This window comes from Aurantimicrobium sp. INA4 (assembly GCF_027924525.1).
Classification (GTDB): Bacteria; Actinomycetota; Actinomycetes; order Actinomycetales; family Microbacteriaceae; genus Aurantimicrobium.
Genome location: NZ_AP027040.1, coordinates 1,378,884 through 1,581,031 on the forward strand (window position 1 = coordinate 1,378,884; position 202,148 = coordinate 1,581,031).

Annotated in this window: 213 protein-coding genes and 5 tRNA genes (1 of these 218 only partly in view); 81 read left to right on the forward strand and 137 right to left on the reverse strand. The window is 53.5% G+C overall.

The window, feature by feature from the left end:
* From xylB to AINA4_RS06800, 6 genes are all read left to right on the forward strand, one after another.
* A protein-coding gene (gene xylB, locus AINA4_RS06775) for a xylulokinase (RefSeq protein ID WP_281786683.1) crosses the window boundary here: on the forward strand, positions 1-793 show its 3' portion. 620 nt of this gene lie to the left of the window's left edge; 793 of the gene's 1,413 nt are visible here — the last part of the coding sequence; the start codon falls outside the window, past its left edge; the stop codon is at positions 791-793.
* A gap of 177 nt (positions 794-970) precedes the next feature.
* Positions 971-2,017, forward strand: coding sequence for a substrate-binding domain-containing protein (locus AINA4_RS06780; protein WP_281786684.1), 1,047 nt, complete (start codon positions 971-973; stop codon positions 2,015-2,017).
* 136 nt (positions 2,018-2,153) lie between these two features.
* Positions 2,154-2,903 carry an ATP-binding cassette domain-containing protein gene (locus AINA4_RS06785; RefSeq protein WP_096380028.1) on the forward strand — a complete coding sequence of 250 codons (750 nt, stop codon included), beginning with the start codon at positions 2,154-2,156 and terminating at the stop codon, positions 2,901-2,903.
* A complete protein-coding gene (locus AINA4_RS06790; RefSeq protein WP_281786685.1) occupies positions 2,903-4,144 on the forward strand; it encodes an ABC transporter permease in 1,242 nt (413 codons plus the stop codon). The genes AINA4_RS06785 and AINA4_RS06790 overlap by 1 nt, the downstream gene beginning before the upstream one ends.
* 73 nt (positions 4,145-4,217) lie before the next feature.
* Positions 4,218-5,195: an aldose epimerase family protein gene (locus tag AINA4_RS06795; RefSeq protein WP_281786686.1), complete on the forward strand. Its 978-nt coding sequence runs from the start codon at positions 4,218-4,220 to the stop codon at positions 5,193-5,195.
* A 109-nt stretch (positions 5,196-5,304) separates the two neighbouring features.
* Positions 5,305-6,555, forward strand: coding sequence for an Nramp family divalent metal transporter (locus AINA4_RS06800; RefSeq protein ID WP_281786687.1), 1,251 nt, complete (start codon positions 5,305-5,307; stop codon positions 6,553-6,555).
* A gap of 64 nt (positions 6,556-6,619) precedes the next feature.
* Here the strand turns inward: AINA4_RS06800 and rplL are convergent, their stop codons facing one another.
* Together rplL and rplJ are read right to left on the reverse strand one after the other, a co-directional pair.
* Positions 6,620-7,012 carry a 50S ribosomal protein L7/L12 gene (gene rplL, locus AINA4_RS06805; RefSeq protein WP_096380020.1) on the reverse strand — a complete coding sequence of 131 codons (393 nt, stop codon included), beginning with the start codon at positions 7,010-7,012 and terminating at the stop codon, positions 6,620-6,622.
* Between the two features lie 46 nt (positions 7,013-7,058).
* Positions 7,059-7,574 carry a 50S ribosomal protein L10 gene (gene rplJ, locus AINA4_RS06810; protein ID WP_096380017.1) on the reverse strand — a complete coding sequence of 172 codons (516 nt, stop codon included), beginning with the start codon at positions 7,572-7,574 and terminating at the stop codon, positions 7,059-7,061.
* A gap of 359 nt (positions 7,575-7,933) precedes the next feature.
* Here rplJ and AINA4_RS06815 point away from each other — a divergent pair, with 359 nt between their 5' ends.
* Positions 7,934-8,950: a 1-phosphofructokinase family hexose kinase gene (locus AINA4_RS06815; RefSeq protein ID WP_281786688.1), complete on the forward strand. Its 1,017-nt coding sequence runs from the start codon at positions 7,934-7,936 to the stop codon at positions 8,948-8,950.
* On the opposite strand, the gene AINA4_RS06820 is transcribed toward AINA4_RS06815, so the two are convergent.
* Together AINA4_RS06820 and AINA4_RS06825 are read right to left on the reverse strand one after the other, a co-directional pair.
* A complete protein-coding gene (locus AINA4_RS06820) occupies positions 8,947-10,428 on the reverse strand; it encodes an ATP-binding protein (RefSeq protein ID WP_281786689.1) in 1,482 nt (493 codons plus the stop codon). The two genes, AINA4_RS06815 and AINA4_RS06820, sit on opposite strands and share 4 nt — an antisense overlap.
* Positions 10,428-11,141: a response regulator transcription factor gene (locus AINA4_RS06825; RefSeq protein ID WP_281787651.1), complete on the reverse strand. Its 714-nt coding sequence runs from the start codon at positions 11,139-11,141 to the stop codon at positions 10,428-10,430. The genes AINA4_RS06820 and AINA4_RS06825 overlap by 1 nt, the downstream gene beginning before the upstream one ends.
* Before the next feature lie 186 nt (positions 11,142-11,327).
* Here AINA4_RS06825 and AINA4_RS06830 point away from each other — a divergent pair, with 186 nt between their 5' ends.
* Both AINA4_RS06830 and AINA4_RS06835 read left to right on the forward strand, forming a co-directional pair.
* A complete protein-coding gene (locus AINA4_RS06830; protein ID WP_281787652.1) occupies positions 11,328-11,936 on the forward strand; it encodes a YqaJ viral recombinase family protein in 609 nt (202 codons plus the stop codon).
* Between the two features lie 21 nt (positions 11,937-11,957).
* On the forward strand, positions 11,958-12,566 hold the full coding sequence (locus AINA4_RS06835; RefSeq protein WP_281786690.1) for a GNAT family protein: 609 nt from the start codon (positions 11,958-11,960) through the stop codon (positions 12,564-12,566).
* A gap of 3 nt (positions 12,567-12,569) precedes the next feature.
* On the opposite strand, the gene hisC is transcribed toward AINA4_RS06835, so the two are convergent.
* The 6 genes from hisC to AINA4_RS06865 all read right to left on the reverse strand — a co-directional run bounded on the left by hisC (position 12,570) and on the right by AINA4_RS06865 (position 16,195).
* A complete protein-coding gene (hisC, locus tag AINA4_RS06840) occupies positions 12,570-13,637 on the reverse strand; it encodes a histidinol-phosphate transaminase (RefSeq protein ID WP_281786691.1) in 1,068 nt (355 codons plus the stop codon).
* An 85-nt stretch (positions 13,638-13,722) separates the two neighbouring features.
* Positions 13,723-14,412 (reverse strand): 50S ribosomal protein L1, encoded by a 690-nt coding sequence (rplA, locus tag AINA4_RS06845; RefSeq protein ID WP_280798440.1) that lies wholly within the window; start codon positions 14,410-14,412, stop codon positions 13,723-13,725.
* A gap of 11 nt (positions 14,413-14,423) precedes the next feature.
* Positions 14,424-14,855, reverse strand: a complete 432-nt coding sequence (gene rplK / locus AINA4_RS06850) for a 50S ribosomal protein L11 (protein WP_096380005.1) — start codon at positions 14,853-14,855, stop codon at positions 14,424-14,426.
* A gap of 113 nt (positions 14,856-14,968) precedes the next feature.
* Positions 14,969-15,775: a transcription termination/antitermination protein NusG gene (gene nusG, locus AINA4_RS06855; RefSeq protein WP_280798439.1), complete on the reverse strand. Its 807-nt coding sequence runs from the start codon at positions 15,773-15,775 to the stop codon at positions 14,969-14,971.
* Positions 15,776-15,812: 37 nt separating this feature from the next.
* Complete coding sequence (secE, locus tag AINA4_RS06860) at positions 15,813-16,103, reverse strand: preprotein translocase subunit SecE (RefSeq protein ID WP_096380000.1); 291 nt, start codon at positions 16,101-16,103, stop codon at positions 15,813-15,815.
* Between the two features lie 19 nt (positions 16,104-16,122).
* Positions 16,123-16,195, reverse strand: a tRNA-Trp gene (locus AINA4_RS06865).
* A 146-nt stretch (positions 16,196-16,341) separates the two neighbouring features.
* Between AINA4_RS06865 and AINA4_RS06870 the strand changes: the two genes are divergently transcribed.
* Positions 16,342-17,547 carry a pyridoxal phosphate-dependent aminotransferase gene (locus AINA4_RS06870; protein ID WP_281640705.1) on the forward strand — a complete coding sequence of 402 codons (1,206 nt, stop codon included), beginning with the start codon at positions 16,342-16,344 and terminating at the stop codon, positions 17,545-17,547.
* 3 nt (positions 17,548-17,550) lie between these two features.
* Here the strand turns inward: AINA4_RS06870 and AINA4_RS06875 are convergent, their stop codons facing one another.
* Genes AINA4_RS06875 through AINA4_RS06890 form a run of 4 tightly spaced genes read right to left on the reverse strand, consistent with a single transcriptional unit; the run spans position 17,551 to position 19,897 of the window.
* Complete coding sequence (locus AINA4_RS06875; protein WP_281786692.1) at positions 17,551-17,904, reverse strand: DUF1801 domain-containing protein; 354 nt, start codon at positions 17,902-17,904, stop codon at positions 17,551-17,553.
* Positions 17,905-17,906: 2 nt separating this feature from the next.
* Positions 17,907-19,022, reverse strand: a complete 1,116-nt coding sequence (locus AINA4_RS06880) for a UDP-N-acetylmuramate dehydrogenase (RefSeq protein WP_281786693.1) — start codon at positions 19,020-19,022, stop codon at positions 17,907-17,909.
* A 3-nt stretch (positions 19,023-19,025) separates the two neighbouring features.
* Positions 19,026-19,445: a MaoC family dehydratase gene (locus tag AINA4_RS06885; protein ID WP_281786694.1), complete on the reverse strand. Its 420-nt coding sequence runs from the start codon at positions 19,443-19,445 to the stop codon at positions 19,026-19,028.
* Between the two features lie 2 nt (positions 19,446-19,447).
* Positions 19,448-19,897: a MaoC family dehydratase N-terminal domain-containing protein gene (locus AINA4_RS06890; protein ID WP_281786695.1), complete on the reverse strand. Its 450-nt coding sequence runs from the start codon at positions 19,895-19,897 to the stop codon at positions 19,448-19,450.
* 514 nt (positions 19,898-20,411) lie between these two features.
* Here AINA4_RS06890 and AINA4_RS06895 point away from each other — a divergent pair.
* Positions 20,412-21,794 (forward strand): aminotransferase class V-fold PLP-dependent enzyme, encoded by a 1,383-nt coding sequence (locus AINA4_RS06895; protein WP_281787653.1) that lies wholly within the window; start codon positions 20,412-20,414, stop codon positions 21,792-21,794.
* 40 nt (positions 21,795-21,834) lie between these two features.
* Positions 21,835-22,842 (forward strand): agmatine deiminase family protein, encoded by a 1,008-nt coding sequence (locus AINA4_RS06900; RefSeq protein WP_281787654.1) that lies wholly within the window; start codon positions 21,835-21,837, stop codon positions 22,840-22,842.
* Here the strand turns inward: AINA4_RS06900 and AINA4_RS06905 are convergent.
* The 7 genes from AINA4_RS06905 to AINA4_RS06935 are packed head-to-tail and all read right to left on the reverse strand — an operon-like array spanning position 22,839 to position 28,925.
* Positions 22,839-23,162, reverse strand: coding sequence for a 2Fe-2S iron-sulfur cluster-binding protein (locus tag AINA4_RS06905; RefSeq protein WP_281786696.1), 324 nt, complete (start codon positions 23,160-23,162; stop codon positions 22,839-22,841). The genes AINA4_RS06900 and AINA4_RS06905 overlap by 4 nt on opposite strands.
* A gap of 5 nt (positions 23,163-23,167) precedes the next feature.
* Entirely contained in the window at positions 23,168-24,226 is a 1,059-nt protein-coding gene (locus tag AINA4_RS06910; RefSeq protein WP_281786697.1) for an NAD(P)-dependent alcohol dehydrogenase, read from the reverse strand.
* 38 nt (positions 24,227-24,264) lie between these two features.
* Complete coding sequence (locus AINA4_RS06915; RefSeq protein WP_281786698.1) at positions 24,265-25,479, reverse strand: FAD-dependent oxidoreductase; 1,215 nt, start codon at positions 25,477-25,479, stop codon at positions 24,265-24,267.
* A gap of 9 nt (positions 25,480-25,488) precedes the next feature.
* The gene (locus AINA4_RS06920; protein WP_281786699.1) at positions 25,489-25,680 is read right to left on the reverse strand and encodes a ferredoxin; all 192 of its coding nucleotides are present in this window, start codon (positions 25,678-25,680) and stop codon (positions 25,489-25,491) included.
* Positions 25,680-26,558, reverse strand: a complete 879-nt coding sequence (locus AINA4_RS06925) for a fumarylacetoacetate hydrolase family protein (RefSeq protein ID WP_281786700.1) — start codon at positions 26,556-26,558, stop codon at positions 25,680-25,682. Before AINA4_RS06925 ends, AINA4_RS06920 begins: the two co-directional genes overlap by 1 nt.
* The gene (locus tag AINA4_RS06930) at positions 26,551-27,459 is read right to left on the reverse strand and encodes a catechol 1,2-dioxygenase (protein ID WP_281786701.1); all 909 of its coding nucleotides are present in this window, start codon (positions 27,457-27,459) and stop codon (positions 26,551-26,553) included. The genes AINA4_RS06925 and AINA4_RS06930 overlap by 8 nt, the downstream gene beginning before the upstream one ends.
* 2 nt (positions 27,460-27,461) lie before the next feature.
* On the reverse strand, positions 27,462-28,925 hold the full coding sequence (locus AINA4_RS06935) for an aldehyde dehydrogenase (protein ID WP_281786702.1): 1,464 nt from the start codon (positions 28,923-28,925) through the stop codon (positions 27,462-27,464).
* A gap of 114 nt (positions 28,926-29,039) precedes the next feature.
* Here AINA4_RS06935 and AINA4_RS06940 point away from each other — a divergent pair, with 114 nt between their 5' ends.
* A complete protein-coding gene (locus AINA4_RS06940) occupies positions 29,040-29,738 on the forward strand; it encodes a gamma-glutamyl-gamma-aminobutyrate hydrolase family protein (RefSeq protein WP_281786703.1) in 699 nt (232 codons plus the stop codon).
* On the opposite strand, the gene AINA4_RS06945 is transcribed toward AINA4_RS06940, so the two are convergent.
* Positions 29,739-30,182 carry a MarR family transcriptional regulator gene (locus AINA4_RS06945; RefSeq protein WP_281786704.1) on the reverse strand — a complete coding sequence of 148 codons (444 nt, stop codon included), beginning with the start codon at positions 30,180-30,182 and terminating at the stop codon, positions 29,739-29,741. It abuts the gene before it with no gap.
* Between the two features lie 198 nt (positions 30,183-30,380).
* Here AINA4_RS06945 and AINA4_RS06950 point away from each other — a divergent pair, with 198 nt between their 5' ends.
* Together AINA4_RS06950 and AINA4_RS06955 are read left to right on the forward strand one after the other, a co-directional pair.
* Complete coding sequence (locus AINA4_RS06950) at positions 30,381-31,628, forward strand: cytochrome P450 (protein ID WP_281786705.1); 1,248 nt, start codon at positions 30,381-30,383, stop codon at positions 31,626-31,628.
* Positions 31,629-31,742: 114 nt separating this feature from the next.
* Positions 31,743-32,471: a type 1 glutamine amidotransferase gene (locus AINA4_RS06955; RefSeq protein ID WP_281786706.1), complete on the forward strand. Its 729-nt coding sequence runs from the start codon at positions 31,743-31,745 to the stop codon at positions 32,469-32,471.
* On the opposite strand, the gene AINA4_RS06960 is transcribed toward AINA4_RS06955, so the two are convergent.
* Entirely contained in the window at positions 32,464-33,171 is a 708-nt protein-coding gene (locus AINA4_RS06960; protein ID WP_281786707.1) for a type 1 glutamine amidotransferase, read from the reverse strand. The two genes, AINA4_RS06955 and AINA4_RS06960, sit on opposite strands and share 8 nt — an antisense overlap.
* Before the next feature lie 137 nt (positions 33,172-33,308).
* Here AINA4_RS06960 and AINA4_RS06965 point away from each other — a divergent pair, with 137 nt between their 5' ends.
* Positions 33,309-34,661 (forward strand): glutamine synthetase family protein, encoded by a 1,353-nt coding sequence (locus AINA4_RS06965; RefSeq protein ID WP_281786708.1) that lies wholly within the window; start codon positions 33,309-33,311, stop codon positions 34,659-34,661.
* Between the two features lie 91 nt (positions 34,662-34,752).
* On the opposite strand, the gene AINA4_RS06970 is transcribed toward AINA4_RS06965, so the two are convergent.
* Positions 34,753-35,568: an acetoacetate decarboxylase family protein gene (locus tag AINA4_RS06970; RefSeq protein ID WP_281786709.1), complete on the reverse strand. Its 816-nt coding sequence runs from the start codon at positions 35,566-35,568 to the stop codon at positions 34,753-34,755.
* 165 nt (positions 35,569-35,733) lie between these two features.
* Here AINA4_RS06970 and AINA4_RS06975 point away from each other — a divergent pair, with 165 nt between their 5' ends.
* Together AINA4_RS06975 and AINA4_RS06980 are read left to right on the forward strand one after the other, a co-directional pair.
* Positions 35,734-37,245, forward strand: a complete 1,512-nt coding sequence (locus AINA4_RS06975) for an APC family permease (RefSeq protein WP_281786710.1) — start codon at positions 35,734-35,736, stop codon at positions 37,243-37,245.
* A 380-nt stretch (positions 37,246-37,625) separates the two neighbouring features.
* Positions 37,626-38,078, forward strand: coding sequence for a GNAT family N-acetyltransferase (locus AINA4_RS06980; RefSeq protein ID WP_096383293.1), 453 nt, complete (start codon positions 37,626-37,628; stop codon positions 38,076-38,078).
* A 51-nt stretch (positions 38,079-38,129) separates the two neighbouring features.
* Here the strand turns inward: AINA4_RS06980 and ddaH are convergent, their stop codons facing one another.
* The 7 genes from ddaH to sucC all read right to left on the reverse strand — a co-directional run bounded on the left by ddaH (position 38,130) and on the right by sucC (position 46,463).
* Positions 38,130-39,329, reverse strand: a complete 1,200-nt coding sequence (ddaH, locus tag AINA4_RS06985; RefSeq protein WP_281786711.1) for a dimethylargininase — start codon at positions 39,327-39,329, stop codon at positions 38,130-38,132.
* A gap of 14 nt (positions 39,330-39,343) precedes the next feature.
* Positions 39,344-40,942, reverse strand: coding sequence for a bifunctional phosphoribosylaminoimidazolecarboxamide formyltransferase/IMP cyclohydrolase (gene purH, locus AINA4_RS06990; RefSeq protein ID WP_281786712.1), 1,599 nt, complete (start codon positions 40,940-40,942; stop codon positions 39,344-39,346).
* Entirely contained in the window at positions 40,942-41,532 is a 591-nt protein-coding gene (gene purN, locus AINA4_RS06995) for a phosphoribosylglycinamide formyltransferase (protein ID WP_281786713.1), read from the reverse strand. Before purN ends, purH begins: the two co-directional genes overlap by 1 nt.
* Before the next feature lie 43 nt (positions 41,533-41,575).
* Positions 41,576-42,805 carry a DUF6350 family protein gene (locus tag AINA4_RS07000; RefSeq protein ID WP_281786714.1) on the reverse strand — a complete coding sequence of 410 codons (1,230 nt, stop codon included), beginning with the start codon at positions 42,803-42,805 and terminating at the stop codon, positions 41,576-41,578.
* 9 nt (positions 42,806-42,814) lie between these two features.
* On the reverse strand, positions 42,815-44,248 hold the full coding sequence (locus tag AINA4_RS07005; RefSeq protein WP_281786715.1) for a hypothetical protein: 1,434 nt from the start codon (positions 44,246-44,248) through the stop codon (positions 42,815-42,817).
* A gap of 136 nt (positions 44,249-44,384) precedes the next feature.
* Entirely contained in the window at positions 44,385-45,272 is an 888-nt protein-coding gene (gene sucD / locus AINA4_RS07010) for a succinate--CoA ligase subunit alpha (protein WP_096383279.1), read from the reverse strand.
* A 27-nt stretch (positions 45,273-45,299) separates the two neighbouring features.
* Positions 45,300-46,463 carry an ADP-forming succinate--CoA ligase subunit beta gene (gene sucC, locus AINA4_RS07015; protein ID WP_281640082.1) on the reverse strand — a complete coding sequence of 388 codons (1,164 nt, stop codon included), beginning with the start codon at positions 46,461-46,463 and terminating at the stop codon, positions 45,300-45,302.
* A 193-nt stretch (positions 46,464-46,656) separates the two neighbouring features.
* On the opposite strand from sucC, the gene AINA4_RS07020 reads away from it, so the two are divergent.
* Positions 46,657-47,379: a VIT1/CCC1 transporter family protein gene (locus AINA4_RS07020; protein WP_281786716.1), complete on the forward strand. Its 723-nt coding sequence runs from the start codon at positions 46,657-46,659 to the stop codon at positions 47,377-47,379.
* Positions 47,380-47,392: 13 nt separating this feature from the next.
* On the opposite strand, the gene AINA4_RS07025 is transcribed toward AINA4_RS07020, so the two are convergent.
* A complete protein-coding gene (locus tag AINA4_RS07025) occupies positions 47,393-49,720 on the reverse strand; it encodes a UvrD-helicase domain-containing protein (protein ID WP_281786717.1) in 2,328 nt (775 codons plus the stop codon).
* 12 nt (positions 49,721-49,732) lie between these two features.
* A complete protein-coding gene (locus tag AINA4_RS07030) occupies positions 49,733-50,731 on the reverse strand; it encodes a glycerophosphodiester phosphodiesterase family protein (RefSeq protein WP_281786718.1) in 999 nt (332 codons plus the stop codon).
* 208 nt (positions 50,732-50,939) lie between these two features.
* Here AINA4_RS07030 and AINA4_RS07035 point away from each other — a divergent pair, with 208 nt between their 5' ends.
* Positions 50,940-51,734 carry a Bax inhibitor-1/YccA family protein gene (locus AINA4_RS07035; RefSeq protein WP_281786719.1) on the forward strand — a complete coding sequence of 265 codons (795 nt, stop codon included), beginning with the start codon at positions 50,940-50,942 and terminating at the stop codon, positions 51,732-51,734.
* A gap of 126 nt (positions 51,735-51,860) precedes the next feature.
* Here the strand turns inward: AINA4_RS07035 and AINA4_RS07040 are convergent, their stop codons facing one another.
* Both AINA4_RS07040 and AINA4_RS07045 read right to left on the reverse strand, forming a co-directional pair.
* The gene (locus AINA4_RS07040) at positions 51,861-52,139 is read right to left on the reverse strand and encodes a helix-turn-helix domain-containing protein (RefSeq protein ID WP_281786720.1); all 279 of its coding nucleotides are present in this window, start codon (positions 52,137-52,139) and stop codon (positions 51,861-51,863) included.
* 2 nt (positions 52,140-52,141) lie between these two features.
* A complete protein-coding gene (locus AINA4_RS07045) occupies positions 52,142-53,155 on the reverse strand; it encodes a TerC family protein (RefSeq protein ID WP_281786721.1) in 1,014 nt (337 codons plus the stop codon).
* 77 nt (positions 53,156-53,232) lie between these two features.
* On the opposite strand from AINA4_RS07045, the gene AINA4_RS07050 reads away from it, so the two are divergent.
* Positions 53,233-54,195: a sodium-dependent bicarbonate transport family permease gene (locus AINA4_RS07050; protein WP_281786722.1), complete on the forward strand. Its 963-nt coding sequence runs from the start codon at positions 53,233-53,235 to the stop codon at positions 54,193-54,195.
* A gap of 27 nt (positions 54,196-54,222) precedes the next feature.
* On the opposite strand, the gene AINA4_RS07055 is transcribed toward AINA4_RS07050, so the two are convergent.
* The 3 genes from AINA4_RS07055 to AINA4_RS07065 all read right to left on the reverse strand — a co-directional run bounded on the left by AINA4_RS07055 (position 54,223) and on the right by AINA4_RS07065 (position 55,677).
* A complete protein-coding gene (locus tag AINA4_RS07055; RefSeq protein WP_281786723.1) occupies positions 54,223-55,323 on the reverse strand; it encodes an ionic transporter y4hA in 1,101 nt (366 codons plus the stop codon).
* A 156-nt stretch (positions 55,324-55,479) separates the two neighbouring features.
* Positions 55,480-55,553 (reverse strand) — tRNA-Met (locus AINA4_RS07060).
* 52 nt (positions 55,554-55,605) lie between these two features.
* Positions 55,606-55,677: transfer RNA gene (locus AINA4_RS07065), tRNA-Thr, on the reverse strand.
* A 142-nt stretch (positions 55,678-55,819) separates the two neighbouring features.
* Between AINA4_RS07065 and AINA4_RS07070 the strand changes: the two genes are divergently transcribed.
* The gene (locus AINA4_RS07070) at positions 55,820-57,463 is read left to right on the forward strand and encodes a glycoside hydrolase family 13 protein (RefSeq protein WP_281786724.1); all 1,644 of its coding nucleotides are present in this window, start codon (positions 55,820-55,822) and stop codon (positions 57,461-57,463) included.
* A 2-nt stretch (positions 57,464-57,465) separates the two neighbouring features.
* Here the strand turns inward: AINA4_RS07070 and AINA4_RS07075 are convergent, their stop codons facing one another.
* The 4 genes from AINA4_RS07075 to AINA4_RS07090 form a co-directional block, all read right to left on the reverse strand.
* The gene (locus AINA4_RS07075) at positions 57,466-58,935 is read right to left on the reverse strand and encodes a peptidoglycan DD-metalloendopeptidase family protein (protein WP_281786725.1); all 1,470 of its coding nucleotides are present in this window, start codon (positions 58,933-58,935) and stop codon (positions 57,466-57,468) included.
* A 119-nt stretch (positions 58,936-59,054) separates the two neighbouring features.
* Positions 59,055-59,864 carry an inositol monophosphatase family protein gene (locus AINA4_RS07080; RefSeq protein ID WP_281786726.1) on the reverse strand — a complete coding sequence of 270 codons (810 nt, stop codon included), beginning with the start codon at positions 59,862-59,864 and terminating at the stop codon, positions 59,055-59,057.
* Between the two features lie 9 nt (positions 59,865-59,873).
* A complete protein-coding gene (locus AINA4_RS07085) occupies positions 59,874-60,818 on the reverse strand; it encodes a BadF/BadG/BcrA/BcrD ATPase family protein (RefSeq protein ID WP_281786727.1) in 945 nt (314 codons plus the stop codon).
* 62 nt (positions 60,819-60,880) lie between these two features.
* The gene (locus AINA4_RS07090; RefSeq protein WP_281786728.1) at positions 60,881-62,617 is read right to left on the reverse strand and encodes an amidohydrolase; all 1,737 of its coding nucleotides are present in this window, start codon (positions 62,615-62,617) and stop codon (positions 60,881-60,883) included.
* A 60-nt stretch (positions 62,618-62,677) separates the two neighbouring features.
* On the opposite strand from AINA4_RS07090, the gene AINA4_RS07095 reads away from it, so the two are divergent.
* Positions 62,678-63,667, forward strand: a complete 990-nt coding sequence (locus tag AINA4_RS07095; protein ID WP_281786729.1) for an FUSC family protein — start codon at positions 62,678-62,680, stop codon at positions 63,665-63,667.
* A gap of 57 nt (positions 63,668-63,724) precedes the next feature.
* Here AINA4_RS07095 and AINA4_RS07100 read toward each other — a convergent pair whose 3' ends face one another.
* Positions 63,725-65,947 (reverse strand): NADP-dependent isocitrate dehydrogenase, encoded by a 2,223-nt coding sequence (locus tag AINA4_RS07100; protein WP_281786730.1) that lies wholly within the window; start codon positions 65,945-65,947, stop codon positions 63,725-63,727.
* A 151-nt stretch (positions 65,948-66,098) separates the two neighbouring features.
* Positions 66,099-68,201 carry an MMPL family transporter gene (locus AINA4_RS07105; protein ID WP_281786731.1) on the reverse strand — a complete coding sequence of 701 codons (2,103 nt, stop codon included), beginning with the start codon at positions 68,199-68,201 and terminating at the stop codon, positions 66,099-66,101.
* Positions 68,202-68,298: 97 nt separating this feature from the next.
* On the opposite strand from AINA4_RS07105, the gene AINA4_RS07110 reads away from it, so the two are divergent.
* Positions 68,299-68,760 carry a MarR family transcriptional regulator gene (locus AINA4_RS07110; RefSeq protein ID WP_281786732.1) on the forward strand — a complete coding sequence of 154 codons (462 nt, stop codon included), beginning with the start codon at positions 68,299-68,301 and terminating at the stop codon, positions 68,758-68,760.
* Positions 68,761-68,801: 41 nt separating this feature from the next.
* Here the strand turns inward: AINA4_RS07110 and AINA4_RS07115 are convergent.
* Positions 68,802-68,883, reverse strand: a tRNA-Tyr gene (locus tag AINA4_RS07115).
* A 76-nt stretch (positions 68,884-68,959) separates the two neighbouring features.
* Complete coding sequence (locus AINA4_RS07120) at positions 68,960-69,769, reverse strand: lytic transglycosylase domain-containing protein (RefSeq protein WP_281786733.1); 810 nt, start codon at positions 69,767-69,769, stop codon at positions 68,960-68,962.
* 65 nt (positions 69,770-69,834) lie between these two features.
* On the opposite strand from AINA4_RS07120, the gene AINA4_RS07125 reads away from it, so the two are divergent.
* On the forward strand, positions 69,835-70,323 hold the full coding sequence (locus AINA4_RS07125; protein WP_096383236.1) for a YajQ family cyclic di-GMP-binding protein: 489 nt from the start codon (positions 69,835-69,837) through the stop codon (positions 70,321-70,323).
* A gap of 11 nt (positions 70,324-70,334) precedes the next feature.
* Here AINA4_RS07125 and AINA4_RS07130 read toward each other — a convergent pair whose 3' ends face one another.
* On the reverse strand, positions 70,335-71,900 hold the full coding sequence (locus tag AINA4_RS07130) for a carboxylesterase/lipase family protein (RefSeq protein WP_281786734.1): 1,566 nt from the start codon (positions 71,898-71,900) through the stop codon (positions 70,335-70,337).
* Between the two features lie 3 nt (positions 71,901-71,903).
* Complete coding sequence (locus AINA4_RS07135) at positions 71,904-72,932, reverse strand: alpha/beta hydrolase (RefSeq protein ID WP_281786735.1); 1,029 nt, start codon at positions 72,930-72,932, stop codon at positions 71,904-71,906.
* A gap of 152 nt (positions 72,933-73,084) precedes the next feature.
* Between AINA4_RS07135 and AINA4_RS07140 the strand changes: the two genes are divergently transcribed.
* The 3 genes from AINA4_RS07140 to AINA4_RS07150 are packed head-to-tail and all read left to right on the forward strand — an operon-like array spanning position 73,085 to position 76,233.
* Complete coding sequence (locus AINA4_RS07140; protein ID WP_281786736.1) at positions 73,085-74,443, forward strand: transaminase; 1,359 nt, start codon at positions 73,085-73,087, stop codon at positions 74,441-74,443.
* 4 nt (positions 74,444-74,447) lie between these two features.
* Positions 74,448-75,770, forward strand: coding sequence for an aspartate aminotransferase family protein (locus AINA4_RS07145; protein ID WP_281786737.1), 1,323 nt, complete (start codon positions 74,448-74,450; stop codon positions 75,768-75,770).
* A gap of 19 nt (positions 75,771-75,789) precedes the next feature.
* Positions 75,790-76,233: a YdeI/OmpD-associated family protein gene (locus AINA4_RS07150; RefSeq protein ID WP_281786738.1), complete on the forward strand. Its 444-nt coding sequence runs from the start codon at positions 75,790-75,792 to the stop codon at positions 76,231-76,233.
* A 45-nt stretch (positions 76,234-76,278) separates the two neighbouring features.
* On the opposite strand, the gene pstB is transcribed toward AINA4_RS07150, so the two are convergent.
* The 5 genes from pstB to phoU all read right to left on the reverse strand — a co-directional run bounded on the left by pstB (position 76,279) and on the right by phoU (position 81,136).
* Positions 76,279-77,058 carry a phosphate ABC transporter ATP-binding protein PstB gene (pstB, locus tag AINA4_RS07155; RefSeq protein WP_281786739.1) on the reverse strand — a complete coding sequence of 260 codons (780 nt, stop codon included), beginning with the start codon at positions 77,056-77,058 and terminating at the stop codon, positions 76,279-76,281.
* A 26-nt stretch (positions 77,059-77,084) separates the two neighbouring features.
* Positions 77,085-78,041, reverse strand: coding sequence for a phosphate ABC transporter permease PstA (gene pstA / locus AINA4_RS07160; RefSeq protein ID WP_281787655.1), 957 nt, complete (start codon positions 78,039-78,041; stop codon positions 77,085-77,087).
* Between the two features lie 113 nt (positions 78,042-78,154).
* Entirely contained in the window at positions 78,155-79,099 is a 945-nt protein-coding gene (pstC, locus tag AINA4_RS07165; protein ID WP_281786740.1) for a phosphate ABC transporter permease subunit PstC, read from the reverse strand.
* 86 nt (positions 79,100-79,185) lie between these two features.
* Positions 79,186-80,256, reverse strand: a complete 1,071-nt coding sequence (gene pstS / locus AINA4_RS07170; RefSeq protein WP_281787656.1) for a phosphate ABC transporter substrate-binding protein PstS — start codon at positions 80,254-80,256, stop codon at positions 79,186-79,188.
* 205 nt (positions 80,257-80,461) lie between these two features.
* The gene (phoU, locus tag AINA4_RS07175; protein WP_281786741.1) at positions 80,462-81,136 is read right to left on the reverse strand and encodes a phosphate signaling complex protein PhoU; all 675 of its coding nucleotides are present in this window, start codon (positions 81,134-81,136) and stop codon (positions 80,462-80,464) included.
* A gap of 179 nt (positions 81,137-81,315) precedes the next feature.
* On the opposite strand from phoU, the gene AINA4_RS07180 reads away from it, so the two are divergent.
* Genes AINA4_RS07180 through AINA4_RS07195 form a run of 4 tightly spaced genes read left to right on the forward strand, consistent with a single transcriptional unit; the run spans position 81,316 to position 84,225 of the window.
* Positions 81,316-82,437, forward strand: a complete 1,122-nt coding sequence (locus AINA4_RS07180) for an ATP-binding protein (RefSeq protein ID WP_281786742.1) — start codon at positions 81,316-81,318, stop codon at positions 82,435-82,437.
* A gap of 11 nt (positions 82,438-82,448) precedes the next feature.
* Entirely contained in the window at positions 82,449-83,132 is a 684-nt protein-coding gene (locus AINA4_RS07185; RefSeq protein WP_281786743.1) for a response regulator transcription factor, read from the forward strand.
* 12 nt (positions 83,133-83,144) lie between these two features.
* Positions 83,145-83,822, forward strand: a complete 678-nt coding sequence (locus AINA4_RS07190) for an MIP/aquaporin family protein (protein ID WP_281786744.1) — start codon at positions 83,145-83,147, stop codon at positions 83,820-83,822.
* Positions 83,815-84,225: an arsenate reductase ArsC gene (locus AINA4_RS07195; protein WP_281786745.1), complete on the forward strand. Its 411-nt coding sequence runs from the start codon at positions 83,815-83,817 to the stop codon at positions 84,223-84,225. The genes AINA4_RS07190 and AINA4_RS07195 overlap by 8 nt, the downstream gene beginning before the upstream one ends.
* Before the next feature lie 64 nt (positions 84,226-84,289).
* Here the strand turns inward: AINA4_RS07195 and AINA4_RS07200 are convergent, their stop codons facing one another.
* The gene (locus AINA4_RS07200; protein WP_281786746.1) at positions 84,290-85,645 is read right to left on the reverse strand and encodes an FAD-dependent oxidoreductase; all 1,356 of its coding nucleotides are present in this window, start codon (positions 85,643-85,645) and stop codon (positions 84,290-84,292) included.
* 70 nt (positions 85,646-85,715) lie between these two features.
* Between AINA4_RS07200 and purD the strand changes: the two genes are divergently transcribed.
* The 5 genes from purD to AINA4_RS07225 are packed head-to-tail and all read left to right on the forward strand — an operon-like array spanning position 85,716 to position 89,434.
* Positions 85,716-86,984, forward strand: coding sequence for a phosphoribosylamine--glycine ligase (gene purD / locus AINA4_RS07205; RefSeq protein WP_281786747.1), 1,269 nt, complete (start codon positions 85,716-85,718; stop codon positions 86,982-86,984).
* Positions 86,984-87,871, forward strand: a complete 888-nt coding sequence (locus AINA4_RS07210; protein ID WP_281786748.1) for a phosphoribosylaminoimidazolesuccinocarboxamide synthase — start codon at positions 86,984-86,986, stop codon at positions 87,869-87,871. Before purD ends, AINA4_RS07210 begins: the two co-directional genes overlap by 1 nt.
* Positions 87,872-87,930: 59 nt before the next feature.
* Positions 87,931-88,587 carry a hypothetical protein gene (locus AINA4_RS07215; protein WP_281786749.1) on the forward strand — a complete coding sequence of 219 codons (657 nt, stop codon included), beginning with the start codon at positions 87,931-87,933 and terminating at the stop codon, positions 88,585-88,587.
* A 53-nt stretch (positions 88,588-88,640) separates the two neighbouring features.
* Complete coding sequence (locus tag AINA4_RS07220) at positions 88,641-89,222, forward strand: DUF305 domain-containing protein (RefSeq protein ID WP_281786750.1); 582 nt, start codon at positions 88,641-88,643, stop codon at positions 89,220-89,222.
* Positions 89,222-89,434: a heavy metal-associated domain-containing protein gene (locus tag AINA4_RS07225; protein WP_281786751.1), complete on the forward strand. Its 213-nt coding sequence runs from the start codon at positions 89,222-89,224 to the stop codon at positions 89,432-89,434. Before AINA4_RS07220 ends, AINA4_RS07225 begins: the two co-directional genes overlap by 1 nt.
* On the opposite strand, the gene AINA4_RS07230 is transcribed toward AINA4_RS07225, so the two are convergent.
* Entirely contained in the window at positions 89,431-91,068 is a 1,638-nt protein-coding gene (locus AINA4_RS07230) for an alpha-glucosidase (RefSeq protein WP_281786752.1), read from the reverse strand. The two genes, AINA4_RS07225 and AINA4_RS07230, sit on opposite strands and share 4 nt — an antisense overlap.
* 131 nt (positions 91,069-91,199) lie before the next feature.
* On the opposite strand from AINA4_RS07230, the gene kynA reads away from it, so the two are divergent.
* From kynA to AINA4_RS07275, 9 genes are read left to right on the forward strand one after another with little or no spacing between them, the layout of a single operon-like run.
* Positions 91,200-92,048, forward strand: a complete 849-nt coding sequence (gene kynA, locus AINA4_RS07235) for a tryptophan 2,3-dioxygenase (protein ID WP_281787657.1) — start codon at positions 91,200-91,202, stop codon at positions 92,046-92,048.
* Positions 92,049-92,057: 9 nt separating this feature from the next.
* Positions 92,058-92,996 (forward strand): amidohydrolase family protein, encoded by a 939-nt coding sequence (locus AINA4_RS07240; protein ID WP_281786753.1) that lies wholly within the window; start codon positions 92,058-92,060, stop codon positions 92,994-92,996.
* Positions 92,993-94,243 (forward strand): aminotransferase class V-fold PLP-dependent enzyme, encoded by a 1,251-nt coding sequence (locus AINA4_RS07245; RefSeq protein ID WP_281786754.1) that lies wholly within the window; start codon positions 92,993-92,995, stop codon positions 94,241-94,243. Before AINA4_RS07240 ends, AINA4_RS07245 begins: the two co-directional genes overlap by 4 nt.
* A 44-nt stretch (positions 94,244-94,287) precedes the next feature.
* On the forward strand, positions 94,288-94,536 hold the full coding sequence (purS, locus tag AINA4_RS07250) for a phosphoribosylformylglycinamidine synthase subunit PurS (protein WP_096383182.1): 249 nt from the start codon (positions 94,288-94,290) through the stop codon (positions 94,534-94,536).
* Positions 94,536-95,237 (forward strand): phosphoribosylformylglycinamidine synthase subunit PurQ, encoded by a 702-nt coding sequence (purQ, locus tag AINA4_RS07255; RefSeq protein ID WP_281786755.1) that lies wholly within the window; start codon positions 94,536-94,538, stop codon positions 95,235-95,237. Before purS ends, purQ begins: the two co-directional genes overlap by 1 nt.
* Before the next feature lie 5 nt (positions 95,238-95,242).
* Positions 95,243-95,734 carry a DUF3817 domain-containing protein gene (locus AINA4_RS07260; RefSeq protein ID WP_281786756.1) on the forward strand — a complete coding sequence of 164 codons (492 nt, stop codon included), beginning with the start codon at positions 95,243-95,245 and terminating at the stop codon, positions 95,732-95,734.
* A gap of 49 nt (positions 95,735-95,783) precedes the next feature.
* Complete coding sequence (gene purL / locus AINA4_RS07265; protein ID WP_281786757.1) at positions 95,784-98,075, forward strand: phosphoribosylformylglycinamidine synthase subunit PurL; 2,292 nt, start codon at positions 95,784-95,786, stop codon at positions 98,073-98,075.
* Between the two features lie 15 nt (positions 98,076-98,090).
* Entirely contained in the window at positions 98,091-98,927 is an 837-nt protein-coding gene (locus AINA4_RS07270) for an aldo/keto reductase (protein ID WP_281786758.1), read from the forward strand.
* The gene (locus AINA4_RS07275) at positions 98,928-99,155 is read left to right on the forward strand and encodes a hypothetical protein (protein ID WP_281786759.1); all 228 of its coding nucleotides are present in this window, start codon (positions 98,928-98,930) and stop codon (positions 99,153-99,155) included.
* A 9-nt stretch (positions 99,156-99,164) separates the two neighbouring features.
* Here AINA4_RS07275 and AINA4_RS07280 read toward each other — a convergent pair whose 3' ends face one another.
* The 9 genes from AINA4_RS07280 to AINA4_RS07320 all read right to left on the reverse strand — a co-directional run bounded on the left by AINA4_RS07280 (position 99,165) and on the right by AINA4_RS07320 (position 108,323).
* Positions 99,165-99,617 (reverse strand): HtaA domain-containing protein, encoded by a 453-nt coding sequence (locus tag AINA4_RS07280; RefSeq protein WP_281786760.1) that lies wholly within the window; start codon positions 99,615-99,617, stop codon positions 99,165-99,167.
* A 2-nt stretch (positions 99,618-99,619) separates the two neighbouring features.
* On the reverse strand, positions 99,620-99,922 hold the full coding sequence (locus tag AINA4_RS07285; RefSeq protein WP_197702065.1) for a chorismate mutase: 303 nt from the start codon (positions 99,920-99,922) through the stop codon (positions 99,620-99,622).
* A gap of 24 nt (positions 99,923-99,946) precedes the next feature.
* Positions 99,947-100,861 carry a DMT family transporter gene (locus AINA4_RS07290; RefSeq protein ID WP_096383168.1) on the reverse strand — a complete coding sequence of 305 codons (915 nt, stop codon included), beginning with the start codon at positions 100,859-100,861 and terminating at the stop codon, positions 99,947-99,949.
* 81 nt (positions 100,862-100,942) lie between these two features.
* Positions 100,943-102,229, reverse strand: a complete 1,287-nt coding sequence (locus AINA4_RS07295) for an adenylosuccinate synthase (RefSeq protein WP_114129558.1) — start codon at positions 102,227-102,229, stop codon at positions 100,943-100,945.
* A 94-nt stretch (positions 102,230-102,323) separates the two neighbouring features.
* Entirely contained in the window at positions 102,324-102,950 is a 627-nt protein-coding gene (locus AINA4_RS07300) for a class I SAM-dependent methyltransferase (RefSeq protein WP_281786761.1), read from the reverse strand.
* 2 nt (positions 102,951-102,952) lie between these two features.
* Positions 102,953-103,591, reverse strand: a complete 639-nt coding sequence (locus AINA4_RS07305) for an RNA methyltransferase (protein WP_281786762.1) — start codon at positions 103,589-103,591, stop codon at positions 102,953-102,955.
* 2 nt (positions 103,592-103,593) lie between these two features.
* Entirely contained in the window at positions 103,594-104,148 is a 555-nt protein-coding gene (gene pyrE, locus AINA4_RS07310) for an orotate phosphoribosyltransferase (RefSeq protein ID WP_280798348.1), read from the reverse strand.
* A 36-nt stretch (positions 104,149-104,184) separates the two neighbouring features.
* Positions 104,185-105,111, reverse strand: a complete 927-nt coding sequence (locus AINA4_RS07315) for a DMT family transporter (protein WP_281786763.1) — start codon at positions 105,109-105,111, stop codon at positions 104,185-104,187.
* A 29-nt stretch (positions 105,112-105,140) separates the two neighbouring features.
* The gene (locus AINA4_RS07320; protein WP_281787658.1) at positions 105,141-108,323 is read right to left on the reverse strand and encodes an efflux RND transporter permease subunit; all 3,183 of its coding nucleotides are present in this window, start codon (positions 108,321-108,323) and stop codon (positions 105,141-105,143) included.
* A gap of 188 nt (positions 108,324-108,511) precedes the next feature.
* Between AINA4_RS07320 and AINA4_RS07325 the strand changes: the two genes are divergently transcribed.
* The 4 genes from AINA4_RS07325 (at position 108,512) to AINA4_RS07340 (ending at position 111,535) form a co-directional block, all read left to right on the forward strand.
* On the forward strand, positions 108,512-110,482 hold the full coding sequence (locus AINA4_RS07325; RefSeq protein ID WP_281787659.1) for an APC family permease: 1,971 nt from the start codon (positions 108,512-108,514) through the stop codon (positions 110,480-110,482).
* A complete protein-coding gene (locus tag AINA4_RS07330; protein ID WP_281786764.1) occupies positions 110,479-110,874 on the forward strand; it encodes a CrcB family protein in 396 nt (131 codons plus the stop codon). The genes AINA4_RS07325 and AINA4_RS07330 overlap by 4 nt, the downstream gene beginning before the upstream one ends.
* Complete coding sequence (gene crcB, locus AINA4_RS07335) at positions 110,871-111,254, forward strand: fluoride efflux transporter CrcB (protein ID WP_281786765.1); 384 nt, start codon at positions 110,871-110,873, stop codon at positions 111,252-111,254. Before AINA4_RS07330 ends, crcB begins: the two co-directional genes overlap by 4 nt.
* An 86-nt stretch (positions 111,255-111,340) precedes the next feature.
* Positions 111,341-111,535 carry a DUF3073 domain-containing protein gene (locus AINA4_RS07340; RefSeq protein WP_096383145.1) on the forward strand — a complete coding sequence of 65 codons (195 nt, stop codon included), beginning with the start codon at positions 111,341-111,343 and terminating at the stop codon, positions 111,533-111,535.
* Here the strand turns inward: AINA4_RS07340 and AINA4_RS07345 are convergent.
* Positions 111,532-112,293, reverse strand: coding sequence for a sulfite exporter TauE/SafE family protein (locus AINA4_RS07345; protein WP_281786766.1), 762 nt, complete (start codon positions 112,291-112,293; stop codon positions 111,532-111,534). The two genes, AINA4_RS07340 and AINA4_RS07345, sit on opposite strands and share 4 nt — an antisense overlap.
* A gap of 8 nt (positions 112,294-112,301) precedes the next feature.
* Positions 112,302-113,408, reverse strand: coding sequence for a phosphoribosylformylglycinamidine cyclo-ligase (purM, locus tag AINA4_RS07350; protein ID WP_281786767.1), 1,107 nt, complete (start codon positions 113,406-113,408; stop codon positions 112,302-112,304).
* A 97-nt stretch (positions 113,409-113,505) separates the two neighbouring features.
* Between purM and purF the strand changes: the two genes are divergently transcribed.
* Positions 113,506-114,963 carry an amidophosphoribosyltransferase gene (gene purF, locus AINA4_RS07355; protein ID WP_281786768.1) on the forward strand — a complete coding sequence of 486 codons (1,458 nt, stop codon included), beginning with the start codon at positions 113,506-113,508 and terminating at the stop codon, positions 114,961-114,963.
* On the opposite strand, the gene AINA4_RS07360 is transcribed toward purF, so the two are convergent.
* Genes AINA4_RS07360 through ubiE form a run of 4 tightly spaced genes read right to left on the reverse strand, consistent with a single transcriptional unit; the run spans position 114,964 to position 117,403 of the window.
* Positions 114,964-115,257, reverse strand: coding sequence for a hypothetical protein (locus AINA4_RS07360; RefSeq protein WP_281786769.1), 294 nt, complete (start codon positions 115,255-115,257; stop codon positions 114,964-114,966). It lies immediately after the preceding gene.
* A 1-nt stretch (position 115,258) separates the two neighbouring features.
* Positions 115,259-115,618, reverse strand: a complete 360-nt coding sequence (locus AINA4_RS07365; protein ID WP_281786770.1) for a sterol carrier family protein — start codon at positions 115,616-115,618, stop codon at positions 115,259-115,261.
* A gap of 5 nt (positions 115,619-115,623) precedes the next feature.
* Positions 115,624-116,676 (reverse strand): polyprenyl synthetase family protein, encoded by a 1,053-nt coding sequence (locus tag AINA4_RS07370; protein WP_281786771.1) that lies wholly within the window; start codon positions 116,674-116,676, stop codon positions 115,624-115,626.
* 19 nt (positions 116,677-116,695) lie between these two features.
* Positions 116,696-117,403 carry a bifunctional demethylmenaquinone methyltransferase/2-methoxy-6-polyprenyl-1,4-benzoquinol methylase UbiE gene (gene ubiE / locus AINA4_RS07375; protein WP_281786772.1) on the reverse strand — a complete coding sequence of 236 codons (708 nt, stop codon included), beginning with the start codon at positions 117,401-117,403 and terminating at the stop codon, positions 116,696-116,698.
* 42 nt (positions 117,404-117,445) lie between these two features.
* Between ubiE and AINA4_RS07380 the strand changes: the two genes are divergently transcribed.
* The gene (locus AINA4_RS07380; RefSeq protein WP_281787660.1) at positions 117,446-118,714 is read left to right on the forward strand and encodes an isochorismate synthase; all 1,269 of its coding nucleotides are present in this window, start codon (positions 117,446-117,448) and stop codon (positions 118,712-118,714) included.
* On the opposite strand, the gene menD is transcribed toward AINA4_RS07380, so the two are convergent.
* Both menD and AINA4_RS07390 read right to left on the reverse strand, forming a co-directional pair.
* Positions 118,711-120,405 (reverse strand): 2-succinyl-5-enolpyruvyl-6-hydroxy-3-cyclohexene-1-carboxylic-acid synthase, encoded by a 1,695-nt coding sequence (gene menD / locus AINA4_RS07385; RefSeq protein ID WP_281786773.1) that lies wholly within the window; start codon positions 120,403-120,405, stop codon positions 118,711-118,713. The two genes, AINA4_RS07380 and menD, sit on opposite strands and share 4 nt — an antisense overlap.
* A complete protein-coding gene (locus AINA4_RS07390) occupies positions 120,402-120,686 on the reverse strand; it encodes a PLDc N-terminal domain-containing protein (RefSeq protein WP_281786774.1) in 285 nt (94 codons plus the stop codon). The genes menD and AINA4_RS07390 overlap by 4 nt, the downstream gene beginning before the upstream one ends.
* A gap of 63 nt (positions 120,687-120,749) precedes the next feature.
* Between AINA4_RS07390 and AINA4_RS07395 the strand changes: the two genes are divergently transcribed.
* Entirely contained in the window at positions 120,750-121,040 is a 291-nt protein-coding gene (locus AINA4_RS07395) for a DUF4229 domain-containing protein (RefSeq protein WP_281786775.1), read from the forward strand.
* On the opposite strand, the gene AINA4_RS07400 is transcribed toward AINA4_RS07395, so the two are convergent.
* Genes AINA4_RS07400 through AINA4_RS07410 form a run of 3 tightly spaced genes read right to left on the reverse strand, consistent with a single transcriptional unit; the run spans position 121,011 to position 123,988 of the window.
* The gene (locus tag AINA4_RS07400; protein WP_281786776.1) at positions 121,011-121,922 is read right to left on the reverse strand and encodes a 1,4-dihydroxy-2-naphthoate polyprenyltransferase; all 912 of its coding nucleotides are present in this window, start codon (positions 121,920-121,922) and stop codon (positions 121,011-121,013) included. The genes AINA4_RS07395 and AINA4_RS07400 overlap by 30 nt on opposite strands.
* Positions 121,923-121,931: 9 nt before the next feature.
* Entirely contained in the window at positions 121,932-123,095 is a 1,164-nt protein-coding gene (locus AINA4_RS07405) for an AMP-binding protein (protein ID WP_281786777.1), read from the reverse strand.
* A gap of 2 nt (positions 123,096-123,097) precedes the next feature.
* Positions 123,098-123,988, reverse strand: coding sequence for a 1,4-dihydroxy-2-naphthoyl-CoA synthase (locus tag AINA4_RS07410; protein ID WP_281786778.1), 891 nt, complete (start codon positions 123,986-123,988; stop codon positions 123,098-123,100).
* A gap of 46 nt (positions 123,989-124,034) precedes the next feature.
* On the opposite strand from AINA4_RS07410, the gene AINA4_RS07415 reads away from it, so the two are divergent.
* Positions 124,035-125,009, forward strand: coding sequence for an o-succinylbenzoate synthase (locus AINA4_RS07415; protein WP_281786779.1), 975 nt, complete (start codon positions 124,035-124,037; stop codon positions 125,007-125,009).
* Here the strand turns inward: AINA4_RS07415 and ccsB are convergent.
* From ccsB to AINA4_RS07440, 5 genes are read right to left on the reverse strand one after another with little or no spacing between them, the layout of a single operon-like run.
* Positions 125,004-125,921, reverse strand: coding sequence for a c-type cytochrome biogenesis protein CcsB (gene ccsB, locus AINA4_RS07420; RefSeq protein ID WP_281786780.1), 918 nt, complete (start codon positions 125,919-125,921; stop codon positions 125,004-125,006). The genes AINA4_RS07415 and ccsB overlap by 6 nt on opposite strands.
* Positions 125,918-127,543 carry a cytochrome c biogenesis protein ResB gene (locus AINA4_RS07425; protein WP_281786781.1) on the reverse strand — a complete coding sequence of 542 codons (1,626 nt, stop codon included), beginning with the start codon at positions 127,541-127,543 and terminating at the stop codon, positions 125,918-125,920. The genes ccsB and AINA4_RS07425 overlap by 4 nt, the downstream gene beginning before the upstream one ends.
* Positions 127,527-128,282: a cytochrome c biogenesis protein CcdA gene (locus AINA4_RS07430; protein ID WP_096383106.1), complete on the reverse strand. Its 756-nt coding sequence runs from the start codon at positions 128,280-128,282 to the stop codon at positions 127,527-127,529. The genes AINA4_RS07425 and AINA4_RS07430 overlap by 17 nt, the downstream gene beginning before the upstream one ends.
* On the reverse strand, positions 128,282-128,884 hold the full coding sequence (locus AINA4_RS07435; protein ID WP_096383103.1) for a TlpA disulfide reductase family protein: 603 nt from the start codon (positions 128,882-128,884) through the stop codon (positions 128,282-128,284). Before AINA4_RS07435 ends, AINA4_RS07430 begins: the two co-directional genes overlap by 1 nt.
* Positions 128,881-129,540 carry a histidine phosphatase family protein gene (locus tag AINA4_RS07440; RefSeq protein ID WP_281786782.1) on the reverse strand — a complete coding sequence of 220 codons (660 nt, stop codon included), beginning with the start codon at positions 129,538-129,540 and terminating at the stop codon, positions 128,881-128,883. Before AINA4_RS07440 ends, AINA4_RS07435 begins: the two co-directional genes overlap by 4 nt.
* Positions 129,541-129,606: 66 nt before the next feature.
* On the opposite strand from AINA4_RS07440, the gene aspS reads away from it, so the two are divergent.
* Positions 129,607-130,917: an aspartate--tRNA(Asn) ligase gene (gene aspS, locus AINA4_RS07445; protein ID WP_281786783.1), complete on the forward strand. Its 1,311-nt coding sequence runs from the start codon at positions 129,607-129,609 to the stop codon at positions 130,915-130,917.
* A gap of 61 nt (positions 130,918-130,978) precedes the next feature.
* Here aspS and AINA4_RS07450 read toward each other — a convergent pair whose 3' ends face one another.
* On the reverse strand, positions 130,979-131,239 hold the full coding sequence (locus AINA4_RS07450) for a glutaredoxin domain-containing protein (RefSeq protein ID WP_281786784.1): 261 nt from the start codon (positions 131,237-131,239) through the stop codon (positions 130,979-130,981).
* 96 nt (positions 131,240-131,335) lie between these two features.
* Between AINA4_RS07450 and AINA4_RS07455 the strand changes: the two genes are divergently transcribed.
* The gene (locus tag AINA4_RS07455) at positions 131,336-131,716 is read left to right on the forward strand and encodes an SHOCT domain-containing protein (protein ID WP_281786785.1); all 381 of its coding nucleotides are present in this window, start codon (positions 131,336-131,338) and stop codon (positions 131,714-131,716) included.
* Positions 131,717-131,774: 58 nt separating this feature from the next.
* Here AINA4_RS07455 and AINA4_RS07460 read toward each other — a convergent pair whose 3' ends face one another.
* The 4 genes from AINA4_RS07460 to AINA4_RS07475 all read right to left on the reverse strand — a co-directional run bounded on the left by AINA4_RS07460 (position 131,775) and on the right by AINA4_RS07475 (position 133,071).
* On the reverse strand, positions 131,775-132,077 hold the full coding sequence (locus AINA4_RS07460; protein WP_281786786.1) for a Dabb family protein: 303 nt from the start codon (positions 132,075-132,077) through the stop codon (positions 131,775-131,777).
* On the reverse strand, positions 132,074-132,331 hold the full coding sequence (locus AINA4_RS07465) for a glutaredoxin family protein (RefSeq protein ID WP_281786787.1): 258 nt from the start codon (positions 132,329-132,331) through the stop codon (positions 132,074-132,076). The genes AINA4_RS07460 and AINA4_RS07465 overlap by 4 nt, the downstream gene beginning before the upstream one ends.
* Before the next feature lie 86 nt (positions 132,332-132,417).
* Positions 132,418-132,516, reverse strand: a complete 99-nt coding sequence (locus AINA4_RS07470; RefSeq protein WP_003792170.1) for an AURKAIP1/COX24 domain-containing protein — start codon at positions 132,514-132,516, stop codon at positions 132,418-132,420.
* 81 nt (positions 132,517-132,597) lie between these two features.
* Positions 132,598-133,071, reverse strand: coding sequence for a metalloregulator ArsR/SmtB family transcription factor (locus tag AINA4_RS07475; protein ID WP_281786788.1), 474 nt, complete (start codon positions 133,069-133,071; stop codon positions 132,598-132,600).
* Positions 133,072-133,136: 65 nt separating this feature from the next.
* Here AINA4_RS07475 and AINA4_RS07480 point away from each other — a divergent pair, with 65 nt between their 5' ends.
* Positions 133,137-134,555 carry a potassium transporter TrkG gene (locus tag AINA4_RS07480; protein WP_281786789.1) on the forward strand — a complete coding sequence of 473 codons (1,419 nt, stop codon included), beginning with the start codon at positions 133,137-133,139 and terminating at the stop codon, positions 134,553-134,555.
* On the forward strand, positions 134,548-135,219 hold the full coding sequence (locus AINA4_RS07485) for a TrkA family potassium uptake protein (protein WP_281786790.1): 672 nt from the start codon (positions 134,548-134,550) through the stop codon (positions 135,217-135,219). The genes AINA4_RS07480 and AINA4_RS07485 overlap by 8 nt, the downstream gene beginning before the upstream one ends.
* Here AINA4_RS07485 and proC read toward each other — a convergent pair whose 3' ends face one another.
* Complete coding sequence (gene proC, locus AINA4_RS07490) at positions 135,220-136,032, reverse strand: pyrroline-5-carboxylate reductase (protein ID WP_281787661.1); 813 nt, start codon at positions 136,030-136,032, stop codon at positions 135,220-135,222.
* An 85-nt stretch (positions 136,033-136,117) separates the two neighbouring features.
* On the opposite strand from proC, the gene AINA4_RS07495 reads away from it, so the two are divergent.
* A complete protein-coding gene (locus tag AINA4_RS07495; protein ID WP_281786791.1) occupies positions 136,118-137,080 on the forward strand; it encodes a cation diffusion facilitator family transporter in 963 nt (320 codons plus the stop codon).
* Here the strand turns inward: AINA4_RS07495 and tadA are convergent.
* On the reverse strand, positions 137,077-137,547 hold the full coding sequence (gene tadA, locus AINA4_RS07500) for a tRNA adenosine(34) deaminase TadA (RefSeq protein WP_281786792.1): 471 nt from the start codon (positions 137,545-137,547) through the stop codon (positions 137,077-137,079). The genes AINA4_RS07495 and tadA overlap by 4 nt on opposite strands.
* Positions 137,548-137,783: 236 nt before the next feature.
* Here tadA and AINA4_RS07505 point away from each other — a divergent pair, with 236 nt between their 5' ends.
* Together AINA4_RS07505 and AINA4_RS07510 are read left to right on the forward strand one after the other, a co-directional pair.
* Positions 137,784-138,401, forward strand: coding sequence for a winged helix-turn-helix domain-containing protein (locus AINA4_RS07505; RefSeq protein ID WP_281786793.1), 618 nt, complete (start codon positions 137,784-137,786; stop codon positions 138,399-138,401).
* Between the two features lie 184 nt (positions 138,402-138,585).
* Entirely contained in the window at positions 138,586-140,007 is a 1,422-nt protein-coding gene (locus tag AINA4_RS07510; RefSeq protein WP_281786794.1) for a deoxyribodipyrimidine photo-lyase, read from the forward strand.
* A gap of 46 nt (positions 140,008-140,053) precedes the next feature.
* Here the strand turns inward: AINA4_RS07510 and AINA4_RS07515 are convergent, their stop codons facing one another.
* The 4 genes from AINA4_RS07515 to AINA4_RS07530 are packed head-to-tail and all read right to left on the reverse strand — an operon-like array spanning position 140,054 to position 143,914.
* On the reverse strand, positions 140,054-140,416 hold the full coding sequence (locus tag AINA4_RS07515; protein ID WP_281786795.1) for a rhodanese-like domain-containing protein: 363 nt from the start codon (positions 140,414-140,416) through the stop codon (positions 140,054-140,056).
* 38 nt (positions 140,417-140,454) lie between these two features.
* A complete protein-coding gene (locus AINA4_RS07520) occupies positions 140,455-141,300 on the reverse strand; it encodes a transglutaminase family protein (protein ID WP_281786796.1) in 846 nt (281 codons plus the stop codon).
* Complete coding sequence (locus tag AINA4_RS07525; protein ID WP_281786798.1) at positions 141,297-142,226, reverse strand: alpha-E domain-containing protein; 930 nt, start codon at positions 142,224-142,226, stop codon at positions 141,297-141,299. The genes AINA4_RS07520 and AINA4_RS07525 overlap by 4 nt, the downstream gene beginning before the upstream one ends.
* Positions 142,220-143,914, reverse strand: coding sequence for a circularly permuted type 2 ATP-grasp protein (locus AINA4_RS07530; RefSeq protein WP_281786799.1), 1,695 nt, complete (start codon positions 143,912-143,914; stop codon positions 142,220-142,222). Before AINA4_RS07530 ends, AINA4_RS07525 begins: the two co-directional genes overlap by 7 nt.
* A 112-nt stretch (positions 143,915-144,026) precedes the next feature.
* Between AINA4_RS07530 and AINA4_RS07535 the strand changes: the two genes are divergently transcribed.
* A complete protein-coding gene (locus AINA4_RS07535; RefSeq protein WP_281786801.1) occupies positions 144,027-144,605 on the forward strand; it encodes a DUF1349 domain-containing protein in 579 nt (192 codons plus the stop codon).
* An 18-nt stretch (positions 144,606-144,623) separates the two neighbouring features.
* On the opposite strand, the gene AINA4_RS07540 is transcribed toward AINA4_RS07535, so the two are convergent.
* Both AINA4_RS07540 and AINA4_RS07860 read right to left on the reverse strand, forming a co-directional pair.
* Entirely contained in the window at positions 144,624-145,709 is a 1,086-nt protein-coding gene (locus AINA4_RS07540) for an alpha/beta fold hydrolase (protein ID WP_281786803.1), read from the reverse strand.
* Positions 145,710-145,758: 49 nt separating this feature from the next.
* The gene (locus AINA4_RS07860) at positions 145,759-145,902 is read right to left on the reverse strand and encodes a DUF2256 domain-containing protein (RefSeq protein WP_348773310.1); all 144 of its coding nucleotides are present in this window, start codon (positions 145,900-145,902) and stop codon (positions 145,759-145,761) included.
* A 107-nt stretch (positions 145,903-146,009) separates the two neighbouring features.
* On the opposite strand from AINA4_RS07860, the gene AINA4_RS07545 reads away from it, so the two are divergent.
* Genes AINA4_RS07545 through AINA4_RS07555 form a run of 3 tightly spaced genes read left to right on the forward strand, consistent with a single transcriptional unit; the run spans position 146,010 to position 149,508 of the window.
* Positions 146,010-146,555, forward strand: coding sequence for a PadR family transcriptional regulator (locus AINA4_RS07545; RefSeq protein ID WP_281786804.1), 546 nt, complete (start codon positions 146,010-146,012; stop codon positions 146,553-146,555).
* A gap of 39 nt (positions 146,556-146,594) precedes the next feature.
* The gene (locus tag AINA4_RS07550; protein ID WP_281787662.1) at positions 146,595-148,289 is read left to right on the forward strand and encodes an AarF/UbiB family protein; all 1,695 of its coding nucleotides are present in this window, start codon (positions 146,595-146,597) and stop codon (positions 148,287-148,289) included.
* A 19-nt stretch (positions 148,290-148,308) separates the two neighbouring features.
* On the forward strand, positions 148,309-149,508 hold the full coding sequence (locus AINA4_RS07555) for an FAD-binding domain-containing protein (protein WP_281786806.1): 1,200 nt from the start codon (positions 148,309-148,311) through the stop codon (positions 149,506-149,508).
* Here the strand turns inward: AINA4_RS07555 and AINA4_RS07560 are convergent.
* On the reverse strand, positions 149,500-150,258 hold the full coding sequence (locus AINA4_RS07560) for a DUF429 domain-containing protein (protein WP_281786808.1): 759 nt from the start codon (positions 150,256-150,258) through the stop codon (positions 149,500-149,502). The two genes, AINA4_RS07555 and AINA4_RS07560, sit on opposite strands and share 9 nt — an antisense overlap.
* 97 nt (positions 150,259-150,355) lie before the next feature.
* Between AINA4_RS07560 and AINA4_RS07565 the strand changes: the two genes are divergently transcribed.
* Together AINA4_RS07565 and AINA4_RS07570 are read left to right on the forward strand one after the other, a co-directional pair.
* On the forward strand, positions 150,356-151,855 hold the full coding sequence (locus AINA4_RS07565; protein WP_281786809.1) for an APC family permease: 1,500 nt from the start codon (positions 150,356-150,358) through the stop codon (positions 151,853-151,855).
* An 8-nt stretch (positions 151,856-151,863) separates the two neighbouring features.
* Positions 151,864-153,195, forward strand: a complete 1,332-nt coding sequence (locus AINA4_RS07570; protein WP_281786811.1) for an NAD(P)/FAD-dependent oxidoreductase — start codon at positions 151,864-151,866, stop codon at positions 153,193-153,195.
* Here AINA4_RS07570 and AINA4_RS07575 read toward each other — a convergent pair.
* From AINA4_RS07575 to AINA4_RS07595, 5 genes are all read right to left on the reverse strand, one after another.
* Positions 153,192-154,124, reverse strand: a complete 933-nt coding sequence (locus tag AINA4_RS07575) for an L-threonylcarbamoyladenylate synthase (protein ID WP_281786813.1) — start codon at positions 154,122-154,124, stop codon at positions 153,192-153,194. The genes AINA4_RS07570 and AINA4_RS07575 overlap by 4 nt on opposite strands.
* A gap of 20 nt (positions 154,125-154,144) precedes the next feature.
* Positions 154,145-154,972 (reverse strand): DUF6671 family protein, encoded by an 828-nt coding sequence (locus tag AINA4_RS07580; RefSeq protein WP_281786815.1) that lies wholly within the window; start codon positions 154,970-154,972, stop codon positions 154,145-154,147.
* A gap of 82 nt (positions 154,973-155,054) precedes the next feature.
* Positions 155,055-155,816, reverse strand: coding sequence for an SDR family oxidoreductase (locus AINA4_RS07585; protein ID WP_281786817.1), 762 nt, complete (start codon positions 155,814-155,816; stop codon positions 155,055-155,057).
* A gap of 55 nt (positions 155,817-155,871) precedes the next feature.
* Positions 155,872-155,944 (reverse strand) — tRNA-Arg (locus AINA4_RS07590).
* Between the two features lie 71 nt (positions 155,945-156,015).
* Positions 156,016-156,810 carry a transglutaminase family protein gene (locus AINA4_RS07595; RefSeq protein WP_281786818.1) on the reverse strand — a complete coding sequence of 265 codons (795 nt, stop codon included), beginning with the start codon at positions 156,808-156,810 and terminating at the stop codon, positions 156,016-156,018.
* A gap of 116 nt (positions 156,811-156,926) precedes the next feature.
* Here AINA4_RS07595 and AINA4_RS07600 point away from each other — a divergent pair, with 116 nt between their 5' ends.
* On the forward strand, positions 156,927-157,760 hold the full coding sequence (locus AINA4_RS07600) for an exodeoxyribonuclease III (RefSeq protein WP_281786820.1): 834 nt from the start codon (positions 156,927-156,929) through the stop codon (positions 157,758-157,760).
* A gap of 4 nt (positions 157,761-157,764) precedes the next feature.
* Positions 157,765-158,097 carry a hypothetical protein gene (locus AINA4_RS07605; RefSeq protein ID WP_281786822.1) on the forward strand — a complete coding sequence of 111 codons (333 nt, stop codon included), beginning with the start codon at positions 157,765-157,767 and terminating at the stop codon, positions 158,095-158,097.
* A 4-nt stretch (positions 158,098-158,101) separates the two neighbouring features.
* Here AINA4_RS07605 and AINA4_RS07610 read toward each other — a convergent pair whose 3' ends face one another.
* The 5 genes from AINA4_RS07610 to AINA4_RS07630 form a co-directional block, all read right to left on the reverse strand.
* Positions 158,102-158,704, reverse strand: a complete 603-nt coding sequence (locus AINA4_RS07610; protein WP_281786824.1) for a hypothetical protein — start codon at positions 158,702-158,704, stop codon at positions 158,102-158,104.
* Between the two features lie 82 nt (positions 158,705-158,786).
* Entirely contained in the window at positions 158,787-159,620 is an 834-nt protein-coding gene (locus tag AINA4_RS07615; protein WP_281786826.1) for an SDR family NAD(P)-dependent oxidoreductase, read from the reverse strand.
* A 29-nt stretch (positions 159,621-159,649) separates the two neighbouring features.
* Complete coding sequence (locus AINA4_RS07620) at positions 159,650-160,279, reverse strand: TetR/AcrR family transcriptional regulator (RefSeq protein ID WP_281786828.1); 630 nt, start codon at positions 160,277-160,279, stop codon at positions 159,650-159,652.
* A 15-nt stretch (positions 160,280-160,294) separates the two neighbouring features.
* Positions 160,295-161,584: an ABC transporter permease gene (locus tag AINA4_RS07625; protein ID WP_281786830.1), complete on the reverse strand. Its 1,290-nt coding sequence runs from the start codon at positions 161,582-161,584 to the stop codon at positions 160,295-160,297.
* Positions 161,585-161,588: 4 nt separating this feature from the next.
* A complete protein-coding gene (locus AINA4_RS07630; RefSeq protein ID WP_281786832.1) occupies positions 161,589-162,296 on the reverse strand; it encodes an ABC transporter ATP-binding protein in 708 nt (235 codons plus the stop codon).
* Positions 162,297-162,508: 212 nt separating this feature from the next.
* Here AINA4_RS07630 and AINA4_RS07635 point away from each other — a divergent pair, with 212 nt between their 5' ends.
* The 4 genes from AINA4_RS07635 (at position 162,509) to AINA4_RS07650 (ending at position 165,695) form a co-directional block, all read left to right on the forward strand.
* The gene (locus AINA4_RS07635; protein ID WP_281786834.1) at positions 162,509-163,867 is read left to right on the forward strand and encodes a DUF6421 family protein; all 1,359 of its coding nucleotides are present in this window, start codon (positions 162,509-162,511) and stop codon (positions 163,865-163,867) included.
* Positions 163,868-163,900: 33 nt separating this feature from the next.
* Positions 163,901-164,947, forward strand: coding sequence for a low specificity L-threonine aldolase (locus tag AINA4_RS07640; protein WP_281786836.1), 1,047 nt, complete (start codon positions 163,901-163,903; stop codon positions 164,945-164,947).
* A gap of 35 nt (positions 164,948-164,982) precedes the next feature.
* Positions 164,983-165,345, forward strand: a complete 363-nt coding sequence (locus tag AINA4_RS07645; RefSeq protein WP_281786838.1) for a TetR/AcrR family transcriptional regulator — start codon at positions 164,983-164,985, stop codon at positions 165,343-165,345.
* 86 nt (positions 165,346-165,431) lie between these two features.
* The gene (locus tag AINA4_RS07650) at positions 165,432-165,695 is read left to right on the forward strand and encodes a hypothetical protein (RefSeq protein WP_281786840.1); all 264 of its coding nucleotides are present in this window, start codon (positions 165,432-165,434) and stop codon (positions 165,693-165,695) included.
* Between the two features lie 48 nt (positions 165,696-165,743).
* Here the strand turns inward: AINA4_RS07650 and AINA4_RS07655 are convergent, their stop codons facing one another.
* The 9 genes from AINA4_RS07655 to dnaK form a co-directional block, all read right to left on the reverse strand.
* On the reverse strand, positions 165,744-166,325 hold the full coding sequence (locus AINA4_RS07655; protein WP_281786841.1) for a nitroreductase family protein: 582 nt from the start codon (positions 166,323-166,325) through the stop codon (positions 165,744-165,746).
* A 110-nt stretch (positions 166,326-166,435) separates the two neighbouring features.
* Positions 166,436-168,631: an AAA family ATPase gene (locus AINA4_RS07660; RefSeq protein ID WP_281786843.1), complete on the reverse strand. Its 2,196-nt coding sequence runs from the start codon at positions 168,629-168,631 to the stop codon at positions 166,436-166,438.
* Positions 168,632-168,745: 114 nt separating this feature from the next.
* On the reverse strand, positions 168,746-169,906 hold the full coding sequence (locus AINA4_RS07665; RefSeq protein ID WP_281786845.1) for a class I SAM-dependent methyltransferase: 1,161 nt from the start codon (positions 169,904-169,906) through the stop codon (positions 168,746-168,748).
* 9 nt (positions 169,907-169,915) lie between these two features.
* On the reverse strand, positions 169,916-170,287 hold the full coding sequence (locus tag AINA4_RS07670; protein ID WP_281786847.1) for a nuclear transport factor 2 family protein: 372 nt from the start codon (positions 170,285-170,287) through the stop codon (positions 169,916-169,918).
* Positions 170,288-170,302: 15 nt separating this feature from the next.
* Entirely contained in the window at positions 170,303-170,530 is a 228-nt protein-coding gene (locus tag AINA4_RS07675) for a hypothetical protein (protein WP_281786848.1), read from the reverse strand.
* A 104-nt stretch (positions 170,531-170,634) separates the two neighbouring features.
* Entirely contained in the window at positions 170,635-171,051 is a 417-nt protein-coding gene (locus AINA4_RS07680) for a MerR family transcriptional regulator (RefSeq protein ID WP_281786849.1), read from the reverse strand.
* 29 nt (positions 171,052-171,080) lie between these two features.
* Positions 171,081-172,058: a DnaJ C-terminal domain-containing protein gene (locus tag AINA4_RS07685; protein WP_281786850.1), complete on the reverse strand. Its 978-nt coding sequence runs from the start codon at positions 172,056-172,058 to the stop codon at positions 171,081-171,083.
* A gap of 32 nt (positions 172,059-172,090) precedes the next feature.
* On the reverse strand, positions 172,091-172,714 hold the full coding sequence (locus AINA4_RS07690; protein ID WP_281786852.1) for a nucleotide exchange factor GrpE: 624 nt from the start codon (positions 172,712-172,714) through the stop codon (positions 172,091-172,093).
* Between the two features lie 2 nt (positions 172,715-172,716).
* Positions 172,717-174,588, reverse strand: coding sequence for a molecular chaperone DnaK (dnaK, locus tag AINA4_RS07695; RefSeq protein ID WP_281786853.1), 1,872 nt, complete (start codon positions 174,586-174,588; stop codon positions 172,717-172,719).
* Between the two features lie 230 nt (positions 174,589-174,818).
* On the opposite strand from dnaK, the gene AINA4_RS07700 reads away from it, so the two are divergent.
* Positions 174,819-176,195, forward strand: a complete 1,377-nt coding sequence (locus tag AINA4_RS07700) for an MFS transporter (protein ID WP_281786854.1) — start codon at positions 174,819-174,821, stop codon at positions 176,193-176,195.
* On the opposite strand, the gene AINA4_RS07705 is transcribed toward AINA4_RS07700, so the two are convergent.
* From AINA4_RS07705 to AINA4_RS07735, 7 genes are read right to left on the reverse strand one after another with little or no spacing between them, the layout of a single operon-like run.
* Complete coding sequence (locus AINA4_RS07705; RefSeq protein WP_281786855.1) at positions 176,192-177,283, reverse strand: NADH:flavin oxidoreductase/NADH oxidase; 1,092 nt, start codon at positions 177,281-177,283, stop codon at positions 176,192-176,194. The two genes, AINA4_RS07700 and AINA4_RS07705, sit on opposite strands and share 4 nt — an antisense overlap.
* 26 nt (positions 177,284-177,309) lie before the next feature.
* Entirely contained in the window at positions 177,310-178,191 is an 882-nt protein-coding gene (locus AINA4_RS07710; protein ID WP_281786857.1) for a prenyltransferase, read from the reverse strand.
* The gene (locus AINA4_RS07715; protein WP_281786859.1) at positions 178,188-178,511 is read right to left on the reverse strand and encodes a lycopene cyclase domain-containing protein; all 324 of its coding nucleotides are present in this window, start codon (positions 178,509-178,511) and stop codon (positions 178,188-178,190) included. The genes AINA4_RS07710 and AINA4_RS07715 overlap by 4 nt, the downstream gene beginning before the upstream one ends.
* Positions 178,508-178,819, reverse strand: a complete 312-nt coding sequence (locus AINA4_RS07720; RefSeq protein ID WP_281786861.1) for a lycopene cyclase domain-containing protein — start codon at positions 178,817-178,819, stop codon at positions 178,508-178,510. The genes AINA4_RS07715 and AINA4_RS07720 overlap by 4 nt, the downstream gene beginning before the upstream one ends.
* Before the next feature lie 5 nt (positions 178,820-178,824).
* Entirely contained in the window at positions 178,825-180,438 is a 1,614-nt protein-coding gene (gene crtI / locus AINA4_RS07725) for a phytoene desaturase family protein (RefSeq protein WP_281786863.1), read from the reverse strand.
* A complete protein-coding gene (locus AINA4_RS07730; RefSeq protein ID WP_281786864.1) occupies positions 180,435-181,349 on the reverse strand; it encodes a phytoene/squalene synthase family protein in 915 nt (304 codons plus the stop codon). Before AINA4_RS07730 ends, crtI begins: the two co-directional genes overlap by 4 nt.
* A complete protein-coding gene (locus tag AINA4_RS07735; RefSeq protein ID WP_281786865.1) occupies positions 181,346-182,416 on the reverse strand; it encodes a polyprenyl synthetase family protein in 1,071 nt (356 codons plus the stop codon). The genes AINA4_RS07730 and AINA4_RS07735 overlap by 4 nt, the downstream gene beginning before the upstream one ends.
* A gap of 34 nt (positions 182,417-182,450) precedes the next feature.
* Here AINA4_RS07735 and idi point away from each other — a divergent pair, with 34 nt between their 5' ends.
* Positions 182,451-182,996 (forward strand): isopentenyl-diphosphate Delta-isomerase, encoded by a 546-nt coding sequence (idi, locus tag AINA4_RS07740; protein WP_281786867.1) that lies wholly within the window; start codon positions 182,451-182,453, stop codon positions 182,994-182,996.
* A gap of 42 nt (positions 182,997-183,038) precedes the next feature.
* Here the strand turns inward: idi and dcd are convergent, their stop codons facing one another.
* From dcd to AINA4_RS07785, 9 genes are all read right to left on the reverse strand, one after another.
* The gene (gene dcd, locus AINA4_RS07745; RefSeq protein ID WP_281786869.1) at positions 183,039-183,644 is read right to left on the reverse strand and encodes a dCTP deaminase; all 606 of its coding nucleotides are present in this window, start codon (positions 183,642-183,644) and stop codon (positions 183,039-183,041) included.
* Positions 183,645-183,719: 75 nt separating this feature from the next.
* Complete coding sequence (locus AINA4_RS07750; protein ID WP_281786871.1) at positions 183,720-183,974, reverse strand: hypothetical protein; 255 nt, start codon at positions 183,972-183,974, stop codon at positions 183,720-183,722.
* Positions 183,971-184,531, reverse strand: coding sequence for a hypothetical protein (locus tag AINA4_RS07755; RefSeq protein ID WP_281786873.1), 561 nt, complete (start codon positions 184,529-184,531; stop codon positions 183,971-183,973). The genes AINA4_RS07750 and AINA4_RS07755 overlap by 4 nt, the downstream gene beginning before the upstream one ends.
* Positions 184,532-184,570: 39 nt before the next feature.
* Complete coding sequence (gene dnaB, locus AINA4_RS07760) at positions 184,571-185,938, reverse strand: replicative DNA helicase (protein ID WP_281786874.1); 1,368 nt, start codon at positions 185,936-185,938, stop codon at positions 184,571-184,573.
* A 451-nt stretch (positions 185,939-186,389) separates the two neighbouring features.
* On the reverse strand, positions 186,390-186,842 hold the full coding sequence (gene rplI / locus AINA4_RS07765) for a 50S ribosomal protein L9 (protein WP_096382950.1): 453 nt from the start codon (positions 186,840-186,842) through the stop codon (positions 186,390-186,392).
* A gap of 11 nt (positions 186,843-186,853) precedes the next feature.
* Positions 186,854-187,117: a 30S ribosomal protein S18 gene (rpsR, locus tag AINA4_RS07770; RefSeq protein WP_096382948.1), complete on the reverse strand. Its 264-nt coding sequence runs from the start codon at positions 187,115-187,117 to the stop codon at positions 186,854-186,856.
* Between the two features lie 64 nt (positions 187,118-187,181).
* Complete coding sequence (locus tag AINA4_RS07775; protein WP_096382945.1) at positions 187,182-187,661, reverse strand: single-stranded DNA-binding protein; 480 nt, start codon at positions 187,659-187,661, stop codon at positions 187,182-187,184.
* Positions 187,662-187,666: 5 nt separating this feature from the next.
* The gene (gene rpsF, locus AINA4_RS07780; protein ID WP_096382942.1) at positions 187,667-188,044 is read right to left on the reverse strand and encodes a 30S ribosomal protein S6; all 378 of its coding nucleotides are present in this window, start codon (positions 188,042-188,044) and stop codon (positions 187,667-187,669) included.
* A 168-nt stretch (positions 188,045-188,212) separates the two neighbouring features.
* Positions 188,213-189,637, reverse strand: a complete 1,425-nt coding sequence (locus AINA4_RS07785; protein ID WP_281786876.1) for a CCA tRNA nucleotidyltransferase — start codon at positions 189,635-189,637, stop codon at positions 188,213-188,215.
* A 61-nt stretch (positions 189,638-189,698) separates the two neighbouring features.
* Between AINA4_RS07785 and AINA4_RS07790 the strand changes: the two genes are divergently transcribed.
* The 6 genes from AINA4_RS07790 to AINA4_RS07815 all read left to right on the forward strand — a co-directional run bounded on the left by AINA4_RS07790 (position 189,699) and on the right by AINA4_RS07815 (position 197,057).
* The gene (locus AINA4_RS07790) at positions 189,699-191,687 is read left to right on the forward strand and encodes a DUF6049 family protein (protein WP_281786878.1); all 1,989 of its coding nucleotides are present in this window, start codon (positions 189,699-189,701) and stop codon (positions 191,685-191,687) included.
* Complete coding sequence (locus tag AINA4_RS07795) at positions 191,680-193,302, forward strand: lipid II flippase MurJ (protein ID WP_281786879.1); 1,623 nt, start codon at positions 191,680-191,682, stop codon at positions 193,300-193,302. The genes AINA4_RS07790 and AINA4_RS07795 overlap by 8 nt, the downstream gene beginning before the upstream one ends.
* A gap of 87 nt (positions 193,303-193,389) precedes the next feature.
* The gene (gene trxB / locus AINA4_RS07800; protein ID WP_281786881.1) at positions 193,390-194,343 is read left to right on the forward strand and encodes a thioredoxin-disulfide reductase; all 954 of its coding nucleotides are present in this window, start codon (positions 193,390-193,392) and stop codon (positions 194,341-194,343) included.
* 27 nt (positions 194,344-194,370) lie between these two features.
* Positions 194,371-194,697 carry a thioredoxin gene (gene trxA / locus AINA4_RS07805; protein ID WP_096382929.1) on the forward strand — a complete coding sequence of 109 codons (327 nt, stop codon included), beginning with the start codon at positions 194,371-194,373 and terminating at the stop codon, positions 194,695-194,697.
* Between the two features lie 84 nt (positions 194,698-194,781).
* Positions 194,782-196,101, forward strand: coding sequence for a PLP-dependent aminotransferase family protein (locus tag AINA4_RS07810; RefSeq protein ID WP_281786883.1), 1,320 nt, complete (start codon positions 194,782-194,784; stop codon positions 196,099-196,101).
* 14 nt (positions 196,102-196,115) lie between these two features.
* On the forward strand, positions 196,116-197,057 hold the full coding sequence (locus AINA4_RS07815) for a D-alanine--D-alanine ligase (protein WP_281786885.1): 942 nt from the start codon (positions 196,116-196,118) through the stop codon (positions 197,055-197,057).
* A 29-nt stretch (positions 197,058-197,086) separates the two neighbouring features.
* On the opposite strand, the gene AINA4_RS07820 is transcribed toward AINA4_RS07815, so the two are convergent.
* The 8 genes from AINA4_RS07820 to rpmH are packed head-to-tail and all read right to left on the reverse strand — an operon-like array spanning position 197,087 to position 201,921.
* Entirely contained in the window at positions 197,087-198,049 is a 963-nt protein-coding gene (locus tag AINA4_RS07820; protein WP_281786886.1) for a ParB/RepB/Spo0J family partition protein, read from the reverse strand.
* Positions 198,036-198,989, reverse strand: a complete 954-nt coding sequence (locus AINA4_RS07825) for a ParA family protein (RefSeq protein ID WP_281786888.1) — start codon at positions 198,987-198,989, stop codon at positions 198,036-198,038. Before AINA4_RS07825 ends, AINA4_RS07820 begins: the two co-directional genes overlap by 14 nt.
* 37 nt (positions 198,990-199,026) lie before the next feature.
* Positions 199,027-199,653 (reverse strand): 16S rRNA (guanine(527)-N(7))-methyltransferase RsmG, encoded by a 627-nt coding sequence (gene rsmG / locus AINA4_RS07830; RefSeq protein ID WP_281786890.1) that lies wholly within the window; start codon positions 199,651-199,653, stop codon positions 199,027-199,029.
* Between the two features lie 14 nt (positions 199,654-199,667).
* Positions 199,668-200,162, reverse strand: coding sequence for a R3H domain-containing nucleic acid-binding protein (locus AINA4_RS07835; RefSeq protein ID WP_096382916.1), 495 nt, complete (start codon positions 200,160-200,162; stop codon positions 199,668-199,670).
* Positions 200,163-200,164: 2 nt separating this feature from the next.
* Positions 200,165-201,127, reverse strand: coding sequence for a membrane protein insertase YidC (yidC, locus tag AINA4_RS07840; protein WP_281786891.1), 963 nt, complete (start codon positions 201,125-201,127; stop codon positions 200,165-200,167).
* A 7-nt stretch (positions 201,128-201,134) separates the two neighbouring features.
* Positions 201,135-201,398, reverse strand: coding sequence for a membrane protein insertion efficiency factor YidD (yidD, locus tag AINA4_RS07845; RefSeq protein WP_281787663.1), 264 nt, complete (start codon positions 201,396-201,398; stop codon positions 201,135-201,137).
* A gap of 41 nt (positions 201,399-201,439) precedes the next feature.
* Complete coding sequence (gene rnpA, locus AINA4_RS07850; protein WP_281786892.1) at positions 201,440-201,775, reverse strand: ribonuclease P protein component; 336 nt, start codon at positions 201,773-201,775, stop codon at positions 201,440-201,442.
* 8 nt (positions 201,776-201,783) lie between these two features.
* A complete protein-coding gene (rpmH, locus tag AINA4_RS07855; RefSeq protein ID WP_096382907.1) occupies positions 201,784-201,921 on the reverse strand; it encodes a 50S ribosomal protein L34 in 138 nt (45 codons plus the stop codon).
* Positions 201,922-202,148 lie beyond the last annotated feature (227 nt).

Here is a 202,148-nt window from a genome sequence, read left to right on the forward strand (position 1 = left end):
CATCCTTCCCCGAATTGTGTTTCCCGGTGAACCTGCGGGAGAAACATCCAGTGGGGCCACGATTGCCTGCGGTGCTGGAGATAATGCTGCAGCTGCGTTTGGCATAGGTGCAACCGAAGGTGATGTCGTTGTTTCACTCGGGACAAGCGGAACAGTGTTCTCCGTCTCGCGATCTTCAACCCAAGACACCTCAGGAACCATCGCTGGCTTTGCCAGTGCTTCTGGCACGTTTTTGCCATTGGTTTGCACGCTCAATGCCGCACGGGTCATTGACTCCTTTGCAGGTCTTCTCTCTGTCTCCCACGAAGAACTAGGTTCCCTCGCCCTAGAAGCAGAAGCGGGCGCTGGCGGAATTGTTCTGGTTCCTTACTTTGAAGGTGAACGTACTCCTAACCTGCCTCATGCCACAGCTGAAATTGTTGGTCTGACCTTGGCAAACAATTCCCGTCAGAACATTGCCCGAGCCGCAATCGAGGGAATGCTGTGTGGTTTGAATGCAGGTCTAGATGCGCTTGTCGAAGCAGGTGTTGAATGCACCCGGATTTTTCTGGTTGGTGGCGCAGCAGCTAATCCTGCTGTGCAGGAGATCGCCGCAGAGGTTTTTGGTGTTCCAATTGTTGTCCCGCAGCCAGGAGAATATGTCGCTACGGGTGCCGCACGACAGGCTGCCGAATTGCTCCTGGGAACCGCACCGACATGGGAGAAAAGCACTTTAGCCACTCTTTCGCGCGGACGAAGGGTTGACGTCATCGACACCTACCGCAGAGCAGCTAATTTTGCTGTAAAACGTTAAACCTCCTATTTAGTGTTTTAAACAACAAAATAAGTACTTTCCCTGTTTTGTTACCAGTTTGTAACCAAATCAGGTTGTTATTTATTTGTTGGATAGGGCAACATATAGGCAGGGCTCACCGTCGAGCCCGACTCGAAGTTAACTTCGAGAAACCAAGAGAAAATTGAAGGGAGAGAAATGAAGAAGTCTTCATTGATCTCAATCGCAGCTCTAGCAGCTGTGTCCGCACTTGCCCTCTCGGGTTGTGCCGGTGCATCTAACGATGCAGCTGCAAGCACTCGTGCTTGTGTAATCCTCCCCGACACCGAGTCTTCGCCTCGTTGGGAAGCTGGCGACAAGCCTGCTCTCGAAAAGGCACTGGCTGACGCTGGTTACGAAACTGACATCCAGAACGCTCAGGGTGACACCGCTAAGTACGCAACCATTGCTGACCAGATGCTCTCTAAGGGCTGTGGTGTAATGATCCTCACCGACCACCAGGGTGCTGCTATCCAGGTAGCTGAAAAGGCAAAGGCTGCTGGTGTTCCAGTTATCGCTTACGACCGCCCACTTGCTGGTGCTGACTACTACGTTTCGTTCGACAACGAGACTGTTGGTGGCATCCAGGGTGAGTGCATCGTTGACGGTCTGACCGCTGCTGGCAAGGACCCAGCTGCTGCATCAGTTGTTTACGTTGGTGGAGACCCTGCTGACGGTAACGCAAAGATGTTCTACGACGGTGCTGTTGCTGTCATGTCAAAGGCTGGCATCAAGCCTGCTGCTGAAACCCCCGGTACCTGGGATGGAACCAAGGCTGGAACCGCATTCGAGCAGGCTTACACCTCTCTCGGCGGTAACGTTGACGCTGTTTGGGTAGCAAACGACACCAACGCAGCTGCAGTTATCACCATCCTTGACAAGAACGGTAAGACTGTTCCTGTTTCGGGTCAGGACGCATCTGTAGCTGGTCTTCAGAACGTTCTTCTCGGCAAGCAGACCTGCACGGTCTACAAGCCATTCTCTGTAGAAGCAGCTGCAGCTTCCGACCTGGCTATCCAGATCCTCGGTGGCAAGACTCCTTCTGTAGACAAGAAGCTCGCTGATGGAACTCCTTTCATCGCAGTTACCCCCATCAAGGTCGGTCCTGAACAGGTCATCGACGTTGTATCCGCTGGTGACGCATCTGCTAAGGACCTCTGCACCGCAGAGCTCAAGGCAGCATGTGAGAAGTACGGCGTAAAGTAATACCCCTATAGATAAGACTTTGCGCCGGTCTTCCCGGCCGGCGCAAAGTCTTTATCTTGTTAGACCCCAAACTTCACGTCATGTTTATGACACCACCCCGGCACTGACGCTGGATGACACATCAAAGGAGATGGGCATGGATGTGCCACTAATCGAACTCTCCGGAGTAAAGAAAAGCTTCGGCCCCGTCGACGTTCTTAAAGGAATCGACCTCAAGGCATACGCAGGTCAGGTCACCGCTCTCGTAGGAGACAACGGTGCAGGTAAGTCGACATTGATCAAGGGACTCTCCGGAGTACAGCCCTATGACGAAGGAATCGTCAAGTTCGCCGGTGAAGAAGTCCACCTCACCTCTCCCCGCCAGAGCGGTGCGCTCGGTATCGAGGTCGTGTACCAGGACCTCGCCTTGTGCGACAACCTCGACATCGTCCAGAACATGTTCCTTGGCCGTGAAGAACTAAGCCAAGGAACCCTCGACGAAGGTTCAATGGAGTTCCAAGCAACCAAGGCTCTGCAGAGCCTCTCGGTACGAACCGTGAAATCAGTTCGTCAGAAGGTTTCCTCCCTCTCTGGTGGTCAGCGCCAGACCGTAGCAATCGCCCGTTCTGTTTTGCGTAACGCCAAGCTCGTTATTCTTGACGAGCCAACAGCCGCATTGGGTGTGGCCCAGACCGAACAAGTTCTCAACCTCGTTCGTCGTCTCGCGGACAACGGTATAGGTGTGATCATCATTAGCCACAACCTGGCAGACGTCTTCCAGGTGTGCGACTCCATCAACGTCCTATACCTAGGTCGCATGGTTGCATCCCTGAAGACCTCAGAAACTACCCAAGCCGATGTTGTGGGATACATCACCGGCACTAAGAGCATGGAAGAGGTGGCGTAATGGCTTCGCTTGAACCCACAGCAATTGGAAGTGGCCACGAAGGTAGTGTCCGCGATCAAATCACCGCCTACGTTCAGCGCCTGAAGAACGGTGAAATGGGAGCACTTCCTGCTGTCATTGCACTGTTTGCACTGGTTGTGCTATTTGCTTCGCTGAGCCCCTACTTCCTCACCACCTTGAACTTTGCCAACCTGTTTGTTCAGGCAGCACAGCTCACGGTCCTAGCAGCTGCTCTGGTTTTCGTTCTGCTGCTTGCGGAAATTGACCTTTCAGCTGGTGTGACCGCCGGTGTTGGTATGGCTCTATTTGCGGTCCTCAACCTGATGTGGGGCGTCAACTGGATTGTTTCGATCCTGGCAGCCCTTCTCGTCGGCTCACTTGTTGGTTGGATTATCGGTATCTTCGTCGCGAAGATTGGTGTTCCCTCCTTCGTCGTGACCCTGGGTCTGTTCCTGGGTTTCCAGGGTCTCATGCTGGTGATGCTCGGTGACGGTGGTCTTTACCGCCTCGACGTCCCTGAGCTCAAAGCCATCATGAACGGCAACATGCCTGTATGGGCAGGCTGGCTCATGCTCGCGATTATGGTTGCTGTTTCTTTGGGACTGGGCTTCTATGACCGCGCACGTCGCGCAAAGGCTGGCGTCGCTAACCGCCCCATCTCTTTGATGCTGCTTCGCGTAGCAACCATCGCCGTCCTGGGTGGTATCGCCGTGGGTGCCATGAGCGTCAACCGCAGCGTTTCGGTTGTCCCCATCGAAGGTGTGCCCATCGTTATTCCGATCGTGATCGGAATCCTCTTTGTCGGAACCTTCGTGCTCGACCGCACCACTTTTGGGCGTCACCTTTACGCCGTTGGTGGAAACCCTGAAGCAGCACGTCGTGCAGGTATCAAGGTTGCCAAGATCCGCATCACCGCGTTCATCATCTGTTCAACACTTGCTGTTGTCTCCGGAATCCTGGCTGCAAGCCGTATTGGTGCTATCGAATCGACCGCAGGTCGATCTATCGTACTGAGCGGTGTGGCTGCAGCCGTCGTCGGTGGTGTCAGCCTCTTCGGTGGCCGTGGCCGTTTGATTCACGCCGCTATCGGTGCTTTGGTTATCGCCATCATCGACAACGGCCTGGGCCTCATCGGTTTGCCTGCAGGTGTGAACTTCCTGGTTACCGGTGCAGTTCTGATTGCTGCTGCAACCATTGACGCTCTCTCTCGCAAGCGCTCCGGCGGCGGGGTTCGCGTCTAACACTCAATGGAGTAGTAGTGCCCCCGCTAAGCGAAAGCAAGTGGGGGCACTACTGTCTTCAGAAAAGAAGCTCATGAGCATCACACACGAACCTTCCGGATTCACACGACTGAGCACCACCTCAGGAGTATCAATGGTGGTTTCCACCTTTGGAGCACGACTAGTTGAGCTGTGGGTTCCAGATAGAGATGGCAACCTCGGCAATGTTGTCGTGGGATTACCCACCCCCGAGGACTATGCCCAGCGAGCTGGGTTGTATCTGGGCTGCACGGTCGGTCGTGTTGCCGGGCGCATTCCGCATAGCCACTTTGAGGGCGGTGGGCTCTCTTTCGATGTCGAGCCTAATGAGCGTGGTAATCACCTTCACGGCGGACCAGAACGCAGCTTCGACCGTGTGGAATGGGAGCTCGTTACTTTCGACAATGGTGATGATGTCTCAGCAGAGTTTCACTATCTCAGTCCTGCAGGCGAAGAAGGCTACCCTGGTGAGCTCACCGTAACGTCTCGTTATGACCTCAGCGCTCAAGGGGTGTTGACCTCGACCCTCACTGCCCACACAACCGCTTCAACCCCAGTTAATCTCACTACGCATGCCTATTGGAACCTGTCAGGAATTCCTGGCCAAACAATTGATGACCACGAATTGTTTGTGGATCATGCTGGGCAGCTGGAAACAGATAATGTTCAACTGCCAACGGGAAAACTTCTGGCCCCGCCTCAGCAACTTTCACTTTCAGAACAGAGCTGGGATGACACGTTCATCTTGGCAAGCACTAACCACCTCACAAATTCTGCTGCACAGCTTCACCACAGCGGAACTGGCAGGACCTTAACTCTCTACACCTCCGAGCCCGCAATGCAGGTTTATTCAGGGGCATATCTTCCAGACGAAGAACTCGATGCTGTGCACATCCTCACCCCTTCAGGTGGGCTGTGTTTAGAGCCTCAACGCATCATTGACAATCCGTTACTGCCCGGATTCTCTTCAATAGTTCTTCAGCCTGAAGAAACATACGTGCACGTCACACGCCACGAGTTCAGCACAGATTAAGCACGTCGAAGCACATTTCTGGTCTGGGTAACCCCACAACAGGCAAACGTAGTGCTTGTAGTCTGAAGGGGAAGACGAAATACGTCCATCCCAGCGAAATTGAGTAGCGATGTCGACCCCACCCGCCACACCTCCGACGACTCGTCGAGCGCGTGCGCTGAGGGTTGTTCCGCTCCTTGGCCCGGCACTAGTTGCTGGAGTGGCCTATCTCGATCCCGGCAACGTGGCCAGCAACATGACCGCTGGAGCACAGTTTGGTTATCTCCTGGTTTGGGTTGTCGTTGTTGGCAATCTCATTGCCTGGCTGGTGCAATATCTTTCCGCCAAGCTGGGGATTGCAACGGGTAAATCTCTCACCCAGATTTTGGGTGAACGCATCCGCAATAAATGGCTACGTCGTGGGTTTTGGGTTCAAGCAGAAATAGTGGCCATGGCCACCGATCTGGCCGAAGTTATTGGTGGAGCAATTGCACTGAATCTGCTCTTCGGAATGCCACTGTTGGCCGGCGCCCTCATCATGGGTCTGCTATCAATGTTGATGCTCTCCATGCGTGATAGGTCCGGCTCAGAGGTCTTTGAACGGATGATCATCGGTCTGCTACTGCTCATCGCTGTGGGCTTTGGCATGGGATTGGTTGTGGCTCCGCCGGATCCTTCTTCAGTGCTGGGAGGCCTGTTCCCACGCTTTGACGGCCCAGACTCGGTGCTGCTGGCGGCATCTATCTTGGGCGCCACCATCATGCCTCACGCCATTTATGCACACTCTGCACTGACCCGTGACCGTTTTGGTTTAGTGCAAGCTGGTGTTCAGCGTGGAACAATTCTCAAAGCAACGCGGGTGGATGTGACCATCGCCCTGGTCATCGCCGGAAGTGTCAACCTGGCCATCTTGTTGACTGCAGCAGTAAGCCTGCAGGGTGTGGAAGGAACGGACAGCCTTGAGGGTGTCTACAACGCTTTGGGAACTCAGCTTGGACCCGTCATCGCTATCTTGTTTGCTGTTGGCTTGTTGGCCTCGGGATTAGCGTCAACCTCCGTGGGCGCCTATGCCGGCGCAGACATCATGAGTGGTCTCACCAAACTGAATGTGCCCCTGGTGTGGCGCAGACTCATCACGCTCATCCCTGCCTTCATTATCTTGGGGCTAGGTATAGACCCCACGTGGGCATTAATTATGAGCCAAGTTGTTCTCTCCTTTGGTATTCCTTTTGCCCTGATACCTCTGTTGATATTGACCAACGATAAAAAGATTGTGGGAGAGGATTCCAACCGCAAAGCAACCACCGTGCTCGCTATCACGGCCGCAGGTTTTGTTATTGCTTTGAACCTGGTTCTGCTCTGGATCACGTTCACGAGCTAGAGGTTAAAGCACAAGGGCGCCGATCCCTGAGGATTGACGCCCTTGAAGCGTGTAGTGAGAAAGACTACTTGAGAACGACGGTTGCGCCAGCCTCGGTGAGGGCAGCGTTAGCCTTGTCAGCGGTCTCCTTGTTTGCACCTTCGAGGATGGTTGCAGGTGCACCATCAACGAGAGCCTTTGCTTCACCAAGACCGAGGTTAGTAAGGGTACGAACCTCCTTGATAACAGCGATCTTGTTAGCGCCAGCAGCTTCGAGAACGACGTCGAAAGAGTCCTTCTCTTCAGCAGCTTCAGCAGCGCCGCCACCAGCAGCAGGTGCGCCAGCAGCAGCAACAGCTACGGGAGCTGCAGCGGTGACCTCGAAGGTCTCCTCGAATGCCTTAACGAACTCGCTGAGCTCGATGAGTGAGAGCTCCTTGAAAGCCTCGATGAGCTGCTCAGTTGAGAGCTTTGCCATGATTTTCTCCTTGTTATATTTCGTTTAAACCGTGAACTAGTAAGGACTAGTTGCCGGACTCTTGCTTTGCACGCAGTGCGTCGACTGTACGAACAGCCTTGGACAGTGGTGCGGTGAACAGGTATGCGGCACCGAAGAGAGAGGCCTTCGCAGCACCGGCAAACTTTGCCAGAAGTACTTCGCGGGACTCGAGATCGGCGAGCTTTCCAACCTCAGCAGCGTCGAGAGGCTTACCGTCGAAGTAGCCGCCCTTCAAAATGAGCTGAGGGTTTGCCTTGGCAAAGGCACGCAGAGCCTTCGCAACAGCGACAGCGTCACCGTGTACGAATGCAATAGCCGATGGGCCAGCAAGCTGGTCATCGAGACCAGTGATGCCAGCCTTAGCGGCAGCAAGCTTGGTCAGCGTGTTCTTTACCACGGCGTAAGTCGCGTGCTCACTGATTGATCTGCGCAGCTCCTTGAGCTGTGCAACAGTGAGGCCGCGGTACTCGGTGAGCAGAACTGCATTCGAACCAGAGAAATTCTTCTCGAGTTCGGCGAGCATTGCTTCCTTGTTCGCCATGGCGCTCCTTGTGGTTTCACACACCCCACTTGTGTGGGGTGATTTTCCGCAGGCCGCTGAAAAATAAAAAAGCTCCAGCGCAGGGCTGGAGCGAAAGAAAACACGCGAACGTGAATATCACTAACAGTTAGCCTGCGCGGGTTTTCGTCGAAACGAACTTTAGATGGATGTTCATTTTCATGAACACACCAATAACCAGCGGTCTTTGGTTATCTCTAGGTTATGTGAGAGTTGCCCTCTCCCGCAAATCGGTAGACTAGAGACTTCCCTCCCTTATTAGCGCTGACGCTGACACAGTTACCTCGCAAGAGACCGTAACAAGATGTGAGCTGAAGCATGTCACGAAGATTAGAGGCCTCGTGAACGCAGTTGTTACCCTAACCCCCGCTCCCGTGCTGGACCGCACTTACCTTGCCGAGGATCTCACCGTCGGCAAAGTGAACCGTGCCTATGAAGTCCACGAATACATGAGCGGTAAGGGCCTGAATGTTGCCCGCACCCTGCACTTGGCAAAGCACCCCGTCTCGGCCGTGCTACCGATTGGTATGCAGGACCAATACCTTTTGTTCTCCACCCCTTTCCCACAGATTCTGCGCATCATGCCCGTCCAAGGACGTGTGCGCGTGAACACCACTGTTGTTGAACGTGGTGGCCGCACTACCAACATCAACCAGCAAGCTATCCCTTTCACTCAGGAAGACTGGCACAACGTTGTCGAGACCACCCTCGAGCAGGTTTCCGACATGAACGCGGACTGGCTTGTGGTCTCCGGTATGCACCCGAAGATGATTGACACAGGTTTGCCCATTGACCTCAGTGAGCTTTTTGCTCGTGCACGTGATCTTGGTGCTCGTGTTGGCTTGGACACCTCTGGTCCAGAACTCAAGCACTGGGGACGCAGTGGCGAAGTAAACCTCATCAAGCCCAACGCAGATGAACTTGCTTCACTGGTAGGGCACGAGCTTCACACTCTCGGTGAAGTCATCGATGCTGGTCGAGAACTCATTGAGACCGGACTCGAGATTGCACTCGTGAGCCTCGGCCCCGACGGGGCGATTGCCATTACCGCCGATGAGGCAGTCTGGGCAAGCGCTGTTGCACCTGAGGTCATCAACACCACTGGTGCTGGCGATGCATTCTTGGCCGGGTTCCTGAGTCAGGTAGTAAGCCCCGAAGCTTCCGCTGAGGGACACGAACATGGCACGCTACCCAAGCTCAGTCCTGAAGCAGCCCTCACAACAGGCTGCTCCTGGGGAGCCTTGGCTGTGTCTCTTCCCACCACATTGATAAGTTCCTTCGGAGATGCTCCGAAAGCTGTGTTGCGTGAAGTAGACCCCAACTACACTCTGCTCGAGAAGGCTACCGTTCGCTACTAGGCCTTCGGTAAGGTCACAGTGAACTGGGTATTTCCAGGTTCACTTCTGACAGAAACAGTTCCGTTGTGGGCATGAACCACGGCATTCACTATGGCAAGACCGAGGCCAGTGCTTCCTGTCGCACGGGTGCGTGAAGCGTCTCCGCGCGAAAAGCGTTCAAACAGGGCAGGCATTTGGTCTGCAGGAATACCTGGGCCGTTATCAATTACTCTCAAGTTGACGCTGTCCTCGGTTTCTTCAAGAACAACTCGAACCGTTGAACCTGCGGGAGTATGCACACGTGCGTTAGCCAGGAGGTTGACAACAACTTGGTGCAGTCGAGCCTGGTCACCCAACACCTCAACAGGTACCTCAGGAATGTCAATGTCCCACGTGTGGTCTGGTCCTGCAGCGTGCGCATCACTGACGGAATCGACCACGATGCGGGAAAGATCAACCTGTTGGTGCTCTAGTTCACGACCCTCATCGAGTCGAGCCAGCAACAGCAAATCCTCAACCAAACCAGTCATGCGAGTTGCTTCGGATTCAATACGGTTGAGGGAATGACTGACGTCTTCTGGCAAAGTTGCACCACTGCGCCTGGTTAGTTCGGCATATCCCCTGATGGAGGCTAGGGGTGTTCTCAGTTCGTGACTTGCATCAGCCACAAAGCGTCGCACCTTCTCCTCACTTGCCTGGCGAGCAGTCAGTGCCCGACCAATGTGAACCAGCATGTTGTTGAAGGCTGAGCCCACTCGACCAACTTCAGTGCGCGGATCTGTGTCTTCTTCGTTCAGGCGCTCACCTAAGTCCACATCACCCTTATCCAGAGGCAATTCGGACACACGTGTTGCCGTGTCTGCCACGCGATCAAGTGGACGAAGCTCATACCGGATAAGAATTCGGCCAACCACAATTGCGGCAGCAACACCGAGCCCCGTGACAATCAAAATCACGATGAGCAATTGGGTGGTGGCAGCGTTTACTTCCACCATAGGTAGCGCGATGACGAGTGATGAACCGTCTTGTGCTTCTACAGCTACAGCACGATACTCACCGGCTCCCTTCACATGAATAGTTTCTGGAGCACCGTGGGAGTCAACAGCAGCCAAGGCGGCGGTGTCTTCTAAGTTCACAGCAACAACCGCACCGCGGTTGTTGAGGACACCGGCAGTGACCTGTCCCGAGGGATCAACTATGGCTACGAGTGTTCCGGCCGCTTGACCAGGGGCAAGGAGTGCATCATTGGGTCGGTCATCGTGATCATCATCACCATCGTCATGGTGACCAGGTCTGCCGTTTTCCATTCCGTTAGATACTGCTGCTGTTGAACGAACAACGGCATTGGTTATTTGTTGGTCTAATCGGTCGACAAGAAACGCGCGCAATGACACCACGCTGACCACACCAATGAGTGCTGCAGCAACAACTAGTAACCCCGCCATCGTAACCGTGAGGCGACGACGCAAAGTCCAGGGAGTGCGACCTGTTGAAGACATTAGTCAGCAGGCTTAATCATGTAGCCGGCACCACGCACGGTATGCAACATAGGAGAGCCCTCTGCATCAATCTTCTTGCGCAGGTAGGAGATGTATATCTCGACGACGGAACTCTTGCCGCCAAAGTCGTAATCCCACACGCGGTCAAGGATTTGTGTCTTGCTCACGACGCGGCGTGGGTTGCGCATGAGATAACGCAGCAGTTCGAACTCGGTAGCGGTGAGTTCGATGGGGCGCCCAGCACGACGCACTTCATGGCTATCCTCATCAAGTTCTAAATCGCCGACAGTGAGAATGGGGCTTTCATTTGCGTCAATGGTCAAGGTTGAACGGCGAATCAATCCTCGAAGCCTGGCCACAACTTCTTCCAAGCTGAAGGGTTTAGTAACGTAATCGTCACCACCGGCAGTCAACCCAGCAATGCGGTCATCGAGTGAATCTTTAGCGGTGAGGAACAACACCGGAACATCGTTGCCGTCAGCACGCATGCGCTGCAACACCTGGAGTCCATCAATGTCCGGCAACATGATGTCGAGCACGACGGCATCTGGTCGGAAATCACGCGCCGTGGCGATGGCGGAGGAGCCATCGGCGGCAGTCTTGATTTCCCAACCTTCATATCGAAGAGCCATCTGTAACAGATCAGTCAGGGATGCTTCATCATCGACGACGAGGACTCGAATGGGGGAGCCATCGGCTCGGGTGAGGCGCATGGGGGCTGCAGCTGTTGATTCGTTCACACCTCGAGTATGGCCAAGTTTTCTATGAGAATCCTATGAATCACCTAAGAAGGCTATGAATAAATGTAGAGATAGTCAGCAACCCGGCGAGCGCCTGCCCGAATGTCGGTGACCGCCACCAGAATAGGAAACGTGAATTCACCAGTGAACGTGGCAGGTATGCCTGAGACGAAACCGCAGGCAGAATTCCCTCATATTGCCTATCTTGATCGTCTCGTCACCGACGGAACGGATGAAGCAGCGTGGCTTCGCGCCCGAGCACGCGGAATTACCGCCACCGATGTCGCCAAGCTCAATAGTGTTAACGCCATTCCCACCGCAGCATTGGAAAAGCTTCGCGGATCCACCTTTACTGGCAATGTTTTCACGGATCACGGAAAAGCTCGAGAACCGGTTATCGCTGCCTGGGTGAAAGAAAACTTTTCCATCAACCCCAGCTCTGCCCTGTTTCATGCAGAGCCCGAACCGAGACATCTGGCTACGCCAGATGGCATAGGTGTCATTGAAGAAACCCTCGTACTTGCCGAGATAAAGACTAGTCAAAAGCCCTTCGAGGGTGTCCCTGCCGGATATCTTCGTCAGGTCTATTGGCAGCAATATGTTCTCGGAGCAGAAAGAACGTTGTTCGTCTGGGAACAGCATGAGAACTTTGTTCCCGTTTCAGATACTCCCAAACACATCTGGATTGAGCGCGACGAGCGTGCAATTCGAGAACTTGTCTACCTTGCCAATGGACTTATTGGTGAGCTCCACCGCCTCACAAACTAAATTCTCTTCCTAAGGAAACACATGTCACTTCCCGAGATTCCAGTTCTTGAGGGCGACTACGTTCGCTTAGAGCCCCTGAGCAATGAGCGTATTGATGAGCTCAAAGCTGCATGCAAAGATGGCAATCTCTACGAGCTTTGGTACACCGTAGTTCCCAGCCCCGAGGGAATGAAAGCAGAGATAGAACGCCGGCTGGGCCTCTATAGCGCAGGAAGCATGATGCCTTTTGCCACGATTGATGTTTCCTCAGGCAAGGCCGTCGGCATGACCACATTCATGAACATGAAACTGGAGAACTTAAAGGTTGAGATTGGCTCCACTTGGATGGCGAGTAGCTTCCAAGGAACAGCCCTCAACCCCGAGGCAAAACTTCTGATGCTGAGCTACGCCTTTGATGTTTTGGGGTGCAACGCAGTCGAACTGCGCACGCATGAAAAGAATGCTCAGTCCCGCGCTGCAATTGAAAAGCTTGGCGCCAAGCTCGACGGCATGCTTCGCAACGACATGGTGATGCCCAATGGCACCCTGCGCAACACTGCCGTGTATTCCATCACGAAGGACGAGTGGCCTGCCGTACACGATGGTCTTATTGCTCGTCTTGATGACTTTGAGCAGGCAGAAGAGGCCTAGAGACTAGCTCCGGCTATAGCTATCCAACGCATCTATCAGGGCAAGGTTGGCCTCAGGAGATCCGATAGATATACGAATACCTGTGCCACTGAATGCCCGCCCGATAATTCCTCGGCTCATCAGATGCGCTTGTAGAGAGTCTGTCTCCTCACCTGCGGCAAGCCAGACAAAGTTAGCTTGAGACAAGGGAACATCCCATACGGTCGTTGCGAGGTAGGCTTCGAGTTTGTCTCGTTCCTGCAGCAAAACATCGATGCGTTCTTGAAGTTCAGGCTCAGCAGCTAATGAAGCAACACCTGCTGCTTGAGCAATATCGGTTACTCCAAAAGGCAGTGCGACCTTAGCTAGGCCCTCCATCACGTCAGGGCGAGCAACGGTATATCCCAAACGCAAAGCAGCAAGACCGTATGCCTTCGAGAAGGTGTGCAGGACAGCTACATTCTCAAACTCTCGGTAAAGCTCAATTCCCCGTGCTGCTTTGGGATCGTTTTGAAAGTGAACATAGGCCTCATCAATCACCACGAGGATGTGTGAAGGAACCTGGGAAAGGAATTCCCGCAACTCGTCATGGCCGACAGCTGTGCCCGTGGGGTTATTCGGCGTGCAAATGAAGATGACTTTGGTTGCGGGAGTAATCGCCGCAAGCATGGCAGGAAGATCATGACGATGATCGGCTGTGAGGGGAACTTCAACTGGCGTTGCACCAGCCCCACGAACCAAGATGGGATAAGCCTCGAAAGAACGCCACGCATATATGACTTCATCGCCATGACCGGCGAAAGCACGAATGAGCTGTCCAGCAACCTCAACTGATCCAGTGCCAAAGGCGATTTCTGAGTCCTTGACATTCAAACGCTTTGCCAAAGCTGCTGTGAGTTCGGGTGCAGCCATATTGGGATAGCGGTGCATTGTTGATGCTGCATTCGTGATGGCCTGAATAACGGAGGGAAGCGGTGGATACGGGTTCTCATTCGAGGAGAGCTTGTACACCGGACCATCCCAGCCATCCACAGTGGACTTCCCTGGTTTGTAGGCAGGGATGTTCTCAATGTGCGCAGGCTGCTTAATCACTCTTCAACGATACCGGGCAGAACTAGAGAGAAAAACAAGAAGCCCCGTCGCTTTCGCGACGGGGCTTCTCAAAGTTCAGTTGAACTTAGATGCTTGCAACATCAAGTGGGATGCCAGGACCGAAGGTGGTCGAGACAGCGCCCTTCTGGATGTAGCGACCCTTTGCCGATGAAGGCTTGAGGCGAACAACTTCTTCGAGAGCTGCGTTGATGTTTTCGCTAAGCTGCTCTGCGGTGAACGAAGCCTTACCAACGATGAAGTGAACGTTGGAGTGCTTGTCTACCTTGAATTCGATCTTTCCGCCCTTGATGTCGCTAACAGCCTTAGCTACATCTGGGGTTACGGTTCCAGTCTTGGGGTTTGGCATCAGGTTACGAGGACCGAGTACCTTACCGAGACGACCAACCTTACCCATGAGTTCAGGGGTAGAAACAGCTGCATCGAAATCGGTGTAACCAGCGGCTACCTTCTCGATGAGCTCGTCTCCGCCAACCTCGTCTGCACCAGCTGCAACAGCAGCTTCAGCAGCAGGACCGGTTGCGAACACGATAACGCGTGCAGTCTTACCGGTGCCGTGAGGGAGCATGACGGTTCCACGAACCATCTGGTCTGCCTTACGAGGGTCAACACCGAGCTTGAGGGCTACCTCAACGGTGCTGTTGAATTTTGCGGAACCGGTTTCCTTAGCAAGTGCGACTGCTTCGGTTGCGGTGTACAGCTTGCCTTCTTCTACCTTTGCGGCAGCAGCAAGATATGCCTTTGACTTCTTAGCCATGATCTATCCCCTTAGCCCTCTACCGTGATGCCCATGGAACGAGCGGTTCCGGCAATGATGAGCTTTGCAGCTTCAATGTCGTTTGCGTTGAGGTCAGCCATCTTTGCTTCTGCAATGGTCTGAACCTGTGCCTGGGTGAGCTTGGCAACCTTCACAGTGTGAGGAGTACCAGAACCCTTAGCAACGCCAGCAGCCTTCTTGATCATTTCAGCTGCAGGAGGAGTCTTGAGGATGAAGTCGAATGAACGGTCTTCGTAAACGGTGATCTCAACGGGGATGATGTTTCCGCGCTGTGATTCGGTTGCTGCGTTGTATGCCTTGCAGAAATCCATGATGTTCACACCGTGCTGACCCAGAGCGGGACCAACAGGAGGAGCTGGATTCGCGGCGCCGGCCTGGATCTGAAGCTTAATCAGACCTGTGACCTTCTTTTTCGGTGCCATTTCTTTTTCCTTTTTTTGAATTCGAACTCATCGGGGTTCCGATGAACTCTCCCGTGAAATCAGGTAAACCTGATTCGCGGTAATCCCTGAGACTGAGCTCGGGGAAATCTGTATTACTGCTTAGTGACCTGGTCGAAGCTCAGTTCAACTGGAGTCTCACGTTCGAACAGGGAAACCAGAACAGTGAGCTTGCCGCTCTCTGGCTTGATTTCGCTGATCGAACCAGGAAGACCTGCGAAGGAACCTTCCTTGATAACCACGGTCTCGCCGATTTCGAAGTCGATCTCTGCGATGGGGGTACGAGCAACAGCCTGACCACCCTTGGCCTGAACAGCCTTGGCGGTAGGAACATCCTTGACCTCAACCAGGGGCTTGAGCATGTTGAATGCTTCCTGGAAACGCAGAGGAGTGGGGTTGTGAGCGTTGCCGACGAAGCCGGTCACACCTGGGGTGTGACGGACACACGACCAGCTGTCTTCGTTGAGGTCCATACGCACGAGCACGTACCCGGGGATACGAACACGGGTAACCATCTTGCGCTGACCGTTCTTGATTTCAACAACGTCTTCCATTGGTACTTCGATCTGGAAGATGAAATCGTTGAGCTGCATCGAGGTACGACGGTTCTCAATGTTGTGCTTGACCTTGCGCTCAAAGCCAGCGTAGGAGTGGATGACGTACCACTTACCAGGCAGGGTACGAAGCTCTGCTTCGAAGGCTGCGTAGGGGTCTTCAGCAACTTCTTCTTCATCTTCAGAAGCAACGATGGCTGCTTCTGCTTCTTCGATGGTGTCGATGTCGAGAGCATCGGCAATAACTTCGTCAGCCTCCACGTCAACCACTGCAGCAGCATCGGTTTCGGTTAGTGCATCCAGAGCAGCCTCGAGCAGCTGCTCGTCTTCGCGCGTCGAATCAGTCACGTTGTTCCTGTCTTATTTGTGTAAATCGTGGTGCTGGTTATCCAGCAGGTGTTGTTGCACCGAGGTCACCGAATACGGCAATTACGGTCCAGCCAAATACTGCGTCCATCGCCGACACAATCAACAACATGATGGTGACGAAGGCGAGAACTACCAACACATAGTTGATGAGTTCTTTACGGGTAGGGGTGACGACTTTCTTGAGTTCACCCATTACCTGACGAAGGAAGAGCGCAATGCGCGAGAAAGGATTGCGCTTGGCAGCACGATCCTTTTTTGCGCGTGCGACGATGTCCTCACCGGGCTCGTCGGCTACGTCTTGCGCCATTTGTTTTCCTTTCGATTTGCAGGGCGGACAGGACTCGAACCTGCAACCTGCGGTTTTGGAGACCGCTGCTCTACCAATTGAGCCACCGCCCTCTGCTTCACGCTGCCACTGAAAACTTCAGTAGTTTCTTCCCAAAAGAAGGCGCGCGAAAGCATGGCATTTTTCAACCACTTCGCAACAGCTTAGGTCAGAAAGTGCCTCTGTGTAAAGCTGAGCCCGGAGCCCTATAGTTGTAGTCGTGCCTGAATTGAAGCGTATTTCTTCTCGTATTTCCGCCATCGCAGAGTCTGCGACCCTCAAGGTAGATGCCAAGGCAAAAGCCTTACAAGCTGCTGGTCGCCCCGTTATCAGCTATGCAGCTGGTGAACCAGACTTCTCCACACCTGCTCACATCGTGGATGCGGCACTGGCTGCGGTGAAAGATCCCAAGAACTACCGCTACACCCCCGCCGCCGGTTTACCCGAACTCAAGCAAGCCATCGCGGATAAAACAAAGCGCGACAGCGGTTGGGCTGTAGACCCCAGCCAGGTCATCGTCACCAACGGTGGCAAGCAGGCTGTGTACCAAGCTTTTGCAACGCTGCTTGATCCAGGTGATGAGGTACTTGTTCCTACCCCGTACTGGACCACCTACCCCGAGGCCATCAAGCTTGCTGGTGGTAAGCAGGTTGACGTTTTCGCTGGCGCCGACCAGAACTACCTTGTCACCGTGGACCAGCTCGAAGCAGCTCGCACGGACAAAACCAAGGTGTTGCTTTTCGTCTCGCCCTCGAACCCCACTGGTGCTGTTTACTCCCCCGAGCAAACCAAAGCCATTGGTGAGTGGGCTGACAAGCACGGCCTGTGGGTTATCGCAGATGAGATTTACCAAAACCTGACTTATGACGGCCTCAAGGCTGTCTCCATCGTGGACGCTGTTCCTGCCCTGCAAGACCGCACCATCTTGGTCAACGGTGTTGCCAAGACTTATGCCATGACCGGGTGGCGTCTGGGCTGGATGGTTGGCCCCGCCGATGCCATCAAGGCCGCTGCCAACCTTCAATCACACTTGAGCTCCAACGTCTCCAACATCTCCCAGCGTGCAGCTATCGCAGCACTCACCGGGCCTCAAGAGCCTGTCGAGGAAATGCGTGAAGCATTCGATCGCCGTCGCAAGCTCATCGTTGAAGAACTCCGCAAGATTCCCGGCTTCGAGGTTCCCATGCCTGAGGGCGCGTTCTATGTTTACTGTGACGTCACGGGACTTTTGAACAAGGAGTGGGGTGGAGTCACTCCAACGAACTCTCTCGAGCTCGCTGACCTGATCCTTGATCAAGCAGAGGTAGCTGCAGTTCCTGGTGAGGCATTTGGTCCCAGCGGATACCTCCGCTTTAGTTATGCCCTTGGAGATGCACAACTTCTAGAAGGCGTTCAGCGCCTGCAGAAACTCTTTGGCACGAAGTAGAAACTAAATTCCCAGTTCGGTCATTCGAGCCGAAATCATGTCGGCGATGAGCTGCTGATCAACATCCCAATCAACCGGGATACGAATCAAGCCTTTGGTGGTTTCATAGCCAGCTAGTCGCGGCGCAAAGTCAGCCATGACTGCTTCACTCCAGGGCGCCAGTGAAAGATGGTTCTTTGCCGCGGACATGCCAAAGACGTATTTGCCTTGGATCTGAACCTGAGGAACATTCCATGCGAGTTTGAATTCAGCTTCAGGAAAATGTGTTTCGATGGCCCTCATAACCGCTCGCAGAGTTTCTTGCTTGGGGCCTTCCAAACTGTTGAGGTAGTCCTCTACGCTCTCAAACTTTGCCATGGCTAAATCTCCACTCCAATGAGGTTGGGTTCTGGGCGCAAGATAATTCCGAAGTGTGATTGGACCATGGCTTGGACATAGGTGGCCAGGCCAACCACCTCGGCAGCTGTTGCGCCGCCGCGGTTAGTAATTGCCAGAGTGTGCTTGGTGGAGATGCCTGCCTTGGAGCCAGGGATGGAATATCCCTTCTTCACGCCAGCATTCTCAATGAGCCATGCGGCAGAAAGCTTGACTAGGTTGGGACCAGCTTCTACCGAGGCCAGCGGTGGCACCTCAGCACCGAGTGGAAGCACGCGGTCCTGCTGAGTGTTCTGCACGGGAAAACGTGGAGCGTCCTCGGGCAAGTTGCGAGCAAAGTTTTCGGTGACGATGGGGTTCATGAAGAAAGAACCTGCGCTGGCTGTGTCGGGGTCTGCAGGGTTGAGAACCATGCCTTTGCTCGCGCGCAGAGCAAGAACGGATTGCCGAACCTCTTCAAGAGTTACCTGTGCACCCAACTCAACACCGAGCGCTGAGGCGAGCTGGGGGAAAGCAATTGGTGCAGACAGGTTGTTCCCATAGGAAGCCAGACTCAACTCCACCGTGAGAATGACACCTTCTTTGCCCTGCTTAAACACTGAATCACGGTAGCCCAACGCCAGTTCGGAGGCAGGAATCCACGTAATCTCCTGGGTATACCGATCAAGGAATTCCACCGCGGTCAGCACCGAAGACAATTCCTGGCCATATGCACCAATGTTCTGGATGGGTGCAGCACCCGTAGATCCCGGAATCCCTGAGAGTGCTTCTATACCGGCTAAGCCTTCGGAAATACTCCACGCAACGAGTTCATCCCAGTTCACTCCCGCAGCAATGCGAATAGTGCTGTGGTTTGGCGAGCGCGAAATGTCTTGCTGCCGTTCCATGCCGTGCGTGCAGACGTGAATAACGGTTCCATCAAACCCATGGTCAGCAACGATGGTGTTGGATCCGCCGCCCAGAATGAGCCAGGGCTCATTCGAATCCCACGTATTCAGAGCAGCCTCAATAAGTTGCTCCCGCGTTGTGGCGGTAATGAGTTCGCGCGCCGGACCCCCCACCTGCATGGTGGTCAGTGTGGAAAGCGGAACTGAGTTCATCAGTTAGGCAAGGTTGACGCGAACCTGGGCTTTACCCAGGACTGTCTCGTCGTTGAACTTCACGGTCAGATCGATACGTACAATCTGTGTGTCTTCTTCCAGTGCACCCACTGCTGCGGAGACGGTGACATCTGCGCCAGTTTGGCCATCAACAAGGACAGGGCGTGTAAAGCGAACCTGATAGTCCACGATGCGAGCAGGATCACCCGCCCAGTTGGACACAGGTTGAACAGCTAGTCCCATCGTGAGCATGCCGTGCGCAAGAACTCCAGGAAGTCCAACTGAGACGGCAACATCGTCGCGGTAGTGAATGGGGTTGAAATCGCCAGAGGCCCCGGCGTATCGAACCAAGTTGTCTCGGGTGAGGTGGAAGTTCTCTTCGGCGATGACATCGCCTTTAGACAGTGTTGAGAAGTCAACCATGATTAGTCCTCACCTCCTCGAACGACCAGCGTGGAGATAGCAGTCACAACATGCTTTCCGTCCGCGTCAACTATCTCAGAGTCAGCGGTGACCATGTTGTGTCCACCCAAGCTCTTTACGCTGGAGACGGTCAAGGTTGCGGTGAGCTCATCTCCGGCAACAATGGCTCGGGTGTAGGTGAAGCGCTGTTCCCCATGCACGACGCGGGAGAAGTCGATGCCTGCATCCGGCTCGGCTAAGAGTTGCGCCAGGGTGGCCTCCTGCACGACGACTGGAAATGTTGTGGGGGCAACGAGGTCGCTGTGGCCGGCAGCCTGCGCTGCGTCCACATCAAAGTTGATGGGGTTGGTCGAGAGCACTGCGCGAGAAAACTCGCGAATCTTTTCGCGTCCAACGAGATACGGGACGGTCGGAGGAAAAACACGACCTTGAAGTTCAGGATTTACAGCCACGCCACAATTCTAGGCGTGGCCTGGGAGAAGTGACGGGGTTAAACGAAAGAACCCCAGACCGTCTTTGACCTGGGGTTCTTAGGGCAGCTACTGCTGCAAGGTTTTTACTGGCAGCTGTCGCACTGGAGCAGATCCATTGGATCTACTGGTACTGCGTAGCCACCTACTGTGTCGTTTGATTCGAATTCCATTTGTGCCTCCATGAAACTTGTCGAATCTCTTGCGAGATTCTGCCGCACCCCTGCGGTGAGTTATCACTATATAACGCGAATCACACCATTGTCATTCCACTACATGTAGTGTTTGAGAGTTTTTTTATGAGGTGCTGTGAGTTTGCCTAGAGAACAGCATATTTAGGCGTTTTCTCGCTAGAAAAAACTTTTTTGGCTTCTGGGTTTCGGCGTGTCGAACTTCCCCGGTAATGTGGTCTGAGCCCACCGTAGGGCCCCAGTCGCACGACACTCGTCGTGGCGGGCATTCGGTGGATGAAACACTGAAGTGGATGTCTCACGACATGACAACTCCCAACGGCAATCACATGCACACTGTCGACCTCGAAACAATGAAGCTTCGCGAGCAAGTTTTTGAATACGCTCGCCGACGCATGAATTACGACCCACCACCGCTGGATGGCCCCAAAACCATCAGCCAACTTCGTAAAGAAGTCCCCGAGACGGTCACCGAAGAGGGCTTAGGCGGATTGGAAGCACTGAATCTTTTTGAGAATGTGCTTGCTGAGGCAACGATTTCTAACGATCACCCCAACTACCTTTCCTTTATACCTTGTGCACCCACCGAGGCAGCAACACTGTTCGACCTCATCGTCTCTGCCTCAACCATTTATGGTGGCTCCTGGATGGAGGGTGCTGGTGCGGTGTATGCCGAGAACCAGGTACTCGAGTGGTTAGCCCGCGAAGCTGGTTTGCCAGAAGGCGCTGGAGGCGTCTTTGTGCAGGGCGGAACCCTAGGAAACCTCTCAGCCCTTGTTGCAGCACGTCACACTGCCACAGAGGCTCTCAAGGCCGCTGGGAAGGCAGTGCCTAAGTGCTGGCGCTTTGCCTGCAGCTCTGAAGCTCACTCGTCTCTCAAAGCAGCTGCCCGTGTGATGGATGTGGACATTGTTCCTATTCCCGTCAACGCAGAAGGCCGCCTCACCGGTCAAGCACTAGCCGAGACTCTCGAAGGCGACTGGGACGGCATCTTTGCTGTGGTGGCAACCGGTGGAACAACCAACTTTGGCATCGTAGATGAACTCGAAGAAGTGGGTAATGTCACCAAGGCACACGATGTGTGGTTCCACGTGGACGGCGCCTACGGCATCGCAGCGATGCTGGCGCCGAGCACGAAGCACCTCTTTGCGGGCGTTGCCCTGGCGGATTCGTTCATTGTTGACCCACACAAGTGGTTGTTTGCTCCTTTCGATGCGTGTGCCCTGGTGTACCGCGATCCCGAGCTTGGTCGCGTTACCCACACCCAGCACGCTGAGTACCTTGATGCACTCGAGAACCCTGAAGAGTGGAACCCGAGTGACTACGCCTACAACCTGACGCGTCGTCCCCGTGGACTGCCACTCTGGTTCTCATTGGCAACCTATGGCGTCTCTGCCTACCGTGAAGCCATCGAACAAAACATTCAACTGGCATACAAGATTGCTGATGAGATCCGTCGTCGTCCCGATCTTGAGCTAGTTCGTGACCCCCAGCTCTCTGTAGTGGTGTTCGTGAAAAAGGGTTGGACTCTGGAGGATTACACCAAGTGGTCCAACAAGCTGCTGGCAGATGGCATCGGATTCGTTGTTCCCAGTTCACACAAGGGCGAGCCCAACACACGCTTTGCCATTGTGAATCCCCGAACAACCTATGAATCTTTGGTTCAAATCCTCGACACGATGGTCTAACTAGGAATACGGTCTTATCGTGACATCTCGTGAATTCCACATGCCAGCTGAATGGGCTGAGCATGAGCGCACTTGGATGGCCTGGCCTTCCTCCGGTTACACCCTCGGTGAAAGGGAGGAGCTCGCCAATGAAGCACGAAAGTGTTGGTCAGATGTGGCCAACACCATCGTGCGCTTCGAGCCGGTCACCATCCTGGTTGATCCCAGTGCCGTTGACGAAGCAAAAAAGTGGTTAGACCCTCAAGTTGAGATCTTGGTTGCCCAGCTCGATGACGCGTGGATGCGAGACATAGGTCCCACGTTTGTTCGCGACAGCTCAGGAAAGCTCGCTGGAGTGAACTGGATTTTCAATGGCTGGGGCGGCCAAAGTTGGGCAAGCTGGGAACACGATTCCCAAGCAGCCACCACGATTCTGGACTCCATCGGTGTTCCCCGGATTGACTCCCCGCTGACCAACGAGGGTGGTGGAATCCACGTCAATGGTTCTCGCACCGTCATGATTACCGAAACAGTTCAGCTTGATCCAGGCCGCAACCCTGACTGGACCAAAGAACAGGTAGAAGCAGAACTACATCGCACGCTCGGTGTTGATCACGTGATCTGGATGCCACGAGGTCTCACGCGTGACTATGACGAGTTTGGAACACGTGGACACATTGACATTGTGGCCTGCTTTGCAAACGAGGACACTGTTCTTTTCCATGATCAAAAGAACCAAGAACACCCCGACTACTGGATCAGCCAAGAGGTGCGCAGAGTTCTCAAAGCCGCTCGCGATTCAGAAGGAAACAAGCTCAACGTCATTTCTGTACCAGCCCCTGAGGTGTTGCAAGATGACGAAGGCTGGGTCGACTACAGCTACATCAACCATTACGTGTGCAATGGCGCAGTAATTTTGTGCGCATTCGATGACGCGAACGATGAGAAAGCCAGAAAGGTACTCTCCAAGGCCTACCCCGGTCGTGAAATCGTGCTCGTGGATGCTCGCCCACTTTTTGCTCGAGGTGGCGGAATTCACTGCATAACGCAGCAGCAACCCAAGGCTTAGTAGTTCTTTTCTGGGACGTGAAACGTCCCGCCATCAAGTTCGTCTGTGATGGGAATCTGACAGCTCAGCCGTGAGTTCTCCAGGCGTTCACTCATAGTGCCATCCAGCATTTCCAGTTCGAACTCCTCTGGCGGTGCGCAATGAGCCAGGGTGTCTGAATCGACGTACACATGGCAGGTAACGCAGACAAGTGCGCCTCCGCACAATCCGAACATTCCCGGCACCACATTGCGCACCCCAGCATCCATCACGGAGTCACCGACTCTGCCCACCACGTCACGGCTCTCCCCCTGAGCGGTGATGAATGTGAGCTTCGGCATGAGAGCTAGATTGTGGTGGCGTCAATCACAAAGCGGAATTGAACATCACCGGCAACGACGCGGTCATATGCTTCGTTGATGTAGTCAGCGTTAATCAATTCCACATCAGCTGTGATCTTGTGCTTTCCGCAGAAATCCAACATCTCTTGAGTTTCGACCGTTCCACCAATTTGTGAACCAGCAATCGACCGTCGGCGCATCATGAGCTTTGGAAGCGAGAAGGGCTGGGTCATGTCATTGACCGCACCAACAACCACATACGTGCCATCGAGGGTCAACAGGTCAAGATATGGATTCATATCGTGATCGCCGGGGAGGGTGGAGATGATGAGGTCAAATTTCTGACGCGAAGCTTTCATTGCTTCTTTGTCGGAAGTGACAAGAACTTCGTCTGCACCTAGTGATGTACCAAGTGCGACTTTTTCAGGGCTCGAGGTCAGCGCAACGGTGTGCGCACCGAGGGCGTGAGAAAACTTCACAGCCATATGACCCAGGCCGCCGATACCAACAACACCAACGGTTTTTCCTGGAGCAGCACCCCAGTGCTTCAAGGGTGAGTACACAGTAATCCCTGCACACAACAGTGGTGCCACCCCTGCAAGGTCTAGGCCTTCAGGAATGCGGTAAACAAAGTTCTCTGTGGTTACTATTTCTTGCGCGTATCCACCCTGAGTGACCTGTCCAGGAAGTTGGGGCTCTGGTTCTCCATAGGTCAGGCGTGGACCAACAGGTCCGGAGCAGTAGTTCTCGTCATTGTTCTGACAGTTCTCGCACTCTCCACAGCTATCGACGATCACGCCGACACCAACCACGTCACCGACTTTGTACTTTGTTACCTCAGATCCAACTTCGATAACTTTTCCAACAATCTCGTGCCCAGGAACGAGGGGGTAGGGGCGATCTCCCCATTCGCCTCGAACGGTGTGAATGTCAGAGTGGCAGATACCTGAGTGCGTAATCGCGATGCGGACGTCAGTGGGCTCTGGGGTGCGACGGATGATGTCCATCGGAGCCATTTGTGCACCTTCAGCGGCAGCACCAATTGCACGAACGGTTGTAGTCATGGCATTACCTTTCGATGTGTGTACAGCGTGAGATGAGCCTACGCGTGGGTTAAACCTACTTGGTTTCGATAGCCCATCACTTTGGAACGCATACCGACGCCACACACTCCGACAAGCTCGCCGCGTTTGTAGTAGCCGTAGATACAGTCGCTACCTACTTCGCCGTCAAGAAGCGTGATTTCGTCTGCTTGGTCTATGAGGCCATAGGCCAACAAGCTGACATCAAACTGGTCGCTCCAAAAGGAAGGAATAGGGGCAAAAGGCTTAGAAATTTCTTCTTCGAAAGCATTCGTGTCACCGGAAAGTTGTAGCGCAACTTCCTTGCCCACCTTGCGTGCCATCTCGGTAGGAATATTCCAGTGCTCCACCCGGCGTGGGTAGTCACAGAACTGAGGTATGGGGAAACGAGCCACGTCCCCGACAACATAAACGTTCTGCCAAACAGTGCCATCTTTCCTGAGCACGCGCAGAGAAGAATCTGCTCCCACACCGCCGTCGAGGTCGACGTCGTTGTCGTGGAGCAATTCCAAGTTGGGCTCTGACCCGATAGCCTCAATGAGCACTTGGGTGTAAAGCTCAACGCCAGAATCCAAGAGCACGCTCTCGACCTGATCGCCACCGGTCACCTTTGTGATGGTGGAACCCATAAAGAAGTTCACGCCCTGGGCCTCTTGACGAGCCTGAATATCTCGCGCGAGCTCCAGCCCAAGGGGGCGTAACAAGGGGACTGGTCCCTTGCCAATCACGGTGACGTGAGCACCCAGCTTCTTTGCCGTTGCCGCAACTTCACACCCAATGAAACCTGCGCCATAGACAACAACTCGGGTTCCCTCAGAAATCTCAGAACGCAACGCAATCGCATCATCCAGTGAGCGGATTACGTGAGTGCCCTTCTTGGGCATGCCCGGCAGGTCCAGGCGGCGTGGACGAAGTCCGGTTGCAATGACCAGTGCTTCGTACTGGTGTTCAACACCGAGGTCGTCAGTGACAACCTGATTTTCGAGGTCAACGCGTTCGACTTTGCGTCCCAGAATCCATTCCACATCAGCAACGGCCTCCCCCAGTGGGAAAGCAACAGCTTCGTGATTCACGTCTGCTGCAAGCACTTCCTTGGACAGCGGAGGTCGGTTATAGGGAGGGTGAGTTTCCTCCCCGATAGCCACGATAGGACCGGCATAACCGCTTCGACGTAGCGACTCTGCTACGCGAAGTCCGCCCATTGAAGCGCCAATGATGAGAACGGGGCGCGTCATGAAAATTCCTTAGTCGACGATAAAGATGGCCTGCATGGGGCAGACATCGATAGCGGCCTGAACATTGTCACGCTCGCTGTCGTCAGCAGTTGCGTGGTATTCAAGCTTGTCGTCGTCATTGAGACGGAAAACATTGGGTGCCTCGAATACACACTGGCCGTAGTGCTGGCACTTTTCCATGTCGACGTTGATCTTGATCATTATTCTTTTTCCTCCACGTTGGATGGGTATAGATCTTTGGAAGGTGTGCGAATTCCGCGGAATTCCCAGTCACCGCCCAAAGCAGTTGAGATAACTTCTTCACTCTCGGTGGGTTGCGCTCCCACGTCTGTGCGAATCGGAGTGGGGCCGACAACGATGTGGTTGGTCAACTTACCGAGGCCTTCAACTTCAACCTCGACAACATCACCAGGTTGAACTGGACGTGAGAAGGCGGGGGTTCCCGAAAAGAGCATGTCACCAGGAACCAAGGTGATGGTGCGGGCAATATCTGCAACCAGATAGTGCATGTCCCATTCCATGTTGTCAGTGTTGTCTTCTTGCTTGACCTCACCGTTGACATAGGTGCGAATCATCTTGTTGCGGAAGTCCCAGTCAGTAACCAGACCAGGGCCGACGGGAGCCAGGGTGTCTGACCCCTTCACGCGCAGCATGGAACCCGCGTCCGTGTCACGGAAGTCGTGCAGTCCGTAGTCATTACCCACGGTGTATCCGGCGATGTAGTCGCCGGCTTCTTCAGGGCTGATGTTGCGGCAGGTCTTGCCGATCACAATGACGATTTCGCCCTCATAGTTCAACCACTTGCAGCCTTCGGGGCGCACAACAGCGCCCTTGTGGCTGTTGATAGCCGTGATGGGCTTGTGGAAGTAGGTGGGTGCATCAGGGAGCTTGGTCATGAACTCCTTGGTGCGGCTGTCGTAGTTCAGGTGAACAGCAATGATCTTGGTGGGCTCCGAAGGTGGCAGATGTTGCGCATCTTCGATAGCTACACGACGGCCGTCGGCGGCAACAAGGAACTCTCCGTCGCGTACGGTTTGCACCACAGCGCCGTCAAGCAGGATTCGACGATATTCAGTCACGTGAGAGAACCATGTCCTTTGGAAGAGGGAAGCCACCTTCGGGCTTCGGAAAGTAGATGTGAACCTGACCGGTGCCGACCGAGTTCTCGTAGTCTGAGTACATCACACCTTTAGAGGTGTTGGCCTCTTCACCAATGGCGCCAGCCATGGTGAGGTAGTGGCTGAAGTTTGCCTCAGGCTTGAACTTCATAAACTCCGGCATGGTCTCAAGAACTCGCTTGTGATCTCCAGCCTTGAACCATTCGATGCGTTCTTCATCAGCAGCACGTGCTTCAGGAGAAAAGATGTGGCTGGGGTCACTGGCTTCGTGTTTGCGCAGATCACGCAGCTTGTAGAAGGTGTGTGAAAGTGCACCCGAAGCCAAGAGAAGAACCTTGCGGTCTGAGTCACGAATAGCTTCACCGAGGGCACGACCTGCACGCAAGAAGTCTTCGGTGGTTGCTGTCTGGCACACCGAGACGGAAACCCAACGCTTGTCGAGTCCCTTACCGAGGTAGTCCCACAGGTTGACGGTGGCATACATGATGGGCAGGTAGGGGTCGGAAATGGGGGTAATCCATGTTCCGTTCTTTTCGTCATACTTGACCACCGACTCAGCAAGCTCACGGTCACCCTTGAAGGAGTAGGGAATCTGTGACATTCCGCGAGGAAGTTCTTCCGCGGTGTACTTTCCCTCACGGTGGTCGTGTGAGGTAATGACAAACTCAACGGTGGTAGCCCAGTGCGAGTCAAGCACGATAACGGTGTCGTAGTCGAGCTTCTCCATGACGTCCTTGCGCAGCTTTTCGAGGCCAGGAACAAGAGAGATTTCTTTGCCCTCATTGAGCTCAAGGCGAGTCTCCTTGGGGAGCATGATTGTGGGTACGTGCGCAAGAATTGCAGCGCCTACTACTTCGCCCATGGTTATTCCTTCCATCCATTTGGTGAAACTACGGTGTTCTTTACATCTGCATAGAAGTCGAAAGACCATGTGCCGCCATCGCGGCCAATGCCTGACTTCTTGGAACCTCCGAATGGTGCACGCAGGTCACGAACAAAGAAGCAGTTGACCCAGATTGTTCCGGCCACTATCTCGTCAGTGATTTTCTTGGCGTGCTCCTTATTTCCGGAGACTACAACGGCGGCAAGTCCAAACTCTGTGCCGTTGGCTTTCTCAATGACTTCCTCATCGGTGTTGAAGGTCATCATGCACAGCACAGGACCAAAGATTTCGCTCGAGACAATTTCAGAACCGGGGGTTGGGTTCTTCACCAAGGTTGGCTTGAAGAACAGTCCGCCCAACTCTTCGTTGGGTTCACCGCCCCAGACAATCTCTTGGCCTTCAGCCTTGGCGCGATCAACAAATCCCATAACTCGATCAAAATGGACCTGGTGGATTTGTGGGCCAATGTCGGTGTCCTCATCACGAGGGTCGCCCTGTTTAATCTCAGCTGCTTTCTCGCCAAACTTCTTGGCAAATTCGTCAGCGATGTTTTCGTGAACGAAGATGCGTGTTCCAGACAGACACACCTGCCCAGCGTTGTCGTATTGTTCAACGGCAATTTCTGCAGCGAGGTCGAGATCTGCATCTTCGAGAACAATCATGGGGCTCTTGCCACCAAGCTCGAAGGAACAGGGGGTCAAGTTGTCGGCAGCTGCGCGAGCAATGACCTTGGCGGTGGGCACAGAACCGGTGAAGGAGATGCGGTTGATATCAGGGTGAGCAACCAGTGCAGCTCCGGCTTCTTTTCCGTAACCTTGCACAACATTGAAGACGCCGTCGGGAATACCCGCCTGCTTGGTTAGGTCAGCAAAGAATGACGCACTCAGTGGTGTCCACTCGGCTGGCTTGAGCACGACAGTGTCTCCTGCGGCGAGCGCGGGGCCAATCTTCCAGGTTGCCAACATCAAGGGGGCGTTCCAGGGAGTAATCAGTGCTGCTACACCAGAAGGGTCCCAGCTGACATTGTTGGTGTGACCACGAGTTTCGAAGGGTTCGTGGTGTAAATCGTTGAGTGCCCAGTCTGCGAAGAATCGAATGTTCATCGCCACGCGAGGCATGACTCCTCTGCGGTGTGAGCGCAACAAGGAACCATTGTCCATGGTTTCAAGCTGAGAAAGGGTCTCATTGTTTTCTTCTACCAGGTCAGCAAGTTTGTGAAGCAGTACACCGCGGCCTTGGGGGCCGAGCTTGGCCCAAGCGGGAAAAGCTGCGCGTGCTGCTGCAACAGCAGCATCTACTTCTTCCTGTCCTCCGCGCGAGATTTCTCCAAGGAAGGTTCCGTCAATGGGCGAAGTGTTGGTGTAGGTCTGAGCTGAGGAGACGCGCTGACCGCCAATGTAGTGGCGGGTGTCAATCTTGGCACCGGCGACGCTAATTGTGCTCATGGGTCAGGTCCTCACATCATCGTGTTGAAGTAATCATTCGTATACTAATGATTATTACTAGGATATAAAAGTCAAGCAAGGTTAAAGTCTGTTTTTATTGGGAAAGGTGTGCTGATGGCCCGCCCGAGAATCGCCATACTTGCTCGCTTTGCAGAAAACACTTCTGCTACTCGTTATGCCGCCGTTATCACCGCACGACGCCTTGCAGAGGCAGTCTGGGCAGCAGGAGGAGAACCCCTTACCTTCCTCCCCGTCGCAGGCAGCAACTGGGCTGAACGCCTTGTCGGCATTGATGGCGTGCTCATGCCAGGTGGTGCCGATGTCAACCCTCGAAGCTATGGTCAAGAGATTTCTTCAGAGCACGTATATGACGTTGATGACTTAGCTGATGACGTCGATATTTCTTTGGTGAACTATGCCCTCGGCACCGGCATGCCCGTTTTGACTATTTGCCGCGGGACACAGATCACAAATGTTGCACGCGGGGGAACGCTGGTTCAACACATGAGTGAACCCCACCAGCACTACGTTGCTGAGGTCACCATTGAGAAGTATCACTCTGAAATGGGCTTAAGTTCAGCAGTGGTTGAGGCCTCCTGCTATCACCATCAGGTGATAGATCAGCTTGGCGAAGGCATCGAAGTCATTGCTCGTTCAGCACAAGGCGGTGTCGAAGCAATCAAGATTGATGCACCAGGGTGGGCTTTTGGTGTGCAATGGCACCCAGAAGACAACTACGACACCAACAAGCCACAAGCAGAACTGTTTGAACGCTTTGTCAGCGAAGCTGCCAAGTATGGAGCTTCGAGCTAACTACTTCGTTCGAGCTTCGGTGTAGTTCGTCAACATGCGCAGCATGTCTGCGAACTTCGCACGATCTGCGGCAGGAATATTCGAAGAGATTTCAACTTCTTGACGGTTAAGTGCAGGGAACAGGGTCTCCATCAATTGGTGACCCTTCTCCGTCAGATTCACCAAGACCAGGCGGCCGTCAGCGTCACTGCGTGAACGCTCAGCTAAGCCCATCTTCTCTAGAGTCTTGAGAACCCCCGTCAGAGTGGCTTTGGAAATACCGCTTTCCTCTGCGATGTCGCGCGTCTCAGCAGGTTCCCAAATCCAAGTGACCCACAACACCACAAAAGCAGTCCAGCTCAGACCGCTTTCAGCAAGGACATTTCGCTCGAAGTGATTACGCACTGCACTGGCTGCACGAAAGAGGTTAGACATCACAGCCATTGCCTCGAAATCGAGCGTCATGTGACTGAGTCTGCTGGAGATCTGAGACTCAGTCTCAGCCAGAGTGTGACTGCCTGCCATGGGTGCTCTTTTCTTTGGAGGGTGATTCAAGTTTATGTCAGCAAACAAAAGAACTCGCGGAATAACTTGACGAATGAAGGGGACATATTGTTATCCTGAGATTATTCGTATCCGAACAATCTCAACGAGGAGACCTCGATGAAGCCATCGTCGCCCTATAACTTGGCCGATTTAGACCTGTTTTCGCACGGAGCCCCCTGGGTGGCTTTCGAGGAAATCCGCAAGAACACTCCTGCGCACTTCAGCGACGAAGGTGCCGACGGAAGTGGCTTCTGGTCCGCCACTCGCTATCACGACATTGTGAAAGTTCTTCGTGACTCTGAAACCTTCACCAGTGAACGCTTCACCAACTTGGAAGAAGTAACCCCCGAGCAAGAAGAAGCACGTCGATCACTCCTCGAGACCGACGGTGCTCGTCACCGCGCGATGCGTCGACTGATTCAGTTCGAATTCACACCCGCTGCTGTTGCTCGCTACGAAAACTTCCTCCGCGGCCTCACCGCGAGTACCCTCGACAACGCTTTTGCCAAGGGCGAATTCGACTTCGTCGAGGACGTTGCTGCCGACTTCCCCATTCGTGTTCTTGCCAAGATCTTGGACGTGCCCGATGAAGACACTGGTCAGCTCATCGACTGGGGTAACCGCATGGTTGGCTTCTCCGACCCTGAGCACGCAGATGTGCTGATCAATTCCGAGGAATCAGAGAAGTACAAGAACCTTCCCTTCCGCTCCCCCGCCGCCCTTGAGGTATTTGAATACGGTGACGAGCTTCGTCGCCAGCGTCTGGGCAAGAACGGCACCGACCTGGTTTCTGTTCTGGTTAACACAGCGCCTTCTGATGGCATCCCGCTCTCTGACCGTGACTTCCACACCAACTTCTTGCTCTTGGTCGTTGCAGGTAACGAGACCACTCGTCACACCATTACCCACACAATGAACAACCTCATCAATAACCCAGATCAGCTTGCTCTTCTGCAGGAGAACCCAGAGCTCATCCCTTGGGCTGTTGAAGAGTTCCTGCGCTATGCAAGCCCGGTTTACCACTTCCGTCGCACTGCAACCAAAGATGTGGATTTCAACGGCCAGCTCATCAAGAAGGGCGAGAAGATGGTCGCATGGTTTGCATCAGGTAACCGTGATGAGAGTGTCTTCGAAAACCCCAACAAGATGGATGTCACACGTAACCCCAACGAACACGTAACCTTTGGTCGCGGTGGCCCCCACATGTGCTTGGGTAACTCACTGGCTCGTATTGAGCTGCGCGTGATGTTCGAAGACTTGATTAGTCGTGTTGACAAGGCAGAGCGCACTGGAGATGTTGACTTCCTGCGTTCGAACTTCGTGCACGGCATCAAGCGCATGCCCGTCAAGGTCACTCTGCGCTAATAACACTCCCGCCGACGGGGTTCGTCACAACCCCTATTGGCCTCCACAAAGAATGGCTCCCCTCACGGGAGCCATTCTTACACCCGCTGCTACTACTGATTTAGGCTGAACACTATGACTGCTCCCCGCGTACTTGTGATTGTTCATGACATCGATGACAACCTCAATGAGTTTGCTGTTCCTCTAGCCGAAGCAGGGTTATACCTAGAGACTTGGGATGCAGCCAAGGACTTTGAGTCACGCCCTCCACTGGATCAGCTCGCACAGTATTCGGGATTTATCTCCCTGGGTGCGCACAACGGCATCCTGGACGAGGCTGAGGTTGAGTGGATGCCTTATGAGCGCAAGATTGTGGAGTATGCGCTCGAGACTGAAACTCCTTTCTTCGGATTGTGTTTTGGCTCACAACTTCTTGCCTCAGTTGCCGGAGCTGCCTTCAAGCCATCTCCTGTTCCCGAGCTGGGTTGGACCGAGGTTGAGATGAAACCCGAAGCTGCAGCTGACCCAGTCTTTGTTCACATCAAAGATGGGCTCAAAGGATTCCACTTCCACTACGACAGCTATGAACTCCCCGAGTCAGCCACACTGCTGGGAGAGACCAACGGCATCATTGAGGCTTACCGAGTTGGTAGCTCAGCTTGGGCCACACAGTTCCATCTTGAGGTGGGGCTCAACCAACAATTGGCGTGGCTCACGACCTATCGCAAATACTTTGAAAAAGAAGGCATCGACGTTGATGAGCAGATGCGTCTGAGCCACGAAAACTTCTTGGAATATCGCAAGCAAGCTCACCTCACTGCTGCGGCATTTGCCGAGCAGGTCAAAGCGTTTGCCGCTAAATAAGTCCAGCGACGTCCTTCAAGAAGGCATCAATGAGAGCATAGGTGCGCTTTTCGGCAGCTGAGTCCTCTGCAACGGTCTGAGCAAGCATGACCTCTGGGTCCAAACCTGCTTCGCGAACCTTGGCCGTGCCACCCCAATCCAGCCATCCCTTCAATCCTGCAGATTCAAGCTCTGGATGGAATTGCACACCTAGCGTCTTGTTGATTGTGAAGGCTTGCGGTGCTGCAGGATTGCGAGCAATCTCGATGGCCCCGGGTGGCACAGTGAAGCGGTCGTAGTGAAATTGAAACCACGGGCCGTTAGAAACAAGCTCAGGGCGATCGCTCCAAATGTTTGTCCAGCCGACCTCAAACTGCGGAGCACGTCCCACTGTTCCCCCCATGGCCCTGGCAATGAGCTGGCCGCCAAAACAAATACCCAAAACTGGTTTACCCGAGGAAACCGCCTTCTTGACGAGGTCGAGTTCTGGCTCAAGCCAGTTCCCAATGCATTCGTTATCCCAGGCTCCCCAAGGAGCACCGAGAGGAACAATCAGATCAAAGTCATCAAAGTTGGGAAACTCCACGGTGATGTTGGGAGTAGAGAACTTTTCTTCAGGAACCACAAGGAACTCAGTGATCTCAAAGCCGTGATGCACGAGTCGACGACCCACAGGGCCGGTCGGACTGACGTGATCGTGCTGGATAACGAGGGCTTTCACAAGTCGCTCCTTGGGTAGAGAATGAGTCACATAAGAAACAGGCATCAAATATTTTGTAGTTTTCTAGCGAATCGGTACTATTCGTTAGTACCCTAACGATAGCGTTATGACACCAAACTTGCCACAAAGGAGTTGCAATGGTTAACGATCTGACCAAACTTCGAGATGACCTCGGGGAACGCGGAATCGATGTTCTGCGCGTCATGTTCTCAGACGTACTGGGCATTGCCCGATCCAAGGACATCCTGGTCAGCCAACTCGATAAGGCCTGCCACAACGGTCCAGCGTTTAGCCAGGGCGTATGGACCACCACCACGGGTGGTGAATTCCACGAGGCAAACGGTATTGCTAACGACGGGCTCCAAGACTTCTTTACTCAGATTGTTCCCAGCACAATTTCGCCCTTGGCTTGGGAGCCTGGGGTTGCCTACGTCGTCGGGGATGCATTCAATCCCGATGGCAAACCCAACATGATGTCCCCCCGCTCGGTACTACAAAAAGTCATCAATAGTTACAAAGAGCTAGGGCTTCACCCCGTTGTTGGACCAGAGCTCGAGTTCTACATTGCCAACAAAGATGAAGATGGAAACTTTGTTCGCGCGCTGTCACAAACCGGTCAGGTATACACAACCGGAACGTTGGTTGACCCAGATGGGGACTTCCTTCACCTCATGCGCATGCTGGATAACCTCAACATAGGTGCATTTGCGGGTAACCACGAATTCAGCCCTAGTCAGTACGAGGTCAACCTCTGGCACAGCGAAGCGCTTGATGCAGCTGACCGCACCTTCTTCTTCAAAGCTGCCGTGAAGGACATCATTGCTCAACGCGGAAAGCACGCTTCCTTCTTGGGTAAGCCTTGGAGTGACGAGGGTGGTTCAGGTTTCCACCTGCACTTCTCGGTAACCGATGCTGACGGCATCAACAAGATGCACGACGGCCGTGGAAACCTTTCTGCTGCTGCCAAGATGCTTATTGCGGGAATAACCAAGCACGCTAACGCATTGACAGCTTTCACTAACCCCACCGTCAACGCATTCAAGCGACTTGGCCCTGACACTCTTGCCCCCTACCGCTCCAACTGGGGTTACGACAACCGTTCGTGCATGGTTCGCGTTCCACCAGAGCGTGGACAAGGAACACGTCTTGAGATTCGCGTGGGCGATGGCGCAGCGAACCCCTACCTTGTTATCGCAGCTATCCTGGCGGCAGGTCTCGACGGCATCGTCAATGAACTCGAATGCCCACCAGATGCAGTTGGTATGGCTTATGACAATGAGGGTGCGGAAGTTCTTCCAGAAACGTTTGGACAGGCCCTGGACTCTCTTGAGAAAGATGATGCTCTTCGCACCCAGATGTCTGAGGAACTCATCAACGTCTTCATGGTTCTTAAGCGTGATGAAATTGCACGCTACGAAGCTGCAGTTCCCGATCCCAGTACCCGTGAAGTTACGGACTGGGAGATTACGGAATACGCTGCGTGTTACTAGACACCTGCTTCTCTCCCAGCAGAGAGATATAAGTAGATCCCCCGGTGCTTCCACCGGGGGATCTACTTATCTGTTGAGACGAACAGAAATACTAAATGCTGGGATTTGAGCCGAGGTCGGCAACGAGAGTTCCACCGTTGAAGGTGGTGCCCACCTCGCGGAAGTAACCGCCCAGGATCTTCTCTACGGGAAGAATCGAGCCAAGCTCATCCCACTGTGAGTCTCCAAGTGTGAGCTCTGCGGTTCCGCCCCAGGCTTGACCGAGGTCGAGGTCCACGCCACCCATGGTGATGAGCTGGTCGAGTGAGTTACCAGCGCCGGGGGTAATCGATGGGACCCATCGGTTGTGAAGCATCTTGTGGCCGTTGACAAAGCCGTTGCTTTCGACCGGTCCAGTGAGGGTCACCTTCGCAGTTGCCAGGCGGTGGTCGTAGGCGGCGAGGCTGGCACCAAACTGTGCGCCGGCCTCGAGACGAGGTGTTGCCTTACCGCGGTTGTAGACACGGGTGGAATGCATGGAACCAAGCTTCTTGGGGTAGCCTTGGAACCAACCACGTGCCATAGCGAAGTCTTTGGTGACCCAGATTGCTACACAGCGGCTGTAGGTAACGCCTTCGTATTTGCAGCGGACAACCACGAAGGTCTCCATGTACTGCGAACGGTCAGGATCAAGAAGTTCTTCAAAATCATCAGAGCAGGACTGCCAGTCTGCCCAAATGAGGGCAACAGCACCTGGCTCTTCATCTGCAAGCTCGAGCTCGGGAGGAAGAATGGCACGCACATTGGCAGGATCGGTCACATACTCGACAGTGAGCAGTGTGCCGGAATAGTGCCATGGCATCTCGGGAATGATGGCGCTTTTCCCCGTGGGGGTCTTTGGCGCAAGAAAGCCTTTGAGTTCAGTCATAGGAAAAGAATATATGGTCATTCGTATCCAAACAAACCTTTTTGACAAAGATAACTTTTCGGCCAAAAGCGCCTTTTTGGCTTGACGTGGGGGACAAATGTTGGGAAAGTTAGAAAATCGTTTTTATCCGAACGATTTATATATCTGAACTCAATGAGGAGATCAATGATGTCAACCGCGCAAACGGCTGAAGACACCTCTCTTAAAAAAGGACGCCTTGGCGTCATAGGAATTGTCTTCTTCGTCGTCGCAGCTTCCGCGCCCCTTGTGGGCATGACAGGTGCTGTACCTGTCGCCATGCTCGCCGGTAACGGCGCAGCCGCCCCAGGAGCGTACCTCGCAGTAGGTATCGTTCTTTTATTGTTCAGCGTTGGTTACACCGCCATGGCGCACAAAGTCACCAACACTGGTGCCTTCTTCGCTTACGTCGGTCGTGGTTTGGGCGTCAAGGCTGGTGTTGCTTCGGCATTCATCTCCATCGTGGGATACATCACCATCCAGCTAGCTATCTATGGCTTCTTTGGTGCGATTCTCTCTGGCCAGATGGCAGCAATTGGTATCGACCTACCTTGGTACGTCTGGAGCATCTTTGCCTGGGTACTTGTCACGGCTCTGTCCCTGTTGAGCGTTGATGTGGGTGCCAAGGTTCTGGGAACACTCATGATCCTCGAACTCCTCTCTCTTATCATCACCGGAGTTGCCATTTTGGCTAATGGTGGCCCTGAAGGCTGGAACCTTGCAGCATCGTTCTCACCTGATCAGATTTTCGCTGGTGGATTCGCTGGCGGTGCTGGTATCGCAATCGCGTTCGCTTTTGCGTCCTTCATTGGTTTCGAAGCCACAGCCATCTACGGTGAAGAATCAATCAACCCCAAGAGAACAGTGCGTCGGGCAACCTACTGGGCAGTCGGAATCATCACCGCTGTGTTTGCAATCGTCTCCTTTGCCATGGTGACCGGTATGGGTGCCAACGCAATCTACGACGAGGTCATCGCTCGTTCCTCTATTGAGGGAGTGCCACTTGCAGATCCTGCTGCCGTGCTGTTCTCACTCGCAGACCAATACGTAGGTGGCTGGATGGTTACAGTTATGAGCTGGTTGGTTGTTTCCAGCCTCTTCGCTGGACTGCTTGCATTCCAGAACGCAACCGGTCGTTACTTCTTCGCAATGGGACGCGGTGGTGTTCTGCCACAACGCTTTGGAACTACCAACAAAGCTGGTGCTCCACAAGCTGGCGTTATCCTCACCTCAATCATTGCGCTCGTCGTAATCGTTCTCTTCGCAATCGGAAACCTTGACCCTGTACTCAACCTTTTCTTCTGGATGAGCGCAATTACTGCAATTGCAATCATTCTGGTTGAAATCCTTGTGAGCATCGCGGTCATCGCTTACTTTGCTAAGAACGAAGGCGCTAACCTCTGGCAGGGCAAGATTGCTCCTGCGCTCGCGCTGATTTTCCTTGTGGTGGGTGAATACCTCTTGATGAGCCGCTTCAACCTACTTGCAGGAACAGCAGCTGAAGGGGTTGACCCATCACTTCCAGAAAGCGCGTGGGCACTGAGCCCATTCGGCTGGTTCCTCGTTCTGACACCTTTCATTGCTGGAATCATCGGCTTCATCGTCGCTGCAATTCAGGGCAAGGAAAAGGCTGCGCTGACCGAGGACATTCTGTCCTAATAACCAAATAAAGAATGGGGCCCTCATCCACAGTGGATGAGGGCCCCATTACTTAAGGGTGATTTGAAACCTAGTTACAGGTGCAACGGTCAGCCTGGGCTACGCCTTCCAGCGCTTCCTCGATGTGCTCGCCGCAACCGGTCCAGGTGGTCTTGCCGCATGAACCGCATTTGGCTGGACTACACATGTTTACCTCCGAATAAGCAGTGACCATATGGCCACACTTTGTATACCCCCTAGGGTATCTAATTTCTGGCGTTTCTGCCAGCCCCAGAATACCCGTAGAGGCTGAAAAAATTGTCTGAACCTTGGATGAATTTGTTACATAGGTTTTACTTCCGGTCTAGGAAGAAAAGGGAAAACAGGTTTACCCTAAAGCTATGGGGACATACACATTAGAAGAACTCAACGCCAGCAACATCGTTGCTGCCAACTCCTTGACGCTCAAGCGAGGTCAGGAACAGTTCCTCGCTCCCCCGTCGTATTCCATCTCTGAGTCGTATGTGAATCCCACAACAGCCTGGCCCCGCGTCATTAAAGACGGTGACACCGTCGTTGGTTTCGTGCGCGGAAACTTCGATCCGGACAACGTCCAACCAGAATTACGCAGTTGCTTGTGGCGCATCCACGTTGCTGCTGACTACCAGGGCAAGGGTGTGGGAAAGTTTGCTGTCGCCGCGCTGGTTGACGAAGCCAAAGCTCGCGGAGCCAAGAGCCTGACCGTGCTGTGGGAGCGCGGTGTTGACAGCCCTGAAGAGTTCTTCCACCGCGTAGGTTTCTCTGACGTTGGAACCACCCAATACGGTGAAACCATCGGAGAGATTAAGTTCTAAGCCCACATGAAAGAACCCCCGGCTGTGCCGGGGGTTCTTTCATGCTCAGATTTAGCGCATGCGCACAGACAAGCAGGTGACGCAGCCTTCAAGTTTTTCGAACTCAGAGATATCGACTGTGATGACACGGTAACCAAGTTCACGGAAGAGCTCCGCGGACTTCGGTGCTGAAGATGACATCAACACTGTGTCGGGTGCCAAGACCACAACTGCAGTGCCGTGTGCTTCAGGCACGGGAAGGAAGCGGTCAAAGACACGGGGGTCATCTACGAGTGGTGGGTAACCGATGACAGTGCCATCCGGCAACGCAGTCACGGCTGTCTTGAGGTGCAGTGCTTTGGTGACAGGAACAGCTACAACGGTGTAACCCTGCTGGGCTGCAATGGCACGAAGCTGGCGAATACCTTCTCCATTTGTACGACCACCACGTCCCACATAAACAGTCTTACCAACCTTGAGAACATCGCCACCATCGAGAGCACCTGGGCTGACAATGCGTTCTATCTTGACGCCCAGCTCGTTAAGAGTTGCTTCTGTGCCAATAATTTCTGGCTTGCGGCTATCGGCTCCAGGGTTAGTGAGAACGGCAATCTTGCCCAGCATCACCACAGTGTCTTCGATGAAGACACTGTCCGCTAGGTCATCACGTGGTTCAACCTCAATGGTGAGCCAGCCTGCAGCGTTCAGCGCTGCAACATAGCCATCCCACTGATCATTCGCCAGATCAACATCAACCTTTTTGCGTTTGATGTGTGTGATGAGACCCTCTGCAAGGTTTGCAGCTGGCGCACGAACCAGCGCAACTTTTGTGGGCTGGTCACTCTTGGTGCGAGCAAGAACTGCACGCCAAATTGCGGTACCTGCGGTTACCGAGGCAACCGAACCTGCGATGAGGAAGATGAGGTTGTCGTTCAACAGTGAACCGTAGACAACTGCAACCACTTCAGGGCTCATGCCCACACCCTGAATACCAACCTGAATGAACATGCCCGTAATGGCAGCAATTGCAGAGGCAACCAGTCCAACGACCCAGGAGTAACGACGCTTCGCGAGGAAACCCAATAAGCCGGCCAATGCGATGAGGAAGAACAGGATGGTGCTGGCAGTGAAGAAGAAAGCTCCCGCCTGCCACATGATGTTTTCATCAAGACCCTTGCCGATGAAAAATGCCAAGACGGTGACATCTTGAGCAATGAAGGCTACAGCGAGCGCTGATAATCCGGCGGCAAGAAGGCGACGTGGAGTAAACATAAGCATGGTGTCCTTTAGTGGAAGAAGTGGCGTTCGCCGGTGAAGTACATCGTAACCCCTGCCTTCTGGGCAGCAGCGATGACTTCTTCATCACGAACTGACCCACCCGGCTGAACTACTGCTTTAATGCCGGCTGCCAAGAGAACCTGGAGACCATCAGCAAAGGGGAAGAAGGCGTCGGAGGCAGCGACAGAACCTGCTGCACGGTCACCTGCGCGATTGACCGCGAGGTGGCACGAGTCAACCCGGTTGACTTGCCCCATACCTACGCCAACAGATGCGCCGTTGTGTGCAAGCAGGATGGCGTTGGACTTGACCGAACGACATGCTTTCCATGCAAACTCAAGATCGACCAAGGTATCGGGGTCTGCGGGTTCACCGGAGACCAGCTGCCAATTTGTCAGAAGTGCGCCGAGCTTGGCATCGCCGTCGAAGAGGTCAGCGTCCTGCACAAGGAAGCCCCCAGATATTTGGCGGACCTCTTGAGGCTCACGGCCGAAGTTTTCTGGCAGTTGCAACAGGCGCAGGTTCTTCTTTGTCTTGAGTAGAGTGAGCGCGTCTGGTTCAAAGCCGGGAGCGACAAGTACCTCCGTGAACACTTCACTGACCTGCTCAGCCATCTTGAGAGTGACAGGACGGTTTGCCGCGATAACGCCACCAAATGCAGAGACGGGATCACACTCGTGTGCCAAGCGGTGAGCAGAAGCAATCTGATCCACAGCCTTGTCACGACCGACAGCAATACCGCAAGGGTTTGCGTGCTTGATGATGGCCACTGCAGGGTTGATGAAGTCATAGGCTGCACGCACCGCAGCATCAGCGTCCACGAAATTGTTGTAGGACATTTCTTTACCGCCGAGCAGCGTCGACTGTGCGATGCCGTGGCCGCCCTGCTCTAGGTACAGAGCAGCTTCTTGGTGAGAGTTCTCACCATAACGCAGGATTGATCCGCGCTGTGCTGACACAGTAAAGTTTTCTGGGAACTTCTCATCGCGAACAAACCACGCAGACACTGCAGCGTCATAGGCAGCGGTGTGTGCAAAAGCTTCAGCCGCCAGTGAGCGTCGCTGTTCAAGTGTGGTTCCACCCGTTGCCAATGCTTCGATGATTTCTCCATACCGAGCAGGTGAGACCACGATTGCAACATTGGGGTGGTTCTTCGCCGAAGCACGAACCATTGCAGGTCCGCCAATATCAATCTGTTCAATCACATCAGCGTCTTCAGCACCGGATGCAACAGTCTCGCGGAAGGGATAGAGGTTCACAACCACAAGATCAAATGCAGCGATTCCTAGTTCGTCGAGTTGTTCAGCGTGAGACTGAAGGCGAAGGTCAGCAAGGATGCCGGCGTGAACCGAAGGGTGCAAGGTCTTGACTCGGCCATCGAGCGATTCTGGGAAGCCGGTTACTTCACTGACGTCTTTGACCGCATGACCGGCATCGCGGATGGTTTGTGCCGTTGAACCGGTGGAGACAAGCTCAACACCTACTGCACTCAGTGCACCTGCAAGTTCAAGCAACCCAGTTTTGTCGCTGACTGATATCAGGGCACGACGAACGGGGACAACATCGCGGTGTGTGTACAGGTTGGGACCGTGGGAAGGACCGCTCATCAGCGTGCTAACTCCTGAAGGTTGATGTTTTCGGTGGCAATGTTTTTCACGGTGCGAACAATGAGTTCTCGTTCCACCGCTTTGATACGTTCATGTAATGAATCTTCAGTGTCATCAGCTTTGATATCCACCTGAACTTGCTCAATAACTGGACCTGTGTCGACACCTTCATCCACAATGTGCACAGTAGCGCCGGTAACTGTTGCCCCATCAGCCAGTGCATCACGCACTGCATGCGCTCCTGGATACAAGGGTAGAAGGGCTGGATGCATGTTGATCAGTTGGGGCGAGAACAGCCCCACAAATCCCGCGGGAAGGATTCGCATAAATCCAGCGCACACAACCAAATCTGGTTGATGCTCAGAAATGGCTGCGGCGAGAGCTTGTCCCCATGCTTCGCGATTTGCGTATTCTTGCGGAGCAACAACAAAGGTGGGCACACCAAACTCAACAGCGTGAGCTAAACCGCTTGCAGCATTATCGGCCCCAACTGCAACAATCTCAGCAGGGTAAGAGTCGTCGCTTGCGGCATCAAGAAGAGCACGCAAATTAGAACCTGACCCCGAGATCAGGACGACGAGTTTCAGCACAGGTTAAGCCTACCGGCTAGAAATAGAGCGAAATTCGGGCCTCTTACTTTTGCTTTGCTGTCGAAACACCCGAACGCGCATACATTCCAAGTGCGGCGGCGATAAGGAACTCGAGTGCAGCAATACCGCCAGTGCGCAATGCATTTGGTCCCACATCTGCCAATCGACCCGGACCGGCAGCACCACCACTGGCCCATGCCAACAAACCGATGAGGATTCCTGCAACGAGCGCGATACCCAGCACGGTTAGTGAAATCCAGCGGAACGACACCTCCGTGCCGAGAGCTCGCAGTAATGCTGGTCGAATAAACCACGCCGCTAGGAATGCAGCCAGCAACGGAACCAAAAGCCCGAGGAATCCAAAGGCTAAATCATTGGTGGGCATAGCTCCCAGAATGGGCAAAGCGGGAACAAGACCCAGATCTGTTCCAACTGGAGAAACAGAGGAACCGGTGCCGAGAGCGAAGCCGGTGCCAATGAACCACGAGACTACCCACATCACAAAGTTGGGCATAAACATCAATTGGGCTGCCGTAAGGATGAGGCTTCCGCCACCGCCTCCTTGCAAGCCTTCATAAATGCCCAAAATGCTGGCGAAGTTCGCGATGATCAATACAGATAGCGCAACTGCTGAGGCGCCAATGACGAGTGCGGCCGTCATCAGACCTCCGCGCAATGAAGCTGAAAGCACGGCTTTGACTTGTGAAGAAAGCCCGGTTGCCCAACCCACCACTTTTTGTTGCACGCGCTCAGCACGGCCTCCCGAGTGACCGACTTCTCCTCGAGCGCCAATGAAAACTCCCAAAGCGAAGATAGCTGTGGGGAAAGAGACTGCCATCCACATCACTGGAGTGGCATTGACGTGAACAGCAGAGAGGGCGATGAGGATTGTGAAGAAGCCGAAGGTTGCCACCGCTGAGAGCGGCCCCACAAAGCGAGCTCCTGATTCAAAAGACTTTCGACCCAGTCGAACGCCAAGCAGGATGGTGAGCAAAGAAAAACTCAGTGGTGCAATGGAGATGAGGAAGGGCTTGTCGCCACCTGGAAGGTTAACTGCAGCAGCCAGAGCTGGGTCCAAGGTCATTTTCAGATCGACACCGTGACCGACCAGCCAAATATCTGCGGACGCGCGATAAAACACATCCCAGCTCACACCGGAATCAAATTGCACTGCCCACATCAAACTCAGCGGAACGAGCGAGATGCCGACCCCAATAGCTAGCGCAATGAATGCCTCGAGGGCAGCAAGCAGAGCAATGAGGGTGCGGTTCACCTCTTGATGCTATGACTTTTTAGCAGCAGGCTTCTTCGCGACAGGCTTCTTTGCAGGAGCTTTCTTCGTAACAGGCTTTGCAGTGGTGGCTTTCTTCGCAGCAGGCTTTGCCGAAGTTGTCGCCTGTGCAGCAGGCTTCTTCGCGGGAGCTTTCTTCGCAGCAGGCTTTGCAGCTGAGGGAGCAGGTGCTACCGGAGCTGCGGGAGCTGCCGCTGCTGCCGCAACAACGAGCTTGCCGTTGGTGCGTTGCAGGACCTCATATACAAAGAGGAGAACCAGTATGAGCAGGGTGTTCCAGATGACCATCGGAACGGTTACGGGCTGCTGAAGAGCAACAATCCATGCAACGACGCCGATAATCACAACACGTGCGAGAACGCGGTACTTGTTCAGCACGGGGCTCACTTCAGCGAAAGTTTTGTTCTGAGGGTCAACTGCCTTGCGAACGATGTCAATCTGCTTGTTGGAGAAAGCGCGAAGCTTGGCAGCGGACTCTGAGGATCCAAAAGCCCATGCTGCAATTGCGGCGAAAATTGCTGCAACGCCCAAGGCAGCAACAACATTGACGACGTAAGAGGTCACGGCGTCGTAGATCACTCCGACTGCTCCAGAAATAGCCGGGTCAATAACAGTGGACGCCACGATACGACCAGTTCCGAAAAGGAAGCCCATGAAACCCATCACCAGAGCAAAGACAATGCTGGTGGCCATGATCGCACGTTGACGATTACGCGCTGCGAAAATTCCGACGGCGAACATCGCAGCCACAATCCATGGCAGCCAGGTTCCTACACCCACGCCAACCTGGTAAATCACACGAGCGAGTGCTAGCTCAGGAATCTTGCCGATGGTAATGGACTTGTCGACCTCAGGGATGGCGTTAGCAAAGCCAACACCTTGTTTCACGAGAGCAGCCTTGATATCGACAATGATGGGCTTGAGCGGAAGAGTAAGGGTTCCATCATTGGAAAGCTGAATCATCGAGTTGGGGTCACCTGAGAGCAGGGCAACAGCTTGTTCCTGGGTGAGTGTCAGAGTCTTGGTCCAGGCCTGTTGGAAAGCATCTGATTCAACAGCCTTAGTTACAACATCGGTAATCAGTGCATCAACACCACTTGCAACCGGAGTGCTCAGCATCTCTAGGGCCTTCTGTGCAGGCTCTGGAAGGTTGAGCGCCTGAGCCAGTCCCGTGAAAAGCGAATCGGTCAGTTTTGGAATGTCAACGTTTTCCTTGACAACACCCGTGATTTCATCGATGACTACTTGCTGAACTTCGGGGTTAGATGCCAATGGAGAAAGCGTGCTGACGAAGCGCTCGGTGTTAGTCACTTCACTAGTTGCCCAGTGGCTGACGATGGCAACGGGTGTCAACACCATTGCGACGATAATCAGAATGCTCGAGAGCCAGGCGCGTCCAGCACTCTTCTTTACAGCTTCAGCCACAGTTTTCCCCTTTGAAGAAAGTCTTAGTCGTTCAAGTCTGCCACCGACAAATGGTTTAACCCAACCCATTTGGACTCAGCGGGGAAAAACACATGGCGCCCACCCAAAGGTGAGCGCCATGTGCATGATGGTTCAGTTAGAGGTTTTGCATGATTTCACGCATCAGACGTGCAGCCTCGGAAGGAGTCTTTCCTACCTTGACACCAGCAGCCTCGAGGGCTTCCTTCTTTGCCTGAGCAGTTCCAGCAGAGCCAGAAACGATTGCTCCAGCGTGACCCATGGTCTTACCTTCGGGAGCGGTGAAGCCAGCAACATAGCCAACTACAGGCTTAGTTACATTCGCCTTAATGAAGTCTGCGGCACGCTCTTCAGCGTCACCACCGATTTCACCAATCATGACGATGGCCTTGGTCTCTGGATCGGCCTCGAATGCAGCGAGTGCATCGATGTGGGTGGTGCCGATGATGGGGTCTCCACCAATACCGATAGCGGTTGAGAATCCGAGATCGCGCAGTTCGAACATCATCTGGTAGGTCAGGGTTCCAGACTTGGAAACCAGACCGATGGGGCCCTTGCCGGTGATGTTCGCTGGAGTAATTCCTACGAGTGCTTCACCTGGGGTGATGATGCCGGGGCAGTTGGGGCCAATGATGCGGGTCTTGCCGCCCTTTTCCTTGGCATATGCCCAGAACTCTGCAGAGTCCTGAACGGGGATGCCCTCAGTAATGACAACGAGCAGGGGAATCTCTGCGTCGATAGCTTCGATCACTGCATCCTTGGAGAATGCAGGAGGAACGAATGCGATTGAGACATCTGCGCCGGTGGCAGCCATTGCTTCAGCAACAGTTGCAAAGACGGGGAGCTCAACATCACCGTGAGTAACAGTGGTGCCCGCCTTGCGAGCGTTTACACCACCAACTACCTGGGTTCCCGCAGCGAGCATGCGGGCGGTGTGCTTGGAGCCTTCACCACCGGTGATGCCCTGCACGATGACTTTGGAGTCTTTGTTCAGAAAGATTGACATTTCTTATCCTTGAGTTTTCGTGAGGGCTTAGCGGGCAGCGAGTTCAGCGGCCTTGTCGGCGCCGTCATCCATGCTGTCTGCGAGGGTTACGAGTGGGTGGTTAGCCTCGGCGAGGATACGACGACCCTCGTCGACGTTGTTGCCGTCAAGGCGAACAACGAGAGGCTTGTTAGCAGCGGAACCAAGGGTTGCCAGTGCCTGGACGATACCGTTCGCCACAGCGTCACAGGCGGTGATACCACCGAAGACGTTGACGAAAACGCTCTTGACCTGGGCGTCACCGAGGATCACGTCGAGACCAGCCGCCATCACTTCAGCAGAAGCTCCACCACCGATGTCGAGGAAGTTCGCGGGCTTGACACCACCGTGGTTTTCACCAGCGTAGGCAACAACGTCGAGGGTGCTCATGACGAGACCCGCACCGTTACCGATGATGCCCACCTCTCCATCAAGCTTGACGTAGTTGAGGTCTGCTGCCTTCGCCTTTGCCTCAAGAGGGTCAGCAGCTGCCTTGTCTTCAAGGGCTGCGTGGTTCTCGTGACGGAACTCTGCATTCTCATCTAGCGAGACCTTACCGTCGAGAGCAATGATGTCGCCTTCTTCGGTGAGAACCAGTGGGTTCACCTCAACGAGGGTAGCGTCTTCACCGGTGTAGACCTCATAGAGCTTGACGAAGACAGGAGCAACCTTGTCCACAAGCTCTGCTGGGAACTTTGCTGCCACAGCAATCTTCTTAGCTTCCTCGAGGTCGATGCCCTTGATGGGGTTTACTTCGATGCGAGCAAGAGCTTCAGGGCGCTCAACAGCGAGCTGCTCAATCTCCATGCCGCCTTCGTAGGAGGTGAGGGAAAGGTAGGAGCGGTTTGCGCGGTCAAGCAGCACGGAGAAATAGAACTCCTGAGCGATGCGAGCACCTGCTGCGACCATGACGCGCTTGACGACGTGTCCCTTGATGTCGAGTCCAAGAATGGCCTTGGCTGCTTCTTCAGCTTCCTCAGGGGTCTTGGCAACCTTGACGCCACCAGCCTTACCGCGGCCACCGACCTTAACCTGAGCTTTGACGACAACTACGCCACCGAGCTTTTCAGCTGCAGCACGTGCTTCAGCAGGGGTGTCTGCGATGATGCCCGCCAGTACGGGAACGTCATAACTCTCGAACAGGTCCCTGGCTTGGTATTCGTATAAATCCACGTGATTCCCAATCCGCATTGAGCGATAAATTGTCAGCAGCGATAGGACCGCCACTGGCGAAAGTTAAAAGTAACTTGATATCAAGATAAATTGACCAGTTCGACTTTACCCCTTTTTTCAGCCAATTACACCCCTGAACAAGGTTTGGCTCACCTAACTAGATACCAAAGACTCAAACTGCCAAGCTGGTGTCATGGCTGAACCAACTCTTGAACACGGATTTGAACCTCACGACGCTGCATCCAACAGCAAACTGAACTGGCTTCGAGCCGGAGTTCTCGGCGCAAACGATGGCATTGTCTCCATTGCTGCACTGGTTGTTGGTGTTGCGGCCGCCACCAGCGATCCCGCAGTGATTTTCCTTACCGGTATTGCTGCCCTTGCTGCCGGAGCTATCTCGATGGCGTTGGGAGAATATGTTTCTGTTTCTAGCCAACGAGATTCTGAGAAGGCGTGGGTCAATAAGGAACGCCGTGAACTGGAAATGTTCCCCGAGGAAGAACTCGAAGAACTCGTTGCGCTCTATGAGGCCAAGGGCCTCAAGCCAGAGACAGCTCGTCAGGTTGCTGTTGAAATGACCGAGGTGGATGCTCTCAAGACCCACCTCGACGTTGAGCTGGGAATTGACCAAGACGAACTCACTAACCCGCTCCACGCGGCTATTTCTTCTGCGATTGCATTCACCGTTGGAGCCCTTCTTCCGCTGTTAGCTGTCTTACTCACCCCAGAGCCTTTCAAGATTGCCGCTACAGTGGCAGCGTCTCTCTTGGCGCTGGCACTGACCGGCGGAATTGGTGCCTACATCGGAGGCGCACCTGTTCCTCGCGCAATTCTGCGCGTGACTATCGGTGGGGCGCTTGCACTTGCAGTGACCTACTTCATCGGTTCGCTTTTAGGCGGTGGCGCAGCAATCTAAGTTTGCGCTCTCCTTATAGTTTTTCGATTGGCGCAATCTTGATCAGGAGCTTCTTTGCTCCAGCAGTATCAAACTTCACGTGAGCAACACTCTTGGCACCTTCACCTGTTACCTGGTTGACCGTTCCTTCACCAAAGTCGGCGTGAGAAATACGGTCGCCAGCGACAAGAACGAGGTTGCCGTTGTCACGAATCTTGTTCGTGACCCGATTAGCCCATTCGGTCTTTGGTTTAGGGGCAGCCTCGAGAGAGTTCCAGCCACCTTCGGTAGAGCCCCAACCACCAAGCTCACTCGAACCAAAGCCGCCGTCATAGCGTGAACCTCGAGCATTGAGTGCTCGTGATTGATAACCGTCACGCCCGTTCACTGTTCCAGGTGACTGGCGCCATTCAATGAGCTCTGAGGGAATCTCCTGCAGATAGCGAGAGGGCATAGCGACATTGGTCTGACCAAATTGTGCTCGACTCATCGCCAAAGACAGGAACAGCTTCTTGCGCGCACGTGTGATTCCCACATAGAACAAGCGACGTTCTTCGGCAGGTCCACCAGGTTCCCCGGAGGACATCCGGTGAGGGAGGAGTTCTTCTTCAACACCTGTAATAAATACAGCGTTGTATTCCAAACCTTTTGCGGTGTGCAAGGTCATGAGCGAGACGGTGCCACTGGCATCGTCGAGCTCGTCTGCGGCGGCCACGAGAGAAACCTCGGTCAAGAAATCAACGAGCGTACCGCCGGGGTTGTTCTTATCGAACTCTTTGGTCACCGCCAAGAGTTCTTCGACGTTCTCTGCCCGTGCTTCATCTTGAGGATCACGAGTTGCTCTGAGTAAATCCACATATCCGGTTTCTTCCAGAATCCGTGTGAGGACGTCAGCAACGGGTGAAGATTCGGCCAGCGAGGTTGCTTCATCAATGAGGCCCGAGAGTTTGGCAATTGCTCCGGAGACCTTGGGGCCAAGACCGAGGGAGTCTGCAGAGCGCAATGCGTCGCGCAAGGTGATCTGGTTGGTGTCGGCGTAGTTCTGCAGACCTGTTTCGGTGGCAGGACCAATTCCGCGCTTGGGAACATTGAGAATACGGCGAACAGCAAGCGAATCAGCTGGGTTCGCCACAGCAACTAAGTACGCCAAGATGTCTTTGATCTCTGCACGTTCATAGAACTTCGTGCCGCCCAAGATTCGGTAGGGAAGAGCTGAGCGGATAAAGATTTCTTCCAGCGCACGCGTTTGAGAGTTCGTTCGGTAGAAAACCGCTATCTCGTTGTAGCCCATTCCCTGCGCGTGGAGGGCACTAATTTCATCCACGACAAACTGGGCCTCATCGTGTGCTGAGTAACCAGTGAATCCAACAATGAGATCGCCATCACCCACATCGGTCCACAGCTTTTTATCCTTGCGATCAAAGTTGTTGGAAATGACCGCATTAGCTGCAGAAAGAATGGTCTGTGTTGACCGATAGTTTTGCTCCAGCATGACCACGTGGGCGCCAGGGAAATCACGTTCGAACTCAGTAATGTTGCGCATATCTGCGCCACGGAAAGCGTAAATGGACTGATCGGAATCACCCACCACCGTCAGTGAAGCGCCAGGAAGACCATCTGCTGTTTCTCGAGTGAGCTCGTGAATGAGTGCATATTGTGCGTGGTTGGTGTCCTGATACTCGTCAACCAGGATGTGCCTAAATTGTTTGCGATAGTGATCTGCAACATGTGGGAATGCCCGAAATAAGAACACCGTCTGGGCAATGAGGTCATCAAAGTCAAAGGCATTGGCTGCCTGGAGTGCGCGGGTATACCCGCGGAAGATTTCGAGGAACTTCACCTCGGTTGGATCATTGAGATTTGCATTACGGGAGTAGCTGTCAACATCAGAGAGCTCATTTTTGAGTCGAGAAATCTTTCCGGCAACACCTGAAACAGAAAGTCCGTAGGTATCTGCTTCATACTCCTTGATAAGTCGTTTGATCAGGGTACGTGAGTCATGTGAGTCATAGATGGTGAACGCTTTGGTGAAACCGAAGTTCTCCGCCTCACGTCGCAGTATGCGAACACAGGACGAGTGGAAGGTTGAAATCCACATCCCTTCGGTCGCCGCACCCAGCATTTTTTCTGCACGTTCGCGCATTTCTGCGGCAGCTTTGTTGGTGAAGGTGATGGCCAAGATATTGCTGGGCCACGCTTCCCGATTACTAATCAGGGAAGCAATACGTCGGGTGAGGACACTGGTTTTTCCCGAACCTGCTCCGGCAACAATAAGTAAGGCGGGGCCACGGTATTCCACCGCTTCACGCTGCTGGGGATTAAGCCCATCCAGTAAAGGGTTGGGCGATGAAAGCTCACTCATTGCGCCTTAAGTCTATGGGCGCGTACGGACAGCCAAGTCAGGGAAGTCACTGAACACCCCATCAACGCCCAGCGACCATAACAACTCAAAGAACTCTTCCCAGTTACCCGGTTCATGATCTGCGCCATCGGTGCGAAATTCTTCAGGAAGAAAGACATTCTCTATACGCAATGACCACACCCAGACTGTCAAACCACGCTGATGTGCACTTTCAACAATTCTGCGTCCTTGCTCAACATCTAATGTGGAATCTCTTCCCATGAGCAGACTCCAGGCGAGGGCCACACCGTCAAGTTTCTCCGCGAATATATCTAGGCCAGCATCTGAAAGTTCATCATGGTTCGAAATAGAAGGGACTCCTTCTGAGAGCGCCCACTGCACTTCATCGAAAGCGGTGTAACCAAAATCCATGATGTAGACATGTCTGGCGCCCACGCCATTGTCTTTGCAGCGCATCACAACACTCTTCTCGAAGCTTTCAATGAAGATTCGGGGGTCGTTTAAGTGCCAGCCTGCAAGAAATAAATCTTGAGCAATGAGGTCCTCAAAAGCAAAACCCTGCTGTGCAAAATAGGTGGGGTGCTTAATCTCTACGACGAGCGTGAGCTTTCGAGGTGCCTGGTCTGCAATCTCTAACAGATCAATGAAACGGAGCATGGCATATTCGCCATTCTCTAGAGCATTTTGTGGCCGCAACTGGGGCACACGTTCGATGCAGCGCAAAGTGGAAAGCTCAGCCCAGGTGAAATCCTCGGTGAACCAACCTGTGAGCTCTTCCCCATCTACAACTTTTGTAGTGAGGAGGTGGGCAAACTCTGGTCTGCTTGCCACATCTGTGGTACCTGAGATTTCATTCTCGTGCCGGATGACAAGGACTCCGTCTCGGGAAATCACGAGATCAGGCTCAATTGCGTCAGCGCCTTGTTCAATTGCGGTGAGGTAGGCCTTCCGAGTGTGCTCAGGATGGTAGCCACTTGCACCGCGATGGGCAATGACGAGAGGTGAAGTCATGTTTCAAGAATGGCAGAGTGCATGGATAAACATGCTGATTATTCACTAGGAATACATTTACCTCTTGGCTTGAGGATGCTCGGTGTGATCACATCTGCCCTAGACAGTTGAAAACACAGCTAATTCTCGGAAAACTCACTACCCACACTCGGTATCGTGGAGGTAGCGCTTCACAGCGCCCAACTCCTCGAAAGGATGAACAACCGTCATGGCTGTTAACAACCCTGCTTTTACTGGCAACAAGGCGTTCTCCCCGAACGCAACTGCCGAAGAGCTCCAAGCACTCTACGACGCACCATCAGCTAACCGTGCGCCAGAGCCTGCTCTCACCTATGAAGCAACAATTGCGAAGTCGTTCATTTCCTTCGCCGTTTTGCTCGTCGGTGCAGTAGCTGGCTGGATAATTACCGCCAGCAACCCCGGCTTCGGAATGACGCTGGTGATGTTTGCAGCTATTGGTGCTCTCGTTCTGGCTATGGTGAACATCTTCAAAAAGGAGCCAGTGCCCGCACTGATCCTCGGCTATGCAGCACTTGAAGGTGTCTTCATTGGTGGAATCTCACTGGTCTTTGATGCCCAGTGGAGTGGCATTGTTGCCCAGGCTGTCATCGCAACCATCGTCGTGGTGGGTGTCACCTTGGCACTATTCGCCAGTGGCAAGATTCGCGCCTCGGCTCGTGCAACAAAGATCTTCTTCATCGGAATCATTTCCTACCTGGTCTTCAGCCTGGTCAGCTTCTTCATGCAGCTGTTCGGTGCTACAAGCGGAACCTTTGGCCTCAACAGTGTTGAGATCTTCGGCATCCCACTTGGCCTGATCATTGGCCCACTGGTGATTCTGCTTGCTGCGTACTCACTCGTTCTGGACTTCGACATGATTCAGCGCGGTGTGGTCAACAAGGCTCCTGCCAAGTTCGCTTGGACCGGTGCGTTCAGCATCATGGTGACCGTGGTCTGGCTATACCTCCAGATCCTCCAGTTCCTGGCTATCGCTCGCGACTAGTCACTGCACGAACAAACAACTGTGGCCTCCCTTTATGGGAGGCCACAGTTGCTTAACCAGCGTATGTACCGTACCTAGTCTGAAACTCATGAGCTACATCTGTAGAAGAAATAGCTGTTGAGCTCTCTAGTTTCCTTCAGAAAACAGGGACAGTAGCTCTGCAATGGGGGTTTGGTTGTTGAGCGGGTGACGCAAAGGAATCTCGCCATGAACCGTGTAGTGGTTGTTCCGACCGTTCTTGGTCTTCTCCACGTACCCGGCCTCAACAAGATCGTTGAGTATTCCGGCAGTGGCCCTGGCTGTAATTCCTACCTTGGCCGCAATCTGATCGACCGTGAGGTCAGCGTGTTGTGAGACGGCTACGAGCACATGCCCGTGGTGGGTGAGGAATGTCCAGTTGGCCATGGCTACATCTTTCCAGACTTACGCCAAGTTGGAGCCAATGCCGCCATTTCCTCCTCTGTCGCTTCAGGGAGTTGCTGGCGTGAGGCAGGCTCGATGTGCTCGGCTTCTTTGTTTCTGCTGACGATAAAGCTCGCAACGATAGAAACAGTCAGGATAGTCAGGATTACTGTCAGTGAGATGCCAGTAGGAACCTTGACGATGTCGTGCAGGGCCATCTTGACACCAACCCAGACCAGTACGAACGCCAGTCCGATCTTGAGATACACAAAGCGGTACATCAGGTCAGCTAGTAGGAAGTACATTGCGCGCAGACCCAGGATTGCGAATGCGTTAGCGGTGAAGACGAGGAACGGTTCAGAGGTCACCGCGAAGATTGCGGGAATCGAGTCAACCGCAAAAATGATGTCGGTGAACTCAACCAGAACCAACACCATAAGCAATGGTGTTGCCAGGAGAACGCCTCCAACACGGACGAATAATTTCTGCCCGTAGTACTTCTTGGTTGAAGGTACGACCGAAGAGAACCACTTGAAGAAGCGTCCTTGTGTGGGATCAGCATGCTCGTTCCGCTTGATGAGCATGTGAATACCGGTGTAGATCAAGAAGGCTGCAAAGAGGTAGAGAACCCAGGCAAAGTTTTCAAGAATGACCGCACCGAGTGCGATGAAGATTCCACGGAAGACCAGTGCACCCAGAACACCTAAGAAGAGGACGCGGTGCTGATACTTGCGTGGGACGCTGAAGGAGGCGAAGATCAAAGCCCAGATAAAGACGTTGTCAACGGCTAAAGATTTCTCGATGACAAATCCGGCGAAGTACTGCTGGCCATATTCAGCGCCAAAGTAGTTCCACACCAAGACGCCAAAGCCAATACCGGTGGCTACCCAGAAAGCGGACCATGCTGCGGCCTCGCGAAGAGAGATCTCGTGCGCCTTGCGGTGAGCAAAGAGGTCAACGAGCAGCATCACAATAATTGCTGCGAGTACTGCAAACCACATCCAGAGTTCTACGTTCATGACATCCTTACTAAAGAAGATTGATTACTGAATATTATTTCCTGTATTATTCTTCTAGTCAACTGATTGGACGAAAAATGTTTGAATCTCTCGAGCTCGCAGTGAGCAACTTGACCTCACCCCCAGTCCTAGCCTTCGTGCTGGGACTTATTGCTGTAGGGCTGCGCTCGAGACTAGAGATTCCACCACAGATTTTCAGTGCCCTCTCGATATACCTTCTACTTGCTATCGGCATCAAAGGCGGGGTGGGGCTCCGAATGGCAGAGCCAGCCGACATCGCCGCACCCATCGCCCTCGCCATCATTGTGGGCCTGGCAATACCCGTCGCTGCATTCGCAGTTCTGAAAGTTCTCACCCCACTAAACCAAACCGAGCGTGGTGCCATCGCTGCGCACTACGGCTCAACATCACTTGTGACCTTCACTGCAGGTCTCATGTTTGTGGAGTCCCTTGGTCTTGATCCCGAAGGTTACCTCGCCACACTGCTGGCAATCATGGAAGTACCGGGTCTGATTGTCGGTCTTGTTCTTGCCCGCAAAGCGAGCAAGCAGCAAAGTTGGGGGCCCCTTATGCACGAGGTCCTCACCGGAAAATCAATCCTGCTGCTGGTTGGTGGTTTGGTCATCGGCGCCGTCAGTGGGCCCGTCGGTTACGAGCGCGTAGAACCCTTCTTCGGTGCCCTCTTCGTCGGTGTACTCACACTCTTCCTTCTGCAACTGGGTATCCAAGCAGGGTCTCACCTCAAAGAACTCCCCCAGGCAGGTTGGGGACTGCTCATCTTCGCAATCGCATTCCCGCTCGTGATTGGTATCGCGGGAGTTGGACTAGCAACCCTCATCGGGCTGAGCGCCGGAGGCGCAGCCGTGTTTGGTGTCCTCTGCGCAAGTGCCTCCTACATCGCCGCACCGGCGGCAGTGAAACTATCTCTGCCAGAAGCAAACCCGGGCTTCTACCTCACCGCCAGTTTGGGAATTACCTTCCCCTTCAACCTGCTGATTGGTATCCCGGTCTTTGTCTGGTTCGCACAGCTCATCTCCTAGATCTCACTGCTCGACCAGGTAGGCAGGCTAAGGGTTGATGATGAAGAAGATGAAGCCGGCAAAAATACTGAGGTGAATTGCCCCCTGCAATATGGTTGCCCGCCCGGGCACCACGGTGAGAATACTCACGGCTACCGTCAAGACAAAGAGAACAAGCTCAGTTGCGCTCAAGCCCAGGACTATGGGGAAGCCAAAGAATATTGACATCACCGCAATAACCGGAATGGTTAGCCCAATGCTCGCCATTGCAGAGCCATATGCCAAGTTCAGGCTGGTTTGAGTCCGGCCAAAATAGGCCGCCCGAACCGCGGCAATTGATTCAGGCAACAGAACAAGCCCGGCAATGCTCACAGCAATCAGTGTTGAGGGAAGCCCCGCACCATAGATCGCCGTTTCCAGGAGTGGGCTTGTGATTTTGGCCAAGCCGACAACACTCACCAGAGCAACGACCAACAGTCCAAAACTGGTCCATGCCTGCTGTGAACTTGGGGGTTCTTTGTGTTCTGCAACCAAAGTGGTGCTGTTTTCGGAAACAGGCGGAGGCAAGAAGAAGTCACGGTGCCGAACAGTTTGAACGAAAACAAAAATGAGATAAATCACCAAGGCTGTTACGGCTGCAAAAACAAGCTGAGCAGGTGAAAAGGTTGCGCCCGGTGTTGACGTAGTGAAAGAGGGCAAAATCAAACTCATCGTTGCCAAAGCTGTAATTGCAGCTAATGCTCCACCAATGCCTTCGGCGTTGAAGGTAGCTGTTCGTTTACGTTGAGCTTTCACGATCAACGAGATACCGACAATTCCATTACAAATAATCATGATTGCGGAAAAGACGGTGTCTCTGGCCAGAGTTGCCGATTCCTGTGGTGAGGCAATCATCAACGTCACCAGCATGCCCACTTCGATCACGGTGACAGCCGCCGCAAGGATGAGAGAACCATAGGGTTCACCCACCTTGTGGGCTATTACCTCAGCATGGTGAACAGCTGCCAGCACAGAAACTGCCAGCAAGATTCCGAGCAGAACCATGACAAAAAGGGAGGGTGTGGAATTCCAAAAAACTAGCAAACTGGCCAACGCCACAATTGGCAAAGCATTGACGCTCGCAATAGAAACTCGGGACAGAAGTTTCATGACAGCTCACCTCCACGGCCACGGACAAGGTCTGGACTAGCTCTTTTTCCAAACTAGTTTGTGTTCTTGAAAAAGCTCCGAGAATTCAAGCTGAAGTACGTTGTGAAGTCGTGATTTCAAAAACAAAAATCCCCACACTGTGGGGATTTTCTTCTGTAGCTGGAGCGGGGCTCGATCCCGCGACCTCACGATTATGAGTCGTGCGCTCTAACCACCTGAGCTACCCAGCCACGAACACTCATCTTGTGGAACAGGAAACCTGCAGCAGTCGAAGAATGATCGGGCCCCGAGCGAGGATTGAACTCGCGACCCCTTCCTTACCATGGAAGTGCTCTACCACTGAGCTATCGGGGCGTATCCGAACCTTCAGGATTGCTCCCGAAAATTGGCACCGTTAGAGATTATCACCTCTCGCCATTTGCGAAAAACTCAGAAGCTCGAAGGATTACTCGCGAGGCAACTTCTGTGCTGAGCTCCGCTACCTAAACTTGCTTTCATGGTTGAAAAAGAGTGGTGGCGTTCCTCCGTTATTTATCAGATTTACCCCAGGTCCTTTGCCGATTCCAACGGTGACGGCATTGGTGATCTGCCAGGAATTACAGCACGTCTACCCAAGCTCAAAGAGCTGGGGGTCGACGCAATTTGGCTGTCACCATTTATGACCAGTCCGCAAAAGGATGCCGGTTATGACGTTGCCAACTATTGCGATGTTGACCCTTTGTTTGGGACTCTCGCTGATTTCGATGCACTTGAGGCCAGAGCGCACAGTCTCGGCCTCAAAGTGATTGTGGATTTAGTTCCCAACCACTGTTCTTCCGAACACCCCTGGTTTGTGGAAGCTCTTGCCGCCGGTGAGGGCAGCAAGGAGCGCGCTCGGTTTATGTTCCGGGAAGGCAAAGGAGAAAACGGAGAACTTCCCCCCAATAACTGGGAATCCGTTTTTGGCGGTCCGGCGTGGACTCGAACCACCAACCCAGACGGCACACCTGGACAATGGTATCTCCACCTCTTTGACTCCAGCCAACCTGACTTCGACTGGACAAACCCCTGGGTCCGTGAGCGCTTTATTGAGATTCTGAAGTTTTGGCTGGACCGTGGAGTTGACGGCTTTCGTGTTGATGTTGCTCATGGTCTTTCTAAAGCACCTGGGCTTCCTGATTTCCGCCGTGACGAGGAGTACTGGAACACTCCTCCAGAAGAGCGCATCGATAACCCCTACTTCGGACACGAAGGTGTTCACGAGATCTACCGTGAGTGGAACAAGGTTCTTGCCGAATATCCCGGCGAGCGCATTTTGTGTGCCGAGGCATTTGTCGAGCCTTTGAGCAAAATGGCGCTGTGGGTTCGCCCTGATGAAATGCAACAGGCTTTCAACTTCCCTTTCCTCGTCACACGCTGGAATGGCGAACAGATGCGTCAGGTTATCAAGGATTCCATCTCCGCTTTTGGCGAGGTGGGTGCGCCAAGTACGTGGGTGCTCTCAAACCACGACCAGGTGCGACATGCCACGCGATTAGCTCTGGACCCCAACACCAACACCGCAGATCGCATTACCGGTATTGGACCATTGACGGAACCCAAACCAGATCCAGCTTTAGGTCTTGCTCGCGCTCGCGCAGCGTCCGTGATGATGCTTGCTTTGCCTGGGGTTGCGTACATGTATCAGGGTGAAGAGCTGGGTCTTCCCGAAGCTGTAGATATTCCTGATGACAAACGCCAAGACCCTACGTTCTTCAGAACAGCTGGTAAATCGTATGGTCGTGATGGCTGCCGCGTTCCTCTTCCTTGGGAAGCCGAAGAGACAAACTTTGGTTTTGGTGCTGCGGGAGAACCTTGGTTGCCTCAGCCTGAGGTTTACCGCGCGTATTCTCGTGATCTCGAAGAAGCAGACCCTGACTCAACACTGTCATTGTATAAAGCAGCGCTAGCGGGGCGTAAGGAGTTGCGTCTTGGCGAGGGAGAACTGGAGTGGATTGAAGGAACTCCCGAGAACATTCTTGGTTTCCGAAACAACGACGTCACGGTGTTTATCAACTACAGCGAGGACGACTTTGCTCTTCCAGCGGGAAAGATCATCCTCGATAGTGCTGACAGTAGTGACGGGATTCTCAAGCCCGCTAGTGCAGTGTGGTTGGTGTAAACCTAGCCTGCGTAGTTGCTCATGAATGGAGCGGGGTCAATTTGTACTCCATTGACATGCACTTCAAAGTGAAGGTGAGAACCTGTTGAGTTACCTGTGCTTCCTACAGCCCCGATAACTTGGCCAGCGCCCACGCCTTGGCCAACTCCTACGTCGAGACGGCTGAGGTGACCATAGAGGGTGTCAAACTGAACACCGTTCACGTTGTGCGCGATGATGACACAGACACCCAAGCTGTTGTTGGGTGATGGCTGAGCAGCCTTAACAATTCCGTCGGCAACAGAATAAATGGGGGTTCCTGTTTCACCCTCAAAGTCAATACCTGCGTGCAGGGATCCCCAGCGATAACCGTATCCAGAGGAAACTTTTCTGTTGGTCAACGGCCATGTAATGGCCCCTCCTGACGAAGGTGGGTTTACTGAAGTTTCTTCACCACACAGCCCAGAGTTTCCATAGAACTGTATGGGGGCCGCCTTGGCAGCCAGTGTGACGTCAACCCCATCGCGTGAAGCGGTGGCAGTCGTAGAATCTGCATCAACATCCACCGACTGGCTAGCCAAGGAGACTTGCTCGTCCAAGAAGGCTTGCATCTTGATCTTTGCTACGTCCGATTGGGTAAGCAGAGCATTAGCCGGGATAGAGATGGACAGCGCGAATGCGAAGCATGCAAATAAAGCAAGCACTGAGAAAACTCGCTGAGAAATTTGACGGCGGCGGTCAGCTGCACTTCGATCACGTTGACTGCGGTTGCTCAAGAATGCAGGGCGTCGTGGCATTGTTCGCTTGACCAATTTGTGTGGTCGAACACTTTGCTCTTCAGAAGTACTCTCACGAGCAGCGTTCTGCAAGGCAGCAGTTTGAGCAATAGTGAGAGATGCTGCCGGGGCTAACGGCTCTGAACCTCCAGGCGTTTCAATAGCCTCTGGCTCAGTTTCCTCAACGGGTTCGACGGAGACCACTGGTTCTGCCACCGGTACAACAAAGTTACCGACAGGTTCAACCTCGAGTTCAGGAATTGTCTCTTCACTGACCGACTCAGTGAGTGCAGCAGGTTGAAGCTCGGGGACAATAACTGGGGCAACAGCAGGTTTTACTTCTTCGGAAATCTCAGGAACGACAACCACATTGTGAGATTCAGCACTTGCTACCGGAGAGGCATCATCTATTCCAGGTTGCGATGAATTAGTCAGAAGGCCCTGCTCGCGTAAGCGGAGCTCACGACGCGTGAGAGGCTGATCGCTCCGAGGAGTACCTACAGGCTGCGCTTGAGGCGCAGAAATTGGTGGGGTGTGAGTTTGTGGGGTCGCGGAAACAGCAGGTTCTTGCACAGGAACATCTTGCCGTGCAGAAACAACAGGATTGACACCGTTCTTGCGCTCCCACTCACGCAGTTCTCGTCTGGTGAGTCCTGCAGGAGGGGTCAACGCAGAGCTAGTTGCCGCGGCAACGTTCTCTTCGAATTCTCCGGCCATGCACTCTCATCCAAATTGTGGGCGCGAAAAAGCACCCTCGAAATGTAACGGAATGATTAAGGTTACCCGGCTAGCCTGAGAAACTCCACCGAAAATTGGTCTAATTCCGGGTAAAAATACTACTTGAGCAGGAGTTTTTCAATTTCAGGAAACAGTTGTTTATTCGTTGCCAAAAGCATAGATTCACCTTCTGGAGCACCGTTGAGCCCACCAACGACGACACCGGCTTCGCGCGCAATCAAACTCCCGGCTGCATGATCCCAAGGCTTGGTGCCGCGCTCGAAGTAGCCATCTAGTCGACCTGATGCCACTGCACACAAGTCCAAAGATGCTGCACCAGCACGGCGAATATCCCTTACTGAAGGAAGGATTCTTGTCAGAACCTGAGCTTGTTCACTGCGAACTTCAGAACTGTAGCCAAATCCTGTGGCAAAAAGAGCATGAGCAAGAAGGGTTTCTTCGTTGACTCGCAATTGCGTAATCGTTCCATTCCATTCTTGGAATGCACCGCCGCCGCCGCTTCCGTAATACAAATCTTCGATGGCTGGGTTATACACAACACCGGCGAGCTGCTTCCAGCTTGCTGGGTCAGCAATCCCCTCAACGACAGCAATGCTCACCGCGTATTGAGGAATGTCATAGAGGTAGTTGACCGTGCCATCGATGGGGTCAACAATCCAGGTCAACCCAGATGTTCCTGAGCTATCACTGCCCTCTTCACCATAGAAACCATCCTCGGGACGCAGCTGGGCAAGACGTGCCTTCACGAACTCTTCACACTCACGGTCTGCAAGCGTTACAACGTCAATAGAAGTTGACTTCGTTGCTGCAACAGTCACACCTTCACGTCGCCGACGTGCGACAAGCTCACCAGCTTCGAGGGCAACAGTGCGAGCTATATCAAGAAGTTCGGTGGGAGAAACAGCCATACTCCAAGGCTACAAGTTGTTTTCGTCGCGGGAGGCCGTGTGAATGCTCCCGCGCAAGGCAGAAGTTTCAGGAAGTGAAGACAGGAGTGCAACACCTTCAATTGGCTCTGCCAGCGGAGCGACAAACTCCGCCTGAGGTACATCTTGCAGAACAGCGGTAACGAAAGCATCTTTGAGCATCTCAGCTTTCATGACGTTTCCAACCCAACTAAAACGTGGGGAGTCTGAATCACGTAGCCCAACTCGTTGAGCAGCTGTCACAGCTGACAAAGCCAACTCCTGACCAGCCGCGTTGACGATTCTGCGAGCTTCCTCATCTTCTTCAGCGAGCTCGATAACACTCTTAGCGAAAGACGCGATTCGAGCGACGCGGTCATTGCTGGTTTGCAATTCTATGTATGCCTCTTCGGGATGCGAGAAGTTCTCGGTCACCAAAGAGAGCAAACTACTTGAGGGGATACGGCCGTCGTAAACTCGCATGCCGGCTTCTAACCCTGCTCGACCAATCCAATAGGCAGAACCAGCATCTCCTATGAGATTTCCCCAACCGTCTATCCGCACCATGTCGTTTTCACCGACACCGAGGGTGACCACCCCTGTACCCACTGCCGTAACGATGCCCAACTGTGTTCCCAACGCACCTAAGAACCCAGTGATCGAGTCATGAGCGAGGGACACGTCTCGAACATTGACAGGCAAAAGTTCAAGTAACTCTGCTGGCCTACTCTGAGCTGCAGTCAGCCCTGTCATCCCAATCGATAGTGAAACTGGTGCGTTCACTCCCTCCAACGAGGTAGTGATGAAATCTGCCAGCTGAGAAAAGAGTTCCCGGTCGGTCTTTACTCCGGGAAAATGCTGCAGGGAACGGATATCCCTATCGATGAGAAGAGTGCGAACACCAGTCTGCCCAGCATCGAGCGCAAGAGTGAGATTCGTTGAAGGTGACGTGTTCACGATTAACCGATCTGCTTAGAGCTTGAGGTACAAGCAAAGAGACGACATGGTGCTTCGGAATGCTATGCCTGGAAAGCGAGCGTTCCGTCGATGTAGGTTTCGTTGACCACAATCTTGTCCCAGCTAGCTGGGTCTGACGTCCACGGATTACTATCAACCACCGCGTAGTCGGCACGCTTTCCAACTTCCAGTGAACCCCGGTCATCTGCGTGAATCTGCCAGGCAGCATTCGTGGTGATCGCGGCAAGTGCTTGCGCGGGAGTAGCACATTCAGCAGCGTTGAGGACAGAACCATCCGCCTGCAGCTGTCGCAGCACAGCGGTTCGTGCGCTTTGAAGAGGGTGAACCTTGCTCACGTTGTAATCGGAGTGAAGGCTAGGGCGAAGCCCTGCTTTATATGCTGAGGCAACCCGATCAAGTAGTTGAGCACGCTCCGGGCCAAGGATGGTGTCGCGGAAGGCAGCCCCCCAGTAGTACACGTGGTTCATCAAGAAGCTGGGGCTAATGTTCGCTTTGGCGAGACGAGCAAGGTGGTCATCTGTGGTGAAGGACACGTGCTCGAAACGGTGGCGCAGGTCGTTGGCTCCATAACCAGGAAGAATCTCTTCCATGGCTTCCAACGCCATTTCAACCGCAGCATCACCATTGGTGTGAACCATGATCTGCCAACCGTCATCGAGACCAGCCTTCAACGCACCACGCAAACCTTCTGGAGTCCAGTCGGCGTGACCACCATTGTCTTCACCGAGGTAGGGCTGTGAGAAGTAGCCGGAGCGGCCTTGGTTAGAACCATCAGCGACAACCTTCCACGCGTCTGCGCGAACCATTTCGTCTCCGCTGAACGGAGTGACACCCGCGTCCTTCCAAGTTTGAGCAACCTCAGCAGGTGTCTTGCCTGCCATTATCGCGAACTGAGCAGTGGAAACTCGAACGGGAAGACGCTTTGCCCCATTCATTTGGTGCAGCAACGCTAACTCACTCACACCAACAAGGCTTCCGGTTCCTGCTTCACGCAGGGAGGTAACACCCTGCTTGGCACACTCGTTCAAAATCTCGGTAATGCCAGCAGCCATATCTGCGGCGGAAGGCTTGGGGAATTTCGCCAACATCATCAACATGGCAGGGATCTCACCAATAACGCCAGTGAGTTTGCCATCTGCACGGAAAAATGTTCCGCCCGGAGGGTCCATAGTCTGGTAGTTGACTCCAGCTAGTTCAAATGCGGCACTGTTGGCATAGAGGTAGTGCATCGACGCATTCATCACAAGGACAGGGTTGTTGGGTGCAATCTGATCCAAAATGTCGCGGGTGAGATCAGGTTCGCCAGGGAACAAGCTGGGGTCAAAAAGCTTTCCGAGGACGTATTGACCGGCAGGGGTCTGAGCAGCTGTTTGCTTCAGGGTGGCGACGACATCGTCAAAAGTTGCACACACTTCGTGAGACACGTCAGTCCAGGTGAGGTTGAGTAGAGATGACCAGATGTGCATGTGGGGCTCTATCAAGCCAGGAATGACGACACCCTCTGGCTTGACGGTTGTGGTGGAAGAGTCTGTGAGGCCTTCAACGTCGTTGAGCGCACCTATACCGATAATCACACCACCAGAAATAGCCATTGCTTCCGCAAGGGGTGCGGCAGGATTTCCTGTGGCAATAGTTCCCACTACAAGTGTCTCTGCGGCGTGGCCAACCTGGAGCCCCGCAGCGTGCTTGGCGGGAGTGATGGTGCTTCCAGCGGTGCTCAGCGCAGCACCTATGTGTTCTCTGGAGAGGGGGTGGGCTGAACAGCATCCTGTAGACATTCGAACTCCTTTGTTTTGTTCTGTGTTCAACGTAGCAGCGAAATCTGATTGACTAAGCCCATGGTTAGACCAGCTCTCAAAGCAAACATCATGTTTTTCTCGAGCATTGTGTTTATGCTCATTCCCACAATTTTGGTTGTGTTGGTCGGGTGGCAATCTGCTGCCTCACTAGCAATGCTTGCGGCCATGGGTGGACTCTTCTCCATGATTGGGTTGCACGGCCGAGGAATGCTGCTCCTGGTGATCGCTACGGGAGTTACGACATTTGCCGCCTCATTAGTCAGTAGTAATCCATGGGCTTCGGCAGTTTTGATGTTGATCTGTGGCGCTGGCCTTGGAGCCGTCAACAAGTGGGGCCTGTCTTTGTGGAACTTCATGTTCCCTGTCTTCGCTGCTGCAGTTATTGCTCAACCCCCCAAGGTTGCTACAGGAGCTCTCCCCAACGCACTCCTCACCAGTGGAATAGCAATGGGGTCATTGATTCTCGCTGCTGTGCTCACCATGATTCTTGTGAAAGAGCCTCGCCAGAAAGAGATCACGGTTTACCCTCTCAAGGTCAACGTGATGTACGCCGTGAACTTAGGGTTACTTCTCGCTGCCGCCGGCTATTTCAGCTCGATCTACCGCCACGAACAATTAGGTGTGTGGCTCACGCTGACCATCGTGATTATTTTGATCTACCCCTATGCGGGCCAGAGCACGAGCCGTGCGATCCAACGTGCTGCAGGAACAATACTTGGTTTCTTGATAGCTATTGGAGTGGGTGCATCAGGATTGCCCGATTTCCTTTTTTACGCAGCCGCCTTTGTTTTCCTCGAGATTGCACTGTTGATGCGTATTGTTCCTGGCAAGAAGTATTGGGAGTACGTCATGTTCCTCACCCCTGGCGTGGTGTTGATCTCTGGAAAGCCCGCTGAGTTGGCCACTGTCTCACACGATCGCCTCTATGCCACCATCATCGCGGCGGTTGCCTGCCTCTTAGTTCTCGCCATTGAACGAGGCTTGTTCTGGCGAGGCGGCTTAAATAAAAAGCCGGACCAAGCTTCCTAGGAAAGCCAAAAAAGAACGCCTCCCTAGGGGAGGCGTTCTTTCAGTTAGGCAATCAAATTATTTGTTGATCGAATCAATGACACCATTCAACGTCACCGAAGGACGCATGACCTGGTCGACCAGTTCTGTCTTGGGGCGGTAGTAGCCGCCAATGTTGACTGGCTTGCCCTGAACAGCAATGAGTTCACCAACAATCTGCTCTTCGTGTGAAGCAAGTGCTTCTGCCACGGGAGCGAACTTGGCAGCCAGAGCTGCATCCTCTGTCTGCTTTGCCAATTCTTGAGCCCAGTAGAGGCCGAGGTAGTAGTGGCTTCCTCGGTTATCGATGGTGCCCACCTTACGTCCAGGTGAACGGTCTTCCTCGAGGAAGGTTCCTGTTGCACGGTCGAGCGTGTCAGCAAGCACCTTTGCCTGAGTGTTTCCAGTTGTGTCTGCCAAGTGCTCGAGTGACGCGGCGAGCGCGAAGAATTCACCCAGGGAGTCCCAACGAAGGAAGTCCTCTTCGAGCAGCTGCTGAACGTGCTTGGGGGCAGAGCCTCCAGCACCGGTTTCAAACAGTCCACCACCGGCAAGTAGTGGAACAATCGACAGCATCTTGGCGCTTGTTCCCACTTCAAGAATGGGGAAGAGGTCGGTGAGGTAGTCGCGCAGAACGTTACCGGTTACCGAGATGGTGTCTTCGCCCTTGCGGATACGAGCAAGTGAGTACTTGGTCGCTTCTGCGGGAGGCATAATCTCGATGGTCAAACCAGTGGTGTCGTAATCGGCGAGGTAGGTCTTGACCTTCTTAATAATCTGCGCATCGTGTGCACGCTTCTCATCAAGCCAGAACACTGCAGGGACGCCTGTTGCACGAGCGCGAGTGACTGCAAGCTTGACCCAGTCGCGAACAGGGATGTCTTTAGTTTGGGTTGCACGCCAAATGTCACCTTTGTCGACATTGTGCGAAATGAGAACTTCTCCGGCAGAGTTGATGATCTCAACTCGTCCAGCGGAAGCGATCTCGAACGTCTTGTCGTGGCTTCCGTATTCTTCGGCAGCCTGAGCCATCAAGCCCACGTTGGGAACGGTTCCGATGGTGGCAGGGTCAAGTGGGCCGTTGGCAATGACGTCTTCAATAGTTGCCTGGTACACACCGGCGTAAGAGGAGTCAGGAATGACGGCAATGGTGTCGTCTTCTCCACCATCAACACCCCACAGCTTTCCACCATTGCGAACCAATGCCGGCATGGATGCGTCCACGATGACATCGGAAGGAACGTGAAGGTTGGTGATTCCCTTATCGCTGTTGGTGTAGCTCAGGCGTGGGCCTGCAGCAATGGCTGCTGAGAACTCGGCAGCAATAGCATCGCCACCAGCAACATCATTGAGTCCAGCCAGAATTGCGCCAAGGCCATCATTGGCGGTTAAGCCTGCTGCCTCGAGCTGTGCTCCGTGCTTGTCGAAAACGCCAGCAAAGAATGCCTTCACAACGTGGCCAAACAAGATGGGGTCAGACACCTTCATCATGGTTGCCTTGAGGTGAACGGAATAGAGAACGTTATCCTTCTTGGCTTGTTCAAGCGTTTCGGCAAGGAATTCATCTAGTGCAGCCGAGGACATGAATGTGGCATCCACGATTTCACCCTCAAGAACTTTGAGGCCAGACTTCAAGACTGTCTCGGTGCCATCAGTTGCGGTGTGACGAATGGTGAGAGTATCAGCTGCTGGGAGCACCACAGACTTTTCATTTGAGAAGAAGTCATCGTGGCCCATGGTTGCCACACGAGTCTTTGATCCTGCAGCGAAAGGCTTGTTCACGTGAGGGTGCTTGCGAGCGTATGCCTTGACAGACATGGGAGCACGACGGTCGCTGTTTCCTTCACGAAGTACAGGGTTTACCGCACTACCTTTGATGCGGTCGTAACGTGCACGTGCATCCTTTTCTTCATCTGAGCTGGGCTCGTCTGGATAGTCAGGAACATCAAATCCTGCTGCCTGAAGCTCAGCGATTGCGCCCTTGAGCTGAGGGATTGATGCCGAGATGTTGGGGAGCTTGATGATGTTTGCTTCGGGCGTTTTGGCCAGTTCACCAAGTTCCTTGAGTGCATCAGCAACGTGCTGATCTGCGCTGAGTCGCTCAGGGAATGCGGAGAGAATTCGACCGGCGAGTGAGATGTCTCGGGTCTCGATGGACACTCCCGCGGCTTTGGCATATGCCTGAACGATGGGGAGGAACGATGCAGTTGCCAGGGCAGGAGCTTCGTCAGTGTAGGTGTAGATAATGGTCGAATCGTTCATGGCTTACCATTCTTCTTTTGGAGTGGTCTCTAAAAATCCTTCCCCAGCCTACCAAAAGTATCTTGATATCGAGCTATTTTTCTTGAGGGCCCATTTGCCAACAAACAAGAAAGCGCCAGGACAAAAGTCCTGGCGCTTTCTGTTGATTCAGTTAGCCAAATTTGGGAGCCGTGAGCTTCTTTCGTGGCCACCAGAACTTGTCCCCTGTCATAAATGCCAGGGCTGGAACAATCACTGTTCTTACCAGGAGGGTATCCAGCAGAACACCAATACCGACGATGATGCCGATCTGGTAGAGAGCGATCAGTGGCAAGACACCGAGAACCGCGAAGACCGCTGCGAGCAAAATACCCGCGCTGGTAATCACACCACCTGTTGTGGCCAAGGCACGAATCATGCCCTCCTTTGTGCCAAAGTGCACCGCTTCTTCCTGGGCTCTGGCAACAAGGAAGATGTTGTAGTCAACACCCAAGGCGACCAAGAACAGGAAGGAGAAGAGGAAGACGCTCAGATCAAGCGCGGGGATTCCCAACACGTTGGTGAACAACAGCCATGCTGCTCCCTGCGCTGCGAAGAAGGATGCCACGACTGTGAGCAGCAGCAAGATTGGTGCTACAAGTGCTCTCAACAAGAAGACAAGAACACCAAATACCAGCAGCAGAATCAGTGGGATCACAATCATCTGGTCGTGCGCATAAGCGGTGCGAACATCAAGTTGTTCAGCATCGAGTCCACCGACGAGAGCATCTGCGCCGTCAACGGTTGCCAGCTCTGTGCGCAGGTCCTTGATGGACTGATACGCCTCTTCAGAACCTGGTTCGCCGTCCAGGATCACATCGATGCGAGCGATGGAATCGTTCTGTGACACTTCAGTTGCCGACGCAACACCGCCTACTGATTCTGCAGCAGCAATCGCTTTGTCAGCACTGTCTTTGTTCACGATCACGATGGTGGGAGTGGTTGCCCCAGCAGGGAACGCTTCGGCAAGAACTTCCTGACCATAAACAGCCTCAGGCTTAACTCGGAACTGCTCAGTGCTGGACAGACCAACCTTGATTCCGGTTGCCCCCAGAGCGAGGGCAAAAAGGATTCCAAATCCAACGATGGAGATGATGACCGGACGCTTAGCAACACCTCGTCCGAGCTTGCCCCAAACACCCTTGAGTGATTTGTTTTCAGCACCAAGCTTGGGAACGAATGGCCAGAAGAGTCCGCGACCGAACACCACCAGTGATGCTGGCAGGAATACCAGGGCGGCAATCATGGCAATCACGATTCCGGTGGCACACACAAGACCGAGTGCACGGTTTCCACCAAGCTCTGCAAGTGTGAGGGTCAGCAACGCCAAGGTCACTGTTGAGCCGGAGGCAATAATTGCGGGGCCCGCACCGCGTAAGGCAGCTGCCATAGCCACGTGACGATCTTCGTTGCGGAGAAGTTCTTCCCGGTATCGGGCTATAAGGAGCAGGGCGTAGTTCGTTCCCGCACCAAAAACGAGTACGGACAAAATACCCGTGACAGAACCATCAGGAACTATTCCAAAAGCGGTTGCGACATTTCGACCAACCTGGCCGGCAACACCATCAGCGGTTCCTACTACCAAGAGCGGAACAATCCACAGCACAGGTGAGCGATAGGTCACGATCAGCAGAACCGCGACAACAATCACTGTGAAGAGCAACAGGGTGAAGTCTGCTCCAGCGAAAACACCAACCAGGTCTGCTTGGAATCCTTCAGGCCCTGTGACATAGGTGGTGATGCCGCTTGGCAGACCCTCTTGGGCTGTGGCACGAATTTCCTTGATGCGCTCGGCAACAACCTCAGTCTCATCGCTCTTTTCCAAAGGAATGGTCACGACCGCAGTGGTGTTGTCCTCGGAAACAATTGCTGGAGGAACGAAAGGTTCGCCGTTGACTTCTGCGTTAGAAAATTCGGTGAATTGCTCGTTCACACCACCGGTGGGTAGTTGAACAATGGGGTTAAAGGTTCCTTGTAACCACTCAAGTTGAGAATCAGTGAAAGTACTGTCTGATTTGTAGACGACAACCGCAGCGGTGGAATTGGCCCCAGGCAAATCCTTCACAGCTTCATTGACCAAAGCTGTCTCACTGTCGGAAGGCAGACCGTTGGTGGGGTTTGTTTCAGTCGTCGCAGCACGGAATGGGCCCAGCGCTAATGCCGCCAGGATAAATCCAACAACGATGGTGGCCCAGGCAGTTTTCCTACCCGTGATGAATGAGATGAGACGATTCATGAATTTCCTTGGAGTTGTGGCAACCTTCGACACAGTTGGCTAGATGAAGTCAACTTAATTCGACAGTCGAACTATTCGATAGCTAAAATATATATCAATGGATGAACAAAGCCAAACAGAAGAAGCCTTATTTGGCCACCGCGCCACAAGGCTGCTTCGCTCTGTCATTCAAGAGAGTGAAGAATACTCAAAAACTGTTGGCCAGCACTTGATGGTGAATCAGACTGATCTCCAAGCAATGACCCACCTGATTGAAAATGGACCGATGTCCGCAGGAGATCTTGCCAAGTCTGTAGGACTCAGCCCCGCCGCGGGGACCACCATGATTGACAGACTGGTTGAAGTTGGCCACGTCTCACGAGAATCTCATCCCACCGACCGCAGGGCAGTAGTTGTTGTTCCCAACCCTCAATCGGTTGCAAGTGCTTGGCAAAGAATCATGCCTTTGATTAGTGCCAGTGAATCTATCCTCGATGATATGAACGAGGAGGAGCGAGCTGCAGTGGAAAAGTATCTTGCCCTGATGCTGACGGCATACAAAGCAGAAGCTGAAAAGTAGCTAAAGAAAAAAGCCTCCCAAGTTGGGAGGCTTTTTGATTGTGGCAAGTGAGGGATTCGAACCCCCGAAGGCTGAGCCGTCTGATTTACAGTCAGATCCCTTTGGCCGCTAGGGTAACTTGCCGTTGCAAACTTCTTGAATACTCAAGAGTGCCTCTCAACAATACCGGGATGACGCGATTGTCGAAAATCGGCGTGAACTACTTGGATTTTTCTGCGTACTCTTTGGCTTTGTTGGAGACATCCTGAGCGTAAGTATTTGATGCGTTGTATCCGCGGAGAGCCTTGCGCCACCCTTCAGGTGTTGAGAGGTCTCCCCCGCTGAAACAGAGATACCGTCCTGCTGCGAAGGCAGAGTCATCAATGTTTTGGCCATCTTCAATTCCGTCACCGTTTCCATCGCTGTGCCATGCTGCCCAGGTTGGTGGAATAAATTGCATGGGGCCAACAGCACGGTCAAACTCGGCAGTGCCATCAAAGTTTCCGTCGTCAAAATCAGGGAGAGCTTTGGTGTTGTTTTTGCCATCGAGAGGAATGCCATAAATAGGCTCACTCATATTTCCGTTGCTCTTGACCTTGCCACCGAAAATAGTTCCGTGTCGAGATTCCACCCAACCAATTCCGGCAAGAGTGTTCCACGACAACTTGCACTCTGGCTTATAGGCGTTCAGCTGCAACGCAACACCGGCATAGGCGGTGAGAACTCGCTTCGGAATTCCCGTTTTTTCTGACGTGGCTTTGACCCACGTGGGGTCCGCCAAGCCTGCAACAGGTGAGTTAGCTAAGTCATAGTTAGTGACCCCCTCCTTCACCGGAGGCAGCGCCGCTGCCTCCGGAAGGAGAGAAACGGCAAACTCATCTACGGTCGGGGTAGGCGTTGGGGTTGCTGTTGAGGTGTTTTCTGCAACTGACGATTGCCCTCCGACGCATGAGGTGAACCACCAAATTCCCAGCACAAACACCGCAAACACCGTGAGTGTGCGGTTACGTCTAACGCGTCGAGAAGCCATGTCCTTCCATTCTGAGGGGCACAGCTGGCAATCTGCCGAAGGCTGGGCTTAGATAACATGGACTCATGGCAGATTCATCATTTGACGTAGTAAGCAAGGTCGACAAAATGGAGACCGATAACGCACTCAACCAGGCAGTTAAAGAGGTTGAACAGCGCTATGACTTCAAGAATGTAGGCGCATCCATCGAATGGAGCGGCGACAAAATTCTGATGAAGGCGAACTCAGAAGAACGAGTCAAAGCCATCCTCGACGTTTTCGAACAGAAGCTCATCAAGCGTGGAATCTCATTGCGCAGTCTTGACGCGGGTGACCCCTTCCCCTCGGGTAAAGAATTCCGCATTGAAGCCAAAATGAAAGAGGGCATCGATCAGGAAAACGCGAAGAAAGTCACCAAGCTCATTCGCGACGAGGGCCCCAAGTCTGTCAAAGCACAGATTCAGGGCGATGAAGTGCGGGTTTCTTCAAAGAGCCGCGATGACCTACAGGCAACCATGGCACTGCTGAAAAACGCAGACCTGCCCGTTGCATTGCAGTTTGTGAACTTCCGCTAAACCCTCGCGGCTTATTTGAAGCCGAGTATCTGCTCACCCCACGCCTTGCGAATATCTCCGTCGGGGTCGTTCTCAATGGAATCTGTCCCGTTAATGATGAGGGTCGCACGGGTGGTTTCGTCATAGCGCGGCCAGGTGAGGTCGTGACCGGTTTCTGAATCAACCGTTTGGGGATCAGAGGTTCTGGCAAAACTGGTCCAACGTGCTTGAATTCGCTGAGAAATAACCCACGCTTCTTTCAGTCCGCCCAACCTAAACTGCAGCGCCTTCTTGTTCATCTTAAGCGGCAGGGTTCCAAAGACATAGGGCAACTCTGTCGCATGGCTTGCACCAATACCCAGCAGTTTCATGAGGGGTGGTGCCTGGTCGAAGCGATACATCCAGGTGGGGGCCACTTTCGAATGAGCTTCTGCAACCCAGACTGAAGGCATTCGGAATCCTGCGTCGCGAGAGATTTCCATCGCACCCTTTTGCTTAGGGAAATCAGGATAAGCATCCAGTATTCGTTCTTCGTCGAAGTCTTTGTCTGGATGATCTTTGGACATTAGGTCGAACATTTCCTGAATGCTGGATTCACTAATGGGCATCAGGGGAGATTTCATCATTTTGAACAATGCAGCTTCGTCTTTGTTCGTTCCGATGATGAGCGGAACTTTGTGTTGCTTTCCGTCGCGGAAAGTTTGCACCGGATAGTGAGGAACGAATCTTCCGTCAACAATGGGGGCAAAAGCAACCGTTCCCGGCCACGTCAACGAGACGTGGTCGAGCAATTTGGTTGTAAAGGATGCCAACGTCTTGGCATCGGTTTCACGCAGATACCGAGGGGCGTCTTTTGTGCTCACTCCCATCAACTCGAGATACGCATGCGCAACGAGAGCTGCACGTTCTGGTTTGTAGACACTGGTGGCTGGTGAACTTTCCGCAATTGCTTTGTGGAAAAGCCCTTTCGCCTCGGGCATTGTCATCAATGTGGTAACACAACCACCACCAGCCGATTCACCAAAGAGGGTCACGTCATCAGGATTTCCCCCGAATGCCGCAATGTTGTTTTTCACCCACTGCAACGCGAGCACAAGATCAGTCAGACCCATGTTGTTCTCGAAACTGGGATCAAGCGAACTGAAATCTAGCCACCCGAGCGCACCGAGTCGATAGTTCACGGTGACGATAATGACATCGCCGTTTTCAGCCAAGGAACGGCCGTTGTAGACAGCCTGGGATGAAAACCCGATGAAATACGCACCACCGTGAATCCAGACCATGACGGGTTTGGGCTTATCTCCAGGCTTTGGGATTGGTGCCCAAATGTTCAGATTGAGACAATCCTCGTCAATCTCAACCCCAGGAGGAATGGGTATGAGCTTGGTTGGCTCCTGTGGTGCAATATTCCCAAATTCAAGCGCGTCTCGGGTGCCCTGCCAAGGTTCAACAGGCACAGACCTGCGATAGCGAAAGTCTCCCACGGGGGCTTTACCATAGGGCACACCCAGCCAGCGGTGTGTGTTTCCATCTTGGGTGCCGCGCACAACACCGGCTGTCGTAGTAACCAAGAGCGAGGGGTCAGAAAAAGCGTCCATGTTCTAAAGGTAGGCCTTCAACCAGCGAGTTAGTTCAGCAAATGCTTTCTGCCGCACGGGACGCGCAGAAAGGATGACGTCATGCATAGCGTTCTCAATACGAGACAAGGTGACGAGTTTGCCCAGATGGTGAACGCGGGCTGCCACAATATTCACATCGATAGCAACATCTGCTTTCTTCATATCTGGGCTCCACCTGGGCACTAACAAACTCTTGGTGGATAACCAGGTGAATACCGGCGCATCAATATCTAAGCCGGCAGCGACTTTGGCGTGGCCTGTCAAGATCGCGTTCAACCAGGCAGGACGAACAGGGAAACCGTGTTCTGGGCGCCAGTCAAGATTGAATTCCCATTCACCATCTTTGTGAATGTCGATGGTGCGCGAGTAAAAACCAAAGTCAATGCTTGGCATCTTGGTTTTTGGATTCAGTTTCGCTCCAGCACGTAAGGCAGGAGTTACAAGTGCTCGTGCCGCAGCAGTGAGTTGATATTCCAACCAAGGACTGTTCAGCACAACAGCATCGGCACGGCCAGGATTGCGATCTGCCCACAAGCTCAACACCAGCCCGCCGGTGGAGTGGCCCATCAACACAAGTTTGCGGCCAGCTGCGGCATGAGAGTCAGATTGTGACTTCTTGGTGCCATGGCCCATGACCTCGAGAGCTAGCTCGATTTCTTCGTCATAGTCAGACAGGTCTTCAATGAAACCTTCCGATTGGCCTTGCCGAATACTCCTGCCATATTTGCGCAAGTCGAGTGCATAAAACTGGGCTCCCTGCGAGCGCCAATATTCCGCCAAGTTCTTTTGGAAAAAGTAGTCAGACCAGCCATGGATGTAGAGAACATCGGTATTTGTTGCGACCTGCTCTGCTTTACCCACTAAACGAGAGAAGAACGATGGAACCTTCGGCGGAAGTGCTTTGACCAGGGTTGCGACCACCTCACCTTCGGCGTCAGGTTTGAGTTCGAGGGTTGCCTGCAAATACCCGATACCAAATACGTCGGGTTTCCAGGTGACTGACTTATCCACAATTCCATTGTGTACCCGAAATATGTTGTGGGACTGTGAATTCACGGATTAGCATCATATAGTGAGGAAATCCTCAGTAAATATGGCTACGAACTATCAATTTCGCCAGTAAATTCTCAAATTTGCTACTTATTTCGTATCCGCAAAGGAAAATGATGATTGACAGAACCCGTTTAGCTGAACTCTTTGACCGCGAGCGCGCCACGTTCACTGCCGCGCACCCCAAGTCACAGGCCGCCTACGAAAACGCTACCCACCTCTTTGGCCGCGTTCCCATGACCTGGATGAACAAGAAAGCTGGTGGCTTCCCCATTTATCTCGACCGCGCCAAAGGAAACCGCGTGTGGGATATTGACGGACACGAATACATCGACTTTGCTCTTGGAGACACCGGCTCGATGGCAGGTCACTCCAACCCCGACGTTGTCGCCGCAATTAAGAAGCGTGTCGACGAACAAGGTGGTCTCACCACCATGCTTCCCACCGAAGACGCCGAGTGGGTGGGTGCAGAACTGTCACGCCGCTTCGGAATGGATAAGTGGAGCTTCTCTCTCACAGCAACTGATGCGAACCGTTGGGCTATTCGATTGGTACGTGCACTGACAGGTCGCAGCAAGATCCTGTTCCACTCATACTGCTACCACGGTTCCGTAGACGAATCGCTGATTGTGGTGGGACCTGACGGTCACGGAATGAGTCGACCAGGCAATGTGGGGGAACCCGTTGATGTCACAATGACAAGCCGTGTTGCTGAGTTCAATGACCTCGAGATGCTCGAGCGTGAATTGGCCAACGGCGATGTTGCAGCTGTACTCATCGAGCCTGCACTGACCAACATCGGTATTGTGCTGCCAGATCCTGGTTACCACGAAGGTGTTCGTGCTCTCACTCGTAAATACGGAACCCTGCTCATCATCGATGAGACCCACACCTTCTCTGCAGGCCCTGGCGGTATGACCCAGCGTGACAACCTGGAGCCTGACATCGTGATCATTGGTAAGTCCATTGCCGGCGGTATTCCAACCGGTGCCTATGGTCTCAGTGCAGACTTCGCAGAGAAAGCCTTGGCTCGCACCGACCTCGACTTAGTCGACATGGGTGGTGTGGGCGGAACCCTGGCTGGAAACCCACTCTCTGTTGCAGCCATGAGAGCAACGCTCGAGAACGTCCTCACTGAGGAAGCTTTCGACAAGATGATTGCTACCGCGACAGTCTTCAACGACGGCGTTCAAGAGCTCTTTGACAAGTACGACCTGCCTTGGTCGATTAACCAATTGGGAGCTCGTGCTGAATACCGTTTTGCAAAGCCCTACCCCAAGAACGGTACTGAGGCGAACGCCGCCGCCGACGGTGAGCTCGAAGACTTCCTTCACCTCTACCTTGCTAACCGTGGCATTTTGCTCACGCCTTTCCACAACATGGCCTTGATGTGCCCCACCACCACGGTGGAGGATGTCCAGAAGCATCACGAAGTATTTGAAGAAGCGATAAAAGAATTGTTGGGACAATAGGCTCATGACTGAATCACCATTGATGCACCCTGCCGATAACGCCACCGTTCGCGAGGCAGACACCAGTAACGTCTTCCACTCATGGTCAGCACAGGGAACTCTTGCTCCCTTTGTGATTGCCGGAGGCAAGGGTGCACGGGTGTGGGATTACGAGGGCAACACCTACCTCGACTTCTCCTCCATGTTGGTCAACGTCAACATTGGCCACCAACACCCCAAGGTGATTGCTGCACTCAAAGCCCAAGCCGATGTGCTCACCACTGTGGCGCCAGCACACGCGAACAATGTTCGCGCGCTGGCAGCACAGAAAATTCTCTCTCACGCACCCAAGGGTTTTGAGAAAGTCTTCTTCACTAACGGTGGTGCTGACGCGAATGAGAACGCCATCCGCATGGCTCGTCTGCACACAGGACGTGACAAGGTCATCTCGTTCTACCGCTCGTATCACGGCAACACCGGTGCAGCAATTGTGTCGACCGGTGACTGGCGTCGTATTCCAAACGAATACTCACGTGGGCACAAGCACGTATTCGGACCCTACCTCTATCGCTCCGAATACTGGGCAACCACCCCTGAGCAAGAGTCAGAGCGTGCTCTGCACTTCCTCGAACGCACCATTCAAGCAGAAGGCCCTGCAAGCATTGCGGCCTTCCTGATTGAATCCGTTCCTGGCACCGCAGGTATTCTTACTCCTCCTCCTGGCTTCCTTAAGGGTGTACGCGCTCTGGCTGATAAGTACGGCATCGTGCTGATCTTGGATGAAGTCATGGCTGGCTTTGGTCGAACCGGTGAATGGTTCGCTTTCAATGCCTTCGATGTGGTTCCTGACCTCATCACCTTTGCCAAGGGTGTGAACTCTGGCTACATCCCCGTCGGTGGTGTGATCATCAACAGCGAGATTGCTCACGCCTTCGACGAGCGCGTCTTTCCCGGTGGTCTCACCTACTCAGGTCACCCTCTCGCTTGCGCAACCATTGTTGCCACCATTGAGGCAATGGAAGAAGAGAAGGTCGTCGAAAACTCCAAGCACATCGGTGCAACTGTTCTTGGCCCCGGTCTGAACGCACTCAAGGACAAGCACCAGATCATTGGTGACGTCCGTGGTTCAGGTGTGTTCTGGGCTGTGGAGTTCGTGACTAACCGGGACACCAAAGAGCCCGTTGACGCGGCCTGGATGGGCAAGCTCAAGGCAGCTCTCATGGCTCACAAGCTGCTCCCCTTCATGGCTGATAACCGTCTCCACGTTGTTCCACCCTGCGTGGTCACGGAAGACGAAGCACGTGAAGGTCTTGCAATCATTGATGCCGTTCTCACAGAGTTGAGCTAACTGCACCCAAGGAATGACAATGGGTGTTCGTTACACAACCGAGGTTCTGGGCGAAGGAAACCACGCCTCTCTGTTGATTCCGGAGTGGGTGCTCACCGAACTGGGCGCCAATAAACGTGCTCCGCTGAAAGTGACCATCAATGGCCACACTTACCGAAGCACGGCAACAGGAGTGGCAGGAGAATGCAGAGTTGTCTTCCCTCAGAAAGAACGAACTGCTGCAGGCGTTTCTTCCGGCGAGTCGGTAACAATAGACCTCGAACTTGATGCCGGATACCGCGAAGTAGACATTCCACCTGAACTTGCCATTGCTCTCGACAAGCACAACCTCAGCCAGGTGTTCGCCAAGTTGAGTTACTCCCACCGTCGTGAATACGCGAGAGCTGTTTCCGAAGCCAAAGCACCCGAAACCAAAGAACGAAGGGTGCTCAAAGCCATCGAGAAAATCTCGAACTTGGCATAAAGAAACCCCCTCCGTCGGAGGGGGTTTCTTTGGTGAGTTGAGTGGTTATCCGAAGCGACCGGAGATGTAGTCCTCAGTTGCTTGAACGTGAGGGTTTTCAAAGATCGTGGTGGTGTCATCGAACTCGATGAGTCGACCAGGTTCACCGGTTCCTGCGATGTTGAAGAAAGCAGTCTTGTCTGACACACGCGATGCCTGCTGCATGTTGTGGGTCACGATGACGATCGTGTACTTGGCCTTGAGCTCTTCGATGAGGTCCTCAATGGCCAGGGTTGAGATGGGGTCCAGTGCCGAGCAGGGTTCATCCATGAGGATGACCTCAGGTGACACCGCAATCGCACGAGCAATACACAGACGCTGCTGCTGACCACCTGAAAGACCAGAACCGGGAAGATCCAAACGGTCCTTCACTTCTTTCCAGAGATTGGCTCCCTTGAGCGACTTCTCAACAAGGTTGTCGGCATCTGATTTTGAAATCTTTTTGTTGTTGAGCTTCACACCAGCGAGGACGTTGTCCTTGATCGACATGGTGGGGAAAGGATTGGGGCGCTGGAACACCATACCGACCTGGCGACGAACCATCACCGGGTCCACATCGGGGTCATAGAGGTTCTTGCCATCGATGAGCACTTCGCCGTCAACGGTTGCACCGGGAATAACCTCGTGCATGCGGTTGAGTGTGCGCAGGAAGGTTGACTTGCCACAACCGGAGGGGCCAATGAAAGCGGTGACGGTGCGAGGTTCGATGGTGAGCGAGACGTCTTCGACGGCCTTGAACTTGCCGTAGTAAACGTTGAGGTCTTTGACTTCGATGCGCTTAGACACAGGTTTTCCTTCTGGTGTGGTGAAACTTAGCGGAGGCCCTTGGGAGCCAAGAGTTTAGAGACGAGTCGAGCAATAAGGTTCAACGCCATCACGATCAAGATCAGGACCAAGGCACCGGTCCATGCGCGGTCGATGTATGCCTGAGCGTCAGCACCTTGGCTGGCGTATTGGGTGTACACGAACACAGGCAGTGTTGCCATGCGGTCGGAGAACAGGTTGTAGTTCATGCTCGTACTCATGCCCACGATGATGAGCAGCGGTGCTGTTTCACCAATAATGCGCGAGATAGACAGCATCACACCGGTGATGATTCCAGCGATAGAAGTAGGAATCACAATTTTGACAATCGTCAGCCACTTGGGAACACCCAGAGCATAGGAAGCTTCACGCAACTCGTTCGGAACAAGCTTGAGCATTTCTTCGGTGGAGCGAACGACAACCGGGATCATGAGGATTGACAGTGCAACCGAACCACCAATACCGAAACGAATACCGGGACCGAGGAATATCGCAAACAGTGCGAAGGCGAACAAACCGGCAACAATCGACGGAATGCCCGTCATCACGTCGACGAAGAAGGTGATGGCTTTAGCCAAACGACCCTTGCCGTATTCAACAAGATAGATCGCGGTCATAATTCCGATGGGAACCGAAATAATCGTCGCGGCAAGGGTGATTTCTAACGTTCCAATAATGGCGTGAAGACCACCACCACCGGCACCCACCACGTTGCGCATGGAGGAGTTGAAGAACGTGGCATCAAAACGGGGCAAACCATTGATAACAGCGGTGTAGACCAATGAAATCAGGGGCAATAACGCCACGACGAAAGCAGTTGTAACCAAACCTGTCGCGAGACGGTCAGATGCTTTACGACGTCCCTCTACGATGCGGGAAAGAATGTAGGAAAGCAAAACAAAAAGCACTGCTGAAACAAAGACCGCAGCAACAATATTGAATCCTTCGGAGATTCCAGCCGCCATAAGCACTCCAAAAACACCGAAGGCAACAAGTGCACTTACGCCAGCGGTTGCCCACAAAGTGAGCTTAGAGAGGCGGCGTGCGCTGGTCGGAGCTGGAACAACGAGGGCGGTCATTAGTTAGCTCCCGAGAAGTCTTTGCCGCGGTTGATCACCATACGAGCCAGCGAGTTCACCAGGAGCGTGATGAGGAACAAGATCAAACCTGTCGCGATGAGCACGTTCACACCGAGATCGTGTGCTTCAGGGAAGTTCAGCGCAATGTTTGCTGCGATGGTGGTGGGGTTCTGTGATTGCAGAAGTGCGAAAGAAATAATCACCGAGGGAGAGAGCACCATTGCTACGGCCATCGTTTCACCGAGTGCGCGCCCCAGGCCAAGCATGGTTGCTGAGATAATTCCTGGGCGAGCAAACGGGAGAACTGCAGTCTGAATCATTTCCCAGCGAGTGGCGCCCAAAGCCAGAGCAGCTTCTTCGTGGAGGACTGGTGTTTGCAGGAAGATTTCGCGTGTAATGGCCGTAATGATGGGCAAAATCATGACGCCCAAAACAATGGCCACGGTCAGAATGGTTCGCCCCGTTCCAGAGACTGGGCCTTCGAAAATCGGAATCCAGCCGAGGTTATCGACCAACCATGAGAAGAAGGGCTGAACAGCTGGAGCGAGAACAGTAATTCCCCATAGGCCAAACACAACCGAAGGAACGGCTGCGAGCAAGTCAATGATGTAACCAAGTCCCTGAGCGAGCTTGCGAGGTGCAAAGTGAGAGATAAACAGCGCAATACCGATTGCAAAGGGAACCGCTATCAGGAGAGCGAGTGCTGCAGCCCAGACTGTTCCAAAAACGAGAGGGAACACATATGCCCAGAATCCCTCGCCCTTACCAACCTTGGACGGATCTGCAATAAATGCCGGGATACTTTGAGCAATGAGGAAGATGGCAACTGCAGCAAGAACGGCGAGGATGATTGATCCTGCAACGAGGCTAGAAGTGGAGAAGACTTTGTCTCCTCGTCGACTGGGTGCTTTGACCTGAGTCGGTTCTTGAACGTCGATAGCCACGAGTCCTTCTTACTGCAAAAATCCGGTTTTGGGTAATGCCCAGCCTAGAGAATCTGATGATTCCCCAGGCTGGGCATTAGAGGTTGTTACTTGATTGCAGAAACGATGGCAGTTGCCTGCTTGGAAACTGCTGCATCGAGAGGTGCTGAACCAGCAGATGCAGCTGCGTCAGCCTGACCCTGTGCGCTGAGAATGTAGGTGAAGTATGGCTTCACCAAGTCAGCGACACCGGCCTCAGCGTACTCGTTGCAACCAATGAGGTAGGAGACGAGAACGATGGGGTAGTGGGTTGGGTCGGTGGTGGTGCGGTTGATGCTGATAGCCATGTCGGTGTCTGCACGACCGTCAACTGGCTTGGATTCAGCGACAACTGCAGCAGCAGCCTCTGGGGTGTACTTGACGAACTTGTCGCCAACCTTGATGTTGGCAACACCGAGCTTGCCAGCCTTGGAAGCGTCAGCGTAACCGATGGTTCCAGTTCCGTTCTTGACAGCGTCAACAACACCAGAGGTACCCTGTGCACCTTCACCGGTCTGGAAGGGGAAGGTGTCAGCTGGCTTCTCGATTGCCCAGTCAGCCTTGGCAGTCTGGAAGAGGTAGTCAGAGAAGTTCTTGGTGGTACCCGAGTCATCTGAACGGTGAACTGCGGTGATAGCAAGGTCAGGGAGCTTCGCCTTGGGGTTCAGCGCTGCGATTGCTGCATCGTTCCAGTTGGTGATTGCACCAGAGAAGATCTTCGCAATGGTAGATGCGTCCAGGTTGAGGTCAGTTACACCATCAACGTTGTAGATCACCGCGATAGGGGAAATGTAGGCAGGAACTTCGAAAGGAGCGGTGCCGGGTGCACATGCTGCGAAAGTACCAGCGAGCTCTTCGTCCTTGAGGTAGGAGTCAGAACCAGCGAAGTTGGATCCACCAGCGATGAAGGTTTCGCGACCTGCTCCAGAACCGGAGGGGTCATAGGTGATGGTGACATCTGGGTTAGCAGTCTGGAACGCTGCAATCCAGGCCTCCTGAGCAGAACCCTGGCTGGATGCGCCAGCTCCGACTAGGGTGCCGGAAAGAGTCGAGACGCTTGCCTCTGGTGTTGCGCTTTCGTTTGCTGCACATGCACTGAAAGCAAGAGCGGTAGTTGCTGCGATAGCAATGGCTGCCATGGGGCGGCCGTAACGTGTGATGTTCACGTGTAATCCTTTCGGGATTTTTCTTCTTGGTGTGAGGACTCGTTGTGATTCCTGGATTCACGTTATGGGACGTGGGTGACGTGATGGCACACGCAAGGTAAACAGTTGGTGAACGATCAAAAATGTCATGAAAACAGAAAAAGACCCGCGATTCTCTCGCGGGCCTTTCTGCGGGCAATTACGCCTTAGATTCAGTGATTTCGTCGATGTCGGGTGCCCATTCTCCGGTGGAGAGATAGGCAACCTTTCGAGCAATCGAAATAGCGTGGTCTGAGAAGCGTTCATAGTAACGGCTAGCCAGAGTGGCGTCCACAGTATCCATGGATGTTCCCGCCCATGTGTCGGAGAGAACCTTGTCAAAGACAGAGAGGTGAAGTGAGTCAATCTTGTCATCAAGATCGCGAATCTTTTCAAGCTGCTTGAGTTCTTGGGACTTGAGCATCTTGATGAGCTTCTCAGCAATCTGGATGTCGATTTCACCCATTTCCTTGAAGGTTGAGCGAAGACCCTTCGCAATGACCTTGTCAGGGAAGCGGTATCGAGTGAGCTGAGCCAGGTGCTCAGCCATGTCACCCATGCGCTCGAGGTTGGCGCTCATGCGTAGAGCACTCACAACAACACGCAAGTCGCGAGCAACTGGCTGTTGGCGAGCAAGAATTTGAATTGCTAGTTCGTCGAGGGTGAGTGCAAGCTCATCGATGTGAGCATCCTCTTCAATGACTTCCTCGGCAAGAGTGATGTCGCTGTCTTGGAAAGCAGTGGTGGCCTTGCGCATTGCTTCGGCAACAAGCTCGGCAATCTCTACTAGACGCTGCTGAACTTCCTGAAGTTCTTGCTGAAACACGTCGCGCATGTGAATTCCTTATACATAGTTTTTATCAACCGCTATCTCAGTAAGCCCTGTGACAGTGAAGTTGAGCTGTCACACAGGTTAACGAAAAGAGCGAGTCAGGTTAACAGTTGACTTTCCCAGCCTACTCCTGCCTTTTTTCTTTTTGAGGGAAGGCAAAGGTGGGTTAGCGTTAGAGCATCATGTCTGCCCCATTGATCTTGCTCGCCATCGGTGTGGGAGCTGTCGCGGGCGCAGCAATCGTTCTTCTCATCATCTGGGTGCTACGTCAGCGCGAAGAAGAAGCCGAACGTTCCTCCAATGATCTGCCACGTGGTGTTGCACAAGTAGTCAGCAGACTTGACGGCGCGGTCTTTGTAGTCGACAAATCCCTCAATGTTCTCACCGCATCTGAGGGAGCAAGCATTCTTTCCCTCGTGGGCCAAGGACGGATTCTTATCCCTGAGATTGTCTTGATTGCGGAGGCAGCGCTCAGAGGCAACGACGTCCGTGAAGACGACATGGAAATTGCTCGCGGGCCTTTAGGCGATGCCACCTTGACTGTCTCCGTTCACGCCTCTCCCTTTAGAAGCCGTTTTGTTCTGATTAGTGTGGTTGACCGTGGCGAGTTCAAGCGTCTGGATGATATCCGCAGAGAATTTGTGGCCAATGTTAGTCACGAACTCAAAACCCCGATTGCTTCAGTGGGTCTCCTCGCTGAAGCACTGCGGGAAGCAGCCGACGAACCAGAGACAGTTCGTCACTTTGCTGATCGCCTGAGCACCGAAGCTAAGCGCTTAGGTGATATCACTCGTGAAATCATTGAGCTCTCTCGCCTGCAAGCAGAGGGGGCATTGGCTGAATTTGAACAGGTCACCATCGGAGACATTGTTGAACAGGCTATTGATTACAACCGAGTGGTTGCAAAAGCACGCAAGATCAGACTGGTGAGCGGAGGCGAGCTCGACAGCACCATTTATGGTGACCCCGCACGGCTTGTGGTTGCGATTAGCAATCTCATCGCCAACGCAGTGCACTACTCCCCTGACAAATCGCAGGTTGGTATTGGTGTTGCCCGCCGAAATTCATTTATTGAGATTGCCGTTACTGACCAGGGCATTGGTATGACCAAGGAAGAAGTCGAACGCGTCTTTGAGCGTTTCTACCGAACCGACCAAGCGCGTTCGCGATCGACAGGTGGAACTGGTCTGGGCCTGAGCATCGTGAAGCACATTGTTTCTAACCACGGTGGTGACATCCGCGTCTGGTCTTCCCCAGGTAAAGGTTCCACCTTCACCATTCGTATCCCCGAAGCAACCCAATAGAAGGACATCTCGTGAGCCGAATACTCCTGGTTGAAGACGAAAGCGCACTGAGCGAGCCTCTAGCCTTTTTGCTCACACGCGAAGGCTTTGAGGTCGAAATTGCCGAGGATGGTCAGCAGGCGCTCGATGTGTATGCCAACGGCACATACGACATCATTCTGTTGGATCTCATGATTCCCAAAGTTCCTGGGACAGAAGTGTGCCGACAAATTCGCACCACCTCGAACATTCCCATCATCATGCTCACCGCCAAAGACACGGAGGTGGACAAGGTTGTGGGATTAGAGCTTGGGGCAGATGACTATGTCACCAAGCCCTACTCAACACGCGAACTCCTCGCCCGCATCAAAGCTGTGCTTCGACGCAATGTTCGAGACGAAGACAGCAGCAATGACGGTGTCATCGACATTGCAGGAATCCGTCTAGATGCTGACCGCCACACCCTGCATGTTCAGGGTGAGCTAGTTGCAACTCCGCTGAAAGAATTTGAGCTCCTGGAATACCTCATGAGCAATGTTGGACGCGTGTTGACTCGTGGGCAGCTCATCGACCGCGTCTGGGGAGCCGATTACTACGGCGACACCAAGACATTAGATGTTCACATCAAACGTTTGCGCTCCAAAATCGAGGCAGACCCTGCTGAGCCGGTTCACCTCGTGACCGTGCGTGGCCTGGGATACCGCTTCGACGCCTAAGGGCTTCGCCAGATGCACACTCTCAGACTCGCCCTTGCAGAGTTCTTCGGAACCCTCGTTCTCGTAGCCACCGTCGTGGGCTCCGGAATCATGGGCACCCAGATATCTGATAATCCTGGCGTTGCACTGTTGATCAACACGTTGTCGACCATTTTCGTGCTGGCATTACTCATCCTGATCTTGGGGCCCATTAGCGGCGCCCACTTCAACCCTGCGGTCACACTTGTGATGTGGGCAAAGAAGCTCCAACCAGGAGCACACGTTCTTCCCTATGTGATCGCACAGATTACGGGCGCCATCGCCGGAGCAATCTTGGCAAACATCATGTTTGACCAAGCGCCTATCCAAATAGCATCAACACAGCGGGTCTCACCCGGATTGTTTATCGGTGAAATAGTTGCAACAGCCGGCCTGCTGGTTGTGATTTTGGTTTTCATCGCTCGTGACCAAGCACGGTTTGTTCCCTTTGCCGTCGCGGCATGGATTGGCTCGGCCTACTTCTTCACCTCCTCCACATCTTTTGCAAACCCTGCCGTGACCATTGGTCGCGTATTCAGTGACAGCTTTGCCGGCATTGCACCTGCATCTGTTGGCCCCTTTGTTCTTGCACAGCTCATCGGCGCCGCACTCGGTGCCGTCTTAGCTTGGGCAATCATTGACTCCACACACAGGAAAGAAAATCATGTCTGATAAAAAAGCAACCGTCCTCTTCGTCTGTGTCCACAACGCAGGACGTTCGCAAATGGCAGCCGGCTATCTCCAACATCTAGCTGGTGACCGTGTTGAGGTACTTTCAGCAGGCACCGAACCACGTGACCAGGTCAATCCTTCTGCCATCGCCGTCATGGCAGAAGAAGGAATCGACCTCACCTCATCAACACCCAAGGTGCTGACCGACGAGGCAGTCATGGCATCTGACTACGTCATCACCATGGGCTGCGGAGACAAGTGCCCCTTCTTCCCTGGCAAGCAATACCTTGACTGGCCCCTGGCAGATCCAGCAGGCAAGGGAGTGGAAGATGTCCGCCCCATTCGTGACGAAATTCGCGGCAAGATCGAAGCACTCATCGCAGAGATTGACGCGAAGTTCTAACTTCACTTCTTCAATGACTATGGCCACCCAATGGGTGGCCATAGTCATTAGGCATTATGAGCACTTACTCTGCGCGCGACTCTTTCAGCATGGTCTCTCTATCGACAACCTTGATGCGCGCACGTCCTTCGGGCTCACCAAGCTTCTGCTCGTATTCATCGAGTGCAGTCCAGCCCTGAGCTGTGGTGAATTCGATACCGCGGCTTTCCATCAAATCAACGATGGCGCCTTCTTCAGGCTCCTCAGGAGTCCACCATGAATCTTGATCCTCAAGCACATGAGCAATGGTTTCCATCGCGTCACTCTTGGTATGACCGATGAGTCCTACGGGTCCACGCTTAATCCATCCGGTTGCATAAACACCAGGGATGTGCTTTCCAGACTCATCAATGACCTGGCCTTCGTGGTTAGGAATAACACCCTTGACCACATCAAAGGGAACATCTTTCAGTGGTGAGCTGTAGTAACCAATAGCGCGATACAAAGCCTGTACTTCAACTTCACGGATTTCACCAGTGCCCACAACGCCACCTGTGCCATCGGGGGCGGTGCGCTCGTATCGGAAGCCCGTCACGTTACCGGCGTCATCACCGAGCACCTCAAGAGGGTTGGCATAGAAGTGCAAGTGCAGACGTCGTGACGCCTTGCCGGTCTCGCGGGTGCGCCACTCGTTCATGACCTTGTTGAGAACAAAGACCTGCTTGTTGGAATCAATCAGTGCCTGGCTTGCAGGATCAATTTCAAAGTCTTCGTCATAGACAATCATGTCCACATCGCGAAGTTCGCCCAGCTCTCGCAGCTCCAGCGGAGAGAACTTTGCTTGCGCGGGTCCACGGCGACCAAAGACGTGAACGTCGGTCACCGGCGATGCCTTGAGTCCTTGGTAGACGTTGTCCGGAATCTCGGTGACGAGAAGATCATCGGCGTGCTTGGCAAGCATGCGAGCTGCATCAAGTGCCACGTTTCCGTTACCAATGACTGCAACAGATTGCGCAGTCAGTGGCCACGTGCGGGGAACATCAGGATGGCCGTCATACCAACTGACGAAGTCAGCTGCGCCATAGCTGCCATTGAGCTCAATCCCTGGGATGTTCATCGGAACATCCTTCGTTGCACCGGTGGCAAAGATGACGGCGTTGTAGTGCTTCTTGAGATCGTCCATGGTGATGTCAACGCCGTATTCCACGTTGCCAAACAAGCGGATGTCTCCGCGGTCCAGTACCTCGCGCAAGGCTGTGATGATGCCTTTGATACGTGGGTGGTCTGGAGCAACACCGTAACGAACCAAACCATAGGGTGCGGGGAGGTGTTCAAAAAGGTCAATGGAAAGATCGAAGTCGCGTTCGGCTTTCATCGCAATATCTGCAGCGTAGATTCCTGCGGGGCCGGCGCCAACAATGGCCAGTCGAAGCTTGGTCACGGGGTATTTAATCCTCATACGTGGAAGGCAAGTGAATTCCCAGTTTAGTCGGGGGCAATAGGCTTAACTCGTGAAAATCCTGGTTCTTGGCTCCGGTGCCCGCGAGCACGCAATTGTTACCGCATTACTGGCAGAAAACGCTGACCACGAGATTACTGTTGCCCCAGGTAACGCCGGTATCGCTTTCGATGTTCCCTGTGTCACCACAGACATCCTCAATCCAGAAGCCGTGGCCTTCCTGGCCGAGGGGCTCGATGTTGATCTTGTTGTGGTGGGTCCTGAAGCTCCTCTTGTTGCTGGCGTCGCTGACCCACTGCGTGAAATGGGCATCCCCGTCTTCGGCCCCAACCAGGCAGCTGCCGCTTTGGAAGGTTCAAAAACTTTTGCCAAGCGCATCATGGATGAGGCCGGAGTTCCTACAGGACGTGCAATCAAGGTGTCAACACTGCTTGATGCTGAGACAGCATTGGATGACTACGGCGCTCCCTACGTCATCAAAGCGGATGGGCTTGCTGCCGGTAAAGGTGTACTCGTAACCCACGATCGCGAAGCAGCTGTGGCGCACGCCTCCCACTACCTCACCCAAGGTTCAGTCCTCATTGAAGAATTCTTGGACGGTCAAGAAGTGTCGCTGTTCATGTTTGCTGATGGCCACGACGTGCTGCCACTTTCTCCAGCGCAAGATTTCAAGCGCCTCAAAGACAATGATGAAGGCCCCAACACTGGCGGAATGGGCGCCTACTCACCACTTCCGTGGCTGACAGAACAGTTTGGTAGCGAAGACGCGTTCGTCACCGAAGTGATTGAAACGATTGCTCTACCCACCATCCGCCAGCTCGAGGCTGAAGGAACGCCCTTCCAAGGCTTGCTCTACTGCGGACTTATCCTCACCTCCAAAGGAATCCGCGTTATCGAATTCAATGCGCGATTTGGAGACCCAGAAACTCAGGTTGTTCTGCCAAGGCTCAAAACTCCACTCTCTGAACTCATGATGGCTTCGGCCACTGGAAGTCTCGCCGGTCGAGAGCGCCCCAAGTTCTCAGATGAAGCAGTCGTCACTGTTGTTCTCGCTAGCGAGAACTATCCCGAGACTCCCGTTACTGGCAGAGTGTTGACCGGTATTCCTCTGGCAAACGCCGTTGAGGGTGTGCACGTTACCCATGCTGCAACCACCGAACAAGATGGTGAGCTCATTGCGACCGGTGGTCGGGTCCTGAGCGTTGTTGGTCGCGGAAAAGACTTTGCAGAGGCACGCTCGCGTGCCTACGAAGGCTTGTCCAAGATCTCTCTTGAAGGTGGCCAATACCGCACTGATATCGCCAAGAAGGTTGTGAAGTAATGTCCGGTTTCACCGGTGGTCAGAAACTCACCCTTCCCGGCTGGACTCATGCCTACTCAGGCAAAGTTCGTGACCTGTACGTTCCCCAAGGTGAAACTTTGGAGTCAACGCCTCGAGTGTTGGTTGTTGCGAGCGATCGTGTCAGCGCATTCGATCACGTGCTCGAACCGGGTATCCCCGGCAAGGGCGAACTGCTCACCACGTTGAGCCTGTGGTGGTTTGATCAGCTTGCTGTTCCCAATCACCTGCGCGCTGGGGAGATTCCACCAGAGGTTCAGGGCAAGGCAATGCTGGTTGCCAACCTCGATATGTTCCCCGTGGAATGTGTAGTCCGTGGCTATCTTTCCGGGAGCGGCTATCTCGAGTACCTCGAACACCAAAGTGTGTGTGGAATCCCTTTACCTACTGGTTTGAAAGACGGAGACAAACTCCCCGAGCCGATTTACACCCCTGCATGGAAAGCGCCATTTGGCGAACACGATGAGAACATCACATTTGAGAGAACTGTGGAACTCATTGGGCTCGAAGACGCTACTGCCTTACGCGACCTTTCACTCCAAATCTTCACTCAGGCCAGTGAGCTCGCAGCAGCCAAGGGAATCATCCTGGCTGACACGAAGTTCGAATTTGGTCGCGACAGAGAAACCGGTGTCATTACTCTCGCTGATGAGGTTCTCACCTCGGACTCCTCTCGTTACTGGGATGCGACCGCTTATGACGCAGGAACTACCCCTGCAGAGAAGATGACCAGCTTCGATAAGCAGATTGTCCGCAATTGGCTTTCAGCCAATTGGGACAAGCAGGGCACTCCTCCGGTTCTTCCAGAGGAGATTGTTCAGAAAACTGCCGACCGCTATCGCGAGCTCATCAGCCGGATGCTGGGATAGCCGTAATAATTCTTTGGTGAAGTTTCCCCAACATTGTGCTGTGCGCCTAGCCTGAAGTCATGCGCAGATTCATCAACGCCATTTTCGAAGTGCCTCGTAGTGGTGCTCCGATGTGGAAAAGACTGGTGCTGGTAGAAACCGGACTCATTATCTGCGGTTTTGCTTTTGCCATAATGTTGCAAGCTGCAATTGGGCTCGACCCCTGGGATGCCTTCCACTTAGGTCTTTCTATCGTCACTGGAGTCTCAATTGGCCTCGTGGTCGTGATCGTGGGCTTTGCTGTTCTTTTTCTCTGGATTTTCCTCAAACAAAAACTTGGCATTGGAACCATCCTCAACGCCATCACTATTGGTATTTCTATTGACCTGTTTATTGCCATCATTCCCAAGGCGCCAGATTTCTGGTGGGGGTTAGGGTATTTCCTCATTGCCATCCTGATAAACGGTTTAGGCATTTCGATGTATATCGGTGCTGGCCTAGGTCCAGGGCCTCGTGATGGTTTGATGACGGGAATCGTGCGAATTACTGGTCGCCCTATCTGGCTTGTTCGAACGGCAATTGAAGTCGTCGTGCTGGGGCTTGGCTGGGTGATGGGAGGCGCTGTCGGCTTGGGAACCATCATTTATGCCTTCAGCATTGGCCCCGTCGTTCACGTGATGTTGCCGTGGTTCAACCTAGACAAAGTGAAAGAACCGGAAGAAGTCGAGGGTCACTAAAGCTCCGGCCCGCTCTCGGCAAGCTCATAGGAAACTTTGAAACAATGAAGGCTATGAATAAGTCATCGCGTGCAGCAGTCGCCGGTTCAAGCCTTCTCATTGGAGCTCTCTTGCTCACTGGATGCTCGAGTACCGGAATGGCAAATTCAGACGCACACACCATCATGGAGAGTCAGTTAGACACTTCTGTCTACTCCAGTTCTGACATCATGTTTGCGCAAATGATGATTCCACACCACCAGCAAGCAGTAGACATGTCTACCCTTGCTGAGACCCGCACCACAAACCCAGAAATTCTTGCCCTTGCCCAGCAAATCAAAAACGCTCAAGCTCCAGAGATACAACAGATGACTGCATGGTTAGAGAGCGCCGGTGCTGGCATGGATATGGGTCATGACATGGGTATGGATGGCATGCTTACTGACGAACAAATGACGGCGCTCAGCAATGCCACAGGAGCTGACTTCGACAAACTGTATCTTCAAGGAATGATTGCCCACCACGAGGGAGCAATCCAGATGGCCCAAATGATTGTTGGTTCCAACAATGCCGAAGCCAAGCAATTAGCTGCGGCAATTATTACAAGCCAGACTGCAGAGATTGAGAAGATGAAAACTCTTCTGGCTGGAATGTAATGACTACGTCCCTTTACACGGTCACTGGGATGACATGCCAGCACTGTGTGGCAAGCGTTACGAGTGAAGTCAGCCAACTCTCCCACGTCACCTCTGTTGACGTTGACCTTCCCACTGGAAGAGTCACGGTGGAAAGCGATGCCCCCATCCCTGCTGACGACGTTGTCGCCGCCATTGATAAGGCTGGCTATCCGGCAGTCGCTACTGTCTAGTTCTTCACCGTGACAAAAGCTTGCCACGGAGCAAGCACGTCAGACTTCACACCGAGAACAGCATCGCCCGATACTGATTCTGGAAGCTCCACTGTGTCATTAGACAAGTTGGCAACCACCGTTAGAACCTGCCCGTTGAGTTTACGTTCATAGGCAAAGAGGTGCTCGTGTTCAATCCAGAGCATGTCGAAGGAGCCATTGACCACCACATCCATGCCGTGACGCATTGCGATGAGTTTTTGGTAGTGATGGAAGACCGAGTCGGCATCCGCAACTGCTCCCGCCGCATTGATCTCGGGGTAGTTGGTGTTCACCGAGATCCAAGGTTCACCTGAGCTGAAACCTGCGTTAGGTGAGTCGTCCCACTGCATCGGTGTGCGAGCGTTGTCGCGACCCTTGTAGCCGACCGCTTTGAGAACGTAGTCCTCAGTAATCCCCATTGAGGATGCCTCTGCTGCCCAGTTAAGAGTCTCGAGGTCTCGGTATTGGCTCAGCTTGGTGAAGTGAGCATTGGTCATGCCGATCTCTTCACCCTGATACACATACGGCGTTCCACGCATCAAGTGCAGCACGGTCCCGAAAGCTTTCGCAGAGTTCACCCGGTGCTCAGTTGAGTCGTTACCCCAACGCGAAACAATGCGCGGCTGGTCGTGGTTGTTCCAATATAAAGAGTTCCAACCGACCTGCTCCAAACCTTTCTGCCATTTGTTTAGGTTCTCTTTAAGTGCCTTGACAGAGAATGGAGCAAGATCCCATTTCCCGAATCCATCTGGGTTCGTATCCAGATTCATGTGCTCGAACGTGAACACCATGTTGACCTCATGGCGTTCGGGAGCGGTGTATTCCTGGGCTAACTGTATGGTGCAACCAGGCATCTCGCCAACGGTAATCAATCCCTTGTCACGAAGGACCTCGCGATTCATTTCTTGCAAGAATTCGTGAATACGTGGACCGTTCATCCAAGGCCCAAACAAGCCCTCTGCATCAGAGAAGTCCTGACGTTTTGAAATGAGATTAATCACATCCATGCGGAATCCATCAACGCCTTGCTCAAGCCACCAATTCATCATTGAATAAACGGCGGCTCTGACATCTGGATTTTCCCAGTTCAGGTCAGGTTGCTTCTTGGAGAAGATGTGTAGGAAGTATTGCTGGGTGTTTTCGTCCCACTGCCAGGCAGATCCAGAGAATGCTGATTGATGGGATGTGGGCTCGCGGCCGTCGACAGCGTCGCGCCAGATATACCAATCTCGCTTGGGGTTATCCAGAGAAGATGAGCTCTCCACAAACCAGGGGTGCTCATCGGAGGTGTGGTTGACCACGAGATCCATCACGAGCTTCATGCCGCGGGCATGGGTCTCGTTGATGAGGTGGCGCATGTCTTCGAGCGTGCCGAAGAGGGGATCAATGTCTTGGTAGTCCGAGATGTCATAGCCGTTGTCATCTTGAGGGGACTTGTAGACAGGGGAAAGCCAGAGGACATCAACACCGAGGTCAGCAAGGTAGTCCAGCTTGGAAGTGATACCAGGGATATCCCCGATGCCGTCGCCGTTCGAGTCAGCGAACGATCGAGGGTAGATCTGGTACACAACGGCACCCTTCCACCAGTCATCTTTACCTAGGGTGATGCTCATGTGTCTCCTTCTTGTCTCAACAATCAACTGTATTGGTGTGTGGGACTTCAGAAACTTTTTTCTCACCAACACTGACGAAGAAACACCTCTTCTGGCTAGGGTAAATGAGTTCCCAGAAGGAGGTTCCACACATGGGTGTTGAAAACAACACACGCGACATTGAAGAAACTGTCGTCACCGACTTCACAGACCGGATGAGTTACGGCGGCTATCTCGATCTAGAGACTCTGCTTTCTGCGCAAAAGCCGCTGAGCGATCACCACGATGAGTTGCTGTTTATCATTCAGCACCAAACCACCGAATTGTGGATGAAGTTGATGGTGCATGAACTCATCGGGGCAGCAAACTATCTGCGTAGTGACGATTTGGGCCAGGCACTCAAATGCATTGCCCGCCTCAAGCACATCCAAAAGACACTCACTGAACAATGGTCTGTCCTGGCTACGTTGACCCCCAGTGAATATGCACAATTTCGTGACCGTTTGGGTAACTCCAGCGGATTCCAATCCCACCAATACCGCGCCATTGAATTCATGCTGGGTAACAAAAACGAGAAGATGATCAAAGTCTTTGACGCAGACCCTGAAGCTCAAGCACTTCTCGTAACTGCATTGAATGCTCCCACCATCTATGACGAGTTCCTGCGATACCTCTCTCGTCGCGGATATGCCATCCCTGATGACGTACTCAACCGCGACGTCACCAAAGCTTGGGTGTTCTCCGAGGATTTACTGTCAGTGTTTATCACGATCTATAACGAGCACGAAGAACACTGGGAAGCCTACGAAACCTGCGAAGAACTTGTGGACTTAGAAGAAAACTTCCAGTTCTGGCGCTTCCGTCACCTGCGCACGGTGCAGCGCATCATTGGAATGAAGATGGGTACCGGCGGAAGCTCAGGTGCTCCTTTCTTACAAAAAGCTCTCGAACTGACGTTCTTTCCTGAACTCTTTGCCGTGCGCACTGAGATCGGAAAGTAGCACTCCTTCATGAGCTCTGCTTCACAGAAACCTGGCAACCCCTATGGGGTTGGGGTTTCTGTGCGCCTGGCATCCGGCGAGCGCGGAACATTGTTTCCCTTATTTGGTGATGCCCACGTTCACTTAGGACTCATCGAGCCTGAACTTCTTCTTCCCGGAGGAATTGGTCGCGTGCTCGATCTGGGATGGTCAACGCCTGAGCTGCAAATTTGGGCACACACTATCCCTGGACTCGATGTTGACTTCGCTGGAAACTTCCTCGCGGCCGAGGGCGGTTACCCTTCCGACCGGTCCTGGGCACCTGCAGGAGCAACGGTATTCGTTGAGAACGCCAGAGACGCGGTTGCTGAACAGGTTGCATCTGGCTCGAGCGCTATCAAGATCACACTTAATACGGATGCTGGCCCTGTTCACACAGATGAGGTTCTCGCTGAACTTGTTGCTGCGGCAGAAGATGCTGGTCTGCCTGCTGTTATTCATGCTGAGGGACACGGGCAAGCAGAACGCGCACTTCGCGCAGGCAAAGTTGTTCTCGCACACACTCCTTTCTCTGAGGTACTCACCGATGATCTGATTGTTCACGCTGCACAGAACAATTTGGGCTGGATGAGCACCCTCGACATTCATGGCTATGGCGACCACACCCCCGCCTTTGATGTGGTATTGGAGAACCTGCGCAGGTTCGTTGCTGCTGGCGGAACGGTCTTCTATGGCACCGATTTAGGCAATGGGGCGCTGCCGTTAGGCATCAATGCCCGAGAACTCGCTGCTCTGGAACTCAGTGGAATGAGCCACGAACAGATTGTTCACTCCCTGAGTTCGTGGTGGAGATCAACTCCTGTTTCCCGGTCAAGTTTTATCTCTGAGATGTCAGACAACACCTGTGCAGATTTCAGCACCTGGCTGTGTTCTGCGCGTATCGTCGAAAACACTGAAGTGGAGTCATGATGACAAGTTTTGAAACACGTGCTGAAGAGCTCGATGCAGCTGATCCTTTAGCTGCCCACCGCGCGAAGTTCTTTGGCACCGATGAGGCAACACAGTCTTCAACTCCCGGTATGCCTCTGGCCTACTTCGATGGCAACTCTCTGGGCCGCCCCATGAGCGCCAGCTTTGACCGCATTGAAGCCTTCCTTCGTCATGACTGGGGAACACGCCTTATTCGAAGCTGGGACGAGCAGTGGTTGAACCTACCACTCGAACTCGGTAACAAGATTGGTGCTGCTGCTCTCGGTGCTGCACCTGGTCAAACCTTTGTAGGTGACTCAACGAGTGTGCTTCTCTACAAGATGGCGCGAGCTGCCATTGCCGCACGCCCAGGTCGCATCGAGATCGTGCTCGATACCGATAACTTCCCAACCGATCGCTACCTTCTCGAAGGTATCGCTGACGAACTCAACATGACTCTGGTGTGGATTGAGGCTGACACCTCTGCCGGCGTCACGCCTGAACAAGTTGCTGCTGTCGTGAACTCCAACACCGCTCTGGTGCTTCTCAGCCATGTTGCCTACCGCTCCGGCTTTATGGCGGATGCTCCTGCAATCACAAAGATCACCCACGACGCTGGCGCATTGATTGTGTGGGACCTGAGCCACTCGGTGGGTTCTGTCGTAGTCGAACTAGATAAGTGGAATGTCGACATCGCCGTGGGCTGTTCGTATAAGTACCTCTGCGGCGGCCCGGGTGCTCCTGCCTGGGCGTATGTGCGCAAAGACCTACAGACCAAGATTGAACAGCCCATTCAGGGTTGGTGGGGAACCAAGAACATGTTTCTGATGGGTCCTGGCTATGACCCTGAGAACGACCTGCGCCGCTTCATAACCGGCACCACTCCCGTCGTGGGTATGCAGGCCATGATTGACCCTGTTGAACTCATCGGAGAAGTCAGCATTGAAGCAATTCGTGCTAAGTCCCTGCTGCTGACACAGTTCGTCATCGACTACACCGACGAAGTGCTAGCGCCAATGGGGGTGACCGTGGCAACGCCACGCGACCCCGCCCAGCGTGGTGGCCATGTCACGTTGAACCACCCCCACATGCGTGACATAAATGCGTTGCTGTGGAAGGAAGACATCATTCCCGACTACCGTGATCCGCACGGATTACGCATCGGATTGTCGCCGCTGACAACTTCTTTCCACGAAGTCTTCCTCGGCATGGAGAAGGTCAAGGAGACACTGCTCTCCCTCCGATAGGATTGAGGTAATCCCTTACTCGCGAAATCGCTGGAGTCGCCCCCATGCCCACCATCGTTGTCGAGGTAATGCCCAAGGCTGAAATTCTTGACCCACAGGGCAAGGCAGTCGCTGGCGCTCTTACCCGCCTAGGTCACAACCAATTCACCGGTGTTCGCATCGGAAAGCGCTTCGAGCTCACCGTTGACGGTCCCGTCACCGCTGAAACTCTTGAGGCCGTCAAGACCATCGCAGAGGACATCCTCTCGAACTCGGTCATCGAAGATGTCGTCAGCATCTCCGAGGCCAAGTAATGCGCGTCGGAGTTATTACCTTCCCCGGCTCACTCGATGAGCGTGACGCGCAGCGTGCGGTAAAGCTCGCGGGTGGAACACCTGTTGCCCTGTGGCACGGAGCGCATGACCTTGAGGGCGTGGAAGCCATCATTCTTCCCGGCGGTTTCAGCTACGGCGACTATCTGCGTGCAGGTTCAATTGCCAGTCACGCCCCCATCATGGCTGAAGTCATCGATGCAGCTCACAAGGGTATGCCCGTGCTCGGTATTTGTAACGGATTCCAGATGCTTGCTGAAGCTCGCTTGGTTCCCGGTGCTCACACCCGCAATGACTGCCAGACTTTCGTTCGCCGCGATCAAAAGCTCATCGTGGAGAACAACAACACAGCGTGGACGAAAGACTTCGCCCAGGGTGAAGAAATCATCATTCCGCTGAAGAACGCAGACGGTCGTTTCGTCGCTGACGCTGACACCATCAAGCGCATCGAAGACAACGGTCAGGTGACCTTCCGCTATGTCGGCGTGAACCCCAACGGTTCCATCGATGACATTGCCGGTGTTTCAAACGAAGCTGGCAACGTGGTTGGTTTGATGCCTCACCCCGAGCACGCAGTGGAGCCAGGCTTTGGCCCCGACACCGCGGTAGCAATGCGCTCAGGACTGGATGGGCTCAAATTCTTTACCTCCGTCATCCAAAGCACCATCCTGTCCAAGGCATAAGCCTCGTGAACGCAGTAAACACAGCACACGCCCCGGGATTTACTCCCCGCAAGCTCTACTTTGTACTTGCCATTGCGGAAGCATGCACCTGGACACTGTTGATCACTGGCTTGATCTTGCGAGCCACCACCGGCATTGACCAAACCTTATTCACCACCATCGGTGGCCTGCACGGTTTCGTCTTTATTGCCTATGGCGCAACCTCCATCCTCATCGCCTTCAACCAGCGCTGGGGATTCTGGATGGGTTTGCTTGCCGTGATTACCGCGATCTTGCCCTATGCCACTATCCCTTTCGAACTTGTTCAAGCCAAGCGCGGAGCACTCGAAGGGCCCTGGCGCCGTGAGGCAACGGACGATCCTCGTGATGCCCGTCCGTTGGATCGACTTTTCCGTTGGTTCTTGAACCACCCGATTTTGTTGATACTGGTCATTGTTCTAGCGATTGTCGCCGTCTTCACAACTTTGCTCATCATCGGTCCTCCCGGGGGACGCTAAAGATAATGAGCACTCTCACTTTTCCCACCCACATGAAGGGACTTCACGCGTGAGCAACCACGTCGCCGACACCGTAGAGAACGCCATCGCAACACCCGACAAGGTTCAGCCCTACGGCGCCCTTGGTCTCAAGGATGACGAGTACGCCAAGATTCGTGAAATCCTCGGACGCCGTCCCACCTCTGGTGAGCTGGCGATGTATTCGGTGATGTGGAGTGAACACTGCTCTTACAAATCTTCGAAGATTTACCTTCGCCAGTTTGGCCAGAAGGTCAGCGAGAAGATGAAAGAAAAGCTCATGGTCGGCATGGGCGAGAACGCCGGTGTTGTCGATGTCGGAGAGGGCTGGGCTGTCACCTTCAAAGTAGAAAGCCACAACCACCCCAGCTACATCGAGCCCTTCCAGGGCGCTGCCACAGGTGTGGGTGGAATCGTCCGTGACATCATCTCGATGGGTGCACGTCCCGTGGCAGTGATGGACCAGTTACGTTTTGGTGCCATTGACCACCCTGACACTCCTCGTGTACTCCACGGTGTTGTCGGAGGTATTAGCTTCTATGGGAACTGCCTTGGTCTTCCCAACATTGGTGGCGAGACCTACTTCGACTCTTGCTACCAGGGCAACCCGCTCGTAAACGCGCTTTCTGTTGGTGTGCTGCGTCACGAAGACCTTCACCTCGCTAACGCTTCTGGTGTGGGCAACAAGATTGTTCTCTTCGGTGCACGCACCGGTGGAGACGGTATTGGTGGCGCATCGATTCTTGCCTCTGACTCCTTCGATTCCACCGGACCAACCAAGCGTCCTGCAGTTCAAGTTGGTGACCCCTTCGCTGAGAAGGTGCTCATCGAGTGCTGTCTTGAGCTATACCGTGAAGGCCTCGTTGAAGGTATTCAAGACCTCGGTGCTGCTGGTATTTCCTGTGCAACAAGCGAACTTGCTTCTAATGGTGACGGTGGCATGTTTGTTGAACTCGACAATGTTCTCCTGCGCGACCCCACCCTCACCGCGGAAGAAATCCTCATGTCAGAGAGCCAGGAGCGCATGATGGCTGTGGTCAAGCCTGAGCTGCTGGATCAATTCATGGCTGTCGTCAACAAGTGGGATGTGGAAACCAGTGTTCTCGGTGAAGTGACCGACACCGGTCGCCTCGTGATCCACCACGGTGGCGAAGAAATCGTGAACGTGGACCCTCGCACCGTCGCTATTGACGGTCCCGTCTATGAACGTCCCGTTACTTACCCCGCATGGATTGATGCACTGCAGGCTGATTCAGCTGACAAGCTGACTCGTCCCACAACAGGTGCAGAGCTGAAGGACCAGTTCTTGAAGCTTGTTGCCAGCCCCAACCTGGCGGACAAGTCACTCATCACCACCCAATATGACTACTTCGTGATGGGTAACACGGCACTGAGCTTCCCTGACGACGCCGGCATGATTCGCGTCGATGAAGAGTCTGGCCTTGGCTTTGCTATCGCCACCGATGCCAACGGTCGCTACTGCCAGCTTGACCCCTATAACGGTGCTCGTCTAGCTCTCGCAGAGGCCTACCGCAACGTTGCTGTCTCCGGTGCTGTTCCTGCAGCTGTCACTGACTGCCTCAACTTTGGCTCTCCCGAGAACCCCGAAGTGATGTGGCAGTTCAAGCAAGCTGTAGCTGGTCTGGCAGATGGGTGTTTGGAGCTCGAGATCCCTGTCACGGGTGGAAACGTCTCCTTCTATAACCAGACCGGTGATGCCCCCATCCACCCCACTCCAGTTGTGGGAGTGCTGGGTGTCATTGACGATGTTGCCCGTCGTATTCCTTCCGCATGGCAGGACGAAGGCAACAACATCTACCTCCTGGGTTACACCCGCACCGAACTTGATGGTTCGGCCTGGGCTGGCACCATCCACAACCACCTCGGTGGTGTTCCACCTGTTGTTGACCTGGCTCAAGAAAAAGAGTTGGCGGATCTCCTGCAAGGTGCTGCTATCGAGAGCTTGATTCTTTCTGCCCACGACCTCAGTGATGGTGGTCTGGGGCAGGCATTGGCGGAGTCTGTGATGCGCTTTGGTGTTGGTGCTCGCGTCTGGCTCGATGAAATCATCGAGCGTGACGGTGTTGACGCCGCTACTGCGCTGTTCTCTGAATCAACAGGTCGTGTGATTGTTTCTGTTCCTCGCGAAGACGACGTTCGATTCTTAGGACTGTGTGAAGCACGCAACTACCCTGTTTTGCGTATCGGTGTTACCGACCAAGGTGGGGCAGATGCCAAGCTTGACGTTCAAGGACTGTTCGAAGTCTCTGTCGAGGAAATTAGACAACGCAGTAACGAGACCCTGCCAAAATACTTTGGCTAACCATCTGGAGTAATCATGACTGACCACGTAGGCGGCCCCCGCCTTGTAATGAATGACGGATTGGTCATTCCTCAGATTGGCTATGGCGTTTTCAAAGTCGAAGACGACGTAGCAGAACACTCTGTCGTAGACGCACTTGAGGCAGGTTACCGACACATCGACACGGCAGCCATCTATCAGAACGAACGCGGAGTTGGTGCTGCGCTGAAGGCCTCAGCTTTGCCACGCGAGGAGATTTTTGTCACAACCAAACTGTGGAACACAGACCAAGCTCCTGATGCTGCCTGGCCAGCCCTTCACAAAAGCCTTGATCTTATGGGACTCGAATATGTTGATCTGTATCTGATCCACTGGCCTTCACCATGGAGGGGCAACTTTCTAGCTGCATGGGAAACCCTCATCGAGATGCGCGAGAAAGGTCTTGTGAAGTCCATCGGTGTATCCAACTTTGAAGAGGAACACCTCACTGAGATTATTTCGGCTACGGGAGTAACTCCTGCAGTCAACCAGATTGAACTTCACCCCTATTTGCAGCAGGAGTCGCTCTCTGAAATTGATGCAAGGCATGGGATTCTGACTGAGGCTTGGTCACCGTTGGGACAGGGGCAAGCACTCGAGGATGCTGTGTTGAGCTCGATTGCCCTCAAGCACAACGTCAGCACTGCACAAGTGATTATTCGTTGGCACGTTCAGTCCGGACGTATTGTGATTCCGAAATCTGTGACGACGTCACGAATTCAATCGAACATTGACGTGTTCGGTTTTGAACTTGATCAGGACGATCTTGCAGCTATCAAGACTCTGAACACAGACAGCCGTATTGGTCCAGACCCCAGGACTGCTGACTTTTAAGTGGTTGGGCAAATTGTGGAGCTTGTATTACCAATACTCATTGCTGCTTTTTGGGGTGCAATTGCGGTAGGAATTTTGATCCGATTTACGCGAGCAAAGAAGGGTAAACGAATCAGAACTGCCACAGAACCTGTCGTAGCAGCAGCCGAGTCTTACCAGGAGAATCTCATTGGTAAAACAGGCATGCAAAATCTCAACGAAGCTTCGGATTTGGATCAATCCAAGTAGTAACTGCTCTTACAGAGTTTTGATCGCCAGACTGTTGAGTTCCTGACCAACCTGATATTGCTCGCCGAGGACTAAACGTCCTTCAGCAGTGAGAGTGGTGCGATATTCATTGCTATCGCCGATGCGTTCAATCTTGACAAAGGGAACAAACGTTTCAGGGGAGAGGATTCCTCCCTGCGCTATCAAGAGAGTTCCCACACCATTCTGAAGCTCGACGAGAGGGTTCTTGAGCACGATGTTCATCATGCCCCAGTGGCCACTGAGCTTGGCGGTTCCGAGAAATTGCAGTGTGCCTGTTGCCGTGTCAGCGTCAAAGTTCGACGCAGCACCATCTTCACTAAAAGTGAAAAGATTGCCCTCAAACACAGCAGGAGAATCTGCTTCGATGAGGCCATCCTCAATGCCACGCAGATAACCTAACAAAGAATCCTTGATGCCCCACTGGAGCTGGTAGTCAGACATACTTAGCCTCGAGCTTGCACGTGGTGATGAATAACTTCTTCCACAACGAAGTGGAACCACTTTTCTGCAAAGGTGGGATCGAGGTTGGCTTCTTCAGCAAGTGCGCGCAGTCTGGCAACCTGACGTGCTTCACGCTCGGGGTCCGATGGCGGAAGATTGTTGGCTGCTTTGAGAGTTCCGACCTTCTGAGTGAACTTAAAGCGTTCAGCGAGCATGTGAATCAGTGCAGCATCAATGTTGTCGATGCTCTCTCGAATACCTGCAAGCTCTGCTGCGACCTCAGGGGTCATGTCGTTCTGCGCCATAGATTCAGGGTAGCGCAGGACTGATTACTTCTGAGCTTGCCTGCGCATGATGAGTACACCAGCGATAACGATGGCGCCACCAACTGGTTCATACCAGTGCAGAGTTTCGCCCAAGAAAACAACACCAAGCATGATGCCAACAATGGGCATCACGTAAGTTACTGAGGAAGCACGGGTTGGGCCCCAAGATTCGAGCACATCGTTGAACCACAAATATGCCAGGCCGGTTCCACCAAATCCGATAATCGAAATGGCTATGACGGTGCTCCAGTCGATAGTGACCGGGCCGGTTGCAAGAAATGGTGTGAGCAGAAGGATGAACAATGCTGCTGCACCAACCTCAATGATGGAGATAGCTTTGGCGGAGACACCGCTGGGGAACACATACTTCTTGAGATAGGTTCCCGAGAATCCATACATCACAGCCGCGCTCAGTGCCGCAATCTGGCCCCAGAAACTTCCACCCAGGTCAGTGATAGTCCAGGGCGCGATAACCACGACAAGCCCTGCTAAACCAACGAGCACACCAACTGCTTGATTGCGGTTGAAGTTCTCAACCCGCAACACATAAACAGCAATGATGGCGGTCATGATCGGGGTAAGGCCGTTGTAAATGGTGGCAACGGCAGAGGTGATGTACTGCTCAGCCCACGGGAAGAAGATGAAGGGAATACCAATACCGATGATTCCGGCGACGGTGATGTGGCCCCAGAGTTTGATGTCCTTGGGGAGTTTTTCACGACTAATCAACCAAAAGACAAGCATGAATATGCCGCCGGCAACCACGCGTGCCCACGCAACCTGCCCCCAGCTCAGAGTGTCTAGGGCGATCTTGATGAAGAAGAAACTCGAACCCCACAACAGCGCCAACGCCACAAACTTGAAGGCAATAAGTGCCGGAGATTGGCCGCGCTTGAAGTTGGTGGCTGAAGTCGTCATAACCTCTTCAGCCTAGCCCTGAACAAGCTCATTCAGGCATGAACGATATGTCCAAACTGGCCAGCCGGCCAGACAGAGTTCTTAGCCGACCAGGTCGTGCTGCACGATGATGGCATCACGTGCAGGGCCAACGCCAATAGCGGAGAAACGAGCACCGCTCATAGCTTCCAGAGCAGTGACGTAGTCTTGAGCGTTCTTTGGAAGATCACTGAACTTTCGTGCACCGGTGATGTCTTCGCTCCAGCCGGGGAAGTATTCCAAGATGGGCTTTGCGTGGTGGAAGTCTGTCTGGTTGACAGGAACTTCGTCGTGGCGAACACCATCAACGTCATAGGCCACACACACAGGAATCTTCTCGAGGCCAGTGAGAACATCCAGTTTTGTTAAGACAAAGTCGGTCACACCGTTGATGCGAGCGGTGTAACGAGCAATGGGAGCGTCGTACCAACCGCAGCGACGAGGGCGTCCCGTGGTGGTTCCAAACTCGAAGCCCTTGGCACGCAAGAATTCACCATCGGCATCAAAGAGTTCCGTGGGAAACGGACCAGCACCGACACGAGTTGTGTAAGCCTTGATGACAGCAATCACGCGCTCGAACTTGTTGGGCCCAATACCGGATCCAGTCGAAGCGCCACCTGCGGTGGCGTTCGACGAGGTTACGAAAGGATACGTTCCGTGATCGATGTCCAGCATGGTTGCCTGGCCACCTTCAAAAAGAACAACCTTGTCAGCTTCGAGAGCCTGGTTGAGTTCTAGAGCAGTATCAGCAACCATGGGCGCAAGGCGCTCACGGTAGGAAAGAAGTTCTTCAATCACAGCGTCAGCAGAGATGGCGCGACGGTTATAGATCTTGGCGAGCAGGTGGTTCTTGATATCTAAAGCTGCTTCAACCTTTTGACGCAGAATGCCTTCGTCAAAGATGTCTTGGATACGAATACCAACACGGTTAATCTTGTCGGCGTATGTGGGACCAATGCCTCGGCCGGTAGTACCAATTTGTCGCTTGCCTAAGAAGCGCTCAGTGACCTTATCCAAGGTGCGGTGGTAGTCAGTGATGACGTGGGCGTTGGCACTCACACGCAACTTTGAGGTGTCGATACCGCGCGAGTTGAGGGCGTCCAACTCAGCAAAGAGAACAGAGATGTCAATAACAACACCGTTAGCAATCACGGGAGTAACACCGGGGGTGAGAATGCCAGAAGGAAGAAGGTGGAGGGCGTACTTCTCGTCACCAATAACAACGGTGTGACCGGCGTTGTTTCCGCCGTTGAACTTGACCACGTAGTCGATGCGCTCTGCGAGAAGGTCGGTAGCTTTACCTTTACCTTCATCGCCCCACTGGGCACCAATCAACACGATTGCTGGCATGACGATATCCCCTCGTCCTTTGTTCGGCGAGCGCGACTGCGACCTGCCAGTAATTCATTCTACCGGCTCAGCAATGCCTATTTCTTGCGGTTACTTATGCAGCGGCAGTGGCCAGTAGCACCGCATCGATCGCCTTACGCTGCTGGTCGCCGCTCACAAAGTAGCGCTCACGTAGGGTGAGGGTTTCTATGTTCATACCCACCGCTTCACAGGCAGCGCGAAGTTCATCCTGTGTGGGGTTGAGCTCAGGGCTTGGTGGTCCCCCAAAGCCATATTCAAGGTTTTCTCGGGCATGCCACACACCAAACAATGTGCCACCTGGGCGCAGGCTGTGCGCTGCCGAGGCTATCGCGGCAGCGAGGTCTGCTGCAGGAATCTGGAGATAGGCCATCACGGCCAGATCTACTGGCTTGGTGACGCAGGACTCAGGGTGGGTCGCATCCACTGTTGTTCCTGTGCACAGTTCAAAGAGACCTTCACGTTCAGCACGCTGCAGGAATTTAGTGACCGCTACTGCCGAAAAATCTGAGTTCTCAACATGCCAGCCACGGCTGGCAAACCACAGGGCATTGCGGCCCTCTCCGCCACCAAGGTCGAGCATCTTTCCAGCCGGAAGATCAGAGAGATATTCGACGACGAACTCGTTCGGTTCTAATGACCACACCATCTCCGACTCGGCATAGCGCTGATCCCAAGCTTCAGGAGAGTTCCGGGTAGTCATTTCTAATCAAACTTCACGTGCTGCATGATCCAGGAGTGCATAGTGACCGCAGCTGCAGCACTAGCGTTGATTGAACGAGTTGATCCGAACTGGGTGATCTCAATCACTGCTTCGGCCGCATCAATTGCCTCAGCAGAAAGACCCGGGCCTTCTTGGCCGAACAGAAACAGGCAGCGCTCGGGCAGAGCATAGGTCTCGATCTTGACGCAGCCAGGAACGTTATCGATGGCCAAGATGGGAAGTTCATGCTCAGTAGTCCAGGCCACGAGGTCTGCGACAGTGTCGTGATACAGAACGTGTTGATAGCGGTCTGTGACCATTGCTCCGCGCTTGTTCCAGCGCTTCCGCCCCACAATGTGGACGGTGTCTGCGCCAAAGGCATTAGCCGAACGCACGATGGAACCAATGTTCATATCGTGTTGCCAGTTCTCAATGGCTACATGGAAGGGATGACGCTTCTCGTCGAGGTCTGCGACGATCGCTTCCATCTTCCAATAGCGATAGCGGTCAATAACGTTTCGGGTATCGCCCTTTTCTAGAAGCTCTGGGTCATACCAAGGCTCCTCAGGGAGCTCGCCAATCCATGGCCCCACACCCGAGGTGCTGAGCTCATGCGTGGGAGAGTCAGGAAGTTCTGTCACAGTTACTGAGGCTCAAGCCCGAGGTCCTCAAGACCGATTGCATAGAAGTAGGGGTATCCGGCTGTTTCAATACGTTGACGTGCGTCAGTTGCACGGTCGACCACTACAGCAACACCGGCAACCTCAGCGCCAACCTTCTCGAGTGCTTCAATGGCTTTCAGTGGCGAGCCTCCGGTGGTGGAGGTGTCCTCAAGAACGACTACTCGCTTACCTGTGAGGTCGGGGCCTTCAACCTGGCGACCACGTCCGTGGTCTTTGGGTTCTTTGCGGACAACAAAAGCGTCATAGGTTAGTCCGCGGGCAGCACCCTGGTGCAGGACAGCTGTCGCGATGGGGTCTGCACCCATGGTGAGGCCACCCACGGCATCAACATCGGGAATTTGAGCCAGCACGTCCAACATGACCTGCCCAATCAGTGGGGCAACGCGGTGATCGAGCGAGATCTTGCGCATGTCGACGTAGTAGGTTGCCTTCTTGCCGCTTGTCAGCGTGAAGTCACCGTGAAACACGGCTTCTTCTTTGATGAAGTTGATGAGTTGTTCGCGTGCAGAAGTCATGCTCACAGTTTATCGGCCAGTACTTGGCCGCTTTGCCTAGTGAGGCAGAGGCTCGAGTGGAACGATGTCCTCGTCATCATCATCATCACTGGGTGTTCCTGCGATGTGTTCCTTTTTGCCTTTAGTTGGCCATTCCACGATGACCATGGCGGCAACCATGAAGGCTCCACCAATGATGGTTTTGAGTGCCAATACTTCTTGCCCCACAGCAACGGAGACCACCGCGGTGAACACCACTTCTAAGGTGAGGATGATGGCCACGCGGGCTGGTTCCATTTGTGCTTGCGCCCAGGTTTGAACAAAGAAGCCGATGACGGTGGCAAAGATTGCCGTGAAGAGGACAGCCATCCACACATCAACAGTGGGGGGTGCTTGGTAGCCATCTGGAAGAGCACCAATCCAGCACACCACTGCCACAAACAGCAGTTGAGCAAAGGTCAGTGCATAGGAATCCAGACCAGAACTGAATTTACCCAGACCTACAATGTGCAGGGCGTAAAGCACCGCACAAATAATTCCCCAAATTTGGCCAACCTCAATAGTTACCCCGGTAATGGAAATCAGTCCTAAACCAATCAGTGCCAACACGGCACCGAGGGCAACCTTGATTCCGACCTTGCGGCGGAAAATAATCCAGCCCAAAATAGGCGTTAGCACAACATATGTTCCCGTGAGGAAGCCTGTGATTGCAGCAGTGGTCATTTCTAAGGCGATGGTTTGCGTGATGTAGGCAAGACCTAACACGATCCCTAAACCCGCGCCAACTGCAAGCATTTTGCCCTTGAGGGCCAGTACAACCTTGGGTTTGATGGCCAGCATGATTCCAGCGGCTATCGTGAACCTGATCGCCAAGAAGTCAAAGAATGGCTGCTGCTCGATAGCGGGTTTCATCACCACAAAGGCGATACCCCACATCGCTGCCACTGAGATCAGTGACCACACAGCGAGGCGGGAGGTTGTCATCCCTCCAGCCTAGCTAGGAGCCAGCCGGTCTAAGAATTTGAGCGACGGCGTCGAATCGGTGAATCATCATCACCATCGTCGTCAATGACTAACGTTTCAAAGACAGGTTCTGAGGATGACGCAGGTGGTGCAGGAGTTCCTGCCTTGGCCTGCTTCTTCTCTGCACGCTTTGCTTTACGCTTCTCGCGACCACCTTCAACCAAGTTGTAGATGGTGGGAAGAACAATCAAGGTCAGCGCGGTCGAAGAAATCAATCCACCAATTACCACGATGGCCAAAGGCTGGGAAATGAATCCACCGGAGCCGGTGATACCCACAGCCATAGGAATCAAAGCAAAGATGGTGGCCAATGCCGTCATCAAGATTGGACGCAAACGACGAGTCGAACCCTCAGTGAGAGCCTCTCGAACTGGCAGACCCTTAGCCCGATACTGGTTGACCAAGTCGATGAGCACGATGGCATTTGTAACCACGATTCCCACCAGCATCAGCAAACCAATGAAGGAGGGGACACCCAGTGGAACACCGGTAATGACCTGCAGGCCAATGGCGCCTGTTGCCGCGAAGGGAACTGAAATCAGAAGCAACATTGGCTGAAGCAAGGAACCAAAAGTTGCCACCATGATGATGTAGACCACGAGGATGGCGACAAGCAGTGCAATACCCAGCGAGCTAAACGCGGAAGCCTGGTCGGCGCTCACGCCGCCAATCTTTGCTGAGGCACCAGCTGGAAGGTTGAGATCGGTCAGTGCTCTGTTGACAGCAGCAGTTGCAGTGCCGAGGTCTTCACTATTGGGTGTGATGGTGACGGTAGCACTGCGCTGTCCCTTTACTGTGGTGACCGTGGCGGGACCATCTTTGACCTCAACGGTGGCCAAGGTGTCCAAAGGAACTGGACCCTGCGCGGTGGGAATAACAAGTGCAGCAAGTTCAGCTTCGGTTGCAGGTGGATCTTCAGAAGCGATGTAGATATCGAGAGTAGTTCCCTCAATCACCACCGTTCCGATGGTGGTGGGTCGCATCGCTTGAGCAACGTAGCCTGCGAGTGCAACCTCTGAGAAGCCAGCCTCAGCTGCTTCTGTTCGCTTCACGGTCACAGCAATGTAAGGGCGAGCTTCGGTCAGATTACTGGTGACTTGCTTTGCTTCGGGCAACGCCGTCATGGTCTTCTGAACCTCGGCAGCAGCCTTTTCCAAATCTGCTTGGTTCGGAGCAGTGATGTTGACTTCAATATCGCTGCTGGCACCAAACCCGCCCGAAGAACCAATAGTGATGGTGTCCTTGTCGGCTACCTTCTCGACAGCGATACGGGCATCTTCTTGAATCTTCTGCTGGTCGCCACCTTCAACGGTGGTTACTGAGTATGTGATAGCGGTATCTCCACCGCCGACAAAGGCGTCACGGAGTGCGTTTCCGGAAGAACCAATAGAGACCTGGACAATTTCGACGCCCTTGGTGTCGAGCAAAGCGCCTTCAACATCGGCAGCCATCGCATCCTGCGCTTCCAGGCTGGTTCCGGGCTTTATGGATTCGGTCACAGTGAACGTGTTCTGACCGGAGGATCCAAGGAAGTTAGTTTTCATCAGCGGCAGAATTGCGCCGGTGCCAACGAGGACAAGGACAGCAAGAATAATCGTGACAACACTGTGCTTGAGGGTCCAGTTGATAATCGGCAGGTACCCCTTTTGCAGCCAGCCTGGCTTTTCTTCGCCAGCGAGCTCAGCTTCTTTAGCTTTGGCAGCACGCTTGCCAGTCTCGGAAGGTGCGCGCAGGAACCAGTAGGCAAGCACGGGAACGATAGTCAATGAAACGAGCAGTGACGCTACCAGCGCGATGGTGACTGTCAGCGCGAACGGGCGGAACAGCTCGCCGGTGATGTCTCCCACGAAGGCAAGAGGCAAGAACACAGCAACGGTCGTTGCGGTGGAAGCTGTAATCGCACCAGCCACTTCTCGAACTGCATCCACAATAGTTGCTGCCCGGTCCACTCCCGGAACAAGTCGACGCTTGATGTTTTCGATAACCACGATGGAGTCATCCACAACACGACCGATTGCGATCGTCAGCGCACCCAGGGTAAGGATGTTGAGCGTGTAGTTCGACGCCTGCAGACCAATGAAGGTGATGAGGACCGAGGTAGGGATTGAGATTGCCGTCACTATGGTCGAACGAATTGAGACGAGGAAGACGAGAATCACAAGAACGGCGAAGAGCAGACCCAACAAACCTTCGGTCGTCAATGACTCGATGGATTTTTCAATGTAGGGAGCCTGGTCAAAGACGACAGTAAAGGTGGCGTTATTTCCCAAGCTTGCCTGAAGTTCAGGAATGACAGCGTTAACTGCGTGAGAGACATCTACCGTGTTCGCGCCGGGAAGTTTAGTAACGGCAATCGTCAGAGCTGGCTGGCCGTTGACGCGAGAAATCGTTGTTTCGGGCGCGTTAGTCAGTTCAACGGTAGAGACATCACCAATAGTGACAACACCGGGACCTTTGGCCCCCACGAGCGGCAGATTCGCAATCTCTTCTGTTGAGGTAATGCGTTCACCAATTTGAACAGAGAGTGTCTGGTCATTCTCGGTTATTTCACCGGCGGGGATGAGTAGACCATTTGCATCAAGAGTGTCTTTGATAGCTGCTGTGGTGAGGCCCTGGGCTTGAAGCGCACCGAAATCTGGAGTGATCGTGACGCGCTTTTCTGGAGCACCAAGTAAAGCGGCGTCACGAACGCCTTCAACATCTTTGATTTCTCCAAGTGTGGAAGCGCGAAGCAGGTCAGCTAGCTCGAGTGTGCTGACATCACTCGAGACCGCAATCTGCATGACAGGGAAATCACTGAAGCTTCCGGTGATGACCTGCGGGTCAACATCGGTCGGAAGCTGGGATTTGATGCGGTTGATTGCCTGGTTGATCTTTTGCTCAGAAATGATCAGGTCTGTTCCGTATGTAAAGGAGACAGAAATCAGGCTCAGGTTGGTACTTGAGGTTGCTGTGGTGTTTTCGATACCCGGAACACCCTGAATTGCTGTTTCAATCGGGTTCGAGACGTCCTGGTTGACTACTTCGGGTGCAGCACCGGGGTAAACAGTGAGCACAGCCAGCTGAGGGAACTGAACGCTTGGCGCTAATTCCTGCTTGAGATTGGTCAGTGCAAGACCACCAAAGATGGCAACAACGACCGTGACCAGCGCAATGAGGGCGCGGTTTTTCATACTGGCTTTAGCTAAAAGAAACACAAGTCTCAGTCTGGCACTACTTTTCGTTAAACAAATGAGAGTTCTCTGTGGGAAGAATCGGCGTAAAGTAGCCTTTCGTGAGTCCTGAAGAAACACCCACTGGTTCTATTCCTGAATCAAAGTCACCAAAACGCTGGATTATTGGTGACCCTCTCCCCACAGCAATGCTGGAAGGTGAACTTCTCAAGAAGCGAATAGCCCTTCCCATCTTCGCCAGTGACCCACTTTCTTCGGTGGCATACGCCCCTCAAGAACTGTTGATGATTCTGCTCATCGGTGGACTTGCCTTCCTCAGCTTTGCGCCGTGGATTGCCGCCTGCGTTATCTTGCTCATGATTGTGGTGATTGCCAGTTATCGCCAACTCATCAAGGCTTATCCATCAGGCGGTGGTGACTACGAAGTTGCACACAAGAACCTGGGCGAGAAGGCCGGTGTTGTTGTAGCTTCCGCTTTGCTCGTTGACTATGTCATGACCGTTGCGGTATCGGTTGCCTCCGGTGTGGACAACATCATTTCCGCTATTCCCGAATTGGCTCCAGAACGCGTTCTTCTTGCCGTTGTCTTCGTCATCATTCTGGCCGCCATCAACCTGCGTGGTGTTCGCGAATCAGGTAAAGCCTTTGCTTTCCCGACCTACTTCTTCGTAGCCAGCGTCTTTTTCATGATTGTGGTCGGCATTGTGCGAACCATCATGGGCGACCCCCCTGTGGCTGAATCTTCTGAATATCTAGTTCAGGGCGAGAATGTAGCCCAAGCTGCGCTTGTTCTCTTATTGTTGCGCTCCTTTGCCAGCGGTTGTGCTGCGCTCACCGGTGTTGAGGCTATTTCTAACGGAGTTCCTGCCTTCCGCGCTCCCAAGATTAAGAACGCTCAGACCACACTGGTGATTATGGGAGCCATTGCCATCACATTGTTTGCCGGCCTGATCATCATGGCTTTCATCTCTGGTGTCCGTTATGCCGAAGATGCCTGCCATCTCATTGGCTTTGCCAACTGTGAGACAACTCCGCAGAGATCCCTCATTGCACAGATTGCCGCCGCTACTTTCGGCAACAACACATTCTTGTTCTATGCCATTCAGGCTGGAACCGCCTTAGTGCTATTGCTTGCGGCAAATACTGCTTTCAATGGATTCCCACTATTGGGTTCAGTTCTGGCACGCGACGGATATGCACCTAAGTCTCTTGAAACTCGTGGGGACCGCCTGATTTACTCCAACGGTGTTATTTCCTTGGGCTTGGCGGCCATTGTCATTTTGGTTGTTTTCCAAGCCAACCTCACACAGCTCATTCAGCTGTACATCATCGGTGTTTTCGTGTCCTTCACACTGGGCCAATCCGGCATGGTTGTGCACTGGACCAGACTGCTCAAGACAAAACCGGACAACCCCGGAAGCATTAAAAGATCACGCTTGATCAACATCACCGGGGCCACGTTCACCGCGACAGTTCTCATCATTGTGACTGTGACAAAGTTCACCCACGGAGCCTGGATTGTCTTCTTGGCTATGCCGATTCTCTTCACCCTCATGATTGGTGTGAATCGCTACTACCGTGACGTTGAAGCGGAAGTCGCAGTTGACGCTGTCACAACCTTCGGCGCGAAGGGTGACCACGCCATTGTGCTGGTGGGCAAGATGCAAAAGCCCATCCTCAAAGCAATCGACTATGCGATTGCTGCCCGTCATGATTCCATCGAAGCCGTCCACGTCTCCATTAACGAAGTGGCAACAGCTCGACTTGAACTGGACTGGATACGCCAAAACATCCACTTACCGCTGCGCATCATTAGCTCGCCCTATCGCGACCTGAGCTGGCCACTGATTCAGCACATTCGTGAACACCGGGCTCAGCACGGTTCTGAAATCGTGACAGTGTATTTACCTCAATACATCGTGGGCCACTGGTGGGAGCATGCTCTGCACAACCACAAGGCGCGACGCCTGAAAATGAAACTCATGCTTGAGCACGGTGTCACTATCGCACTCGTGCCTTGGCTTCTCGACTCCACAGACCTCATTTATGGTCGCCGCTCTCGTCCGGTGCCCGGACAATCACGTCGTGGAGAACCTGTACGTCCCCCCGCACGTAAGCCGATGACACCGGCTAAGCGCGAAAAGACTGACACTGAGTGAAAGATCTAAAAAAAGATCTCATACCCGTCATCATTGGTGGTGCACTGGGTACAGCATTACGCATCCTGTTGGACATCATTCTCAGTCTCGTCTTTGCAACTTTCTCGCTCGCTAGCACGATGCTCATCAATGCTGTGGGCTCATTCGCCTTAGGTTTCTTGGTTGCTGGCCTGTGGGCCAAACCGAAAACTCCTCGCTGGTTCAAGGTAGGCATTGGGCCTGGCCTGCTCGGCGGTTTCACGACATTCTCTGGTGTGATGTTGCAGGCCTTGCTGATACAGAATCCAATGATGACCGCAGCATTCCTGGCGCTGTCTATTGCGACTAGCCTCTTTGCTGCAGTGCTCGGAATCTGGCTGGGAACCCCTCGCAAGAAGGGAGCTCGACGATGAATGCGCTCTCATTTATTCTCGCGATTGTTGCCGGTGGGATCGGGGCTGGGCTGCGCTATGGCGCAACGGTTGTGCTGCCCCCGAAGAAGGAAGGCTTCCCATTGGCAATTTTTATTATCAATGTGGTGGGCTCATTCCTCATTGGTATTTTCACTGCGCTATTGATCAACACAGTGCTCTCAACCGAATTGGGATTCATACTGGTAGCAGGTTTCTGCGGAGGATTTACCACGATGAGCACCTTTGCCGTGGAGTCCGTGGAAAGAATGCAGTCCGGGAAGTGGTTTATCGCGGGGCTGAACATTGTCGGTTCAACAGCAGCCGGTTTATTGGCTGTGGGGGCTGGCTACGTTATTGCTGGTGGTCCGCTCAGCTCATGAGTGCCGTGCTCATGTTAGACTCGGCCTAGATTTTTTCATTGGTGTCCGGTGATTTTTTTCCCGGTGAGCAAGGTAAGGGTTCTCGCATGGGGCGTGGCCGTCAAAAAGCGAAGCACACTAAAGTTGCGCGTGAGCTGAAATACTTCAGCCCAGCTACTGACCTTTCTGCACTCGAGAAAGAGATTGGCCACGCTTCCGACAGCGAAGAGTATGTGGACAAGTGGGCTGACTTGTACCCAGACGACGAAGATGAGGAAAGTGAAGCTACGGCTTCTGCCTAATTCTTTTTCTGTGAACGCATTCTGCGATATGCGCTCTGCAGTGCAACAAACAACAGCAACAATCCAAACAGTTGAGTGGATAGTCGCTCCGGCAAAATAAACGCGAGCGCTACCCCACCAAATGACGCAGCTACAGCTGCAGCTCCCACAATCAAGCCCTCTTTGAGGACGACAAGACCTGCGCGCAGATTAGGTATTGTTCCAGCGATAGCTGTCGGAACCATAGCGAGCAAGGATGTTCCTTTTGCCAGTAGTGCGCTCAGGCCAAAGAACGACATAAATACCGGAACAGCAATAACTCCCCCGCCGATACCGAGCATTCCCGAAGCAACACCCATCAACAGTCCAAGACCAATCAAAGCGAAGGCATTGCCCACGCTCATCGTGAATGTGCCGCCTGTCTGTTCAGCCACAAACAAGAGACGCCCGGCTTCGATGAGCATCATGGCGACGAAGGTCCAGTGGATCACAGCTATGGGCAGCACCCGTAAAAGTTTTGACCCTAAGGGTGCCCCGACGATTGCACCCAACGCCACCAGCCCAGCAACGGCAAAATCTACCTGCTGGTTAATCCCATAGGTGAGGGCACCCACGATAGAGGTGGGAACTATTGCCAGCAGGGACGTTGCTGAAGCACGACGTTGATCAAGTTTTGCCCAGAGCATGAGTAGCGGAACCATGATGATTCCACCGCCGACTCCGAAGAAGCCCGAAAGAAATCCGCCCACTGCTCCAGTGATGAGGAGGGGAAGAATCATGGTGAAGGTTAGTTGCTGTAGCTACCGACGAGACGAACAGCGCCACCATTGACGCCCTTGGCGCCTTGTTCAAATCCGGTGAAGTCACGCTCGGAGGTGGAAACCATTCCGACCACCCATGCAGGTATACCCAGCTCTGAAAGTTTCTGGGTCACAGCAGATGCTGCCCCGGAAGAAACAACGGCAAACATTCCAATGCCTAAGTTCCAGGTTCCCTCGGTGCTTTCTAGGCTTTCACCAGAAAGCGAGGTGAGAACACGGAAAACATTTCCTGGTGACCAGGTGGAGCGATCCACCTCAACCCAGGAACCAACAGGAAGTACCCGTGCCAAGTTGGCAGCAATGCCTCCGCCAGTGACATGGCTCAGAGCATGGATGCTTCCTGCCAGGGCAGGGTCGCCAAGAACTTCGACGAGTGGTCCGGTGTACAAACGAGTGGGCTCAAGCAGAACCTCACCTACAACACCACCAAAGTCGTCCGAGGTGCTGTCGTAGCTCAGCTTGTTTTCGGCCAAAATATGGCGCACAAGGGAGTATCCGTTGGAGTGCAAACCTGAAGATTCCATGGCGATCACAACATCGCCGTTGACGACACGCTCAGCACCCAAAGCGTCAGCTGCTTCGACAACACCGACAGCAGCACCCGCAACGTCATAGTCGTCTACACCAAGGAGACCAGGGTGCTCCGCGGTTTCACCACCAACCAGAGCTGTGCCGGTTGCCGAGCAGGCATCCGCGATGCCCTTCACGATGGCAGCAATACGCTCAGGGTAAACCTTGCCGCAGGCAATGTAATCGGTCATGAACAAGGGACGAGCACCGCAGACAATGATGTCGTCAACAACCATGCCGACCAAGTCTTGACCGATGGTGTCGTGCTTATCAAGCGCCTGAGCGATGGCGACCTTTGTTCCCACGCCATCGGTGCTGGTTGCTAACAGTGGACGATCAAAACTTTTCAGAAAAGAAACATCGAAAAGGCCGGCGAATCCGCCTACTCCGCCAAGAACTTCAGCGCCGTGGGTGGCCTTAACGCTGGCCTTCATGAGTTCGACAGCGAGGTCACCGGCTGCGGTATCAACACCCGCACGTGCGTAGGAAGAATTCTGGCTCACGTGCTCAAGTCTATCCTCAGGAAAGATGTGCCAGACTTGTCTAGGAACTCACGAGAGCTCCTCTACGCACCTCAAATTTCAGGAGCTACCACCGCACATGTGTGGCATCGTCGGAATCGTCTCTACTGAGCCAGTCAACCAACAAATCTACGACGCTCTGTTGCTTCTGCAGCACCGCGGTCAAGACTCGACTGGTATCGCAACCGCAGACGGTTCACACCTGCACATGCACAAGACCAAGGGTCAGGTGCGCGAGGGTTTCCGTACTCGTGACATGCGCACTCTGGTCGGAAACGTGGGCCTCGGTCACGTGCGATATGCCACAGCTGGTGCCGCTTCCAACGAAGAAGAAGCACAACCGTTTTATGTGAATGCCCCCTACGGCATCATCTTGGTTCACAACGGTAACCTCACCAACACTCGTGAACTAACCAAAGACTTATTCAACATTGACCGCCGACACGTCAACACCTCCAGTGACACTGAACTGCTACTCAACGTGCTGGCTACTGAACTGCAGAGCACCATCTCTGGCTCCGACTTAAGCCCAGAGAACTTATTCCAAGCTGTTGCAAACCTGCACACGCGCGTTGAAGGTTCCTACGCCGCTATCGCGATTATTTCCGGTCACGGTTTGCTCGCCTTCCGCGATCCTTTCGGTATTCGCCCACTGATCCTGGGTAAGCGAGAAATGGACAATGGCAAGACTGACTACATTGTTGCCTCAGAGTCACTCGTTCTCGAAAGTGGCGGTTACGAAATCGTGCGTGACGTAGAGCCTGGTGAGGCCGTATTCATTACTCAAGATGGAACCCTCTACACCCACCAGTGTGCGGAGAACCCCATTCTTCGACCCTGCTCTTTTGAATACGTCTACCTCGCTCGTCCCGACTCAGTGATGAACGGCATCTCTGTCTACGAAACGCGACTGCGTATGGGTGATCGTTTGGCTGCCACCATTGCACAACATGCTCCGCTCGGTGACATTGACGTGGTCATGCCGATTCCTGACTCGTCCCGCCCCTCAGCAATGCAGGTTGCACGCACGCTGGGTGTGGAATATCGCGAAGGTTTCTTCAAGAACCGATACGTAGGTCGCACCTTCATCATGCCCGGCCAGGCGCAGCGCAAACGTTCTGTCCGCCAGAAACTCAACGCAATGTCCGCAGAGTTCAAAGGCAAGAATGTCCTCATCGTGGACGACTCGATTGTGCGTGGAACAACCTCTCGCGAAATCGTCGAGATGGCTCGTGCTGCTGGAGCAAACAAGGTGACCTTCACCTCGGCGGCTCCCCCCGTCCGCTACCCCCACGTTTATGGCATCAACATGCCCTCGCGCCAAGAACTCATAGCTCACGGCCGGAAAATTCCAGAGATTGCTCAAGAGCTTGGTGCAGACCACCTGATCTATCAGGAAGTAGCTGACATGGAAGCAGCGATCATGGAAGGGTCTAACCTCACCGGGCTTGACCTGAGCTGCTTCACAGGCGAATACGTCACCGGAACGATTACTCCGGAATATCTCGACTGGGTCGAGCGCAACCAGTTGAGCTAATTAGTCCGGAGTGACTTCAGTCTTCTGCGCTGTAACGGTCGTAACGTGGCGCGAGTAATAGCGATCCACAATGAGGGCAAAGATTAGCCCAAGTGTTCCACCGATGGTTCCCGTGATGAGCATCATGAAGCCAAAAATTTGAGTAAGCGTGAACTCACTGTTATTCGGGAACGCAAAGGTCAGAATCAATGCAGCAATGATGCCGAAAATGATTCCTACGACCATAAATGTCAAAAACTTGGGAGAACGTCGAACAACGACCTGCTCAGTGGTGACTGTTTCTTTTTCGCTCATGTCACCATTGTGCCAGTGGAAAGAGGTAGCTCACATCACTGCGAACACCTGATGCACTGATCTTCCCCTCGTCATAGGCTTCTCTCCAGGCTTGTTTGCCTGTCGCTATGGCAATCCATGTAGCGGGATCCATCTCCACCACATTCGGGGGTGTTCCCCGAGTATGTTCTGGCCCTTCCACGCACTGGATGGCTCCGTAAGGCGGTACGCGAAGTTCAACTGTATGGCCTGGTGCGCGATCTGTGACCAGTTGCAGCAGATATCTCACTGCAGTGGCAACATCGTTGCGCTCAGACGAACCTTCCATAACAGCTTGAACGGCTAGTTGACCTTCAGCCGCATCCACTCGAGGTTTAGCCATGGCGGTTAGGCAGAGCGAGAAACGACGTGTTCTGCAAAAGCTGACAGTGCGGTTTTCACCGGACCTGCAGGCAGTGGCTCGAGCGCAGCAACAGCTTCGTGTGCCCAACGGCGAGCTTCTTCACGGGTGGCTTGGGTAACCGGATGCGTATACAGCTCAGCGATAGCTAGCTGGAGGTCAGCATCTGCCTCGGCAGATTCTTCATCGGCATCATCGCGAATGCGAGCCAACAGTGCGGCTGCCGCGGGGTCTGTGAGTCCCTGCTTCTCAAGCAGCAAAGTGGGCAGTGTGGGAACGCCTGCGCGCAAATCAGTTCCAGCTTGTTTACCGGTAGCTGCAGATTCGGGAGACAGGTCCAGGACGTCATCAGCGAGCTGGAAGGCGACGCCGATTTTTTCACCAAACTCCACCATGGGCTCCTCAAATTCGCGAGGTGCACCAGAGTAAACAATGCCGCAACGGGCTGCAGCGGAAATAAGCGATCCCGTCTTGTCTGCCAACACTTGGATGTAGTGAGAGACAGGGTCCTCATCTGGACGGGGGCCCACGGTTTCATGGAGCTGACCCAGGCACAACCGCTCAAAGGTTTCGGCCTGCAGCAGCATTGCCTTCTCACCGAGACGCGTCATCAGTGTGCTGGCCCTGGAGAAGAGAAGATCTCCGGTGAGGATAGCTACCGAGTTTCCCCACACTTCATGAGCACTGGGAACACCACGACGAAGCGGAGCTTCATCCATAACGTCATCGTGATACAAAGAAGCCAAGTGAGTGATTTCGATTGCTTGGGATGCCGTGATGACTTCAGGGGTTGCGCCATTGCCCAGCTGTGCAGTGAGCAAAGTCAGCATGGGGCGAACGCGCTTACCTCCGGCGCCGTAGAGGTATCGACCTGATACATCGGCGAGCGCATCGGCAAAATGAAGTTCTGTACTGAGGCCTTCTTCGATTGAGGCCAAACCAGCGTCGATGGTATCCGCGAGTTGTTTTGTTTCTGGACTGGCGAAAAGTCGCTGACGCAAGGAAAGACGTCCAGCTACACCACTCACGCTCGTACTCACCCGTTCAGCCTAGTCCTCACTATGAAACTGGTTTGATTCCGCGGTGAAGAGCAACAACTCCGGCGGTGAGATTGCGATAAGCCACTTTCTCAAAACCTGCTTCACGGATCCAGCTCGCCAGAGTGGATTGGTTAGGCCAATCCTCGATGGAGTCTGCTAAGTAGGTATAAGCCTCGGTGTTGGAACTGGAAACTTTTGCTACCAATGGCATGACCTTGCGCAGGTAGAAGTTGTAACTCGCACGAATGGGGGCAGCTGGTGGGGTAGAGAACTCGCATATGACAATGCGCCCACCTGGTTTGGTCACTCGGTAGAGCTCAGCAAGTGCTTTCTTCGGCTGAACAACATTCCGGAGACCGAAAGACATTGTCACTGCATCAAAGCTGTTGTCCTCAAACGGAAGTGCAGTTGCGTCTGCTTGGACAAACTCGATGAGGGGATTCTTACCGTGTTTCTTGCGACCTACTTCGATCATTCCAGGAGAGAAATCAGCAGCCACCACATGCGCACCAGACTTGGCCAACGCCGCGGAACTTGTGCCCGTTCCAGCCGCGAGGTCCAATATCCGCTCAGTTGGCTGTGGGTTGACAGCACGGGTCGTCGAGATTCGCCACAGGGTTGCATTACCTGCCGAGAGCAAACTGTTGGTGACGTCGTAGCCGGCGGCTACGTCGTCAAACATGGCAGAGACGTCCTCGGGCTTTTTCGATAGGTCAGCAGTAGTCACAAGAGAAGTCTACGGCGCAGGCGTAGGCTGTCTCGAGTGAGTGTGAATACACAAGATGGCCTCGTTGTAGAAACGGTGCCAGTAGAGCAGGTTCCAGAGTTGCTGGATCTCCTCGCGCCGTCGTCTCCTCTGCTGTGGTGGAGACGCAATGAAGGCATGGTTGGCCACGAGCCTCTCATCACACGACACTTCCACGGCAATGATCGTTTTAGAGAAGCAGCCGCAGCCTGGAAAGAGATTGTCTCCTCCGCTGAGGTCACTGATGAAGTAAACCTCCCGGGTACCGGCTTGATGGCTTTTGGAACATTCGGGTTCCGCTACACCTCTTCTGTCCCCAGCGTTCTCATCGTTCCGCGGCTTATCGTTGGTCGCCGCGGTGGAATTTCGTGGCTGACACGGATTCGCCCAACAACTGAATCAGCATCACCGCTTAGTCCGAAGGAAGCTGAGAGCATTCTTACGGAACTGATAACGACAACAGGAAAGACTGGATCATCTCCCCATCTCACTCTGATCGAGGGCGCTCAATCAGAGACAGGTTTTCTTGCATCGGTTGGCCGCGCTGTTGAACGCATTAACACTGGTGAGGTTGACAAGGTTGTTCTCTCTCGCGATCTCCGAGGAACACTCTCCGAGAACTCAGATCTGCGTTTTCCTCTGCAACGTTTAGCCGAAAGCTATCCGGACTGTTGGACGTTCAGCGTGGACGGATTAGTGGGTTCTAGCCCTGAAACCTTGGTGAGTGTGCACGGCAATAAAGTCCAAGCACGTGTACTGGCCGGAACAGCTCGCCGTGGAAGCGATGCAAAGTCAGATCTTGAAAGCGCCGCCGCTTTAGCATCCAGCCATAAAGATCTCGACGAACATGGCTTTGCCACTCGTTCTGTATTAGATGCTCTTGCTCCCTTTACAGGGGCACTGACGGTGAGCGAATCTCCTTTCACCTTGAAGCTGCCTAATGTCTGGCATTTGGCAACAGATATTGCCGGCACACTCTCTACAGGATCTTCATCTTTGGATCTGGTGGATGCCTTGCACCCAACCGCAGCTGTTGCCGGAACTCCCACCGCAGTAGCCGTCACCGTGATTGATGATTTAGAGCCATTTGATCGCGGCAGATATGCCGGTCCCGTGGGCTGGGTCGGGGCAAACGGCGATGGGGAATGGGCTATTGCACTGAGGTGTGCTCAAGTTTCAGGCGAAAACATCACGGCATATGCCGGATGTGGAATAGTTTCAGATTCCATTCCAGAAAAGGAATTAGTCGAAACAGAAATGAAATTCCGCCCCATAGTTGACGCATTCAGCTAGCGGGAAAGCACCACTTCAATAATCTCTGGACCCTCACCAGTAGCAGTTAGTGCGCGTTCAAACTCACTCACAGTAGTTACTCTTGTGAAGTTCCAGCCATATGCGGCAGCTAGCGCATGGAAATCGACTACTTGCGGAGTGAGGAAAACTCGATCCATGCTTTCAGCTGGAGCTGTCTGTCCCACTTCTAGAGCATCGAAGATTGTTCCCCCGCCGTCGTTTCCAACGATGACTTGAACGCGGGGTCTGATCTCGTTCTCACCAAAAAGAAAAGAACCAGCATCATGCAGTGCTGCGAGGTCGCCGACCACAATTCTTGTCAATGCGCCTTCGGCAGCTAAAGCAATGCCGATGCCCGTTCCAATATTGCCATCGATACCGGCAAGTCCACGATTAGCGTGAACAGTGATCTTTTTTCCGCCGACAAATTTGTCGGCGACACGGATTAAACGTGAGGCGCCAAAAACTAAACGGTCGTGAGGCCACGTTGCCCGCCAGACTGCATCCACAAGGAGTTCCCTGTTGAGAGGAACCCTTGCAGCTGCGACTTCAGCTTTGAGGAATGCTTTCTTATCCTCAATACTTTCTGAACGTGACGCAGAAATATTTGGAGCGGTTGCCAGCGCTGCATCAATGCTGATCGTTTCAATTTCGGCAAAAACCTCCCGGCCTGTTTGAATCCACAGACCTAGCCATTTTTGATCTGTCTCACCAGGTTCAACCTCTACCTGGTTGACGAATGACGCCACGTTGAGACCGGGGTTATACCCTTCAGGAGCTTGGCCCCTCACAACAATCGTTTCAATCCCTGTTGTTGAGTCAGCAATGATTGCGGGCACTTCACGACTAAGCGTGGGGTGTCCAAAAACGATAATTCGTTCAATCTGCGAGGTGAGTTCTGGCATCGATAAGAGTTGGCGATAAGCAGGAACAAGATTCCTGCCATATCGAGACCCACTGGTTACCTCAGCAATCAGTGGCCATCCTCCCTCATGGGCAACTTCTTCAGCACGGGGGCCAGCATCAGCTCCAGCAATAACGATGGTCCGGGGGCCACGAGCCAGCTGGACCGTGATTGCTGACTCAGTTGCTATGTGAGCATCACGTGATTGAGCTCCAACAGGACGTAAATCAATCGGCGAGGACAGGGGCTCTCGGAAAGCAAGGTTGAGGTGAACAGGGCCTGGGGCATAAGGATTTGTTGCTACCCGCCATGCCTGTTCGGCAAGCTCGTGTGCGCGCCGAACAACAGTAGCCCCGGGAGCTGGTGCTGGCTCGTCAATGCTGAAGCGAACGGCAGGACCAAAGATGTCATGTTGATGAGTTGTTTGGTTACTCCCAATCTCACGCAGCTCTTCTGGCCGGTCAGCGGTGACAACAATCATGGGAACACCAGCATGGTGTGCTTCAAGAACAGCAGGATGCAGGTTTGCTACAGCAGAACCGGAGGTAGTGATCACTACTGCTGGAGTTGAGCTTTCTACTGCGATACCCAAAGCTACGAACCCGGCTACACGTTCATCAATGCGCACATGAAGTTTCACATCGCCGCGGCGCTCAAGTTCGGCAGCCACAAGAGCTAGTGCTTGAGAACGTGAACCCGGAGCTAGAACTATGTGTTCGACACCCAGCTCAATCAGAGAGGGAAGAAACTCAGCAGCAAAAACTGAGGAAGGTGCCGCCTTGCTCACGATGAGCCACCGGGTGGATCCTTCGGTGGGAAATTCAAACCACGAAGGAAGTCTGGGTCATCGTCTGGAGCAATGGTTCCACGTGGGCCTTTCCCCTTAGGACCTCGACCAACGGTGAACCACAGGATAGGTCCCACAACAGGAATCACAATGACGACAACAATCCAGAGTCCTTTGGGAACTCCGCGCACACGGAATCGATCAATGAAAATCACATCCACCAAAGAAAAGACGGTGAGTGCGATAGCAATAGCGATACCGATGATGAATAAGCGAGTCATGATGTATCTAAGTTTAGGCAGGCTCTGAGCTCGCACACAGCCTGTGACATTTAGACTGAGAAGGTGAAAAAGTCTCAATGGCTCTGGTTCAGCCTCATTCGTTTGGCTGCATTTGCCGTTCCCCTCGTCATCACCTTGTGGTTGGGCATCACTCCCTGGCTTGCAGCTCTGCTATCCGCGATTATCGGTTTCTGCATTTCCTACATTTTCTTTGCAAACCGTCGCAATGCCCTCTCGACGACAATGTATGAAAAGCGGGCAGCTAGAGCAGCTGCAAAAGCAGATAAAGACGCTGAAGCTGAAGATGCTGAGGTTGAGAACCTGCTAGCTGAAGAAGGCGAAGGCAAGGCCTAAGCCGTAGAGCAAACCCGTCAAGCTCGAGAGTTTGAGAGACAGGATGTATTCCTGTGCCGACTTGGATGTCAGGGTAATCAGACATGCAGGCAACGCAGCCAACAACGCCAAGTACGTCAACTGCACCGCGGGATAGAACAAACCTAAATAGGCGACGATTCCAAAGGGAAGAAGAAGGAGAACGCAGAACAAGACTGCAGAAGCTCGAGCTCCCATGCGGACAGCGAGTGTCTTCTTGCCAGCTTGAGTGTCCGTAGGGATATCCCGGATGTTGTTTACGACCAGAACAGCACAAGATATGAAGCCGATTCCCACGGCACCAAAAATACTTTCGTCGTTAACGAGGCCTGCCTGAACATAGGTTGTTCCCATCGTTGCGACCAAACCGAAGAAGATGAACACCATGACTTCGCCTAAGCCGGCATATCCATATGGCCGCCTTCCGCCGGTATAGAACCAGGCAGCTGCAAGAGCAAGCACTCCGATTGCCGTAATCCACCACAGCTGGGTCATGATCTCAATTGCCAAGCCGGCCGCTGCGGCGATACCAAAGAATGCGAGAGCTACTGCAAGAACCCGCTTGGGCGCAACCGCTCCAGATCCTGTGAGCCGAGGAGGTCCCACACGAAAGTCATCAGTGCCACGAATGCCATCCGAATAGTCGTTGGAGTAGTTGACACCAATCTGCAAAGCAAGAGCAACGACAAGACACAGCAAAGCTAGCGGGGCGTTGAACTTGTCGAGAATAGATGCTGCGCCCGACCCGATCAGAACTGGGGCAACAGCAAGAGGGAGTGTGCGAATACGAGCACCTGAAATCCAATCGCCCACAGTTGCCGGTTTGGGCTTGTGCGACTGGTTCTTCTTCTTAGACGTGCTCATACCTTGAGCCTACTTCTGTGCCGAGGCATATTCGGAAAGTGAAACCATGTCAGGTTTGCCTGAACTAAGCCGAGGAATTTCAGGGATAAAACAGACAACTTTGGGTGCTGCGACGCGACCAAGTTTTGCCACGATGGCGTCATAAACCGTTGCAGAAATCTCTCCAGTGTCAGGAACACCTGGAATAACCACGGCAGGACGGAGACCCCATTCCGAATCAGGAATATGAACGACTACCGCGGAATAACAGCCCTTGATGCCTGTAACGACGGCCTCGACAGCATCCAGATCAATCTTCAAACCCCCGGAAGTAATGACCCTGTCAAGTCGCCCAAGCACCGTTAGAGTCCCCTCAACAAAAGACCCAGCATCACCTGTTCGGTACCATCTCATTTCATTCCGATTTAGGAATACATCAGAAGTTCGCTCTGGATTACCCACATACTCGGTTGCCAACTGTGGTGCTGCAATGAGAATTTCGCCCGTGTCTGAATCAATCTCTATGGTCACTCCTGGAAGCGGAACACCGTCGTATACACAGCCACCAGCCGTTTCACTAGAGCCATAGGTGGTCACAATGTTGAGACCTGCTTGTTCTGCTCTTTCGCGCAGATCGCTCTCGAGCGCCTGGCCACCAATCAAGATGGCAGACAGAGACCGTGCTGTTTCTGCACGGTCGGGATGTTCCTCAATCTCATCAAGAACCCGAGCAAGTTGAACAGGAACAAGAGCTGTGTAGCGACGCTGTCCTGTCATCTGCTCAATGGCATCAAGGAACGTCTTTGCATCGAATGGTCCCGCTGGCATAAAGACAGGTTCAGTGCCCGAATACAGTGAACGAACAAGAACCGAAACTCCTGCTATATAGGTCAACGGTAATGCGAGGAGCCATTGCCCTGGTCCACCCAGGCGTTCATGTGCAGCATGCGCACTTGCGTGAAGTGCCGCTGCACTCAACGCAACTGTTTTTGGTGGACCAGAGGTGCCCGAAGTTTGTATGAGCAGTGCAGTGCCATCGGGAGCTTGTAAGACTGTCTCTTCGTTGGCAGTCACAAGTCTGGATGCTCTTGGGTCCCGAACCAAGACGGCAGGTCCGCCGCCAGCGAGAGCGCGCGCTAAATGTTCTTGCACCTGTTCCGGTGCAGTGGCATCACAAAGAACAATCTCAGCCATATTTAGTAGTGCCAGGGAAAAGCAGACCAGTCAGGGTCTCGCTTTTCCAGGAATGAATCTCTGCCTTCGACGGCTTCATCTGTTCCATAAGCCAAACGGGTAGCTTCCCCAGCAAAAACCTGTTGCCCCATGATGCCGTCATCGACCGCGTTGAAGGCGAACTTCAACATGCGAATAGCTGTGGGAGATTTCGTCATAATCGTGCGTGCCCACGCAAGTGCTTCTGTTTCGAGATCAGCATGATCAACAACCTTGTTTACAGCACCCATTTCATAGGCCCGCTGCGCGCTGTATTCCTCAGCAAGGAAGAACACCTCACGAGCAAACTTCTGGCCAACCTGCCTCGCAAAGTAAGCGCTGCCATATCCAGCATCAAAAGAACCAACGTCGGCGTCTGTTTGCTTGAAGTGCGCATGCTCACGGCTGGCAATAGTCAGATCACAGACCACGTGCAGTGAGTGTCCACCACCAGCTGCCCATCCAGGAACTACTGCGATGACAACCTTGGGCATTGTTCTGATCAGGCGTTGAACCTCCAAGATGTGGAGACGGCCAGTGCCAGTTGAACCATCGGCATATTCGTATCCGGCTTTTCCGCGGATACGCTGATCCCCACCCGAGCAAAATGCCCAGCCGCCATCTTTCGGGCTAGGCCCGTTGCCTGTGATGAGAACGACGCCCACTTTGCTGTTCTGCCTTGCATCATCAAGGGCACGATATAACTCATCAACGGTATGAGGACGAAAAGCGTTCCGCACCTCGGGACGATTAAAGGCAATACGGGCAACTTGCCCCATCACGTCGAGGTGGTAGGTAATATCCGTGAACCCTTCAGAACCGGGTGCGACAACCCACTCAGTGGGGTCAAAAATCTCAGAAACCTCAGATGCCATAACACCAGCCTACGCAAGCTCAGGCGATGAGTGGGAGACTAGGCAGGTGGAACCAACCCTAAACGAGCTCAGAAACAGCGCGCATGTGCTCTCTCTCCCGCTTGCTGTGAAATTCCGTGGCATCTGGTCACGAGAAATCATGCTCTTCAAGGGACCCCAAGGGTGGACCGAATTTAGTCCCTTTGTTGAGTACAACGATGATGAGGCCGTGCACTGGCTCAAAGCTGCGATTGAATTCGGATGGACTCCCGCAGCGCCACTTGTTCGGGATTCAGTGATGGTCAACGCAACCATTCCGGCTGTGGCTGCCGAACATGTTCCCGCAGTTTTGGCGCACTTTGATGGCTGCAGAACAGCCAAAGTCAAGGTGTGTGAATCGGGTCAGACTTTGGCAGACGATATTGCCCGGGTGAGGGCTGTTCGTGCAGCCATGGGACCTGAAGGACGCATTCGTCTGGACGCCAATGGCGGATGGAATGTTGATGAGGCGGAGCATGCTTTCCATGCTTTAGCCGAATTCGACCTCGAATATGTTGAACAGCCGTGTTCCACACTTGAGGAACTGGCTGAGCTACGCGAGCGCACCCACTACTTGGACATACCTATCGCTGCAGATGAGAGTATCCGCAAAGCTGAAGATCCTCTTGCCGTTGCCCAGGCTATTGCAGCGGACATTCTGGTGCTCAAAGCTCAGCCGTTGGGAGGAATTTCATCCATCCTTGAGATTGCTGAGCAGGTAACTCTTCCCGTGGTGCTCTCAAGTGCGCTGGAATCCTCTGTGGGTATCTCGATGGGCTTGCATGCGGCAGCTGCTCTTCCACAGTTGGAATACGACTGTGGTTTGGGAACTGCCTCTCTGCTGGCTGCTGACGTCACCAAGAAGCCTCTTCTTGCCCAGGCCGGATCAATCTCTGTCCAGAGAGTTGATGTCGACGAGGAGATGCTCAGCAGCTTGGCCGCTCCTCCAGACACCACTGCGTGGTGGCTGGAGCGACTAGAGCGCTGCTACGCCCTGTTATAAACCGGAGTAGGCGTGTAAGCCCTTGAAGAAGATGTTCACGACTGTGAAGTTGAAGATCACGGCAGCGAAACCAACAATGGCAAGCCACGCGGAGCGTGTGCCACGCCATCCACGTGTCGACCGGGCGTGAATGTAGCCGGCGTAGACGGTCCAGATGATGAAGGTCCACACTTCTTTGGTGTCCCAGCCCCAGTATCGTCCCCACGCCTTTTCTGCCCAGATTGCCCCGGCGATGAGAGTGAATGTCCACATCACAAAGCCGATGATGATGAGACGGTAAGCGTAGTTCTCGAGTTGAACAGAGTCAGGTAACCGGGTGAGGAATCCCAAACGGGTCTTTTCGTTCGCCGCGACGGCATTCTCGCGTTTGGTCTGAAGGAGTTGCATCAGCGAGAGAGCGAAGCCCAAGGCAAAGAATCCTGTTGCCAGTGTCGCCACGAAGACGTGAATAACGAGCCAGTAGGACTGCAGTGCTGGCGGAAGCGGAACTACTTCGACGTAGTAGCGGGTTGCAGCCAGCCCCAGTAGCAACAGCACCAAACCGGTAATGAAGGCACCGAGGAATTTCATATCCCACTTGAGGTTCACAATGAGGAACACGGCAACAATGACCAGAGTTCCTGTCATGGCGAACTCATACATGTTCGCCCAAGGAACACGTGAGGCAGCAAATCCTCGCATCATGGTTGCGGCGAATTGGAGAATGAATCCCAAAACCGTCAGTGACATTGCGATGCGAGCAAGCTTGCGGCGTTCAGGCACAACCGCGACGGTGCTGGCTTCACCCACAGGAGCAGAATCTGTGCTCGCACCCTTGGCTAGATCCAGGGTGAACAACACAAAGGCGATGGCGTAAATCGCCATCGAAGAGTAGAGGGCAAGGACGGAATACTGCGAAAGAGTGTCTGTCACGAGTTCAATCCTAGAGCTCGGTGAATTTTGTCTTTGAGGGCTTTAACAGCACTTTCCAAGCTTGGGTCGTCACCACGTGCCAAACCAGCGCATTCCGCTGTGACCGAACCATCAGAATTTTCTGTGACCGAAACCCACATGCGGCGGCGAGGGATAAACAATGACACTAACAAGCCGGCAAGAGCGGCCATGGAGAAGACAAGCACCCAGCCTTGTGTTGGGTCACGGTGAATATCGAGCGAGACAAACTTCTTTACCCCGTCAAACGTGACAGTGCCCAAACCTTGAGGTAACTCGACAGTTTCACCGATTTTCATCTCGAGGGACTTCTGCGGAGCCTTGCGTCCAGCGAGCTTGGTCATGTCTTCTGTATCAAGTGCATAAACAGAACGAGGAATACCGTCATCAAGACCGAGGTCACCAGAGTAGACGTCGAGGGTGAGGCGAGGATCTACGAGGTCTGGATACATCGAGAAGAATGCTCCGCTGTGTCCCTCGCTGACCGTGGGATAGAAGAACCCGATCAACCCGACTTGTTCCTTCAGGCCGTCTGGGAGTTTGATCACACCCAGTGAGGTGAGGTTCTTATCTTGTGGCAAGAAGTTCACCGAGTCGGTGAAAATAACGTTCCCCTCAGGGTCACGAACAGTGACAGTTGGGGCGTAGCCATTACCCAGGAGGTAAACGTCAGTGCCCTCAATGCGCAAAGGCTCGTTAACTTTAATGACTTGTTTCTGGGGTTCTTGCCCCTTGATTTGGGTAGTCACCTCAGCGGTGTAGTCAACCGGCTGCCCAATAGCGTTCGCGTTTTGTTCCTCATAGACCGTTGTGAACTTATCCAACGTGATGGTGTACGGAGGGAGCGAGGAGGAGTTGAAGAAACGTCCTGGGTTGAACGAGTCGAAGGCAATCAAGCTGTTCGTAAATGCTTGGCCTTCATAGATAGCGCGCTGACCGGCAAAGCCAAAGCCACCGCCGAAACCAACCGCAATGAGAACACCAACGAGCGCAAAGTGGAAAACAAGGTTTCCTGTTTCGCGCATGTATCCGCGCTCTGCTGAAACAGTGATTGCTCCGGTGCTGGCGAGTTTGCCTTTTCCTCCAGCAGGACGGTCATAGCGTGCAACGCGGTATCGATCTGCCTTGAGCACAGCTTTCGATACTTCGAGCACCTCTTCTGCGCTCTTGCCCGAAACGGTGAGTTCCGCATGAGCTGGGAGACGTCCCAGATTTGCTGGGGTTGCAGGGGGTTGTGCGCGCAATGCCTCAAAGTGGTGTTTGGTGCGAGGAAGCACACAGCCAATCAGAGAAATAAAGAGAAGCAAGTAAATCGCGGAGAACCAGGCAGATGAATAGACATCGAAGAGCTGGAACTTATCCAAGATAGGTGCCACGTCTTTGTGGTCCACAAAGTACTGGCTTACACCGTTGGGATCAGAGCTGCGCTGAGGAACGAGTGAACCTGGGACTGCAGCGATGGCGAGCAAAAGCAGCAACAGCAATGCAGTGCGCATGCTGGTGAGTTGACGCCAGAACCAGCGCAACCAGCCCACAACCCCCAGTTGGGGGTTAACGATTTTGGCGTCAGCCGCAGAGTCGTAGTGATCAGATGGTCGGGACAAAGTTACTGATCACCGCCTGCAGTTGATAAATCCATTGAGTCCACAATCCTGTCACCATGAGCACACCCAATACGATGAGCAAAATGCCGCCGAAGATGTTGATCGCGCGAATGTGACGCTTCAAGAATGCCACGGAACTTGTTGCCCAACTCAATCCGAAGGCAAGCAGGATAAAGGGGATACCCAGGCCAACGCAGTAGGCAAAACCTAGCAATGCGCCCCGCCACGGCGAAGCAGTGTCAATACTCAAAGACAAGATAGCGGTGAGGGTCGGGCCAATACAGGGAGTCCATCCCAAACCAAAGACGACACCGAGAAGCGGTGCGCCGGCTAGTCCTGTTGCTGGAGAAATGTTGAGCTTGGCTGTGCGCTGAAAGAATCCAAATTGGCCGATGAATATCAAACCCATCGCAATGACTACGAAGCCAAGGATGACGGTAATGAGTTCCTGCCATTGAAGAAGCCAGACACCCACTGCACCAAATGCTGCACCATAGGCAATGAATACGGCAGAGAATCCCGCGATGAACAGTGACACCCCAGCCACCATGCGCCACATATTTGCGCGACGAGTTTGTGCATCACTTGCCGGCGCACTCACACCACTGACGTAGGCGAGATATCCCGGAACTAGTGGAAGCACACATGGTGAAGCAAAGGAAATAAGACCGGCAAGTATTGCCAAAGGGATGGCGACAAGAAGTTGCCCGCTGTAAACCAGCTCGCCCACGTTCTCCATTAACCCGTGCTCTTTTCTGCGGCGACGTCGTTAATCAAAGTGGTCAGAATGGACGGGCTTTGCAGCTGCCCAAGAATTCGAGCAGCAACACGTCCCTGAGCATCCAAAACCAGCGTGGTGGGAACTGCGTTGGGTGGAACTTGGGAGGCAAAAGAAAGCTGAGCTTGCCCGTTTTGATCCATGATGCTGGGGTAAGTCACACCAAACCGCTCATTGAAAGAGATTGCTGTCGCTGCTTGGTCACGGACATTAACTCCGAGGAAGTTCACACCTGATGGAGAGGTCTCCTGGTAGACCTGCTCAAGGTCAGCTGCTTCGGCACGGCAGGGTGCACAGCCGGCGTACCAGAAATTCACCACAAGAACATTGCCGAGATACTGCTCTGAAGTAACGGTTTCACCAGTTTCAGTGGTGCCCGTAAATGTGATGGGCTCACCACGGTTCTCCAGCAGGATCTCGGTGACAGAACCGTCTCCAGCGATGTAGTTCTTGTTTGAACCTTCTCGATATTGCTGAGCAAGAGGGTCTGATGAACATCCGGTCAGTGCCAGGGCAAGTGCAGTAGCGCCGACAACCAATGTGCGCGTCAATCGTGAACTCATACAGCTCCCACATCCAATGCTGTAGCTGTGAGCTCTGAGGCAGGTTCAACATAACCAACCTCGACAAAACCTAGTTCAGGCTTGAGCGGGTCAATCAACTCGAGAGTCGTGATGCTCGAGAGTGTGCAACGGCGAGACCGGGGGTCATGAAACAGTTTCTTGCCACTGACATCACGGTGAACCATCCAAATAGGTAATTGGTGACTGACTATGACGACATCGCCGTCAGGGACTGAAACCGCCGCGTCTGTCATTGCTTCACGCATCCGTGAAGCAATGGATTGGTAAGGCTCGCCCCAACTGGGTTTGAAAGGATTAATGAGGTATTTCCAATTACCAGGATCTTTCAATGCAGATTCTGGTCCTCGCATTCTTTTTCCCTCGAATGCGTTTGTCGGTTCAATCACACGCTCATCAAGTTTCACTGGCAGGTTGAGTGCCTTGGAAACCGGCGCCGCAGACTCTTGGGTGCGTTGAAGAGGGGAGGCAATGAGCTGAGAAAAAGTGCGTCCACGGCTTGCTAAATTGGCCGCGGCGAGTGCGGCCATTTGGTGACCGGCATCTGAGAGTCCGTATTCAGGTAGGCGTCCGTACAGCACCCTATTCGGGTTGTAGACCTCGCCGTGTCGGACAAGGTGCAACTGCGTGGCGACCATGCTTCTAAGTCTACGGAAGCCTTTCCGGTGAATTCGCCGAGAGTCGGCCGGCTAAACTTGGGTCTCGTGACTGAACGCATCGTAATTAAGAACCTGGCAACAATCCCCGAAGGCCCCGTAACGGTGGCTGGTTGGGTAGATAAGGTCCGTGACCAGAAGAAAGTACAGTTCGTTGTGCTCCGGGATGAGAGCGGCGCAGCCCAGCTGGTGCACCCCCGTGCCGAAGAATCTGATCCTCTTGCCGACATTATTTCTGGTTTAGCTACCGGTTCTTTCATCCGTGTTACCGGTGAACTCAAACTTGATGAGCGTGTGAAGCTCGGTGGCCTAGAAATCAAAGTCTCTGACATCGAAGTTGTCACCGCAGCTAACCCTGAAACTCCTATCGCTGCTGACAGTGGCATTGATAAGCGTTTGGATTGGCGCTTCCTGGACCTCCGTGAGGCCCGCAACAACCTCATTTTCCGGGTAGAGACCACTCTCGAGCACGCTATGCGCTGCTACTGGATTGAGCGTGACTTTATTGAGATTCACACGCCCAAGCTCATGGCTAGTGCCAGTGAATCTAACGCTGAGCTGTTTGAGGTTGAATACTTCGAGGGCAAGGCATACTTGGCCCAGTCACCGCAGTTCTTCAAGCAGATGGCTCAGTCCGCTGGCTTTGGCAAGATTTTTGAGATCGGCCCCGTTTTCCGTGCTGACCCTTCGTTCACCTCTCGTCACGCAACCGAGTTCATTTCTGTTGATGCAGAAATCAGCTGGATAGACAGCCATGAAGACGTGATGAAGATGCAGGAAGAACTTCTTGTTGCTGCATTGACAGCAGTGAAGGAAAAGCACGGCGAGGAAATCAAGGAACTCTTCGACGTTGACGTTGTGGTTCCCTCAATTCCTTTCCCTCGCATTCCTTTGGCAGAAGCCAAGAAGATTGTTGCCGAGCGTGGCTATGAAGTTCCTCGTCATGATGACGACATGGACCCCGAAGGTGAGCGACAGATTGCCGCATATGTTGCAGAGAAGTATGGTCACGAGTTTGTTTTCCTGACCGATTACGCAACCAGCATTCGCCCGTTCTATCACATGCGTAATGCAGAAGATCAGAGCATTACCAACAGCTATGACTTGATCTGGCGTGGAACCGAAATCACCACTGGTGCTCAGCGTGAACACCGCATCGACATTCTCGAATCCCAAGCTCGTGAGAAGGGTCTGGATCCGAAGGAACTCGAGTTCTACCTCGACTTCTTCCGATACGGTGTTCCTCCACACGGTGGTTTCGGCATGGGACTCTCACGTGTGTTGATGTTGCTTCTGCACCAGCCCAACCTGCGCGAGGTCACCTACCTCTTCCGCGGACCTAACCGTCTGACTCCGTAAGTGCTCTGACTTAACGAACAAATGCCTCCCCTGCGGGAGGCATTTGTGTTTCAGGCCTTTGTTAGATTGCGCCAAGTTCAGTGAGCTTGGCGTGAAGTTCACTGTCGCTGGGCTCACACTGCACTGCACCATCTGGGAAAGCGATGACGGGGATGTTCTTTCGTCCTGCAAGACCGGCTGCTACATCAGCTGCTTCAGGAACTTCCTCGAGGTCAACGTAGTCGTAATCAACATTGAGGGTGTCGAGGAGAGATTTGGAGCGGCGGCAATCGCCACACCACATTGCGCCGTAAAGGGTAATTTTCCCTGTGGATTCAGACATGAATAACAGACTAACCCCCTAGAATCAGTGCTTGGGGAAAATTTCCCACGCTGGTGAATCCTTTTGTGGTTGCCGGCACACTTGAAAGGTTTACACATGCAGTTCACTGACTTCCTCTGGACATTCCTGTTCGCGTTCCTTCTTATCGCGTACATCATGATCTTCTTCTCGATCATCACCGACCTGTTCCGCGACCACACCATTGGTGGAGGTGCCAAGGCTCTCTGGGTGATCTTCTTAATTGCAGCTCCTTTCATTGCTGCGCTGATTTACCTCATCGCTCGCGGTAACGGCATGGCTCAGCGTCAGCAGGCTGCTGTTGCTGCTGCAAAAAAGGAAACCGACGACTACATCAAGCAGGTCGCTGGTACTTCTCACGCTGACGAGATTGCTAAAGCTCAGGCTCTTAAGGACTCCGGTGCAATCACCGCAGCTGAGTTCGCAACCCTGAAGAAGAACATTCTCGCAGGTAAGTAATTTCACAAACGTAGGGCCCGGGATTACTCCCGGGCCCTACGTCGTTAAGTCTTGTGTCTTAGAACTCGTAATCAACAGCGGTACGTTCGACGGCATACTTCTTGATGACTTGGGCTGCCTCTTCATGCGCGGGATGAGACGCATAGGCCGCTAAGCCTTCTGCGTCATCAAAGGTTGAATCAAGCACAACGTCGTAGTTTGCCCCAACGAATAATGAATTGGGGCGGACCGTTAGTGAACGCAAGCTGGGAACAACACCGTTAAGACCTTCCAGTGCTACCCGAATTTCTTCGGCTTGGGCCAACTTATCTTCTGCAGAGTCGGCTCCTAACTTCCACATCACAATGTGACGAATACTCATGTGCGCTCCTTCAAGGCCAAGCGAAGGCGCTCAGGATCGATACGCCAATAGTTGTGAACTTTGCCGTCAATTAACAGCACAGGGATTTGATCCCAATAAGAATCAAAAAGATCTTGATCGTCCTCAATAGATTTTTGTTCCAGAACAACCTGATCTGATTCAAAATCAGCTAGAACACCCGTGACCGCAACTTCAGCATCTTCACAAAGGTGGCAACCTGGTTTGCCAATCAAGGTGAGGGTTATCGTAGACACCACTCCAGACTAGGACACTCTCTGAGCGAGCAAAAAGCGCCAGACCTGATGGTCTGACGCCTTTGTGCTGTCAAGAAGTAGTCGGACTACTTCTTGTTGCGACGCTGGTGACGAGTCTTGCGAAGCAACTTACGGTGCTTCTTCTTCGCCATACGCTTGCGGCGCTTCTTGATGACTGAACCCACGGAAACCTCACAAAAATCGGGTTAGACCGCAACGGTGGCGGTCAGAGCAAGGCAATTAATGCCTCGTGGAAGTCTAGCGGATTACTTGCGACCCTTTTTACGCAAGCCAGAAGTGAGCTTGTTGACGGCTTCTTTGGTGCTGTGTTGAAGATCTCCAAAAGCCTGAGTTACTTGGAAAACCGTCGTCGCAGCTGCACTACCAACAGAGCTTCCTGCTGCTGTGACTGCTTCGCTGGCGAACAGTCGCTCACCAAATTCATCACTGGAAGAACCGGGGAAGTTCACACTCAAGAAAGGAATCACCCAGTCTTCTAGCTCTTCGAGTGGGGTGGGATCCAGGTGGTAAAGGCGGTGCTGTCCATCTTCACGAACCCCCACAACTCCTGCTTCCCGAAGTACCTTGAGCTGCTTAGAGACGGTGGGCTGGCTCAGGCCGGTGCGAGAAACAAGTTCGGAAACACTCATCTCACCTGTGGAGGTGGTCAGGTTTTCTAGCAAGATTTGCAAAATCTCACGACGGGTTTCGTCCGCAACAACGTCAAAAATGTCAGCCATGTATCTAGGTTAGCGTCCTCGTGCACCCCGTAGCATGGGAGGAGTTAATCAGAGAGGGAAACAGGTTGGCATCATCACCGCAACTCTCCCTTCCTGTGCGTATTCGTGAAGGGCTTGAAGCATTTGCTTCAAGGTCTCCATCTCGTTTCGCGATTTTGATCTTTGCCTCGCTGATCATTGTTTTTACCCTGCTGCTTGCGCAGCCTTATGCCAGTGCAAACAGGCAGCCCACTAACTTTGCTGATGCGTTCTTCACCGCCATGTCGACTATTTGTGTGGCTGGTTTGAGCACTGTTGATATGGCGACCTACTGGTCCCCACTAGGGAACGCCATTATCTTCACTGGAACGCAGGTGGGTGCTCTCGGTGTTCTGACATTAGCCTCCATCTTGGGAACCATCATCTCGGGCCGTCTTGGATTACGTGCGCGGTTGATGGCAGCCAGCGACACCAACCCCATGCGTATTCACTCTGGGCCAGTAGCCGAAGGCCAAGCCATTCGACTTGGCGAGGTCGGAGGCCTGCTTGCCACGGTTGCTTTCAGCTTGATCATCATTGAAACCACCATTGCTCTGCTCATGCTTCCCAGCGTGCTTTCTGCTGGTTATTCCCTGGGTGAGAGTATTTGGTACAGCTTCTATTACTCAGCCATGGCGTTTACAAACACTGGCTTCACCCCCAACGTTGGTGGGCTCACTCCTTTTGCTCATGACTATTGGTTCCTCACTTTGATCATGGTTGGGGTTTTCCTTGGAAGTGTCGGCTTCCCCGTGATCTATGCACTCAGTCGTAACCTCAAGCACCCCCGCAGATGGTCGCTGCATGTCAAGCTCACCCTTACGACCTGGGCAATCCTCTGGTTTGGCGGCGTCGTGGGATTCCTCCTGCTCGAGCCAGGGAACACACAAGTCTTTGCCGGGATGGGGCCCGGAGAACTTACCTATCAGGCGGCCTTCCTCTCCACTATGTCTCGTTCTGGTGGTTTCAATCTGGTTGATATCTCACAACTTGATTCCTCAACTCTGCTGTTCACTGACATGCTCATGTTTATTGGTGGTGGCTCGGCCTCCACCGCAGGTGGTATCAAGGTGACCACGTTTGCGGTCTTGATTCTTGCTGCCATTGCTGAGGCTCGCGGACGTTCCTCTATCGAAGCTTTCAAGCGTCGCATTCCCGGAGACGTTCTGCGCCTAGCTGTGAGCGTGGGTCTGTGGGGCGCAACGACTGTTGCTATCGGCACACTCATCATCAGTGAGCTCACGGATGCCCCACTCGAATATGTGCTCTTCGACGTCATCTCTGCATTTGCCACCGTGGGTATGTCCACCGGCGTGACAGCAGAATTGTCAGATCCTGGTCTCTATGTTTTAGCTCTTGTCATGTTTATGGGTCGCGTCGGTACAGTGACTATGGCGGCAGCTTTGGCTGCTACACAAGTGGGACAATTCTTTACCCGCCCCGAGGAAAGGCCGATCGTTGGTTGATCACAAAAAGAAGAACAATGCCGTACTCGTTATCGGCTTAGGCCGTTTTGGTGCCGCAACTGCCGGTCAACTCGATCGCCTCGACCGAGAAGTTCTCGCCGTGGACACAGACATGGAACTTGTCCAGAAATGGTCAGAGCGTGTCACACACACTGTCCAAGCAGATGTGACCAACATTGATGCCCTCAAACAAATAGGCGCCGAGGAATTCTCGACCGTCGTTGTTGCCGTGGGCTCTTCCATCGAGGCGAGCGTGCTCATTACGGCAAACTTGGTTGACCTGGGCATTCCAGATATTTGGGCTAAAGCAATCAGCAAATCCCACGGCCAGATCCTCACACGCATTGGGGCAACCCACGTGATTTATCCCGAAGCAGAAGCAGGTGAGCGCGTTGCTCACCTGCTCTCAGGACAAATGCTCGACTTCGTTGAACTGGACACCGACTTTGCCATTGTGAAGATGTATCCCCCGCTGGCTATTCAGAACAAGACTCTCGCCGAAGCAGCGCTCCGTCGCGACTACAAAATCACGGTTGTGGGTGTGAAGAAGCCAGGTGGTTCGTTTGTGTATTCCACGGCTGACACGTATATCGAAGCACGTGACCAAATTATTGTTTCCGGTCACCCCGAAGACATTGAGAAGTTTGCTGCCCTAGAGAAGTAGCTATTCTCCGCGGGCCATTTCCTCGGAACGAGCAATTGCAGCCTGTGTTCCATTGAGCAAAATTGCTTCGATGTTGGCTTCATCGAATACAGCAATGGCACGTTCAGTGCTTCCCTTAGGGCTGGTCACCTGGCGGCGCAACTCTTCGGGTTCTTCACCGGATTGTGCAAGAAGTTCAACAGCGCCACGGAAGGTGCCTTGCACCATTTTCTGAGCTTGCTCAGCACTGAATCCGTGTGAAATCGCCACCTTAGTCAGCTGCTCAATGAAATAGAACACGTATGCAGGCCCAGAACCTGAAATTGATCCCAGGGCATCGATCATGCTCTCGGGCAGGACGATGACCTCACCCACGGTGGAGAACATGTCACAAATAAGGTCAAGCTGAGCTGGGGTGGAACGCGTTCCGGCAGCAATGCCGGTCACGCCCAAGCCAATCTTTGAGGGTGTGTTGGGCATGGTGCGAATAACAGAAACATGTTCGGGCAGGTGAGCTTCCATGGTGGCCGTCGTTACTCCGGCGGCAACACTAACCACGATTGCGCCCTCGGCGAGCGCAGGAGATATTTCGTCCAGCAGATCTGGAACCATTGCTGGTTTCACTGCGACAAGAACGATGGCGGCACCGCGCACAGCCTCGAGGTTGGCTTCGGGGTTAGTGGCAGTTGCCCACGCTTGCACGCGAGGTTCGTGATCGAATGACGCTGCGTTCTCGGCACTTCTGTTTGTCACGCGAACAGCTCCCTCCACACTGACGTGCGGAGCAAGGAGGCCAGAAAGAATTGCTCTGGCCATGGAGCCGGCTCCCAACATTGCAATGGTGGGAAGTGTTACCTGTGTTTTTTCACTCACCCGCTCATTCTAGGATTGACTCACGGCGATTGAGGGAGATACGTCCATGAGTGCAACAGGCGGTACCAAGGCAATCATTGCTGCACTGCTCGCAAACCTGGGTATTGCTGCCACAAAGTTCATCGCCTGGGCACTCTCCGGCGCGACTTCTCTTCTTGCTGAAGCAGTGCACTCTCTCGCCGACTCGGGTAACCAGGTGTTGCTTCTCATTGGTGGTCGCAGAGCAAAGCAACGCGCTGATGGCAAGCACCCTTTCGGTTACGGTCGCGAACGCTACGTCTATGCCTTCGTTGTCTCCATCATTCTGTTCAGCGTTGGTGGGGTTTTTTCTCTCTATGAGGGTTTTCACAAACTCCAACATCCTGAACCTCTCGAGATGTGGTGGCTCCCTCTCTTGGTGCTCTCCATCGCTATCGTCCTAGAGAGCCTGTCCTTGCGCACAGCAATCCGTGAATCAAACCCTCACCGCGGTGATGCGTCCTGGATTCAATTTGTTCGTCACGCAAAAGCACCCGAACTGCCTGTGGTTCTGCTGGAAGACACCGCTGCTCTACTCGGTCTTGTCCTGGCGTTTTTCGGTGTGAGTCTCACGGTAATCACCGGCGATAGCCTCTTCGACGCACTAGGCACGATCGGTATTGGAATTCTGTTGATTGTGGTGGCCATCATCCTGGGCATTGAGACAAAGAGTTTGCTCATTGGTGAAGGTGCCAGTGTCGAGGACGTTCAAGCTATTGAGAAAGCCATCATTTCTGGCGGTGAAACCGACGGAATCATTCACATGAAGACCCTCTATCTTGGCCCTGATGAATTCTTGGTCGCAGCTAAGTTAGCTTTCCCGGCAGAGCTCCGCTTCTCTGAGGTAGCTCAGGCAATTAACACCATTGAGAGTCGTGTTCGCGAAAGTGTGCCGGCAGCTCGGGTGATTTATCTCGAACCGGACGTGGCACGGGTTGACCGGACTGAGTCACTGGCAACGGATGCCATTGTGATTAAGGGAACCGACTAACCTAGTTTTTCTCGGAAGAACTCAGTCAATAACTGCCCGCATTCTTCGGCACGAACACCCGAAATCACTTCAACCTGGTGGTTGAGCCGGCGGTCACGAAGCAGATCAAAAACTGATCCTGCTGCACCTGCTTTTTCATCCCACGCTCCGTAGACAACGGTGGGGATGCGTGCAGCAAGTATTGCTCCCGCACACATCACACAGGGTTCCAGCGTCACAATGAGGGTGCAGTCATCCAAGCGCCAACTTCCTAAGCTGGCTGCAGCAGCTCTGATAGCCATCACTTCAGCGTGGCCGAGAGGGTCGTCGTCTCGCTCTTTAGTGTTTCTGCCGGTTGCAATAACCTCACCTGCGGCGTCCAGGATGACTGCTCCCACAGGAACGTCATCGGAGTGTGCACAGACACGTGCTTGTTCAAGTGCAAGCTCCATCTGGGCTTTGCGCTCTGCAGAGGTGGGGACAGCCATGCTTTCAGCCTATATCGGCTTATTTGACAGGGTTTAGCTACGTCCGGTTAACTTATCTCTATGACATACGGAGCTCACACCACCTGTGGTGACCGCGGCATGATGGCCGTGATGAGCTGTGCCTGCCGTCGAATGTGTTGCAGCAACTAACCTTCCTCGCTCCATCTCTCGACTTTCAACACATCGCCCGTGTTTAGCTGGCTCGATGTTTTACGGCACTACAAAGGATTCCCCAGATGTCAACTCCCCACGAACGCCCTCAGCCTAAAGGCTTTGCCTTATATGTTGGGCTTGATGAAGCCAGCGCCGCTGAGCGCGGTCTCGATCTCGGCAAGGTTGTCGAAGCACTTAAGAAGCTCACCAACGAACTTGTCCCCGGAACCGAAACCTATGCCGCTGTAGCGTTAGCTCCTGCGAATTCAAAGGGGCGCCAAGTTGATTTAGTTCGTTTGGCACTGCAGGAGCCTTCGGCGGTGGCAAAGTACAAACCTGAGGATGAGTACGAGCCTTCCGACGGTGACGGAGGTGTCGTAGTAGACATCTCCCGCAAGCGTGTGCTTATCGACTACCAAGCAGCACCGCTAACTTTCAAGGAATTTGAACTGCTGCAGTTCCTTGTCGTTCACAAAGGCGAGACCATCAGCCGCGAAGATATCATCAAAGCCTTGTGGCGCGAGGATGACCTCGATATTCCTAATGAGCGCACGATTGACGTTCACGTGCGACGCCTGCGTTCCAAGCTGGGCCGCTTCGAGGACATCGTCCGCACAGTTCGTGGTGTTGGCTACCGCTATGACCAGCACGCTGACGTGACCGTCATGCACGCAGGAACCCCCAGTCCAGATCTGTTCTAAATCATTCACAGGTAACCCTCAGAAAAATTACTTCCCTGTCGTTACCTTTTCGTTATAAAGTGACTGTACGAGCGTTGCTTGCTGTGGTGGCCTCGTGAATGTGATTGCAAAACTCTTGGTGTAAAACAAGGGCCGATCGGATGCCTCTTCCGATCGGCCCTTTCCTATTGCCTAGGCTGTACCTATGACCTGCACAATCGTTTGGCTTCGAGATGACCTCCGTGTTGCAGATAACCCTGCCCTAGCTGCAGCCATCGAACACGGTGAACCTGTTGTTGTGGTCTATATCCTCGACGAAGTGAGCCCGGGGATTAGGCCGTTGGGTGGGGCAACGAAATGGTGGCTTCACCACAGCCTGGTTGCACTCTCGGACAAAGTGCGGCGCCTAGGCGGAGAACTCATTCTCAAGCAGGGTGCCTCGGCAGACATTATTCGAGGCCTCATACGTGAGACCAATGCCAGTGCGTTGTACTGGAACCGTCGCTATGGCAAACCAGAACGTGACCTGGATGCCAGCATCAAGGAATATGCCAAGGCTTCAGGTGTTGACGCCCAATCATTCCAGGCGAATGTTTTGTTTGAGCCGTGGACAGTCCGAACAGGAAATGACACCCCGTACACCGTGTTTACTCCGTTCTGGAAGTCGTGTGTTAACCGTCCAACCCCACCACGATTACCCATCCCTGCGCCCACAAATCTCACTCCTCCGGCAACTCAACCTGCCAGTGATGAACTAGATTCCTGGAATCTGCTTCCCACTTCCCCGAACTGGGCTCTCGCCTTCGACCACCGCTGGAACGTCGGTGAAAACGGAGCACATCAAGCTCTTGATCGCTTCTTTGATTCGCGCATCACCAGATACGCCAAGGGTCGTGACTTCCCTTCGGAATATTCCACGAGTGAGCTTTCTCCCCACCTGCGCTGGGGAGAAATCAGCCCGTTCCAGATCTGGCATGCCACAGATGAATTCCGCCGCAAGATGGGCAATACTCCCGAGATCACAACCAATGCCACCAAATTCCTCTCCGAGCTTGGCTGGCGTGAATTCAGTTACCACCTGCTTTATCACTGGCCAGAGCTAGCCACCGTTAATTTTGATGCCCGCTTTGATCACTTCCCCTGGGGTCAAGCAGACCCAGACATTCTTGATGCTTGGCAGCAAGGAAGGACAGGTATCCCTCTGGTCGACGCGGGCATGCGTGAGCTGTGGCAGACCGGCTACATGCACAACCGAGTCCGTATGGTGGCCGCTTCCTTCCTGATCAAGAACCTGCTTATCGATTGGCGTATCGGTGAAGCGTGGTTCTGGGACACCTTGGTTGATGCCGACCCAGCCAACAACGCTGCCTCTTGGCAGTGGGTTGCTGGTAGCGGTGCTGACGCAGCACCCTACTTCCGTGTTTTCAACCCCATGCTCCAAGCAGAGAAATTCGACCCCAAGAGTGAATATCTTCACCGCTACTTAGGTGACTATGAGCACCCCATGCTCAGTGGATACCCCGAACCAATTATTGATTTGTTAGAGACACGAAATCGAGCTCTTGAGGCGTTCAAAACTCTTGGTGATATTCCTCGCCAGATTCGTCCACCTGTCGTGGACCTTTAACACAAGAACCCCGCCAGGAGCGGGGTTCTTGATGAGTAATGAATTGCTATTGAACTATCGGGATACCGGTTGCCGCTGACGCGTTTTCTTTAGAACCGACATCTGTAACGTTCGTAAATCCTGCTGCCTTCATCTGTTCAACTGCTGCTGCAGAGCGTTTGCCAGAGCGGCAATAAACGTAATACTCACCGTCGGTGGGAAGCTGGCTCAAAATTGAGGCAAAGTCAGGTGACTGAACGTCAATATTGACTGCACCTTCCAAGTGTCCTTCTGAGTATTCAGAGGGAGTGCGAACATCAATCACAATGGCATTGGAACCGAGTGTGACCGGTTGGGCCGTTGGTGCACATGCAGTGAGGGCGACCAACGCAGTCATGACGAGTGCGAAAAGAGTGATGATTTTCTTCATAGTCACAGAGTATCAGATACCCCCAGGGGTATATGGACTTAGGCTTCGCGAGTGATCTCGACCTTCACAAAAACACCTGAGGCGCTCGCCCCGGCATAGACACCGCGTAAAGGTGAGACGTCTTTGTAGTCGCGGCCACGTGCAATCAAGACGTGGCGCTCCCCGATGTGGAGCATGTTTGTGGGATCAAAACCAAACCAATCCCCGGTAAACCATTCCACCCACGCGTGAGATTCCCCGACAATTGTTTCGCCAATTTCCGCATCGGCCTTTGACTGCAAGTAGCCAGAAACATAACGGGCAGGAATTCCTACAGACCTCAACGCACCCAAAGTCACATGGGCAATGTCTTGGCAGACACCCTTCTTGTTTTCCCAAGCATGAGCGGCAGTGGTTTGAACACCGGTGACACCCTTGGTGTATTCGATGTTGTCGTACACAGCTGCCGCTATTGCCATTGCGGTGGCAGCTGGGTTGTCATGTTTATCAGCAATGTCACGGGCAAGATCGATGACGCCTGCTGGTGGTTCTGTCAGCCGGGTCTGTTCGGTGAATTCCACAAACTTTGTTGTGCTTGTCCGGACAGTGGCTAGGTCATCCCAGCTCATGTCTGGTGACTCCCGCAGAGCAGGTCGAACCTCGACAACACTTGTAGCCGTGACAGAAAGCTCCGTGTGTGGAGTGAGAACTTCGAAAGTGCTGACCTGTGTTCCCCAGTAGTCAACGTAACCATGCTGAGCAGCCGCAGGATGAATCTGAAGATTTGCCTGCAGCACAAACTGCTCGTTGCTATTGACCGGCAGCATCCGAGCCTCGTTGTAGGAGGCAGTTGCGGGAAGTTCATAGGAAAACCCAGTGCGGTGAACAATGCGGAGACGACTCATGATGTCTCTCCAATCCACACAGGTACTGCGCTGGTGGGGAAATACTTCAAACGAATCTGGTCGCTGGCCGCACTTGTGACTGCCTGGACTTCTTCCATATGCGCAGGCAGATCATCCATCAGTTCAATAATCGGACGAAATTCGAGTTCGCTGCGGATACCGCCCAAGAGCCGAAGGGCTTCGTCGACAACTCCCGCACGGCCCTCGCGTGGATCTATCTCGCGCAAACACTCTTCGGCTTTTGTGACCGAATACAAAATGGAACGAGGAAATAAGCGGTCTGTTAACAAAAATTCTGCAGCATTGTGAGTAGAAGGCACTCCTCGGTAGGTGCGCAAGTATGCTTCATAGGCGCCACAGCTTCGGAGAATAGTTGTCCAAGACGGACCGCTGGCGTCAGTGAGCGACCTTGTCGCTAACAGACGGGCGGTCATATCTGCACGCTCGAGAGCACGGCCTAATGTGAAAAACTGCCACGCTTCGTCATGGCTTGTAGCGGAGTCAACAATTCCGATTGCAAGTGCAGCACGCTCACGAACCCAGCGGAAATAATCGTGTGTTTTTTCAGCAGCAAGTTTCTTGGGAATGCGCGCGTTAGTGCTGTTCAGGCACTCCCAAAGTTCGGTGGACACAATCTCGCGAGCACGACGTGCGTTCTCTCGCGCAGAGGCAATAGCAAAAGCGATTGAGCCAGGATGTTGACGGTCAACCGCAAGGTCATTAATCACGTCTTCACGTGTGACAAGGTGCCCTTGAGGAACATCTGTACCCATCACTGACAGCAGTGCGCGGCAAGCAGAATCTTCATCTATCCAAGGATCTTCCAGAAGGAGCTGCAAGTGAACATCCAAAATACGGGCAGTGCCGTCGGATCGCTCAACATAGCGGCCAATCCAAAACAGAGATTCGGCGATACGACTTAACATGCTTCCACCTCGTCACGGCTCTGCTGCTGCTGTTCCTGTTGCTGATGGCGCTTTGTCTCATCGTGATCTTGTGGCAAAACCGAGGGTAATGATGCTCGCGACTCATGCGGCGTGGTGGATGTGAGCTCTGTCTCTGCGGTTTCCTGAGCTGCTTGGTCTGCAACCAAATCCGACACACTCACATGCTCGCGAATGGTCCCCTTGCCGGGGCGATCCTCAATCGGACCAACAACCCACGTGTCCTTTGACCCACCGCCCTGGCTCGAGTTCACAACAAGCTCACCTTCTGGCAGTGCAACGCGAGTGAGGCCCCCGGGGAGAACAAATACGTCCTCACCGTTATTGACAGCGAAAGGCCGCAGGTCGGCATGGCGAGGTCGAATACCGTCCTCCACAAGAGTGGGAATCGTGGAGAACTGAACCACCGGCTGAGCAATCCACCCGCGAGGATCGGCTATCAATCGTTTTCTTAGTGCTTCGAGTTCATCTGCAGAGGCGTCCGGCCCGACAACCAAACCTTTTCCACCGGATCCGTCAACTGGTTTCACAACCAGTTCATCTAAACGGTCCAGTACTTCTTCCAGAGCCTGTGGCTCTTCGAGGCGCCACGTATCGACGTTGGGAAGTATGGGATCTTCTCCGAGGTAGTACTTCGTGAGTGCTGGAACGTAGGTGTACACCAACTTGTCATCAGCAACACCATTGCCAACTGCGTTGGCAATGGTGACATGGCCTAATCGTGCGGCAAGCAGCATTCCCGGAGAACCCAGAATGGAATCTGGTCGAAATTGAAGTGGATCGATGAATTCATCATCGACGCGGCGATAAATCACATCTACTCGTTTGGGGCCTGCCGTGGTTCTCATCCATACGCGGCCATTAGAACAAAACAGGTCGCGTCCTTCGACGAGTTCAACTCCCATGAGTCGGGCAAGCAGGGTGTGTTCAAAATATGCAGAGTTATAGACACCAGGAGTCAGCACAACGATGGTGGGTTCATCGACGCCCTCAGGCGCAGAAGCTTGTAGGGCTTGAAGAAGTTTGTAGGGGTAGTCGCCTACGGGGCGAACACTCATCTCCACAAACAGCTCGGGCAGTGTTTGTGCCATGACACGACGATTAGAAATGACGTAGCTCACGCCTGATGGAACACGCACGTTGTCTTCGAGAACGCGCCAATCTCCCTGCTGATCGCGGATCAAATCGATACCAGCAACATGGATTCGCACACCGTTAGCTGAACGGATGCCTGCGGCCTGACGATGATAGTGACTTGAGCTGCTGATGAGCTGTGCCGGGATTACCCCATCTCTGACGGCATTTTGAGGGCCATAGACATCGGCCAAAAACATTTCAAGGACCTTGACCCTCTGCTGAACACCGCGTTCTAAGTTGTTCCAGTCGTCAGTTTCGATGACGCGAGGAACTGCATCGAGAGGGAACGGTCTTTCTTCCCCGGCAAAGTCGAAGGTCACACCCTGAGCAAGATAAGAACTGGCTAAAGCTTCTGTTCGGCCACGCAGTTCTTCCTGCGTCATTTGGGCTAGCGCGTTATAGAGATCTTTATAAGGAGCCCGAGGGTTTCCTGGTTTGTCGGTCTTAGGAAACATTTCATCCCACGCAGCTGCACCCTTGCGCACACGAGGTGTTTCTCGAGTGTTTCCATAACCGTCAAACAGGGTTGCCATGTTTACATCCTGCCCGTCTTTGGTTACAAGAAGATTACAGTCGAAATGATCAACAGGAAAGTGTGTCCACAGCTGTCTTCAGGATTGGGAATTATGTCGTTAGCGTTGTCACATGGAAGCTGCTGACATTACCCAAGGAACCTGGCTTAATCCTGCTGAAAAAGTGGAGGCCACGGAAGAGGGGTTGTTCGTTACCGCAAAAGATCGTAGCGACTTCTGGCGCACCACCTCCTACGGGTTTGTGCACAACTCGGGTCACGTTCTGCTCAACGATTTCCCGCAAGGCACGGCAATGGAAGCAAGTTGGATTCTTGATTATGACCAACAGTTCGACCAAGCAGGACTCATGATGTGGGCTGACGAAAGAAATTGGATAAAGGCGGGAGTTGAATATGCTGACGGTGCTCCACAATTGGGTGCCGTCGTCACGCGAGAAGTATCTGACTGGTCAGTAGCTCCCGTCACCGAATGGATGCACCAGGAAATACACCTTCGAATGAGCAGACAGGGTGACGCTGTAACGATTCGCGCGCGCAGCGAGGGACCCTGGCAACTTGTGAGAGTTGCACCTCTTGACCCCGAGCTAACCTGGCAAGCAGGAATTCATGTTGCCAGTCCCACGCGATCGGGATTAACGGTGAGATTTACTTCCCGAACAACTGGACCTGCAGATATTTCTCTGCACGAATAGTGTTCTGCAGGCCTCGTTCTAGAACTTAGAGTCCAGCCACATTCGCGCCTCGTCGATAGAGGCCCCTGGCAAGGCAAAGTGGTCTGCGTCGGGATATGTGGAAGAAGTGATATCCCCACCGAGAGCTTTGATGGCCTCAATGTAGCCGAGCTGCCACGGGAGCGGGCAAGGGCCGTTGGGGTCTTGCCCATCAATCAAAACAAGGATGGGACAAACAGGCTTCTTTTGTGCAGCAGAGGCCTCTTCAAATGCCGCAAACCAGGTGGGAAGTTTTTCTTTATTGACCTGAATCATTGGGCCACTGAGATGGAAGTTCCGCATGAGGATGTCACTGAAGTGGTGAACGGGAGCGGTGTTCCAGTTTTCTTCAAACATCTTGATACCCAAAGGAGTAAAGACATCCTTGAGAGACAACCTGTCTGGGAATGCGGCAGGCATTGCTCCCAGAATCATAAAGAGGTGTCCATCTGGTGGGGTGGGTGTGCCTGAACCTGCAAGAGCTGATCCGATGCCAGGAAGCTTAAGTGCGATGGAAGGTACTCCGGGAGACATTCCCACGCCTCCGACGATTTCGAGATCGCCATAATCAGCAGCATCAAGTTCCGCGGCCGCGAGCGCGCCACCTCCCTGCGACCATCCAATGAATCCGAACTTGGTTCCTGCCCCGACAGGTAACTCACGGGCAGCTTTGACAATGTTTACGGAATCCAAGGCATTAGTCCGGTTCACGGTGTACTGGTGAATTCCTGGTGTGCCCTGTCCTTGGTAGTCAGTAGCGACAACCACCCAACCCTCGTCGATAAATTTTTGTAGTCCTGGAACTCCGTAATCAATTGATGTGACAGAACCAGAGTCAAAATACAGAGTTAGTTCGCGTGCTGGGTCCGGCTGAGCTGAAGGACACGCTGCATCACCCATACCTGTCGTGCCATGGGCCCAGGTCATGACTTTGCGGTTTTCACCTGGCGCTGTTGGGGCCACGACGATTCCCGTTGACTCGGTTGCGTTTCCGTGGAGATCAGCCGAACGGTATCTAATTCGATACGCCTGAGCACCAGCAATCGACGTTTCGATTTTCTCGTGATGGATTAAGACAGTGCTCATGTTGGCCTTTCTTGACGATACGTTCAGTATAGAAATTCGTTCCTGTGAGTTAACTGCCCGATTTGCACTTCTGCGAGCAATACTTCACGTTCTCCCAGTCACGTGCCCACTTCTTCCGCCATTCGAAAGGCAGACCACAGCGCTCACATACTTTGGGCGCGAAGCCATTCTTTGTTTGTGCAGTGCGGGGCATTCCCCCAATGTAGTTGAGTAATTGCTGTGAATTGTTATTCACGAGTTTTATCACCTCTTGTGGGCGATATATCGTTAAGTGTTCGCAAAGTAGTAAAGGAGAACAACGTGAAAGACTCTTGGACAAAGAATTCCAGCACTGACTGGTCACTTTCTTCTGCGTTGCAAACCTTGGAAGACCTCGGCGGACAGTTCAAACGAAATGTGGACATGCGCATGCGCCGTGGCGATGTGCGTTCTGCCGTTTTAAGACTTTTGAACGAATCACCGATGCACGGCTACCAAATCATGAACGAGATTGAGACCCGTAGCGGTGGCGCCTGGAAACCCAGCCCTGGCTCGGTTTATCCCACCCTCCAGCTCCTGGTGGATGAAGGATTACTCGAGGTCAAGGAAACCAAAGGTCGCCGAACATACTCCCTGACCGCGGAGGGTAAAGAAGTAGCCGCGGCCGAGTCTGAATCTCCAGCTCCCTGGGAGACCGGATTTGATCGACCCGCAGGACCGCGCGGTGCTCTGGCTCGCTCGGGAGTAAGCGTGGCAAAAGCTGCTGCAGACGTTGCCCGGTTAGGAAATGCATCCCAGATGGAGGACGCAACCGCACTCCTCGAGGAAACTGCGAAAAAACTTTCCGCAATTGTGACGCACAATTAAGGGGTGGGTACCCCAAGCGAAGGCATCGCTAGCGAGCAGATGACTGCTCGCCAATCACGAGCGCGCTATCGCAGAATTCTGCGCTTCGCCGCCAGGCATCTCGCGTCTCTATGGTGGTATGAACTCGTCCTGCCGCGCCTTGGTTTGGCCAGCGTTGCCAACCGCACCCGCACAAACAGACTCAAAAACATCGCGCGCAGCTTCCAAAAGCTGGCCCTAGACCTCAGCGGCTTGCTTATCAAGCTGGGACAATTTATGTCCACGCGCCTCGATGTCTTACCACCGGTCATTACCAAAGAGCTCGAAGGATTGCAGGACGAAGTTCCTGCTGTGCCCTTCGACCTCATTCGTGCCCTAGCGGAAAAAGAACTTGGCATGCCCCTGGAGAGCATATTCAGCCAAGTTGACCCTGAACCCTTGGCTGCAGCATCACTGGGGCAAGTCCACCGCGCAACGCTTTCTGACCTCGATGCCGAAGACACTGGAATACTCAATGTCATTTTGAAAATCCAGCGGCCGGGAATTGATCAAATTGTTGAAGTTGACCTCAGTGCCTTGCGACGCGTTGCCGGTTGGCTCAGCAGAATCAGTTTGGTCAACAAGCGTGCTGACGCACCCGCGTTAATGGATGAGTTTGCACAAACCTGTCTAGAAGAAATTGACTACCTCAACGAGGCGGCTAATGCTGAACGCTTCGCAGAGAACTTTGCTGACAACCCTCGCGTTCGCGTTCCCCAGGTGGTGTGGGAACGATCAACACGTCGGGTCCTCACTCAAGAAGATGTCACCAATATCAAAATCACTGACCTCGATTCGCTCACAGCAGCAGGCATCAAACCCGAAGATGTTGCCAACGAGTTTGCCGCGGTCATGTTTGACCAGGTTTTCATTCACGGCTTCTTCCACGCCGACCCACACCCTGGCAACATCTTCATTCAGCCGCTGGCAGAGCCAGATGAAAACGGCCTGACGTGGAGAATGACCTTTATCGACTTTGGCATGATGGGTGAAGTTCCCAGCAGCCTTGGTCGCGCGCTGCGAACAACCGTGATTGCTGCTGCATCTCGCGACGGCGCAGGCATGGTGGAAGGAATGCGTGAAATTGGTGTTCTCATGCCCACAGCTGACACCGTCGAACTCGAGCGGGCGCTCACCAAAGTCTTTGATCGTTTCGGTGGAGTGAGCTTCGTCGAGCTTCAAACTATTGACCCCCGGGAATTCAAAGCCTTCGTCAATGAGTTCTCTGACATTGTGCGCGCACTCCCGTTCCAGTTCCCCGAGAACTTCTTGCTTGTTATCCGAGCTATCTCGCTCACCTCTGGGGTGTGTAGCTCAGTGAACCCACAGTTCAACATCTGGAATGCTATCGAGCCCTACTCTGCCAAGCTCATCCGCGCCGAGGGGGGCAATGTTGTTCAAGCATTCCTGCGCGACGGGCTGAGCTCGCTCGCCCTGCTAGCTCGATTGCCCAAGCGTGTGGATTCGCTCATCACGCGAGCAGAACTTGGGCAGCTCACCCTCAGAAATCCTGAACTGGAAAAGAGAACATCTGCATTGAACCGGGCAGTGCGCAGAGTCGTTTCCGCCGTGCTCTTCGGTGTCTTCTTTATTGGTGGGCTGATGGTGATGGAAAGAGATGAAACTCTTGGCACCATCTTGATGATTACCTCAGCACTTCCACTTTTGCATGCACTCTTCGCGGACGTGATTGCTCGACGAGGACCACTGCCCTAAGCAGTTTGTTGAGTGAGTTATGAGGAACTTCCAGGAACTCGACATTTCCGGTGATGTATTAGAAATCGTTGAAAAAAATTTCGCAGGACTCTATTCGGGTGCTCTCAAGGTCAGCTCAATCCCAGGCGGGCAATCAGCAGCAGACGCGGCATTGGCCCAGCTAGACGTTACAAACTATGCCCGTCAACGTTCTGAAGTTTTGCCCCGGAGAAACAGAGGCGCAAGCGTTCTCTCTCCCTATATCCGTCACAATCTGATTACTCTAAGCCAGGTCTACAAGGCTGTTAAGGATGCCCCATTTCAAGATAGGAAGAAATTCAGAGACGAGCTTTTTTGGCAGGAATATGCCCGTCACCTCTACGCCCGCATAGGAACACGGTTATTCGAGAATCTTCGCTTCGAAGCGAATAGAGACTCAGCTGGCGAGGGCTGGAATCGAGAGATGCTGTGTGTTGACACAGTGCTCTCTGAGCTCAATGACGATGGGTGGCTCGTCAATCAAACCAGGATGTGGTTGGCGTCTGAATGGACGGTAAGAAAAAACGTCGGATGGCTACACGGGCAAGAGCTCATGTATAGAGAATTAATTGATGGTTCTCGTGCAGCAAATCTTCTGGGGTGGCAGTGGACAGTGGGCGCTGGAACGGGCAAACCATATGGCTTTGCCCAATGGCAAGTTGAAAAACGAGCACCCGGTTTGTGCGCCTCGTGTGCGCTGAGAACGAAGTGCCCGATCAAGAGCTTTCCTGACGAAACATTCCCGCGGCAACTCACAAACGAACCGCTTCTGGATTTTGACCCACACTTAGATGCAACTATCGGCCCACTAACACCGACTAATCATGAGAAGCCTGGGCTTGTACTCCTCACAGTTGATTCCCTTGGAGACGCAGACCCAGCATTATCAGCACACCCTGAATTGCCTGTGGTGTTTGTTTTTAACGAGGGCGCTTTGAAAAAGTTACAGCTCAGTTCCATGCGTATTAGTTTCTATCTTCAAACACTTCAAGATCTGTCTCAGCGCAGAGATGTGAGGGTACTACTCGGAAATCCGTATGAATTTGCTGAGCAAAATCCTGTCGCAGTCACATTTGCTCCAGTGCCTTCTTTCCGAAAGTTCACCAATCTTGCAGAAATACACCCTTATCCGTGGTTCAGAAAACCTCACGCGAATTCAGTGCGCAGTTTCTCTTCTTGGCGAAAACATTTTTCAGGCTAATGCCGATGATCCCAAGATCAATTCCCCGAGGGTTCCTTGAGGCAGAGCAATCCAGCCTTCGGTTTGAGCAAACTTTCGCTGCTGCCCTGTCGGCTTGACGTATCTTCCCGTTTCAACTGCGTAGGTGGCAAGTGCGGCAATCACTGCATCGAAGGCGTCACAGGATTTCACCATCACTATCCTGTGGTCTCCCAAATCGAGCCAAGGCGCCTCGTCACAGATGAGCTTTAGAAGCTCTTCGCGTTTGTGCTCAGATACTCGGTAGCCGGTCGTATCGAAACCCCACAACCTCAGCGCCGCTCCGGGATAGACCTCCGCGACTAACCCTGCGCCGGTGCGATCAATCGTGATGCCCGATGCAGACACCTTGGACAGCAGACCCGCACACCTCATTGCTGTGAGACCAAGTCGATCGGTTGCCACACTCAGCGGCCACCGGCCGGTAACGCTACGAACGTGGCGATCGGTCTCCCGGTATGCCAACCGTCTGCGCCAATCCATTCCACCGTCAAAATCTATTTTCTTCGCGTGCAGAGACTGTTGCGCCGTGAGAAATTGGATAAATTCTTTCGGCCAGCCCAGTGCACAATCGATGCCCATTTTGTTCACACGGCCTGCGACGTCAACAATGACGTCATCGCTCACCCCAAGATGCAACTCGCGGATCACAGCAGTTTCTGCGGACCATTCGATCACAGCCGCTGCGGTGCCCTTGGGCTCCGCAGCGAGGTCAACTCCGGCAGTGAACATGAAGTAAGCCTATTCATCTTGCGACGAGGAAGTTGATGGAGAGGCCCAGTTGATTCGGTTAGCATGAAGACATCTGCAGCGTTGGAGAGGATCCCCTATGAGCGCACCCACTCAGGCACCTTCGTCGGGCAAGGGACTACAGGCGAATACCCTCGGAGTATTCGGATCTACCGTCATTGGTCTTGCCTCCACTGCTCCGCTGTATTCGTTAGCGGCAACACTGGGTTACGTGGTTCTTGCCGTCGGTGCACAAGCACCATTGGTGTTCATCATTGCTGCCATCCCCATGATTTTTGCAGCCTTTGCGTACCAAGAACTCAACCGAGAAATGCCTGACTGTGGCACAACATTTGTTTGGGGAGCCAAAGCTTTCGGTCCGGTTACCGGATGGATTGGTGGCTGGGCATTAGCTGTTGCCAGCGTGATGGTGTTGGCGAATGTGAGTGAGGTCACCGCGATTTACTTCTGGTACCTCGTGGGCAACACCGGGTTTGCCGAAGATCCTGTGATTGTGGTGTGGACCGCTGTGGCATTCATTGCGCTGATGACCGCGATCAGTGTTCTTGGACTCCAAGTCGGCGAGCGCATGCAAACCGTTCTCATGGTTTTCCAGATGGGGCTCTTAGTTGCCTTTGGAGTTCTGGCATTTATCAATGCGACCTCCGGCGCAAATGCGGACTCTGTGAACTTCTCTTGGTCATGGTTTAACCCTGCAGAACTCGGGTCTTGGTCTGGATTTATGCAGGCCGTGCTTCTAGCACTCTTTATCTATTGGGGCTGGGACACCTGTCTTGCACTCAACGAAGAGACCCGTAACCCCAAGAAAACCCCTGGACGTGCTGCATTGATGACGATTGTCATTCTCATCGTTGTATATGTCGGTGTCACTATTGCCGTCATGATGTTTTCTGGTTTCGGGGAGACAGGCTTTGGTTTAGCAAACCCCGACAATCTCGATGACGTCTTCACCGTCCTTCGAGACACATTCTTTGGTCAGTGGGGTTGGCTGCTCATCCTGGCGGTCATGATCTCTGCTGCCTCCTCAACTCAAACCACTATCTTGCCAACCGCTCGTGGAACGCTATCGATGGCTGTCTATAAAGCTCTGCCTGCAAAGTTTGCTCAGATTCACCCCAGCTTCAAAACTCCATGGTTCTCCACGGTAGTCATGGGAGTGGCAGCAATCGCCTACTACGTTGTGATGTCGTTCCTCTCCACGGATATGCTCGCTGACTCACTGTCCTCGATGGGTCTTGCCATTGCCTTCTACTACGCCATTACGAGTTTCTCTGCGTTCTGGTATTTCCGGAAGACACTGCGCGAGAGCGCACGCAACCTCTGGATGCGTGGCATCTTCCCGCTGCTGGGTGGGCTGCTGTTGACCTACGCGTTCATTCAGTCCGCGTTTGACATGATCAATGTCGACTACGGCTACACCGTCCTTTTAGGTGTTGGCGGTTCCTTCGTCATTGGAGTTGGCGCCATCCTGCTTGGCTTTGTGCTGATGGGCCTATGGAGGTTGCGTCCAGGCTCTCAGCCCTTCTTCCAACGCCAAAGCCTCAACCGGGACACCCCTGTCTTGGTTCCAGATGTGTGAGAACTGACATGACTGCGCACGTCAAGACTCTCGTTATTGGCGCCGGGGTATCAGGCCTCACGGCAGCGCGCCTGCTTCACCTGCACGGCAACACAGTGATGGTGCTTGAAGCACGAGATCGTCTTGGTGGCCGGCTTCACTCTGAACATCGCGATGGCTACGTCACCGATTTAGGGGCGTCCTGGATTCATGGCATTGAGGACAGCCCTGTTGAGCGGATGTGTGCTGCGCTGGGAATGCCCATGATTGAATTTACGGTCGGAAGTTTTCAGCCGGACGGCAGGCCAATTGTGTACTTCGATCCCGAAGGAAAGCGCCTCAGTCTGGAACAAGCACGTGCTTTCACAGAAGACATTCACTATTTCGACACCGTCCTCGCAGGAGTCATCGAGACCATCCCTTCAAGAAGTTCTTATGCCCAGGCGGTCGATCGTGCTCTGGAGAACATCGGGTGGGATAAGGAGCGCTCACAACGTGTGCGCGAATACATGCAGCATCGAACCGAAGAACAAGATGGAGCCCACTTCACTCTGATCGATGCGCATGGTCTTGATAACGAGGAAGTTGACGGCGACGAAGTCGTTTTCCCCGAAGGGTATGACGTCCTCGCTCATGGCTTGGCAGCTGGTATTGATGTGCGCCTGAACCACACGGTCACTGGCGTGACATGGAACGGTGATGGAGTTACCGTTCACAGCGATCAGGGTGACTTCAGCGCCGATCAAGTCATCATCACGGCTCCCATCGGAGTATTACACTCCGATGACTTCCGCATTGAACCAGAGCTGCCTGCTGAGGTTCACCATGCTGTGAACAGTTTCCGTATGAATGATTTTGAAAAAGTCATCCTTCGTTATGACACCCGGTTCTGGGACGAGGACATTTATGCCTTCCGCCGGCAAGGAGCTGCCGGTGACTGGTGGCACTCCTGGTATGACCTCACCAGTCTTCATGGCACGCCCGCACTACTGACTTTTGCTGCCGGACCGTGCGCCATTGAAACGCGACACCTCTCAGATACCGAGGTAGCTGGGCTGATTACGAAGTCGCTGCGAGAAATCTACGGCGATGACGTGTCTCTTCCTCACACGATTCACCGCACGGCCTGGAAAGATGATCCTTTTGCACGAGGTGCCTATTCCTATTTGACCGTGGGTGCTGACACCTCAGAACACGACATCCTTGCTACACCAGTTGGAGGTGTTCTTCACATAGCTGGCGAGGCCACCTGGCGTGATGACCCTGCAACAGTCACGGCAGCACTGATGTCCGGACATCGTGCAGCCCAGAATGTTCTAGGGAAGCAGATCAACATCAGCGGTCTGTGGTCTGGTCTTTAGAAGCTGGCCCGCTTTAGCCGATCGACAATAGCTAAAGCGATATCGTCACCTTCTGGCGTGATGGCGACCACTCGAGAAAGGCCCATTTCATCTGCTTTTCTTAATGCCGAGTAAAGCTGCTTGGCATATTCGATGTTGGTCCGAGGTTCAGCAAGGCGCACGACTCCCTCTGGAGTCACCACTGAGCTCAGAGCAATGAATCCGTCTCCGGCTAGAGGCTGTTCGTTCAAGACCACCTTGGCCCGTGGGGCGTAGTGAGAATCCAGTGACCCGCTCACCCGAATGGATGTGTCAGCGTTCTTTACTCGCAATCCAGTTGAGCGCTCAATCATCTCTTGCGTGATGGCACCAGGGCGAAGAATGCGGGGAGCTTCTGAGGTGCAGTCAATAATGGTGGATTCAATTCCCACCTCAGACTGCTCACCGTCTAGAACAATGTCTGAAGAGTCGAGATAGTCATTCAACTCTTCTCTCACCGCAGCAGCGGTCGTGGGAGAGACTTTTCCAAACCGGTTTGCACTCGGTGCGGCAACACCGAAACCACCGAGGTACACAAACTCTCCCAGAAGTTCACGAGCAATCTCATTATTGGGAACTCTGAGTCCCACGGTGTTTTGACCGCCAGTGACAAAGTCGCCGGCTCGGGTTGACCGGGAGAGGATAAGCGTCATGGGGCCAGGCCAGAAATCGCGCGCGAGGGTGCGGGCATAATCAGGAACTTCACGAGCCCACTGGTCAACCAACTCTGCTGTGCTGATGTGCACGATCAATGGGTGGTCTGCTGGGCGCCCCTTGGCGCGGTAAATTCTTGCAACCGCTTCAGGATTTTCTGCATCAGCACCGAGACCGTACACGGTCTCGGTGGGGAAAGCTACGAGCCATCCCTGCTTCAGCGCAGTAGCAGCTCGAGCAATATCAGCTGAGGTCACATTCGATCCTGGTTGAGGCTCTAAGGGTTACAGAAATCACAGCGTGCAGGGTCAATGCTGTGTTGTCCAAGTGAGACAACTTCAGAATAGTCACACGCGACACAACCAAACTTTTCCGAGTGGGGCACTGAAGCAACCATTTGGCCACACCCACTGCAAGGAAGGCCATATTCATAACCGACTTTGCCCCAGCCAATCTCATTGCAGCCGACGCATCTGGTGGATATCCGCGTCACAAGTTTCTCAGCACACGCGCTGATGTTGCGCTGCCGAGACGGCGAGCTCATCGCTCGGAAGTCACTTTCGACGCGCAGATTCTGAACTGAGGCTTCTCTTAAGGTGTTCAATTCCGCAATGAATTTCTCCGGGTCGTGAATACCTTTCAGAACGATTAATTCTGTGTCCAGGTAATAAAGAATGTTTGCTGCGTGCTCGGGCAAATCAAGACGAGTGGCAAGTTCCTCAAGGTCTGTGTTGTCATTCACTTCTTCTTTGTATGCACGAATATCAGCAGAAAGATGGCTTTCTACAATGACAAAATCTTTACTCACACACACCAAGGCGAGGAGTTCATGATCTGAGGTGACCCAGGGTAGTTGCGGATGGGAACCGATGCTTCCTTCACTTGCGAGTCCGTAGTCTGTGCCCAGCAATTTAGCTCCAGCCCGCGCCTTAGCAATAGCGGCATCGCGAGGGCTGAGCGTGCGAGGAATTTCACCGCTGAACGTTCCGAACTCATCTGTGTCAATCTCTGCCAAGGTGAGCTCCCATTCAGGGACTGCTTCAAAAGCAGGGGCAATCTTTGCGAGTTTCCCGTGCTTTGTTGCCAAGGCAATTCTTTTCGACATGATGAAAGAAGTCTAGAATCCCGAATTGAAAGAAAACTGGAAAACCAGAAATGGTGAGCTTTGTTGAGCTCTAGATAATGGGCTATTTGCCCATCCTGAGCGCAATGCGTGCCGGAAGCATTCTGATGAGCTTGGAAGCAATTCTCATTCCTGGCTTCGCAACAATGACGAATGGCTTACGCGCATCAATAGCAGCAAGGGCAGCCTTGATGGGGACGGCAACATCCATCGGCTTGCCAGGAGGAGTTGTTCCCGCAACGCTGAAGAACTCTGTGGCAATCGGACCAGGGCACACTGCCGTGACTCGAACATTGGTCGAGATGGTCTCTGCCCACAGTGCTTCTGTGAAGGACAGAACGTAGGCTTTCGTTGCCGAATACAGTGCATGGTTAGCTCGGGCCTGGAACGCGGCCAAAGAGGCCATGTTGATAATGACTCCGCGATCGCGCTTGAGCATTCCGGGAAGCAATCCGGTAGTGAGTTCAGTCACCGTCACCACATTGACATTGAGTTCGTTGACGACTGCGTCAGGGTCCTGTTCTGCAACAGAACCGCTTGTTCCAAAGCCCGCGTTGTTGATGAGGACATCAACAACTGTTCCTTGAGAATGTAGCTCCGCAACCAATGAACGTCCTGCACCCGTAACAGAGAGATCACGATCCAAACAGGTGACAGAGACCCCGAACCTGCTATTCAACTCTGTCGCGAGATCTTGCAAACGATCAAGTCTGCGAGCAACGAGAATGAGGTTGCTTCCCTGTGTGGCAAGTTCACGTGCGTATTCAGCACCCATTCCAGAACTAGCCCCGGTTATGAGGGCAGTCATTCCCTTGAATTCATACATTGCCCAAGGCTAACAGGGGGAATAAAAAAGACCCACCGTAGTGGGTCGAAATATGTGCGCCCGGAGGGATTCGAACCCCCAACCTTCTGATCCGTAGTCAGATGCTCTATCCGTTGAGCTACGGGCGCAGTGTTGAAACCAACTGAGCAAGCATAGCAGGGCATCAGCAGTGCTGAAAAATTCGTGTGAGATGAACTCACTATGCAGAAAGATTTACCAAAGCAAGGTGATCGTCGACTGGGAGGCCTTCTGTTTGAGCATTGACTGTTAACGAACCGAAGTTCACCTGGCCTCCAATTGCTGTCAACCATGCTGTATCAGCAGCATCGCGGCCAGTCGCGATACGCATCAGCGTTTGTCTGGGTGCTCGACCTGTCGAATCAAAGACATGCCATGAACCATCGATAAATGCTTCGGTAACTGCGTGGAAATCCATGGGAGTTACACCTGGTGCATAGGTTGAGACCAAACGAGCTGGAATATCCATTGCCCTCAATAACGCAATGTTCAAGTGAGCGAAGTCTCGACAAACCCCATGTCGAGAAATCAAGGTGTGTAATGCTCCGTCTGAAGAACGGCTCGTTCCGGGCACATAGCTGAGTTGCTGGTGAACCCAGTTTCGTATTTCTTGAACAAGTTCGATTCCGTGCAGGTCTCCAAATTCAGCGCGGGCAACATTTCCCAGTTGGTCAGATTCGCAGTATCGGCTTTGCCTCAGATAACGAATGAGATCAGCTTCTTGAATTGGAGGAGTTGCTGAAGTTCCTGAAATGGTGGCGTCATATCCAACGCTTACTCTTCCTGAACTGACATCCGCGACGTGCAGTCGAGTGCCGTGCTCATCAAGCAACTCACGTACAGGAATTTCTACCTCATCTTGACGAACGACGAAGGTTTCCTCGGCGTGCTGTTTATCCGAAACGGCAATGGAGAAAATCAAGCGAGCAGAGGCTTTTGCATGGAGCACGATGTGTGCTGACGCTGAAGACCGCATGGATATAAGTGTCCGGTTTCGTAGACGGAATAACAAGAGCCCGGCTTCCACCCGAGAATATTCAGAATACCTTCTGCACAGAACCGCCCTGTTCGACTGTTCGATACCTTAGATGTATGCGCATTGCCACTTGGAACGTGAACTCTATTCGTGCTCGTGTTGAACGAGTAACGGACTATCTGATTCGTGAGGATATCGACGTCCTGTGCATGCAAGAGATCAAATGCCGAGACAACCAATTCCCCTATGACGCGTTCACTGCAGCAGGTTATGAGGTTGTTCTGCATGGCTTGAACCAGTGGAATGGCGTCGCCATAGCTTCACGTCTGCCACTGGAAGATGTCCAAATTACATTCCCTTCGCAACCTGGGTTTGGGGAACCGGACGCTGACGGCAACGCTCCGCTGGAAGCGCGTGCGATTGCCGCCACCGTTAATGGGGTGCGCGTGTGGAGTTTGTATGTTCCTAATGGTCGTGAGCTTGACCACCCCCACTACTCATACAAACTTGAGTGGTTACGCGGGCTAGCCCGGGACACGGCAGGCTGGTTGGCCGAATCACCAGACATGCCTCTGGCTTTACTTGGTGACTGGAATGTTGTTCCTTATGATCACGACGTGTGGGATATCTCGGAATTTGCAGGTAGCACCCACGTCTCCCCTCCTGAGCGTGAAGCTTTCTTTGCTTTTGAAGCGGTTGGCCTGAAAGACGTAGTGCGTCCACTCATTCCAGAGGGCTACACCTACTGGGATTACAAGCAGCTGCGCTTCCCCCGCAACGAAGGCATGCGGATCGATTTCATATTGGGCTCACCAGCGTTTGCTGACATGGTCGACAGTGCTCACATTGCTCGGGATGAAAGAAAAGGTGATGGTCCTAGCGACCACGTCCCCGTCGTGGTTGACTTAGTGCTCGACGGCGACGAAGACGACCGTCCCATGATTTGGTAGAGATATGACTGCAACTAGAGGCTCAAACATAACCAGCATCGTCTTGCTGGTGGTTGCCGTGCTCAGCGACCTCGTGCTTTTCGTTCCTGCGTTGATGCTGGCCATGGTCAGTGATAGTTGCAGTCCAGATACCTGCAACATGGCTGTATTCACTCTGGGTTACTACATCGCCGTTGCCGGTCCGACCTTGGTCACACTCACCGGCATCGTGTTCACGGTCATCAAACTGGTGAAGAAGCAGGATGCTGTAGCCTTCGCACTCATTGGCCTGGGTGGCACCTACGGAGCGTTCATGCTTGGGTTAGCAATCACCTTCATTACTGTGTCGCTAAAGTAACCGACTAATACTCGGGTGTTTGCTCTTCAATCAGCTTGGCTAAATCAAGGTTGATGAACTGGCGGAGTCGATCAGATCGCTCCTGCTCGTAGTTCTCATCACCAAACTCGATCACTTCTTTGCGGTCGAGATTGCGCTCCATCTCTCGGGACAGTTCAGCCCAGGCAAGACCATGCGCTTCAGTGATGAGTTCACGAAGCCACTGTTCATCCTGAAGCTTGTCTTTTAGTCGTTGTGCAACGTGCTCAAGTGAACCCAATCGAATGGTGAGATTGTTCACGTCCCCACGACGGTAATCATCGCGCGACATTGCTTCACCGCGAAGTTTGCGGGCACGCTTGAGGTCGGCAGAAACGATGGATGCAGTTTCGAGAGACTCGACAGCTAAAGTCATAATCACATCACGTGCTGGGGCAAGATAAATGCTCGCGTCAAATGCATCCGGCTGAGTGATGGCTTGAACAAGAATCTTGTTTTTTATTGCCATGATGGCGCCCAATCGAGCCATAGCAAATCCATCGTCAGCAGAAGTGTTAATGCTTTCGAGAATTTCCGGGGAGGGTTCATCAATGGATGCGTCCTTGCGCCAGATGCGCCAGCCAGCCATGCGTTTCTCCCACGTTTCCTTGATTTAAGGATACCCAGCGAAAGCTCAGAGAATTCTGAGGAATGGGTGGTGAGGCTCCTATTTACTTCCGGCCAGTGAATTTATCCATGGTGTTGTAGACACCAAAGATGTTGTCTGCGATGGCATCAAACCACCGTTGCGGAAGAATTCCCTTGAGAACCTTCGAGAGGTGCACCGTCCATGGCAACATCAACATGGGCTTGCCCGCGAGCATGGCTTTCCAGACTTTGTTCACCACATAATCCGGTTGCATGATGGGTGTCATCAACGGACCCTTGACTCCTTCAAACATGCCGGTGGCGATATAGCTAGGGCAGACCGTCGTGACTTTGATGTTGTCAATGTGTTGTTGTTTGAGTTCGAGTCGAACGGAATCACTCCAACCAATCAATGCCCACTTGCTCGATGCATAAACGCTCATCTTGGGATTGGAAAGCGTGCCGGCAGCGGAGGCAATGTTCACAATTCTGGAGGGGCGCTTTCCTTCCATCATTCCTGTCAGGAATTCGTGAGTGATGAACATTGGTGCCATGGCATTGATCTTCATAATGAACTCGGTGTCACGCTCGTTATCGTGTTCCCAGAAGTAGGTACCCCGAACAACACCAGCATTGTTGATGATCACATCAACACCGCCGTGATTGGCAATGACATTTGCTGACGCTTTTTCGATTGCGGTACGCTCACCAATATCAACCAGCATTGGAACGATCTCTTGATGGTTATCCGCATGCACGCGCAAAGCCTTGGTGGTTTCGGCTAATGCTTCTTTGTTGATATCCCAGAGGATGACAGTCTCAGCGCCTTCGGCTACTGCTCGTTCGGCATAGAGACGCCCCATACCCATGGCGGCACCGGTAATGAGAATTCTGCTTCCTGCAACGTTGAAGGTCATGAGCACAATCTACAAGCAGGAGTCATGAACTAGATAGAGAGGCGTGCCATCAACTGCTTGAGATGCTGCACAACTTCAGTAGGTGTGGGTATTGCTTTGAGTTCTGCATTTGATTGAATCGCTTGCACAAGCGTGTGCCGGAAGGTAAGTGCAATGAGCTCCGCAGTCAGGGCAGCGAAAGCACGTGTTTGTTTTTCTGTTTCATCGGATGCTGCATCTCGACGAAGTCTGAGGTACAGAATTTCCTCAACCTTGGCCGGAACCGCGGAAAACCGTTCCATTTGTTTGGCCATGAGAAGGGGGTTTTGGTTAAAGAGCTTCATTCTTTGAAGTTCTAACTGAGGATTCTGCATTAATGCTTCCGGTAGCTTCACCACACCAATAACCTCCGACAAAATGTCAGGGTCATTAGAGGCAATAAATTCCAGTGCCTTTTGCTCATCTATTTCGGGGACAAACTTTCCGAGTATTGCGTTGTCTTTGGTGCCGAAATAGTTGAAGAAGGTTCGAGCAGAAACCTCGCTTGCTTCGCAAATCATCTCTACTGTGACGTTTTCAAGGCCGTGTTCGAGAGCGAGCGCAACAGCTTGTGTTTCGATGTTCAGTGCTGTTGCGGCAATGCGGCGCTGCCGGAGAGTCTGTTCCCCCTCACCAGTCATGCGATGTCCTTTCGTCTACTCGTAGCGTAGCGATTCGATGGGGTTTTGTTTTGCAGCCTTCCGCGCAGGAAGTGTTCCTGACAGGAATGCAATCGTCATGATCAACAGGATGATCGCAAGGATGGAGGCTGGTTCAAACATGAGGATATTGAGCCCGGGAAGAGCAGCGAGAGGCCCCGCAGCCAGTGCGGCACTGATTCCCGTGCCCAAGACCACCGCCACGACAGCACCCAGCGCGCTACCGAGGAAGCCAATGAAGATTGCTTCCAAGCTGAAAAGGGCAAAGACTTTTCCACTTCCCATACCCATTGCCTTCATCAGACCAATCTCACGAGTTCGTTCCTGGACACTCATCAACAGAGTGTTGATGATCCCGAAGGAAGCTGCAATGAGCGCAATAATCGCGAATGCGTTGAGCACACCCACAATTCCCGCGATGACGGTTGTGATCACACCAAGCTGGTCTTGAATGGTCTGGACGCTGAAGCCTTCATCGATGACAGTTTGCTTGAGTGCATCGATATCTGCCTGTGGCATTGTGTCATCGAAATGAGCAGTTGCGATGACATAGCGAGGGTTCTCGGTGTTGATTCCTGCTTGTTGCAGATCAGCACCCGTATTCGTGAGTGCTTGGTTAATCCCTGCACCTGAAGCAAGCAGGCTCTTTTGTGCTACGCCCACCACTGTCGCGTCTACTGTGTGCTTCTTGCCAAGGATGTCCGTCAATCCCAGTGTTACTTTCTGGCCTACAGCATCTGCTGCAGCCGAGAAGCCGAGAGGCTCTACATAGTCAGAAGGGAGAATGACCTGGTTCTCTGAAGTGCTGCTAGAGAGCTGCTCCCCAGCTACTAGGTCAGCCTTTGTGATGGAAGATGCGGGGTTAGCAGTGAACTCATACTTGGTTCCCTTGCCATTTTGAATGTAATCAAAAGCAACGCTGCGAACTGGTGAAACATCAGTCAACCCAGCAGTGTTCTTGAGGGTTTCCATATCTGCTTCTGTAAGTGCAGTTCCCCCGGCGAGGGGGCCGGCATTCGTGCCATCTGAAGCTGTTGATGTCTTCGGATCATATTTGGCAGGACCGTCGTTACTTGAAGCTTGAGCCTGTCCTGAAATGATGAAGACATCCGAAGCGCCCAATGAATCCACTTGTTTTGTGACGTAGTCGGTTACACCCGCTCCCACCGCGGTGGTGAGCGTCAATGTGAATGCTCCGATGAACAGAGCCATCACTGTCAGGGTTGTTCGGAGTTTGCTACGGAATGTGTTGGAGACCGCAGAGGAAAGTAAGTCTGTAGTTTTCATAAATTTATGCCTTTACCTGGGGAGCCGAAAGGGATTGAACTATCTGACCGTCCTTGAGGAATACCTGACGGTCACACTTGGCTGCGAGCTCCTCATCGTGTGTGACGATGACGAGGGTGATTCCCTTTTCCTTGTTGAGTGCAAACAGAATGTCTTCAACAACCGCGCCGGTTGCAGAGTCTAGGTTTCCAGTTGGCTCATCAGCAAAGATCACCGATGGTTCATTGATCAGCGCACGTGCAATCACTACGCGTTGTTTTTGTCCACCAGATAATGCAGTTGCCTTGTTGTTGACCTTGGACTCAAGCTCAAATTGAGTAAGGATGTCGATTCCACGGCGTTTACGCTCTGCGCGCTTAATTCCGGCAATCTTCAACGGAAGCACAACATTGTCGAGGACTGAAGTGTTAGGGGTGAGAAAGAATTGCTGGAAAACGAAACCGAAGGTTTTGTTTCTGAACTTGTTGAGTTCGCGTTGCTTCATTCGAAGCGCGTCCTTGTCTTCAACAAGGATTGTCCCTGCGTCTGGTTTGTCGAGTAACGCAATTAAGTGCATCAGCGTTGACTTTCCAGATCCGCTCTTTCCAACGATGGCGACGGATTCTCCATCTTGCACCTGGAAGGTTACGTCGGTCAATGCATCGAAACGATTGGCGCCTGAGCCATAAGACTTAGAAATGTTCCTGGCATCAATGATGAAGTTAGTTCCCATGAGTTCTACCTTTTCTGTGGGTTAACTCACCATACGATTAACTTGCAGTCTCTGCAAGTTAAATTTGCAGTATCTGCATATTTAACTGCAGTTTCTCAGAAATAGCAATTTGTTGATTTTTGTGCGTGATTTATGCAAATTTGCGCTGAAACTTGCTGTTTTCACGCAACATTTCGCTGAAACGTGCGCACATTCTCCGTTACCGTGGATGTATGACACAAGTACTCGACATCACAGCCGCAGCAGACATCACCGAAACCACCCCTGCATGGGTTGCGCTCAAAGAAGCAGCAACCGCCATTCAGGCGTTGCAGGTTAAGGACGGTTCTATTCCTGATGCTGCCAACCATGCAGCCGCTCGCGAGCTTGTTGCTGTAATCGTGAAGTCCATCCAAGAATTGGCACCCGCCTTCCCTCACGACGCTTCCTACCTCGAGGCCGTCGTTGCTGATTTTGGTCGCTGGGTTGACGGCGGCTTCGCTGAACCAGATTTCCTTGCATCCATCCTCGAGTTCGCACCTGCTTCTCACCGCGTCAACGGTGTTCGCCACCTTGTTGTCTTCCCGATGTACACACAGAACGGAAGCACCAACCGCTTCGTCGAGGCAGTCCTTGTCGAAGTAATGTGGCCAGACTTCATAGCTGAGCTCGAAGCTGGCGAATACGGCAACAAGTTGTTTGTTCCCCTGCGTTTTATTGACTTCACTCCTGGATACGACACCAACTCTGCTGTGCTCTTCCCCGAGACGGTAGCTATGCGTGAAGTTCCCGCGTTCACCTGGGGAGCAATCTTCCAGGATCGCGAAGCAGCACGCTTCGCCGTTGTGACCGAAGCCGCTGCTGAGATCACCGGGCTAGAGCTTCCTGCTGACGCAGCTGAGTTGCTGACCAACCAGAAGCTCTCTGAAGAGACCTTCATTATGTGGGACTTGATTCACGACCGTACCCACATGAGCGGTGACCTCCCTTTCGACCCCTTCATGATCAAGCAGCGTATGCCCTTCTTCCTCTACGGTCTGGAGGAGCTGCGTTGTGACCTCACCGCATTCCGTGAGTGCGTGAAGATCGAACGCGGTGGTTCTGCTGACCCAGAAACCCGTCACCACGCACGTCTGGTTCAATACGCTGTGGTCTTCGACCGCATCTTCCGTTTCGCTATGACCGGAACTCGCAAGCGTAACTATGACGCCGTTGCAGGTCAGCTCATGTTTGCCTGGATGCACCAGCACGGAGTTCTGCACTGGACCAACAACAAGCTCTCCATCGACTGGGCAGCACTGCCAGACGTCGTTGTTGAACTGGGTGACGCAATCGATGAGCTCTACTGGCGCTCCATTGACCGTCCCAAGATTGCTCACTGGCTTGCTGCTTATGAACTGGTTGCCAGCACTCTCACCCCACACCCTGCTTCCACCTGGGCTAAGGGTGCGGATGCTCTTCCTGTTGCCGGAGAACCTGGCGAGCTCACCGACCAGCTCCTGGATGACGAGTTCCCACTGTCCATGTTCTATGAGGCACTTCACCGCAAGATCGCGCCTGTAATTGAGTCCACCAAGGGAATCCGCGCTTAGGCGCGGACCCTCCCACGGCGTAGGCTCAAGAGTATGCAGCGAGTACACGATGCCGCTTGGCGCGGCTTTGCCTCAGATAACTATGCCGGTGTTCACCCCCGAGTTCTCGAAGCTCTCTCGGCGGTGAACGGTGGACATCAGATCGCCTATGGCGAGGATGTCTACACCGAACACCTTCACCAGGTCATGACGACCCACTTTGGCATGGGCATCGAGGTATTCCCAGTATTTAACGGAACCGGTGCAAACGTGATGAGCCTGCAGTCACTGCTGCCTCGCTGGGGTGGTGTGATTTGTGCTCAAACTGCACACGTAAACAATGACGAATCCAATGCCCCTGAAGCTGTGGGTGGAATCAAGTTGCTCACGGTGGAAACACCAGATGGCAAGCTCACTCCCGAACTCATTGACCAGCAGGCTCACGGTCGCGGTGATGAGCACCGTGCCCAGCCGCTGGCCGTGACCATTACCCAGTCAACTGAACTGGGAACGGTTTACACCCCCGAAGAAGTGAAAGCGATTGCTGAACACACCCACTCCATGGGAATGAAACTGCACATGGATGGTGCGCGCATTTCTAACGCTGCAGCTTCCTTAGGAGTTCCTTTCCGTGCGTTTACCCGTGATGCTGGCGTTGACATTCTCAGTTTTGGTGGAACCAAGAACGGTCTCATGGGCGCCGAAGCAATCGTTGTGCTCAACACTGACGCCGTGGACGGATTGATCTATTCCCGCAAGATGAACATGCAGCTGGCATCCAAGATGCGCTTCACTTCTGCTCAACTCATTGCATTACTCGAGGGTGACCTCTGGCACCACCTTGCCAACCACGCTAACCAGATGGCTCGGCGTTTGCGCTCAGCCCTGGAAGGAACCCCGGGCATTACTTTCACTCAGCAAACCCAGGCAAATGGTGTCTTTGTCATTTTGCCACCAGGAGTAGCTGACGAACTGCGCAAGGAATTCCGTTTCTACGACTGGAACCCTGCAACCGGCGAAGTGCGCTGGATGTGTGCGTGGGACACCACAGAAGATGACATTGACTATTTCGCTGAGGCAGTGAAGAAGGTTTTGGAATAATTGACTAAATAGTCAATTATTTTTATTCTGGTCGTATGGCCAGACCTAGAAAATTCGACGAGGTCGAAGTTGTTCAGCAAGCAATGTCTTTGTTTGCCCAAAACGGGTTCAACGCTACCTCTATAGATGAACTTGTTGAAGCAACAGGATTGCTAAGAGGAAGTCTCTACAAAGCCTTCGGTTCAAAATTGAACATTTTTCTCATTGGCTTTGAAGAATGTGCTGCGGCGTTCGATGTTGATAACGAACGCCATCTTGATTTGTTGACAGTCGCGCTTCGAGATCTCACGCTGTCAGATGATTCCACGAAAGAAATTTGTCAAAAAATCCTGGCAAATCATTCAGATTCACTAGCACTCAACTTAGGAAAAAACCTTCTGCAGAGAATGGAGAAATAGCAATGTCACTAATTTCGATCAACCATGAACACTTGATTGTAAATCTGAGCTTTTGGGAAAAAGTAGGTGGACTGTCAGGCAACATAATGGTCCCTCTTTCCCACGTCCGTGGTGCTACAGATGACCCAAGTTTTATCCAACATGGACTTGGGTTCAGGTCAGGCGGAACAGGCTTTCCAGGGTTGATAGCAGAAGGCCACTTTAGAAAAAACGGTGACAGGCTCTTTGCAAGTTGGCGTAAGGGAGACCAAGTCGTTGTCATTGAGCTCGAAGGAGAGAAATGGGATCGTCTAGTAATTGGTTGCACCAATGCCAAGTCACTAGCTCAACTCATCAACAATTCCATTTAGAAAATGAAGAAAGCCCCCGATCTCTCGGGGGCTTTCTTCGTTGAAGATTTAGTCTTCGAATGCGTCGTAGCGAACAATCTCGGCAAGCTCGTGACGAACACGAGGTGCTGTCTCACGCTCAGCAAGAGGCTCTGGGAGCAAGTCTGCTGGAGCAAGCTTGCCTACAGCAATTGCAACAAATGCTTCAAAGCCAGCAGGAAGGTTAAAGATTTCCTTAAGTGCCTTCACATCTGTTCCAGCAACCTGGTGAACATAGAGTCCGTCGGTTTGTGCCTGAATAGAGAAGTGGGCAACAGACTGACCCAGGTCATAGATTGCGTAGGGGTTAGGAGTTCCATCAGCGCCTGCGGTCTGAGCAATAGCAACAACGATGGCTGATGCATTGGGCATCCACGCGGTGTTCCAGCCTGCAAGGGTGGGAACAATCTTGTTGAAGGTGTCATCGCCGCGGAAACCAACTATGAATCGCCAAGGCTGGCTGTTGTTTGCCGAAGGTGACCACCGAGCTGCTTCAAAAGCAGGAGTGAGGTCTGCTTGTGTCAGCACTGCGGTGGTGTCGTAAGAACGAGGACTCCAACGGGCTGCAAGTACGGGGTTAATGGGAACACTGGTGTGTGCGGTGCGTGACATGTTCATCCTTGTTTTTGTTGAGGTAAAGCCGTGGGTTTTCCATGCAGGAGCACGGGCATCCGATAGTGATAACCGGATACCCGTGCGGTTATTCCCAAAAAGGGAAAAGTTTATTCATCAGCCATGAGCTCGGCTTCGATGAAAGGGTCTTCATCCCCTGCGTCGAAGACGGGGTGAATCTTGTCTGAACTCACGGTGAGGTGGTCACCGTCAAGATCAACTCGAACAAGGTCACCATCTCGCACAGCACCAGCAAGGATTGCTGTTGCCAGACGGTCATCAATCTCGTGCTGCATCAGGCGGCGAAGAGGACGTGCTCCATAGATGGGGTCATAACCACGCTCCGCCAACCAGGTCCGAGCTGCAGGAGTGACGGCAAGTTCAAGCCGTCGCTCTGCCAGACGCTTCTGGAGACGATCGATATACAACTCGACGATTTGTCCGAGATCTTCTTGGCTCAGAGCCGAGAACACCACAATGTCGTCCAAACGGTTGACGAACTCAGGCTTGAATGCTTGACGCACGGTCTCGTTGACAGCACGTTCCTTCTCGTCCCAGCTCAGGTCGGGATCAATCAAGAACTGTGAACCGAGGTTCGAGGTGAGAATCAGGATGACGTTGCGGAAGTCCACGGTGTGACCCTGGCCGTCAGTCAGGCGTCCGTCGTCAAGAACCTGGAGCAAGACGTCGAAAACTTCAGGGTGTGCTTTCTCTACTTCGTCGAGCAATACAACCGAGTAGGGGCGACGGCGCACTGCCTCAGTGAGTTGTCCACCTGCTTCATACCCGATGTATCCGGGAGGAGCACCAACCAGACGCGAGACGGAGTGCTTCTCACCGTATTCGCTCATGTCGATACGAATCATGGCCTTTTCGTCATCAAAGAGATACTCAGCGAGCGCTTTAGCGAGCTCTGTCTTTCCAACGCCAGTGGGGCCCAGGAACAGGAAGGATCCGGTTGGGCGATCGGGGTCAGAAATTCCAGCGCGCGAACGACGAACAGATTCGGAAACAGCTTGCACTGCTTTCTTCTGTCCAATGAGGCGCTTGCCAATTTCGTTTTCTAGGTTGAGCAGTTTCTCTGTCTCACCTTTGGTCAGACGATCAACAGGAATGCCGGTCCATGCGGCAATCACCGAAGCGATGTCTTCGCTGGTGACCTGGTCATTGACCATGCGTTCGGTGTCTGTTTGTTCTGCTGATTCGGCGTCAGCTAACTCACGTTCGAGCTGCGGAATCTCTGCATAGAGCAAACGGCTGGCTTGTTCGAGCTGGCCTTCACGTTGTGCACGTTCTGCCTGAATACGCGCGGCATCTAGTTTGGTCTTGAGCTCACCGACACGGTTGAGTGCGCTGCGCTCTTGTTCCCAGCGACGTTCAAGGTCTTCGAGACGTGCGTTGCGTTCAGCCATGTCTTCACGCAGTTTCGCAAGACGTTCTTTGGAGGCGTCGTCCTTCTCTTTCTTCAGAGCAAGCTCTTCAAGCTTGAGTCGGTCAACACTGCGGCGCAGTTCATCAATCTCGACGGGAGCCGAGTCAATTTCCATACGCAGGCGGCTCGCTGCTTCATCGATGAGGTCGATGGCCTTGTCAGGAAGCTGCCGGCTGGTGATGTACCGGTTGGATAGTGCTGCGGCAGCAACGAGTGCGTTGTCTGCAATAGCTACCTTGTGGTGTGCCTCGTAACGCTCTTTGAGCCCACGAAGGATTGCCACAGTGTCTTCAACACTGGGCTCGCCCACGAAAACTTGCTGGAAACGACGCTCGAGTGCTGCGTCCTTCTCAATGAACTCACGGTACTCATCCAGGGTGGTGGCACCGATCAGGCGGAGCTCACCACGAGCAAGCATGGGCTTGAGCATGTTGGCTGCTGCCACGGAGCCTTCACCTCCGCCAGCACCCATCAGGGTGTGGAGTTCGTCGATGAAGGTGATGATCTGACCATCTGAGTCATTGATTTCTTTGAGAACTGCCTTGAGGCGTTCTTCGAATTCACCTCGATACTTTGCACCTGCAATCAGGGCTGAGATATCGAGTGAGACAAGCTGCTTATCTTTCAAACTGTCGGCGACGTCACCAGCGACAATTCGCTGGGCGAGTCCTTCAACGACAGCAGTTTTTCCAACGCCTGGTTCACCGATCAGGACGGGGTTGTTCTTGGTTCGTCGAGTTAGCACTTGGCTGACTCGACGGATTTCGGCATCACGGCCGATGACGGGGTCGAGCTTGCCGCTCTTTGCAATTTCAGTGAGGTTAACACCAAATTGTTCGAGCGCGCTCTTGTTTTCTTGCGGCTCTTGTTGCATGTTTTCTTTCTCCTTGTGTGGATTTCATCACCAAACAAAGTTGAGTGATGATGACTCAAGTTTACTCCTCTGGTCCTATTTTCTCTAGGCCTGAAGCTGAAAGAAAGCTGAGAACTACCCCTTGATGGACTTCGTCACCGTGAACTTCGGAGTCCTGCGAACCTCACGGGTCTCTCCCACTAGTTTGCGCAATGCGGGCTTGTAACTCAGGTGGCGATTAGCCACCACCCACAATTCCCCGCCAGGTCTGAGCACCCTTCCTGCCTCGGCAAACAGCCTCAAGCTCGTGCCTGCATGAACGGCAGCGCCGGAGTGAAAAGGCGGGTTGAACAGAATGAGGTCGGCGGAGCTGTCTTCTTGTGAAGACAGTCCGTCGTCGCGAACCACAGTGACGCGATCACTGAGGTTGTTTGCCTCCATAGTTGCTCTCGCTGATTCGACAGCGGCGGCAGACTGATCGCTGGCGATCACTGTCGCTGTTGGTCGAAGTTTTGCTATTTGGGCAGCGAGAACACCCGTTCCACAACCAAAGTCAATAATGCGCATACCCTGCTGACCCGAAACTCTGTCTAACACCGCAAGCAGGTCGTAGGTGCCTATGTCGATAGAGATTCCTGCAAAAGCACCACCTTGAGCACACACCGTCAGATCAACATCCGCGTGGTATTCACTCTTGGGCCATGAGGTGAGGGCCTCGAGCGCTGCTTGTTTCTTTGGTCCACGTGCGCGAATGACACGTGACTTTTGCTCAGCAAGACTTGCTTCAACCTGAGTGAAAAACTTCCCCAAGGTCTCATTCATGCTCAGGGTCATGTGTTTGATGCGACCGCCGGCCAACACGAGAACATCGTCAGCAGAGTAGGCCGCAATAAGTGCCGCCCTTTGCTCTAATTGCTCCAGCGAGCGCGGTAAACGCAACACAACAATCCTCGAGGAAACAACCAGTTCACTGGAAAGTGGAAGATTCTGAAAGGTCGATGAAGGCGGATAGGAATCCGAAAGTTCCTGCGCGTTATTCATCAGTGCAAGTTCACCTGAACGTGCATCTTGGTGAACAAGAACCTCAGTAAACCCAGCCTCAGCTAGGGCGCCTAATGTCAATGCTCCGTGAGTGTCTCCGATGATGGATAGCGGGCTTGCAAGCAGGGTTGGATCAATCTCAACAGCGCGCTGAAGTTCAGTTAACAGGAGACGGTCGGCGGCATCAACGGCAACGAGTTCGGGGGACTCCAGATCAGGCCAACGCCTGAGGGATTCGAAAGGAAATGAACTCACCCTTTGAGACTATTCGGACTTGCCAACCTGCTTGTACAACTTGGAGATAACAAACCAGGAACCATCAACACGAAGCAAGCTGAGATAGTCCTGCATTACTCCGCCGAACATCTCGAGCTGGACTTTTGCGAGTGCAACCTCTGGTGAAATCTGGTCGACGAGGAGGACCTTGTCACGACGGACATTGCCCAAATCTTGTGGAGAGGTACGCGCTTCCATTTGTTCGTGATAAACATCGCGAGGACGAATCACGATCTCATCGTTCTCTGACGAGTAGAGGTTGCTGTCTTTGTGAAAGACCTTGTCGAAGAGGGACATGTCTTGCGAGTGCATGAGCTCAAAGTAATCATCGAGCAATGTTTGGATTCCTGCGTCAGTCATGGAACAAGACTAACTTCAGCGATCACCAAATTCTTTAGTCATGAGCAACTGGACATCACGGTCTAAGTGATCAAACCTGGCGTCCATGCGAGCCCCAAGTTCATTTCGCATGCTCGCCATTTCTGCGCGAAGCCCTGTCCCAATCATCCTGAAACTTGCAAAAACAACACCAATAAGGGCAAAAATCACTGCACTGAAAACTCCGATGAGAGTCCATACCTGTGGGTTATCCAAATAGATCACATCCCTATTGTTACTGGTTTTGATAAGAATCGCATCTGGCAATTGAGCGATAGGCGATACCGCTCTGGCAGTGAGTAATTCTGGAAAATGTGAACTGTGAAGGACTAGTCACGTCCGAAGGGACGCCAAACCACAACATCTGTGCGGCGGCGAGCGCGAGTTCCAGCCCGCAGGCTTTCCACGTCACCTGCAGGTCCTGCAGCGAAGACGCGACGGCCTGGCTGGTTGAGCAGAGCGTCCGCAAGGGTGGCTTCGAGTTCTCGAACTCGCACACGCAGTGCGTCATTTTGATTCTCTAAATCCAGAACGCGACGGATGCCCTCTAGGGAGAGACCTTCCGCGCTAAGTCTGGCAACTTCGCGAAGCTGAGCAACGTTACGCATGGAATAACGCCTGGATTGACCCGCTGTTCGGCCTGGCTGAACCAGGCCGATGCGGTCATACTGCCGCAGGGTCTGCGGGTGCATTCCCGCAAGTTCTGCAGCCATCGAGATAGTAAAGATCGGCTGGTTCTCGTCCATGCTTTTCCTTATCTCTTGAGGGGTGTTGGCTAGCGCTTTGCTTCTGCAAGCAAGTCTGCGCGAGGGTTCTCACTTGGCGCAACAGATGCGAACTTTTCGAGGGCTTCTTTAGCAGCGTCATCGAGATGGCTCGGGACAGCAATTTGAACAACAGCGAGGAGGTCGCCTGTTCCCTTTGCTGTCTTAATGCCACGACCCTTAACGCGCAGGGAACGTCCACTCGGTGTGCCCGAAGCAACTTTGAGCTTGACGGTCTCACCCTCAGGGGTGGGAACCTCAATGGTTGCCCCCAGTGCTGCCTCTGTGAAGGTGACTGGGACATTCACTTTGATGTTGAGTCCGTCACGCTCGAAGACAGGGTGCTTCTTCACCTTGACGGTGAGAACAATGTCACCTGCTTCGCCACCGTCGGGGCTGGGATAGCCCTTGCCACGAAGACGGATTTTCTGTCCATCAGCAACACCGGCAGGGATTTTCACCTTGACGGTTCGGCCCTCACTGGTCTGCAAGCTCATGGTGTCGCCATGGAATGCTTCAAAGAAATCGATAGTGACAGAGGAGACAATGTCTTGTCCCTTCTGTGGGCCACCAAATCCACGGAAACCGCCGGAGGCCTGGCCGAATCGGCCACCTCCGCCGCCAAACATTCCGCCGAAGATATCTTCAAAGCCGCCTCCCTGTTGGAAGGTGTACTGCTGGCCGCCACGGCCAAACCCGCTGAAGGCATCCTCGAAACCGCCTTGAGGTCCGCCTGCACTAAAGCGTGCACCGGAACCCATGGCGCGAATCTGGTCATACTCAGCACGCTGCTCCTTATCGGAGAGCACAGAGTACGCTTCAGAGATTTCCTTGAATTTCGCTTCTGCCTTGGCGTTTCCCTGATTGGAGTCAGGGTGATATTCGCGAGCGAGCTTGCGATAGACCTTCTTCAGTTCAGCTTCCGAAGCGTCTTTGGAGACGCCGAGGACTTTGTAAAAGTCTTTATCGAACCAATCTTGACTGGCCATATGCGCCTCCTTTCTTTACGTCGTTTCGGATACTAGTTTGCAGGAACAGCAACAACAACCTTTGCTGCGCGAACCTGTGTGGTGCCGATCATGTACCCGGTCTCCACAACATCCAGCACCGTCTCTGCTGTGACATCTGGTGAAGGCTGCTGCAGAATCGCTTCGTGCAGGTTCGGGTCAAAAAGGTCACCTGCTGCACCATAGGCAACGAGACCAAGGCGCTCGGTTGCACCACGCAGTTTGCCGGCGATGGCGGCCAGGGCAGAGCCCTCTGCCAGGTCGCCGTGCTTTTCTGCACGGTCAATGTCATCGAGGACAGGAAGAAGAATCTTCACGGTGTCTCCGATGATGCGCTCTCGTTCAATCTCTCGGTTGGCTTCGGTGCGCTTGCGGTAATTGGCGTATTCAGCGGTTACGCGCTGAAGGTCAGCCAAACGCTCTGCTGCCAGATCACTTTCTGCCTGCTCGAGGAAAGAAAGGTCGGCATCTGTCAGCGAGGTTTCTACATCGGCGTCTTCAAAGGAAGCGTCTTCAGTAGGTCCGTCATATCCAGGGTCTTCAGCAAAGCCGGCGTTCTCGCCAACCTCACTGGTGTCCCCTGCGGAGGAGCCCCCGTTCAGGGGCTCCTCTACTGGGTTCTCGTTCTGGTCGGACATGCTTACTTAGCGTCTTTCTCAGACGATCCGTCAGCCTCGTCGTCTTCGACAACTTCAGCGTCGACAACATCATCATCAGAAGCAGCTTCGCCTTCAGGTGCGCTTTCGGCAGAAGCTTCTGCCTGGCCTGCAGCGTAGATTGCTTCACCGAGCTTGCCCTGGCTTTCGACGAGCTTGTCATATGCAGTCTTCACTGCGGCATCGTCGTCTCCAGCAAGTGCTGTCTTGAGTGCGTCGACATCGCCCTGAACTTCGTTCTTCACGTCTTCGGGGAGCTTGTCTTCGTTCTCCTTGATCAGCTTCTCGATGGAATAGACCATCTGCTCAGCACCGTTTCGGGTCTCTGCAGACTCGCGACGTGCCTTGTCTTCAGCTGCGTGCTCTTCAGCTTCGCGAACCATGCGCTCGATGTCTTCCTTAGGAAGAGACGAGCCACCGGTGATCGTCATTGACTGCTCCTTACCGGTACCCTTGTCCTTAGCGGACACGTGCACGATACCGTTTGCGTCGATGTCGAAGGTGACCTCAACCTGAGGAACCCCACGAGGTGCTGGTGCGATACCGGTCAACTCGAAGTTTCCGAGCGACTTGTTGTCGCGAGTGAACTCACGCTCACCCTGGAACACCTGGATGGATACCGAAGGCTGGTTGTCATCAGCTGTGGTGAAGGTTTCAGATCGCTTGGTCGGGATCGCAGTGTTGCGCTCGATTAGCTTGGTCATGATTCCACCCTTGGTCTCGATACCGAGGCTGAGGGGGGTGACGTCGATAAGCAGAACGTCCTTGCGCTCTCCACGCAGAACACCTGCCTGCAGTGCTGCACCAACGGCAACAACTTCGTCAGGGTTCACGGTCTTGTTTGCTTCTTTGCCACCGGTGAGGCTCTTGACCAGTTCTGCCACTGCAGGCATACGGGTCGAACCACCCACGAGGACAACGTGAGCAATGTCACTGACCTTGACTCCGGCTTCCTTGATGACATCCTCGAATGGCTTCTTGGTGCGAGCAATAAGGTCTTCGGTCATTGCTTCGAACTGAGCACGAGTGAGGGTCTCGTCGAGGTTGGCTGGGCCATTCTCGGTCAGAGAGAGGTAAGGCAGCTGGATGCTGGTGCTCATGGAGGAGCTGAGCTCCTTCTTTGCCTGCTCTGCAGCTTCCTTCAAACGCTGGAGTGCAATCTTGTCCTTGGACACGTCAACACCAGTGGTCTCCTTGAACTTCTTGATCAGGTGATCCACGATGCGCTGATCCCAGTCGTCACCACCGAGGCGGTTGTCACCGGAGGTTGCACGAACCTGGATGGTTGAGAAGTCGTCGTCCTTACCCACTTCAAGCAGTGAAACGTCGAAGGTTCCACCACCGAGGTCGAATACGAGGATGAGTTCGTCTTCTTTACCCTTGTCGAGGCCGTAGGCCAAAGCAGCTGCGGTGGGCTCGTTGATAATACGCAGAACGTTCAGACCTGCGATCTCACCGGCATCCTTGGTTGCCTGACGCTCAGCGTCGTTGAAGTAAGCGGGGACAGTGATAACTGCGTCGGTGACGGTGTCACCGAGGTAGGTCTCTGCGTCGCGCTTGAGCTTGCCCAAGATACGCGCAGAGATTTCTTGTGGGGTGTACTTCTTGTCGTCAATAGATACGGTCCAGTCGGTACCGATGTGACGCTTGACGGAAGCGATGGTGCGGTCCACGTTGGTAACTGCCTGGCGCTTTGCTGGCTCTCCAACGAGTACTTCGCCATCCTTTGTGAAGGCGACTACCGAGGGGGTAGTACGGAAACCTTCAGCGTTGGCGATAACGGTGGGTTCTCCACCTTCGAGTACGGAAACAACCGAGTTGGTGGTTCCGAGGTCAATGCCTACTGCACGTGACATATATGTGTTCTCCTTCTTCATTCCAGTGTGAGCTGGAAATTCCTTGTGTTTATGCGGTTTTCACCGAAGCTTGTTCAAGACTTGAGTCGTGATATATCAAGTTTGCCACGGGGAATACACAACGTCAAGCGTTCACAGCAAATCTTGAGCTTTCTCGACTCAAGTTTTTGTTTTGGGAGTGTTTACCCCGAGTTCTTCCCGCGGAGATACAGGAGGGGTACCCTAAACACATGTCAAGCACCGGTGCTGTTGAAGTCAAAATCCCCCGCAAGCAAGTCATCTCGTGGGCTTTATGGGACTGGGGCACCTCCGCCTTCAGTGTGCTGATCACCACTTTCGTCTTTGCGCGTTACATCGTCTCCAGTTACTTCATCGACCCTGAGATCGTCAAAGCTTACGAATCAGCCGGGGGCGAAGGGGTTGCCACCGGGCCCGCGCTCGAAAACTTCCAGGCCGCCGAAGCCAACCTCACCAGCTGGGTGGGATGGGCGCTGGCCATAGGTGGCGTAGCAGTTGCCCTTGTTGCTCCGATTGTGGGCCAACGCACTGATGCCGGCGGTAAGCGCAAGCTGTGGCTGGGAATTAACACAGGTATTGTCATTGCGGCAACCTTTGGAATGTTCTTTGTAGAAGGAACCCCGCAGTTCTTCGTCATGGGCATCGTTCTGTTGACCGTGGGTAACGTGTTCTACGAAATGGCGAATGTGAACTACAACGCCATGCTGCTGCAGGTGTCTACACCAAAAACCATGGGTCGTGTCTCGGGCTTCGGCTGGGGAATGGGATATTTCGGTGGAATCTTTGTTCTCCTGATTGCCCTCGTTGGCTTCGTGCTCGGCGACCCTCCCTATTGGTTTGGAATCACTACAGAAGCCGGCATGAACATTCGCGCCGTCACGGTACTGGCTGCGGTGTGGGCTTTAGTTTTCTCGCTCCCGGTTTTGTTCAATGTTCCAGAGAACACCGCAACGACTCCAGGCCACAAAGCGGGAATCATCGAGTCCTACAAAATCTTGTTCCGCAAAATTGCAGACCTGTATAAGAACGCACGCCCCACCTTCTACTTCCTTCTCGCTAGCGCCGTATTCCGCGATGGTCTTGCAGCCGTCTTTGCTTTTGGAGGCATCCTGGCAGGAACAGTCTTTGGGCTCAGTTTCACAGAAGTGATTCTCTTCGCCATCGGAGGCAACCTGGTCGCAGGTATTGGTGTTCTGTTCTCTGGTTGGATCGACGACAAGATCGGCTCTAAGCGTGTCATCGTGATTGCTCTTGCCGGGCTCGTTGTCACTGGTATTGCGCTGTTCTTCTTCCACGACGGCGGGGCAACCGCCTTCTGGATTGGCGGTCTGATGCTGACGTTCTTCGTTGGGCCCGCGCAAGCTTCAGCTCGTGCCTACCTTGGACACCTCGCACCTGAAGGCCAGGAAGGTGAGATCTTTGGTCTCTACGCCACAACAGGTCGTGCGGTGAGCTTCCTTGCTCCCTCGCTCTTTGCACTGTTCGTCCTGCTTGGTGGTGCCACCTACTTCGGCATCCTCGGCATCGTGGTTGTGCTTCTTGCTGGACTTTTGCTCATGTTGCCCCTTCGGGCAAAGTTCATTCGCTAACGCGGATAAGGAGCTCGCCCATATTGCTGTGGGGCATAGTCCACATCAACCCCGAGCTGCGCAGCAGCACGAAGAGCAAAGTGTGGATCGCGCAGGTGTTCCCGTCCGAGCATGACAGCGTCGGCGCGACCTGAGGCAATAATGTCGTTTGCCTGCTCGGCAGTCGTAATCATTCCTACGGCACTGGTAGGTAGGTGAGCATGCTCTTTCACATAGTGAGCAAGAGGTACTTGGTATCCCGGGCCAACAGGAATCTTGGCACCAGCGATAAGACCGCCGGTTGAAATATCAACCGTGTCAGCACCTAAGTCCTTCACCCAGTCGGTGACAATGCTCGTCTCTTCTTCATTCCAGCCGCCTTCAACCCAGTCAGTTGCTGAGAATCGAACAAACAACACGATCTCTTCGCCCACTTCTGTGCGCACAGCTCGAACAATATCGAGCAGAAGTCGCGCGCGGTTCTTGAGCGGGCCACCGAAATCATCCGTGCGCTCATTCGTGAGTGGTGAGAGGAATTCGTGAATGAGATATCCGTGTGCGGAGTGAATCTCCAGAACCTGGAACCCCGCTTCCACAGCACGGCGAGCTGCTGAAGCAAAATCAGCAACAACCTGCGAGATCTGCTCAGCTGTCATTGCTTGTGCTTGGGCGTATCCCTCAAATGCATTAGCTGAAGGACCTAGCGGAATCCAACCACCCTCTTCTACGGGTACTGTGCCGTCAATTCCGGGATATCCCCAACCGGGATACGTGGATGCTTTGCGGCCTGCGTGTGCCAGTTGAATTCCGGGGACAACACCGTTTGCTGCCATGAAGGACACAATCGGGGTGAATGCTGCGACCTGGTCATCATTCCAGATACCTAAGTCGTGGAAAGAAATACGACCTTCAGGATTTACTGCCGTAGCTTCAACGATGATGAGCCCGGCACCGCCGAGAGAAAGTGCGCCGTAATGAGCGCGGTGGAAGTCAGTGGGAACACCATCTTTACCTAGTGCGCTGTACATGCACATTGGTGGAACCCATACCCGGTTACGGATAGTGAGATGACGAAGTGTGATCGGTGTGAACAAAGTGGGTGCGTTCATAGCTCCACGCTACCGGGGGAACAGGGCTACCCCTGCTGCAGTGCAGTGATCAACAGCATGCAGATAACAAACCCGGCAAAGAAGTTAATACCCAAAAACTTCTTCCAACCTCGGTTAGCCTGCTCACAGTCGGCATCCTTCAAATTCCTAAATGGCCACACCATCAAGACATACGGAACCGCAGTCGCAGCCGCGACCCAGTAATACCAGGAAGGGTCGGAAAAGAAAGCTCCGGAAAGAATCAGTACTCCAGCGAGCGTGTAACACCCCAGCGCGAACCGTGTTGTGTTGGCTGCGCCAAAGACTGTTGCAATGGACGAGAGCTGTGCTTCGCGGTCAGCTTGAATGTCTTGAATAGCCCCGAAAGCATGTGATGCCATTCCCCAGAGGAAGAACGCATTCAAGATGAGCCAGAGCGAAGGAGTGACATTAGCCCCTGCCATCATCACACCAAACACCGCAGGGCTTACAAAGTGGGTCGCGCTGGTCATAGAGTCCAGGACGGGAATCTCCTTGAAGCGCAGCCCCTTTATTGAATACGCCACCACAGCAAACATGCTGACGGCCAGAGTGATGTTGGACTCGAAATTCCCGATCGAAACGAGATAGACAAGGAAGGGAACGTTCGTGATCACAACAGCCCACAACGTCACCTTGTGAAGACTGCGATCGAGAACAGCGCCCTCAACTCCGCCCTTGCGAGGGTTGCGCAAGTCTGACTCGTAATCAAAGACATCGTTGATGCCATACATCGCGAGGTTGTAAGGGATGAGGAAGAAGATTGTTCCCACAATCAATACGGCGTCAACGCGGCCAGTCGTGAAAAAGTACGCTGCGGCGAAAGGGAAGGCCGTGTTTACCCAGGACAGTGGGCGCGAGGAAACGAAGAGTTGTTTCAGGGTGTTCATCTCTTCTTCCATGTTCCCAACAAAATCCACAGCGCTGGCAGAATCATGACCCCCGCGAGGGTGTACGCAAAGTCCTCTATCGGAGCGATGCCGATATATGCCCCCAGTAAAGTGCTGGGGTCATAAGCCACGAGTCCAACCCCAATGATGACGTTGTCGAAAATCGCCGTCGTGATGAGCATGACAGCCAGGATGAGCCCCAGAACCTTATAGAGCTTGCGGCCAACCTCAACACCGCGGCGAGCGCTGACCACATAAGCAATGACCATGAACCACAAGGCGAGGCCAAGAAAGACGGTATTGAGCAGAGCGTAGGTCACTTTTTCACCACATTAGTGAAGGCGGAGAAAACGTTCATGGTCATGTAACACAGCAGGGTCAAGAAGAACACTTCTTCGAGAGGGAGCTCCGGGGCCAGCAGGATTCCTGTCATCCAGGGCCCTTCACCTCGGAAGAAAACTCCGGCATCAATCCCGACAAGATCCCAGCTGAGGAAGAACACCAGCCCGGTGGCCAGCACCACAGTTGCGCGTCTGGCATCTTGCCAAAAGAACAACGTGTGGCGTCTATCCAGCAAAATCATGCCGGTGATAGACACCAGCAAAGCTGCGAGATAGAGAAAACCCATGGGTACTAAGCAGTTTTATCGACCGTGGGAAACAGGGGTTCTGGCAGCGGTTCTGTGGAGGTGTCTCCGCGCAGGCGCTTGACCAAAATTTCTGCACTGATCAAACACATAGGCAAACCGATGCCAGGAATGGTTGTTCCCCCTGTGTAGTAGAGGTCTTGAACTTTCTTGGAGATGTTGCCCGAACGGAAGAACGCGCTCTGGGAAAGGATGTGGCTGGGGCCAAGTGCTCCACCCATCCAGGAGTTGAGGTCGTTGGCGAAGTCTGCTGGTCCCACCGTTTTGCGAACAATGATGCGCTCAGCAAGGTCTGGAATTCCTGCCCAGACAGAGATTTGTTTGATGACCTTGTCTGCGACTGCTTCGACCTGCTTGCTTCCCTTGCCATCAATGCCACCCTTACCAATGGAAACATCAGCGGGAATGGGGACAAGGATGAAGAGGTTCGTGTCTCCCTTGGGTGCTACACCGTTGTCTGTTGCACTGGGCTTACAAACATAAATGTTCGCAGGGTCGGGAACAGAGGTGGGCTGGTCAAAGATTTTGGCAAAGTCCCCCTCCCAGTCATTGGTGAAGAAAAGGGTGTGGTGTTCCAACTCAGGAACATCACCCTTGACTCCTAAGTAGACGAGCACAGCACTGGGGCCTGAAACTTTCTTCTCCCAGTAGCTTTCTCCATAGGTTTGCAACGCTTCAGGAAGAAGCTGTGTTTCCGTGAAGTGGAGGTCTGCAGCTGAGACAACGATGTCGGCTGGGATAGTCGTCACGCTCTTTGATTTACCTTTGGTGTATTCAACCCCAACAGCCTTTGCCTTAGTTTTGTGCCCGGCAGGGTTGACGGTGGTGAGAATCTTGCTCACATTAGCTTCAGTGATGAGGTTCACGCCTTCGGCGAGCGCGATGTCGCGAATACTTTCAATGACACGATTGAAGCCGCCTTGTGCATAGAGCACACCATCTTCAAGATCGAGGTAGCTCATCAAGTGATACATCGAAGGGGTGATGTAGGGGCTGGAGCCGAGGAACACTGCAGGGTATCCGAGAATCTGTTGCAGTCTGGGGTCGCTGACGTGACGGGCTGCAAACTTGTAGAGGGACTCGTTCAACAGCTTGGCAAGTTTGGGTGTGCGGCTCAGAACATCAGAACGAAGCAGTGGGCTGTACTTCTCAAAGCTCGTGTAGAGGAAACGCTTCTTGGCGATCTCGTAAGTATCTTTTGCGGAGTCGAGGTAGCGCTCCATCGCAGGACGTGAGCCTGGCTCGATTTCTTCAAAGAGCGCGAGGTTGTCTTCACGATTGTCGAGAACGTCAATGGGGCGAGCTGGGTAGACGCCGTCGTCTTCACACAGCACGCGGTATCCAGGGTTGAGTTTGGTGAGGGTTAGCTGTTCCTCACTCGAGGTGCCCATGAGCTTGTAGAAGTGATCAAAAACTTCTGGCATGAGATACCAGGAAGGGCCGGTGTCGAAGCGGAATCCGTCTTTTTCCCAGTTTCCTGCACGGCCACCGACGTTTTTGTGCTTCTCAAGCAGGGTTACCTGATACCCGTCTCGGGCAAGAAGAGCTGCCGAGGCCAGGCCGGCGATACCGCCACCAATGATCACTACGGATTTGGTCATGAGGTTTTTCCTAACAGTGCTGCAAGTGCGAGGCGGGCCTTGACGAGTGTCGGCACGCTCACGCGGGTGTGCTTCAGTTCAGAGGCAGGAGTGCGAGCAATCCTGCGGTTGAGTTCAGCAAAAAGATTTTGAGCCAATGCAACAGCCCTGCGGCTTGTTGAAGGCAGGAACGGGACGATGGCTCCCGAGATTGCAAGATCAGAATCGATGTCTGCAACCAGGCGAACCTTGTCTTCTTCCGTGAAGGTCGCAATGTTGATTCCGGGGAAATAGCTCCGACCAAGGGCGTCCACGTCCGCGCTGAGGTCACGCAGGAAGTTCACCTTCTGGAATGCGGCACCGAGCTTGCGTGCCCCCATCACAAACGTGTCATTTTGTTCAGGGGTGATGTCCTGACCGCGCAGGAAAGCTTTCAAACACATCAGGCCCACAACTTCTGCAGAGCCATAGACATACTCATCGAAACTTTCGGGAGTGTGGGTGACCCGCGTGATGTCGACCCGCATCGAGGTGAAGAAGGGTCGCGTGAGATCAGGTTCAATTCCTGTCCTGCGGGCAGTCAAGGCAAAAGCGTGCACCACGAGGTTGGTGCTGTAGCCGCGTCGCATGGCCGCTTCAGTTTCTGTTTCGAGCTCGTCGAGGAGGCGACGTATGTCTTTCTCGCTCACACCGGCATACGCAGCGACGCCGTCGACAATCTCATCGGCTAGACGAACCAAGCCATAGATGTTCTCAACATCTTGGCGAACCCCTTTGCCTAACAGTCTGGCCGCAAGACCGAAGGAGGTGGAGTATTCGCGAATAATCATGCTCGCGGTTTGCTCTGCGACACGGTCGTAGAGTGCACTTTGCCTGGTGGGCTGTTCGCTTACGGGCACGGAGGCGTCCTGGACTAGCTTGTCGTGGCTCATCGCACGCGCTCCACAACCGCGGTGACCAGGGGAGTGAGCTGGTCAATTAGTGCCTGAGGAATACCTGCACCGTGCAATGCAGCGACGGCTTCGTCTGCGTAGTCGGAAGCAAGTCGCTGGGTGTATTGCTTTGCTCCGGTTCGCTCCAAGACCTCACGCACTGTTGCAGCTTCCTCATCAGAGAGGGTGCTGTCGCCAACGAGGTGGGAAATGTTCTTCCATTCGGCTGTTTGTGACGCGAAAGCGATTAGTGCCGTGCGCTTTCCTTCGCGAAGGTCGCCGAGTGTGGTTTTTCCAGTCGAAGCTTCGTTTCCAAAAACGCCCAACAGGTCATCGACGACTTGATAGGCAATACCGATATTTCGACCGAACTCTCCAAGAGCAGCAATGACCTCGTGCGTGGCACCGGCAAGCAGAGCTCCTGCTTGTAGGGGTGCCTCGAAGGAATACACCGCGGTCTTGAGGCGCTCCATGTGAACAATCTCTTCAATGCTGGGCATTCCGGAATAGAGCGAGAAGTCCACGTCAATGAGTTCACCAGCTGCCGAATCAAAAACGGCGCGGTCAAGCAATTCAACGAGTGCGTCACGAACCTGCGGGTTTGCACTCGCTCTTTCCATGAGTCGGAACGATCCCGTCAGAGCAAGGTCTCCTGCGATGACCGCAACAGACATTCCTCGGTGTTCTGCCGTGGGCAGCGACAGGCCCGCGGTCTGTGCCACATCACGGTAGCTTCCGGAAACGTTTGGAATTCCACGGCGAACAAAGTCGCGGTCGACCACATCATCGTGAACAATGAGCGCGGTATGGAGAAGTTCGAAGGAGGCACCTACATGCGCAGCCGAACGTAGATCAGATCCGCCCAGTGCGGTGTAGGCCGTCATCACCATTTGTGGGCGGAAACGCTTTCCACCTGACGCATTGGAACGTAGTGTCTTCCACAACGCCTCATAGGCAGGTGCGAGTGTGGCAGCCCGTTGAGTGGATAGGCTAAAGAAGCGATCGAGAACCTCTTCAACGAGCGCAAGGTGGCGCGTCATCTCGGCTTCTTGGCTGGGAATGCTCACTACTCCAGACTAACTGACCGAACAGGAGCAAAACATGGGTGAACCCCGTGAACTTGTAGTTCTCCTGTCGGAGGATGGAACTGCCATCGGAACAGCCGATAAGGCAGACGTGCACACAGTAGATACTCACCTCCACCTGGCTTTCTCCTGCCACGTCTTCAACTCGGAGGGCAAGATTCTCGTCACACGACGCGCACTAGCCAAAAAGACCTGGCCTGGTGTGTGGACTAACTCTTTCTGCGGCCACCCAGGTCCTGGAGAGGACTTTGTCGAGGCTATTCACCGCCGTGCTGAGGAAGAACTGGGACTCCGTCTCGCCACGGTAAAAAGTGCACTGCCTGATTTTCGCTATCGCGCGGTCGATGCTTCTGGCATCGTCGAAAATGAAATTTGTCCTGTTTATGTTGCTCTTGCCGAGGGTGAGCCAAACCCGAATCCAGATGAAGTAGAGGAATACACCTGGGCAGACCCTCAAGCGCTTCTCGAGTCGGTTGAGAAGTCAGGTTTTGCTTTCAGCCCCTGGCTGACACTGCAGTTGCCACGTTTAGCTTCTGCCGGTTTTCTCTCTCCCCGCGCTTAAATAAAAAGAGGAGCCCAGGGCTCCTCTTTTCAATAACGAAACTTATCCGCCAATTGCTCCTGCGTCAGTTGCACTCACATCGGTGCGGTGGAAGTTTAGGAATGAGCGTGAGGCAGTCGGGCCGCGCTGACCGTGGTAGCGAGACTTGTACTCGGCAGAACCGTATGGCTTTTCTGCTGGGGAGGTGAGCTTGAAGAAACAGAGCTGACCAATCTTCATTCCAGGCCACAACTTAATCGGAAGCGTTGCCATGTTAGACAGTTCCAATGTGATGTGGCCGGAAAAACCGGGGTCAATAAAACCGGCGGTGGAGTGAGTGACTAAGCCAAGACGGCCCAGCGAACTCTTACCCTCTAGGCGCGCTGCGATGTCATCAGGCAAAGAGACCTGCTCATAGGTTGCTCCGAGAACAAACTCTCCGGGGTGCAGGATGAACGGTTCGTTGGGGTCAACTTCGATCAGACGAGTGAGGTCAGGTTGATCTTCTGCTGGGTCGATGTAGGGATACTTGTGGTTATCGAACAAGCGGAAGTACCGGTCGATTCGAACATCAACGCTCGAAGGCTGAATCATGTCATCAGCTAACGGGTCTAAACCAATACGACCAGACTCGAGTTCAGCACGAATATCGCGATCAGAAAGAAGCATAAGTTCAGTCTAGCTGAGGGAAACTCTGCGTTTTGGGCAGGCACTCGGCCCTGAATGCAGAGTTCTGAAATGCAGTTAGTGGGCTGATTTCTCAGCAGAACTATCGAGTTCTTCGATGTCCAATAGCTCACGCTTGTTGGGCTTGATTGCTAAGACAAACATTGCCATTGCAACAAGAGCAACAATAAATGCGATACCAAAGCTCACCGCGCTCAAAATCCAATCGCGAGAAACCATCATCACGACGAGGCCGGTAAACAGCCCCAGTACTGCAGACACAACAATCAGCTCAAAAGGCTTGAGTCGGTCACGGAGTGTGGGGGTGGTCATGAGGCAACCTCGTTCTTTTGTGCGGAATCGGTGCGCAGAGAAATACCTGCAATAACTTGGAACACCCCAACCATGGCAGCATAGGCACCAAAGAGACCTACGGCATAGACATCGTTGAGTGGAACTGCTGCTTCAATAATGGCTAAGACAGCTGTGAAGGCGCCGATAGTGAGCCATTCCTTAGCAACTGTTTTGTTCTGCTCACGATATCCGGCATACAGTTCGAGTGCTGCAGTAAGTGCGGCCCAGATGCTGATAACCAAAATGAGAGCGGGAAGTCCACCACTAAGGCTGGCAGCAGCAATGGCTGCAGACACGGCAGTAACAATCGCGTGCGCCCCAAAGAGCTTTCTGTTGAGACCGTCAAGGGGAACGCTCATGACCGTGAACAGCGTCACAGCGGCAAGAAGGAAACCAAAGCCGACAAAAACAGCAAGACCAACTACGGGCGCGTGGTTGCGCGAGAAAGTAATGACCAGGGCGGCAATCAATGTGGGGATGGCGCGCAGAATAAGTGCATTGCCCAAGCGGGGCACAGAAGTCTCAGCGATAGCCACGCGTCAATTCTACGGGCGAATTGTGGAAGTATTTTTCGGCTAAACCTTGGGCATATCGGCAAAGCGTGAAAGGTGACCCTGGAATCCAACCGTGATTGTCGCTGTAGGGCCGTTACGGTGCTTGGCAACGATGAAATCGGCCTCACCTGCACGGGGGTTTTCTTTTTCGTACGCGCTTTCACGGTGCAGAAGAATCACCATGTCAGCGTCCTGCTCCAGCGATCCAGATTCACGGAGGTCACTAATTGCTGGCTTCTTGTCGGCGCGTTGTTCCGGTCCACGGTTGAGCTGAGACAGCGCAATCACAGGAACTTGGAGCTCTTTAGCCATGAGCTTGAGCGCACGAGAGAATTCCGAAACTTCCTGCTGACGGTTTTCAACCTTCTTGCCAGAGGTCATCAACTGCAGGTAGTCAATGACAACCATCTTCAAACCAACCTTCTGCTTGAGACGGCGGCATTTCGCACGAATCTCAACCAGGGTGAGGTTGGGGCTGTCGTCGATATAGAACGGGGCATCATTGATGCGGCCCCGCGTGCTGGCAATGGTGGTCCAGTCGCGGTTATCTACGGTTCCCTTGCGCATGTTTTGCAGTGGAACGGACGCTTCTGCCGAGAGAAGACGCATTGCGATCTCTGACTTACCCATTTCGAGGGAGAAGAAGATTGCGGGGAGGTTGTTCTTGATGGATGCTGCACGGCAGAAGTCCAGGGCCAGAGTTGACTTACCCAATGCTGGACGCGCTGCAACGATGATGAGCTGGCCGGGGTGGAAACCGTTGGTCAGCTCGTCAAGATCTGCAAAGCCTGTGGGAACACCGGTCATCTGACCGTCGCGGCCCTTGGCGGCTTCAATTTCTTCGATGGCCGTGTCCACTGCCTCGGTCAGAGGCACGTAGTCTTCTGCTTCAACAGAACCGGTGACCTGATAAATCTCGGCCTGGGCGGTGTTGACTAGGTCAACGGCTTCACCCTCTCCGGCGTATCCCATCTGAACGATACGGGTTCCTGCCTCAACAAGGCGTCGTAGAAGTGCTCGTTCCGAAACGATGTTGGCGTAATAACCTGCGTTAGCTGCGGTGGGAACGAGTGAAGTGAGTGTGTGCAGGTACTCCGCACCACCTGCGCGACCGAGTTCACCTGTCTTTGTCAGCTCGTCTGTAACGGTAATGACATCGGTGGGCTCTCCATGCGAATACAGGGAGAGGATGGCATCAAAAATGACTTCATGCTTAGGAATGTAGAAGTCATTTCCACGAAGTATCTCGACGACGTCTGCAACAGCGTCTTTGCTGAGCAGCATGCCGCCGAGAGCGCTTTGCTCCGCAAGAAGATCATGCGGAGGAGTCCGTTCACCCTGCCAGTTTTCACGAGATTCGGATGGAGAACCGAGGTGTGCAATAGACATAATCACGGTCCTTCCTGTTGTTGCTTGAGTTGATAGTTCAGTTCTATCTCTACCCACCGACATTGGCCTGACATTGAGGCCTTTTAAGGGGTGTGTACTAACAGTAAGAACTACGCAAGTAGCAACCAAATATGCCTGTGGATAACTCTGTGCATGAAACCTGTGAAACGCCGGTGAGTCTGTTCATAAGCTGGGGATAATGCTGTGGGAAAATGAAAAAGTTTACCCAAAAAATTGATTCTGAACTGCGTTTTTAGTTATACACGGGTGTGAACATTAACTTCCTTCAAGCATGTGTTTAAGCTTGGGGAAAAATATCTATTCTGTGCATAATTACGCAGTCGTTTCTGTACCCCGTTGAGGCAAAAAATGAGTCCCGACAACTCTCCGCGGGCAAACAAGAAGGGCGGGAAGCTTCACGCTTCCCGCCCTGAGTTGTTCTTGTCAGCAGTTACTTTGCAGCAACAACCTGAATGGTGATGGTTGCAACGATGTCGTCACGCAGACGAACGGTTGCTTCGTGCTCACCAGTGAACTTGATGGGGTTCGCAATTTCAATCTTGCGCTTGTCGATAACGCCAACACCGGCGCTCTCAACTGCAGCAGCAATGTGATCGGTCTTGACCGAACCAAAGAGACGACCGTCGCGGCCGACCTTGACAGCAAGCTTGACCTTGTTGCCTTCGATCTTTGCCTTGAGCGCCTGGGCCTCTTCGAGGGTTGCGAGCTCGCGTGCGGTGCGAGCAGCACGAATCTGCTCAACCTGCTTCTCGCCACCACGAGACCATGCAACAGCAAGTCCCTGAGGGATGAGGTAGTTACGTGCGTAACCGTTCTTTACCTCGACAACGTCACCAGCAGAACCAACACCGGAGACTTCATTCGTCAGAATTAACTTAGACATGTGGGGACTCCTTAGCGGCCAGCGCCTGCGTAGGGAAGAAGAGCCATCTCGCGGGCGTTCTTAACTGCCTTGGCGATGAGGCGCTGCTCCTGGACAGAAACACCGGTGATACGGCGAGCGCGGATCTTTCCACGCTCAGAAACGAACTTGCGAAGGGTTGCGACGTCCTTGTAGTCGATCACACCAACGCGGATAGCCTTCGCAGGTGCGAGAGCCTTAGCGCCCTTGCCACCGCGGAGTGGCTTGCGGGCTCCGCCGCTAGCTTTTCCAGCCATGATTACCTAACTTTCGTAAATTTAAATTGATGAGTTCAGCGTGAGCTGAAGCTCAAGGGATTGTTTAGAACGGCGTATCGTCTGCGGGGATACCGGGGGTGTTCCAAGGGTCTGCTGCAGGCGCAGTCGGCGAACCCCAAGGTTCGTCGTTGCCTGCAGGGACACCGGGACGACCTGCGGAAGCCGCGCGGCTCACAGTTGCCGTGGCGTAGCGAAGCGAAGGACCGATCTCATCTACTTCGAGTTCGATTGTGGTTCGCTTTTCGCCTTCCTTGGTCTCGTATGAGCGCTGCTTGAGTCGACCAGTTGCAATAACGCGAGAACCCTTAGTCAGGCTTCCTGCGACATGCTCGGCAAACTCGCGCCAGACGCTGGCACGAAGGAAGAGAGCCTCGCCATCTTTCCACTCGTTTGATGCGCGATCGAAGTTGCGCGGAGTAGAGGCGATGGTGAAGTTGGCGACTGCAAGTCCGTTCTGCGTGTAACGCAGTTCGGGGTCACTCGTGAGGTTACCCACCACGGTGATGACTGTTTCGCCGGCCATGTTACTTACGCGTCCTTCGAAGCCTTGGCGGGAGCAGCGGCCTTGCGGGCAGCCTTCTCGTCAGCAAGCTTTGCAGCAGCAGCAACCATGGCAATGGCTTCCTCTGCACGCAGAACCTTGGTACGCATAACAGCTTCAGAAAGCTTCAGCTGGCGGTCAAGCTCGACAGTTGCGTCGGCGCTTGAGGTGAAGTTGACGACGGCGTAGATGCCCTCGGACTTCTTGTTGATTTCGTAAGCCAAGCGACGCTTGCCCCAGATGTCAACGTTCTCGATGGTTCCACCATCGTTACGAATGACGTTGAGGAACTTGTCAAGGCTGGGAGCTACGGTGCGCTCGTCGATCTCTGGATCGAGGATAACCATCAACTCATACTGATGCATGACTAACCCACCTCCTTCGGACTAAAACGGATACAGGCGGTCTGTATCAGGAGGGTTGTGCATGTGCCATCTGAGGAGGCCGGATACTTCCGGCGCACAGACAACTTCCCCAGTCTAGACCGGCTCGAAGCATTAAGCCAATCGGAGCTGGTCCAACTTCCGCGCTATCTAGCGGTTTGCCCACCACTGGAGCAGGCGTTCGCGAGCGACTTCAGCACCCAACGGCCCCTCATCTAGTCGCAGGTTGAGCAGATAGTTATAGGCCTCGCCAACCTCACGCCCAGCAGGAATGCCGAGGATTTCCATGATTTCTTCACCGTTGAGGTCGGGACGGATGGCCGCAAGTTCTTCGGCCTCGGAAAGTTCAGCGATGCGCTGTTCTAAATCGTCATAGGCAAAGGCGAGCCGGTCCGCCTTGCGTTTATTGCGTGTGGTGACGTCTGCTCGGGTGAGAATGTGCAGGCGGTCCAACAGATCCCCGGCGTCGCGGGCATACCTACGCACAGCCGAATCACTCCAGGCAGCATCTGAATAACCAAAGAAACGCAGGTGCAATTCAATGAGCCTGGCCACATTCTGGGTGGTTTCTTTATCAAAACGCAGGGCCTTCATGCGCTTGGATGCCAGCTTGGCACCCACAAGGTCATGGTGGTGAAAGCTCACAGCGCCACCCGGTTCCAGCTGCCTTGTGGCCGGCTTGCCGATGTCGTGCAGGAGTGCTGCTAGCCGCAATGTGACATCGGCAGGTTCGCCTGGGTTCCGTTCCTTTTCCAAGTCGATGGCTTGTTCGAGCACTGTCAGGCTGTGCTCATACACATCCTTGTGGTGATGGTGTTCATCCACTTCAAGGCGAAGTGCGGGAATCTCGGGTAACACAATCGCTGCAATGCCGGTGCTCACGAGAAGCTCAATGCCAGCACGGGGGTGATCTGTTTGCAGGAGTTTGCACAGTTCTTCGTTCACACGCTCAGCAGAAATGTTCTCAATGGCACCGGCAAACTCTGTCATTGCCCACTCAGTTTCCGCATCGGGGTGGAATCCGAGTTGAGAGGCAAAGCGTGCTGCGCGCATCATGCGTAAGGGGTCTTCGGTGAAAGAAACTTCTGCCGATTTTGGTGCACGAAGAATCTTTGCTTGGAGGTCTTCCACCCCGCCGGAGGGGTCAACAAGAATGAGCTCCGGTAAACGGACGGCCATCGCGTTGACACGGAAATCTCGCCTCAACAGGTCTTCTTCAAGGCTGTCGCCAAAAGCAACCTCTGGTTTACGCGTCTTTCCGTCATAGTGATCTGCTCGATAAGTGGTGATTTCCACCTTCTCGCCGGCTATCTGGGCACCGATGGTGCCAAAGTCGCGGCCGATGTCCCACTGTGCTTCAGAGATGGGTTCAACGATGTGCAAGATGTCATCGGGGCGGGCATTCGTCGTGAAGTCGAGGTCATGCACGGCGTGACCAAGAAAGGCGTCGCGAACGGGGCCACCTACGAGCGCCAGTTCATATCCGGCGTCGGCAAAGGCTTTCGCCAGGCGTGAAACGCTGGGCGAAGTACTCAAACGAGTAATTGATTCGATTGCTGAGGCGGCACTGTGCATTTCCCGTCATTCTACGGGGAGCATCGGGCGCTAACACGGTTGCGACGCCTACAATGGCAGGATGCCCTCTGCAGTGATTTCACGAGCCAACCGTGCATCACTGAGTGCACAGCTGGTGCGCTGGTGCGGGGCTCTTCTCATTACGGCACTGATGGTGACGGGACTCCAGCCTGGTGCGAAGGCAGCAGACGAGGTTTCACTCACGCTGACGCCCTCCGCTCTCAGTGCGGGACCGGGTGAAACCTTGGCAACAAGTGTCACCGTGACCAACGAGGGCACCGATGACATTCCCGCGGGCGAGGTCACGATTACTGCGCCTTCTGGTGTGCTGAACACACTCGTTGATCTGGATGAATGGTACTCCTCCAGTGACACTCAACAAACTGGCCGTTTCCTCACTTCTATTGACGTACCCGCCGTTTCTGCTGGGGAAACGGTGACGGTTAGTGCTGAACTACCTCTGGCTTCAGGTCGCTTTGGTTCATTGTGGGGGCCACGTGGTCTTGCCGCTGACTATCAGGTTTCCGGTGTGAGCACAGCGAGCGCTCGTTCTTCATTTGTCTGGACTGCAGGAACAGCTCCCTCCCCTGCGGCGATGACCACAATCTTGGCCATTGTTCCCCCGGCAGATTCCGCCGGAGTGCTCAGCTCACAGAAGCTCGTTGAGCTCACCGGCCCCAGCGGAGTTCTCACACGCCAGCTTCAACTAGCTCAAGGCCGGACCGTTGCAATCGGGGTTGACCCACGCATCATCAGCTCGATTGCTGCTTTGGGTGACACAATTCCAGAAAACGTTCAGTTGTGGCTGGATTTGCTGAAAGCGCTGCCGAACGAATCGTTCCTGTTGCCTTATGCCAATGCAGATATTTCTGCCCAGGCTCAAGCCGGAGCAACTACGCTGCTCGCGCCAATCACGACAGATATTGTGGCGGGTACTGCCGCGTCCACGGCGAGCGCCACTCCCACACCCACTCCTGGTGTTCCAGAGGTCACTACGGTTTCTTTCACTCCCAGGTTCAGTTCTCTAGCGTGGCCAGCTGGTGGCACTGTTTCTGGCTCTGATCTCGGAATTTTCTCTGCAAACGGGTACTCCCAGGTGATTCTCTCCTCACAGAACCTTGCTGAGACAGCCTCTGCTGGGATTGTTTCTGGAATGCCTGCTGTGGTCACGAACGCAGGGTTGAGTTCAGCGCTTTCTCATGACGATGTTTCACGAGGAGCGTCCTACCTTGCTGCAGCTGCACTCGACCCCGCAACTGGTGGTGCCCTATATGGCGGGCTGCCTCGAAGCTTCTCCATCACGGGTTTGAGTAAAACCGGCCAAATGCTCGATGCTCTTACTGGTTTGCCCTGGGTCACCTCAGGTTCTGTCGCTGCTGGATTGGGTTCTGCCACAACGGAACTTGCACTTGTGGACTCCCCCGAGTCTGAAGAGCGTACTGGCACAGTCCGCGCGCTGCTGGGGCAAAATGCTCAAGTTTCATCTTTCTCAACTATTGCTGAAGACCCCAGCCTGATCACCAGCCCTGCAGCACGTGACTTGGCTGCAGTACTGTCGGTTTCTTGGTTAGGAGATCCGAACTGGGGTAGCGCGGTCATTGCTCACAATGAAGTAACAGAGAAGCTGCTCAACTCAGTGAGCGTGGTCACCAGCAGCACCATCAACATGGTGGGTGGTCAGGCAAATATTCCGATCTCCGTCAACAACGCCTTAACCCAAGCCGTAACAGTTGTGGTCAATGGTGACCCTAATAATGGCCGACTGTTGGTCAACGGAGAAGAAACCATCACCATCCAGCCTGAATCCCAAGCTAAAGCAAGAATTCCTGTTCAAGCACAGGTTGGAAATGGCAGTGCCATTCTGACTGTCACGCTGCGCTCGGTTGAGGGTGTTCCCGTGGGGCAACCCGTTGGAATCCCTGTGAATGTGCGAGCCGACTGGGAAACGTGGGGACTCACAGCCGTGGGAATTGCTTTCGTGGGTTTGATTACCGCCGGTGTGATTCGCACACTTCGCCGCCGAAAGCAGGGACAATCAGAAGATGTCTAATCCTCAGGCCTCGGTTGGTCGTGCAAGCGTCCTCCTCGGCTCCGGCACGGTCGTCTCTCGTGCATTGGGATTCTTCAAGGCCATTATTTTGGCCCAAGCTTTAGGTGTTGTGGCCAGTGCTGGTGCCGATGCGTTCGCCGTCGCGAACCAAATGCCCAACAGCATCTATGTGCTGGTCTCTGGCGGAGTACTCACCGCCACTTTGGTTCCGGCCATCGTGAAATCTGCCAGCAACTCTGATGGTGGTGCCAGTTACGTCAACAAGCTCATGACAATGACCATCCTGGTTTTGCTCGGTGTCACCGCAATAGCCATGATTGCTGCGCCGCTTCTCATCACGCTTTATGCGACCCGCTGGTCTGCGGATCAGTTGGCGTTGGCAACCGCATTCGCCTACTGGTGTTTGCCACAGATTTTCTTTTATGGGCTCTACACAATCCTCGGTGAGGTTCTCAATGCTCGCGGCTCCTTTGGGCCATTCACCTGGGCACCCGCACTGAACAACGTCGTTGGAATCCTTGGCATCGTTGCCTTCATGCTGTTGTTTGGTGTTGATACCGCCGGCGAGCGCAGCGTTGTGGATTGGACCCCAGCCATGGTTGCGGTTTTGGCAGGAAGCGCGACGGCGGGCGTGGCTGCACAGGCACTAATTCTGACTGTCTTCTGGAAGAAGAATGGGCTGAGCTTTGCGCCAGATTTTGTTTGGCGCGGTGTTGGCCTTCGTGAAACCGGCAAGATGGTCGGCTGGACCTTTGGTGTTGTGCTGCTGACTCAGCTGAGCATCATTGTTCAAACCAACGTGGTTGCACTTGCTTCAGGCCAAGGTGCGTCGGTGTTCACGATGACCACTGCGTGGCTGATTTTCCTGCTGCCACACTCGATTATTGCTGTCTCTATGGGCACGGTCTACTTCACACGAATGAGTAAAGACCATGCAGCTGGCAATCGTGAGGGCATGGCTGGAGATGCTTCCACTGCGCTGCGTCAGATCGGCTTGTTTATCTGCTGGGCTGCTGCTGGATTATTGGCTGTGGCATTTCCTCTGTCCCGTATTTTCAGTGAAAACTTCCTCTCGGTGATTAACCTGGGCTGGCTGATCATGGTGCTGGTGCTCGGACTTCCAGCCTTCAGTGCGGTGTATGTCATGTTCCGCATCTTCCTTGTTCAAGGCAAAGCACCTCTAATGTTTTGGCTCACGGTGTTGCAGGTCGGTGTCTATGTGGTGCTCATTTTGCTGAGCTCTCAGATTTACGTCACCGTGATTACCCTGGCAGTGTGTACCTCGCTTGCCATATCCGTCATTATTCAAGCAATTGTGACCTGGGCGGTGCTGCGCAAAACACTTCCTGAGGTTCGTAAAAGTGGCATTGCCAGCACGGCAGTACGCGGCTACATCGCCGCTGCCATAGCTGGATTTATTGGGCTGATTGTCAGTAACCAATTCGGTTCATTGACAGCCACCGGATATGCCCAAGAAAGCATTCTTAACGCGATTGTGGCCATGGTTGGAATTGGTCTGGTCGTGACCGGAGTCTTCCTGCTCTTGTTGTGGATCATGCGGGTGAAGGAAGTTCACCAATTGTTTGGTCAATTACGGTCCCGCCTGAGCCGATAACCCCGATTCGGGAATATTCCGCCAGTAGACTGGGTTCTACTCATTGCCTTACTTTCGGCTGAAATTGCCGCTTTCTAGGAGTGCCTCGTGCGTCAAGTCATCATTATTGGTTCCGGTCCTGCCGGATACACCGCTGCGATTTATGCTGCACGCGCGAACTTTAAGCCTCTCGTTATTGCCAGCTCCGTCGAAGCAGGCGGTGAACTGATGAACACCACTGAGGTTGAGAACTTCCCCGGCTTCCCTGAGGGAATCATGGGGCCAGACCTGATGATGAAGATGCAGGAACAGGCAGAAAAGTTCGGTGCAGAAGTTCTACTCGATGATGTTGTCAGTGTTGAGCTCTCCGGCGACGTCAAGCGCGTAGTAACCGGTGGCGGTCAGACTTTTGAAGCGCTTTCTGTGATTTTTGCTACCGGATCTGCTTACCGCAAGCTTGGCTTGGAGGGCGAAGACCGCCTCTCCGGTCACGGTGTTTCCTGGTGTGCAACCTGCGATGGCTTCTTCTTCCGACAGAAGACCGTTGCCATTGTTGGCGGTGGCGACTCCGCTATGGAAGAAGCTAACTTCCTCACGCGTTTTGCTGACAAGGTCTATGTCATTCACCGCTCAGAGACACTGCGTGCATCCAAGATCATGCAAGACCGTGCACACGCGAACCCCAAGATTGAATTCCTGTGGAACTCGACGATTGATTCCATCAACGGTGAGAGAAACCTGACTTCAGTGACACTGAAGAACACGGTCACTGGTGACCTCAGCGAACTCCCCCTCGACGGGCTCTTCATCGCCATTGGTAATGACCCTCGTACCCAGCTCATTCATGGTCAGCTTGACCTCACCCCGGAAGGCACCATTGCCGTCAAGGGTCGCACCTCCATGACCAACCTGACCGGTGTTTTTGCCGCAGGTGACGTCATTGACCCCACATATCGCCAGGCTGTCACTGCTGCCGCCAGTGGAACTGTCGCAGCCTTAGACGCCGAGCACTACCTCCAATCACTTCCTGTCGAAACCCTCGCACAGGCCGCAAACAACTAAGCAACGTTTTACGACTAAGGAGAAATCATGTCTGCAGCACCCGCAGTAACTGACGCAAGCTTTGACGCAGACGTCCTCAAGAGCACTAAGCCTGTTCTCGTGGACTTCTGGGCAGAATGGTGCGGCCCCTGCCGCGCCGTAGGACCCATCCTCGACCAGCTTCGAGCTGAGCACGGTGACAAGCTGGAAATCGTCAAGCTCAACGTGGATGAGAACCCTCAGACCGCGATGGCTTACCAAATCACCTCAATTCCTGCGATGAAAGTTTTCGTCAACGGTGAGGTCGCAAAGACCATCATTGGTGCGAAGCCCAAGCCTGCTCTCGAGCACGATCTGGCTGACTTCATCGGCTAATTCGCTTCTCAGCAGGGGGCCGTCGGGGTTGATCCCGGCGGCCCCCTGCATTTAACCGCTGTTTTTCCCAACTACGATTGTTCTGTGGCCGAGACTAACGAGACGGGTCAAGAAATCAACCTTGACCCCTGGTTCAATCATTACGCCAGCCGAACCTCCGGTCTGAGCGCCTCTGAAGTGCGCGCGCTTTTCGCGGTTGCCTCACGCCCAGAAGTTGTCTCCCTTGCCGGTGGAATGCCCTATGTTCGGGCTCTTCCCGAGTCTTTAGTCAACGGTGCTCTCGAGAAGGTCATGAGCGAGAACGGCCCCATGGCGATGCAGTATGGCTCAGGCCAAGGAGTTCCAGCGCTGCGTGAGCAAATCCTCGAAATCATGGCACTTGAAGGCATTAACGCCTCCGTTGACGACGTGGTCGTCACCACGGGTAGCCAGCAGGCTTTGGATTTGGTCACCAAGCTTTTCATTGATCCCGGTGACGTGATTCTTGCTGAAGCACCCAGTTATGTCGGCGCTATCGGTGTTTTTCGCAGTTACCAAGCTGATGTCGTGCATGTCCTCATGGATGAGCACGGGCTGATCCCACAGAAATTACGTGAGGCCATTGCGCAGGTTCAGGCGTCTGGGCGCACCATCAAGTTTTTGTACACCATCCCAAACTTTCACAACCCTGCCGGTGTAACGCTCTCCGCTGAGCGTCGTCCTGAAATTCTTCAGATTTGTCAGGACAACGGCATTCTCGTCCTGGAAGACAACCCCTACGGTCTTCTTTCTTTCGAGGAAGATGTTCCACCCGCCATTCGTTCTTTGAATGAGGACGGCGTGATTTATTTGGGGTCCTTCTCCAAGACTTTGGCTCCCGGTTTCCGTGTGGGGTGGGCTTTAGCTCCCCACGCCATCCGAGAAAAGCTCGTTTTGGCTGCTGAATCAGCAATTTTGTGCCCCAGCTCGTTTAGCCAAATGGTGATTAGTGAATATTTGAGCCAAGCGGACTGGAAAGGCCAGATCGAAACATTCCGTGGTGTCTATAAAGAACGCCGTGATGCAATGTTGGATGCGCTGAATGAGTATTTGCCTGATTTGAGCTGGAATGTTCCCAACGGTGGGTTTTACATCTGGTGCACACTGCCTGAGAACCTTGATTCCAAGGCGATGCTGCCTCGCGCAGTCTCGGAACTTGTTGCGTACACACCTGGGACAGCATTCTTTGCCGATGGAACAGGCCGCCAGAACATTCGCCTGTCTTTCTGCTACCCCACACCAGAGAACATCAGAATCGGTATTCGACGTCTTGCCACAGTCATTCGCGGTGAACTAGACCTGCTCGCCGATTTTGCCGGAACTGGTTCTCTCATTGCTGCTCACGGTGACGATAACGTCATTGCTCCTCCACCAGATCTCAGCTAGGAAACGAGGCCACTATGTCTTCTCTCACCATTGCGGTTCTTTCCGGAGGAATCTCTCACGAGCGTGAAGTGTCGTTACGCTCTGGTCGACGTGTTGCCGATGCGCTGATTGCACGCGGTCACAATGTGACCATCATTGACCCAGATGCTTCGTTGTTTGCCACGCTTGCCACGCTCAAGCCAGATGTGGTGTGGCCCGCATTGCACGGAGCAAGCGGTGAAGACGGTGCCATTCTTGATTTGCTCCGAGCAGCTGGTTACTCCTATGTTGGCCCCTCTGCCCAGGCAGCCCGTTTGGCATGGTCCAAGCCAGTTGCCAAAACTTTAGTGTCTCGGGCTGGAGTGGCCACTGCCCCTTCGCTGACTATTGCGCGTGAAGCGTTCCGTGAACTTGGTGCCGGTTCTGTTTTGGAATTAATTAGCTCTGAACTGGGAAATCATGTCGTGGTTAAGCCTGCTTCAGGTGGATCTGCACAGGGTGTCTCCATCGTTACTCAGGCAGAAGACCTGCCGCGTGCGATGGTGGATGCATTTACGTATCACGACGTTGCCCTGATTGAAAAATACATTTCCGGCACGGAAGTCGCCGTGACTGTCACTGATGGCCCTTCTGGGGCACAAGCCCTGCCCGCAGTGGAAATCGTCCCACTGGAGGGCGTATATAGCTTTGAGGCCCGCTACAACGCCGGGGAGACCACGTTCTTTGTCCCTGCTCGCTTGTCAGATCAGGTTTCAGCAGCGATTGCCTCGGCTGCCGTGACGGTGCACGAAACTCTGGGGCTCTCACAGATCTCCCGAATCGACCTCATCGTGGATGACTCCGGGGTTCCCTGGTTCTTAGAAGCGAACTCCCTGCCCGGGCTTACCGAGACGTCAAGTGCTCCACTCGCGATTGAAGCATCCGGTGTAGATGTTGGCGCACTCTACGAAGCACTCGCCCGCGCAGCACAAAACTAGGGCACTAGGCCCCCCGTTTCACGTGGAAACTAGTTGCTACCGAACGGAGTCTCACCGAGCTCGGTGAGGATTCTGTTGAGGTCGCCGATGGTTGCAAATTCGATGCTGATCAGGCCTTTTTTAGCGCTCAAGGAGATTTTCACACGTGTATCTAGGCGATCTCCGAGCCGCTCAGCAATCTCGTCGAGGTGACCGCGACGTGTTCCCGCTACAGGCTTAGGCTTCTTGGCTGTGGGGGCCTCGCCTGCGAGCGCCTCGGCGGCGCGAACAGAGAGATCCTCGTTGACGATCTTGTCGGCGAGGCGCTGCATGGCCTCTGGGTCTGAAACAGACAAGATGGCACGCGCGTGGCCTGCGCTCAGAACACCGGCAGCCACCCGCTTTTGAACTAGCGGTGGAAGACGAAGCAAACGGATGGTGTTAGAGATCTGGGGACGAGAGCGTCCGATGCGTTCAGCGAGCTGCTCTTGAGTAATTCCAAAGTCAGCCATGAGCTGCTGGTATGCCGAAGCTTCTTCCAGTGGGTTCAGTTGTGAGCGGTGCAGATTCTCCAGCAGTGCGTCACGAAGCATGTCTTCGTCAGCGGTCTCGCGAATGATGACAGGAATCTGCTCGAGACCCACTTCTTTCGACGCGCGCAGACGGCGTTCACCCATGATGAGTTCGTAATTGTCGGACCCGGGAATGCTGCGCACAACGATGGGCTGCAAGATGCCAATTTCGCGGATGCTGTGAACCAGTTCAGCTAGGTCTTCAGGGTTGAATACCTTACGAGGCTGCTGAGGGTTAGGAACCACCAGGTTGGGGGAGATGTAAGCAAGGCGTGCACCGGGAACCTCAACCAGCTCTTTTTGTTGCTCTGATGCAACAGGGATGGACCCTGTTGCTGTTTGGTCGGGGAAAAAGACATCTACCGGTCGCTCAGCATTGGGTGCAGTAGGAATGAGCGAACCAATGCCTCGGCCCAAGCCTGTGCGCTTATTCGTTGCCATGTGTGGCCTCCTGTGCTGGGGAACGATGTGAAGGTGGTGCGCCGCGCAGAGCAATCTCGTGGGCAGCCTCAATGTAAGAAATGGAGCCAACAGACATTGTGTCGTAGCTCACGACAGTCTGGCTGTAGCTGGGGGCTTCAGAAACACGCACTGCCCGAGGAATGACAGCTTTAAGAACTTGCTGGGGGAAGTGTGTGCGCACGTCCTCTGCTACCTCGTGAGCCAATCTGGTTCTGCTATCAAACATGGTGAGCAAGATTGTGGACACCTGAAGGTAGGGGTTGAGGCCCTGGTTGATCATCTCAATGGTGTTGAGCAGCTGGGACAGCCCCTCGAGAGCGTAGTACTCGCACTGAATGGGGATTAATACCTCGCGTGCGCAGGTAAACGCATTAATGGTGAGCAACCCTAATGAGGGTGGGCAGTCGATGAAAACGTAGTTGTAGTCATTGCCGGGGCTAGCGAAAAGCTGTTCCAGTGCGTCACGCAGCAAATATTCGCGGCGCTCGCGCCCATACATTTGAAGTTCTGCCCCAGCAAGGTCCAGGTTGGAGGGCGCGCAATACAGCTCGCCTTCTTCTGTGCTCTTTTGAATAACGTCTACGAGTGGTTTTCCCTCGACGAGGACGTCATAAATGCTGGGGATGTCCCCATGGTGTTCAATTCCCAGAGCCGTAGAAGCATTTCCTTGGGGATCGAGATCAATAACGAGTACTTTGGCGCCAAAGCGAGCCAGGGCCGCTGCAATGTTGACCGTGGTGGTGGTTTTACCCACTCCACCTTTTTGGTTGGAGACCGTAAAGACGCGAGGGCGCTGGGGAAGCGGCGGCGGTGTTTGATCCAGGATTCGACGTCGTGCCGTCAGGTCACTGAGTTCCTTAGCTAACGGAGAATCAACGTCAACAGTTGACGTTGTGCTCGTTTCTTCAGGATGTTTCACGTGAAACCTTTACCTCGGTGGTGTGGAGATTGCGGACCTACTCAACTGTAGCCCGAACCACCCTTGTTACGTCATCGAGGAGACCCTCACCCAGGGTCAGGACCTCGACGTTGTGCAGTTTGAATGCTTTGATTTGCTTGGCAGCCGCCTCAATTTCAGCCTGAGCGCCGGCGCCCTTCATCAACACGAGTTCTCCACCTGGACGAACGAGGGGCACTGTCATGGGGATCAGTTTCTTCAACGCGCTGACAGCCCGTGCTGTGACCTGGTCAAGCAATACGTCACGGCGGACGTCTTCTGCACGATCACGGACAACAGTGACGTTGGTGAGGCCCAGAGCGACTACCTGATCATTCAGCCATGCGGTGCGGCGCTCCATGGGCTCAATGAGGGTAAAGTCCACATCTGGGCGAGCAATAGCAAGAACAAGGCCGGGGAGGCCCGCTCCGCTGCCCACGTCGCCGACACGACCATGGAGAAGTGGCGCAACAACGGCACAGTTGAGGATATGGCGAGTCCACAGCCGAGGAAGCTCAAGCGGGCCGATAAGACCGAGTTCCTCACCATATTGCGCAAGATTGGCCGTAAATTGGCGCGCTACATCAATCTGTTCGCCAAAAATCTGAGCCGCTTGAGCTGGCTCCGCTTCATATTCCGAAGTCAATGTTTCACGTGAAACTATTTGCCGGCAGTGATGACGGTGTGACGGTCTTTGCCCTCGCCGTCAGAGTGAGACACCAGGCCTCGTTCGCTCACAAGATCGTGCACAAGCTTGCGTTCGTAGGAGCTCATGGGAGGAAGTGCGGCTGCTGAAGCGCCGTTTTCCAGGCGAGCAGCTGCTGCATCCACGAGTGCTGCGAGTTCCTGTTCTCGAGTTTGGCGTGAGCCACCCACGTCAAGGATGAGGCGAGAGAACTGTCCGGTCTTGTTCTGAACAGCAAGACGAGTGAGTTCTTGCAGTGCCGCTACGGTTTCGGGGCGTGAAAGAACACGAACGTTTCCCTGCTCTGAAGCGGTTACAGAGACGTAGGCACGACCATTACGGGCGTCTATGTCCAGATCTCCGTCTAAATCGGCGATGTCGAGCAGTTCTTCGATGTAATCAGCGGCGACATCACCCTCGTTTTCGAGGTCTTTGAGGCTTGGTGCTGCTTTTGCTTCGGTTTCAGACACGGTTATTTCTTCTTTCCGGACTTCTTAGCGCGGTTCTTGCTCACGGGCTGTACGCGCTGTGCTGGCTTAGGTTCTTCAATCTCAATAACTTCAGGGGTTCCCTTGGGTAGTTTGCCGCGGCGCGCTAGGCGCTCTTCGCGGTCTTTTGCTGCCTGGCTACCAGGAGTGGGCATGTTGCGGATCACAATGAACTGCTGCCCCATGGTCCAGAAGTTGGATACAAGCCAGTAGAACATCACACCAAGAGGGAAAGTGAAGCCCGAGAAGGCAAAGACGAGGGGGAGGATGTAAAGCAAGATGCGCTGCTGACGGAAAGCAGGACTTGCCTTGGTTTCCTCGGACATGTTCTTAGAAACAATTTGCAGCTGAGTGATGAACTGCGATGCCGTCATCAAAACCACCATGGTCATGGCAATAACCATGACCGAAACCTGTGGTGGGTTTGCATTCATTGCCTGAACGAAGGTCGTGTGAAGTGGGGCCACACCAAAAAGGCTCGCGTTGTAGAACGACTGAGCAAGCTCGGCGTTCATGGGACCAACACCAGCAGCACCTTGTTTGACTGCTACATCGTTAAGTACCGAGAAAAGGCCAAAGAAGATAGGCATCTGCAACAAAAGCGGCAGGCAGGAGCTCAGAGGGTTGCTTCCAGTGCGGCGATAAAGTTCCATGGTTTCGCGAGACATTGCTTCGCGTGAGAACTGGTCCTTCTTGCCCTTGTATTTATCCTGGATTTTCTTCAGATCCGGCGCAATCTCCAGCATTTTCCGCTGGCTCTTGATCTGACGAACAAAGACGGGAATGAGTGCTGCACGAACGACAACAACAAGTCCGACGATAGCGAGAACCCAAGTAGCACCTGCATCTGGGTCCATTCCAAGAGTGGTGAATAACCAGTGGAAGGACACCAAGATAAGTTCAATGGCCCACTTAATTGGCCACAGAATAGCGCCGATAATATCCATAGGAGCGTTACGCCCTTCCTTCATTCATCACAACAAAACCGTGTGCTGTGACACGAAAAAACTTGTGCTTCGCGGGCGGCACGTCATCGACGCCACCGAGTGCCCACGGGTTGCACCTTCCTAGCCTACGCAGAGTTAGGCCAGAACCCACAATGACGCCTCGTTGTTGAAGTGCCTGAAGTCCGTAGTGTGAGCATGTTGGGTAGTACCGACAGACGTCTCCATACAATGGCGAAATGAGTTTTCGGTAGGCCAAAGCCAACACAATCATGATGTTTCGAGGCAAAAGGTAGAGAAAAGAAAGCAGCTTTTTCACTGAACTTTTTCTCCTAACGAGTCAATTGCTCGAAGTACATCGGTGTGTAATTCTTCCCAGGAAGACTGGGCGGCAGCTGGTAACGCGCGTATGACGAAATCTGCGCTGTAGTTATCTTTGACTTCCCACGCGATAGCCCGAAGCTGGCGACGAACACGATTTCTCGTAGGCGCGTTACCTACAGCCTTAGAAGTCACCATCCCGAAACGAGAAAGACCTCGATCAGACGGGGCTGCATAAGCAACCACCAAAGACGAGGTCTGTTTCGTTCCGCGACGAATGATTCGACGGAAGTCCGTTGGCAAAGCCAATCGGTGTGCCCGGTCGAGCACGGCCGATACTAAGCGGAAAGTTCGGAGCGGCCCTTACGGCGGCGAGCAGCCAAGATGGCGCGGCCGGCGCGGGTACGCATACGCAAACGGAAGCCGTGAACCTTCGCACGACGACGGTTGTTGGGTTGGAACGTTCTCTTGCTCATAAGTCAATCTCCATGACGGTGATGTCGCGCGCCATATCTGCGCGGCGCAAAACAGTGGGATGCACAAAAGGCATCAACCGATTAAATCTAAAGGTTAGAAGCGTCTGCGTCAAACCAGAGGACATACAAACTCAAGATTATGAATGCCCAAGGGAGAAATATTTCGCAACGACACACTCTTTTTGAAAAACTGGAGTTGCCTTAATCCACAGGTTTTCGATACGGTC

Coding starts and splice junctions, on each gene's coding strand:
- rplK (WP_096380005.1), bottom strand. CDS start 14,855: ATGGCACCGAAAAAGAAGGTCACAGGTCTGATTAAGCTTCAGATCCAG.
- AINA4_RS07785 (WP_281786876.1), bottom strand. CDS start 189,637: ATGCACAGTGCCGCCTCAGCAATCGAATCAATTACTCGTTTGAGTACT.
- rplJ (WP_096380017.1), bottom strand. CDS start 7,574: ATGGCGAACAAGGAAGCAATGCTCGCCGAACTCGAGAAGAATTTCTCT.
- AINA4_RS07055 (WP_281786723.1), bottom strand. CDS start 55,323: ATGAAACTTCTGTCCCGAGTTTCTATTGCGAGCGTCAATGCTTTGCCA.
- AINA4_RS07300 (WP_281786761.1), bottom strand. CDS start 102,950: ATGACTACCCGGAACTCTCCTGAAGCTTGGGATCAGCGCTATGCCGAG.
- AINA4_RS07650 (WP_281786840.1), top strand. CDS start 165,432: ATGGTCCCTCTTTCCCACGTCCGTGGTGCTACAGATGACCCAAGTTTT.
- AINA4_RS07505 (WP_281786793.1), top strand. CDS start 137,784: ATGTCAACTCCCCACGAACGCCCTCAGCCTAAAGGCTTTGCCTTATAT.
- AINA4_RS07550 (WP_281787662.1), top strand. CDS start 146,595: ATGACTGCTCGCCAATCACGAGCGCGCTATCGCAGAATTCTGCGCTTC.
- AINA4_RS07190 (WP_281786744.1), top strand. CDS start 83,145: ATGCACACTCTCAGACTCGCCCTTGCAGAGTTCTTCGGAACCCTCGTT.
- AINA4_RS07645 (WP_281786838.1), top strand. CDS start 164,983: ATGGCCAGACCTAGAAAATTCGACGAGGTCGAAGTTGTTCAGCAAGCA.
- AINA4_RS07150 (WP_281786738.1), top strand. CDS start 75,790: ATGGGTGTTCGTTACACAACCGAGGTTCTGGGCGAAGGAAACCACGCC.
- AINA4_RS06975 (WP_281786710.1), top strand. CDS start 35,734: ATGATGTCAACCGCGCAAACGGCTGAAGACACCTCTCTTAAAAAAGGA.
- AINA4_RS07410 (WP_281786778.1), bottom strand. CDS start 123,988: ATGGCATCTGAGGTTTCTGAGATTTTTGACCCCACTGAGTGGGTTGTC.
- rplI (WP_096382950.1), bottom strand. CDS start 186,842: ATGTCTAAGTTAATTCTGACGAATGAAGTCTCCGGTGTTGGTTCTGCT.
- secE (WP_096380000.1), bottom strand. CDS start 16,103: ATGGCGCAAGACGTAGCCGACGAGCCCGGTGAGGACATCGTCGCACGC.
- AINA4_RS07210 (WP_281786748.1), top strand. CDS start 86,984: ATGTCCGGTTTCACCGGTGGTCAGAAACTCACCCTTCCCGGCTGGACT.
- AINA4_RS07585 (WP_281786817.1), bottom strand. CDS start 155,816: ATGTATGAATTCAAGGGAATGACTGCCCTCATAACCGGGGCTAGTTCT.
- AINA4_RS07070 (WP_281786724.1), top strand. CDS start 55,820: ATGGTTGAAAAAGAGTGGTGGCGTTCCTCCGTTATTTATCAGATTTAC.
- AINA4_RS07570 (WP_281786811.1), top strand. CDS start 151,864: ATGACTGCGCACGTCAAGACTCTCGTTATTGGCGCCGGGGTATCAGGC.
- AINA4_RS07775 (WP_096382945.1), bottom strand. CDS start 187,661: ATGGCCGGCGAAACAGTCATCACCGTGGTGGGTAACCTCACGAGTGAC.
- AINA4_RS07245 (WP_281786754.1), top strand. CDS start 92,993: ATGATGACAAGTTTTGAAACACGTGCTGAAGAGCTCGATGCAGCTGAT.
- AINA4_RS07630 (WP_281786832.1), bottom strand. CDS start 162,296: ATGGGAACTAACTTCATCATTGATGCCAGGAACATTTCTAAGTCTTAT.
- AINA4_RS07860 (WP_348773310.1), bottom strand. CDS start 145,902: ATGCCCCGCACTGCACAAACAAAGAATGGCTTCGCGCCCAAAGTATGT.
- AINA4_RS07050 (WP_281786722.1), top strand. CDS start 53,233: ATGTTTGAATCTCTCGAGCTCGCAGTGAGCAACTTGACCTCACCCCCA.
- AINA4_RS07040 (WP_281786720.1), bottom strand. CDS start 52,139: ATGGCCAACTGGACATTCCTCACCCACCACGGGCATGTGCTCGTAGCC.
- AINA4_RS07220 (WP_281786750.1), top strand. CDS start 88,641: ATGAATAAGTCATCGCGTGCAGCAGTCGCCGGTTCAAGCCTTCTCATT.
- AINA4_RS07125 (WP_096383236.1), top strand. CDS start 69,835: ATGGCAGATTCATCATTTGACGTAGTAAGCAAGGTCGACAAAATGGAG.
- AINA4_RS07095 (WP_281786729.1), top strand. CDS start 62,678: ATGGTTAGACCAGCTCTCAAAGCAAACATCATGTTTTTCTCGAGCATT.
- AINA4_RS07610 (WP_281786824.1), bottom strand. CDS start 158,704: ATGGCTGGCTGGCGCATCTGGCGCAAGGACGCATCCATTGATGAACCC.
- AINA4_RS06930 (WP_281786701.1), bottom strand. CDS start 27,459: ATGGGCGAAGTAGTAGGCGCTGCAATTCTTGCGCACGTACCCACAATC.
- AINA4_RS07720 (WP_281786861.1), bottom strand. CDS start 178,819: ATGGGTTTTCTCTATCTCGCAGCTTTGCTGGTGTCTATCACCGGCATG.
- yidC (WP_281786891.1), bottom strand. CDS start 201,127: ATGGATATTATCGGCGCTATTCTGTGGCCAATTAAGTGGGCCATTGAA.
- rpmH (WP_096382907.1), bottom strand. CDS start 201,921: ATGAGCAAGAGAACGTTCCAACCCAACAACCGTCGTCGTGCGAAGGTT.
- AINA4_RS06780 (WP_281786684.1), top strand. CDS start 971: ATGAAGAAGTCTTCATTGATCTCAATCGCAGCTCTAGCAGCTGTGTCC.
- AINA4_RS07600 (WP_281786820.1), top strand. CDS start 156,927: ATGCGCATTGCCACTTGGAACGTGAACTCTATTCGTGCTCGTGTTGAA.
- sucD (WP_096383279.1), bottom strand. CDS start 45,272: ATGTCAATCTTTCTGAACAAAGACTCCAAAGTCATCGTGCAGGGCATC.
- purQ (WP_281786755.1), top strand. CDS start 94,536: ATGCGCGTCGGAGTTATTACCTTCCCCGGCTCACTCGATGAGCGTGAC.
- AINA4_RS07555 (WP_281786806.1), top strand. CDS start 148,309: ATGAGGAACTTCCAGGAACTCGACATTTCCGGTGATGTATTAGAAATC.
- AINA4_RS07340 (WP_096383145.1), top strand. CDS start 111,341: ATGGGGCGTGGCCGTCAAAAAGCGAAGCACACTAAAGTTGCGCGTGAG.
- AINA4_RS07215 (WP_281786749.1), top strand. CDS start 87,931: ATGCGCAGATTCATCAACGCCATTTTCGAAGTGCCTCGTAGTGGTGCT.
- AINA4_RS07520 (WP_281786796.1), bottom strand. CDS start 141,300: ATGAGTCGTCTCCGCATTGTTCACCGCACTGGGTTTTCCTATGAACTT.
- AINA4_RS07105 (WP_281786731.1), bottom strand. CDS start 68,201: ATGAATCGTCTCATCTCATTCATCACGGGTAGGAAAACTGCCTGGGCC.
- AINA4_RS07315 (WP_281786763.1), bottom strand. CDS start 105,111: ATGACAACCTCCCGCCTCGCTGTGTGGTCACTGATCTCAGTGGCAGCG.
- AINA4_RS06920 (WP_281786699.1), bottom strand. CDS start 25,680: ATGATCAAGATCAACGTCGACATGGAAAAGTGCCAGCACTACGGCCAG.
- AINA4_RS07390 (WP_281786774.1), bottom strand. CDS start 120,686: ATGACTCGCTTATTCATCATCGGTATCGCTATTGCTATCGCACTCACC.
- AINA4_RS07640 (WP_281786836.1), top strand. CDS start 163,901: ATGCAGCGAGTACACGATGCCGCTTGGCGCGGCTTTGCCTCAGATAAC.
- AINA4_RS07795 (WP_281786879.1), top strand. CDS start 191,680: ATGTCTAATCCTCAGGCCTCGGTTGGTCGTGCAAGCGTCCTCCTCGGC.
- dnaB (WP_281786874.1), bottom strand. CDS start 185,938: ATGTCTATTGCACACCTCGGTTCTCCATCCGAATCTCGTGAAAACTGG.
- rpsR (WP_096382948.1), bottom strand. CDS start 187,117: ATGGCTGGAAAAGCTAGCGGCGGAGCCCGCAAGCCACTCCGCGGTGGC.
- AINA4_RS07120 (WP_281786733.1), bottom strand. CDS start 69,769: ATGGCTTCTCGACGCGTTAGACGTAACCGCACACTCACGGTGTTTGCG.
- AINA4_RS06785 (WP_096380028.1), top strand. CDS start 2,154: ATGGATGTGCCACTAATCGAACTCTCCGGAGTAAAGAAAAGCTTCGGC.
- AINA4_RS07080 (WP_281786726.1), bottom strand. CDS start 59,864: ATGGCTGTTTCTCCCACCGAACTTCTTGATATAGCTCGCACTGTTGCC.
- AINA4_RS07290 (WP_096383168.1), bottom strand. CDS start 100,861: ATGACGACTTCAGCCACCAACTTCAAGCGCGGCCAATCTCCGGCACTT.
- AINA4_RS07430 (WP_096383106.1), bottom strand. CDS start 128,282: ATGGAGAACGTGGGCGAGCTGGTTTACAGCGGGCAACTTCTTGTCGCC.
- AINA4_RS06880 (WP_281786693.1), bottom strand. CDS start 19,022: ATGAACTCAGTTCCGCTTTCCACACTGACCACCATGCAGGTGGGGGGT.
- AINA4_RS06950 (WP_281786705.1), top strand. CDS start 30,381: ATGAAGCCATCGTCGCCCTATAACTTGGCCGATTTAGACCTGTTTTCG.
- AINA4_RS07075 (WP_281786725.1), bottom strand. CDS start 58,935: ATGGCCGGAGAATTCGAAGAGAACGTTGCCGCGGCAACTAGCTCTGCG.
- AINA4_RS07270 (WP_281786758.1), top strand. CDS start 98,091: ATGACTGACCACGTAGGCGGCCCCCGCCTTGTAATGAATGACGGATTG.
- AINA4_RS07625 (WP_281786830.1), bottom strand. CDS start 161,584: ATGAAAACTACAGACTTACTTTCCTCTGCGGTCTCCAACACATTCCGT.
- trxA (WP_096382929.1), top strand. CDS start 194,371: ATGTCTGCAGCACCCGCAGTAACTGACGCAAGCTTTGACGCAGACGTC.
- AINA4_RS07540 (WP_281786803.1), bottom strand. CDS start 145,709: ATGAGCACTGTCTTAATCCATCACGAGAAAATCGAAACGTCGATTGCT.
- AINA4_RS06910 (WP_281786697.1), bottom strand. CDS start 24,226: ATGACTACAACCGTTCGTGCAATTGGTGCTGCCGCTGAAGGTGCACAA.
- AINA4_RS06945 (WP_281786704.1), bottom strand. CDS start 30,182: ATGACGCTCGATTTCGAGGCAATGGCTGTGATGTCTAACCTCTTTCGT.
- AINA4_RS06885 (WP_281786694.1), bottom strand. CDS start 19,445: ATGGTTGACTTCTCAACACTGTCTAAAGGCGATGTCATCGCCGAAGAG.
- AINA4_RS07750 (WP_281786871.1), bottom strand. CDS start 183,974: ATGACCACCCCCACACTCCGTGACCGACTCAAGCCTTTTGAGCTGATT.
- AINA4_RS07405 (WP_281786777.1), bottom strand. CDS start 123,095: ATGGCTGAGATTGTTCTTTGTGATGCCACTGCACCGGAACAGGTGCAA.
- crcB (WP_281786765.1), top strand. CDS start 110,871: ATGAATGCGCTCTCATTTATTCTCGCGATTGTTGCCGGTGGGATCGGG.
- AINA4_RS07145 (WP_281786737.1), top strand. CDS start 74,448: ATGACTGAATCACCATTGATGCACCCTGCCGATAACGCCACCGTTCGC.
- AINA4_RS07100 (WP_281786730.1), bottom strand. CDS start 65,947: ATGAACGATTCGACCATTATCTACACCTACACTGACGAAGCTCCTGCC.
- AINA4_RS07130 (WP_281786734.1), bottom strand. CDS start 71,900: ATGGACGCTTTTTCTGACCCCTCGCTCTTGGTTACTACGACAGCCGGT.
- AINA4_RS07595 (WP_281786818.1), bottom strand. CDS start 156,810: ATGCGGTCTTCAGCGTCAGCACACATCGTGCTCCATGCAAAAGCCTCT.
- AINA4_RS06955 (WP_281786706.1), top strand. CDS start 31,743: ATGACTGCTCCCCGCGTACTTGTGATTGTTCATGACATCGATGACAAC.
- kynA (WP_281787657.1), top strand. CDS start 91,200: ATGGGTGTTGAAAACAACACACGCGACATTGAAGAAACTGTCGTCACC.
- AINA4_RS06835 (WP_281786690.1), top strand. CDS start 11,958: ATGTCACTTCCCGAGATTCCAGTTCTTGAGGGCGACTACGTTCGCTTA.
- rplL (WP_096380020.1), bottom strand. CDS start 7,012: ATGGCAAAGCTCTCAACTGAGCAGCTCATCGAGGCTTTCAAGGAGCTC.
- AINA4_RS06800 (WP_281786687.1), top strand. CDS start 5,305: ATGTCGACCCCACCCGCCACACCTCCGACGACTCGTCGAGCGCGTGCG.
- AINA4_RS07820 (WP_281786886.1), bottom strand. CDS start 198,049: ATGGCAACGAATAAGCGCACAGGCTTGGGCCGAGGCATTGGTTCGCTC.
- AINA4_RS07295 (WP_114129558.1), bottom strand. CDS start 102,229: ATGCCAGCAATCGTGTTGATTGGTGCCCAGTGGGGCGATGAAGGTAAA.
- crtI (WP_281786863.1), bottom strand. CDS start 180,438: ATGACCAAATCCGTAGTGATCATTGGTGGCGGTATCGCCGGCCTGGCC.
- AINA4_RS06825 (WP_281787651.1), bottom strand. CDS start 11,141: ATGCGCCTCACCCGAGCCGATGGCTCCCCCATTCGAGTCCTCGTCGTC.
- AINA4_RS06915 (WP_281786698.1), bottom strand. CDS start 25,479: ATGACGCGCCCCGTTCTCATCATTGGCGCTTCAATGGGCGGACTTCGC.
- AINA4_RS07110 (WP_281786732.1), top strand. CDS start 68,299: ATGGATGAACAAAGCCAAACAGAAGAAGCCTTATTTGGCCACCGCGCC.
- AINA4_RS07025 (WP_281786717.1), bottom strand. CDS start 49,720: ATGAGTGAGCTTTCATCGCCCAACCCTTTACTGGATGGGCTTAATCCC.
- AINA4_RS07730 (WP_281786864.1), bottom strand. CDS start 181,349: ATGAGCCACGACAAGCTAGTCCAGGACGCCTCCGTGCCCGTAAGCGAA.
- AINA4_RS07790 (WP_281786878.1), top strand. CDS start 189,699: ATGCCCTCTGCAGTGATTTCACGAGCCAACCGTGCATCACTGAGTGCA.
- AINA4_RS07530 (WP_281786799.1), bottom strand. CDS start 143,914: ATGGCAACCCTGTTTGACGGTTATGGAAACACTCGAGAAACACCTCGT.
- AINA4_RS07030 (WP_281786718.1), bottom strand. CDS start 50,731: ATGACTTCACCTCTCGTCATTGCCCATCGCGGTGCAAGTGGCTACCAT.
- AINA4_RS06895 (WP_281787653.1), top strand. CDS start 20,412: ATGACAACTCCCAACGGCAATCACATGCACACTGTCGACCTCGAAACA.
- AINA4_RS06795 (WP_281786686.1), top strand. CDS start 4,218: ATGAGCATCACACACGAACCTTCCGGATTCACACGACTGAGCACCACC.
- pstA (WP_281787655.1), bottom strand. CDS start 78,041: ATGGCGGCTGGAATCTCCGAAGGATTCAATATTGTTGCTGCGGTCTTT.
- AINA4_RS07605 (WP_281786822.1), top strand. CDS start 157,765: ATGACTGCAACTAGAGGCTCAAACATAACCAGCATCGTCTTGCTGGTG.
- AINA4_RS06965 (WP_281786708.1), top strand. CDS start 33,309: ATGGTTAACGATCTGACCAAACTTCGAGATGACCTCGGGGAACGCGGA.
- pyrE (WP_280798348.1), bottom strand. CDS start 104,148: ATGACTTCTGCACGCGAACAACTCATCAACTTCATCAAAGAAGAAGCC.
- AINA4_RS07660 (WP_281786843.1), bottom strand. CDS start 168,631: ATGCAACAAGAGCCGCAAGAAAACAAGAGCGCGCTCGAACAATTTGGT.
- AINA4_RS07510 (WP_281786794.1), top strand. CDS start 138,586: ATGACCTGCACAATCGTTTGGCTTCGAGATGACCTCCGTGTTGCAGAT.
- AINA4_RS07635 (WP_281786834.1), top strand. CDS start 162,509: ATGACACAAGTACTCGACATCACAGCCGCAGCAGACATCACCGAAACC.
- purF (WP_281786768.1), top strand. CDS start 113,506: ATGTGTGGCATCGTCGGAATCGTCTCTACTGAGCCAGTCAACCAACAA.
- AINA4_RS07475 (WP_281786788.1), bottom strand. CDS start 133,071: ATGGCTGACATTTTTGACGTTGTTGCGGACGAAACCCGTCGTGAGATT.
- AINA4_RS07225 (WP_281786751.1), top strand. CDS start 89,222: ATGACTACGTCCCTTTACACGGTCACTGGGATGACATGCCAGCACTGT.
- AINA4_RS07700 (WP_281786854.1), top strand. CDS start 174,819: ATGTCAAGCACCGGTGCTGTTGAAGTCAAAATCCCCCGCAAGCAAGTC.
- AINA4_RS07710 (WP_281786857.1), bottom strand. CDS start 178,191: ATGAACACCCTGAAACAACTCTTCGTTTCCTCGCGCCCACTGTCCTGG.
- AINA4_RS07195 (WP_281786745.1), top strand. CDS start 83,815: ATGTCTGATAAAAAAGCAACCGTCCTCTTCGTCTGTGTCCACAACGCA.
- AINA4_RS07580 (WP_281786815.1), bottom strand. CDS start 154,972: ATGTCGAAAAGAATTGCCTTGGCAACAAAGCACGGGAAACTCGCAAAG.
- AINA4_RS07365 (WP_281786770.1), bottom strand. CDS start 115,618: ATGGCTAAACCTCGAGTGGATGCGGCTGAAGGTCAACTAGCCGTTCAA.
- AINA4_RS07345 (WP_281786766.1), bottom strand. CDS start 112,293: ATGATTCTTCCCCTCCTCATCACTGGAGCAGTGGGCGGATTTCTTTCG.
- AINA4_RS07685 (WP_281786850.1), bottom strand. CDS start 172,058: ATGGCCAGTCAAGATTGGTTCGATAAAGACTTTTACAAAGTCCTCGGC.
- AINA4_RS07035 (WP_281786719.1), top strand. CDS start 50,940: ATGGCTGTTAACAACCCTGCTTTTACTGGCAACAAGGCGTTCTCCCCG.
- AINA4_RS07560 (WP_281786808.1), bottom strand. CDS start 150,258: ATGTTCACTGCCGGAGTTGACCTCGCTGCGGAGCCCAAGGGCACCGCA.
- AINA4_RS07815 (WP_281786885.1), top strand. CDS start 196,116: ATGTCTTCTCTCACCATTGCGGTTCTTTCCGGAGGAATCTCTCACGAG.
- proC (WP_281787661.1), bottom strand. CDS start 136,032: ATGTTGGGAGCCGGCTCCATGGCCAGAGCAATTCTTTCTGGCCTCCTT.
- purH (WP_281786712.1), bottom strand. CDS start 40,942: ATGAGCGGTCCTTCCCACGGTCCCAACCTGTACACACACCGCGATGTT.
- AINA4_RS07280 (WP_281786760.1), bottom strand. CDS start 99,617: ATGTCTGACTACCAGCTCCAGTGGGGCATCAAGGATTCTTTGTTAGGT.
- AINA4_RS07360 (WP_281786769.1), bottom strand. CDS start 115,257: ATGAGCGAAAAAGAAACAGTCACCACTGAGCAGGTCGTTGTTCGACGT.
- AINA4_RS07090 (WP_281786728.1), bottom strand. CDS start 62,617: ATGTCTACAGGATGCTGTTCAGCCCACCCCCTCTCCAGAGAACACATA.
- AINA4_RS06830 (WP_281787652.1), top strand. CDS start 11,328: ATGCCTGAGACGAAACCGCAGGCAGAATTCCCTCATATTGCCTATCTT.
- AINA4_RS06875 (WP_281786692.1), bottom strand. CDS start 17,904: ATGGCAAAGTTTGAGAGCGTAGAGGACTACCTCAACAGTTTGGAAGGC.
- rplA (WP_280798440.1), bottom strand. CDS start 14,412: ATGGCTAAGAAGTCAAAGGCATATCTTGCTGCTGCCGCAAAGGTAGAA.
- purS (WP_096383182.1), top strand. CDS start 94,288: ATGCCCACCATCGTTGTCGAGGTAATGCCCAAGGCTGAAATTCTTGAC.
- AINA4_RS07440 (WP_281786782.1), bottom strand. CDS start 129,540: ATGGTCGCCACGCAGTTGCACCTTGTCCGACACGGCGAGGTCTACAAC.
- pstS (WP_281787656.1), bottom strand. CDS start 80,256: ATGGCAGCCATTGCTATCGCAGCAACTACCGCTCTTGCTTTCAGTGCA.
- AINA4_RS07435 (WP_096383103.1), bottom strand. CDS start 128,884: ATGAGTTCACGATTGACGCGCACATTGGTTGTCGGCGCTACTGCACTT.
- AINA4_RS07460 (WP_281786786.1), bottom strand. CDS start 132,077: ATGAGTATTCGTCACATTGTGATGTGGAAGTTAGGAGCCGACTCTGCA.
- AINA4_RS06935 (WP_281786702.1), bottom strand. CDS start 28,925: ATGAGCACAATTAGCGTCGCCGGTGCCAAGATTGACACCCGCCACTAC.
- AINA4_RS07655 (WP_281786841.1), bottom strand. CDS start 166,325: ATGTCACGCACCGCACACACCAGTGTTCCCATTAACCCCGTACTTGCA.
- idi (WP_281786867.1), top strand. CDS start 182,451: ATGGGTGAACCCCGTGAACTTGTAGTTCTCCTGTCGGAGGATGGAACT.
- AINA4_RS07240 (WP_281786753.1), top strand. CDS start 92,058: ATGAGCTCTGCTTCACAGAAACCTGGCAACCCCTATGGGGTTGGGGTT.
- AINA4_RS06820 (WP_281786689.1), bottom strand. CDS start 10,428: ATGTCTTCAACAGGTCGCACTCCCTGGACTTTGCGTCGTCGCCTCACG.
- AINA4_RS07620 (WP_281786828.1), bottom strand. CDS start 160,279: ATGACTGGTGAGGGGGAACAGACTCTCCGGCAGCGCCGCATTGCCGCA.
- AINA4_RS07020 (WP_281786716.1), top strand. CDS start 46,657: ATGGCTGAACCAACTCTTGAACACGGATTTGAACCTCACGACGCTGCA.
- AINA4_RS07400 (WP_281786776.1), bottom strand. CDS start 121,922: ATGAGCACGTCTAAGAAGAAGAACCAGTCGCACAAGCCCAAACCGGCA.
- rpsF (WP_096382942.1), bottom strand. CDS start 188,044: ATGCATCAGTATGAGTTGATGGTTATCCTCGATCCAGAGATCGACGAG.
- AINA4_RS07320 (WP_281787658.1), bottom strand. CDS start 108,323: ATGAAAAACCGCGCCCTCATTGCGCTGGTCACGGTCGTTGTTGCCATC.
- AINA4_RS07285 (WP_197702065.1), bottom strand. CDS start 99,922: ATGGCGCAGAACGACATGACCCCTGAGGTCGCAGCAGAGCTTGCAGGT.
- tadA (WP_281786792.1), bottom strand. CDS start 137,547: ATGGCTGTCCCCACCTCTGCAGAGCGCAAAGCCCAGATGGAGCTTGCA.
- AINA4_RS07535 (WP_281786801.1), top strand. CDS start 144,027: ATGGAAGCTGCTGACATTACCCAAGGAACCTGGCTTAATCCTGCTGAA.
- yidD (WP_281787663.1), bottom strand. CDS start 201,398: ATGATTGTGTTGGCTTTGGCCTACCGAAAACTCATTTCGCCATTGTAT.
- AINA4_RS07705 (WP_281786855.1), bottom strand. CDS start 177,283: ATGAACGCACCCACTTTGTTCACACCGATCACACTTCGTCATCTCACT.
- AINA4_RS07525 (WP_281786798.1), bottom strand. CDS start 142,226: ATGTTAAGTCGTATCGCCGAATCTCTGTTTTGGATTGGCCGCTATGTT.
- AINA4_RS07515 (WP_281786795.1), bottom strand. CDS start 140,416: ATGAAGAAAATCATCACTCTTTTCGCACTCGTCATGACTGCGTTGGTC.
- AINA4_RS07455 (WP_281786785.1), top strand. CDS start 131,336: ATGCAGTTCACTGACTTCCTCTGGACATTCCTGTTCGCGTTCCTTCTT.
- AINA4_RS07325 (WP_281787659.1), top strand. CDS start 108,512: ATGCTGGAAGGTGAACTTCTCAAGAAGCGAATAGCCCTTCCCATCTTC.
- AINA4_RS07615 (WP_281786826.1), bottom strand. CDS start 159,620: ATGACCTTCAACGTTGCAGGAAGCAGAATTCTCATTACCGGTGCCGCC.
- AINA4_RS06980 (WP_096383293.1), top strand. CDS start 37,626: ATGGGGACATACACATTAGAAGAACTCAACGCCAGCAACATCGTTGCT.
- AINA4_RS07230 (WP_281786752.1), bottom strand. CDS start 91,068: ATGAGCATCACCCTAGGTAAAGATGACTGGTGGAAGGGTGCCGTTGTG.
- ddaH (WP_281786711.1), bottom strand. CDS start 39,329: ATGTTTACTCCACGTCGCCTTCTTGCCGCCGGATTATCAGCGCTCGCT.
- AINA4_RS06790 (WP_281786685.1), top strand. CDS start 2,903: ATGGCTTCGCTTGAACCCACAGCAATTGGAAGTGGCCACGAAGGTAGT.
- AINA4_RS06905 (WP_281786696.1), bottom strand. CDS start 23,162: ATGCCGAAGCTCACATTCATCACCGCTCAGGGGGAGAGCCGTGACGTG.
- AINA4_RS07180 (WP_281786742.1), top strand. CDS start 81,316: ATGTCTGCCCCATTGATCTTGCTCGCCATCGGTGTGGGAGCTGTCGCG.
- phoU (WP_281786741.1), bottom strand. CDS start 81,136: ATGCGCGACGTGTTTCAGCAAGAACTTCAGGAAGTTCAGCAGCGTCTA.
- AINA4_RS07045 (WP_281786721.1), bottom strand. CDS start 53,155: ATGAACGTAGAACTCTGGATGTGGTTTGCAGTACTCGCAGCAATTATT.
- AINA4_RS07140 (WP_281786736.1), top strand. CDS start 73,085: ATGATGATTGACAGAACCCGTTTAGCTGAACTCTTTGACCGCGAGCGC.
- AINA4_RS07680 (WP_281786849.1), bottom strand. CDS start 171,051: ATGGACGAGAACCAGCCGATCTTTACTATCTCGATGGCTGCAGAACTT.
- AINA4_RS07670 (WP_281786847.1), bottom strand. CDS start 170,287: ATGACTGACGCAGGAATCCAAACATTGCTCGATGATTACTTTGAGCTC.
- dcd (WP_281786869.1), bottom strand. CDS start 183,644: ATGCTTCTTTCTGATCGCGATATTCGTGCTGAACTCGAGTCTGGTCGT.
- AINA4_RS07690 (WP_281786852.1), bottom strand. CDS start 172,714: ATGTCCGACCAGAACGAGAACCCAGTAGAGGAGCCCCTGAACGGGGGC.
- AINA4_RS07495 (WP_281786791.1), top strand. CDS start 136,118: ATGAGTGCAACAGGCGGTACCAAGGCAATCATTGCTGCACTGCTCGCA.
- AINA4_RS06900 (WP_281787654.1), top strand. CDS start 21,835: ATGCCAGCTGAATGGGCTGAGCATGAGCGCACTTGGATGGCCTGGCCT.
- AINA4_RS07450 (WP_281786784.1), bottom strand. CDS start 131,239: ATGTCTGAATCCACAGGGAAAATTACCCTTTACGGCGCAATGTGGTGT.
- AINA4_RS07565 (WP_281786809.1), top strand. CDS start 150,356: ATGAGCGCACCCACTCAGGCACCTTCGTCGGGCAAGGGACTACAGGCG.
- AINA4_RS06940 (WP_281786703.1), top strand. CDS start 29,040: ATGGCCCGCCCGAGAATCGCCATACTTGCTCGCTTTGCAGAAAACACT.
- AINA4_RS06970 (WP_281786709.1), bottom strand. CDS start 35,568: ATGACTGAACTCAAAGGCTTTCTTGCGCCAAAGACCCCCACGGGGAAA.
- dnaK (WP_281786853.1), bottom strand. CDS start 174,588: ATGTCACGTGCAGTAGGCATTGACCTCGGAACCACCAACTCGGTTGTT.